At 69.0% G+C, this 225,761-nt stretch carries 225 protein-coding genes (2 of these 225 only partly in view); 115 read left to right on the top strand and 110 right to left on the bottom strand.

Annotated elements, in window-relative coordinates; all coding sequences use genetic code 11:
* The 4 genes in view from DMH01_RS26755 to tsaE are tightly spaced (at most 28 nt apart) and all read left to right on the top strand, a layout consistent with a single transcriptional unit that may run on beyond the window.
* On the top strand, positions 1–838 hold the 3' portion of the coding sequence (locus DMH01_RS26755) for an ABC transporter ATP-binding protein (protein WP_034304347.1). Its footprint begins 254 nt before the window's first position; 838 of the gene's 1,092 nt are visible here — the last part of the coding sequence; its start codon lies off the left edge, out of view; the stop codon is at positions 836–838.
* 28 nt (positions 839–866) lie between these two features.
* Positions 867–2,006: an alanine racemase gene (gene alr, locus DMH01_RS26760; protein ID WP_125679988.1), complete on the top strand. Its 1,140-nt coding sequence runs from the start codon at positions 867–869 to the stop codon at positions 2,004–2,006.
* On the top strand, positions 2,003–3,100 hold the full coding sequence (locus tag DMH01_RS26765) for an alpha/beta fold hydrolase (protein WP_199745637.1): 1,098 nt from the start codon (positions 2,003–2,005) through the stop codon (positions 3,098–3,100). The genes alr and DMH01_RS26765 overlap by 4 nt, the downstream gene beginning before the upstream one ends.
* Positions 3,100–3,564, top strand: a complete 465-nt coding sequence (gene tsaE, locus DMH01_RS26770) for a tRNA (adenosine(37)-N6)-threonylcarbamoyltransferase complex ATPase subunit type 1 TsaE (RefSeq protein ID WP_199745638.1) — start codon at positions 3,100–3,102, stop codon at positions 3,562–3,564. Before DMH01_RS26765 ends, tsaE begins: the two co-directional genes overlap by 1 nt.
* A gap of 132 nt (positions 3,565–3,696) precedes the next feature.
* On the opposite strand, the gene DMH01_RS26775 is transcribed toward tsaE, so the two are convergent.
* From DMH01_RS26775 to DMH01_RS26785, 3 genes are all read right to left on the bottom strand, one after another.
* Complete coding sequence (locus DMH01_RS26775) at positions 3,697–4,107, bottom strand: hypothetical protein (protein WP_158633259.1); 411 nt, start codon at positions 4,105–4,107, stop codon at positions 3,697–3,699.
* Positions 4,108–4,726: 619 nt separating this feature from the next.
* The gene (locus tag DMH01_RS26780; RefSeq protein WP_125679991.1) at positions 4,727–6,067 is read right to left on the bottom strand and encodes a carboxyl transferase domain-containing protein; all 1,341 of its coding nucleotides are present in this window, start codon (positions 6,065–6,067) and stop codon (positions 4,727–4,729) included.
* Positions 6,064–7,485: an acyl-CoA synthetase gene (locus tag DMH01_RS26785; RefSeq protein WP_125679992.1), complete on the bottom strand. Its 1,422-nt coding sequence runs from the start codon at positions 7,483–7,485 to the stop codon at positions 6,064–6,066. Before DMH01_RS26785 ends, DMH01_RS26780 begins: the two co-directional genes overlap by 4 nt.
* A gap of 331 nt (positions 7,486–7,816) precedes the next feature.
* On the opposite strand from DMH01_RS26785, the gene tsaB reads away from it, so the two are divergent.
* The 3 genes from tsaB to tsaD are packed head-to-tail and all read left to right on the top strand — an operon-like array spanning position 7,817 to position 9,998.
* Positions 7,817–8,476, top strand: coding sequence for a tRNA (adenosine(37)-N6)-threonylcarbamoyltransferase complex dimerization subunit type 1 TsaB (tsaB, locus tag DMH01_RS26790; protein WP_125679993.1), 660 nt, complete (start codon positions 7,817–7,819; stop codon positions 8,474–8,476).
* Complete coding sequence (gene rimI / locus DMH01_RS26795; RefSeq protein WP_125679994.1) at positions 8,473–8,952, top strand: ribosomal protein S18-alanine N-acetyltransferase; 480 nt, start codon at positions 8,473–8,475, stop codon at positions 8,950–8,952. The genes tsaB and rimI overlap by 4 nt, the downstream gene beginning before the upstream one ends.
* Entirely contained in the window at positions 8,952–9,998 is a 1,047-nt protein-coding gene (gene tsaD / locus DMH01_RS26800) for a tRNA (adenosine(37)-N6)-threonylcarbamoyltransferase complex transferase subunit TsaD (protein ID WP_125679995.1), read from the top strand. Before rimI ends, tsaD begins: the two co-directional genes overlap by 1 nt.
* Here the strand turns inward: tsaD and wecB are convergent.
* From wecB to DMH01_RS26815, 3 genes are all read right to left on the bottom strand, one after another.
* Complete coding sequence (gene wecB, locus DMH01_RS26805; protein ID WP_125680395.1) at positions 9,995–11,146, bottom strand: non-hydrolyzing UDP-N-acetylglucosamine 2-epimerase; 1,152 nt, start codon at positions 11,144–11,146, stop codon at positions 9,995–9,997. The genes tsaD and wecB overlap by 4 nt on opposite strands.
* A gap of 104 nt (positions 11,147–11,250) precedes the next feature.
* Positions 11,251–11,430, bottom strand: coding sequence for an LPXTG cell wall anchor domain-containing protein (locus tag DMH01_RS26810; protein ID WP_125679996.1), 180 nt, complete (start codon positions 11,428–11,430; stop codon positions 11,251–11,253).
* Positions 11,431–11,451: 21 nt separating this feature from the next.
* Positions 11,452–12,228: a choice-of-anchor P family protein gene (locus tag DMH01_RS26815; protein ID WP_125679997.1), complete on the bottom strand. Its 777-nt coding sequence runs from the start codon at positions 12,226–12,228 to the stop codon at positions 11,452–11,454.
* Between the two features lie 430 nt (positions 12,229–12,658).
* Between DMH01_RS26815 and xrtP the strand changes: the two genes are divergently transcribed.
* Together xrtP and DMH01_RS26825 are read left to right on the top strand one after the other, a co-directional pair.
* Entirely contained in the window at positions 12,659–13,162 is a 504-nt protein-coding gene (xrtP, locus tag DMH01_RS26820; RefSeq protein WP_199745673.1) for an exosortase P, read from the top strand.
* Positions 13,162–14,550 (top strand): glycosyltransferase, encoded by a 1,389-nt coding sequence (locus tag DMH01_RS26825; protein WP_125679999.1) that lies wholly within the window; start codon positions 13,162–13,164, stop codon positions 14,548–14,550. The genes xrtP and DMH01_RS26825 overlap by 1 nt, the downstream gene beginning before the upstream one ends.
* Before the next feature lie 14 nt (positions 14,551–14,564).
* On the opposite strand, the gene DMH01_RS26830 is transcribed toward DMH01_RS26825, so the two are convergent.
* Positions 14,565–16,460, bottom strand: coding sequence for an N-acetylmuramoyl-L-alanine amidase (locus tag DMH01_RS26830; RefSeq protein WP_125680000.1), 1,896 nt, complete (start codon positions 16,458–16,460; stop codon positions 14,565–14,567).
* A 142-nt stretch (positions 16,461–16,602) separates the two neighbouring features.
* On the opposite strand from DMH01_RS26830, the gene DMH01_RS26835 reads away from it, so the two are divergent.
* The 3 genes from DMH01_RS26835 to groL all read left to right on the top strand — a co-directional run bounded on the left by DMH01_RS26835 (position 16,603) and on the right by groL (position 19,455).
* Complete coding sequence (locus DMH01_RS26835; protein WP_125680001.1) at positions 16,603–17,241, top strand: HAD family hydrolase; 639 nt, start codon at positions 16,603–16,605, stop codon at positions 17,239–17,241.
* Between the two features lie 206 nt (positions 17,242–17,447).
* Complete coding sequence (gene groES / locus DMH01_RS26840) at positions 17,448–17,741, top strand: co-chaperone GroES (RefSeq protein WP_007031106.1); 294 nt, start codon at positions 17,448–17,450, stop codon at positions 17,739–17,741.
* Positions 17,742–17,841: 100 nt separating this feature from the next.
* Positions 17,842–19,455 (top strand): chaperonin GroEL, encoded by a 1,614-nt coding sequence (gene groL, locus DMH01_RS26845; RefSeq protein WP_125680002.1) that lies wholly within the window; start codon positions 17,842–17,844, stop codon positions 19,453–19,455.
* Positions 19,456–19,777: 322 nt separating this feature from the next.
* Here groL and DMH01_RS26850 read toward each other — a convergent pair whose 3' ends face one another.
* Positions 19,778–20,098 carry a WhiB family transcriptional regulator gene (locus tag DMH01_RS26850; protein ID WP_007031108.1) on the bottom strand — a complete coding sequence of 107 codons (321 nt, stop codon included), beginning with the start codon at positions 20,096–20,098 and terminating at the stop codon, positions 19,778–19,780.
* A gap of 230 nt (positions 20,099–20,328) precedes the next feature.
* Between DMH01_RS26850 and DMH01_RS26855 the strand changes: the two genes are divergently transcribed.
* The 5 genes from DMH01_RS26855 to DMH01_RS26875 all read left to right on the top strand — a co-directional run bounded on the left by DMH01_RS26855 (position 20,329) and on the right by DMH01_RS26875 (position 24,729).
* Positions 20,329–21,243, top strand: a complete 915-nt coding sequence (locus tag DMH01_RS26855; protein ID WP_370323560.1) for a MerR family transcriptional regulator — start codon at positions 20,329–20,331, stop codon at positions 21,241–21,243.
* Positions 21,244–21,252: 9 nt separating this feature from the next.
* Entirely contained in the window at positions 21,253–22,092 is an 840-nt protein-coding gene (locus DMH01_RS26860; protein ID WP_125680004.1) for a hypothetical protein, read from the top strand.
* A 140-nt stretch (positions 22,093–22,232) separates the two neighbouring features.
* A complete protein-coding gene (locus tag DMH01_RS26865) occupies positions 22,233–22,829 on the top strand; it encodes a response regulator transcription factor (protein ID WP_003073605.1) in 597 nt (198 codons plus the stop codon).
* Between the two features lie 382 nt (positions 22,830–23,211).
* A complete protein-coding gene (locus tag DMH01_RS26870; RefSeq protein WP_026467317.1) occupies positions 23,212–23,784 on the top strand; it encodes a sigma-70 family RNA polymerase sigma factor in 573 nt (190 codons plus the stop codon).
* Positions 23,785–24,729: an anti-sigma-D factor RsdA gene (locus DMH01_RS26875; protein ID WP_199745639.1), complete on the top strand. Its 945-nt coding sequence runs from the start codon at positions 23,785–23,787 to the stop codon at positions 24,727–24,729.
* Positions 24,730–24,802: 73 nt separating this feature from the next.
* On the opposite strand, the gene DMH01_RS26880 is transcribed toward DMH01_RS26875, so the two are convergent.
* Positions 24,803–25,189 carry a DUF5319 domain-containing protein gene (locus tag DMH01_RS26880; RefSeq protein ID WP_005166667.1) on the bottom strand — a complete coding sequence of 129 codons (387 nt, stop codon included), beginning with the start codon at positions 25,187–25,189 and terminating at the stop codon, positions 24,803–24,805.
* A 135-nt stretch (positions 25,190–25,324) separates the two neighbouring features.
* Here DMH01_RS26880 and guaB point away from each other — a divergent pair, with 135 nt between their 5' ends.
* The 3 genes from guaB to DMH01_RS26895 all read left to right on the top strand — a co-directional run bounded on the left by guaB (position 25,325) and on the right by DMH01_RS26895 (position 28,682).
* Complete coding sequence (gene guaB, locus DMH01_RS26885; protein ID WP_125680005.1) at positions 25,325–26,836, top strand: IMP dehydrogenase; 1,512 nt, start codon at positions 25,325–25,327, stop codon at positions 26,834–26,836.
* Between the two features lie 80 nt (positions 26,837–26,916).
* Positions 26,917–27,387, top strand: a complete 471-nt coding sequence (locus tag DMH01_RS26890; RefSeq protein WP_125680006.1) for a DUF3574 domain-containing protein — start codon at positions 26,917–26,919, stop codon at positions 27,385–27,387.
* A gap of 161 nt (positions 27,388–27,548) precedes the next feature.
* On the top strand, positions 27,549–28,682 hold the full coding sequence (locus tag DMH01_RS26895; RefSeq protein ID WP_037314848.1) for a GuaB3 family IMP dehydrogenase-related protein: 1,134 nt from the start codon (positions 27,549–27,551) through the stop codon (positions 28,680–28,682).
* Positions 28,683–28,715: 33 nt separating this feature from the next.
* On the opposite strand, the gene DMH01_RS26900 is transcribed toward DMH01_RS26895, so the two are convergent.
* Positions 28,716–29,111 carry a hypothetical protein gene (locus DMH01_RS26900; RefSeq protein WP_233621677.1) on the bottom strand — a complete coding sequence of 132 codons (396 nt, stop codon included), beginning with the start codon at positions 29,109–29,111 and terminating at the stop codon, positions 28,716–28,718.
* A gap of 102 nt (positions 29,112–29,213) precedes the next feature.
* On the opposite strand from DMH01_RS26900, the gene DMH01_RS26905 reads away from it, so the two are divergent.
* Positions 29,214–30,920, top strand: coding sequence for a GMC oxidoreductase (locus DMH01_RS26905; protein WP_125680007.1), 1,707 nt, complete (start codon positions 29,214–29,216; stop codon positions 30,918–30,920).
* Between the two features lie 9 nt (positions 30,921–30,929).
* A complete protein-coding gene (locus DMH01_RS26910) occupies positions 30,930–31,652 on the top strand; it encodes a maleylpyruvate isomerase N-terminal domain-containing protein (RefSeq protein ID WP_125680008.1) in 723 nt (240 codons plus the stop codon).
* A gap of 24 nt (positions 31,653–31,676) precedes the next feature.
* On the opposite strand, the gene DMH01_RS26915 is transcribed toward DMH01_RS26910, so the two are convergent.
* Complete coding sequence (locus tag DMH01_RS26915; protein ID WP_199745640.1) at positions 31,677–32,660, bottom strand: ABC transporter substrate-binding protein; 984 nt, start codon at positions 32,658–32,660, stop codon at positions 31,677–31,679.
* 119 nt (positions 32,661–32,779) lie between these two features.
* Here DMH01_RS26915 and DMH01_RS26920 point away from each other — a divergent pair, with 119 nt between their 5' ends.
* Genes DMH01_RS26920 through DMH01_RS26935 form a run of 4 tightly spaced genes read left to right on the top strand, consistent with a single transcriptional unit; the run spans position 32,780 to position 37,044 of the window.
* Positions 32,780–33,721 (top strand): FecCD family ABC transporter permease, encoded by a 942-nt coding sequence (locus tag DMH01_RS26920; protein WP_370323555.1) that lies wholly within the window; start codon positions 32,780–32,782, stop codon positions 33,719–33,721.
* On the top strand, positions 33,718–34,776 hold the full coding sequence (locus tag DMH01_RS26925; RefSeq protein WP_125680010.1) for an iron chelate uptake ABC transporter family permease subunit: 1,059 nt from the start codon (positions 33,718–33,720) through the stop codon (positions 34,774–34,776). Before DMH01_RS26920 ends, DMH01_RS26925 begins: the two co-directional genes overlap by 4 nt.
* Entirely contained in the window at positions 34,773–35,567 is a 795-nt protein-coding gene (locus DMH01_RS26930) for an ABC transporter ATP-binding protein (protein WP_125680011.1), read from the top strand. The genes DMH01_RS26925 and DMH01_RS26930 overlap by 4 nt, the downstream gene beginning before the upstream one ends.
* 37 nt (positions 35,568–35,604) lie before the next feature.
* The gene (locus DMH01_RS26935) at positions 35,605–37,044 is read left to right on the top strand and encodes an FAD-binding oxidoreductase (RefSeq protein ID WP_233621678.1); all 1,440 of its coding nucleotides are present in this window, start codon (positions 35,605–35,607) and stop codon (positions 37,042–37,044) included.
* Here DMH01_RS26935 and DMH01_RS26940 read toward each other — a convergent pair.
* The 3 genes from DMH01_RS26940 to DMH01_RS26950 form a co-directional block, all read right to left on the bottom strand.
* A complete protein-coding gene (locus DMH01_RS26940; protein WP_125680012.1) occupies positions 37,041–38,486 on the bottom strand; it encodes an aldehyde dehydrogenase family protein in 1,446 nt (481 codons plus the stop codon). The two genes, DMH01_RS26935 and DMH01_RS26940, sit on opposite strands and share 4 nt — an antisense overlap.
* A gap of 18 nt (positions 38,487–38,504) precedes the next feature.
* Positions 38,505–39,539 (bottom strand): zinc-dependent alcohol dehydrogenase family protein, encoded by a 1,035-nt coding sequence (locus DMH01_RS26945; protein WP_125680013.1) that lies wholly within the window; start codon positions 39,537–39,539, stop codon positions 38,505–38,507.
* 91 nt (positions 39,540–39,630) lie between these two features.
* A complete protein-coding gene (locus DMH01_RS26950) occupies positions 39,631–40,161 on the bottom strand; it encodes a DinB family protein (RefSeq protein ID WP_125680014.1) in 531 nt (176 codons plus the stop codon).
* A 126-nt stretch (positions 40,162–40,287) separates the two neighbouring features.
* On the opposite strand from DMH01_RS26950, the gene guaA reads away from it, so the two are divergent.
* On the top strand, positions 40,288–41,844 hold the full coding sequence (gene guaA, locus DMH01_RS26955; RefSeq protein ID WP_016331177.1) for a glutamine-hydrolyzing GMP synthase: 1,557 nt from the start codon (positions 40,288–40,290) through the stop codon (positions 41,842–41,844).
* Positions 41,845–42,125: 281 nt separating this feature from the next.
* On the opposite strand, the gene DMH01_RS26960 is transcribed toward guaA, so the two are convergent.
* The gene (locus DMH01_RS26960; RefSeq protein ID WP_125680015.1) at positions 42,126–42,368 is read right to left on the bottom strand and encodes a hypothetical protein; all 243 of its coding nucleotides are present in this window, start codon (positions 42,366–42,368) and stop codon (positions 42,126–42,128) included.
* Entirely contained in the window at positions 42,361–43,626 is a 1,266-nt protein-coding gene (locus tag DMH01_RS26965; RefSeq protein WP_125680016.1) for a PspC domain-containing protein, read from the bottom strand. Before DMH01_RS26965 ends, DMH01_RS26960 begins: the two co-directional genes overlap by 8 nt.
* Before the next feature lie 111 nt (positions 43,627–43,737).
* Here DMH01_RS26965 and DMH01_RS26970 point away from each other — a divergent pair, with 111 nt between their 5' ends.
* The 3 genes from DMH01_RS26970 to DMH01_RS26980 are packed head-to-tail and all read left to right on the top strand — an operon-like array spanning position 43,738 to position 46,177.
* Entirely contained in the window at positions 43,738–45,093 is a 1,356-nt protein-coding gene (locus DMH01_RS26970; protein ID WP_125680017.1) for an ATP-binding protein, read from the top strand.
* A gap of 7 nt (positions 45,094–45,100) precedes the next feature.
* A complete protein-coding gene (locus DMH01_RS26975; protein ID WP_125680018.1) occupies positions 45,101–45,808 on the top strand; it encodes a response regulator transcription factor in 708 nt (235 codons plus the stop codon).
* Positions 45,809–46,177, top strand: a complete 369-nt coding sequence (locus DMH01_RS26980; protein WP_125680019.1) for a DUF4345 domain-containing protein — start codon at positions 45,809–45,811, stop codon at positions 46,175–46,177.
* Positions 46,178–46,254: 77 nt separating this feature from the next.
* Here the strand turns inward: DMH01_RS26980 and DMH01_RS26985 are convergent, their stop codons facing one another.
* Positions 46,255–47,199, bottom strand: a complete 945-nt coding sequence (locus DMH01_RS26985) for a DMT family transporter (RefSeq protein ID WP_125680020.1) — start codon at positions 47,197–47,199, stop codon at positions 46,255–46,257.
* Between the two features lie 102 nt (positions 47,200–47,301).
* Here DMH01_RS26985 and DMH01_RS26990 point away from each other — a divergent pair, with 102 nt between their 5' ends.
* Positions 47,302–48,234 (top strand): LysR family transcriptional regulator, encoded by a 933-nt coding sequence (locus DMH01_RS26990; protein ID WP_125680021.1) that lies wholly within the window; start codon positions 47,302–47,304, stop codon positions 48,232–48,234.
* A gap of 63 nt (positions 48,235–48,297) precedes the next feature.
* On the top strand, positions 48,298–48,966 hold the full coding sequence (locus DMH01_RS26995; protein WP_125680022.1) for an alpha/beta fold hydrolase: 669 nt from the start codon (positions 48,298–48,300) through the stop codon (positions 48,964–48,966).
* Here the strand turns inward: DMH01_RS26995 and DMH01_RS27000 are convergent.
* The 7 genes from DMH01_RS27000 to DMH01_RS27030 form a co-directional block, all read right to left on the bottom strand.
* A complete protein-coding gene (locus DMH01_RS27000; protein ID WP_125680023.1) occupies positions 48,963–50,009 on the bottom strand; it encodes a serine/threonine-protein kinase in 1,047 nt (348 codons plus the stop codon). The genes DMH01_RS26995 and DMH01_RS27000 overlap by 4 nt on opposite strands.
* A 12-nt stretch (positions 50,010–50,021) precedes the next feature.
* Entirely contained in the window at positions 50,022–51,638 is a 1,617-nt protein-coding gene (locus DMH01_RS27005; RefSeq protein WP_125680024.1) for a serine/threonine-protein kinase, read from the bottom strand.
* Between the two features lie 219 nt (positions 51,639–51,857).
* The gene (locus tag DMH01_RS27010) at positions 51,858–52,703 is read right to left on the bottom strand and encodes a hypothetical protein (protein ID WP_125680025.1); all 846 of its coding nucleotides are present in this window, start codon (positions 52,701–52,703) and stop codon (positions 51,858–51,860) included.
* Positions 52,704–52,958: 255 nt separating this feature from the next.
* A complete protein-coding gene (locus DMH01_RS27015; protein WP_233621679.1) occupies positions 52,959–54,194 on the bottom strand; it encodes a hypothetical protein in 1,236 nt (411 codons plus the stop codon).
* A gap of 338 nt (positions 54,195–54,532) precedes the next feature.
* The gene (locus DMH01_RS27020; protein WP_125680026.1) at positions 54,533–54,838 is read right to left on the bottom strand and encodes a hypothetical protein; all 306 of its coding nucleotides are present in this window, start codon (positions 54,836–54,838) and stop codon (positions 54,533–54,535) included.
* An 87-nt stretch (positions 54,839–54,925) separates the two neighbouring features.
* On the bottom strand, positions 54,926–55,213 hold the full coding sequence (locus DMH01_RS27025; protein ID WP_034304455.1) for a chorismate mutase: 288 nt from the start codon (positions 55,211–55,213) through the stop codon (positions 54,926–54,928).
* Between the two features lie 168 nt (positions 55,214–55,381).
* Positions 55,382–55,801 (bottom strand): DUF1707 domain-containing protein, encoded by a 420-nt coding sequence (locus DMH01_RS27030; RefSeq protein ID WP_125680027.1) that lies wholly within the window; start codon positions 55,799–55,801, stop codon positions 55,382–55,384.
* Between the two features lie 90 nt (positions 55,802–55,891).
* Here DMH01_RS27030 and pcrA point away from each other — a divergent pair, with 90 nt between their 5' ends.
* On the top strand, positions 55,892–58,306 hold the full coding sequence (gene pcrA, locus DMH01_RS27035; protein WP_125680028.1) for a DNA helicase PcrA: 2,415 nt from the start codon (positions 55,892–55,894) through the stop codon (positions 58,304–58,306).
* 693 nt (positions 58,307–58,999) lie between these two features.
* On the opposite strand, the gene DMH01_RS27040 is transcribed toward pcrA, so the two are convergent.
* Positions 59,000–59,686, bottom strand: coding sequence for a M23 family metallopeptidase (locus DMH01_RS27040; RefSeq protein ID WP_125680029.1), 687 nt, complete (start codon positions 59,684–59,686; stop codon positions 59,000–59,002).
* A gap of 597 nt (positions 59,687–60,283) precedes the next feature.
* On the opposite strand from DMH01_RS27040, the gene DMH01_RS27045 reads away from it, so the two are divergent.
* The 10 genes from DMH01_RS27045 (at position 60,284) to DMH01_RS27090 (ending at position 71,305) form a co-directional block, all read left to right on the top strand.
* Entirely contained in the window at positions 60,284–62,125 is a 1,842-nt protein-coding gene (locus DMH01_RS27045) for a hypothetical protein (protein WP_125680030.1), read from the top strand.
* Positions 62,122–62,481 carry a hypothetical protein gene (locus DMH01_RS27050; protein ID WP_125680031.1) on the top strand — a complete coding sequence of 120 codons (360 nt, stop codon included), beginning with the start codon at positions 62,122–62,124 and terminating at the stop codon, positions 62,479–62,481. The genes DMH01_RS27045 and DMH01_RS27050 overlap by 4 nt, the downstream gene beginning before the upstream one ends.
* A gap of 117 nt (positions 62,482–62,598) precedes the next feature.
* Positions 62,599–63,768, top strand: coding sequence for an ADP-forming succinate--CoA ligase subunit beta (sucC, locus tag DMH01_RS27055; protein WP_125680032.1), 1,170 nt, complete (start codon positions 62,599–62,601; stop codon positions 63,766–63,768).
* A gap of 1 nt (position 63,769) precedes the next feature.
* On the top strand, positions 63,770–64,657 hold the full coding sequence (gene sucD / locus DMH01_RS27060) for a succinate--CoA ligase subunit alpha (RefSeq protein WP_005165134.1): 888 nt from the start codon (positions 63,770–63,772) through the stop codon (positions 64,655–64,657).
* A 343-nt stretch (positions 64,658–65,000) separates the two neighbouring features.
* Positions 65,001–65,810 (top strand): DUF5336 domain-containing protein, encoded by an 810-nt coding sequence (locus DMH01_RS27065; RefSeq protein WP_125680033.1) that lies wholly within the window; start codon positions 65,001–65,003, stop codon positions 65,808–65,810.
* A 144-nt stretch (positions 65,811–65,954) separates the two neighbouring features.
* Positions 65,955–67,379, top strand: a complete 1,425-nt coding sequence (locus DMH01_RS27070; protein WP_199745641.1) for a DUF6350 family protein — start codon at positions 65,955–65,957, stop codon at positions 67,377–67,379.
* 76 nt (positions 67,380–67,455) lie between these two features.
* The gene (gene purN / locus DMH01_RS27075) at positions 67,456–68,073 is read left to right on the top strand and encodes a phosphoribosylglycinamide formyltransferase (protein ID WP_125680035.1); all 618 of its coding nucleotides are present in this window, start codon (positions 67,456–67,458) and stop codon (positions 68,071–68,073) included.
* Positions 68,070–69,632 carry a bifunctional phosphoribosylaminoimidazolecarboxamide formyltransferase/IMP cyclohydrolase gene (purH, locus tag DMH01_RS27080; RefSeq protein ID WP_125680036.1) on the top strand — a complete coding sequence of 521 codons (1,563 nt, stop codon included), beginning with the start codon at positions 68,070–68,072 and terminating at the stop codon, positions 69,630–69,632. The genes purN and purH overlap by 4 nt, the downstream gene beginning before the upstream one ends.
* Positions 69,633–69,719: 87 nt before the next feature.
* On the top strand, positions 69,720–70,400 hold the full coding sequence (locus DMH01_RS27085; RefSeq protein ID WP_125680037.1) for a hypothetical protein: 681 nt from the start codon (positions 69,720–69,722) through the stop codon (positions 70,398–70,400).
* A gap of 140 nt (positions 70,401–70,540) precedes the next feature.
* Positions 70,541–71,305: a hypothetical protein gene (locus DMH01_RS27090; RefSeq protein ID WP_125680038.1), complete on the top strand. Its 765-nt coding sequence runs from the start codon at positions 70,541–70,543 to the stop codon at positions 71,303–71,305.
* On the opposite strand, the gene DMH01_RS27095 is transcribed toward DMH01_RS27090, so the two are convergent.
* Positions 71,302–72,006, bottom strand: coding sequence for an SRPBCC domain-containing protein (locus DMH01_RS27095; protein ID WP_125680039.1), 705 nt, complete (start codon positions 72,004–72,006; stop codon positions 71,302–71,304). The genes DMH01_RS27090 and DMH01_RS27095 overlap by 4 nt on opposite strands.
* A gap of 178 nt (positions 72,007–72,184) precedes the next feature.
* On the opposite strand from DMH01_RS27095, the gene DMH01_RS27100 reads away from it, so the two are divergent.
* From DMH01_RS27100 to DMH01_RS27110, 3 genes are read left to right on the top strand one after another with little or no spacing between them, the layout of a single operon-like run.
* Positions 72,185–72,670 (top strand): pyridoxamine 5'-phosphate oxidase family protein, encoded by a 486-nt coding sequence (locus tag DMH01_RS27100; RefSeq protein WP_125680040.1) that lies wholly within the window; start codon positions 72,185–72,187, stop codon positions 72,668–72,670.
* A gap of 2 nt (positions 72,671–72,672) precedes the next feature.
* A complete protein-coding gene (locus DMH01_RS27105; RefSeq protein WP_125680041.1) occupies positions 72,673–73,122 on the top strand; it encodes a VOC family protein in 450 nt (149 codons plus the stop codon).
* A 58-nt stretch (positions 73,123–73,180) separates the two neighbouring features.
* Positions 73,181–74,542, top strand: a complete 1,362-nt coding sequence (locus tag DMH01_RS27110; RefSeq protein ID WP_125680042.1) for a hypothetical protein — start codon at positions 73,181–73,183, stop codon at positions 74,540–74,542.
* Here the strand turns inward: DMH01_RS27110 and DMH01_RS27115 are convergent.
* Complete coding sequence (locus DMH01_RS27115) at positions 74,527–75,351, bottom strand: hypothetical protein (RefSeq protein WP_125680043.1); 825 nt, start codon at positions 75,349–75,351, stop codon at positions 74,527–74,529. The two genes, DMH01_RS27110 and DMH01_RS27115, sit on opposite strands and share 16 nt — an antisense overlap.
* Positions 75,352–75,550: 199 nt before the next feature.
* Here DMH01_RS27115 and DMH01_RS27120 point away from each other — a divergent pair, with 199 nt between their 5' ends.
* From DMH01_RS27120 to DMH01_RS27150, 8 genes are all read left to right on the top strand, one after another.
* On the top strand, positions 75,551–76,255 hold the full coding sequence (locus DMH01_RS27120; protein WP_199745642.1) for a hypothetical protein: 705 nt from the start codon (positions 75,551–75,553) through the stop codon (positions 76,253–76,255).
* A gap of 14 nt (positions 76,256–76,269) precedes the next feature.
* Complete coding sequence (locus DMH01_RS27125; protein ID WP_125680401.1) at positions 76,270–77,862, top strand: DNA polymerase Y family protein; 1,593 nt, start codon at positions 76,270–76,272, stop codon at positions 77,860–77,862.
* Between the two features lie 2 nt (positions 77,863–77,864).
* Entirely contained in the window at positions 77,865–78,017 is a 153-nt protein-coding gene (locus tag DMH01_RS43090; RefSeq protein ID WP_167373507.1) for a hypothetical protein, read from the top strand.
* 3 nt (positions 78,018–78,020) lie between these two features.
* Complete coding sequence (locus tag DMH01_RS27130) at positions 78,021–81,377, top strand: error-prone DNA polymerase (protein WP_125680044.1); 3,357 nt, start codon at positions 78,021–78,023, stop codon at positions 81,375–81,377.
* A gap of 106 nt (positions 81,378–81,483) precedes the next feature.
* On the top strand, positions 81,484–81,993 hold the full coding sequence (locus DMH01_RS27135) for a hemerythrin domain-containing protein (protein ID WP_125680045.1): 510 nt from the start codon (positions 81,484–81,486) through the stop codon (positions 81,991–81,993).
* A gap of 67 nt (positions 81,994–82,060) precedes the next feature.
* A complete protein-coding gene (locus DMH01_RS27140) occupies positions 82,061–82,543 on the top strand; it encodes a VOC family protein (RefSeq protein ID WP_125680046.1) in 483 nt (160 codons plus the stop codon).
* Positions 82,544–82,682: 139 nt separating this feature from the next.
* Positions 82,683–83,750 carry a reverse transcriptase family protein gene (locus tag DMH01_RS27145; protein ID WP_233621681.1) on the top strand — a complete coding sequence of 356 codons (1,068 nt, stop codon included), beginning with the start codon at positions 82,683–82,685 and terminating at the stop codon, positions 83,748–83,750.
* Positions 83,751–83,772: 22 nt separating this feature from the next.
* A complete protein-coding gene (locus DMH01_RS27150; RefSeq protein WP_125680047.1) occupies positions 83,773–84,360 on the top strand; it encodes a pentapeptide repeat-containing protein in 588 nt (195 codons plus the stop codon).
* Between the two features lie 69 nt (positions 84,361–84,429).
* Here DMH01_RS27150 and DMH01_RS27155 read toward each other — a convergent pair whose 3' ends face one another.
* Positions 84,430–87,108 carry a glycohydrolase toxin TNT-related protein gene (locus DMH01_RS27155; protein ID WP_370323556.1) on the bottom strand — a complete coding sequence of 893 codons (2,679 nt, stop codon included), beginning with the start codon at positions 87,106–87,108 and terminating at the stop codon, positions 84,430–84,432.
* Between the two features lie 117 nt (positions 87,109–87,225).
* Here DMH01_RS27155 and DMH01_RS27160 point away from each other — a divergent pair, with 117 nt between their 5' ends.
* Positions 87,226–87,525, top strand: coding sequence for a DUF3017 domain-containing protein (locus tag DMH01_RS27160; RefSeq protein ID WP_034304513.1), 300 nt, complete (start codon positions 87,226–87,228; stop codon positions 87,523–87,525).
* A gap of 65 nt (positions 87,526–87,590) precedes the next feature.
* Here the strand turns inward: DMH01_RS27160 and DMH01_RS27165 are convergent, their stop codons facing one another.
* Together DMH01_RS27165 and DMH01_RS27170 are read right to left on the bottom strand one after the other, a co-directional pair.
* On the bottom strand, positions 87,591–88,763 hold the full coding sequence (locus DMH01_RS27165; RefSeq protein WP_125680048.1) for an MFS transporter: 1,173 nt from the start codon (positions 88,761–88,763) through the stop codon (positions 87,591–87,593).
* A gap of 185 nt (positions 88,764–88,948) precedes the next feature.
* Complete coding sequence (locus DMH01_RS27170; protein ID WP_125680049.1) at positions 88,949–89,263, bottom strand: helix-turn-helix transcriptional regulator; 315 nt, start codon at positions 89,261–89,263, stop codon at positions 88,949–88,951.
* A gap of 177 nt (positions 89,264–89,440) precedes the next feature.
* Here DMH01_RS27170 and DMH01_RS27175 point away from each other — a divergent pair, with 177 nt between their 5' ends.
* Positions 89,441–90,610: an MFS transporter gene (locus DMH01_RS27175; protein WP_125680050.1), complete on the top strand. Its 1,170-nt coding sequence runs from the start codon at positions 89,441–89,443 to the stop codon at positions 90,608–90,610.
* A gap of 3 nt (positions 90,611–90,613) precedes the next feature.
* Here DMH01_RS27175 and DMH01_RS27180 read toward each other — a convergent pair whose 3' ends face one another.
* The gene (locus tag DMH01_RS27180) at positions 90,614–90,802 is read right to left on the bottom strand and encodes a DUF1918 domain-containing protein (protein ID WP_125680051.1); all 189 of its coding nucleotides are present in this window, start codon (positions 90,800–90,802) and stop codon (positions 90,614–90,616) included.
* Positions 90,803–90,907: 105 nt separating this feature from the next.
* Here DMH01_RS27180 and DMH01_RS27185 point away from each other — a divergent pair, with 105 nt between their 5' ends.
* The 4 genes from DMH01_RS27185 to DMH01_RS27200 are packed head-to-tail and all read left to right on the top strand — an operon-like array spanning position 90,908 to position 93,230.
* On the top strand, positions 90,908–91,426 hold the full coding sequence (locus DMH01_RS27185) for a TrmH family RNA methyltransferase (RefSeq protein ID WP_233621682.1): 519 nt from the start codon (positions 90,908–90,910) through the stop codon (positions 91,424–91,426).
* Positions 91,427–91,448: 22 nt separating this feature from the next.
* On the top strand, positions 91,449–92,093 hold the full coding sequence (locus DMH01_RS27190) for a spermidine synthase (RefSeq protein WP_125680052.1): 645 nt from the start codon (positions 91,449–91,451) through the stop codon (positions 92,091–92,093).
* 8 nt (positions 92,094–92,101) lie between these two features.
* Positions 92,102–92,656 carry a hypothetical protein gene (locus tag DMH01_RS27195; protein ID WP_233621683.1) on the top strand — a complete coding sequence of 185 codons (555 nt, stop codon included), beginning with the start codon at positions 92,102–92,104 and terminating at the stop codon, positions 92,654–92,656.
* 7 nt (positions 92,657–92,663) lie between these two features.
* Positions 92,664–93,230: a GNAT family N-acetyltransferase gene (locus DMH01_RS27200; protein ID WP_125680054.1), complete on the top strand. Its 567-nt coding sequence runs from the start codon at positions 92,664–92,666 to the stop codon at positions 93,228–93,230.
* On the opposite strand, the gene DMH01_RS27205 is transcribed toward DMH01_RS27200, so the two are convergent.
* The 15 genes from DMH01_RS27205 to DMH01_RS27275 all read right to left on the bottom strand — a co-directional run bounded on the left by DMH01_RS27205 (position 93,231) and on the right by DMH01_RS27275 (position 106,328).
* Complete coding sequence (locus DMH01_RS27205) at positions 93,231–93,719, bottom strand: quercetin 2,3-dioxygenase (RefSeq protein ID WP_125680055.1); 489 nt, start codon at positions 93,717–93,719, stop codon at positions 93,231–93,233. It abuts the gene before it with no gap.
* Between the two features lie 9 nt (positions 93,720–93,728).
* The gene (locus DMH01_RS27210) at positions 93,729–94,277 is read right to left on the bottom strand and encodes a VOC family protein (RefSeq protein WP_125680056.1); all 549 of its coding nucleotides are present in this window, start codon (positions 94,275–94,277) and stop codon (positions 93,729–93,731) included.
* Positions 94,274–95,788, bottom strand: a complete 1,515-nt coding sequence (locus DMH01_RS27215; RefSeq protein ID WP_233621684.1) for an iron-containing alcohol dehydrogenase — start codon at positions 95,786–95,788, stop codon at positions 94,274–94,276. Before DMH01_RS27215 ends, DMH01_RS27210 begins: the two co-directional genes overlap by 4 nt.
* Positions 95,789–95,790: 2 nt before the next feature.
* Positions 95,791–97,026: a DegT/DnrJ/EryC1/StrS aminotransferase family protein gene (locus tag DMH01_RS27220; RefSeq protein WP_125680058.1), complete on the bottom strand. Its 1,236-nt coding sequence runs from the start codon at positions 97,024–97,026 to the stop codon at positions 95,791–95,793.
* Positions 96,995–98,572: a GMC oxidoreductase gene (locus DMH01_RS27225; RefSeq protein WP_125680059.1), complete on the bottom strand. Its 1,578-nt coding sequence runs from the start codon at positions 98,570–98,572 to the stop codon at positions 96,995–96,997. Before DMH01_RS27225 ends, DMH01_RS27220 begins: the two co-directional genes overlap by 32 nt.
* Before the next feature lie 19 nt (positions 98,573–98,591).
* On the bottom strand, positions 98,592–98,978 hold the full coding sequence (locus tag DMH01_RS27230; RefSeq protein WP_125680060.1) for a cupin domain-containing protein: 387 nt from the start codon (positions 98,976–98,978) through the stop codon (positions 98,592–98,594).
* Complete coding sequence (locus tag DMH01_RS27235; RefSeq protein ID WP_125680061.1) at positions 98,975–99,694, bottom strand: cupin domain-containing protein; 720 nt, start codon at positions 99,692–99,694, stop codon at positions 98,975–98,977. The genes DMH01_RS27230 and DMH01_RS27235 overlap by 4 nt, the downstream gene beginning before the upstream one ends.
* Complete coding sequence (locus tag DMH01_RS27240) at positions 99,687–100,088, bottom strand: cupin domain-containing protein (protein ID WP_125680062.1); 402 nt, start codon at positions 100,086–100,088, stop codon at positions 99,687–99,689. The genes DMH01_RS27235 and DMH01_RS27240 overlap by 8 nt, the downstream gene beginning before the upstream one ends.
* The gene (locus DMH01_RS27245) at positions 100,085–100,411 is read right to left on the bottom strand and encodes a hypothetical protein (protein ID WP_125680063.1); all 327 of its coding nucleotides are present in this window, start codon (positions 100,409–100,411) and stop codon (positions 100,085–100,087) included. Before DMH01_RS27245 ends, DMH01_RS27240 begins: the two co-directional genes overlap by 4 nt.
* Positions 100,411–100,824, bottom strand: coding sequence for a cupin domain-containing protein (locus DMH01_RS27250; protein WP_125680064.1), 414 nt, complete (start codon positions 100,822–100,824; stop codon positions 100,411–100,413). The genes DMH01_RS27245 and DMH01_RS27250 overlap by 1 nt, the downstream gene beginning before the upstream one ends.
* Positions 100,821–101,078, bottom strand: a complete 258-nt coding sequence (locus DMH01_RS27255) for a phosphopantetheine-binding protein (protein WP_125680065.1) — start codon at positions 101,076–101,078, stop codon at positions 100,821–100,823. The genes DMH01_RS27250 and DMH01_RS27255 overlap by 4 nt, the downstream gene beginning before the upstream one ends.
* Position 101,079: 1 nt before the next feature.
* Positions 101,080–102,708, bottom strand: a complete 1,629-nt coding sequence (locus tag DMH01_RS27260) for a (2,3-dihydroxybenzoyl)adenylate synthase (RefSeq protein WP_199745644.1) — start codon at positions 102,706–102,708, stop codon at positions 101,080–101,082.
* Between the two features lies 1 nt (position 102,709).
* Complete coding sequence (locus DMH01_RS27265) at positions 102,710–103,753, bottom strand: ketoacyl-ACP synthase III family protein (RefSeq protein WP_125680066.1); 1,044 nt, start codon at positions 103,751–103,753, stop codon at positions 102,710–102,712.
* Positions 103,750–105,096 carry a salicylate synthase gene (locus DMH01_RS27270; protein WP_125680067.1) on the bottom strand — a complete coding sequence of 449 codons (1,347 nt, stop codon included), beginning with the start codon at positions 105,094–105,096 and terminating at the stop codon, positions 103,750–103,752. Before DMH01_RS27270 ends, DMH01_RS27265 begins: the two co-directional genes overlap by 4 nt.
* 68 nt (positions 105,097–105,164) lie before the next feature.
* The gene (locus tag DMH01_RS27275; protein ID WP_370323557.1) at positions 105,165–106,328 is read right to left on the bottom strand and encodes a 3-deoxy-7-phosphoheptulonate synthase; all 1,164 of its coding nucleotides are present in this window, start codon (positions 106,326–106,328) and stop codon (positions 105,165–105,167) included.
* A 327-nt stretch (positions 106,329–106,655) separates the two neighbouring features.
* Here DMH01_RS27275 and DMH01_RS27280 point away from each other — a divergent pair, with 327 nt between their 5' ends.
* Positions 106,656–107,117, top strand: coding sequence for an Rrf2 family transcriptional regulator (locus DMH01_RS27280; RefSeq protein ID WP_233621686.1), 462 nt, complete (start codon positions 106,656–106,658; stop codon positions 107,115–107,117).
* A gap of 90 nt (positions 107,118–107,207) precedes the next feature.
* Positions 107,208–108,701, top strand: a complete 1,494-nt coding sequence (locus DMH01_RS27285) for a DHA2 family efflux MFS transporter permease subunit (RefSeq protein ID WP_125680068.1) — start codon at positions 107,208–107,210, stop codon at positions 108,699–108,701.
* A gap of 71 nt (positions 108,702–108,772) precedes the next feature.
* Here DMH01_RS27285 and DMH01_RS27290 read toward each other — a convergent pair whose 3' ends face one another.
* Entirely contained in the window at positions 108,773–109,549 is a 777-nt protein-coding gene (locus tag DMH01_RS27290; protein WP_233621687.1) for an SDR family NAD(P)-dependent oxidoreductase, read from the bottom strand.
* Between the two features lie 230 nt (positions 109,550–109,779).
* Positions 109,780–110,406: an LmbU family transcriptional regulator gene (locus DMH01_RS27295; RefSeq protein ID WP_233621688.1), complete on the bottom strand. Its 627-nt coding sequence runs from the start codon at positions 110,404–110,406 to the stop codon at positions 109,780–109,782.
* 468 nt (positions 110,407–110,874) lie between these two features.
* On the opposite strand from DMH01_RS27295, the gene DMH01_RS27300 reads away from it, so the two are divergent.
* Positions 110,875–112,563, top strand: coding sequence for an FAD-binding oxidoreductase (locus tag DMH01_RS27300; protein WP_233621689.1), 1,689 nt, complete (start codon positions 110,875–110,877; stop codon positions 112,561–112,563).
* A gap of 7 nt (positions 112,564–112,570) precedes the next feature.
* On the opposite strand, the gene DMH01_RS27305 is transcribed toward DMH01_RS27300, so the two are convergent.
* A complete protein-coding gene (locus tag DMH01_RS27305; protein WP_125680069.1) occupies positions 112,571–113,158 on the bottom strand; it encodes an HhH-GPD-type base excision DNA repair protein in 588 nt (195 codons plus the stop codon).
* Positions 113,159–113,253: 95 nt separating this feature from the next.
* Positions 113,254–114,132 carry a LysR family transcriptional regulator ArgP gene (locus DMH01_RS27310; protein ID WP_125680070.1) on the bottom strand — a complete coding sequence of 293 codons (879 nt, stop codon included), beginning with the start codon at positions 114,130–114,132 and terminating at the stop codon, positions 113,254–113,256.
* Between the two features lie 66 nt (positions 114,133–114,198).
* Between DMH01_RS27310 and DMH01_RS27315 the strand changes: the two genes are divergently transcribed.
* Positions 114,199–114,813 (top strand): LysE/ArgO family amino acid transporter, encoded by a 615-nt coding sequence (locus DMH01_RS27315; RefSeq protein ID WP_125680071.1) that lies wholly within the window; start codon positions 114,199–114,201, stop codon positions 114,811–114,813.
* Here DMH01_RS27315 and DMH01_RS27320 read toward each other — a convergent pair whose 3' ends face one another.
* Together DMH01_RS27320 and DMH01_RS27325 are read right to left on the bottom strand one after the other, a co-directional pair.
* On the bottom strand, positions 114,814–115,638 hold the full coding sequence (locus DMH01_RS27320) for an aldo/keto reductase (RefSeq protein WP_125680072.1): 825 nt from the start codon (positions 115,636–115,638) through the stop codon (positions 114,814–114,816). It abuts the gene before it with no gap.
* A gap of 5 nt (positions 115,639–115,643) precedes the next feature.
* Positions 115,644–116,483: an NAD-dependent epimerase/dehydratase family protein gene (locus tag DMH01_RS27325; RefSeq protein ID WP_125680073.1), complete on the bottom strand. Its 840-nt coding sequence runs from the start codon at positions 116,481–116,483 to the stop codon at positions 115,644–115,646.
* A 46-nt stretch (positions 116,484–116,529) separates the two neighbouring features.
* Here DMH01_RS27325 and DMH01_RS27330 point away from each other — a divergent pair, with 46 nt between their 5' ends.
* Positions 116,530–117,033 (top strand): Lrp/AsnC family transcriptional regulator, encoded by a 504-nt coding sequence (locus DMH01_RS27330; RefSeq protein ID WP_125680074.1) that lies wholly within the window; start codon positions 116,530–116,532, stop codon positions 117,031–117,033.
* Positions 117,034–117,140: 107 nt separating this feature from the next.
* Complete coding sequence (locus tag DMH01_RS27335; protein WP_125680075.1) at positions 117,141–117,998, top strand: alpha/beta fold hydrolase; 858 nt, start codon at positions 117,141–117,143, stop codon at positions 117,996–117,998.
* Between the two features lie 4 nt (positions 117,999–118,002).
* On the opposite strand, the gene DMH01_RS27340 is transcribed toward DMH01_RS27335, so the two are convergent.
* From DMH01_RS27340 to DMH01_RS27350, 3 genes are all read right to left on the bottom strand, one after another.
* Positions 118,003–118,998: a DUF2203 family protein gene (locus tag DMH01_RS27340; RefSeq protein WP_125680076.1), complete on the bottom strand. Its 996-nt coding sequence runs from the start codon at positions 118,996–118,998 to the stop codon at positions 118,003–118,005.
* A gap of 21 nt (positions 118,999–119,019) precedes the next feature.
* Positions 119,020–119,607, bottom strand: coding sequence for a hypothetical protein (locus tag DMH01_RS27345; protein ID WP_125680077.1), 588 nt, complete (start codon positions 119,605–119,607; stop codon positions 119,020–119,022).
* 83 nt (positions 119,608–119,690) lie between these two features.
* Positions 119,691–120,203, bottom strand: coding sequence for a hypothetical protein (locus DMH01_RS27350; protein WP_233621690.1), 513 nt, complete (start codon positions 120,201–120,203; stop codon positions 119,691–119,693).
* Between the two features lie 239 nt (positions 120,204–120,442).
* On the opposite strand from DMH01_RS27350, the gene DMH01_RS27355 reads away from it, so the two are divergent.
* Together DMH01_RS27355 and DMH01_RS27360 are read left to right on the top strand one after the other, a co-directional pair.
* A complete protein-coding gene (locus tag DMH01_RS27355) occupies positions 120,443–121,666 on the top strand; it encodes an NADP-dependent isocitrate dehydrogenase (protein ID WP_034304555.1) in 1,224 nt (407 codons plus the stop codon).
* A gap of 191 nt (positions 121,667–121,857) precedes the next feature.
* Complete coding sequence (locus tag DMH01_RS27360) at positions 121,858–122,163, top strand: SH3 domain-containing protein (RefSeq protein WP_125680078.1); 306 nt, start codon at positions 121,858–121,860, stop codon at positions 122,161–122,163.
* A gap of 106 nt (positions 122,164–122,269) precedes the next feature.
* Here DMH01_RS27360 and DMH01_RS27365 read toward each other — a convergent pair whose 3' ends face one another.
* Complete coding sequence (locus DMH01_RS27365; RefSeq protein ID WP_125680079.1) at positions 122,270–123,013, bottom strand: MBL fold metallo-hydrolase; 744 nt, start codon at positions 123,011–123,013, stop codon at positions 122,270–122,272.
* Positions 123,014–123,069: 56 nt separating this feature from the next.
* On the opposite strand from DMH01_RS27365, the gene DMH01_RS27370 reads away from it, so the two are divergent.
* Positions 123,070–123,876 (top strand): exodeoxyribonuclease III, encoded by an 807-nt coding sequence (locus DMH01_RS27370; RefSeq protein ID WP_034304559.1) that lies wholly within the window; start codon positions 123,070–123,072, stop codon positions 123,874–123,876.
* A 12-nt stretch (positions 123,877–123,888) separates the two neighbouring features.
* A complete protein-coding gene (locus tag DMH01_RS27375; RefSeq protein ID WP_125680080.1) occupies positions 123,889–124,749 on the top strand; it encodes a hypothetical protein in 861 nt (286 codons plus the stop codon).
* Here DMH01_RS27375 and DMH01_RS27380 read toward each other — a convergent pair.
* Positions 124,743–125,243: a cupin domain-containing protein gene (locus tag DMH01_RS27380; RefSeq protein WP_125680081.1), complete on the bottom strand. Its 501-nt coding sequence runs from the start codon at positions 125,241–125,243 to the stop codon at positions 124,743–124,745. The genes DMH01_RS27375 and DMH01_RS27380 overlap by 7 nt on opposite strands.
* A 65-nt stretch (positions 125,244–125,308) precedes the next feature.
* Between DMH01_RS27380 and DMH01_RS27385 the strand changes: the two genes are divergently transcribed.
* Complete coding sequence (locus tag DMH01_RS27385; RefSeq protein ID WP_125680082.1) at positions 125,309–125,809, top strand: MarR family winged helix-turn-helix transcriptional regulator; 501 nt, start codon at positions 125,309–125,311, stop codon at positions 125,807–125,809.
* Between the two features lie 56 nt (positions 125,810–125,865).
* On the opposite strand, the gene DMH01_RS27390 is transcribed toward DMH01_RS27385, so the two are convergent.
* Entirely contained in the window at positions 125,866–126,753 is an 888-nt protein-coding gene (locus tag DMH01_RS27390; protein ID WP_125680083.1) for a glycoside hydrolase family 19 protein, read from the bottom strand.
* Positions 126,754–127,152: 399 nt separating this feature from the next.
* Between DMH01_RS27390 and DMH01_RS27395 the strand changes: the two genes are divergently transcribed.
* Entirely contained in the window at positions 127,153–127,479 is a 327-nt protein-coding gene (locus tag DMH01_RS27395; RefSeq protein WP_125680413.1) for a hypothetical protein, read from the top strand.
* A 515-nt stretch (positions 127,480–127,994) separates the two neighbouring features.
* Here the strand turns inward: DMH01_RS27395 and DMH01_RS27405 are convergent.
* Positions 127,995–128,741, bottom strand: a complete 747-nt coding sequence (locus tag DMH01_RS27405; protein WP_125680084.1) for a trypsin-like serine protease — start codon at positions 128,739–128,741, stop codon at positions 127,995–127,997.
* A gap of 163 nt (positions 128,742–128,904) precedes the next feature.
* On the opposite strand from DMH01_RS27405, the gene trpS reads away from it, so the two are divergent.
* Positions 128,905–129,924 carry a tryptophan--tRNA ligase gene (trpS, locus tag DMH01_RS27410; protein ID WP_125680085.1) on the top strand — a complete coding sequence of 340 codons (1,020 nt, stop codon included), beginning with the start codon at positions 128,905–128,907 and terminating at the stop codon, positions 129,922–129,924.
* A gap of 35 nt (positions 129,925–129,959) precedes the next feature.
* Complete coding sequence (locus tag DMH01_RS27415; RefSeq protein ID WP_125680086.1) at positions 129,960–130,988, top strand: YhjD/YihY/BrkB family envelope integrity protein; 1,029 nt, start codon at positions 129,960–129,962, stop codon at positions 130,986–130,988.
* Positions 130,989–130,990: 2 nt separating this feature from the next.
* Here DMH01_RS27415 and DMH01_RS27420 read toward each other — a convergent pair whose 3' ends face one another.
* On the bottom strand, positions 130,991–132,229 hold the full coding sequence (locus DMH01_RS27420; RefSeq protein WP_125680087.1) for a D-alanyl-D-alanine carboxypeptidase family protein: 1,239 nt from the start codon (positions 132,227–132,229) through the stop codon (positions 130,991–130,993).
* Between the two features lie 43 nt (positions 132,230–132,272).
* Between DMH01_RS27420 and DMH01_RS27425 the strand changes: the two genes are divergently transcribed.
* From DMH01_RS27425 to DMH01_RS27435, 3 genes are all read left to right on the top strand, one after another.
* Positions 132,273–132,527 carry an SCO4848 family membrane protein gene (locus tag DMH01_RS27425; protein WP_125680088.1) on the top strand — a complete coding sequence of 85 codons (255 nt, stop codon included), beginning with the start codon at positions 132,273–132,275 and terminating at the stop codon, positions 132,525–132,527.
* A 79-nt stretch (positions 132,528–132,606) separates the two neighbouring features.
* A complete protein-coding gene (locus DMH01_RS27430) occupies positions 132,607–134,019 on the top strand; it encodes a S8 family serine peptidase (RefSeq protein WP_125680089.1) in 1,413 nt (470 codons plus the stop codon).
* A 118-nt stretch (positions 134,020–134,137) separates the two neighbouring features.
* A complete protein-coding gene (locus DMH01_RS27435) occupies positions 134,138–135,379 on the top strand; it encodes a M14 family zinc carboxypeptidase (RefSeq protein ID WP_233621691.1) in 1,242 nt (413 codons plus the stop codon).
* 71 nt (positions 135,380–135,450) lie between these two features.
* Here DMH01_RS27435 and DMH01_RS27440 read toward each other — a convergent pair whose 3' ends face one another.
* The 5 genes from DMH01_RS27440 to sdhC form a co-directional block, all read right to left on the bottom strand.
* The gene (locus DMH01_RS27440; RefSeq protein ID WP_370323558.1) at positions 135,451–136,503 is read right to left on the bottom strand and encodes a hypothetical protein; all 1,053 of its coding nucleotides are present in this window, start codon (positions 136,501–136,503) and stop codon (positions 135,451–135,453) included.
* A gap of 61 nt (positions 136,504–136,564) precedes the next feature.
* Positions 136,565–137,335: a succinate dehydrogenase iron-sulfur subunit gene (locus DMH01_RS27445; protein WP_125680091.1), complete on the bottom strand. Its 771-nt coding sequence runs from the start codon at positions 137,333–137,335 to the stop codon at positions 136,565–136,567.
* Positions 137,335–139,089 (bottom strand): succinate dehydrogenase flavoprotein subunit, encoded by a 1,755-nt coding sequence (gene sdhA / locus DMH01_RS27450; RefSeq protein WP_125680092.1) that lies wholly within the window; start codon positions 139,087–139,089, stop codon positions 137,335–137,337. Before sdhA ends, DMH01_RS27445 begins: the two co-directional genes overlap by 1 nt.
* Positions 139,090–139,120: 31 nt before the next feature.
* Entirely contained in the window at positions 139,121–139,540 is a 420-nt protein-coding gene (locus tag DMH01_RS27455; protein ID WP_034304594.1) for a succinate dehydrogenase hydrophobic membrane anchor subunit, read from the bottom strand.
* Positions 139,541–139,542: 2 nt separating this feature from the next.
* Positions 139,543–139,986: a succinate dehydrogenase, cytochrome b556 subunit gene (gene sdhC, locus DMH01_RS27460; RefSeq protein ID WP_091597900.1), complete on the bottom strand. Its 444-nt coding sequence runs from the start codon at positions 139,984–139,986 to the stop codon at positions 139,543–139,545.
* A 541-nt stretch (positions 139,987–140,527) separates the two neighbouring features.
* On the opposite strand from sdhC, the gene DMH01_RS27465 reads away from it, so the two are divergent.
* From DMH01_RS27465 to DMH01_RS27490, 6 genes are all read left to right on the top strand, one after another.
* A complete protein-coding gene (locus DMH01_RS27465) occupies positions 140,528–141,667 on the top strand; it encodes a BMP family protein (RefSeq protein WP_125680093.1) in 1,140 nt (379 codons plus the stop codon).
* A gap of 80 nt (positions 141,668–141,747) precedes the next feature.
* Positions 141,748–143,325 (top strand): ABC transporter ATP-binding protein, encoded by a 1,578-nt coding sequence (locus DMH01_RS27470; protein WP_125680094.1) that lies wholly within the window; start codon positions 141,748–141,750, stop codon positions 143,323–143,325.
* Positions 143,326–143,368: 43 nt separating this feature from the next.
* The gene (locus DMH01_RS27475) at positions 143,369–144,466 is read left to right on the top strand and encodes an ABC transporter permease (RefSeq protein WP_034304604.1); all 1,098 of its coding nucleotides are present in this window, start codon (positions 143,369–143,371) and stop codon (positions 144,464–144,466) included.
* The gene (locus DMH01_RS27480; RefSeq protein ID WP_034304608.1) at positions 144,463–145,737 is read left to right on the top strand and encodes an ABC transporter permease; all 1,275 of its coding nucleotides are present in this window, start codon (positions 144,463–144,465) and stop codon (positions 145,735–145,737) included. Before DMH01_RS27475 ends, DMH01_RS27480 begins: the two co-directional genes overlap by 4 nt.
* Before the next feature lies 1 nt (position 145,738).
* Entirely contained in the window at positions 145,739–146,128 is a 390-nt protein-coding gene (locus DMH01_RS27485; protein ID WP_125680095.1) for a cytidine deaminase, read from the top strand.
* Positions 146,125–147,405, top strand: coding sequence for a thymidine phosphorylase (locus DMH01_RS27490; RefSeq protein WP_125680096.1), 1,281 nt, complete (start codon positions 146,125–146,127; stop codon positions 147,403–147,405). Before DMH01_RS27485 ends, DMH01_RS27490 begins: the two co-directional genes overlap by 4 nt.
* Positions 147,406–147,867: 462 nt before the next feature.
* Here DMH01_RS27490 and DMH01_RS27495 read toward each other — a convergent pair whose 3' ends face one another.
* Positions 147,868–148,956 (bottom strand): PA containing protein, encoded by a 1,089-nt coding sequence (locus tag DMH01_RS27495; RefSeq protein WP_125680097.1) that lies wholly within the window; start codon positions 148,954–148,956, stop codon positions 147,868–147,870.
* A 210-nt stretch (positions 148,957–149,166) separates the two neighbouring features.
* Here DMH01_RS27495 and DMH01_RS27500 point away from each other — a divergent pair, with 210 nt between their 5' ends.
* Positions 149,167–150,276 carry an adenosine deaminase gene (locus DMH01_RS27500; RefSeq protein ID WP_125680098.1) on the top strand — a complete coding sequence of 370 codons (1,110 nt, stop codon included), beginning with the start codon at positions 149,167–149,169 and terminating at the stop codon, positions 150,274–150,276.
* A gap of 56 nt (positions 150,277–150,332) precedes the next feature.
* Positions 150,333–151,541, top strand: a complete 1,209-nt coding sequence (locus DMH01_RS27505) for an MFS transporter (protein ID WP_125680415.1) — start codon at positions 150,333–150,335, stop codon at positions 151,539–151,541.
* 172 nt (positions 151,542–151,713) lie between these two features.
* Here the strand turns inward: DMH01_RS27505 and DMH01_RS27510 are convergent, their stop codons facing one another.
* Positions 151,714–152,958, bottom strand: coding sequence for a primosomal protein (locus DMH01_RS27510; RefSeq protein WP_125680099.1), 1,245 nt, complete (start codon positions 152,956–152,958; stop codon positions 151,714–151,716).
* 152 nt (positions 152,959–153,110) lie between these two features.
* On the opposite strand from DMH01_RS27510, the gene DMH01_RS27515 reads away from it, so the two are divergent.
* A complete protein-coding gene (locus tag DMH01_RS27515) occupies positions 153,111–155,630 on the top strand; it encodes an RNA helicase (protein ID WP_125680100.1) in 2,520 nt (839 codons plus the stop codon).
* Here the strand turns inward: DMH01_RS27515 and DMH01_RS27520 are convergent.
* Together DMH01_RS27520 and DMH01_RS27525 are read right to left on the bottom strand one after the other, a co-directional pair.
* The gene (locus DMH01_RS27520; RefSeq protein WP_125680101.1) at positions 155,593–156,240 is read right to left on the bottom strand and encodes a hypothetical protein; all 648 of its coding nucleotides are present in this window, start codon (positions 156,238–156,240) and stop codon (positions 155,593–155,595) included. The genes DMH01_RS27515 and DMH01_RS27520 overlap by 38 nt on opposite strands.
* Before the next feature lie 54 nt (positions 156,241–156,294).
* Positions 156,295–156,885 (bottom strand): NADPH-dependent F420 reductase, encoded by a 591-nt coding sequence (locus DMH01_RS27525; RefSeq protein WP_125680102.1) that lies wholly within the window; start codon positions 156,883–156,885, stop codon positions 156,295–156,297.
* 75 nt (positions 156,886–156,960) lie between these two features.
* Here DMH01_RS27525 and DMH01_RS27530 point away from each other — a divergent pair, with 75 nt between their 5' ends.
* Positions 156,961–157,305 (top strand): helix-turn-helix domain-containing protein, encoded by a 345-nt coding sequence (locus DMH01_RS27530; RefSeq protein WP_125680103.1) that lies wholly within the window; start codon positions 156,961–156,963, stop codon positions 157,303–157,305.
* A 79-nt stretch (positions 157,306–157,384) separates the two neighbouring features.
* Here the strand turns inward: DMH01_RS27530 and DMH01_RS27535 are convergent, their stop codons facing one another.
* Complete coding sequence (locus DMH01_RS27535; RefSeq protein ID WP_125680104.1) at positions 157,385–158,365, bottom strand: sugar-binding transcriptional regulator; 981 nt, start codon at positions 158,363–158,365, stop codon at positions 157,385–157,387.
* 129 nt (positions 158,366–158,494) lie between these two features.
* On the opposite strand from DMH01_RS27535, the gene DMH01_RS27540 reads away from it, so the two are divergent.
* From DMH01_RS27540 to DMH01_RS27555, 4 genes are read left to right on the top strand one after another with little or no spacing between them, the layout of a single operon-like run.
* A complete protein-coding gene (locus tag DMH01_RS27540) occupies positions 158,495–159,499 on the top strand; it encodes a zinc-dependent alcohol dehydrogenase family protein (protein ID WP_125680105.1) in 1,005 nt (334 codons plus the stop codon).
* The gene (locus DMH01_RS27545; RefSeq protein ID WP_125680106.1) at positions 159,492–160,832 is read left to right on the top strand and encodes a sugar ABC transporter substrate-binding protein; all 1,341 of its coding nucleotides are present in this window, start codon (positions 159,492–159,494) and stop codon (positions 160,830–160,832) included. The genes DMH01_RS27540 and DMH01_RS27545 overlap by 8 nt, the downstream gene beginning before the upstream one ends.
* Complete coding sequence (locus DMH01_RS27550; RefSeq protein WP_037332403.1) at positions 160,832–161,767, top strand: carbohydrate ABC transporter permease; 936 nt, start codon at positions 160,832–160,834, stop codon at positions 161,765–161,767. Before DMH01_RS27545 ends, DMH01_RS27550 begins: the two co-directional genes overlap by 1 nt.
* Positions 161,764–162,579 carry a carbohydrate ABC transporter permease gene (locus DMH01_RS27555; RefSeq protein WP_125680107.1) on the top strand — a complete coding sequence of 272 codons (816 nt, stop codon included), beginning with the start codon at positions 161,764–161,766 and terminating at the stop codon, positions 162,577–162,579. The genes DMH01_RS27550 and DMH01_RS27555 overlap by 4 nt, the downstream gene beginning before the upstream one ends.
* 274 nt (positions 162,580–162,853) lie before the next feature.
* Here the strand turns inward: DMH01_RS27555 and DMH01_RS27560 are convergent, their stop codons facing one another.
* Together DMH01_RS27560 and DMH01_RS27565 are read right to left on the bottom strand one after the other, a co-directional pair.
* Positions 162,854–163,048 carry a ferredoxin gene (locus tag DMH01_RS27560; RefSeq protein WP_125680108.1) on the bottom strand — a complete coding sequence of 65 codons (195 nt, stop codon included), beginning with the start codon at positions 163,046–163,048 and terminating at the stop codon, positions 162,854–162,856.
* An 8-nt stretch (positions 163,049–163,056) separates the two neighbouring features.
* Positions 163,057–164,271: a cytochrome P450 gene (locus tag DMH01_RS27565; protein WP_125680109.1), complete on the bottom strand. Its 1,215-nt coding sequence runs from the start codon at positions 164,269–164,271 to the stop codon at positions 163,057–163,059.
* Between the two features lie 215 nt (positions 164,272–164,486).
* Here DMH01_RS27565 and DMH01_RS27570 point away from each other — a divergent pair, with 215 nt between their 5' ends.
* Positions 164,487–165,125, top strand: a complete 639-nt coding sequence (locus DMH01_RS27570; protein ID WP_125680110.1) for a TetR/AcrR family transcriptional regulator — start codon at positions 164,487–164,489, stop codon at positions 165,123–165,125.
* Between the two features lie 140 nt (positions 165,126–165,265).
* Here the strand turns inward: DMH01_RS27570 and DMH01_RS27575 are convergent, their stop codons facing one another.
* Genes DMH01_RS27575 through DMH01_RS27595 form a run of 5 tightly spaced genes read right to left on the bottom strand, consistent with a single transcriptional unit; the run spans position 165,266 to position 170,351 of the window.
* Positions 165,266–166,132 (bottom strand): aldehyde dehydrogenase family protein, encoded by an 867-nt coding sequence (locus DMH01_RS27575; protein ID WP_125680111.1) that lies wholly within the window; start codon positions 166,130–166,132, stop codon positions 165,266–165,268.
* Positions 166,125–167,558, bottom strand: coding sequence for an aldehyde dehydrogenase family protein (locus tag DMH01_RS27580; RefSeq protein ID WP_125680112.1), 1,434 nt, complete (start codon positions 167,556–167,558; stop codon positions 166,125–166,127). Before DMH01_RS27580 ends, DMH01_RS27575 begins: the two co-directional genes overlap by 8 nt.
* Before the next feature lie 3 nt (positions 167,559–167,561).
* Complete coding sequence (gene deoC, locus DMH01_RS27585; RefSeq protein WP_125680113.1) at positions 167,562–168,536, bottom strand: deoxyribose-phosphate aldolase; 975 nt, start codon at positions 168,534–168,536, stop codon at positions 167,562–167,564.
* Between the two features lie 19 nt (positions 168,537–168,555).
* Positions 168,556–169,719, bottom strand: a complete 1,164-nt coding sequence (locus DMH01_RS27590; RefSeq protein ID WP_125680114.1) for a serine hydrolase — start codon at positions 169,717–169,719, stop codon at positions 168,556–168,558.
* 23 nt (positions 169,720–169,742) lie between these two features.
* Complete coding sequence (locus DMH01_RS27595; protein WP_125680416.1) at positions 169,743–170,351, bottom strand: DUF1707 domain-containing protein; 609 nt, start codon at positions 170,349–170,351, stop codon at positions 169,743–169,745.
* A gap of 105 nt (positions 170,352–170,456) precedes the next feature.
* Here DMH01_RS27595 and DMH01_RS27600 point away from each other — a divergent pair, with 105 nt between their 5' ends.
* Genes DMH01_RS27600 through DMH01_RS27615 form a run of 4 tightly spaced genes read left to right on the top strand, consistent with a single transcriptional unit; the run spans position 170,457 to position 173,467 of the window.
* Positions 170,457–170,900, top strand: coding sequence for a protein-tyrosine phosphatase family protein (locus DMH01_RS27600; protein ID WP_125680115.1), 444 nt, complete (start codon positions 170,457–170,459; stop codon positions 170,898–170,900).
* Positions 170,901–170,918: 18 nt separating this feature from the next.
* Positions 170,919–171,542 carry a uracil phosphoribosyltransferase gene (gene upp / locus DMH01_RS27605; RefSeq protein ID WP_125680116.1) on the top strand — a complete coding sequence of 208 codons (624 nt, stop codon included), beginning with the start codon at positions 170,919–170,921 and terminating at the stop codon, positions 171,540–171,542.
* A 54-nt stretch (positions 171,543–171,596) separates the two neighbouring features.
* On the top strand, positions 171,597–172,190 hold the full coding sequence (locus tag DMH01_RS27610; protein WP_125680417.1) for an RNA polymerase sigma factor: 594 nt from the start codon (positions 171,597–171,599) through the stop codon (positions 172,188–172,190).
* Positions 172,187–173,467, top strand: coding sequence for a hypothetical protein (locus DMH01_RS27615; RefSeq protein ID WP_125680117.1), 1,281 nt, complete (start codon positions 172,187–172,189; stop codon positions 173,465–173,467). Before DMH01_RS27610 ends, DMH01_RS27615 begins: the two co-directional genes overlap by 4 nt.
* 362 nt (positions 173,468–173,829) lie before the next feature.
* On the opposite strand, the gene DMH01_RS27620 is transcribed toward DMH01_RS27615, so the two are convergent.
* Positions 173,830–174,423: a TetR/AcrR family transcriptional regulator gene (locus DMH01_RS27620; RefSeq protein WP_125680118.1), complete on the bottom strand. Its 594-nt coding sequence runs from the start codon at positions 174,421–174,423 to the stop codon at positions 173,830–173,832.
* Between the two features lie 84 nt (positions 174,424–174,507).
* On the opposite strand from DMH01_RS27620, the gene DMH01_RS27625 reads away from it, so the two are divergent.
* Genes DMH01_RS27625 through DMH01_RS27635 form a run of 3 tightly spaced genes read left to right on the top strand, consistent with a single transcriptional unit; the run spans position 174,508 to position 176,916 of the window.
* Positions 174,508–174,909, top strand: coding sequence for a MerR family transcriptional regulator (locus tag DMH01_RS27625; RefSeq protein ID WP_125680119.1), 402 nt, complete (start codon positions 174,508–174,510; stop codon positions 174,907–174,909).
* Positions 174,906–175,889 (top strand): aldo/keto reductase, encoded by a 984-nt coding sequence (locus DMH01_RS27630; RefSeq protein ID WP_199745645.1) that lies wholly within the window; start codon positions 174,906–174,908, stop codon positions 175,887–175,889. The genes DMH01_RS27625 and DMH01_RS27630 overlap by 4 nt, the downstream gene beginning before the upstream one ends.
* A 25-nt stretch (positions 175,890–175,914) precedes the next feature.
* A complete protein-coding gene (locus DMH01_RS27635) occupies positions 175,915–176,916 on the top strand; it encodes an aldo/keto reductase (RefSeq protein ID WP_125680120.1) in 1,002 nt (333 codons plus the stop codon).
* A gap of 50 nt (positions 176,917–176,966) precedes the next feature.
* Here DMH01_RS27635 and hisS read toward each other — a convergent pair whose 3' ends face one another.
* The 8 genes from hisS to DMH01_RS27675 form a co-directional block, all read right to left on the bottom strand.
* Positions 176,967–178,253 (bottom strand): histidine--tRNA ligase, encoded by a 1,287-nt coding sequence (gene hisS / locus DMH01_RS27640; RefSeq protein ID WP_125680121.1) that lies wholly within the window; start codon positions 178,251–178,253, stop codon positions 176,967–176,969.
* 10 nt (positions 178,254–178,263) lie between these two features.
* The gene (locus DMH01_RS27645; protein ID WP_125680122.1) at positions 178,264–178,656 is read right to left on the bottom strand and encodes a hypothetical protein; all 393 of its coding nucleotides are present in this window, start codon (positions 178,654–178,656) and stop codon (positions 178,264–178,266) included.
* Positions 178,657–178,952: 296 nt separating this feature from the next.
* Complete coding sequence (locus DMH01_RS27650; RefSeq protein ID WP_125680123.1) at positions 178,953–180,143, bottom strand: amidohydrolase family protein; 1,191 nt, start codon at positions 180,141–180,143, stop codon at positions 178,953–178,955.
* Positions 180,140–181,273 carry an MAB_1171c family putative transporter gene (locus DMH01_RS27655; RefSeq protein ID WP_125680419.1) on the bottom strand — a complete coding sequence of 378 codons (1,134 nt, stop codon included), beginning with the start codon at positions 181,271–181,273 and terminating at the stop codon, positions 180,140–180,142. The genes DMH01_RS27650 and DMH01_RS27655 overlap by 4 nt, the downstream gene beginning before the upstream one ends.
* Positions 181,270–181,791, bottom strand: coding sequence for a hypothetical protein (locus DMH01_RS27660; protein WP_125680124.1), 522 nt, complete (start codon positions 181,789–181,791; stop codon positions 181,270–181,272). The genes DMH01_RS27655 and DMH01_RS27660 overlap by 4 nt, the downstream gene beginning before the upstream one ends.
* Entirely contained in the window at positions 181,788–182,180 is a 393-nt protein-coding gene (locus DMH01_RS27665; protein ID WP_125680125.1) for a helix-turn-helix domain-containing protein, read from the bottom strand. Before DMH01_RS27665 ends, DMH01_RS27660 begins: the two co-directional genes overlap by 4 nt.
* 360 nt (positions 182,181–182,540) lie before the next feature.
* Positions 182,541–182,993, bottom strand: coding sequence for a flavodoxin family protein (locus DMH01_RS27670; RefSeq protein ID WP_125680126.1), 453 nt, complete (start codon positions 182,991–182,993; stop codon positions 182,541–182,543).
* A 1-nt stretch (position 182,994) separates the two neighbouring features.
* A complete protein-coding gene (locus DMH01_RS27675) occupies positions 182,995–184,632 on the bottom strand; it encodes a phospho-sugar mutase (protein WP_199745646.1) in 1,638 nt (545 codons plus the stop codon).
* Positions 184,633–184,661: 29 nt separating this feature from the next.
* Here DMH01_RS27675 and DMH01_RS27680 point away from each other — a divergent pair, with 29 nt between their 5' ends.
* Positions 184,662–185,819: a glycosyltransferase gene (locus tag DMH01_RS27680; RefSeq protein WP_125680127.1), complete on the top strand. Its 1,158-nt coding sequence runs from the start codon at positions 184,662–184,664 to the stop codon at positions 185,817–185,819.
* 72 nt (positions 185,820–185,891) lie between these two features.
* On the opposite strand, the gene DMH01_RS27685 is transcribed toward DMH01_RS27680, so the two are convergent.
* From DMH01_RS27685 to DMH01_RS27695, 3 genes are read right to left on the bottom strand one after another with little or no spacing between them, the layout of a single operon-like run.
* Positions 185,892–186,677, bottom strand: coding sequence for a purine-nucleoside phosphorylase (locus DMH01_RS27685; protein ID WP_034304710.1), 786 nt, complete (start codon positions 186,675–186,677; stop codon positions 185,892–185,894).
* Positions 186,670–187,101 carry an ABA4-like family protein gene (locus tag DMH01_RS27690; protein ID WP_125680128.1) on the bottom strand — a complete coding sequence of 144 codons (432 nt, stop codon included), beginning with the start codon at positions 187,099–187,101 and terminating at the stop codon, positions 186,670–186,672. Before DMH01_RS27690 ends, DMH01_RS27685 begins: the two co-directional genes overlap by 8 nt.
* Positions 187,098–188,072 (bottom strand): hypothetical protein, encoded by a 975-nt coding sequence (locus DMH01_RS27695; RefSeq protein WP_125680129.1) that lies wholly within the window; start codon positions 188,070–188,072, stop codon positions 187,098–187,100. The genes DMH01_RS27690 and DMH01_RS27695 overlap by 4 nt, the downstream gene beginning before the upstream one ends.
* A gap of 74 nt (positions 188,073–188,146) precedes the next feature.
* Between DMH01_RS27695 and DMH01_RS27700 the strand changes: the two genes are divergently transcribed.
* Entirely contained in the window at positions 188,147–188,821 is a 675-nt protein-coding gene (locus tag DMH01_RS27700) for a MerR family transcriptional regulator (protein ID WP_233621692.1), read from the top strand.
* Between the two features lie 69 nt (positions 188,822–188,890).
* On the opposite strand, the gene DMH01_RS27705 is transcribed toward DMH01_RS27700, so the two are convergent.
* Positions 188,891–190,657: a serine/threonine-protein kinase gene (locus tag DMH01_RS27705; protein WP_125680130.1), complete on the bottom strand. Its 1,767-nt coding sequence runs from the start codon at positions 190,655–190,657 to the stop codon at positions 188,891–188,893.
* A 128-nt stretch (positions 190,658–190,785) separates the two neighbouring features.
* Between DMH01_RS27705 and DMH01_RS27710 the strand changes: the two genes are divergently transcribed.
* The 6 genes from DMH01_RS27710 to DMH01_RS27735 all read left to right on the top strand — a co-directional run bounded on the left by DMH01_RS27710 (position 190,786) and on the right by DMH01_RS27735 (position 198,817).
* Positions 190,786–192,648, top strand: coding sequence for a methylmalonyl-CoA mutase family protein (locus tag DMH01_RS27710; RefSeq protein WP_125680131.1), 1,863 nt, complete (start codon positions 190,786–190,788; stop codon positions 192,646–192,648).
* On the top strand, positions 192,648–194,816 hold the full coding sequence (scpA, locus tag DMH01_RS27715) for a methylmalonyl-CoA mutase (protein ID WP_125680132.1): 2,169 nt from the start codon (positions 192,648–192,650) through the stop codon (positions 194,814–194,816). The genes DMH01_RS27710 and scpA overlap by 1 nt, the downstream gene beginning before the upstream one ends.
* A 3-nt stretch (positions 194,817–194,819) precedes the next feature.
* Positions 194,820–195,818, top strand: coding sequence for a methylmalonyl Co-A mutase-associated GTPase MeaB (gene meaB, locus DMH01_RS27720; RefSeq protein WP_125680133.1), 999 nt, complete (start codon positions 194,820–194,822; stop codon positions 195,816–195,818).
* A gap of 71 nt (positions 195,819–195,889) precedes the next feature.
* The gene (locus tag DMH01_RS27725) at positions 195,890–196,198 is read left to right on the top strand and encodes a hypothetical protein (RefSeq protein ID WP_125680134.1); all 309 of its coding nucleotides are present in this window, start codon (positions 195,890–195,892) and stop codon (positions 196,196–196,198) included.
* Between the two features lie 238 nt (positions 196,199–196,436).
* Entirely contained in the window at positions 196,437–197,735 is a 1,299-nt protein-coding gene (locus DMH01_RS27730; protein ID WP_125680135.1) for an amidohydrolase, read from the top strand.
* A 239-nt stretch (positions 197,736–197,974) separates the two neighbouring features.
* Positions 197,975–198,817 carry a DUF559 domain-containing protein gene (locus DMH01_RS27735; protein WP_125680422.1) on the top strand — a complete coding sequence of 281 codons (843 nt, stop codon included), beginning with the start codon at positions 197,975–197,977 and terminating at the stop codon, positions 198,815–198,817.
* Positions 198,818–198,880: 63 nt separating this feature from the next.
* Here DMH01_RS27735 and DMH01_RS27740 read toward each other — a convergent pair whose 3' ends face one another.
* Positions 198,881–199,333 (bottom strand): gamma-glutamylcyclotransferase, encoded by a 453-nt coding sequence (locus DMH01_RS27740; RefSeq protein ID WP_199745647.1) that lies wholly within the window; start codon positions 199,331–199,333, stop codon positions 198,881–198,883.
* 127 nt (positions 199,334–199,460) lie between these two features.
* On the opposite strand from DMH01_RS27740, the gene DMH01_RS27745 reads away from it, so the two are divergent.
* From DMH01_RS27745 to DMH01_RS27755, 3 genes are all read left to right on the top strand, one after another.
* Positions 199,461–200,864, top strand: a complete 1,404-nt coding sequence (locus DMH01_RS27745; protein ID WP_016331316.1) for an NAD(P)H-quinone dehydrogenase — start codon at positions 199,461–199,463, stop codon at positions 200,862–200,864.
* Positions 200,865–200,968: 104 nt separating this feature from the next.
* Complete coding sequence (locus tag DMH01_RS27750; RefSeq protein WP_125680423.1) at positions 200,969–201,409, top strand: hypothetical protein; 441 nt, start codon at positions 200,969–200,971, stop codon at positions 201,407–201,409.
* Between the two features lie 22 nt (positions 201,410–201,431).
* Positions 201,432–202,022 (top strand): class F sortase, encoded by a 591-nt coding sequence (locus DMH01_RS27755; protein WP_125680137.1) that lies wholly within the window; start codon positions 201,432–201,434, stop codon positions 202,020–202,022.
* A 53-nt stretch (positions 202,023–202,075) separates the two neighbouring features.
* Here DMH01_RS27755 and glpK read toward each other — a convergent pair whose 3' ends face one another.
* Positions 202,076–203,587 carry a glycerol kinase GlpK gene (glpK, locus tag DMH01_RS27760; RefSeq protein WP_125680138.1) on the bottom strand — a complete coding sequence of 504 codons (1,512 nt, stop codon included), beginning with the start codon at positions 203,585–203,587 and terminating at the stop codon, positions 202,076–202,078.
* Between the two features lie 13 nt (positions 203,588–203,600).
* Positions 203,601–204,356: an MIP/aquaporin family protein gene (locus DMH01_RS27765; RefSeq protein WP_199745648.1), complete on the bottom strand. Its 756-nt coding sequence runs from the start codon at positions 204,354–204,356 to the stop codon at positions 203,601–203,603.
* A 235-nt stretch (positions 204,357–204,591) separates the two neighbouring features.
* Here DMH01_RS27765 and DMH01_RS27770 point away from each other — a divergent pair, with 235 nt between their 5' ends.
* The gene (locus DMH01_RS27770) at positions 204,592–206,331 is read left to right on the top strand and encodes a glycerol-3-phosphate dehydrogenase/oxidase (protein ID WP_125680139.1); all 1,740 of its coding nucleotides are present in this window, start codon (positions 204,592–204,594) and stop codon (positions 206,329–206,331) included.
* Between the two features lie 98 nt (positions 206,332–206,429).
* Positions 206,430–207,893, top strand: coding sequence for an aldehyde dehydrogenase family protein (locus DMH01_RS27775; protein ID WP_125680140.1), 1,464 nt, complete (start codon positions 206,430–206,432; stop codon positions 207,891–207,893).
* A gap of 32 nt (positions 207,894–207,925) precedes the next feature.
* On the opposite strand, the gene DMH01_RS27780 is transcribed toward DMH01_RS27775, so the two are convergent.
* Genes DMH01_RS27780 through DMH01_RS27790 form a run of 3 tightly spaced genes read right to left on the bottom strand, consistent with a single transcriptional unit; the run spans position 207,926 to position 209,349 of the window.
* Entirely contained in the window at positions 207,926–208,456 is a 531-nt protein-coding gene (locus DMH01_RS27780; protein WP_125680141.1) for a GNAT family N-acetyltransferase, read from the bottom strand.
* Between the two features lie 21 nt (positions 208,457–208,477).
* Complete coding sequence (locus DMH01_RS27785) at positions 208,478–208,852, bottom strand: DUF1707 domain-containing protein (RefSeq protein ID WP_125680425.1); 375 nt, start codon at positions 208,850–208,852, stop codon at positions 208,478–208,480.
* A gap of 41 nt (positions 208,853–208,893) precedes the next feature.
* The gene (locus DMH01_RS27790) at positions 208,894–209,349 is read right to left on the bottom strand and encodes a DUF1707 domain-containing protein (protein ID WP_125680142.1); all 456 of its coding nucleotides are present in this window, start codon (positions 209,347–209,349) and stop codon (positions 208,894–208,896) included.
* 147 nt (positions 209,350–209,496) lie between these two features.
* On the opposite strand from DMH01_RS27790, the gene DMH01_RS27795 reads away from it, so the two are divergent.
* Complete coding sequence (locus tag DMH01_RS27795) at positions 209,497–209,919, top strand: hypothetical protein (protein WP_125680143.1); 423 nt, start codon at positions 209,497–209,499, stop codon at positions 209,917–209,919.
* 51 nt (positions 209,920–209,970) lie between these two features.
* Here DMH01_RS27795 and DMH01_RS27800 read toward each other — a convergent pair whose 3' ends face one another.
* Positions 209,971–211,761 carry an acetyl/propionyl/methylcrotonyl-CoA carboxylase subunit alpha gene (locus tag DMH01_RS27800; protein ID WP_125680144.1) on the bottom strand — a complete coding sequence of 597 codons (1,791 nt, stop codon included), beginning with the start codon at positions 211,759–211,761 and terminating at the stop codon, positions 209,971–209,973.
* A gap of 108 nt (positions 211,762–211,869) precedes the next feature.
* Positions 211,870–212,154 carry an SAV_915 family protein gene (locus tag DMH01_RS27805; RefSeq protein ID WP_125680145.1) on the bottom strand — a complete coding sequence of 95 codons (285 nt, stop codon included), beginning with the start codon at positions 212,152–212,154 and terminating at the stop codon, positions 211,870–211,872.
* 83 nt (positions 212,155–212,237) lie between these two features.
* On the opposite strand from DMH01_RS27805, the gene DMH01_RS27810 reads away from it, so the two are divergent.
* Complete coding sequence (locus DMH01_RS27810) at positions 212,238–212,924, top strand: hypothetical protein (protein WP_125680426.1); 687 nt, start codon at positions 212,238–212,240, stop codon at positions 212,922–212,924.
* Between the two features lie 338 nt (positions 212,925–213,262).
* Here DMH01_RS27810 and DMH01_RS27815 read toward each other — a convergent pair whose 3' ends face one another.
* On the bottom strand, positions 213,263–214,627 hold the full coding sequence (locus DMH01_RS27815; RefSeq protein ID WP_125680146.1) for a dicarboxylate/amino acid:cation symporter: 1,365 nt from the start codon (positions 214,625–214,627) through the stop codon (positions 213,263–213,265).
* A 100-nt stretch (positions 214,628–214,727) separates the two neighbouring features.
* A complete protein-coding gene (locus DMH01_RS27820; protein WP_125680147.1) occupies positions 214,728–215,354 on the bottom strand; it encodes a nucleoside triphosphate pyrophosphatase in 627 nt (208 codons plus the stop codon).
* Between the two features lie 167 nt (positions 215,355–215,521).
* Here DMH01_RS27820 and DMH01_RS27825 point away from each other — a divergent pair, with 167 nt between their 5' ends.
* Complete coding sequence (locus DMH01_RS27825; RefSeq protein ID WP_125680148.1) at positions 215,522–217,327, top strand: glycoside hydrolase family 3 protein; 1,806 nt, start codon at positions 215,522–215,524, stop codon at positions 217,325–217,327.
* 123 nt (positions 217,328–217,450) lie between these two features.
* Here the strand turns inward: DMH01_RS27825 and DMH01_RS27830 are convergent, their stop codons facing one another.
* From DMH01_RS27830 to DMH01_RS27875, 10 genes are all read right to left on the bottom strand, one after another.
* Entirely contained in the window at positions 217,451–219,061 is a 1,611-nt protein-coding gene (locus DMH01_RS27830; RefSeq protein WP_125680149.1) for a DHA2 family efflux MFS transporter permease subunit, read from the bottom strand.
* Positions 219,042–219,668, bottom strand: coding sequence for a PadR family transcriptional regulator (locus DMH01_RS27835; RefSeq protein WP_125680150.1), 627 nt, complete (start codon positions 219,666–219,668; stop codon positions 219,042–219,044). The genes DMH01_RS27830 and DMH01_RS27835 overlap by 20 nt, the downstream gene beginning before the upstream one ends.
* 109 nt (positions 219,669–219,777) lie before the next feature.
* Positions 219,778–220,098, bottom strand: a complete 321-nt coding sequence (locus DMH01_RS27840) for a hypothetical protein (protein WP_125680151.1) — start codon at positions 220,096–220,098, stop codon at positions 219,778–219,780.
* Positions 220,095–220,301: a DUF397 domain-containing protein gene (locus DMH01_RS27845; RefSeq protein ID WP_125680152.1), complete on the bottom strand. Its 207-nt coding sequence runs from the start codon at positions 220,299–220,301 to the stop codon at positions 220,095–220,097. Before DMH01_RS27845 ends, DMH01_RS27840 begins: the two co-directional genes overlap by 4 nt.
* Positions 220,302–220,498: 197 nt before the next feature.
* Entirely contained in the window at positions 220,499–221,332 is an 834-nt protein-coding gene (locus DMH01_RS27850) for a helix-turn-helix transcriptional regulator (RefSeq protein ID WP_125680153.1), read from the bottom strand.
* 60 nt (positions 221,333–221,392) lie between these two features.
* Complete coding sequence (locus tag DMH01_RS27855) at positions 221,393–221,611, bottom strand: acyl-CoA carboxylase subunit epsilon (RefSeq protein WP_125680154.1); 219 nt, start codon at positions 221,609–221,611, stop codon at positions 221,393–221,395.
* Positions 221,608–223,245 (bottom strand): acyl-CoA carboxylase subunit beta, encoded by a 1,638-nt coding sequence (locus DMH01_RS27860; protein WP_125680155.1) that lies wholly within the window; start codon positions 223,243–223,245, stop codon positions 221,608–221,610. Before DMH01_RS27860 ends, DMH01_RS27855 begins: the two co-directional genes overlap by 4 nt.
* A gap of 184 nt (positions 223,246–223,429) precedes the next feature.
* Positions 223,430–224,095 (bottom strand): response regulator transcription factor, encoded by a 666-nt coding sequence (locus DMH01_RS27865; protein WP_125680156.1) that lies wholly within the window; start codon positions 224,093–224,095, stop codon positions 223,430–223,432.
* The gene (locus DMH01_RS27870) at positions 224,092–225,243 is read right to left on the bottom strand and encodes a sensor histidine kinase (RefSeq protein WP_125680157.1); all 1,152 of its coding nucleotides are present in this window, start codon (positions 225,241–225,243) and stop codon (positions 224,092–224,094) included. The genes DMH01_RS27865 and DMH01_RS27870 overlap by 4 nt, the downstream gene beginning before the upstream one ends.
* 68 nt (positions 225,244–225,311) lie before the next feature.
* On the bottom strand, positions 225,312–225,761 hold the 3' portion of the coding sequence (locus DMH01_RS27875) for an SRPBCC family protein (protein ID WP_125680158.1). The gene runs 369 nt beyond the window's last position; only the last 450 of its 819 coding nucleotides appear in the window; its start codon lies off the right edge, out of view — the gene reads right to left on this strand; it ends in the stop codon at positions 225,312–225,314.

A 225,761-nucleotide genomic window follows, 5' to 3' on the forward strand; every position in this document is an offset into this window, starting at 1 on the left:
CTACGCGCTGTACCCGCACATGACCGTGGGCCAGAACATGGGCTTCGCGCTGAAGATCGCGGGCCGCCCGGCTTCGGAGATCAAGCAGAAGGTCCTCGACGCGGCCAAGCTGCTCGACATCGAGCAGTACCTCGACCGCAAGCCGAAGGCGCTCTCCGGCGGTCAGCGCCAGCGTGTCGCGATGGGCCGCGCCATCGTGCGTGAGCCGCAGGTCTTCCTGATGGACGAGCCGCTGTCGAACCTCGACGCGAAGCTGCGTGTGTCCACCCGTACGCAGATCGCCGCGCTGCAGCGCCGCCTCGGCGTCACCACCGTTTACGTCACGCACGACCAGGTCGAGGCCATGACGATGGGCGACCGGGTCGCGGTCCTCTCGGACGGTCTCCTGCAGCAGTGCGACACCCCGCGCGCCCTGTACGACCGGCCCGCAAACGCTTTCGTCGCCGGGTTCATCGGCTCGCCCGCGATGAACCTCGTCACCGCGAAGCTCACCGAAGACGGTGCCGAGCTGGGTGGCGCGCGCGTGCCGCTGACCCGCGAGATCCTCGCCAAGGCCGACGGCGACACGGTCACCCTCGGCTTCCGTCCGGAGTCGCTCGAGGTGACCACCAGCGAAGACGGCACCGTGCCGGTCAAGGTCGACCTCGTCGAGGAGCTCGGCTCGGACGCGTACGTGTACGGCAAGCTGGCCGAGACCGACGCCGAAGGCACGAAGTCGAACGTCGTCACCCGGGTCGACCCGCGCAAGCCGCCGGCCATGGGTGACACCCTGCACCTGCGGATCCGTCCCGACGAGCTGCACGTGTTCTCCGCCACCGACGGGGCGCGCCTGTCCTGAGCCGGTCCGTGGGAAACTGGTGGTCGTTATGACCGCCAGTTTCCCGCGTGCCGAGGTCGTCATCGACCTGTCCGCCATCCGGCACAACGTCGCCCTGCTCGCCTCCCGCGCTCCCTCGGCCCAGACCATGGCCGTGGTCAAGGCCGACGCCTACGGGCACGGAGCCCTCGAGGTCGCCCGTGCGGCCGTCGAAGGCGGCGCCACTTGGCTGGGCACCTGCTCCCTCGGCGAGGCGCTCGCGCTGCGCCGGGCCGGGATCGGGGTCCGTCTCTTCAGCTGGCTCGACACTCCCGAAGCCGACTTCGCGCCCGCGGTCGCCGAAGACATCGACGTCGCCGTCAGCTCCCTCGACGAGTTGGCCCGCGTGGCCGACGGCGCTCGCCGGGCACGCGACTTTAGCGGGCTAAACGCGATCTGCCGGGTGCACCTCAAGATCGACACCGGGCTGTCCCGAAATGGCTGCCCACCTGCGGAATGGCCGGCGTTGGTCAAGGCCGCGGCGGCCGCGAAGCCGCTCATCGAGGTCGTCGCCATCTGGTCGCACCTCGCCTGCGCCGACGAGCCCGGTCACCCCTCCATCGACGCGCAGGAGAAGCGGTTCGACGAGGCCTACGACATCGCCCGCGCCGCCGGCCTGGACCCGATGCGGCACATCGCGAACTCCGCCGCCGTGCTGACCAGGCCCGACCTGCACTTCGACCTCGTCCGCCCCGGGATCGCGATCTACGGACTGAACCCGGTGCCGACCGGCGACGATCTGCGCCCGGCGATGACCTTCAAATCGTCCGTCGTGCTCACGAAGCGCATCCCGGCCGGCGAATCGGTCTCGTACGGCCACAGCTGGACGGCCGAACGCGACACCACCCTCGCGCTGGTCCCCGTCGGATACGCCGACGGCGTGCCGCGGTCGCTGTCCGGGCGGATGGACGTCCTGCTCACCGGAAAGCGACGGCCGGTCGTCGGCCGTGTCTGCATGGACCAGCTCATCGTCGACTGCGGAGACGACGAACCGGCCATCGGCAGCGAAGTGATCCTCTTCGGCGCGGGCACTTCCGGCGAGCCGACGGCCCGCGAATGGGCCGACAAGCTGGGGACGATCGACTACGAGATCGTGACCTCGATGTACCGCCCGCGCATCCACCGGACGTATCTGGAGGCAGGCTCGTGACACCTTCACGAAGACTGCTGGCCATAGTCGGCGGAGTCGGGGCGGTGGCCACCGGCACCGCCGCGGCGATCGCCGTCGCCGCACAGCAGCGGCGGCAGAGTGAGGATCCGTTCGTGGACGAGCCGTTGGGGGATCTCGCACCGGACCGGACCTCGACAGTGGCGGCGGAGGACGGCACGCCGCTCGCGGTCGAGGAGATCGATCCGGCCGATGGAGGAGAACCGGAGCTGACCGTCGTCGGCGTGCACGGTTTCGCGTTGTCGAAGCGCTGCTGGCACTTCCAGCGGCGAGACCTCGCGTCGCTGAAGCTGCCGCGCGTGCGTCAGGTGTACTTCGACCATCGCGGGCACGGGCAATCCGGCGCCGCGACCGCCGAGACCAGCACCATCGAGCAGCTGGCGCGCGACCTCGACATGGTCCTGCGCTCGGTGGTGCCGGAGGGGCCCATCGTGCTCATGGGGCACTCGATGGGCGGCATGGTGATCATGGAGCTCGCCTCGGAGCACCCCGAGCTGTTCGACGACCGGGTCTGCGGCGTCGCGTTCATCGCGACCGCGGCGGGCGAAGTCGGCGCGCGGGGGCTGCCGAGATCACTGCTCTCGAAGTACAACCCGCTCACGCGCGGCGTCGGCGGGCTGGCCGGCTGGCAGCCGGGACTCGTGGAGTTCGTGCGTGCGGCCGGTGGGCAGCTGACGCGGCAGGCGGTGCGCAGGCTGGCTTTCGGCAGCCGCGACGTTTCGCCGCGACTTGTCGACTTCATGCTGGAAATGCTCGAAGTGACGCCGGTGCGCGGGCTCGTGAACTTCGTCGACACGCTCGGCAGCCACAACCGGTACGCCGCGCTCGCCGGGCTGAAGCACGCGCACGTGCTGGTCGTCGGCGGGGATTCCGACCGGTTCACGCCGATCGCGCATGCCGAGCGGATCGCGGCGGAGCTGCCGGACGCGGAGCTGGTGCGCGTGCGCGGCGCGGGACACATGGTGCAGCTGGAACAACCCGAACTGGTGAACAGCCACCTGATCGACTTGGTGCAACGGTGCACGGGCACCGATGGTGAGACTTCCGAACGGCGGACCTGGTGGTGGCAACGCTGATGAATTTCGCTTTCCCGACTCCCGAGTCGACGATGGAGTTCGGGCGTGAGCTCGGACGCTCGCTGCGCGCGGGCGATCTGGTGCTGCTCGCCGGGCCGCTCGGAGCGGGCAAGACGACGCTGACCCGCGGGATCGCGGACGGTCTCGGCGTCGGCGGTCGGGTCAGCTCGCCGACTTTCGTGCTCGCCAGGGTGCATCCGGCCGGGGCCTCTGGGGTCGCGCTGGTGCACGTCGACGCGTACCGGCTCGGTGGGGATCTCTCGCAGCTGGACGACCTGGACCTCGACACCGAACTGGAGCGGTCCGCCCTGGTCGTCGAGTGGGGCGAAGGGTCCGCCGAACGCCTGTCGGACGACTATCTCGTCGTGCGGCTTGAGCGCCGGGAGGACGATGTCCGCATGGTCACCCTGGAGCCGCACGGCACCTGGACGTCCCGGACGCCCGACCTGCGTTTAGCGGGCTAATCGCGATCTCACCCGGATGCCGCATCAGGGTCGGCCCGGCGGAGCGTCCCCTTCATGCCCCAAGCGGGGTTGAGGGTGCGCATGCCGCTGGGTCCTACAGCGGCATGCGCACCCTGTCCGGTCAGGCCGCGCTTAGACGGCCGGGGTTGGGCCGCTTCGGCTGCGCCGATGGTGAAGCCACCACAGCCCGCACAGGCCGACCACGCCGGTTTGCGCGGCCGGTGTCGCGACGATGGCCAGCGCGAGCAGTGCGGTGATCAGGGCGAACCAGTAGAGCAGAACGCGTCTGGTGTTTTCCCGGCTGCCGAAGAACGTGCTTCGCCAGAAATCGGGCCACTGGGTCGCTGGACGCAGATGAACGCGTCGGCAGGCGGGGTCGGTGACCATGCCTGCCGGTTCGCCCGCCAAATCGAGTAATTCGTCGAGAGTGACTTCTGCCGGGTGACACCCGCCGTGGTGATCCTGGTTCGTATCCGGGGTCATCGCCTGCGGCTGGGGTGGTTCCTCTGGCATACCGCCGGAACACGGCGCTACGCTGGGCATGTTTGACGCCTCCATAGAACTTTTCCGGGTTGATGGAGCTGTTGAACTTCAAGCGGCTCCCCGGGCATGGGGAGCCGCTTCCTTTTGTGCGGTGTTCGGTCGTTGCCGAGCCGCAACACAAGCCATTGTGGACGAACTTTCCGGACCTACGGGGCGGTAAGTGAAAGGTTGCTGAATCCTGCGGTGAGCGGTCGGCGTAATTCACCCCGGGTCATCGGATTGTGCTCCTATAACTCGAAAGTGTGATTGCCAGGGTGGAGTGCCATCTCATTGCGCAGATAGCGAGAGTGAAGTCCACTCAGGGTGGTTCGCCTTCACGCTAACGGGTGAGATGTCGTCCTTGGCGCGGAAAGAATTGTTCGGTAGCGGACATTCAGCCGGGACAATCGCGTATGCAGATGGCCGTGATCGGCGCATCGTGCCCGCTCAACGCCGATCTTCGACCGTTTGCCGCTTTCCATTCCGCAGCGAATGGTCATGGGTGCCGCCAACACGGAATGTATCGATGATTTTTCAATCACCTTCGCCCGCTCCGCCTGCGGCAACTCGACTTTAGCCCCCTAATCGCGACGCGTAGGCATGCTAAGCAACGGAACCGTCGTGGCGGCCCAGATCGCGATTAGGGGGCTAAACGCAGGTCGGCGGGGCCCACCACGGAGCGCGCGATTCCCAGGTCGACCAGGTCTTGGGGGCGTAGCCGCAGACGGTCCGCGAGGGCGGGGATTTCGTCGGCGGGCAGCTTGAGGATCGCCGCTGCCGCCTCCGGCGAGGTCACCGAGAAGTACGCCCCGGGTGTCACCCACGTCGACCCTGGCGCCGCGAACGCGAGCGCGCCCCCGGAGCCACCTTCCCCGATCACGAGCGTCGTGATCGGCACGGCCGCGCTCGCGACCGCCTCGAACAATTCCGCGATCGCCGCGCCTGCCCCCGCCCGCTCGGCCGCCTCGTCATTCGCCGCGCCCGGGGTGTCGACGAGGGTGAGGACCGGGATTCCGAGCCGCGACGCGAGCCTCACCAGACGCGCCGCCGTCCGGAAGCCGGCGGGCAGCGTCGGCGTTCCGCACTGCGCCGCGTATGCGATCGCTCGGCCGCTTCGCCAGCCGAAGCCGCACAAGACACCGGAGTCGACTCCGCCGCACCTGTCGCCCGAGACGTCCTCACGCCAGTCGAAGTACGCGTCGAGGTACTCCGCTGCCCTAGGCCGCTCGGCAGAGCGCGCGGCTTGGACCGCGTCCCATCCGCTGTCGGGCAAGTCCGTAGTTCCGAGCGCGCCGGGAGGCTCCGCGGCTTCCGACGTCGGTGAAGTCAGCAGGCGCAGCCACCGTTCCAGTGCCGCGGGAAGGTCGGAAGGAGCCACGATCTGGTCGACCTGGCCCCACGCGAGCTTCGCTTCGGCCGTGTACGCCTCCGCGGGCGCGCCGGCGGGCCGCACGCGGGACCCGGCGAAACCGACCTGTGCCTCGGGCAGCGCGAGAACGACGTCGGCGCTCGCGCCGAGCGTGGCCCAACCGCCGCCCGTGGTCGGATCACGCAGTACCGAGATCTGCGGCACCGATCGGGCGCCGGCCGCCGCCCGCGCGATGCGCTGCAACTGCGTGAGCGCGCGCATCCCGTGCTGCATGCGGCTGCCGCCGGTCGCGATCAGCGACACCACCGGTAGCCGGGATTCCACCGCCCGCGCGAACGCCGCTTCGACGCGATCACCGGTCCGTTGACCGATCGATCCGCCCAGGAAACCGAACTCGAAGGCGATCACGACCGCCTCGACGTCACCGACCCTGGCGGTCCCACAGAGCACGGACTCGTCTTCCCCGGTCCGCTCTTCGGCGGCCTCGCGTGCCGAGCGATAGCCCGGCCAGCCGATCGGCCCGTCGTCCGGCTCCTCGGAACGTGGAATGTCCAGGTCCTCGAAACCGGTCGCGATCTCCTTGATGACGGACCGCGCCGAGGGCCTGCTCATCCGAGCGCCCGCTTCATGACCTTGCCCATGTCGTTGCGCGGCAACGCTTCCAGGTAGCGGACCACCCGAGGTCGTTTGTGCGGCGACAACAGGCGCGAGACGTGGTCGGCGAGTTCCGACTCCGCCGGCCGTTCTCCTTCGGGCACCACCCAGGCCACGATGCGCTCGCCGAGGTCGTCGTCGGGCTCGCCGGTCACCGCCACCTCCGCGACGCCGGGATGTTCCATGAGCGCGTTCTCGATCTCACCCGCGCCGATCTTGTAGCCGCCGCTCTTGATCAGATCCGTCGCCTTCCGGCCGACGATCTTCACGTATCCGGCCGCGTCGCGGGTCGCCATGTCGCCGGTCCGGAACCAGCCGTCGTCGAAGGCTGCTTCGGTGGCGTCGGGGCGGTTGAGGTACTCGGTGAACAGGTTCGGCCCGCGAACCTGGATCTCGCCGACGGTCTCGATCTCCTCGACGGGCTCGCCCGCTTCGTCGACCAGCCGTAGATCGACGCCGCGCAGCGGGACACCGACCGTGCCGGGGACGTGCTCGCCGTCGGCGCGGATGCTGGTGTTCATGAGGGTCTCGGTCATTCCGTAGCGCTCGATCACGCGCCGGCCGGTCGCCGCGGTGATGCGCTGGTGGTCGTGGACGGGCAGTGCGGCCGATCCGGAAACGAGCAGCCGGGCGCTGCTGAGCGCCTCGGCGAGCGACGGGTCTTCGCCGACTTCGCCCGCGATGCGGTGGTACATGGTCGGGACGCCGAACATCGTCGTCGCTCCGGAGGCGAGTTCGCGTGCGACGCCTTCGGTGGAGAAGCGGCCGAGATGCCGGACCGAGCCGCCGCGCCGGAGCGGCCCGAGGATGCCGAGGATCAGGCCGTGCACGTGGAACAGCGGGAGACCGTGGACCAGGACGTCGTCGGCGGTCCATTCCCAGGCGTCTTCGAGCGCGTCGAGCGTGGTCGAGATGGCGCGCCGGGGGAGGACGACGCCCTTGGGCGGGCCCGTGGTGCCCGAGGTGTAGACGATCAGCGCCGGGGCCTCGGCGTCCGGTTCCGCGGGGAGATCGACAGGCGTGCCTTCGAGGAGGATGTCCCGGCGCGGCAGGCTTTCGAGGCCGGCGGGCAGGTCGACGCCCGGTTCGGCGAGTACGAGGACGGGGTCGCTGTCGGTGAGGATGTGCGCGAGTTCGCGCTCGCCGATCTTCGGGTTGAGCGGGATGGCGGGGACGCCTGCGAGCAGGGCGGCGACGACGGCGACGCTGGTGTGCACCGACGGCGTGGCCCAGACGGCGACGCGGCCGCTCGGCAGGTCGCGGGCGAGTGTGCCGGCGACGGCCGCGACGTCGGCGTAGGTGAGGGAGACGTCGCCGAAGCGGAGCGCCTCCTTGGCCGAGCCGCTCGCCAGCGTGGGGAACAACCGATCGGGCACCGTGTGACCTCCTGCTCGACTCCGCCGGCCGGGCACGTGGCCCTCGCAGGACCGTACCGCGCTGCCCACCCGCACCCCTGCGACCTGCTTCACACGGAGGGCCGACCTGCGTTTAGCCCCCTAATCGCGATCTGCGGGTGCGGAGAGCGGGAGCGACTTTAGCCCCCTAATCGCGATCCGGCGGCAGGGTCCCAGGACCGGAGCGCAGGCCCCGGCCGGATCGCGTTTAGCGGGCTAAACGCGATCCGGCGGCGGGGGAGCGGCCACGCCACCCGACCTGCGTTTAGCCCCCTAATCGCGATCCGGGGCGCTGGTCGTAGGCTGGGTAACCGTGCTGGTACTGGCCATCGACACCTCGACCCCGGCGGTCACCGCGGGCCTCGTCGCCCTGGACGGCGACGTCCTCGAGTCGCGCGGCGACCGCGTCACGGTCGACCCGCGCGCGCACGGCGAGCTGATTACGCCGCACGCCCTCGAAGCCGTCAAGGCCGCGGGCGTTACGCTTCGCGACCTCGACGCCATCGTCTGCGGCGTCGGCCCAGGTCCCTTCACCGGCCTTCGCGCCGGCATGGCCACCGCCGCTTCGCTCGCCCACGCCCTCGGCATCCCCGCGTACCCGGTGTGCAGCCTCGACGCGATCGCCGCCGACGTCGCCCCCGGCGAAGCGCCCTTCCTCGTCCTCACCGACGCGAGGCGCCGCGAGGTCTACTGGGCCGCATACGCCGCTGACGGCTCCCGCACCGACGGCCCCCACGTCGAGCGCCCTGCCGACCTCGAGACCACCATCAAGGTCGCGGCGGGCGACGGCGCCCTCCTGTACGCGGACGCCCTCGGTGTCCAGCCGCTCGAGCCGCGCTTTCCGTCACCCCTCGGACTGGTAAAGGCCGCCCGCAAAGACTTCACCCAAGAGCCCGCCCCGCTCACCCCGCTCTATCTCCGCCGCCCGGACGCCGTCGAGCCGGCCGCGCGCAAGAAGGTGACCACGCCGTGAGGCTGGAACCCTTACGCCGCAAGGATATTCCCCGCTGTGTCGAGATAGAGAAGATTCTCTTCCCCGGCGATTCGCCATGGAATGCCCACGCCTTCCACGCCGAACTCGACGGCGGCGGCCACTACCTCGTCGCCCGTCCGGATGAAAGTGACGAGGTCATCGGGTACGCCGGGCTCGCCGTCGTCGGCCGCCGCGGCGACTACGAGGCGAGCATCCACACGATCGGCGTCGACCCCGGCCACCAGCGCAAGGGCATCGGCACCACCTTGCTGAAGGCGCTCCTCGACCGCGCGGACGAACTCGCCGCACCGGTCTTCCTCGAAGTCCGCACCGACAACGAAGCGGCGATCACGCTCTACGAGCGGCACGGTTTCGAACGCATCGGCCTCCGGAAGCGTTACTACCAGCCCTCCGGCGCCGACGCCTACACGATGGCCCGCCCGCGGGCCCAGGTCCGAGACGAGGTGGCGGGCTGATGCCGCGCATCATCATGGGCATCGAGAGTTCGTGCGACGAGACCGGTGTCGGCCTCGTCCGCCTGCACGACGACAACACCGTCGAGCTCCTCGCCGACGAGGTCGCCTCCAGCGTCGACCAGCACGCCCGCTTCGGCGGCGTCGTGCCCGAGGTCGCCAGCCGCGCGCACCTGGAGGCGATGGTCCCGACGGTCGAGCGGGCTTTCGAGAAGGCCGGGCTCAAACTGTCCGATGTGGACGCGATCGCGGTCACCGCGGGACCCGGCCTCGCCGGCGCGCTCCTGGTCGGCGTCGCCGCGGCCAAGGCCTACGCCGCCGCGCTCGACATCCCGCTCTACGGCGTCAATCATCTGGCCGGGCACATCGCCGTCGACACGCTCCAGCACGGCCCGCTGCCTGATCGCTGTCTCGCCTTGCTCGTTTCCGGCGGGCACACGCAATTGCTGCTGGTGGACGACATCGCGTCCGAGATCACCGAACTCGGGTCCACTGTGGACGACGCGGCGGGCGAGGCCTACGACAAGGTCGCCCGTGTGCTCGGCCTGCCGTATCCCGGCGGCCCGCCGATCGACAAGGCCGCCAAGAACGGTGACGGAGCGGCCATCGCGTTCCCCCGGGGGATGACCGGGCCGCGCGACGCCAAGTTCGACTTCTCCTTCTCCGGCCTGAAAACCGCCGTCGCGCGCTGGGTCGAAGGTGCCGAACGCCGTGGAGAGGACATTCCCGTCGACGACGTCGCCGCGTCGTTCCAGGAGGCCGTCGCCGACGTGCTCACCAGGAAGGCGATCCGCGCCGCCAAGGAACACGGCGTGGACACGCTGGTCATTTCCGGCGGCGTGGCGGCGAATTCGCGGCTGTCCGAACTGGCCGCCGAGCGCTGCGCCGAAGCCGGGATCACCCTGCGGGTTCCGCGGCCGCGGCTGTGCACCGACAACGGCGCGATGATCGCCGCGCTCGGCGCGCACGTGGTCGCCGCCGGACGGCCGCAAGCCTCGCTCGATTTCTCCGCGAATCCGGCGCTGCCGGTGCAGATCGTCTCGATCTAGCGGGATTCGGCGGCGGTGCGCGGCGCCGGGGCGAGGTTGAGCAGTTCCTCCAGCGCGGCCACCGACAATGCGGCGGCATTGCCGTCACCGTAAGGGTTTCCGGCGTGCGTCGGATGGAGGTCGCCACGCAGGACCTTCGCCGCGGTGTCCGCGATGAGGCCGGTGTCCGTCCCGACCAGCCAGGCGCAGCCTGCCTCGATGGCTTCGCGCCGCTCGGTGACGTCGCGGAGCACGAGGACGGGCGTGCCGAAGGTCGGCGCTTCCTCTTGGATACCACCGGAATCGGTCAGGACGAGCTCGGCGAGCCGCAGCGCGCGTACGAGGTCGGGATATTCGAGCGGCTCGGTGATCGTCACCCGCGGGGTCCCGCCGAGCGCGGCCGTCACCTGATCCCGCACGGCCGGATTGGGATGCACCGGGAACAGCACTTGGACGTCGCTGTGCTCCGCGACGATCAGTTCGATGGCCGCGAGCGTGCGGCTCAGCGGCTCGCCCCAGGACTCGCGCCGATGCGACGTCACGAGGACGAGGCGTTCGCCTGCCTCGGCGATCTCCATCTCCAGCAAGGCGAGAGCGGTGTCCCTCGCCGGGAGATCCCGCCCGGCGATCGCGATCACGGCGTCGACGACGGTGTTGCCGGTGACCGCGATCCGTTGGCGCGGAACACCTTCCGTGCGCAGCGCGGCCGCGGCAGCCGGTGTCGGCGCGAGATGCAGGGCGGCGATACGCGAGATCATCTGCCGCGTCCCCTCCTCGGGGAACGGGGCGGCGAGGTCGTGCGTGCGCAGTCCCGCCTCCAGATGCACGACCGGGATGCCCAGCCAGAACGCGGCGAGCGCGCCCGCCAGTCCCGTCGTCGTGTCACCCTGGACGACGACCGCGGCCGGTGCGATCCGCCGCAGCAGTTCGTCGAGCGCGGGAAGCACCCCGGAAACGAGTTCCGCCTGGGTGCCGGTGGTCCTGGGCGGGATGTCGAGCCAGGCGTCGACCGGCAGCCCGAACGGGATCAGCGCCTGTTCGACCATGCCCTGATGCTGTCCGCTGTGGACGACGAAGGGCCGTAGGTGCGGGTGCTCCGCCAGCGCCAACGCCAGCGGCGCGAGTTTGACCGCCTCCGGCCGCGTTCCGGCCAGCAACATCACATCCACGCGTTCGCGCTCCTCATCCACGTTTCGAGTGTCCCGCAAAACGCGGGGGTTGGCCGCCGGCGTGCGAGGGGCCCACGCCGGCGGCCGTTTCGTCCGGGGGAGCGTCAGCTCCCCATCTCGCTGAGCCGTTTCGTGCGGCGATAGCCCGCGATGACCGCGATGGTTCCGAGAACCAGCAGGATCACCCCGACGGCCAGCCACCAGCCGACATCGGCCCCGGTGGCGGCGAGGGCACCCACCCCGCCACCGGCGACGCCGACTCCGGCGCCAGGCAATTTGTACATTTCGACCTCACTTCACCCTGGTCAGGCGGTGGTCGCCGGACGCCGGTTGCGGACGACGCGGATACCGACCGGGATGGCGACGGCACCGAGCAGGCCGAGACCGATCCACAGCCCCGCGCCCGAAGCGAGCGGCACGGGCAGGCCGGCCGGTCCGCAGGTGGCCGACGAGACGATCACGTCGCCGGAACCGAGCGGGGTGAGGGCCTCGCCGAGCAGCTTCACGTGGATGGCGTTGACCGTGAGGCTGCCGTCGCTGTTCTTGATCTGCTCGTTGAGGATGATCGTCGCGACGTTGACGGTGCCGAGGCCGACCTTGATCTGCGTGTTCGGCGCGGGCGTCGAGTCGACCGCCCCCACGCTGCCCAGGTTCGCGCCGACCAGGTTCGTCGCGCCCTGCACACCCTTCTGGGTCGCGGTGCAGGTGGCTTCGACGACCTTGACGCCGACGTTGCCCAGTGCGCTCTTCAGCAGCGGCAAGCCGACATCGGCGGTGCTGGCCTTGGCAGTCACGGCACCGGAGTTGTCGTCGCGCTTGGCTTCGGTGTTGATCGCGCCCGCGGTGAGCACACCGGTGAGGTCGACCTTCGCGAGGCTGTTGGCGGTCGGCCCGGAGGTCTTCGCCTCGGCGAGCGGCCCGGCTTTCACCGCGTCGAGGCCGAGGAGCTTCACATCGACCTTGACGCCGTACGCGGAGCCGTCACCGGGGGCCGCCGAGGCGGGCGCCGCGCCGGCGATGGCCACGCTCGCCACCACAGCGGCGAGCAGTCCACCTCGTCGCAAGAGGTGCGTGTTCTTCAACTGGTCCTCCGAATTGATTCGTGGGGAGTTTCTCTTGATCTGCGGTCGGCACGAAGGCACAACCGTCGCGGACGAATCCTCAGCTGGCCTGACTCGGCTCGCGGATCGTCTATCGCCGAGTGTTTCTCAAATTGAACGGAAAACTGCGAGGATCACCGGATCGGGTGGTCTTGCCAACATTTCCCCGCAGGTCGCCGATGATGTCACTCTTTCGGCCTAGTCAGTTTTTCCACGATCGTGCCGAAAGGGCCCATGATCACGTTGAAAAGGCGAACCCCGGTCGAAAGGGCCGGTTCTCGCTGACTTACTCTCGTCGGCGAGGTCCCCTGTCCGCTTCGACGTGTCCCGTCGTCTGCGCGTCTTTCCTGAGAGGGTCATCGTGGCAGTTGCGAGCGCTCCTTTGCCGAGTTTCAGCCGGTTTTCGCTGCGTATGGCGGTGCTGGCGGTGCTCGCCGTCGCGGTCGGCCTGGTGCTGACCGAACGCCTGTACCGGGTTTTCGAAGTCCAGCTCTCGGGCCTGATACTGAGGGTCATCACCACATCGGGTGTCTTCGTCGCCGGTGAACGCGAGACTGTCTACTTTGGGTTGTCGGGCGATACTCCACTCGGGTTAAGAATGACTCCGGAATGCTCGTCGGCATTCATGTTGCTGCCCTTGTTGCTGGTGACCGCCGTCATGTTGTATTTCCGTCCGAAAAATGCGAAGCGGCTCTTCACTTCGTTGGCTATTTCCGCAATCGTCGTCATTCTTGTCAATCAGATGAGGGTTTTGGCCATCGTCGGCCTCGTGAACGTGATGGGTATCGACGAAGGCTATTACTGGGGTCACACCCTGCTCGGTTCGATGGTCAGCGTCCTCGGCGGCGCGGTCGCCCTCGTGCTGTTCGTCTGGCTGAGCACCCGCAAGCCGCGTGCCGAACGCGGGGCCGCCTGATGGGCGGCGGCTCGGTCAAGATCCTTTTAGCGATCACGCAGGCGTTCGCGCTCACGATGAGCGTGGCGTTCATCGTGTACGTGGTCGTGATCGTCGTGCCGTACCTGCGGCGCAAACCCGCGCCCGTCGGTGACGCCGCCGACTTCACCTGGCATTTCTTCGTTCCGTGCCGGGACGAACAGACCGTCATCCGGGAAACCGTGCGATACCTGCGGTCGACGTTCCGGCACGCGCACGTCTGGGTCGTCGACGACGACTCCGAGGACCGCACGGCGCGGGTGGTGCGGTCGATCTGGCGCCGCAACGGCGGCTACGACCCTTACCTGCACCTCGTTCCCCGGCGCCGTCCGGAGGCGCGGACGGGCAAGGGGGACGCGCTCAACGCGGCCTATCAGGCGCTCAACGACTGGATGGGACCGGACGCGGGCCGCGACGACGTGGTCGTCGTGGTCGTCGACGCGGACGGGCGGCCGGCGGCGAACTGCCTCGAGGTGTGCGCCGCGGACCATCTCTTCGGCGACGAGACGATCGGCGCCGTCCAGCTCGACGTCTGGATGGGCAACGCCGACACCCGCCCGCCGGGGAAGAACTGGTTTTCGCGCGCTTTCGGGCTGAAGCTGGCCCAGATGCAGGATCTCGAGTTCCGCACGGCCATCGCGGCCATCCAGACCTCGCGCGGCTTCACCGGCACGATCTCCATGGGCGGCAACGGTCAGTTCACGCGACTGTCCGCATTGGACTCGATCGCCGGGCCGGACGAACAGCCGTGGCGCGGTTCGCTGCTGGAGGATTTCGAACTCGGCGTGCACCTGCTGACCGCGGGCTGGCGGACCGGCTACACCCCGGATTCCCATGTGAAGCAGGAAGGTCTGTACAGCCTGCGGCGGTTCCTGGTGCAGCGCACGCGCTGGGGCCAGGGCACGATGCAGTGTTCGCGGTATCTCCGGCGGATCTGGGATTCGCCGCACGTGAGCACGCTGGGCGCGGCGGAAATGATGTACTACCTCGCGCAACCGTGGATGCAGCTGCTCGGCTCGCTGCTGTACCCGATCCCGTTCATCCTGCTGCTCTTCAGCACCGCGGGCGATCCGGCGCAGGTGTGGACCTGGTTCGCCGACGACGGCGCGTGGATCCTGTTCGCCATCTACGGCTCGTTCGGGCTGCTGCCGTTCATCGTGTGGGGCCCGATCTACCAGTTCAAATGCCTGAAGAGCCGCAATGTCCTGCGTGGACTGGGAATGGGCTTCGCCTACGCGCTGTACATCTACACGTTCTACATCACGTCGTGGCGGGCGCTGTTCCGGCTGGTGCGCGGCCGCAACGGCTGGTCGAAGACGCGGCGGAACACCGAGCACGCCCCCGGGGTCAAGGTCGCGCTGGACTCCTGACCCCGGGGACGGTTTCAGAGCGCGGGCAGGATCCGGACGTCGTCCGCCTTCACGAAGGCGATGCGGTGTCCGAACTGGATCTGCACGTACTTCGTCTTGCCCTTGACGACCACGTGGTTCGCCGGGTCGAACGTCGTCGCCGAGTAGTACTCGGAGCCGAGCAGGTTGCCGACCGAGTACCGCTGTCCCGCCGAGAACGTGTACGGCAGCGGGATCACCTGCTGCACCGGCACGTTCGCCGGGTAGGCCTCGGCTTCGGGATACGCGCGCCCGAACACCGGCACGGTCGCCAGGCCGGGCTTCGGCGTGACGACCAGGCCGAACGCTGGGCTCGTCGTGCGCTGGTCGCGGAACCAGCCCTTCTGGCCGAGGTACCAGATCGCCGTCCAGCCGTCACGCCGCTCGGCGACCACGTACCGCTGGCCGGTCTCCGCCCGGCTGCCGATGTCGGAAACGGCCATCGTGCTCGCCGAACCGTCCGGGCGCAGGCCGATGTCCTTGAGCAGCGGCGCCGAGTCGTTCGGCTCGCTGCGCAGCACGACCGAACCGGAACCCCTTGCCGGGCAAGGCTTTCCGGCGGTCTCGCAGCCGGTGAACGCGGGCTGGTTCGTGGCGAAGTCCGGAGTGATGGTCACCAGCGGTGAGCCGGGACGGCCGAAACCGGAAAGCGGTGCGCCCATCAGCTCGAAGTAGTGCGCCCAGTCCCAATACGGGCCCGGATCCCAGTGCATGCCCCGGATGGTCGAGGGGATCGTGCCGGGGACGTTGTCGTGGCCGAGGATATGCGCGCGGTCGAGCGGGATGTCGTACTTCCGCGCGAGGTAGCCGACGAGCTTCGCGGATGTGCGGTACATCGCCTCCGTGTACCAAGTGCCCTTCGCGGCGAAGCCCTCGTGCTCGATGCCGACGGACTTCGCGTTGACGTACCAGTTGCCCGCGTGCCAGGCGACGTCCTTGGTCGGCACGTGCTGCGCGATCTGGCCGTCGGACGAGCGGATCGTGTAGTGCCAGCTCACGTACGTCGGGTCGGTGACAAGGTCCATCGCCGTGTCCCAGTAGCCCTCGGTGTCGTGGATGATGATGTATTCGACCTTCTGGCTCTTCGGCCGGTCCGCCTTGTCGTGGTTGCCGTAGTCGTTGCCCGGCAACTCCTGGTACGGCGCCGGCACCGAAAGGCACGAGACCTGCTTCGGGCACTCGGTCTTCGGGGCTTCGGCCTGGATGCGCGCCGGGCTCACCGGCGACGCGGCGAGGGTGACGTTCTGGCCGTCGTCGGTCCTGCGGCTGACGCCCTTGGAGATGGTGTCGAAGACTTCGTCGGCGAAGGACTGGGCCCCCTCCGCGTCCTTCGCGCCGCTGTAGCGCGCGACGGCGGCCCTCCAGTCGCCGGTCTCGCGTTGGTACTTCGCCAGCAGAGCGGCGCCACCACGGATGTTCTGAGTGGTGTTCGTGCGGAGTGTCGCGACGTCCTGGCCGATGAGCACGGCCGCCTCGTCGATGGTCTGGAGGCCGGGCGGGGGAGGCTGCGGCGCCGGAGTCGCCGGGAGTTTCGCCGGACGGGCGTCGTCGCCGCGCGGATCCTCCTCGCCTTCGTCGTGATGCGTGCCCGTGCCCGCCTCGCGCAGGTCGGTCAGGTGCATCGGGCCGTATCCGGCGGACGTGCTCGGGGTGCCGGCGTTGAAATCCCAGCGCGACTCCAGGAAGGAGACGCCGAGCAGGACGTTCTCCGGGACGCCGAACTCCCGCGCGGCGGCCGCGAAGTCCCGCTGACGCTGCTGGTCCGCAGGGGCGGCTTCGGCGGGGACCGCGGCGAGAAGGCCGGCTGCGAGGGCGAGGACCGCGAGCCCGGCGGTCCGTTTGGACCGGCGCCGGAGCGGCTCGAGGGTTACGGGACGGAAGGGACGCGGCATGGGCGTATACCCCCAGTGACTAGGTCTGCTGAACAGGACCGACCCCAATGGTCGGAACCTAACCAGAAACCGACTTCGTCCGTAAGGTCCCTCCAGATCGCGATTAGGGGGCTAAACGCAGGTCGGTGGCAAGGTGGGGGGCATGGAGCTTCTGCGGGAGAAGGACCACGTCTTCCTCGACTTCGACGGTCCGGTGTGCGACGTGTTCGCCAGGCTTCCGGCGAGCGAGGTCGCGGACAGGCTCAAACGGCTCATCGAGCCCGAGGTGATCGCCTCGGCCGATCCGTTCGACGTGCTCCGGTTCGCGGCCTCGTGCGGGCCGAACGCCGCGCATGTCGTCGAGCGGCAGCTCAACCGCTTCGAGGGGGAGGCCGTCGCCCAGATCTCGCCGTCGCCCGGTCTCGTGGAAGTGCTGCGCGACTGGCGTGCGCAGGGGTTCACGGTGACGATCGTCAGCAACAACTCCGTCGACGCGATCAGGTCCTTCCTGGGGTTGCACGAACTCGCCGAGCACATTCGCGGGATCAGCGCGCGGACGACGAGTGACCCCGCGCTGCTGAAGCCAGGGTCGGCGCTCCTCGACGCCGCGGTGAAGGCCCTCGGCACCTCGCCGGGGCAGTGCGTCATGGTCGGCGACTCGGCCGCGGACATCCTGGCCGCTCGCGCCGCTGGCGTCGCTTCGATCGCTTTGGCGAAGACGCCTGCGAAGCGCAGGGCCCTCGCTGCTCTCGACCCTGATGCCCTGGTGACCGACCTCGCGGACTTGCGTTTAGCCCCCTAATCGCGATCCGGCGGTACCGGGCGGAACAAAAGGGCCGGTCAGGGGCTCGCGGACAAGGTGAGCGGACCCTCCTTGCGAAGCTGGCACTCACATGGCTAGAGTGCTAATTGCACGGCCCGAACACGCCCCGGCACCCGCGACGGCGGGGGTGGTAGGAGCCGTAACTCATCCTGCCAACGCTTTCGACGACCGTGGAGGTCAACCCGGTGAGCGTGAACATCAAGCCGCTCGAGGACAAGATCGTTGTCCAGACGAGTGAGGCCGAGGAGACGACCGCTTCCGGCCTCGTCATCCCCGACACCGCCAAGGAGAAGCCCCAGGAGGGCAAGGTTCTGGCCGTGGGCCCGGGCCGCATCGACGACAAGGGCAACCGCGTCCCGCTCGACGTTTCCGTCGGCGACGTCGTCATCTACTCCAAGTACGGCGGCACCGAAGTGAAGTACAACGGTGAGGACTACTTGATCCTCTCCGCCCGCGACGTGCTGGCCGTCATCAACTGACGTCCGCTCTCAGCGCATGACGCCCCGGGCCCCGCATTGCCGGGGACCGGGGCGTTCGTGTTTTCCGAGCTTTAGAACTGGAAGGTAAGCGGAACACGCCATGCCCAAGCAGATCAGTTTCGACGAGGACGCTCGTCGCGCGCTCGAGCGCGGGGTGAACAAGCTCGCCGACGCGGTCAAGGTCACCCTCGGCCCGCGCGGGCGCCACGTCGTGCTCGACAAGAAGTTCGGCGGCCCGACCATCACCCTCGACGGTGTCACCGTCGCTCGTGAGATCGAGCTCGACGACCCGTTCGAGAACCTCGGCGCCCAGCTCGCCAAGAGCGTCGCCACCAAGACCAACGACGTCGCCGGTGACGGCACCACGACCGCGACCGTGCTCGCGCAGTCGCTGGTGAAGGTCGGCCTGCGCAACGTCGCCGCCGGCGCCAACCCGACCGCCGTCGGCCGTGGCATCGAGGCCGCCGCGGAGAAGGTCATCGCGGTCCTCAAGGAGAAGGCGACCCCGGTCAAGGGGCGCGACAACATCGCCCAGGTCGGCACCGTCACCTCGCGTGACGCGGCCATCGGCGCCCTGCTCGGCGAAGCCGTCGAGCGGGTCGGCGAAGACGGTGTCATCACGATCGAGGAGTCGTCCACGCTGGCGACCGAGCTCGTGATCACCGAGGGTGTGCAGTTCGACAAGGGCTTCCTGTCGGCGCACTTCGCGACCAACCCGGAGGAGCAGAAGGCGATCCTCGAGGACGCCTACATCCTGCTGGTCCGCGAGAAGATCTCGGCGCTGGCCGACCTGCTCCCGGTGCTGGAGAAGGTCGTCGAGGCCAAGAAGCCGCTGCTGATCATCGCCGAGGACGTCGACGGCGAAGCGCTGTCGACCCTCGTCGTGAACTCGCTGCGCAAGACGATCACCGCCGTCGCGGTCAAGGCGCCGTTCTTCGGCGACCGCCGCAAGGCGTTCCTGGACGACCTCGCGGTCGTCACCGGCGGCGAGGTCATCTCGGCCGAGATCGGGCACAAGCTGTCCGAGACCACGCTGGCCCAGCTGGGCAACGCCCGCCGGATCGTCGTCACCAAGGACGACACCACGCTCGTCGACGGCGCCGGCACCAAGGACGACATCGCTGCCCGCGTCGCGCAGATCCGCAAGGAGATCGACAACACCGACTCCGACTGGGACCGCGAGAAGCTGCAGGAGCGGCTGGCGAAGCTCGGCGGCGGTGTCGCGGTGATCAAGGTCGGCGCGGCCACCGAGACCGAGCTGAACGAGCGCAAGCACCGCATCGAGGACGCCGTGGCTTCGACCAAGGCGGCCGTCGAAGAGGGCATCCTGCCCGGCGGTGGCTCGGCCCTGGTGCACGCGGTCAAGGAGCTCGACGGCGGCCTCGGCCTCGAGGGCGACGAAGCGACCGGTGTCCGCATCGTCCGCGACGCGCTGTCCGCCCCGCTGTTCTGGATCGCGACCAACGCGGGCCACGAGGGCGCGGTCATCGTGAACAAGGTCCAGGAGCAGAGCTGGGGGCACGGCTTCAACGCCGCCACCGGTGAGCTCACCGACCTGCTGGCCGCCGGCATCGTCGACCCGGTCAAGGTGACCCGGTCCGCGGTGGCGAACGCCGCTTCCATCGCCCGGCTCGTGCTCACGACGGAGAGCTCCATCGTCGAGAAGCCGGTCGAGGAGGAGCCCGCCGCGGCCGGTCACGGCCACGCGCACTAGTTCCACCCCTGAAGCGGGGCGGTACTCCAGCCGGAGTGCCGCCCCGTTTTCGTGCCCGGCGCCGACCTGCGTTTAGCCCCCTAATCGCGATCCGGCGCGCTCTGCGGGGCCCCGTCGCGGACCTGCGTTTCGCGGGCTGATCGCGATGCGGCGGTCGGGGAGGGGCGTCCGGTGCCGACTTGCGTTTCGCGGGCTAATCGCGATCTGGTGCCCGGGGCCGCCGACCTGCGTTTAGCCCCCTAATCGCGATCCGCGTGACGGAGACGCGGAAGGGCGGCACCCCACCCGGATGCCGCCCTTCCGCGTCGCCGACTCGGCCGGATCAGCCGTTCGACATGCTCAATGTGCGCTTGTCCGCCTTGATGATGTGCTCGCGTTCCGATTCCGACAGTCCGCCCCAGATCCCGTACGGCTCGTGCACGGCGAGCGCGTGGTTCCGGCACATCGCCAGTACCGGACAGGCCAGGCACACGGCTTTGGCCCTCGCCTCGCGGCGGGCTCTGGCCGGCCCGCGCTCGCCGTCAGGGTGAAAGAAGGACGCGCTGTCCATGCCTCGGCACGACCCTTCGAGCTGCCAGTCCCATACATCCGCGTTGGGCCCCGGGAGCCTGCGTGTGTCCGCCATCCTGACCGCCTCCGTCATCCGGTCGAAGCGTTTACCTGCTCTGCTGCGCTGCGGATACTCCATTCGGTGCAACGGCGGTAACGTTAGAAGCGCGCCAATACTTGTTCAAGAGATTCAAGACGATTCAGCCGTTAGGCATCCCCCGGATGTGTGAGCGGTACTTTCCGTTCCGGTTGCCGCGGTCCCTGCCTGCCTGGATATTGGGTCGAGTGGGATCTCGGATCAGCAGTGAAGAACCCACCCTGCCGGTGGCCTCGGTCGCTCGTCGGCTCGGGGTCGCGCCGTCCACCCTGCGCACCTGGGACCGCAGATACGGCGTAGGACCGAGTCGCCACACCAACGGCCGTCACCGTCGCTACGGCAGCTCCGACATCGGCCGCCTCGAACTGATGCAGCGCGCGTTGCTTCGCGGCGCCTCGACGGCTGAAGCGGCGAAGTACGCGCTGGAACAGATGCCCCGGACGGCGACGGAGCCGCCGGAAGCCGTCGTGGTCCAAGTGGAGGAGCGGTCCGCCGCGCCGCCCGCCGACGATCACGACGTCCCGTCCCGCCTCGCCCGACGCTTGAGCACCGCCGCGCTCGCGATGGACTTCGGCGCGGTCCAGCGCATGCTCGCCGACACGATCCGCGAACTCGGCGTCCTGCCCGCCTGGAGCGGTGTCGTGTCGCCGGTCCTGACCGCGCTCGGCGCACGCTGGCGCGGTGTCAGCGCCGGCGCGGAGGTCGAGTACCTGCTCGCCGAATGCGTGTATGCCGCCCTCGTCCGCGCGACGCCGGTGCTGCGCGAACCGCGTAACCAGCGTCCGGTCCTGCTCACCTGCGTCCCGGACGAGCGAGACAACCTGCCCATGTACGCGCTCGCCGCGGCTCTGGCGGGACGCAGGATCGGCGCCCAGTTGTTCGGGGCATCCCTGCCTGCCGAAGTGCTCGCGGTGACCGTGCGCCGCAGCGTCCCGGCGGCGGTGGTGTTGTGGTCGGGACGGCGCGCCACCGCGGACCCGCGCCTGTTCGCCAGGATCTCCCGCGGCCGTCAGCGCAGCAGGCTGTTCGCGTGCGGCCCCGGCTGGGATCCCGCCACCCTCCCGGACAAGATCGAACTGCTCGGCGAACTGACGACCGCCGCCGACCGGATCGAGCACGTTCTTGTCGGTGCGAGGCGATAGAAAGGACGCATGGAATCGTCCTTGCGGTCCGCCGCGTTCGGCGACGGCGTGCCGCCGCCGAGCCCCTTCGCGGTGCCCGCGTCGCCTCGTGGCCGGTTGCTCGCCGCGATCGGGCTCGGCGCCCGCGGCCGGTACGCGGCGGCGGCCACGCTGCTGAACGGTTTGCGCACGGGCGAGGATCCGGTGGTCGCGTCGCTGGCCGCGAGCACGCTGGCTTCGCATCGGCGGCAGCTGGGCGGGCACGCGGCGGCTCTCGTCCTCGACGGTGAGGCGCTCACGCGGGTGATCACCGAGCCGCGAGGTGAACCCGACCCCGACGGTCTGGACGCCGAGGGGGCGCGGGCGGACGCCCTCCTCGGCCTCGCGGCGGACAACCTCGGGCGCGGCAGGCTGCCCGCCGCCCGGAGGTTGCTCGCCCGTGCGGACGTGCACACCGGCAACTGGCGGACCCGGACCAGGGCCGGTTGGGTGGGCGCGGAAATCGAACTGGCGAGTAACATTTCCGCCGCGGGGATCGCACCTGCGGAAATGGCGTTGGAAACGGCGCGGGGGCGGGGCGCCGCCCGGCACGTCGTCAAATCACAGCTTGTACTCGGCGTGACGATCGTGAATGCCGGTTCCGCTGAGCGGGACCGGGCGAAAGCGCTGGTGGAGAGCGCGCGGGAAACCGCCCAGAAATACGAATTCAATTCACTTCTGTGGGTGGCGTGCCTGGTCGAGGCCGACTTCGGGGCAGGACACGCCGATGAGTATCGATTCAGAGGCGCCGAAGTGTTGCACGCAGTGTTACGGCATGCGGATCCTTGCGGGAGGCGGCTCGCACGGGAATCTCCGTGGGTCCCCCGCTGAGGGCGTCTAGCCTGTTGGAGGGCCCATTCCGGCAACCGGGCTAAGAACTTTCAAAAAAAGCCACCGGATCGTGTCAAGGTTCGGGCTAAAGCGTCCGATAGGGGAAGTGGAATGTCACCCGGCTGCAGGAAGGAAACCCCGTGACGACGGTCTTGATCTGCGACGACCGACGCAGTGTCCGCGAAGGGCTCACTCGAGTGATGTCCGCGGTCCCAGGGGTCAGTCGCATCGACTGCGTAGCGCACGGTGACGAGCTGCTGGCCCGGTACTCCCGTCAGCCGGTCGACGTCGTGCTGGTCGGTACCCAGCGCGCCGTCCCGACCGGCGTCGAAGCCACCCGGCGGCTCGTCTCGGCGAACCCCCAAGCGAACGTGATCGTGTTCGGTGCTCCGGACGACGCCGGCAGCATCGCCGCCGCCATCGCCGGCGGCGCCCGCGGCTACCTGCGTTGGGACGCCTCGCGTCCCGAACTGGTCGCCGCACTGGCCCACACGCTCGCCAGCACCTCGGTGCCGGCGCCGCGTCAGCCGTCCGACCCCGGTGTCCAGCTCACCGAGCGAGAGCTTCAGGTGCTTCGCGGGATGAGCCAGGGCAAGAGCAACGGACAGATCGGCCGCGAGCTGTATCTGTCCGAAGACACTGTGAAGACCCACGCCCGCCGCTTGTTCCGCAAGCTCGGCGTGCGAGACCGCGCTCAGGCGGTCGCCCACGGTTTCCGCCGTGGACTTGTTTCCTGACAACGCTTTCTTGATTTCAACGGCGAGATCGCACAACGGGTGACGAACGGGCCGGGGGTCTACCCCTGGCCCGTACCTGTGTTCCCTGTCACGCTTCGCGCATTTATGTTCACCGCTCGGGCACCCTGGCCCGAGCGAGTCCGCCTCCGGGTGGACCGTCGTACCCCACTGTGTCCCGGCTCGTTGAAAGTTCGACCACGAGCGAAAGGGACCAGGAAGATCCGGGTTCAGCGTGCTCGCCGTCAGGGCGGCGCGCCGATGACGGCCGTCAACGAAGGCGGCGAGCCCGAGCGGTACGGTAGCTGTCACCGGGTAGTGGATTCCGAAGTCACACGCCGGACTCTTTGCACGCCTATACGTAACACTGGGACTGTTGTCTGCGATGGCCAATGTGGGGGACGGACTGGATGAGCCGGTCGCCGCTGCTGTTGAGGGTGATCCTCAAGCGGTCGAGCGGTTGCTGGCGGCCATCCGTCCTTTGGTAGTGCGGTACTGCCGCGCTCGGGTTGGCAGGCAGGAGCGTTCGTTCGCTTCCGCAGACGACGTTGCTCAGGAGGTGTGTCTCGCGGTGCTCACGGCATTGCCTTCGTACCGTGATCAGGGCCGCCCGTTCCTGGCCTTCGTCTACGGGATCGCCCAGCACAAGGTGGCCGACGCGCATCGCGCCGCGGCCCGCAACCGCGCCGAACCGGTCGCCGAAGTCCCCGACGAGGTCGAGGGCGGCGTCGGCCCCGAGCAGCGTGCCCTCCAGGGCGAGCTGAACGAGCGCATGTCGCAGTTGTTGCGCGTCCTTCCCGACAAACAGCGTGAGATCGTGGTCCTGCGAGTCGTCGTGGGATTGTCCGCCGAGGAGACCGCCGAGGCCGTGGGGTCCACGCCCGGCGCCGTCCGGGTGGCCCAGCATCGCGCCCTCGCGCGCCTACGTAAGGTTCTGGCCGCTGAGGAGGTGATCTGAGTGACCGATCGCGACCATCGGTTCTCCCCTGAGACCGATCGTGAACTGACGGCCTTCGAAAGAGGGCTGACGCCCTCGGAGGCCGAGTTCGCCGCGGATCTGTCGGCCGTCCAGGCCGACGACGCGCTGCTCGACGCCCTCGGCGGCTCGGACCCCAAGATGGCCGACGACCTCGGCGATCAGGAGCTCAACGCGCTGCTGCTGGCCTGGCGGCGTGACATCGACAGCGAACCGCTCGCGGAACTCGTCGACGTCGACACCGCCGTCGTCACCGTGAAGACCGCCGCGCTCGCCCGCAAACACGGGGGAAGACGCCGGCTGCTGGTCCCGGTGGCCGCCGCCGCGGCCGTCCTGGCCATCGCCTTCGCCGGTACCGGTCTCGCCGCGAAGGACGCGCAGCCTGGTGACACGCTCTGGGGCCTGACCAAGGTGCTTTACGCAGACCACGCCCGGTCGGTCGAGGCCGCCGCGGCGGCCAAAATCGATCTCGAGAAGGCGAACCTCGCGCTCGCCGGCGGGCGCCTCGACGATGCGCGCAAGGCGCTCGACGAGGCCCAGGCCGCGCTGAGCCAGGTGACCGATGAAGAGAACCGCGATCAACTGCTCGAACAGCACCGCCAGTTGAGTGCTCAGCTGCAGAATCCTGGCCAGCAGCCCTTGCCGCCGGATCAGCAGTCGTCGTCGCAGACTCCGGTCGCGACCACCCCTCCGCCCAGTCCGCAGCCGACCGCACCGCCGACGTCGCTGCCCGGAGGCGGCAACCCCGGCACGAGTCTGCCGGGCACCACGACTCCCTCGCCGACTCCGCCGACCACGACCAGCGAGCCGCCACCGCCCACGACGTCCACGACGCCACCGGCCTCGGGCAACGACCCCGGTGGCTCGCGGAACGAGCCGACGCCGGGTGCCGGAGCGCAGGCACCCGCCGCGGGCGAGACGACGTAGCACCCCGAAAACGCCGAAGGGCCTGGTGAGATCTCTCTCACCAGGCCCTTCGCCTTTAGCGGGCTAAACGCGATCAGTAGGCGCTTTCGTTGGCCGTGACACCGTCCGCGAACCCGCGGCAGTAGTCCCAGCTCACGTAGTCACCCGGGTTCGGGTCGAACGCGGGCTCGTGCGGCCGCATACGGCCGTCGGCGAGCAGCTGCTCGAGACTGGCGCGCAGCAGATGCCAGTCGTGGTAGTGGGGTTCGTCGCATTCACCGCAGTCGACCACGATCCCGCGCACTCCGCGCGGTTCGAGGAGCGCCTGGTAGACGGCGAGATCCGAGAGGTCGGCCAGCAGCTCGGTGCGTTCTTCGTCGCTGATCGGCTCGTCGAGCCGGTCGGCGTCGTCGATGAACGCGCGGGCCGGGTCGTCCGGGTCATCCGCGAACGGGTCTGGGGGCAACGCATCTTGCGGCACGCCTGCACGCTACCGGGCGCCCACCCGGGCCGGGCGGCCGCCCGGCCCGGATATCATGAGGGGCAGGCCCTCGCCGTGATGCCACCAGCCACGGCGGCCCCCATTAGTCACCGCTAGGAAGGCCGTTCGCCTGCTATGACCAGCGACAGCGTCACCGCCCCCGTCCCGAGCAAGTTCGCCATGCTCGGGCTGACCTTCGACGACGTGCTGCTGCTGCCGGCCGAGTCCGACGTGGTGCCCAGTGCGGTCAGCACCCGCACCCGGCTCTCCCGCAACGTCACCCTGAACATCCCGCTGGTCTCCGCCGCCATGGACACGGTCACCGAAGGCCGGATGGCGATCGCGATGGCGCGCCAGGGCGGAATGGGCGTGCTGCAGCGCAACCTGCCGATCGACGACCAGGCCGCCGCCGTCGAGGTCGTGAAGCGCTCCGAGGCGGGAATGGTGACCGACCCGGTCACGTGCTCGCCCGAGGACACCCTCGCCGAGGTCGACGCGCTGTGCGCGCGGTTCCGCATCTCCGGTGTGCCGGTGACCGACGCCGCCGGAAGCCTGGTGGGCATCATCACCAACCGCGACATGCGGTTCGAGGTCGACCACACCCGCCCTGTGCACGAGGTGATGACGAAGCCGCCGCTGGTCACCGCGCAGGTCGGGGTCACCGCGGAGGCCGCGCTCGGCCTGCTGCGCCGCCACAAGATCGAGAAGCTGCCGATCGTCGACGGCGCAGGCAAGCTGCGCGGGCTGATCACGGTCAAGGACTTCGTCAAGACCGAGCAGTACCCGAACGCCTCCAAGGACACCAACGGCCGCCTGATCGTCGGTGCCGCCGTCGGCGTCGGCCCGGACGGGCACAAGCGCGCGATGGCGCTGGCCGACGCCGGGGTCGACGTGCTGATGGTCGACACCGCGCACGGGCACTCCCGCGCCGTTGTCGAGACCGTCGCGCTGCTGAAGAAGGAACTGGGCGACACCGTCGACATCGTCGGCGGCAACGTCGCGACCAGGGCCGGCGCGCAGGCGCTGGTGGACGCGGGCGCGGACGGGATCAAGGTCGGTGTCGGCCCGGGCTCCATCTGCACCACCCGCATCGTCGCCGGGGTCGGCGTGCCGCAGATCTCCGCGATCTACGAGGCCGACCAGGCGGCGCGCCCGGCCGGGATCCCGGTGATCGGCGACGGCGGCATCCAGTACTCGGGCGACATCGCGAAGGCGATCGCGTCCGGCGCGTCCACGGTGATGCTCGGCAGCCTGCTGGCGGGCACCGCCGAATCGCCTGGCGACCTGATCCTGGTCAACGGCAAGCAGTTCAAGACCTACCGCGGGATGGGCTCGCTGGGCGCCATGCAGTCGCGCGGCCAGGCGAAGTCCTACTCGAAGGACCGCTACGCCCAGGACGACGTGCTGAGCGAGGACAAGCTGGTTCCCGAGGGCATCGAGGGGCGGATCCCGTTCCGCGGGCCGCTCGCGAACGTCGTCCACCAGCTGGTGGGCGGGCTGCGGTCGGGCATGGGCTACGCGGGCGCGTCGACGATCCCCGAGCTGCAGGAGGCGCAGCTGGTGCGAATCACCGCGGCCGGGCTCAAGGAGAGCCACCCGCACGACATCACGATGACCGTCGAGGCGCCGAACTACACCACCCGTTAGTCCGCCCCTTAGGACACTTACCCATCCGGTTCCGTTCCCGGGAGACTTGGCTCGCTGATCAAGTCTCCTGGGAGGAACCGATGTCTTTCACGTCGCGCCGGACCGCTCTGGCCGTCTTCGCCGCCGCGGCTCTCGGGCTCGGCGGCGGGGTGGCCGCTTCCGCGGTCCCCACCGCTTCCGCCGCACCGTCCACGCCCGAGGCCGCCGCTTTCCAGGCGTCGCCGGGTGAGGTGTGGAAGCGGACCGAGCTGTACTTCGGGACCACGAAGCCGGGTGGCGGGGAGCTGACCGACGCCGAGTTCGCCGCGTTCACCGACAAGGTCGTCACGCCGAGGTTCCCGGACGGGTTCACCGAGCTGACCGGACGCGGCCAGTGGCGCGGTTCGGACGGCGTGATCTCGCGGGAGAAGTCGAAGGTGATCGTCGTCGTTTATCCGTTCAGCGACCGCGACGCGAACCGCGAGATCGAAGAGATCCGGACCGACTACAAGAAGACCTTCGAGCAGGAATCCGTCCTCCGGACCGACTCCGTGGAGAAGGTCTCCTTCTGACCCCGCGACCGCCGGAGCGCCTTTAGCGGGCTAAACGCGAAACGGGTGGGGCGCACGGGGCTGGTGTGACTTCCGGCCCGGTTCGGGTGCCCCGTGCGCAGGTCACCCACGCGGCCTAGCGACAATGGGGTGTAACGGTCGTCGGTGAGAAGGGACTTGACGTGCGGGATCTGGTCGAGATCGGCATGGGCCGCACCGCGCGGCGGGCGTATGACCTCGATGACGTGGAGATCGTGCCGTCGCGGCGCACCCGGTCGTCTTCGGTCGTGTCCACCGCCTGGCAGATCGACGCGTACCGGTTCGAGCTGCCGCTGGTCACCCACCCCACCGACGCCATCGTGTCGCCGGGAACCGCGGTGGCCGTCGGCGAGCTCGGCGGGCTGGGCGTCCTCAACGCCGAAGGGCTGTGGGCGCGGCACCCGAACGTCGAGGACGCGATCTTCCGCCTCGTCCGGGCGGCCGAGGACACCGAGGACCCGACCGCGATCGTGCGTGAGCTGCAGGAACTGCACTCCGCCCCGATCCGGCTGGACCTGCTGACCGAGGCGATCAAGACCGTCCGCGAGTCCGGGGTCACCGTGGCCGCGCGGGTCAGCCCGCAGCACGCCGCCGAGCTGACGCCGGACCTGCTCGCGGCGGGCGTCGAGATCCTCGTCGTGCAGGGCACGATCATCTCCGCCGAGCACGTCCAGCGGGATGCCGAGCCGCTGGACCTGAAGGACTTCATCGGACGGCTCGACGTCCCGGTGATCGCGGGCGGCGTCAGCGACTACCGCACGGCGATGCACCTGATGCGCACCGGCGCGGCCGGCGTCATCGTCGGCCACGGGGCCAGCCGCGGCGTGACGAGCACCGACAGCGTGCTCGGGATCGGGACGCCGATGGCGACCGCGATCGTCGACGCCGCCGCCGCGCGGCGCGACTACCTCGACGAGACCGGCGGCCGGTACGTCCACGTGCTCGCCGACGGCGGGATGAGCGTGTCCGGTGACATCGCCAAGGCCATCGCGTGCGGTGCCGACGCGGTCATGCTGGGCGCGCCGCTGGCCGCCGCCTCCGAGGCGCCGGGGCAGGGGCTGTACTGGACGTCGGCGGCCGCGCACCCGTCGCTGCCGCGTTCGCGCGTGGCGCTGGGACCGGACTACGCCGTCGACCTGAAGACGCTACTCTTCGGGCCGTCCTCGGACGCCGAGGGCGTCGTGAACCTCTTCGGCGCGCTTCGCCGCGCGATGGCGAAGACGGGCTACTCGGACCTGAAGGAGTTCCAGCGGGTCGGCCTGACCGTCCGCCGCTGACGCTCGCTCCCGGCCCGGATCGCGTTTAGCCCGCTAAACGCGATCCGGCGGCCGGGGGCGGTAGCGGGCCGAGCCGAGGGCCCGGGCGATCTTTCGCTGAAGGTCCCGCAGGATCGGGAGGGTTTCGTCGTCCGCGAAGCCCGTGGTGATCGACCAGTCCATCCCGGAGCCGAAGACGTCGCTGGCGAACACGATCTCGGTGGCCACGAGGGTCCTGCGCCAGTCCGAGGCGCGTAGCGGCTCTTCGTCGGCCAGCGCCGCACGCAACCTTCGCGCTTGCTCGAAGAGGTCGGGCACGTCCCTGAAGCCCATCGCGACGGCGAGGGCGTCGGTGCACGCGGCCGGTCCACCCCATTCCGCCAGGCCACAGCGCAGAACCGTGCGCTCGTCACGCGTCAGGTCGATCGCCACCCGGGCATCCGTATCCACCGGTCGATGATGCCCCAGCCGCGTTCGTACATCCGGCTGGAAGGTAACCGGCGAGTAACTTACCTCTGGTCAGAAGGGGTGGCCGGGGTTACAGTCGAGGGTGTGACTGCGAGTAACACCACCACTGAAGACGACTTCGACTACGACGTGATCGTCGTCGGCTCCGGGTTCGGCGGCAGTGTCGCCGCCCTCCGCCTGACCGAGAAGGGCTACCGCGTCGCCGTCATCGAGGCGGGCCGCCGCTTCGCCGACGACGAGTTCGCGAAGACGTCCTGGGACCTTCGCCGCTACGTCTGGGCGCCTCAGGTCGGCTGCTTCGGCATCCAGCGCATCCACATGCTCAAGGACGTCATGGTGCTCGCCGGCGCGGGCGTCGGTGGCGGCTCGCTGGTCTACGCGAACACGCTGTACCGGCCGTTGAGGCCGTTCTACGTCGACCCGCAGTGGTCCCACATCACCGACTGGGAGTCCGAGCTCGGCCCGCACTACGACCAGGCCAGCCGCATGCTGGGTGTCGTCACCAACCCCAGCGTGACGCCGTCGGACGTGGTCATGAAGGGCGTCGCCGAGGACATGGGCGTCGCGGACTCGTATCACCCGACGCCCGTCGGCGTGTACTTCGGCAAGCCGGGGGAGCGCGCCGAGGATCCGTACTTCGGCGGCGCGGGCCCGGCGCGCACCGGCTGCACCGAATGCGGCTCCTGTATGACCGGCTGCCGCGTCGGCGCCAAGAACACGCTGGTCAAGAACTACCTGTACCTCGCGGAGAAGGACGGCGCGAAGGTCATCCCGCTCACCACCGTGAGCGCGATTAGCCCGCTAAACGCAGGTGGGTACGAGGTGAGCATCAAGAAGACCGGGACCACCTCGCGCAGGTTCCGGCATAAGCTCACGGCCGCGCAGGTGGTGCTCGCCGCCGGTACGTGGGGCACGCAGAACCTGCTCCACAGCATGCGCGACACGGCCAAGTTGCCGAAGCTCTCGCCGCGTCTCGGCGAACTGACCCGCACGAACTCCGAGGCCATCATCGGCGCCGCCCGGACCTCGGTCGACGAGGAGCGGAACTTCAGCCGCGGCGTCGCGATCACGTCGTCGATCCACCCCGACGAGAACACGCATATCGAGCCCGTCCGCTACGGCAAGGGCAGCAACGCGATGAGCCTGCTCCAGACCATCGCCACCGAAGGCGATTCGGCGGTCCCGCGCTGGCGCCAGGCCGTGAACTTCATGCTCAAGCACCCGGTCCAGACGGTGAAGCTGCTCAACGGCTACCGCTGGAGCGAGCGCACGGTGATCCTGCTGGTGATGCAGAGCCTCGACAACTCCATCACCACGTACACCAAACGCGGGCTCTTCGGCCGCCGCAAATACACGTCGAAGCAGGGCCACGGCGAGCCGAATCCGAGCTTCATCCCCGCCGGGCACGAGGCCAACCTCCGCACCGCCGAGCGTATCGGCGGTATGGCGGGCGGCACCTGGGGCGAGATCTTCGACATCCCGCTCACGGCGCATTTCATCGGCGGTGCCCCGATCGGCACGGCGCCCGACAACGGCGTGATCGACCCGTACCACCGGGTGTTCAACTATCCGGGATTGTCCATTGTGGATGGTTCGGCGATCACGGCCAACCTCGGCGTGAACCCCTCGCTGACCATCACCGCGCAGGCGGAGCGGGCCTTCTCGTTCTGGCCGAACAAGGGCGAACAGGACAGCAGGCCGTCACAGGACTCGCCGTACGCGCGGCTCGAACCGATCGCGCCGAAGAATCCGGCCGTTCCGGCGGACGCGCCCGCGGCGCTTCGGCGGTAACTTGGGGAGGTGACAGCCTCCGAACGCGCACACGCGCTGCTGAACCGCGTCCGCGACCTGCACGACGAGTGGGAGCGCGTCGTGCGCGGGCTCGACGAGGAGACCGTGCACGGCCCCAGCGCGCTGCCCGGCTGGACGCGAGCGCATCTGCTGTCCCACCTCGCGCGGAACGCCGACGGCCTGGTCAACCTGCTCACCTGGGCGAAATCGGGTGTCGAGACGCCGATGTACGCCGGCGAGACGGCCAGGGACCACGACATCGAGAAGGGCGCGTACCGGTCCGTCGAGGAGATCGCCGAGGACGTCATCGGCTCCGCCGCGCGCTTGGTCGAGGTCGCGGAGAGCCTGCCGGACGACGCGTGGTGGGTCCGGGTGCGAGCCAGGCACGGCCGTGACATCCCGGCGGAGTTCGTACTCTGGCTCCGGCTCTCCGAGACTTCGATCCATCTCGCCGATCTCGATCTCGGCTACGACTTCGCCCGCGTCGCCGATCTTCTCGGCGACGAGTTCCACACCGTCGTCGGCAACGCCATCGGGATGTACGGCGGCGCGCTGCCCGCTGTGCTCCTGGTCGCCGCCGAAGACAACGGGTACCGCCGCGAGTGGCGGCTGAGCGAAGGGTATCTGACGACGCTGACCGGGACTCGCGGTGAGGTCTTGGCCTGGGTCACCGGCCGCAGCGATGGATCCTCTTTGGACGGTGACGCGCCGACGCTGCCGCGCTGGCTGTGACGACACCGTCCAAAGAGGACATGATCAGCTCCGGAACGAGTCCACGCCGAACTGCTTGGCGAGGTCGTCGAGCATGGCGTGCGCACCCTGCAGGCTCACCGATGTGAACCACGTGGTGTCGTTGACGTCGATCTTCTTTCCCTTGAGAGTTCCCCAAAGCGGGTTCGACTGGAACTTCGTCATGGGATTTTCGGCCTGCTTGGTCTCATCGGTGTAGCTGGCGATGAAGATCGCCTCGGCGTCGAGCTTCCCGATCTCCTCCTGGCTCAGGTCGTTGGAGATCTTCGTCTTGTTGTCCGGCTGGCCCGCGGGACGCTGGAGCCCGGCGTCGGCCATCACGGTCCCGGGGAACGACGCGCTGCTGTAGAGCCGCACCGTCGGCTCGCCCTCGATGAAGCGGACCACGGAGACGGCCGCGGGCTTGCCGAGCTTCGCCTTGATCGCGTCGCCGACCTTGCGGGCCCGCTCCTCGTAGGACTTGATCTTCTGCTCTGCCAACGCTTCCTTGCCCAGTGCCTTGCCGAGCATCCGGATGTTGTCCTTCCAGGTGGCACCGGTGGTCTGGCTGAACACCGTGGGTGCGACCTTGCTGAACTCCGCGTAGAACTTCTCGTGGCGCACCTTCGCGGACACGATCAGATCCGGCTTGATGTCGTACAGCTGCTCGATGTCCGGGCTCTCGAGCGCGCCGATCTCCTTGGCGCCCTCGGCGTACTTGCGGTCGTCGCCCAGGTAGTCCGGCAGCTTGTCGTAGTTGCGATATTTGGTGTACGCCACCAGTTTCGTCTCGAGCGCCAGCGTGGCATCGACGTAGCTGGAGTCGAGCGCGGCGACGGTGGCGGGCTGCTTCTCGATCTGGGCGGACCCCATCACGTGTTCGACGGTGCGCGGGAATCCATTTTGGCCGGTGCCGGGGGAAGCGGATTCCTGTTCACCGCCACCGCATGCGGAGAGTGCCAGGCAGGCTGTCACGGCGAGGGCGAGGACTGCGCGCCGGGGTCGGGTCATGGGTCACTCTTTCTGTGCGGTTAGGCTTTCCTAACCGGAGCATAGGATGGCGGATGTCCACAGTGGAAGTTCGTGTTGGAAAGGCGACAGTAGGCGCTCTGCTCGTCACCCTTCTGGCTGTGATCTGCGTCGCGAGCATCGCCCTGGGTGCGCGTTCGATTCCTTTGGGTGTCGTGTGGGACGCGATCTTCCATCCCACGGGCGTGCCGGACCACCTGATCGTCCGTTCGTTGCGGGTGCCGCGCACGCTGCTCGGTGTCCTCGCGGGGCTCGCGCTCGGCGCGGCCGGGGCGCTCATGCAGGGCCACACCCGCAATCCGCTCGCGGATCCCGGCCTGCTCGGCGTCACGCAGGGCGCGGCGTTCGCGGTGGTGCTCGCCGTCGTCGTGCTCGGCATCGACGACCTGTACGCGTTCATCTGGTTCGGTTTCGCCGGTGCCCTCGTCGCGAGTGCGGTGGTGTTCCTGCTCGGCGCGGTCGGCGGCCGCGGCGCCACGCCGGTGACGCTCGCGCTGGCCGGAGCCGCGGTGAGCGCCCTGCTCAACGGCGTCATCTCCGCGATCGTGCTCGGCGACGACCGGGGGATGGAGACCTACCGGTTCTGGCACGTCGGTTCGATCGCGGGCCGGGATCCCGCGATGATCGGCCAGATCGCCCCGTTCGTGGCCGCCGGCCTGCTCCTCGCGGTCATCAACACCCCGGGGATGAACACGCTCGCGCTCGGTGACGATGTCGCCGTCGCGCTCGGACGGCGGGTGGGGCGCACGCGGCTGCTGGGGGTGGCCGCGATCACGCTGCTGACCGGCGCCGCCGTCGCCGCCTGCGGCCCGATCGCGTTCCTCGGTCTGCTGGTCCCGCATTTCGCGCGGGCGATCAGCGGCCCCGACTACCGGTGGCTGGTGCCGTTCTCGGCCGTGCTCGGCGCGATCCTGCTGCTGGCGGCGGACCTGCTCGGCCGCGTCCTCGCCTCGGACAACCTGGAGGTCGGCATCATGCTGGCGGTGCTCGGCGTGCCGGTGTTCGTCCACCTCGTCCGCAAGAAGGGCCTGGCACGGATATGACGGCTCCCAAGGTGATCTCGCTCGGCCCGGCGGCCTGGACCGTCCGGCCGAGGACGCTCGCCGTCGTACTCTTCGCGGCGATCGCGCTGGTGCTGGTCGCGGCGCTGAACATCGGAATCGGCACCTCCCACATCGGCCTCGGCGACGTCCTGAAGACCTTGTTCGGCGGCGGCACCGCGCGGGAACGCGGGATCATCTTCGACCTGCGGATGCCGCGTACCTTGACCGCGATCGGCGTCGGCGCGGCACTCGGGCTGTCCGGCGCGCTGTTTCAGACCATCGCCAGGAATCCGCTGGCCAGCCCGGACATCCTCGGCATCACCTGGGGCGCGGGCGTCGGCGCGGTCGGCGTGATCGTCGCGGGCGGCACCGGCGGCCAGGTCAGCGGCCTGGCGAGCACGCTGGGCGTCCCCCTCGCCGGACTGGCGGGCGGCGTGATCGCGGGAATCCTGCTGTACGCGCTTTCGTGGCGTCGCGGGATCGACGGCTACCGGCTCGTCCTGATCGGCATCGCGCTGTCGGCCGTCGGCTACAACCTCGTCTACTGGATGCTGACCATCGGAGACGTCGACAACGCCGCGCGGGCGACGACGTGGATCGTCGGCAGCCTCGCCGACGTCGGCTGGGAATCGGTCGCCCCGGTCCTGCTCGCGCTCGCCGTCCTCGCGCCGATCACGCTGATCGCCGGGCACACGATCGGCGGCCTGCAGTTCGGCGACGACACCGCGCGTGGCCTCGGTATCCGGGTCGACGCCGCCCGCGCGACCCTGCTGCTGCTCGGCGCGGCCTTGGCCGCCGTCGCCACCGCGGCCGCGGGCCCGATCACCTTCGTGGCGCTGGCCACCCCGCAGATCGCCTTGCGGCTGGTCCGCTCCGCGCAGCCGCCGCTGTTCGGCTCGATGCTCCTCGGCGCCCTGCTGACCGTCGGCGCGGATTTCGTGGTGCGGGTGACGCCGGGCCTGTCCGGGCTCCCGGTCGGCGTGCTGACGGCGATCCTCGGCGCGCCGTACCTGATCTTCCTGTTCATCCGCAGCCGTAAGGAGGAGCGCGCGTGAACGCCAGACTGCGTGCCCGGGAATTGGAACTCGGCTACGGCGAAAAGCCCGTCGTGACCGAGCTGGACCTCGACGTCCTCGACGGGACCGTCACCGCGATCATCGGCCCCAACGGCTGCGGCAAGTCGACCCTGCTGCGCGCGCTGGCGCGGCTGCTCAAGCCGCGCCAGGGCGCGGTGCTGCTCGACGGTGAGCGCATCGACAAGCTGCCGACCCGTGAGGTCGCCAAGATCATCGGCCTGCTGCCGCAGACCCCGTCCGCGCCCGAGGGGCTGACCGTCTCGGATCTGGTCCGCCGGGGGCGGCATCCGCATCAGAGCTGGTACCGGCAGTGGTCTTCCTCCGACGACGAGGCGATCGAGCGGGCGCTGCGGTTGACCGGGATGGAGGAGCACGCGGGCCGGGTCGTCGACCAGCTTTCCGGCGGGCAGCGGCAGCGGGCGTGGATCTCGATGACGCTCGCGCAGGAAACCGGTCTGCTCCTGCTCGACGAGCCGATCACGTATCTCGACCTGGCGCACCAGATCGACGTGCTGGACCTGGTGTACCGGCTGCACGACGAACGCGGGACCACCGTGGTGATGGTGCTGCACGACCTCAATCTCGCCGCGAGGTACGCGGACAAACTGGTCGCGATGCGCGACGGCCGGATCGTCGCGCAGGGCCCGCCCGCCGAGGTGCTCACCGAGCCGCTTCTCGAGGAGATCTTCGGCCTGACGGCGAAGGTCATGGCCGATCCGGTGTCCGGTACGCCGCTGGTCGTGCCGGTGAGCGCACACCTTCGGGGGTAGGGCCGCAACCTGCCCGCCCGCTGGGCGTCTAACGGGCATGGAGAGAAGGGCGTTCCTCAAGCTCGCCGGCGCGACCGTGGCCGGGGCGGCCGCGACGGCGTGTTCCGCCGCCCCTCCCGCGCAGGCGCCCAGCTCGGCTCCAGGCACGTCGTTGCCGCCGAGCACCAGCGTTGCGTCGCCGTCCAGACCACCGGATTGGGCCGCGTTGCGGAAGAAGGTGCCTTTGCTCCTGCCGGGGGATTCCGGTTACGACAACGCCAAACGCGTGTTCAATCCGGCCTTCGACGGCCTCAAACCCGCTGCCATAGCGAAATGCGCCAAGCCTGAAGACGTACAGGCGGCTGTTTCCGCTGCCGCGAGACGGGTTCCTATCGCCGCGCGCAGTGGCGGGCACAGTTACGCCGGTTACTCGGTTCCCGACGGTGGTTTGATGATCGACCTCGGTGGAATGTCCTCAGTGGACGTCCAAGGTGAACAGGTCGTGATCGGCGCGGGCGCTAAACTGAAGGACGTCTACGCGACGCTCGGTGCCGCCGGTCGATGCCTGCCCGCGGGTTCCTGTCCCAGTGTCGGGATCGCCGGGTTGACGCTCGGCGGCGGAATCGGCGTCCTGGCGCGAAAGTACGGTCTCACCTGTGACCATCTGGTGTCGGCGCAGGTCGTCACGGCGGACGGGAAACTTCGGACGGCGTCGGAGGATTCCGAACCCGAATTGTTCTGGGCGTTGCGCGGTGGGGGCGGCGGCAACTTCGGTGCCGTCACGTCGTTCACCTTCCGCACGGATCCGGCACCGTCGGCGGTTTCGGTGTTCTCCTTGCATTTCCCGGCAGGCAGCGCAAACGACGTCCTCGCCGAATGGCAGCGCTGGCTTCCCGAAGCGCCGCCGGAGTTGTGGGCGAACGTCGTGCTGTCCGGCGGGTCTCCGGTCGGCGCGCGGGTTTCCGGTTGCTACGTCGGCGATTCCGCTTCCTTGGGCAAGCTGCTGAACGGATTCCCCGGTGCGACGCGTTCCGTCAAGCAGCTTGACTATCTCGGTGCCATGAAGTACTTCTCCGGCAGTGAGAATCGTCAGTCCTTTGTGGCCTCATCGCGGATTCTGGGCGAACCGGCGGACCCCGCGAAACTGACGTCGATCCTCAAGGGCAGGCGCGGAATGGACCTGCTGGTCGACGGTCTCGGCGGAGCCGTCGCCGACATCGCCCCGGACGCCACGGCGTTCTGGTATCGGAAAGCGCTCGGCAGTGTGCAGATCTACAGTCAGGCCGACGCACGTAACCGTTCCGCGGCAACGGATTCCGTCGCGGAAGTGGTGACGGGGCTCGGGCTGGACGGGGGCTACGTCAACTACATCGACCCCGCCCTGCCCGACTGGATGACGGCCTACTACGGCGGCAACGCCACCCGCCTCAAGCAGGTGGCGAAGACCTACGACCCGGACAAGGTGTTCGGCTTCGCGCAGGCCGTCACCCCGGACTAGAGGTCGATGCCGGTGAAGACGGTGACCCGTTCCTCGGTCAGGTCGTGCATCGCGGGGAGGACGCCTTCCCTGCCGACACCCGATCCCTTGACTCCGCCGTACGGCATCTGGTCCGCGCGGTAGCTCGGGACGTCGCCGATGATCACGCCGCCGACTTCGAGCTCCGTCGACGCGTAGAAGGCGAGATGCACGTCGCGGGTGAACACTCCGGCCTGCAAGCCGTAGGCGGATTCGTTGACCGACGCGAAAGCCTCGTCGACACCATCCACAATAGACACAGCGAGTACCGGCCCGAAGATCTCCTCCGCCCAGGCCTTTGTGGACGGTGGAACGTCGGTGAGCACGGTCGGCTCCACCGTCGCGCCCTCTCGCTTGCCGCCGGTGAGGATCTTCGCGCCCGCGGCGACGGCCTCGTCGATCCAGGCGACGATCCGCTCCGCGGCGGCCTCGTCGACGACCGGGCCCACGTCGGTGTTCTTGTCGTACGGGTCACCGGTTCGCTGTGCCCGCACGGCTTCCACCAAGGCGGGCACGAATTCCTCGGCGACTTCGCGTTCGACGATCACGCGCTGCACGGCGATGCAGGACTGCCCGGCCTGGTAGTTGCCGAAGGTCGCGATGCGCTCCGCGGCACCTTCCGGATCCGGCCAGTCGCGGAGCACGACGGCGGCCGCGTTGCCGCCGAGTTCGAGCACGACGTGCTTACGCGGCGCGGCATCCGCGATCGACCAGCCGACCGGACCCGAACCGGTGAACGACACGACCGGCAGCCGAGGATCGGCGACCAGCGCCGACGTCTCCTCGTTGCCGAGCGGCAGCACCGAGAACGCGCCTTCCGGCAGATCCGTCTCGGCCAGGATCTCGCCGAGGATCAGCGCGGAGAGCGGCGTACGCGGCGCGGGTTTGACGATGATCGGCGCGCCGACCGCGAGCGACGGCGCGACCTTGTGCGCCACCAGGTTCAGCGGGAAGTTGAACGGCGCGATGCCCAGCACCGGGCCGCGCGGGATGCGGCGGGTGAGCGCCAGCCTGCCCTCACCCGCCGGGTCGGTGTCCAGGCGCTGCAGGTCGCCGCTGAACCGGCGGGCTTCTTCGGCCGCGATCCGGAACACCGACACCGCGCGCCGGACCTCGGCTTCGGCCCACTTGAGCGGCTTGCCGTTCTCGGCGGTGATGACCTCGGCGATCTCCTCGGTCCGCCCGGCGAGGACCCGCGAAACGTGGTCGAGCGCCGCGGCGCGGCTGTGCGCCGAGGAACGCCGGAACTCCTTCGCGACGCTCGCCGCCGCGCTCACCGCTCGTTCGACCTGCTCCGGTCCGGGCACCGCGACGGTGGCGACCTCGCTGCCGTCATAAGGGTGATGCACGGTGATCGTCGAAGCGCCCTGCTCGGGGCGTCCGGCGATCCAGGCGGGGCGCGGCTCCGGGGTGATCATGTCCATGGTGACAAGGTATTCCAGTCAGGGTTTGACGAGCACCTTGAGCGCTTCGCGGTCCGCCATCGCGCGGTAACCGTCGGGGACCTCTTCCAGCCCGATGGTCCGGTCGAAGACCTTGCCCGGCTGGTACTTGCCCTCGACGACGTCTTCGAGCAGTTCGGGGATGTAGTGGCGCGCGGGAGCGACGCCGCCGGTGACGGTGATGTTGCGGCGGAAGAGCGCGGGGCCGATCGGGCCCTCCGCGTACTGCGGCACGCCGACGCGGCTGACCGTGCCGCCGGCGCGGACCGCGCCGACGCCCATCTCGAAGGCGGGCTTCGTGCCGACGCATTCGAGGACGGTGTGCGTGCCTTCGCCGTTTGTCAGCTCTCGGACCTTCTCGATGCCTTCGTCGCCGCGCTCGGCTACGACGTCTGTCGCGCCGAACTCGCGGCCGAGGTCCGTGCGGGCCCGGTGGCGGCCCATCAGGATGATGCGCTCGGCTCCGAGGCGCTTCGCCGCGAGGACCGCGGAGAGGCCGACGGCACCGTCACCGATGACAGTGACGGTGGTGCGCTCGTTCACGCCCGCTTTGACCGCCGCGTGGTGACCGGTCGCGAACACGTCGGAGAGCGTGAGGAACGAGGCGAGCAGGTCGTCGTCCTCGGTGTGCGGCAGTTTCACCAGCGTGCCGTCGGCCTGGGGGACGCGGACGGCCTCGCCCTGGCCGGCGTCGACGCCCTTCGCGCCCCAGTTGCCGCCGTGGAGGCAGGAGGTGTGGAGGCCTTCGCGGCAGAACTGGCACGTGTTGTCGGAGTAGACGAAGGGCGCGACGGCCAGGTCTCCCGGCTTGAGCGTGGTGACGTCGGAGCCGACGGCCTCGACGACGCCGAGGAACTCGTGCCCGATCCGGACGCCGCGGTCGCGCGCGGGCATGCTGCCGTACGGCCAGAGGTCGCTGCCGCAGATGCAGGAGCGGACGACGCGGAGGAGGGCGTCGGTCGGTTCGCTCAGCTTCGGGTCCGGGACGGTCTCGACGCGCACGTCACCGGCGCCGTAGATGAGAGTCGCTCGCAAGACGGGTCCTTTCCTCGGCTGGCCCCCCAGTATGGGCGCGTCGCGTTTAGCCCGCTAAACGCGACGCGGGCCGGGGAGCGCGTTTAGCGGGCTAAACGCGACGCGCGTGGAGATCCCGCAGGAGGAGGACCTCGGCGCCGTGGTGGATGGCCTCGCGGTTGATGTGCAGGACGAGCGCCGCGAGCGGGTACTCCGCGTACGGGCCCTCGGCCTCGCCGCAGGGGCGTTCGAGGTCTTCGGCGGTGAGGCCGCGAACACCGTCACGCCAGCGCGCGTAGGCGTCGTCGAGCTGCTTCAGCGCTTCTTTGGCGGAGCCCGCGTAGGGGAAGGTCTGGTAGTCGACGGGCGGGCCGCCGAAATGCGACGCGTTCCGCATCGCGAAGACGCCGATGATGATGTGGGCGAGACGCCACGCGATCGTCGTCACCGGCGGCGGAGACGGCTCCGGATACGCCCAGTCGATCGTGAAAGCGCCGTTCTCTCCCGGCCGGATCGTCCAGCAGTCGTCGACGGGCTCCCAGAGGTATTCGTCGTCGGTGAGGGTGTCCAGCCGGGGCCGAAGATGCTGCGTCCAGTGCCAGTCGAGCTGTTCGGAGAGTTCCTTGCTCCAGTCGATGTCCATGTCCCGGACGTTAGGACGCCTCGCGGTCATCCGCTGTCCTGAATCGTGAGGGGGTTGGCGGCGAGGTGACCCGGCCCACCTGGGACGATGGTGGGGAAGCGTACTGCTCTGATCTGGAGGTTTCAGGTGCCCAGTCCCACCGGTCCGGTACTCGTCGTGGACTTCGGGGCGCAGTACGCGCAACTGATCGCGCGGCGCGTACGTGAGGCGCAGGTCTACTCCGAGGTCGTCCCGCACACCGCCACCGCCGAGGACATCCTCGCCAAGGACCCCGCCGCGATCATCCTTTCCGGTGGTCCTTCCAGCGTGTACGCGGAGAACGCCCCCGCGCTCGCCCCCGGGCTGGTCGACGCGGGCGTGCCGATCCTCGGCATCTGCTACGGCCACCAGGTGCTCGCACAGGCCCTCGGCGGGACGGTCGAGCCGACCGGGATCCGCGAGTTCGGTCGCACCGAGGTTCGCGTCGCCGGTGAAGGCGGCGTGCTGCACGCCGGCCTCCCGAGCAACCAGCCCGCCTGGATGAGCCACAACGACAGCGTCACCAAGGCTCCCGAGGGCGCCACCGTGACCGCTTCGAGTGACGGCGCCGCCGTGGCCGGGTTCGAAGACGTCGAGCGACGCTTCGCCGGCGTCCAGTACCACCCCGAGGTGCACCACTCGCCGCACGGCCAGGAGGTGCTCCGCCGCTTCCTGCACGACATCGCGGGCATCAAGCCGCAGTGGACGACGTCGTCCATCGTCGACGACCAGGTCAAGCGCATCGCCGAGCAGGTCGGCGACGGCCGGGCGATCTGCGGGCTCTCCGGCGGCGTCGACTCCGCCGTGGCCGCCGCGCTGGTCCAGCGGGCCATCGGTGACCGGCTGACCTGCGTGTTCGTCGACCACGGTCTGCTCCGCTCCGGCGAGCGTACCCAGGTCGAGCGCGATTTCGTCGCCGCGACCGGGGTGAACCTGGTGACCGTCGACGCGCGCGACCGGTTCCTCGACGCGCTGGCCGGGGTCACCGATCCCGAGGAGAAGCGCAAGATCATCGGGCGCGAATTCATCCGCGTGTTCGAGCAGGCCGAGCGCGACCTGAAGGCCGAGGGCGACTACAAGTTCCTGGTCCAGGGCACGCTGTACCCGGATGTCGTCGAATCCGGCGGCGGCGAGGGCGCGGCGAACATCAAGAGCCACCACAACGTCGGCGGGCTGCCCGACGACCTGCAGTTCGAGCTCGTCGAGCCGCTGCGCCTGCTGTTCAAGGACGAGGTGCGGCGCGTCGGGCTGGAACTCGGGCTGCCGGAGACGATCGTGCAGCGGCAGCCGTTCCCCGGCCCGGGGCTCGGCATCCGGATCATCGGCGCCGTCGACGCCGAGCGGCTCGAGACGCTGCGCGCGGCGGACGCCATCGCGCGCGAGGAACTCACCGCGGCCGGGCTGGACGGCGAGATCTGGCAGTGCCCGGTGGTGCTGCTGGCCGACGTCCGCAGCGTCGGCGTCCAGGGCGACGGGCGGACCTACGGGCACCCGATCGTGCTGCGGCCGGTGTCGTCCGAGGACGCGATGACCGCGGACTGGACGCGGCTGCCTTACGAGGTCCTGGAGCGGATCTCGACCCGCATCACCAACGAGGTCGCCGAGGTGAACCGAGTGGTCCTGGACGTCACGTCCAAGCCGCCGGGCACCATCGAGTGGGAGTGACCGCCCCGCCACCGACCTGCGTTTAGCCCCCTAATCGCGATCTGTCGCCTCTGGGCACCCGAGGCGACCGGATCGCGATTAGGGGGCTAAACGCGCTCTGGGGTCTCGGGGCACCTGCCGCGGCCCGGATCGCGATCAGCCCGCGAAACGCAGGTCGGCGGCCGTGGGCACCCGGCGCGGCCCGGATCGCGATTAGGGGGCTAAACGCAGGTCGGGAGCAAGGCGAAGGCCCCGGCGAGGGGCCGGGGCCTTCGGAGTGGAGTGGATCGTGGGCGCCGCCGCTAGCGGCGGCTCTTGCGCAGCGAAGCGGCGAGCAGCAGGACGCCGACGAAGATCGCCCCGCCCGCCATGACCCACCGGAAGTCGAACTGCGGGAGCCACGTGGAGCCGTCCGAGAGGACGTAGCCCGACACCAGCAGCGTCGCGATTCCGATGATCAGGGTGAAGACGTCCACCCCGCGCTTCGCGGGCTGCGACGACTGGGTCTGCGTGCTGTCGTAATTGTCGTAGTCGTACTCAGCCACGGCGCACCTCCACGTTCCCGACACCGTTCTCGACCTTCACAGTGATCTTCTGTCCATTGGTGCCCGGCGACGTGAAGTCGACGACCTCCTCACCGACCCCCGAGCGCGACTGGCCGAGGCAGTCGACCTCGCCCGCTCCTGTCTCGCAGGAGACCTTCACTTCGGCACCGGCCGGCACGAGCACCGTCGAGTTGCCCGCACCGTTGGAGACCTTCGTGGTCACCGACGCCCCCGCGGGCAGCTTGGTCAGATCGACGTCGATGTCGCCCGCCGAGTGGCGGTACTCCGGCAGCACCTCGGACACCTGGCTCGGCGTCGCCCTCAGGTCACCGACACCGCCCTTCACGGAGAAGTTCTCGAACGGAACCGTGGTCAGCGCCATCCCGACGATCGCCAGCGGCACCGCCAGCCCGATCAGCCCACGACCGCCGCGGACGAACGAACCGGCCACCAGCCCGATGCCCACCACACCCAGGGTGAGCCCGACGACGTGCTGCGGGGTGAACCACGCCTCGCCGTCCAGCCCAAGAACGGTGCCGACACCGGCCACGAGCACGGCGATCCCGAAGGTCATGGCGCCGATCTTCGACTTCCGGCCACGAGGCGCGGGCGGCGCGGGAGGCGGCGGAGGAGTCTGCGGCGGCAGCCCGCCAGAGGGCGAAGCGTTCGGCAGATCCCAAGCGGACGGGTCGGCCGCGAGCGGGTCCCAGCCGCCCTCGGTCGCCGTCGAGGTGGAGGCAGCCGACGCCATCGAGAAAGCGGCCGTCGGATAAGCCGGAGCGGGCATCGTCGGCCGGTTGTACTGACCGCGGTTGCGGTGCAGGAGATACAGCGCGACGGCCATCAGCGCGAAACCGATCAGGCCGGTTCCGTCGGTCATCCAGCCGCCGCTCAAGGTCCAGGTGAGACCGGGGAAGAGCAGGAGCAGCAGCATCACCGCGAACGCGGGCGAGCTCGACGCGCGCCCCCGGCCGATCAGGCTCTCGAACGCGGAAACGGGGTCGCCCTCCTGCGGCAGGAACAGCCAGCCCAGCAGATAGACGAAGACGCCGAAACCACCGAACACGGTCGCCGCGACCAGCGCGACGCGGACCACTGTCGGGTCGATGCCGTACCGGTAGCCGATGCCGGCGGCCACACCGGCGAACTTGCGGCCCGCCACCGGGCGGACCGGCCTGCTCCGCCAGAAATCCTTGACGGTCTCCTCGAAGCCGGCCGCGGGGCCGCGCTTCGGAACCTGTGTCTCACTCCCACTCATGCCACAAAGAATGCGCCCCGGCGGGCCCTCGCCACATCCGGGAACGTCCCTGAGGTTTCCCCCAGCGGGAAGAGTCAGGGGTTTCCCCGATGGATCGGTACCGCACTCCGTGTGACCATGGAGAACGTGCAGGAATCCGCCCCCAACGACCTCGCCGCACAGGTGAAGCCGACGATCATCGAGCGCCCTCCGGTGCCCGTCGTCGGCAGCCTGTCCCCGGCACCGTTCGAGCCGCCCAAGATGTACCGCCGCCGCTCCGGCCGCGCCATCGCGGGTGTCGCCGGCGGCCTCGCCGACCACCTCGGCGTCAAGGTGCTCTGGGTCCGGACCGCGTTCGCGTTGCTGGCCGCGCTGAACGGCGTCGGTCTGCTCGCGTACGGCCTGCTCTGGGTTTTCGTCCAGCAGCAATCCGGTGAGGTCGAGCCGGAGAAAGCCGCGCCGAAGGAGAAGCAGCAGGCTTTCGGCCTGATGGCGCTGGGTGTCGGCCTCGCCGTCGCCAGCGGCACGCTGACCGGCTTCATCAGCGGCTGGGTCGCCATTCCGCTGGCGCTGGCCATGATCGGCGCGGCGGTCGTCTGGCGTGAGGCCGACGAGTCGCAACGCCGCCGCTGGCGCCTCGGTGCCAAGGGCGGTGTCGCCACGGCGTTCCTCGGCGGCGGGGGCTGGTCGGCCGCGATCCGCGTGGTCGCCGGTGTCGCGCTGGTGATGACCGGTATCGGCGTCGTCGTGCTGGAGAGCGGCAGCATCGACCAGGTCAAGTTCGCGCTGGTCGCCGTCATCGCGACGCTGTTCGGGGTGGCCGTGCTGACCGTCCCGTTCTGGCTGCGCCTGGTCCGTGACCTGTCCGACGAGCGTATGGCCCGCATCCGCACCGACGAACGCGCCGAGATCGCCGCGCATCTGCACGACTCGGTCCTCCAGACCCTCGCGCTGATCCAGAAGCAGGCGGATTCGCCGCGCGAGGTCGCCCGGCTCGCGCGCGGTCAGGAACGTGAGCTGCGCGGCTGGCTGTACGGGCCTTCGGGGTACGGCAAGAACAAGAAGACCGAGGAAGAGGCCGTCAGCGGTCAGCTGTCCGAAGTGCTCGCTGCCGCGTGCGGCGAGGTCGAGGACGCGTTCGCGATCTCGGTGCAGCAGGTCGTCGTGGGGGAGGCCACGCTGAACGAGCCGCTGACCGCGCTGGTCCAGGCGGCGCGCGAAGCGATCGTCAACGCCGCCAAGCACGCGGGTGTCGACGAGGTCAGCGTGTACGCGGAGGTCGAGCCGACAGCGGTGACGGTCTTCGTGCGGGACAGGGGCAAGGGGTTCGACCCCGACGTCGTGCCGAGCGATCGGCACGGTCTCGCCGATTCCATCCGGGGGCGGATGGAACGGCACGGGGGCAAGTGCAAGCTGCGTACCGCACCGGGTGAAGGAACCGAGGTCCAGCTGGAGATGCCGGTCAAGGCGGGGAAGGGCGCGGCGTGAGGTCGCTATGCTCACGGGACAGGGCGAGCGAGGGAGCATCGTGACGGAGAACCAGCAGACGCGGGAGCCGGTCAAGGTCTTCCTCGTCGACGACCACGCGCTCTTCCGCGCGGGTGTGCGCACCGAACTGGACTCGATCACCGACGACGTCCGCGTGGTCGGTGAGGCGGGCTCGGTCGCGGAAGCGGTCGCGGGCATCGCCCGGACCAAACCGCAGGTCGTGCTGCTCGACGTGCACATGCCGGACGGCGGCGGCGCCGAGGTGCTGCGCCGGATCCGGCCGGAACTGCCGGACGTCGTGTTCCTCGCGTTGTCGGTCTCCGACGCCGCGGAGGACGTGATCGCCGTGATCCGCGCGGGGGCGCGGGGGTACGTCACGAAGACGATCTCGTCGAAGGAACTCGTGCGCGCCGTCGTTCGGGTCTCGGACGGTGACGCGGTGTTCTCGCCGCGGCTGGCCGGCTTCGTGCTCGACGCGTTCGCCGACCGCCCGGGTTCCGCGCCGATCAGCGACCCGGATCTCGACCTGTTGACCCCGCGTGAGCGTGACGTGCTGCGGCTGCTCGCGCGCGGGTACGCGTACAAGGAGATCGCGTCCGAGCTGTTCATCTCGGTGAAGACCGTCGAGACGCATGTGTCGAGCGTGCTGCGGAAGACGCAGCTTTCGAACCGGTACGAGCTTTCGCGCTGGGCTTCCGACCGGCGTCTCGTCTAGGTGGCGCCCGTTCTCCTCGGCCTGGTGGCCGTGTTCTTCCTGGGCATGGGGCTGCTCGGGCTCGTCGCGCCGAAACGGCTGATCCGGCCGTTCGGCATTTCTCTGGAGTCGGCGACGGCGCGGACCGAAGTGCGCGCGGTGTACGGCGGCTTCGGGGTGGCCGTCGCGGTGCTGCTCGGGTTCGCGGCTTTCGACGTCGGCGGGATCCAGCGGGGCGCCGCGATCGCGGTGGCGGTCGCGCTCGTCGGGATGGCCTTCGGGCGGCTGGTCGCTCGGTTCGCGGAGCGGCCGGAGCGGTTCTATCCGAGCTGGCTCTACTTCTGGGTCGAGATCGTTCTCGCCGCTCTGCTCATCGTCGCGACCCTCTGACCTGCGTTTAGCGGGCTAATCGCGATCCGGCGAGCCCCCAGGCCCCACCGCATCGCGTTTAGCCCGCTAAACGCGGGTCACGGCGCGGGCTCGCCGGCGGCGGCGAGAGGGCGCTCGACCTGCGGAGTGGTAGCAAAGGTCCCTTGCTCCTCCCTCGGGCGGAGCCGGGTCAGCGCGACCCCGCCCAGTACGACGACCATCCCGGCGATCACCCGCAGGTTCAGCGGCTCGGCCAGGAACACCGCCCCCAGCAGCACCGACACCACCGGCAGCAGGTAGCCGACGATCGACGCCGCGACGGCGCCCTCGCTCGCGAGGAGCTGGTAGTTCAGCGCGAACGCGATCCCGGTCGACCCGATCCCCAGGATCACGACCGCGACGATCGCGCCGGTGCTCAGGTTCACCGGTTCGAACCCGCCCATCGGCAGCGCGAGCAGCATGAACCCGGTCGCCAGCAGCATCTGCCCGCCGGCCAGCGCGAGCGGCGAGTCGCCGGTGCCGGTGAGGTACTTGCCCTCGTAGACGAACGCGAACCCGTAGCTCGCGGCCGCCGCGAGGCACGCCAGCGCACCCCAGCTGAGCAGGCCGGACGCCTCCCACGGCGCGAAGATCAGCAGGATCCCGGCGAGCCCGACGACGAGCCCGGCGATCCGCACCGCGGTCATCTTCGTCCGCGCGCCCATCATCGGCGCGGCCAGCAACACCCACAGCGGTGTCGTCGAGTTCAGCACCCCGGTGATCCCGGAGTCGACGGTCAGCTCACCCCACGCGAACAGCAGGAACGGCAGCGCGTTGTGGAAGAACGCCGCGACGGCCAGATGTCCCCAGATCCGCCGTCCCGACGGCAGCCGGTCCCGGCCGAGGTAGCAGAGCCCGATCAGCACCGCCGCGCCGAGCGCCACCCGCGCCAGCACCAGCTGCACCGGCGAGAACGCGCCGAGCCCCAGTTTGATCCAGAAGAAACTCGATCCCCACATGAGCGCCAGCGCGCCGATCCGCAGCAGGGTCTTCGTCTCGCCCACCCCAGTCCTCCTTAAGTGCCTGGCCCAGCTTCGCCGCGCCGACGCGTAAGGACAAGCGAAAATAACTGCAGGGAGCCTTAAGAAGAACTGTAAGATCGGGGCATGCTGGACGTCCGCCGCATGCAGGTACTCCGAGCCGTGATCAGCAGTGGGTCGATCACCGCCGCTGCCCGGAATCTCGGCTACACACCTTCCGCGATCAGCCAGCAATTGTCCACCCTGGAAAGGGAAGCGGGGGTCGAACTGCTCGAGCGCGTCGGCCGCGGCGTGCGGCCGACCCCCGCCGGTTCGCTGCTGTCCGAACACGCGGAAACGCTGAGCACCCAGCTCGCGAAGGCCGAGGCCGCGCTCACCGAACTCAAGGAAGGCCGCACGGGCAGGCTCGCGATCCGCTACTTCGCCACGGCGGGCGCCTCGCTGGTGCCCCTGGCCGTCGCCGCGCTGCGCCGGGAATTCCCGGGCGTCCGCCTCGACCTGAAACTGGTCGAGCCCGACGATTCGATGCCCGAGATCGAGTCGGGCAAGGCCGACGTCGCGATGATCGTGCTCCCCAGCAGCACTCCCCGGGTCAAAGGCGTCGAATACGTCCACCTGCTCGACGATCCGTACCGCGCGATCCTGCCGAAGAACCACCGGCTCGCCCGCAAACGCGTCCTCGATCTCGGCGAACTCGCCGAGGATCCGTGGGTCGGCGTCGACGGTCTCCCCGGCGCCTGCCGCGACATCCTGCTCGACGCCTGCGGCGCGGCCGGATTCGCCCCGAACCACGTCGTCGAATCCGAGGATTACCAGACGGCACAAGGGTTCGTGGCCGCCGGACTCGGTGTCGCGCTGATCCCGGAGCTCGGCCTCGGCGCCCCGCATCCCGGCGTCGCCATCCGGAAGGTCCGGCGGCCGGATCCGGTGCGGTCCATCCACGCCGCCGTGGCCGCGCACGCCAGGGAACACCCCGCGGTGCGACGGTTCCTCCTCGCCATCCGCGAAGGGGCCGGACAGGTAAGCGGGGCTGGCCGAGTGGGCACGAAAACCGGCTGAGCTTGATCAGCCGCACGGGCGGTCGACAACCTGGCAGGGAACCCCGCCAGCGAAAGGATCCCGGTGCGTCCCCTGATCGTCCTGCACGGCTCTTGGCACCAGCCCGCCCATTTCGACGACGTCGCCGGACGCCTGCGCCGGGAAGGCGCCGAGGTCACCGTTCCCGATCTCGGCGGGCGTCCGATCGCCGAAACCACCCGCACAGTCCAGGAACTCGTCGACAGGGCGGCCGAACCGCCGGTGGTGCTCGCGCACTCCTTCGGCGGCCTCACCGCCAGCGGGCTTCAGGGGACTTCGCACCTGATCTACCTGGCCGCGATCGTCAGCGAGCCAGGGGAAACCGCTCAGTACTGGGCCGAGCGGATCAAGGAGGAAACCGGCCGCGAACCCGATCAGGTGCCCTTGACCTTCGACGACGCGGGCCTGACCCATCTCGACCTCGCCGCCGTCCGCGAGGCCATGTACGCCGACTGCACGGACGCGGTCGCCGAGCGCGCCACGGCGTTGCTGCGCCCGGAACCGGTCACGATCTTCGACGAGTCGCCGGAAGGCTCGGCGTGGAAGGACACCCCGACCACGTACATCGCCTGCACCGAAGACCGGGCGCTCGCACCGGAACTGGTGGCCCACTGCGCCGCGCGCTGCGACACGACGGTGACCTGGCGGGCGAGTCACAGCCCGTACCTCAGCCGTCCGGTCGAACTGGCGACGCTGGTCCGCGAACGGCTCTAGATCAGGAACAGTTCCGCGAACAGCACACCGATGAGGATCGCCGCCACGACGGCACCCGCGACGATCAGCCATTTCCGGGTGTCCGGCGACGACTTCGCCGCCACCGGCGCGGCGGGAGCGTATTGCTGCGCCGGCGGGGAGTACTGCGGCTGCGGCGGCTGATACTGCTGCGGCTGGTGCTGGGGGAACTGCGGCGCCGGCTGCTGCGGCGCCTGCTGCATCGGCACCGGCATCGAAGCCGGAACCGTCGGCATGGCGGGCGCGGTCGGCGGGATGAACGCCGTCTGCCGTCCCTCGGTGATCGCGTTCAGGGAGCGCACCGTGTCGGCCATCGTCGGCCGGGCGTCCGGCTCCGCCCGCAGCATCTTGCGCAGCGCGCCGGCCAACGGCCCTGCCGTCTGCGGCGGCCGTTCCGAGGACTCGCCATCCTCACCGAACGGCGGCACCCCCTCGACGGCCGTGTACAGCGTCGCGCCCAGCGAAAACACGTCGGACGCCGAAGTCGCCGGTTCGCCGCGCGCCACCTCGGGCGCCCGGTACGCGGGGCTCGGGCCGCCACCGGTGATGCCGATGTCGGTGAGCTTCACGCCGCCGTCGTCGGCCAGCAGGACCGTGCCCGGCTCGACGGTCCGGTGCACCACCCCGGCCTCGTGCATCGCGGCCAGCGCGCGGCCGAGCACGATGCCCAGCCCGGCGGCCTGCTCCGCGGTCAGCCTGCCGTGCTCGGCGAGGAACGTCGCCATCCCGCGGGAGGGGATGTACTCCATCACCAGCCACACGTCCGGCCCGTCGGGCAGCACGTCGTACACCTTGATGGCGGTGGCGTGCTCGAACTTGGCCGCGTCCTTGCCTTCTTGGACGACGACGGCCTTGGCCTGCTCCGCCCGGTCCGGCGGCAGTCCGACGGGCAGGTACATGCGCTTCATCGCGACCGTGCGCAGCAGGCGTGTGTCGAACGCCAGCCACACGATGCCCGCCCGGCCGCGCCCGATGGGCTGGTCCAGGCGGTATCGGCCGCCGACGATGGAACCTTCAGAACTCAATTGCAGCCTCGGTCACGAGTTTTGCGGGGTCGATGTCGGTGTGTCCGTGTTCGACGGAGAGGTCGTTGTCGTCGGAGCAGACGACTTCGTCGGAGTCTTGGAGGGCGTCTTCGTCGGCGTCGGCGGATCCGGCTCCTGCGTCTGCGTCGCCTTGCTCGACGTCTTCTTCGACGAAGTCGGTGTTTCCTTCGGCGGCTCGGCGGACTCCGTCTCCGTCGGCGTTTCCGTCGTCTCCGGAGCCGATGACGTCGCCGAAGGACTCGGCTTCGTCGACGAGTTCCCCACCTGCGCGGGCGTCTCCGGATTGTTCGGGCTCAGCAGCCAGAACCCCAGCGCGGCCAGCGCCACCACCACGACACCGCCGATGATCGCGGGCTTCTTCCACGCGCCCGGCTTTTCGTCGTCGTCTTCGTCCACCGGGCTGGTCTGCGCACGGGTGGGCGGCGGCGGGGGCGGGTTGTCGTAATCGTCGTCGTAGGGGTCGTCGTCGTAGTCGCCCGCGGGGATCGGGACGGCGCGTGTGGGCGCGGGGCCGCCGCCGGGGTGGCCGCGTTCGGCCAGCAACGCCGTCTCGTCGTAGTTGTCGTACCCGTCGTAGTCGTCTTCCGGGTAGCCCGACGCGGGCGGCTGGTGGTAGTCGTCCTCGTCGTCGTAGTACGACCCGGCCGCGTCCTGATCGTCGAGGAGCGAGCCCGAGTGACCGGCGGCCTCGCTGTCGAGCGCCTGGGTCACGCCACCGCCGGCGAGCGCGCCCGCGATCGGGGCGGCGAGCACGGTGTCGTCCGTGGGGGCGCCCAGCGGCGTTTCACCCCGCGCGACGGCGGCGAGGAGCTCTTCGCACTCTTCGGCGGTGGGGCGGTGCCGTACCTCCGGGTGCAGCAGTACGGCCAGCACGCTGGCGAGCGGGCCGGACTGACGCGGCGGGATGATCTGCCCGGCCGCGACCGCGTGCAGGAGGCTCAGCGTGTTCTCGCTGAGGCCGAACGGCGGCTGGCCTTCGCAGGCCGCGTAGAGCGTCGAGCCGAGGGAGAAGACGTCGGACTCCGGGCCGGGGTCGCCGCCGATGGCCACCTCGGGCGCCAGGTAGGCGGGGGTCCCGGCGATCATCCCGGTCTTCGTGACCGTGACGTCGTCCTTGGCCCGCGAGATGCCGAAGTCGGTGATCTTCACGGTGCCGTTGGGCGCCAGCAGGATGTTGCCCGGCTTGATGTCCCGGTGCACGATGCCGACCGCGTGCGCCTCGGTCAGCGCCGCCGCGACCTGCGCGCCGATCCGCGCGACCTCCGTCGGCGGCAGCGTCCGCTGCTCCTGCAGCACCTGGGCGAGGCTGGTGGAGTTCAGGTACTCCATGATCAGGCACGGCTGGCCGTTGTCGTCGGTGACGACGTCGAACACCGAGATGGCGTTCGGGTGGTGCAGCCTGGCGGCGATACGCCCCTCGCGCATCGTGCGCTGACGGGCGTCTTCGGCGTCGTGAGCCTCAAGCCCCGGTTGCAGCAGCAACTGCTTGATCGCCACCGTGCGGCCGAGTACCTCGTCGTGCGCTTGCCACACGGCCCCCATCGCGCCCGTGCCGATCCGCCCGGCGATGCGATATCGACCGGCGACCAGGCGACCCTCGTCGCTCACGCGACCTCCCTTTGGGCTCCGTCTTCACGACGCGGAATGGTCCGCGTGCGCGGTGCGGCCTTCAGCACGCCACAGCGTTGGAGCGTATGCACATGTAGTGGTCTGTGTGCCGGCTTTTCCGAGACCGACTCGTGACAAGGCTAGGCGCTCACTCTGCGCACACACACGCGGCACACTCTGATCGCCCTGGGTGGAGGGCTGTTACACGCGCGGTGTCCGTCACATGTGCTGCGCGGACAGCAGCCGCGCGTCGGTGATCAGGCCGGAGGTCTCGTCGGCGAATTCCAGCACCTGCGTGACCCGCAGCAGGCCGCCGTCCGGGTTGCGCATGGTCACGACGGCGAGGATGGTGCCGTCGGCCTGTTCCCGGATGTCCTGGATCTGGATGGCGTCCATGGCGCTCCAGGCCTCGATCAGCTTGCCTGCTTCGGACTCGGCCAGCACCGGCGTGATCAGCGACATCGCGCCGTACGGATCGGCGTCGACGGTCTGGTAGAACTTCCGGACCGCGTCGATCTTGTCCTCGGCGGTGCTGACCGCGGCGGGTTTGGCGGCAGGCTGCGAGCTGGTGCTGCTGGACGACGAGCCCCGCGGCGGGAGCGAGCCCGATCCGGTGCCCGAAGACGGCTGAGGCGTCGTGCTGGTGCCCGACGGCGTCGGCGTCTCCTGCTTGCGCTGCGGCTCGGTGGAGTCCGGGACGGCGAGCCCGCCGAGCGCGGCGGCTCCGCTCATCACCTCGGGTGCGGCGGCCCCCGGCACGGTGCCTTGAGGCTGCGCGCCCGCGAGGACGCCCGCGGTGACGACGGCGCCCGCGACCAGGAGCCCGGCGGCGACCAGACCGGCCAGCTTGGCCCGGCGGGCGGCCCGGCTCTCCGGCTCGTCCACCTCGGGTTCGGGCCGCGGCGACCGCTCTTCGCGGGTGCGCGTGGGAACGAACTTCTGCGGCTCGCGGAAGACCTGCTCGAGGTACTCCCGGTCGACGCGGGTGTCGTTCAGGATCTCTTCCGGGATGACGTCCTCGACACGTACGGCGTCCTCACGCCGTATGCGCTGTCGATCAAGCACGAAATTCCTCGCTCTGGTCCGGGGCAGGCGCTGGGCCGTTCGGCCGACGCCTTTGGTCCGCGCGGCCGTCTTCTGAACGGTGCGGACCCTGCAGTCGTCAGGTAACCCTGTGCGGACGGTCCACGGCCAGGCTCCATCGCCGGAATGCCGTCGCGATACGACGAACGGCAGCTTAGGTCACCCACCCGGACCAGGGATGACCGCTCAGCGCACCGCACGTGCAGAGGAACAGGACACTTGCACGTGCGGGGTCGCCTACATGCCGTCGTCGACGATCTTGGCGTCGTCGCCGAAGGTGAACGTCCGCTGCTCCATGGTCTTGGTCCCGTCCTTGTGCGTGACCTCGACGGTGTTGACCGTGACGCCGCGGCGCTGGTCGATGCTGACCTTCTTCACCTCGAAGTAGGCGACGTCGGCGTAGCGCTCACGGAGGCCCTCCGCGCCTTCTTCGCGCAGGCCGCCGGAGGTCACCGAGGACGCTTCTTGGGGGTTCGTGGTGACCGAGTTGAGGAAGAGTTCGGTGTTGTCGCCCATCGCCTGCGCGTCCTGCTGCTCCGAGTACCAGGGGCTGGGCGTGGTGGTGCGGTTGGCCGGGACGACCGGCGGCTTCTGCGGCCGGTCGCTCGACGACGGCGCGGGCCGCCCGGACGTCGCGGGACCGCTCGAGCCGGGCCTCGACGAGCCGGTCCCGTCGCTTTCGCTGTCCGAGGGGGTGCCGGAGTTGGCGGAGCTGCGGTCGTCCCCGGTGGAGGACTCCGTCTCGGATTCGGACGGGTTGCCCGCCGCACCGCCCTGCGGCGGGGTGGCCGGATGGCCGGCGAGACCGTCCTGGGTCAGCGGGCTGCCACCGCGGTATCCGGGCCAGCCGCCCTGGCTCTGCTGCTCCGGGAGGGGTTTGCCGACCAGGTACGAACCGGCGAAGAGCAGGCCGACCACGACCAGCGCGGACGCCGCCGCCGCGAACCAGGCGGCCTTGCGCCAGGTCTTGGGCGGCGTCACCGAAGCGGGCACCGTACCGAGGTCGAAGGTGCTCAGACCGTCGACCGGCGGGGCGAGGTAGACGCGGACGTCGTCGGTGTCGTCGACCTCCACCGGCTCGGGACGGCGGGGAGCGGGGGCGGTCAGTGTCACCTTCGTGCGCTGAGCGGCCTTCGCGCGCCGTTCTTCGACGGGAGGCGGGACGGGTTCGCTGAACGAAACCTCGACGCGGGCTGGGTGCTCTACGGGGACCTCACGAGCGGGCTGGGGGAGCGGCAGACGGCCGCTCGATGGGGCGTAGCCGGGGCTCGGCGCCCTCCCGTCCCGCGGTGGCGGAAGGGGAAGGGAACCGGTGGAGGGCGGGGCGAACTCACGGTGCGCGTGATGCCCGTGCCCGGTGGGGCGCTGCCGCCGCGGCGGCACGGAAGGAGTCCAGCCTTCGGTACCGCCCGCCCGGTGGCGGCCCGCTTGCGTGGCGCCGTTCCGTCCCTGGTGTTCCGCCCAGCCGTTCATGTCCGAGCGACCCCCTCACAGGCCGGCCCTGACGGCGATGTGACACCGGTTAAGCCGAACGGAGCAGCGGGTTCACGGGATCCCTCGCTTGCAGACTCCCAAGCAACCTCGTGAGCAAATGCACGCGCATACGACTCGGGGCGCGCGGGGCCATCGCCCCCGCGCGCCATACGGGCATCGCCCGACCCAGACGCAAGGGTCCACACGAGGACCACACTAAAAGTTCGACACCCGCAAGTCTTCACCCACTCTGCAAGTTGCAGATGTTTCACTCGGTCGGGCGCGGCCGAACGGGCCTCGGTGACGTTACGGAGTGCGATCGGCGCTGGTGAGGCCGTTCAGTTGCCGCTGCGGTACTTCTGCTGGGTCGATTGCAAGGCTTTCGTGGCCGTGATCCCGCTACCCGCTGCAAGCAAAATGGCGATGACGTCGAGCGTCGTTCCCCCACTCGTGAGCAGCCAGGCGAAAAGGGACGCGGCCGTGGTACCCGCCGCGATCGGCCAGCGCGTCTTGACGTACTGGGCGATGGGGGTGCCGCCCGCGCGCTTACCCGCCGCGTTGTTCAGCATGGCGAGATAACCGAGATGGCCCAGTGCGGCGAGCACACCGGCGATCGCGATCACGACGGCGATGAGGTTAATCATGTGTCCAGTTTGCCCTGTCCCTGGCCGCCGTGGCTCGGGGAACACCCTGAGTTTCGCCTCACGGCACGCAATCGTGACGCCGGGCGGCTACCGACCCAGCCTGCCCCGCCCGAGGTTGAGCAGCGCCATCGCCAGCTGCCGTCCCTCCGGCCCGAGTTCGCGGTAGCGCGCCAGCACGTCCATCTCGCGGTTGTAGACGATCCGGGTGCCGCCCGCGGCCATCCTGGCCGCACCGATCGTCTTGGAGACCTCGACGCGGCGTTTGACCAGCCGCAGGATCTCGCCGTCGAGGAAGTCGATCTCCTTGCGGAGCTCACCGATCTCTTCGGCGGTGGCGGTGGGTTCTTCGGCGTCCGGCTTCTGTGTGGTGCTCATCGGGACCTCTCTTCGGTCCGGATTCCCTGCTGGCCCCCGGAACAGCGTAAAGCCCCGGGGTCCGTGGACTCCGGGGCTTCGGGTGATGGCATTGGCGGCACTATGCGATCACGGGAGCCGGAGTCCGGGTCCCGTAAAAAAATCGCGTCGCGTGCCGCATGCGGATCATTATGCCACAGCGAAACCCTCCTCCGGCTCGAAGCGGCGGCGCGTTCCACGGACGCGGGCGTGCACGAGGACGCTCATGGCCAGCCAGAACATCGGCATCGCGGGCCAGAAGAACGGCACCCCCGAAACCGTCCAGCGGACGATCAGCAGCACCGACAGCACGACGGCGACCGCGAGGTGGATCCGCACCGCCGGATGCCCGAAGACGACCAGGCGCCGCTTCGGCACGGGTTTCGGCAGATCGGCCGTGAGCGCGGCGAGTTCGTCCGTGTATTTGGTGGAATACACGGCGCCGAGCCGCTCTTCCACTTCTTCGAGGGTGAGACGGCCTTCGCCGCCGGCGGCCTGGATGAGCGAGACGACGCGCTCACGGTCGGTGTCGGCGGCCCTGAGCCGGGAGGGAATTCCGTTGGTGTCCATGGCATCCGATCCTCCGCCGCGAACACCGCTCGCGCGTCGGACGACAGGCGGCAACACCGCCTACGCCCGGCGCTGTAGCGTGGACCGGCGATGAACACCCTCTTCGATCTCCCAGCGGACGGTCCGGCCAAGCCTCGGCACTCGGACCTGCTCGACGACCTGAACCCGGCACAGCGCGAGGCCGTGACCCATGCGGGCTCGCCGCTGCTGGTCGTCGCGGGCGCGGGTTCCGGCAAGACCCGGGTGCTGACCCGGCGGATCGCGTACCTGCTGGCCGAACGGGACGTGCACCCCGGCCAGATCATGGCGATCACGTTCACCAACAAGGCGGCCGCGGAGATGCGGGAGCGGGTGAGCGACCTCGTCGGCCGCCGCGCGAACGCCATGTGGGTGTCGACGTTCCACTCCATGTGCGTGCGGATCCTGCGCCGTGAGGCCAAAACGCTGGAGATGTCGTCGAGTTTCTCGATCTACGACTCGGACGACACGAAGCGGCTCATCACCCTCGTCGCCCGGGATCTCGACATCGACCCGAAGAAGTACGCGGCGCGCACGCTGGCCGTGCACATCTCGAACCTCAAGAACGAACTGATCGATCCGGAGACGGCGGTCGCCGACGCGGGCAACGACCTCGAACGCCGTGTCGCCGAGGTCTACGTCGAATACCAGCGGCGGCTGAACCAGGCCAACGCGTTCGACTTCGACGACCTCATCATGCGGACGGTCGAACTCCTGCAGCGGTACCCGGACGTCGCCGAGTACTACCGGCGGCGGTTCCGGCACGTGCTGGTCGACGAGTACCAGGACACGAACCACGCGCAGTACACGCTGGTCCGCGAGCTGGTGGGCACCGAGGCGAACGAGGCAGGCATCGAGCCCGCCGAGCTGTGCGTCGTGGGTGACGCCGACCAGTCGATCTACGCCTTCCGCGGCGCGACGATCCGCAACATCGAGGAATTCGAACGCGACTTCCCCAACGCGCGGACCGTGCTGCTGGAGCAGAACTACCGCTCGACCCAGACGATCCTGAACGCGGCGAACGCGGTCATCGCGCGAAACCCGAACAGGCGCGCGAAGCGGCTGTGGACCGATTCCGGCGACGGCGAGAAGATCGTCGGCTACGTCGCGGACAACGAGCACGACGAAGCGGCGTTCGTCGCGGGCGAGATCGACGCGCTGGCGGACAAGGGCGAAGCGGACTACTCCGACGTCGCGGTCTTCTACCGCACCAACAACCAGTCCCGGGTCTTCGAAGAGATCTTCATCCGCCTCGGCCTGCCGTACAAGGTCGTCGGCGGGGTGCGGTTCTACGAACGGCGCGAGGTCCGGGACATGCTCGCGTACCTGAGGGTGCTGGCGAACCCGGAGGACACGGTCAGCCTGCGCCGCATCCTCAACGTCCCCAAACGAGGCATCGGCGACCGTGCCGAAGCGGTCATCGCGACGTACGCCGAGCGCGAGCGCATCTCGTTCGCGCAGGCGTTGCGCGGCGCGGTCAACGGCGAGGTGCCGTTGCTGAACCCGCGCTCCGCCAAGGCGATCACCGGTTTCGTCGAGTTGATGGACGAGCTCGGCGAGGTCGTCCAGAGCGGCGCGGAAGTCGCCGACATCCTCGAAGCGGTCCTGGAGCGCACGGGCTACCGCACGGAACTCGAAGAGTCCGAAGACCCGCAGGACGCGTCGCGGGTGGAGAACCTGACGGAACTCGTCACCGTCGCGCGGGAGTTCACCGAATTCACCGCCGAGGTCGCCGGTCCGGACGGCGAACTCCCCGAAATCGACACCGCGGACGCCGGTGTGCCGGAGCCGGGCTCGCTGCCGGCGTTCCTGGAGCGGGTCTCGCTGGTGGCGGACGCGGATTCGGTCCCGTCGCCCGACGGCGGCGACGACGGTGAGGGGCACGACTCGGGCGTGGTCACGCTGATGACCGTGCACACCGCGAAGGGCCTCGAATACCCGGTCGTCTTCGGAACGGGCTGGGAAGACGGGATCTTCCCGCATATGCGCGCGCTCGGTGACCCGACCGAACTCGCCGAGGAGCGCCGGCTCGCCTACGTCGCGATCACGCGGGCGAGGAAGAGGCTGTACGTCTCCCGATCGATGGTGCGCTCCGCCTGGGGGCAGCCGCAGATGAACCCGGCCTCGCGGTTCCTCGACGAGCTGCCCGCCGATCTGGTCGATTGGCGCAGGCTCGCGCCCTCCTCGTCCTCGGGCGGTTTCGGTTCGTCGGGTGGATCGCCGCGTGCCGCGACGACCTGGGGGAGCCGCGGTGGCGGCTCGTCGTCCTCGAGGTCGGCGAGCACGAGCCCGTTCGGCAAGGGCTGGAAGGACACCGTCGCGCTCAAACTGGACGTCGGCGACAGGGTCAGCCACGACAAGTACGGGCTCGGGACCGTCGTCGCCTGCGACGGCGCGGGCCCCCGTGCCACGGCGACGATCGACTTCGGCGCCGCCGGCAAGGTCCGGCTGATGCTCATCGGCAGCGTCCCGATGGTCAAACTCTAGCCCTGACCTGCGGTTTCTTCGCCGCTTGCGAAAACTGTCGGACCCCTCCCGTATACCTGTGCCATCGAACACGAGTTCGATGCGCTGGGGTAGGCTGGAAGAGCCGGTGTGCCCCGTTCAGGAGGAGGGGGCGCAGCGGTGTGGACGGGGTCTTGTTTGGGGTTCTCTCGAGTGGGGTACTCGAGTATCTGCGGGGTGTTGAAGAAGGGGCGGGGACGGATCGGGGTCCGGAACCGCCGGAAGTGCTCAGGCTGGTCGCGGCCTGGCGCGCGTTACTGCGGACGCACGAACCGGACGGGGCCGGACGGTGTGTCGTATGCGGGCACGCGCGGCGATGGCTGTTCGGGCCGCGGCCAGCCGGGTGCCGAACTCTTTCCCGGGGACTTTTCGCCGGATGGCGGCCGATCGAACGGCGCCCGGCGGGTCTCTGCACGGTCTGGCAGGTCGCCGTGGGGTACTTCGTCAGGAAGCAGTCCGGCGGCGTCGCGTGAGGGCTTTGAGCGCCCGGAAAACCACCTGTGCTCCGGGCCGGATGGCCTACGACGTTTCCCTGTGTCCTCGAAGCCGATGTGCTCGAAGGGGGAAGCGGAGGCCTTGAAGGCGCGCCAGAGCGTCGTCGCCCGGCGCGCCCTCATCGCGGGCGGAGTCACCGGAGTGGTGAAACGGTGTGGTGAAAGGAAAGCCGAGGCTCGATCAGCCGACGTTCACGCCGCGGGCGGCGAGCCACGGGCGCGGGTCGATCTTCTTCGAACCGTTCTGCCATACCTCGAAGTGCAGGTGCGGGCCGGTGCTCTGGCCACGGTTGCCGACCTCGGCGATCTCCTCGCCGCACTTGACCTTCTGGCCTTCGCGGACGGAGAACGAGTTCATGTGGCCGTAGACGTGGACGGTGCCGTCGGCGAGCTGGACCTTGACCCAGAGGCCGAAACCGCTGGCGGGGCCCGCTTCGATGACCGTGCCGTCGGAGGCCGCGACGATCGGCGTGCCGATCGGGGCCGCGAGGTCGATGCCGAGGTGGCTCGTGCCCCACCGGGCGCCGAAGCCCGAGGTGAAGGTGCCCTTGGTCGGCATGCAGGTCTTGGGCCGCTTGGCCTCTTCTTCGGCCTTGCGGGCCGCTTCGGCCTCACGCTTGACGCGGGCCTGGGTGATGCTGTTGTTCTCCGAAAGCTTCTGGGCTTCGGCGGAGGCGTTCGTCGACTGGCTCGTCGGCAGCAGCTCGGGGGCGCCACCACCGGCTCCACCGCCGAGGGCGAACGAGGCGCTCGCGTCCTGGGTGCTGGCCAGCGGGGTGACGGCGGCGTCGGAGGATTCCGAAACGGACTTCAGGGTCTGCCCGGCAGCGGCGGCCGCGAAGGCGCCGGCAGCGACGGCTGCGACCACGACACGACCACGAAGGGCCGAGGACGGGGGCGACAGGCGGTGCGAGCCCCGGACGCGGACGACCGCACCATCGAGTGCGTTCTCGAGCGCCGGGGAAGGAGCTTGGCCGCCGGGGGAGCGGTGTGAAGCCAAGACGGGGCCTTCCATGTTCGGGGAGTCGGATCAAGAGCCCGGGCGGGGGATCCCGGTGAACGACCTCGGGGGTGGTTCGTTCGGTGCTCTCATTCGTGATCTGACTGTAATGGGGACCCCGGGACAGTAACGAAGCGGCACCCCGATCAGCAAGATCTGGCGGCGCTCTCGGCCGATCGGGCGACGGCGATCTAGCCGTTGTCCAGTGAAAATTACCCAAAGTTAGAGGAGGTTTACTCACAACCGTGTGACTTGCGTTACAAGATCAGGGGGCCGTTCGGGGGTACCGGAGGGCCGAAAAGGAGGCAAACGAGGGAAATAAGCGGTTGCCCGACGGTGTTGCAGGAGGTTTACCCGGACTGGGCCTCTTCAGTGGCCATGCTGGGGCCCTGCCGAGCGCCGGTGAGACCTGCGGCGCCCCTGCTGCCGGGCCCCGCCGACCCCGGCTTGCTAGCGTCGCCGTCGATGACTTCGCGCTCACGGCACCCTGGCGACTCCGCCGGGCAAGCCGTCCCCGGTACCGCGTCCGCTGAACTTCTCCGGAGCGAACCGGGCTCCCGCCCGCGAGCGCTCCTGCTGGCGGCGGGGCTGGTGTCGGCCGGCGCGGTCGCGTTGGCCGCCGGCGCGCTGCTGCCCGTCATCCAGGGCGGTTCGCCTGGTTTCACCGCCGCTCCTCTGCTGGTCGTGCTGGCCTTGGCGCCCGCGGCGGCCGTGCTCTACGCACTGGCCACCGGCCGCTCCGGGCTCGCGGCGGGTCTGGTCCTCGGGCTCACCGCGCTCGCGCCCGGACGGCTGCTGCTGGACCTGCAGCTGCTCGCCGACGGCTCCCTCGCCGCGCGTCCGGAACTGTTCCTCGCCGACCGGCTGCTCGCGCTGCCTCCGGCGGGGCCGGGACTGTGGCCGCTGGTGGCGGGCCACCTGCTCACGCTCGCGGCCGGGGCGTTCGCCGCCGGAGCCGCCCGCGACGAGGCGGAACTGGCGGGTGAACTCGACGGACGGCGCCGCTGGCGGCTGCTCGGGCCCGTGCTCGGCGTGGCGGGCGGGGTCGGCCTGCTGCTCGCGCCGCTCGGTTCGGGCAACGCGTACCTCCTGGCCAAGAACGCCTTCGAGGGCCCGACCGTCGCGATGGCCGGGTACCTCATGCTCGCGGCCTTGCTCCCGCTGACCGCGCTCGTGGCGGTGAGTTCGCCCTCGGCCGGGGTCGGCAAGGGCGGATTCGCCGGGGCGGGGCTGGCCGCGCTCGCCGTCGGTGTCCCGCCCGTGATCGCGGGGCTGGTCGTGGACCGGCTTTCGGTCGCGCCGGGATCGGTGGTCGTGACCGTCGCCGGCCTGGCGCTCGTGGGGCTGGCCTTCACCCGGTTCGACGTCGCGGAAACGGGCGAGGCCGTCACCGGCGACCTGGCGGGTGAGGCCAGGCTGCCGGGGCTGTTCTGGTGGCGGCTGGCCACCGGCGGTCTGGCGCTGCTCGCTTCGGCCGCCGCGGTCGCGGGTGCCCTGGCCCCGGTGCTGAAGGCCAACGGTCCGACGCCGGTCCCCGAGACACCGGCGCGCTGGCTGCTGCTCGGCGCCGCCGTCGTGCTCGCCGTGCCCGCGCTGTTCGTCTTTGTGCCGCGGCTTTCGGCGTTCGCCCGGGGAGTCGTCGCGGCCACGTGGGCGGGTGTCGTCCTCGCGGGCGCGGCGGTGCTGAGCGCGGCCTTGTCCGTGACCGAGGACAAAGCGGTCGATCCGGCGCTGTTCGGGGTCGACCTGCCGGTGCCGTTGCCGGACAAGGTCGGCTACTCGGCGGGTCCCGGGGTCACGTGGACGTTCATCGCGCTCGTGCTGGCGGCCGTGGCCGCGCTCGCCGCGGTGATCACCGGAGTCGTGGAACGCGACGTCTCCGACGACGACGCGGAACTGGACACCGGCCTGGACGGAACGCGGGCGAGCGGGAACGTGCTCACCCCGCTCGTCGCGGCGGCGGTACTGGCGATCGCCGCCTTCGGCACGCCGGTGTTCACCGCGCCCGGCTACACCGCTCCAGGGCTGTGGTCGCACTTCGGCGCGGCGTCGTGGGGCCTGCTCGGCGCGCTCGCGGTCGTTCTCGGCCTGTACGCGCTCGTCCCGCGTTCACGGCCCGCCGCGGCGGCGTCCGCCCTGGCCGGGGCCGCGCTGGTGCTCGGCCTGCGCGCGGCGGAACTTCCGCTGGTCGGCTCGGAGTACGACGGTTCGTCGGCCGGGATCGGGTTCTGGCTCGCACTGGGCGGAGCCGTCGTCACCCTCGTCACGGCCGGGATGGCCGTCGCGGGCGCACGGCCGGCCGGATGACGCGCCGTCTTCTCCGCGTCGTGCTGGCCGAGTTCGACGTCGAGGAAGGTGCGGCGGTCGCTCTCGGACGGCTGCTGCGTGACGACGGCGTCGAGGTCGTCTACGTCGGGCGCCTCGACACGGTCGACCAAGCGACCAAGACGGTCGAACAGGAGGATCCGGACATCCTCGGCGTCCTGTGCGGCGCGAGCGGGCCGGAAGAACTCGCCGAAGCGGTCCCGGGCGTTCTCCTCTTCGCGGTCGGTAACGGGCCGAGTGGGTTCGAGAACTCCTTCGAAACCCTGGAAGACGCGGCGAACTGGGTCTCCGGTGTGCGGTCTCACACCGTGGAAACACCGTCTGACCGCGTACGGTGACCGACTTCACCAGGTGCGGAGTCCCCTGCTTCTGCGCAGGTCGCTAACCTCGACTGGTCCGACAGCGCGGTCCGGCAACGGACCACCACAGTGGCGTGTCGTCAGGAGACTGGAGTAGTGGACCTCTACGAATACCAGGCGAGGGATCTCTTCGCCGCCCACGGAGTACCGGTTCTGCCGGGTGCCGTGGCAAACACCCCCGAAGAAGCCAAGGCCACCGCCGAGAAGATCGGCAACCAGGTCGTCATCAAGGCTCAGGTCAAGACCGGCGGCCGCGGCAAGGCGGGCGGCGTCAAGCTGGCCCAGACGCCGGATGAGGCAGCCGAGAAGGCCGAGGCGATCCTCGGTCTCGACATCAAGGGCCACATCACGCGTCGCGTGCTGGTGGCCGAAGCCTCGGACATTTCCGAGGAGTACTACTTCTCCTTCCTGCTGGACCGTGCGAACCGCACCTTCCTCGCGATGGCTTCCGCCGAAGGCGGCGTGGAGATCGAGCAGCTGGCCGTCGAGCGTCCCGAAGCGCTCGCGAAGATCCCGGTCGACGCGATCATCGGTGTCGACAAGGCGAAGGCCGTCGAGATCCTGACCGCGGGCAAGTTCCCGGAGAAGATCGTCGACGAGGCCGCCGACGTCGTCGTGAAGCTCTGGGAGACCTTCGTCTCCGAGGACGCCACGCTGGTCGAGGTCAACCCGCTGGTCCGTGACCCGCAGGACAAGATCATCGCCCTCGACGGCAAGGTCACCCTCGACGAGAACGCCTCGTTCCGTCAGCCGGGCCACGAGGCCCTGGTCGACAAGGACGCGGAGAACCCGCTCGAGGCGAAGGCCAAGGCCAAGGACCTCAACTACGTCAAGCTCGACGGCGAGGTCGGCATCATCGGCAACGGCGCGGGCCTCGTGATGTCCACGCTGGACGTCGTGGCGTACGCGGGCGAGAAGCACGGCGGCGTCAAGCCCGCCAACTTCCTCGACATCGGCGGCGGCGCTTCGGCCGAGGTCATGGCGGCCGGTCTGGACGTCATCCTCAACGACACCGACGTGAAGAGCGTCTTCGTCAACGTCTTCGGCGGCATCACCGCTTGCGACGCGGTCGCGAACGGCATCGTCGAAGCGCTGAAGATCCTGGGCGACGAGGCCACCAAGCCGCTCGTCGTGCGGCTGGACGGCAACAACGTCGTCGAGGGACGTCAGATCCTTGCCGACGCGAACCACCCGCTCGTCACCGTGGTGGACACAATGGACAACGCGGCCGACAAGGCCGCCGAGCTCGCCGCGGCAGGTGCGTGAGATGTCGATCTTCATCAACGAGAACAGCAAGGTCATCGTCCAGGGGCTCACCGGCTCCGAGGGCATGAAGCACGCGACCAAGATGCTGAAGTCCGGCACGAACATCGTGGGTGGCGTCAACGCCCGCAAGGCCGGTCAGACCGTCTCCATCGAGGGCAAGGACCTCACCGTGTTCGGCACGGTCGAGGAGGCCATCAAGGAGACCGGCGCCGACGTTTCGGTCATCTTCGTGCCGCCGAAGTTCGCCAAGGACGCGGTCATCGAGGCGATCGACGCCGAGATCCCGCTCGCCGTGGTGATCACCGAGGGCATCCCGGTGCACGACTCGGCCTACTTCTGGGCGCACGCCGTCGCGACCGGCAACAAGACCCGGATCATCGGGCCGAACTGCCCCGGCGTGATCAGCCCCGGCAAGTCGAACGCGGGCATCATCCCGGCCGACATCACCGGTGCCGGCCCGATCGGTCTCGTGTCGAAGTCGGGCACGCTGACCTACCAGATGATGTACGAGCTGCGTGACATCGGTTTCTCGACCGGTGTCGGCATCGGCGGCGACCCGGTCATCGGCACGACGCACATCGACGCCCTCGAGGCGTTCGAGGCCGACCCCGAGACCAAGGTCATCGTGATGATCGGCGAGATCGGCGGCGACGCCGAAGAGCGCGCCGCGGCCTACATCAAGGACAACGTGACGAAGCCGGTCGTCGGCTACGTCGCGGGCTTCACCGCGCCCGAGGGCAAGACCATGGGCCACGCCGGCGCCATCGTCTCCGGTTCCTCCGGCACGGCCGCCGCCAAGAAGGAGGCCCTCGAGGCCGCCGGCGTCAAGGTCGGGAAGACCCCGAGCGAGACCGCCGTCCTGGCGCGCGAGCTGTACAACAGCCTCTGATCTTCGGAGACTGAGCTTTCCCCGGCGGGCCGGGCACCTTCACCGGTGCCCGGCCCGCCTCTTGCGTCCGGATCGCGTTTAGCCCGCTAAACGCGATCCGGGCGCGCGTCGCCTTTAGCGGGCTAAACGCGATCCGGCGGCGGACCTGCGTTTAGCCCCCTAATCGCGATCCGGTCGTCGCCGAGGGGTTCCGCGCGGAACCCGACCGGGTGTAGAGACGTCTCAGAGCCCGAGGCGTGGGGTGACCGCGTGTGCGCTAGCGTTCGAGCATCACAGCCGCCTCGTTTGTCCCGGGAGTCCCGCGCGCCCCGGGGTGCCGGTCGAACGACAGGAGAGCATTCGGATGTCCTATCCCAGCGGTGGGCCCGGCTACCCCCAGCAGGGTGGCGGCCAGCAACACCCCAACCCCGGCTCGGGAGCCTTTCCGCAGCAGCAGGCGCCGGCACCGGCGACTCCGCTGAACCTGGCGTTGCTGCTCGCGCTCGCCGTCACCGTCCTCGGCCTGGTGCAGTTCTTCATCGGTTTCTCCGACGAGGCCGACGCCGCCGGGCAGATCTCGGTCTTCCTCCTGGTCAGCGGTCTGCTCGCGGCCTTGCACGCGTTGCCGCGCGGTCCGAAGACGCTGCCGTTCGCCGCGTTGTTCAGCGTCATCGGCGCGTTCGGCGCGCTGGACCTGGTCATCGGCTACGGGAGCGGCCGTGAGGATGTCTCGGTCCCCGGCATCCTCACCGTGGTGCTGATCCTCGGCATCCTGCAGATGCTGGTCGCGGTCGCCGCGCTGCTGTTCGAGCACGACGTCATCAAGCTGCCCGCCGCGAAGCCGCAGCAGCAGGCGCCGCAGGCCCCGTACAGCCAGCAGTTCCCGCAGCAGGGCCCGCAGGGGCCGTTCGGCCAGCAGGGGCAGCAGGGCCCGGCCGCCACGCAGGTCCAGCCGTTCCCCGGTTCGGGTCAGCAGGGCCAGCAGCAGGGTGAGCAGTCCGGCCCGTTCTCTCAGCCGGGCGGGTTCCAGCCGCCGGTCACGCAGCCGCCGGGCCAGCAGGCCACGACGTACGCGCCGCAGCAGGGCCAGTTCTTCCAGCAGCCGCCGTCCTCCTCGTCGGAGTCGGGCCAGAACCCGGGCACACCGCCCGGTGGTTTCGGCCAGCAGAGCTGACCTCTCGCACGAAAAAAGCACCCGCTGTGACTCTCCGTGTCACAGCGGGTGCTTTTCTTTTCGGTGTTACCCGACCGGGTGGGTTGGGCCACGTGCGCCGACGGGCGGCGGCGTGCCTCACCCGGACGGCCCAGTCCGGATGTCATGGTGCGGTTCATGAAGCTGCTCACCCGCGACGAACGCCCGCCGGGCGAAGAGCCGGTGAGCGACCTCGTCCCCGAGCTGGAGGTCTCCAGGGCGAAGCGGGTTCGTGTGTTGCTCGCGGCGGCCTGCGCGCCCCTGTTGTTCTCCTTCACCGCCATCGCGGCCGTCCTCGCGATGGTTTCGTTCGCCGCCGACCGGTCCCGGTTCTCCGCCACCGGCGCACTGCTCGCCGCCGGCCCCGGCTGGCTCGCCTCGTGGCAGGTGGAACTCGACCTCGGCGGTCATCCCCTCGGTGTGCTGCCCCTGCTGCCCACCCTCGTCGTCGGCTGGCTCGTGGCGCGGGCGGCCGCGCGCGCCGCCCGTCGGGTCGGCGGCCGGACCCCGGCGGACGCCATCCCGGTGGTGACGGTGATCGCCGGCGCCCACGCCCTGTTCGGTGTGCTCGTCGCCTTGATGGCGGGTGGATCGCCGGTCGACGTGAATCCGCTGACCGCCTTCTGCGTACCGGGCCTCCTCGCCGGACTCGCCGCCATCGCGGGGGTCGCCAGGGTCTGCGGGCTTCCGGCCGCGGTGCGGGACCGGTTCGACCCGGTGGCCGTCCAAGGCCTGCGGGCGGGCGCGCTCGGGCTCGCCGCGTTGATCGCCTGCGGCGCCGTGGTGTTCACCGCGGCCACTGCGTTTTCCTGGTCCACTGTGGACAGTCTGTTCGAGCCGGGATTCGGCGCGAGCTTCGGCCTGTTCGTACTTTCCGTCGCCTACCTGCCGAACGCGGTCGTCGCGGCGCTGTCGTTCACCACCGGGCCGGGTTTCTCGGTCGGTTCGCTGACCGTCGGCATGTTCGGCTACCAGGAAGGCAAGCTGCCCGGGGTGCCGGTGCTGGCGGGCGTCCCGTCGCACCACGCGGTCTGGTGGCCCGCGTTGCTCCTCCTGCCCGCGCTGGTCGGCGCGCTGGTCGGCTGGCGGATCCGCGCGATCGACGAGGATCCGATGCTGCGGATGCGCGCGGTGGCCGTCGCGGGCGCGCTCGTCGCGTTCGGCTGCGTCATCCTCGGGACCCTTGCCGGTGGCAGGCTGGGAGACGGGCCGTTCGATCCGGTCAGCGTGCCGGTCGGGGTCGCGTCGGTGATCGCCTTCTGCTGGATCGTCGTCCCCGGCGGATTCGTCGCGTTCTTCGCCGGAGCGCACGACGCCCCCGAACCGCCGGGTGAACCCGAGGTCGAGGAAGACCTCGTCGAGCCCGAAGAGGACGAACCGGCGGAGGAGGAAACCGAGGCCGAGGCCGAAGAACCGGCGGAGGACGTCGACGAGACTCCGGCCGAAGACGAGCCGGAAGCAGAGCCGGAAACCGAGCCCGAGCAGGATGACGCTGTGACCGAATCCACCGACGGGTCCGGCGACGAAAGCGCCCCCGGCGACGACCGTTAGGGTTGTCGCGACCAGGTGAAGCGCCGTACGCCCGAGTGCGTACCGCCGTGGCAAGGAGCCCGTTCTGGCTAGTCGGTTGGACCTGCCCACTCCGGTGAAGCTCGTCGTCCTCGCGTCCGGTTCCGGCACGCTGCTGCAAGCCGTGCTCGACGCGGTCGAAAAGCCGAACTTCCCGGCGAAGGTGGTCGCCGTCGGAGCGGACCGCGCCGGGATCGAGGCGCTCACCCGGGCCGAACGCGCCGGCGTGCCGTCGTTCGCCGTGCGGATGGCCGATCACCCCGACCGCGCGGCGTGGGACAAGGCGATCACCGAAGCCGTCGCCGCCTACCAGCCCGACCTGGTCGTCTCCGCCGGGTTCATGAAGATCCTCGGCGCCGAATTCCTCGCGCGGTTCCCCGGCCGCGTGATCAACACCCATCCGGCGTTGCTGCCGTCGTTCCCCGGCGCGCACGCCGTGGCCGACGCGCTGGCGATGGCCGTCAAGGTCACCGGGTCGACGGTCCATTTCGTCGACGCCGGAGTCGACACCGGGCCGATCATCGCGCAGGAGCCGGTGATCGTGGAGCCCGACGACGACGAGCACGTCCTGCACGAGCGGATCAAGGCCGTGGAACGCAGGCTCCTGGTGGAAACGATCGAAAAGCTCGGCCGGAGCGGGTGCGCGGTCGAGGGACGAAAGGTGAGGTTTTCGTGAGTACCGCACAGGGACAGCGTCCCGTCCGGCGCGCGCTGATCGGCGTCTCCGACAAGGCCGGCCTGCTCGAACTCGCCACCGGGCTGCACGCGGCCGGTGTCGAGATCGTGTCGACCGGTGGCACGGCGAAGGTCATCGCGAACGCCGGGGTGCCGGTGACGCCGGTCGAAGAGGTCACCGGGTTCCCGGAGTCCCTCGACGGCCGGGTCAAGACGCTGCACCCGCGCGTGCACGCGGGCCTGCTCGCCGACCGCGAGCGCCCGGAGCACGTCGAGCAGCTCAAGCAGCTCGACATCGCGCCGTTCGACCTGCTCGTGGTCAACCTGTACCCGTTCACGCAGACCGTCGCCTCGGGCGCGAGCCCCGAGGACTGTGTCGAGAACATCGACATCGGCGGCCCGGCGATGGTGCGCGCCGCGGCGAAGAACCACAGCAGCGTCGCCGTCGTGGTCGACCCGTCCCGTTACGAGTGGGTGCTGGAGCGCGTCGCCGCCGGTGGTTTCGAGCTGGCCGACCGCAAGCGGCTCGCCGCGCAGGCCTACGCGCACACCGCGGCCTACGACACCGCTGTCGCCTCGTGGTTCGCGAACGTCTACGCGCCCGCGGACGACTCCGGTTTCCCGGACTTCACCGGTGCTTCGTGGGAGCGCGGCGACGTGCTGCGCTACGGCGAGAACCCGCACCAGAAGGCCGCGCTGTACAAGCACTGGCGGCCGGGCCTCGCGCACGCGGAACAGCTGCACGGCAAGGCCATGTCGTACAACAACTACGTCGACACCGACGCCGCGCGCCGCGCCGCCTACGATTTCGACGCCCCGGCTGTCGCGATCATCAAGCACGCCAACCCCTGCGGGATCGCCGTCGGCGAGGACATCGCCGAGGCGCACCGGAAGGCGCACGCGTGCGACCCGGTTTCGGCCTACGGCGGGGTGATCGCGACCAACCGGCCGGTGAGCCGCGAGGCCGCCGAGCAGATCTCCGAGGTGTTCACCGAGGTCGTCCTGGCGCCGGACTTCGACGCCGAGGCGCTGGAGATCCTTCAGCGCAAGAAGAACGTGCGGTTGCTGAAGCTGCCCGCGATCACGTCGCCCGATCCGATCGAGTTCCGGCCGATCTCCGGCGGCATGCTGGTGCAGACCGTCGACACGATCGCCGCCGAGGGCGACGACCCGGCGAACTGGACGCTGGCGACCGGCGCGCCCGCCGACGAGCGGACGCTGGCCGACCTCGAGTTCGCGTGGCGTTCGCTGCGCGCGGTGAAGTCGAACGCGATCCTGCTGGCGAACGACGGCGCGACCGTCGGCGTCGGCATGGGCCAGGTCAACCGGGTCGACTCCTCGCGGCTCGCGGTGTCGCGTGCGGGGGAGCGGGCGAAGGGCTCCGTCGCCGCTTCGGACGCCTTCTTCCCGTTCCCGGACGGGCTCGAGGTCCTGCTGGAGGCCGGCGTCCGCGCCGTCGTCCAGCCGGGTGGCTCGATCCGCGACGCCGAGGTCATCGCCGCCGCCGAGGCGGCCGGGGTCACCCTGTACCTGACCGGCACGCGCCACTTCGCCCACTGACGCCGACCTGCGTTTAGGGGGCTGATCGCGATCCGGGCACGGACCTGCGTTTAGCCCCCTAATCGCGATCCCGAGGGGGGAGCTCGGATGTATCAGCCTCAAGGGCAGGGCGGGCCGCCGCCGGGGTTCGCGCCGCCTCAGCCGCCATGGGTGCAGGCCAAGGCGAAGAAGAATCGCCGGATGATCGTGATCCTGGTGATCGTCGTGCTGATGGCGTTGCTCATCGGCGGGGGTGTCACCGGGGGCATCTTCGCGTCGAAGTACTACAAGTCGACGGGGGCGGCGCCGATGTCGAGTCCCGCTCCGCCGGAGTGCGAGGCCTTGCGGCCGACGATGGAGCGTCTCGGCGTCCCGAACCTCGCCGAAGTCAAGGTCAGCCCGCCGTCCGCGGCCGCCACGTCGTCGAAGCTCACCTCGTGCACCTGGCGGCCGACGCCTGCTGAGCACGTCCGCTACCGATCTCTTTACGTCTCGATCAACGCCTTCACCGGACCGGAGGCTGAGCAGCGGGCGAGCGACTACAACCCGCCGGCGACGGGTGAGGTCGTTCCGTTGCCGGAGATCTCGGACCGGGCTTGGTTCCGGATCGAGCGGTCCGGCAGTGCGCACAGCAGGGCGGAGCTGTGGGCGCAGCGAGGCAAGGTCCAGGTCTGGGTCATGTACTCCGCCAAGGACAAGGGCTTCTTCACGGATGAGCGCGTACCGGCCGACGTGCTCTCCAGCGAGGCCAAGTCCGCCACCATGGCCGCCTTCGATTCGGCGCCCTGACCACCGGGCACCCTGCGTCAGGGCCGTCGTGCCATGCTGGCCGCAGATCGCGTTTAGCCCGCGAAACGCAGGTCCGGGCGCGTGTCGCCTTTAGCGGGCTAAACGCGATGCGGACGTCCGCGAATCGAGGGGGAGGATCGGTGCACCAGCCGCCGCAGGGGTACGGCCAGGGGCCGGGTTACGGCCCGCCACCTGGGCAGGGAGGCTACGGACAGCAGCCGGGGTACGGCCCGCCTCAGCCCGGGTACGGGCCGCCGCCCGGGTACGGTCCGCCCGGCTACGGGCCGCCGCCCAAGAAGAAAAAGACCGGGCTGATCGTCGGCCTGATCGTGGGTGGCGTGGTCCTTCTCGGCCTGGGCATCCCCGGCGGCATCTTCGCGTCCGAGTACTACTCGTCGGTCGGCAAGGCGCCGGTCTCGCAGCAGCCCCCCGCCGGGTGCGCCCTCTCCCCGGAGATCCTGAACAAGACGTTCACCAGCAGCTTCCAGGGCGTCCGCGACAACGAGATCAAAGCGGGCGACATCGTCACCAAGCAGCAGGGCTGTTCCTGGCTCCCTCCGGAGAGCGACAACGTCCACGACCGCGCCCTCCAGGTCATGGTGTACCGCTACGAGGGGCCGGACGCAGAGAAACGCGCGTCGGAGTCGTCCCCCGGGTCGGCCGCGCCGTCCGAGCGTCAGCAGCAGGTGCAGGGCATCGGCGAGAAGGCGGTTCTCGTCTCCCTCGACACCGACAGCGCCTTCAGTGGCGCGGAGCTGCGGGTCACCCAGGGTGTGTACGTCGTCATCGTGACTTACAAGGGCTGGGACAAAGGGTTCTTCACGAACTCGCCGATCCCGCCCGCGGAGTCCGCCGAAGTGGCGAAGTCCGTGGGCGCCGAACTCGTGAAGAACCTGCCCCGCTAGGCGTACAGGCCATTCAGCCAGGCCGTCCACGCCTTCTCGGCTTCGACCGCGTCGGCGTCTTCGGCGAACAGGTGGTGCCCGATACCGACAGGCCAGCCCCAGACGTTCCGGCCGTAGAAGCGGTACAGCGCGTCTTCGGTCCGGACGCCGATGAAGGCCGGCGTCAGGTAGTCGACGACGCCCTCGACGCCGGGGACGTCGAGGTACACCCGGTCACCCACGGCCTTCGCGCCTAGCGCCACCCGCACGGCTTCGAACGCCTCCGGGGCCTTCGACGCGTCAGGCGCGTCGGTCTTGAAGTACTTCGCCTGACGCCGGTTGAAGTGCGTCAGGTACTCGCCCAGCGAGTGGTAGTAGAACGACGTGTGCTGGCGGCACGCGTCGTATTCGACGTCCCAGTCGTCGAGGACAGTGGTGTGCTCGTAGCGCAGGTACGTTCCCCCGTCCTTCGGTTCGAGGACGTATTCGAGCGTGTTGAACCAGCCGCTCTCGTCTTCCGCGTAGGTGACGAAGCGCTGTGACGGCTTCCAGACGGTGACCATGCCGCCGTCGGGGGTGAGGCCGGACTCGGCGCCGCCGTCGCGGGGTTCGTACTGGATCGGCCAGAGCCAGCCGCCGCTGCCCGTGGTGATCGCGGCCCAGGTGTCCGCGGGTGTGGTGGGGAGGAAGCCCTCGAAGCGGACCTCGGATTCCTTCGTCATTTCCGTCCCTCTCTCGCTGCCTTTACAAGAGCGACGCCTGGCCAGGGGCGCTTTCGACAACCGGATCGCGTTTAGCCCGCTAAAGGCGATGTGACGCGGGTCACGTTCTGGGGTGTCGAAGTGCGCCGTGCGGCGGCGTCCCCGGGGTGTCCGCGAAGACAGACCCGAGGAGAGCGACATGCAGCAGAACATGATCGACGAGATCCTGAACCGCCCGCTCGGCCAGGAGCTCCTGGCCCGTGACCTGGCCAGGCTGGCCTACACCGCGCTCGACGGCACGCCGCGGTCGATCCCGATCGGCATCCACTGGAACGGCAAGGAGATCGTCATGTGCACCTCGACGAACGCCCCGAAGCTGCCGTCTCTGCGCCGCAACCCCGCCGTCGCGCTGACGATCGACACCGAATCGCACCCGCCGAAGATCCTGCTCCTGCGTGGCACCGTCGAACTGGACTACGTCGACGGCATCCCCGACGAGTACCTGCAGTGGAACGGCACCTACGAGATGACGCCCGAGCAGCGGGTCGAGTGGGAGGAAGGCGTGCGGTCGCTCTACGACGGCATGGTCCGCATAGTGCTGACCCCGACCTGGGTCAAGCTCATCGACTTCGAGACCGCCCTGCCTTCCGCCGTCGAGGAGCTCATCCGCCGGAAGAGTGCCTGAACATGACACTCAAGAAGCTGGAACACGTCGGCGTCGTCGTCCACGACCTCGATGCGGCCAAGGCGTTCTTCACCGCGCTCGGTCTCGAACCGGAAGGCGAAGCGTCGCTCAAGGGCGACACGGTCGACCGGCTCACCGGACTGGAAGGGGTCCGGACGGATATCGCGATGCTGCGCCCGCCGGACGGCCACGGCGGCGTGGAGCTGATCAAGTACCACACGCCGGAGGGGCCGGAAGCCGATCCGCGCGCGCCGATGAACACGCCCGGCATCCGCCACTTCGTGTTCTCGGTCGAGGACATCGACGACGTCCTCGAGCGCTTGCGGCCGCACGGCGGCACACTCGTCGGCGAGCTGGTGCGCTACGAGGACAGTTACCGGCTCTGCTACGTCCGCGGTCCGGAGGGGATCGTCGTCGAGCTGGCGGAAGAGCTCGTACGCCGGGAGGCGTAGACCAGAAGCCGCGTCTCGACGGATTCCCGCGAAGCCTCGCGCTGACAGCATTTCCGCCATGACACTGACAGGAATCCTGGCCGCCGCGCTGATCGTCACCGGCGCGCCCGCCCTCGTGACGGACGACGTCCGCGTGCACACCGGAGCGATCGACGGTGCCCGGTACCGGGTCGAGGTGCCGTCGAACTGGAACGGCACATTGTTGCTGTACAACCACGGCATTTATCCGCCGGGCTACGTGCCCGAGGAGATCGAGCTGGCAGGCCGCGAGGAGGCGAAACCGGTTCTCCTCGGCGAGGGTTACGCGCTGGCCGCGTCGCTCTACAGCAAGCCGAACGGTTTCTCGGCCCGCGAAGCCGTGCACGACCAGACGGCGCTGCTGTCCTGGTTCGACCGCACCGTCGGCCGTCCGGAGCAGGTGCTCACCTGGGGAGCTTCCGGTGGCGGGCTCAACGCGGTCCTGCTGTCCGAGCGGCTTCCGCACCGGATCGACGGCGTGCTGGCGATGTGCGGTCCCGTCGCGGGCGGTTCCGCGTTGTTCGGTCAGGCGCTCGACCTGGGGTTCGCGGTCCGGACGCTGCTGGCGCCGGAACTGGAGGTCGCCCGCATCGCCGACCCGGCGGTGAATCTCGCGAAAGCCCGTCAGGTGGTCGCGAAGGCGCTGGAATCACCCGATGGACGGGCGCGGCTCGCCCTCGCCAACGCGTTCGCCGACGTCCCCGGCTGGTCGACGGCGCATCATCCCCGGTCCACCGATGTCGCGGCGCAGATCCGTCAGCAGACGGAGTTCGTCCTGGCCGTCTATGACCAGCTGTCCTGGGGCGCGCACCGTGCTGATCTGGAGGTGCAGGCGGGCGGGAACCCGGTGGGGAACACCGGAGTGGATTACCGCGACGTGCTCGCCCGATCCAGTGAACGCGACCTCGTGAACCAGGCCTACCGCGAGGCCGGCCTCGACCTCGGTGGCGACTTGGCCAAGCTCGCCGAAGCACCCCGGGTCAAGGCCGACAACGCCGCCGCCCGATGGCTCACCCGCGTCGGGACGCCGACAGGACGTGGACGGCTGCCCGTCGTCACACTGCACCCGATCGGCGACGGTGTCGCCCCGGAACACGAACGGACCTACGGCGATCGTGTCGATGCCGGCCGGATCCGGCAGCTGTTCGTGAACCGGGGCGGCCACTGTCAGCACACCGCCGCCGAGGAACTGACGGCGTTGCGTGTGCTGCGGGACCGCGTCGAGACCGGCCGCTGGCCGTCGACGTCACCGGAGCGGTTGAACGCCGAGGCGGACCGGTTCGGCCCGGAATTCCGCTTCCTCTACGACTGGCTGCACGGGGAAGGGGGCACCGCCGCATCCGCTTTCCGGCGGTATGACCCGGCGCCGCTTCCTCGCGAGGTTGCTTACTCCCCGTGGTAGTGCAGGCCGGTGCGCTTGAACACCACCCAGCGTTCGCCGGGCCGGTCCGCGACGACCGGATACCACCGTGGAGCGACCGCGGCGGTCAGTTCGGCGCCCCGGTCGATGAGGGAACCGACGGCGGGTTCCCCGACCACGATGAGCGCCGACCAGTCGACGTGGGCCAGCAGATTGTCCTCGGTGACCCCGAAACGGTCATCCAGAACGGTGACGAGGTCGTGCCCGGTGTCCGGTCCGGAGTGGACTTCGCTGACATCGGGCACCTCTTCGACGACGGAATCGGGTTCGTCGTAGTCCTCGAAGTCCTCGTCGTCCTCTTCCTCGTCTTCGCGTTCTTCGGACCACACGTGGTGGTCGAGCCTTGAGATGGCGTTGCTCAGGTCGAAGGCCTGCTCGTCGGTCATGACCAGCGTCACGGTGTGCCCGTCGGTCAACGTGAACGTCAATTCGGCCTCCGGGTGGCCGCTGGTGCCGGGCTCGGCCTCGACCATGCCCGCCACGGTCCCGGCCAGCGCCGTGGGCGCCGGGCTCGTGCCCCAGTCCAGCGACGGCAGGTTCGCGGCCATCTCCAGCACGCAGGTCGCGGCGGTCCAGAACGCGTCCTTGTCCCGGAAGTCCTTGCGGCTGCTGGTCAGGGTCCGTCCGCCGCCCAGCGGTTCGGTGTGGGCTTCGATCCGGCCCCGCCCGGTCCCGTTCTCCCAGGTCGCGGTGACCGTGACCCGGTTGGCCAGGCGTTTGCGGTAGTTCTCGATATGGCCTTCCCTGGCGAGTTCCCAGCCGTTCACCGTCTCGGGCCAAGTGTCGTGCACTGCGGATTTCCTTTCCTGACGGGAAGACCCCCGGCCTCGGACGTGACAGGTCCGGTGATCGTTCCCGGTTCGCTTGACAACCGCTGCGCCACCCGGTCTACTGGAGATATCGAACAAGCGTTCGAAGTGCCGCCTTCCCCGTGGCATGCCGGTTCCGTCCACAAAGGACGGTCTAGGTGTCGTGGGGAGGCGAGGTCCGGTGACAGCGGAGGTGGTCGAGGCGCGGGCCTTGCCGTTGGCGAGGCTGGCGGCCTTGCCAGGAGTGAGCACGGCCAGTGGCGTGGCTTCCGCGGCCGAACACGCGAGGACGACGGGAAGGGTGCTCCCGGTGTCCCCGGCGTTGTCCGGTCTGCTGCCCGCCGCGGGGCTCCGGCGCGGGAGCACCGTTTCGGTGCTGGGGTCCACGTCACTGATGCTCACCCTGCTGGCCGCCGCGACCGCCGGCGGTGCGTGGGCGGTCGCGGTCGGCCTGCCCGCGCTCGGGGTGGTCGCCGCCGCGGAACTCGGGGTCGAGGTGGGCAGGCTGGCGCTGGTCCCCCGTCCCGGTGCCGAGTTCCCGGCGGTGACCGCGGCCCTGCTCGACGGTTTCGACCTCGTGGTCGTCGGTCCGGGGCTCGCCCGGCCCGACGTGGCGAGAAGGCTGTCCGCCCGCGCGCGCAACCGGGGTTCGGTGCTGCTCTCACTGGGCTCCTGGCCCGGTGCGGAGGTCGAACTGAACTGTCGTCGCACGCGATGGACGGGTTTCACCGGCGGCGGCGCGGGCTATCTGCGCACCCGTGAGGTGGAGGTACGGGCGGGTGGCCGGGGTGCGGCCGCCCGGCCGATGTCGGCCTTGCTGCGGTTTCCCGGCGAGGGTGAGGTCGAGCGGGCGGACTTCCCCGCGACCAGGTGGGGGACGGCGTGAACCCGCCTGTACGCATGCTGGTGCTGTGGTGCCCGGACTGGCCGGCGGTCGCCGCCGCGGCCGTCGCGGGCGAACCCGTCGGCCGTCCCGCCGCGGTCTTCTCGGCGAACCGTGTGGTGGCGTGCACCGCGGTGGCCAGGGGATACGGCGTCCGCCGCGGGATGCGGCGGCGCGAGGCCCAGTCCTGCTGCCCGGATCTGGCGGTCTTCGGCGAGGACGACGGTCGTGACGCCCGGCTCTTCGAGTCCGTCGCACGGGCCGTGGAGGAGCTGGCCGTCGGTGTCGAGGTGGTCCGCCCGGGGATCGTCGCCGTCCCGGTCGACGGCGCGGCCGGTTACTTCGGCGGTGAGCACGGCCTTCTCGAAAGGCTCGTGGACGAGGTGTCCGTGGCGGCGGGAGTGGAAAGTCAGGTCGGCGTCGCCGACGGACTGTTCGCCGCGACGCTCGCCGCCCGCCGGTCGACGCTGGTCGAACCCGGTGGCACGGCGGAATTCCTGGCCCCCTTGCCCATCCGCGAGCTCGATCAGCCCGAGGCGGGCCGCGCCGAGCTGGTCACCTTGCTCAAACAGCTCGGCCTGCACACGTTGGGCGCCTTCGCGGCCCTCGACGAAAGTGACGTCTCCGGGCGTTTCGGGGCGGAGGGTGTGCTCGCGCACCGGCTGGCACGAGGGCGGTCCGAACGCCCGCCGTCGCGTCGGCGGCCGCCACCGGAACTCTCCCTGGCGAAGGCGTTCGACCCGCCGATCGACCGGGTGGACGCCGCCGCGTTCGTGGCGAAAGGGCTCGGCGAACGCTTCCACGCCGGGCTCGCCGCGCACGGGCTGGCCTGCACCCGGCTCGGCATCTACGCCACCACCGAGACCGGCGAGCAGCTCGGCCGGGTGTGGCGCTGTGCCGAACCGCTGACTCCGCTCGGTGTCGCGGACAGGGTGCGCTGGCAGTTCGAAGGCTGGCTGAAGGCCCGGGACCGCCCCAACTCCGGAGTCGTGCGGTTGCGGCTGGAGCCGGAGGAGACGGTCGAAGGGCGGTCGCTGCAGCTCGGGTTGTGGCAGGCGGGCGCGACGGGTGTGCTGCGTCCGTCCACAGAGGACGAAGGGCTGTCCGGTGAGCGGGCAGGCCGCGCCCTGGTACGGGTGCAGGGGTTGCTCGGTCCGGAGAGCGTCTTCACCGCGGTGCTCGACGGCGGTCGCGCTCCCGCCGAGCGGGTCCGGCTGGTGCCGTGGGGTGACAGGCGGGAGAAGTCGGCGCAGGCGGACGCGAACTGGGCGGGCCGGCTCCCGTCGCCCTCCCCGGCGACGGTGTTCGCCCGGCCGGTGCCCGCTCAGGTGCTGGACGAGAACGGGCGCGTCGTGGAGATCACCGCGCGGCGCCGGGTCACCGCCGCTCCGTTCCTCGTGAGTTTCGAGGGCGGTGAGCCGCGCGAGGTCATCGCCTGGGCCGGGCCGTGGTTCGTCGGTGTCCGGGCCGGGGCGGGGCATGCCCGGTCGGGGACCCGGATGCGGTTGCAGGTGTTGCTGGCCGACGGGCAGGACGCCGAAGAAGCGGTGCTGCTCCGCTTCGAACACCACAAGAATCCGATGTGGACACTGGAAGGGAAGTACGACTGACCATGGACGAGGAGTACACGCGGCTGGTCCGACGCTGGCTGGAGGAACCGGCCATCCCGGTACAGCGTGCCGAGTTGGACACCGCATGGGCGGCGTGCGTCCCGCGCGCGGAAGTGTTCGTCCCCGCGCCGAGAAGTTCGACCGAGAACCGGTGACCCATGGGCTGGAACAACCCTCCGCGGCCGTGGAAGGACCTCGCCCGCGAACTCGCGGGCGAGGTGCCGCCCGGCGACGGCGGTGACAGCCCCGCCTGGAGTGCCAAGCGGCAGGGCTATCAGCCGCCCGCGGATCTGACCGGGCTGATCGGTGAAGACGACGGCGCCACCGCGCACCGGGTGCCGTACGCCGAACTGCACTGCCATTCGAACTTCAGCTTCCTCGACGGGGCGAGCCATCCCGAGGAACTGGTGGAGGAGGCGGCGCGGCTGGGCCTGGACGCGATCGCGCTCACCGATCACGACGGCATGTACGGCGTGGTGCGCTTCGCCGAAGCGGCGAGGGAGCTGGGCGTGCACACCGTCTTCGGCACGGAGCTCAGTTTCGGTCTTTCCGGGCCGCAGAACGGCTTCGCTGATCCTGAGGGTGAGCATCTGCTCCTGCTGGCGAAGCAACAGGACGGATACCTGAGCCTGAACCGGGCGATCACCGCCGGGCAGCTGTACGGCTTCGACAGGCAGTCGTTGTCCCCCAAGGAAAGGGCGGAGAAGGGCAGGCCGGTCTACGACCTGCGCGCGGTCGCCGAAGAGGTGCGCGGGAAATGCGTCGTGCTCACCGGGTGCCGCAAGGGCGCGGTGCGCAAGGCGCTCGTCACCGAGGGCCCCGCGGCGGCCGTCGTGAGGTTGAAGGAACTCATCGACTGCTTCGGCCGGGAGAACGTGTACGTCGAGCTCATCGACCACAGCCTTCCCTTGGACAGCACGCACAACGACCTGCTGAGCGAGATGGCCGACGAGTTCGGGCTCCCGACGGTCGCGACCACGGCCGCGCACTACGCCCGGCCGGAGCGGGCCCCGCTCGCCGACGCGCTCAGCGCCATCCGCGCCCGGCGAGGCCTGGAGGACATGGAGGGCTGGCTGCCCGCCGCGGGGACGGCGTTCCTGCGGTCGGGGGAGGAGATGGCCGAAATCTTCGCGCGGTACCCGGGCGCGGTGCAGCGGGCGGCGCTGCTCGGCAGGGAGTGCGCGTTCGAACTCCATCACCTGAAGCCGGAACTGCCGCCGTTCGATGTGCCGAAGGAGCACGCCACCGAAGCGTCCTACTTGCGGTACCTCACCAAGAAAGGCGCGGAGGAGCACGAAAAGAACAAGGACGAGGAGTACCGCGAAAAAGCCCGCAAGCTGATCGACCACGAACTGGACATCATCGAGGAACTGGGCTTCCCCGGCTACTTCCTGATCGTCTGGGACATCGTGAACTTCTGCCGGGAGAACAAGATCCTCTGCCAGGGCCGGGGATCGGCGGCGAACTCGGCGGTCTGTTACGCGCTCGGCATCACCAAGGTCGACGCCGTGCGTTACGGCCTGCTCTTCGAACGGTTCCTGGCCCCGGATCGCGACGGCTACCCGGACATCGACCTCGACATCGAATCCGACCGCCGTGAAGAGGCGATCCAGTACGTCTACGAGAAATACGGGCGGCTGAACACCGCGCAGGTGGCGAACGTGATCACCTACCGGGCGCGATCCGCGGTCCGGGACGCGGCGCGGGCGCTGGGGTACACGCCCGGCCAGCAGGACGCGTGGAGCAAGCAGATCGACCGCTGGGGAGCGTTGCGTGCCACGGAGAAGGACCACGATCACGACATCCCGGAAGAGGTCGTGGAACTCGCCTGCGCGCTCGAAGACTTCCCGCGGCATCTGGGTATCCATTCCGGTGGGATGGTGATCTGCAAGCAGCCGGTGAGCGAGGTGGTGCCGATCGAATGGGCCCGCATGGAGAATCGCAGTGTCGTGCAGTGGGAGAAGGACGACTGCGCCGCCGCGGGACTGGTCAAATTCGATCTGCTCGGCCTCGGAATGTTGTCGGCCCTGCACTATATGATCGACCTTGTCCGTGACCACAAAGGGGAAGAGGTCGACATCTCCGAATTGGATCTCAAGGATCAGAACATCTACGAGATGCTCTGCCGTGCCGACGCGATCGGTGTCTTCCAGGTGGAGAGCCGTGCGCAGTTGGCCACACTACCTCGCTTGCGTCCCAAGACGTTCTACGATCTGGCGGTCGAGGTCGCGCTCATCCGCCCCGGCCCGATCCAGGGTGGTTCGGTGCATCCCTACATCCGGCGCAAGAACGGCCAGGAGAAATGGGATTTCGACCATCCGAAACTGGCCAACGCGCTGGGAAAGACCCTCGGTGTCCCGTTGTTCCAGGAACAGATGATGCAGATCGCCCTCGACATCGCGGATTTCACCCCGGCGGAGGCGGATCAGTTGCGTCACGCCATGGGGGCGAAACGTTCCGAGCAGAAAATGGAGCGGCTCAAGCGACGATTCCTCGAAGGCGCCGCGAAGAACGACATCGAGGATGAGCTCGCCGAGAGGATCTTCGGCAAGCTCAAGGCGTTCGCGAATTTCGGCTTCCCGGAGAGTCACGCGCTGAGTTTCGCGCTGCTGGTGTTCGCGAGCGCGTACTTCAAGTACTACCACCCGGACGCGTTCCTGGCGGGTCTGCTGCGCGCGCAGCCGATGGGGTTCTACTCGCCGCAGTCGCTGGTGGCCGACGCGCGGCGGCACGGGGTACGGGTGCTCGGCCCGGACATCAACGCGAGTCTTCCGCACGCGACGCTGGAACCCTTGCCGGAAGGGGGAGAACTGCTCGCCGTGCGGGGCGGGCTGTCCACCGTGCGGATGATCGGCGAGAACCTGGCGAAGAAGATCGTCGAGGAGCGGGAACGCGACGGCCCGTTCGCGGATCTGTCCGAGGTCGCCCGGCGGGTGCGGCTGACCAAACCGCAGGTCGAGGCGCTGGCCGCGGCCGGTGCCTTCGGTTGTTTCGGCGAGAGCAGGCGAAGCGCGCTCTGGGCGGCGGGCGCGGTCGCCGACGAAAGCCCGGAGAAACTGCCGGGACTCGTCACCGGGGCCAAGGCGCCGATGTTGCCGGGCATGGACGAAATCGACATCGCGGCCGCGGACGTCTGGGCCACCGGGGTGTCGCCGGACAGTTTCCCGACCCAGTTCGTCCGGGACCACCTCGACGAGCTCGGCGTCGTCACGGCGGCGGGCCTGCGCGAAATCCCGCACGGCGCGCAGGTGCTGACCGGCGGCGCGGTGACCCATCGCCAGCGGCCGGCGACCGCGGGCGGGGTCACCTTCATGAACCTCGAAGACGAGACGGGGATGATCAACATCATCTGCACGATGGGGGTGTGGCAGCGCTATCACCGGGTCGCCCGCGGCAGTCCCGCGCTGCTGGTCCGGGGTGTGGTCGAGCGCACCGGCGAGGTGGTGAACGTCCTCGCCGAACAGATCCGGCACCTGCCGCTGCGGATCACCGCCAAGTCCCGTGACTTCCGCTGAACCCTCTTGACGATCATCGGGAGGTCGTGCTGAAGTTGTTCCAGCGTCGCAGTGCGCCCGGCAAGGAGACCGTCGCGGGCATGGAGGCGCCGGACCATGGGAAATCATGGAAACCCCTTCTCGAACGGACGGCCGGTTGACGGCGTTCGGAAATCAACTCGTTCAGGTTCACAACTGGTTGCGTAAAGAGCTGGCCTTGCTGCACGACGACCTCGGGTCGGTCGCGGAGGGGCGTGCCGAGCGGCTGCGCGACCTCCGGGCGCATTGCCTCACCTTCTGCTCGGCGCTCACGAGGCATCACACCGGCGAGGACGGTGGTGCTTTCCTTGTGCTGGCGGACAAATTCCCCGAATTGCGGCCGTCACTCGAAGAGCTCGCGCACGACCACGGGGTGATGACCGGGATCATCGAACGGCTCGAAGAGCTGGTCGCCGGTGTCGGCCCAGGGTCGAGTCGGGACGACATCCTTGACGTCCAACGGGAACTGGATGGCCTCACCGCGATCATGGAGACGCACTTCCGCTACGAGGAGAAGCGGATCGTCGAGGTGCTCAACTCGCTGGACATGCCGGAGTGGCAGAAATCGAAGCCGTCTTTCCTGCTGAAATCCCATTAGGACACGATCTGTCCTATACGGGCTCTAGCGTTCTTCTCATCGCACACGACGACCGAGGAGAACTCCGATGAGCAACCCGATCCCCGACGGCTACCACACGGTCACCCCGTGGATCATCTCGCGCGACACCGCGGGCGTGATCGACTTCTTGAAGCGGGTCTTCGACGCGGAGCCGATCGGTGAACCGGTGTACGTCGAAGGCGGGAAGATCGGGCACGCCGAGGTCCGGATCGGCGACTCGGTCGTCATGCTGTTCGACTCGCGTGACGACTGGGTCGACACCCCGGCGTATCTGCGGCTCTACGTCGAGGACAGCGTGGAGACGCAGCGCCGGGCGATCGAGGCGGGCGCCGAAGAAGTGACGAGGCAGACCGAACTCTTCTTCGGCGACCGCGTCGGCCGGGTCCGCGACCCGTTCGGCAACCTGTGGTGGATCCAGACCCGGCTCGTCGACCTCGACCATCCGGAGATGGAGCGCCGGATGAACGACCCGAAGTTCATCGAGGCCATGCGCTACGTCTCCGGCACGGAGATCATTCCCAGTCGCTGAAGTCGGTAGGGTGGCGACAGCGACGCGGAGGTGAGCCGGTGGATCGCCACCCACTCCGGGGCAACCCCGGGGAGTACGAAGACAGCGAGACAAGGCGCCCCGCGCGAGGGCGGCATGCTTCGCGTGCGAGTCCGCGCGGATGACAGGAGAAAGAGTCACCTCCGCGTCGCTCCTCGAACCCCTGCCGGTCTGGCGATTCCAGGTGGCCCGTTGGGCGACCTTCGACGAGTGCGCCGCCGCCCTCGACTTGACGCCTGGCGAACTCTCGTGGTTCGCCGACGCGAGGGGCTGGAACAGGCGTGCGGCCGATCCGGTCCGGCACTACACCTACCGCTGGATCCCGACCGCTTCGGGCGGCGTGCGGCTCATCGAGCGGCCGAAGCCGCGGATCGCCGAACTGCAACGCCGGATCGCGCGGCACGTCGTCGAGGCGCTGCCGGTGCACGAGGCCGCGCACGGGTTCCGGCGCGGACGGTCGCCGATGTCGTGCGCGGCCCCGCACGCCGGCCGGGAAACCGTGGTCAGGATGGATCTCGAAGGGTTCTTCCCGGCGGTGTCCGCGCGCCGGATCTCGGCGCTGCTCGCGCTCGCGGGGTATCCGCCCGTCGTGGCGGAAGCGCTGGCGGGGGTGCTCACCACGGCCGTTCCGCCGGACGTCCTCGCCACCGTGCCCGGGGGACGGCGGGATCCGGCGCGCGTGCGGCTGCTGCACAATCTGGCGGCCACGCATCTTCCGCAGGGGGCGCCGTCCTCGCCCGCGGTCGCGAACGCGGTCACGCACCAGCTGGACCGCCGGCTCGACGGTCTCGCCCGCGCACTGGGCGCGGTCTACACACGGTACGCCGACGATCTGGCGTTCTCCGGGGATTCCCTGCCACTGCACCGGTTGCTGCCCGGCGTCCGGCGGATCGTGACCGACGAGGGCTTCCGGCTCCGGGACGACAAGACGTCGATCGCCGCCGCGCACCAGCGGCAACGGGTCGCGGGCCTGGTGGTCAACAGCGCGCCCGCCGCGACGCGTGCCGACTACGACGCCCTGCGGGCGCTGCTGCACAACTGCGTCCGCACCGGCCCGGAGGAGCAGAACCGGGCCGGTCATCCGGACTTCCGCGCTCATCTGCTCGGCCGGATCGGCTGGATCGCCGCGTCCTCGCGGGCACGGTCGGTGAAGCTGCGCTCGATGTTCGACAGGATCACCTGGACCTGAACGGGTATGCGATCCTGGACGGGTGATCGAGACCGCGGAGGACTACCGAGAAGCCGTTCTTTCCCAGCAATGGTGGGAAAAACGCAGTTTCGTCGGCTGTGATTTCACCGAAGCCGACCTGCGCGGGCTGCGTACCCAGGGCTGCACCTTCGACCAGTGCGACTTCACCAAGGTCGATTTCGAAGGATCGCGCCACGAGGCGTCCGCGTTCCGCTCGTGCACGTTCGACCGCAGTGTGCTGGCGAGCACGCGATGGAGCTCCTGCTCGATGCTCGGATCGTCCTTTGTGGACTGCCGGTTTCAGAAGGTCGCCTTCACCGAGTGCGATCTCTCGCTGGTCTCGCTCAGCAAGGCGCGATTGTCCAAAGTGGATCTCGGCGGCCTGCGGCTGCGTGAGGCGAACCTGCTCGAAGCGGACCTGACCGGCGCCGACCTGCGCGGTGCGGACCTCACCGGCGCCCGGCTGGCGGGCGCGAAGCTCGAAGGCGCGGACCTGCGCGGCGCGCGGCTCGACGCCAACGGCCTGGTTCAGGCGAACCTCTCCGGTGTCCACGTGGACACCGAGACCGCGATCGCCTACGCCGCCGCGCACGGCCTCGTCATCCACTGACCCCACATGCAATGAAGGGGCCTTTCATCGCAAAATTTGCGATGAAAGGCCCCTTCATTGCAGAACGGACTAGTCGATCGGCGGTTCGCCCGGGTCCAGTTCGATGAGGTCGCCCTCGGCGAGCAACTCCTCGATGGACGCCGGCAGCAGGTACGCGGACCCGCCGCCGGGCTGGTTGAACCACGGGATCGCGACACCGGCGAGGGCTTCGAGCGGACGCTGCACGCGGTACACGTGGTACGGCCGGTTCACCCACTCCGGCACGAGCGAGCGCTCCTCGAACGGCGTTCCGGCCGCGTAGGTCAAGTTGCCGTTCGGGCCGCCGAAGCGGTCCAGCTCACTGCCCGCGGGCAGCTCACGCAGCTCCTTGCCGCGGAACAGCGTCAGCGGCGGCTCGCCGTTGAGCGGCGAGATCGGCCAGTTCTGCTTGGCGTCGGGCGCCCCGGCCGCGCTCGCCGCGGCAGGCGGACGGGCCGGTTCCTCGCGCCGCATCGGCGGCGGCGGAGGAGGCGTCACCGGCGGCTCGCGCCGCGGCGGCGCGGGCGGCGGGCTCGCCAGCACCGGATTCGGCCGCGCCGGGGGCGCGGGCGGAACCGGCGCGGGGGCGGGCTCGTCGTCCAAATCGTCCCCGAGCAGCTCTTCGGCCGTCGTGAACGCGGTCTGCTCCTGTGCCGGGATCGACTCCCGCGGAGGCACCGGATGCGAACCGGTCGCGATCTCGGGGGACAGCGTCGCCAGCACGGGCGGCGCCGGAGCGGGCTCCTCGACAGGTTCCTCGGCGACGGCGGGCTGGTCCGAGGGAGGCGGAGCGCCGTTCGGGTTCAGCAGGACCTTGCCGAGCATGAACGCGGCCGCGTCCTCGGCGTCGCCGAACACCGCCGGATTGGTCAGCTTCCCGTCGTACCAGCCGACCCGCCAGCCGCCACCGTCGACCGGCTCGACGCTCCAGCCGTGCTCGGCGGGCGAGCCGATGCGGTAGACGTCGCCGGGCACGTCGAGTTCGTCGAACTTCGCCTGCAACTCGTTCAGCACCGGCTCGGGGTGCTCGGCGCGTCGCTGCGGCTTTTCTTCACGTCGGGGCGCGGGCTCCGGCTGGGGCACGGGGGCGGTAGCAAAGGTCCCCCGCTCCTGCGGCGGGGCGTCGACCTGCGTGACCTCGGTGTCCGACGGCGGGGGAGCCACGTTCGGCTCCTCGTCGTGCGTGAGAAGAGGCAGCTCGGGGCCGGCGTCGGCCTGCTCGACCGGCGTGTAGCCGGTGGTCGTCTCCTCTTCCGGGGGCGCGTACGGCTGGTCTTCTTCCTGCCGGGCGTACGCGTCCTGCTCTACCTCGACCGGCGGCTGCTCGTAGGCGTCGGCCTGCGGGACCCGCGCGTACGTGGTGGCCTCCGGGTCGGACCGAGGCGCCGGCTCGGGTTCGGTGCCTTGGCGCTCCTCGTCGGTGAAGACGTCCTGTTCGGACTCGTGGAACCGCGCCTCGTCGTGCGCGTACGGGTCTTCGTAACCGGCTTCGTACTGCTGCTCGGCGGCGGCTTCGTGGAAGTCCTGCGCCTGGTAGTCCTGGGTGTCGTAGTCGTCTTCGTACCGCTGGGCCTGCTCGGCCTGGTCCGGGACGCCCGGCTCGGCGGAGGGGACGGCCGCCGCCGCGGCGACCGGTGCGGCGGCCGCGGCCGCCATCGCGGCCTGGTCCGGACCCTGCTGGTGCGGCGGCTGGGCGGGAGCCTGGTTCGGGCCGGGGCCCGAGGGGCCACCGGGCCCGGCCTGCTGGGGCGGCATCGGGCTGTTCTGCGGCGGCCCCTGCGGAGGCGGGCCCGCGGGCGAGCCGTTGTTGGGCCCACCAGGCCCGCCGGGGCCACCCGGGCCGTTGGGACGCTGCTGCGGAGGCTGATTCCCCCGGGTGAGGTACCCCGCCGCGGCCTGCAGCGTCGGGCCGTCGACCTCGGGCAGCGTGAAGTCGTTCTGCCGGACGTGCTCGATCAGGTCGAGCTCCGGCGAGACGCCGTACTGGCGCAGGTAGAAGTTCACGGCGGCGGGCCAGATCCACTGCCCGTCACTGTGGAAGGCGACCGGGACGGTGGCCTCGGGGGTCTGCGCGAGCCGGTCGATGTCGTAGCCGCGTTCGGTGACCACCAGCGGCGCGTGGTCGAGGTATTCGAGCAGCCTGTCCTGCTCCTCGATCTCCAGGTCGGGCCGGTTGATCACCGGACGCCCGGCCGGGCCGATGGTGTCGAAGATGCGGGCGATGCGGAAATGCGGTCCCGGCTGCTCGGGGCCAAGGCCGGACATGCGCCGGATCAGCCATTCGGGGACGTTCTCCTCGGAGCGGGGGAACATGCGCAGTTCGTCGGAGAGCGCCTGCGGAGGCGGCGCGAGGCGCCACTGCGGCTCGTCGCGGTTGTATTCGAGGTTGTAGCTGGACGGGTGGTCGAGCTGGTAACGCGCGTTGAACCAGGTGCCGCGGCCGTCGCGATACATCCCGGCACGGAGCCTGCCGAACAGCGTCGCGATGTCGTGCGTCGCGACCCATTCGTGCGAGGTGCCGTCCTCGGTGATGATCTCGCCGGTCATCTCGTGGTACCTGCCGACGGCGCGGTACTCGGCGGTCACCTTCCGCCAATCACGCGGAGCGGCCCGCAGCAGGGCGAGGCCGATCTGTTTGACCAGGGTGTCCTGCTCGGTCGCGTTCAACTGAGTCGTCGGTTGTGCCACGGTCACATTTTGACCGTATCCGCGCTCGTGTGCACCCCGCATGTGGGTTTTGCCGCTATTGACTGTCCGGAAGACGCCCTGACCTGGTGCCGGGTCACTCACCCGGGATACTGACGGAGTGAACCGAATCGCCTGCGCGACCCTGAAGGACGAGGACTGATGGCGGTGGCCGGACAGCGGCGTGACCGTGGGGCACTGCTCCATCACCTGCCGTTCCTGCTGGTGATGCTGGTGGTGGCGGTCGCCGCCCTGCGGATCGGCCAGTACCACTGGCGGCAGGGGGCCGCGCTGATCGGCGGCGCGTTGCTGCTCGCCGGCCTGCTCCGGGCGGTACTGCCCGAGGCGAAGGCCGGGCTGCTGGCGATCCGGGGCAAACCGGTCGACGTCCTGACCTACGGCGCGCTTTCCGTCTTGATCCTGTTCATCGCCTTCACGATCACCGGCGGGCCCCTGTCCTGATGCGCGTGAAGGCCCCCTTCCCTCGACTGAGCCGAGGGAAGGGGGCCTTCACGCGCATTGAGAGCTCAGGAAGCCATGGCGGGGGCGAGCCGGGCTTCGCGGCGGTCCAGGCCGCCGGACACCACGGCCAGCGAGAGCCCCAGCACGGCCAGTGACGCGCCGACCCAGTTGGGCGCGACCAGGCCGAGCCCGCCGGCGATCACCAGGCCGCCCAGGTAGGCGCCGATGGAGTTCGCGATGTTGAACGCCGACTGCACGGCGGCGGACACCAGCGACGGCGTCCCGCCCGCCTTCTCCATGATCCTGGCCTGCATCATCGGGCCGATCATGAAGCCGGCGAGGCCGACGAAGAAGATCGTCACCGCCGCGCCGACCTTGCCGTTCGCGGTGAAGGTGAAGATCGCCAGCACCGAAGCGAGCCCGATCAGCGAGACGTAGAGGCTCGGCATCAGCGCCTTGTCGGCGAGCCTGCCGCCGAGGTAGTTGCCGATCGTCATGCCGACCCCGGCCAGGGAGAGCAGCAGCGTGACATGGGACGGCGAGTAGCCGGTGACGTCGGTCAGCATCGGCGCGATGTAGGACAGGCAGGCGAACACACCGCCGAGGCCGAAGGTGACGATGGCGAGCGCGAGCCACACCTGCGGGCGGCGGAAGGCGCCGAGCTCGCCGCGCAGCGACGGCTCGACCGGTTTGCCCTGGTGGGGGACCAGTTTCGCGATCGCGGCCATGGCGAGCAGGCCGATCACGGCGACGACGCCGAAGGTCGCGCGCCAGCCGACCTTCTGGCCGAGCAGCGTCCCGAGCGGCACGCCGACGACGTTGGCCAGGGTCAGGCCCATGAACATCATCGAGACGGCCTTCGCGCGTTCGCCCGGCTTGGCCAGGCTGGACGCGACGACGGCGCCGGCGCCGAAGAACGCGCCGTGTGGCAGGCCGGCGAGGAAGCGGAAGGCGACGCCGAACTCCTGGTTCGGCGAGAGCGCGAAGAGGGCGTTGCCGAGCGTGAACAGCCCCATCATCGCCAGCAGCATCGTCTTGCGCGGCAGGCGGACGGCGGCGGCGGTGAGCAGCGGGGCGCCGACCACGACGCCCAGGGCGTAGCCGGAGATGAGGTAACCGGCGGACGGGATCGACACGCCGAAGTCCGCGGCGGCTTCGGGCAGCACGCCCATCATGACGAATTCGGTGGTCCCGATGCCGAAGGCACCGATGGCGAGCGCGAGCAGCGCGACGGGCACGGCTCTCCTTCCGGGGGTCGTACGGGAAGTAAACGATTACTCGCCCAGCGTCGCGGATGGGGAGCTGAATCGATTTAGGTCTCGGATACAAAAGAAGACAGCGCGTGCGGCCCCGCTGTCCTGCGTCCAGTTCAACCGATCGAGGGGGCCTTTGTCATCCCGGTTTCAGGTGAGGCTGGCCACCCTCAGCGGCGGGCGGCGAGCACACCTTGGAGCAGGCCGGGGAAGAGTTCGTCGAGATCCTTGCGGCGCAACGAGTTGTAGCGGGCGGTGCCCTGCTGGCGGCCCATGATGACGCCCGCTTCGCGCAGCGTGCGCAGGTGATGGGTGAGTGTGGACTTGGTCACGGCGACGTCGAATCCGCTGCACGAGATCTCGGTTCCGGACTGGGCCAGCTGGCGGACCATGTCGAGCCGGACCGGGTCCGCGAGCGCGGCGAGGACCGCCTCGATCCGGATCTCGTCCTGATCGGGATAGACGTACTGCTGCGTCGCGGCCATCCGTCCATAGTACGACGCCCCTCGAACTTCCGGCCAAGTCGTAGTACGGTCTCCATCGAACTACGACAACCATCGAACAATGACCCCCATGTCGCCTTTAGCGGGCTAAACGCGATCCGGCGCCGACCTGCGTTTCGCGGGCTAATCGCGATCTGTGGGGTCTGGAGCTGGGGAGTCATGACTTTCGCACCACCCAGGACCGCGGTGCTGGCGCTCGGTACCTTCGCGGTCGGCACCAGCGGCTACGTCGTCGCCGGGCTGCTGCCCGCGCTGAGCGGCGAGCTCGCGATCTCCGAGACGGCCGCCGCCCAGCTGGTCACCGCCTTCGCCATCGCGTACGCGGTCGGCTCACCGCTGTTCGCCGCCGTCACCGGCCGCTGGGAGCGGCGCACGCTCCTGGTCGCCGCCCTCGTCGTCACCGCCATCGGCAACGCCCTCGCCGCCCTCGCGCCCGGCTACGTGACCCTGCTCCTCGCCCGGGTCGTCACCGCGATCGGCGCGGCGGTCTTCACCCCGGCCGCGAGCGCCGTCGCCGCCGAACTCACCTCGCCGGAACGCCGGGGCCGCGCGGTCGCGCTCGTCTTCGGCGGGCTGACCGTCGCGACGATCCTGGGCGTCCCGCTCGGCAGCGTCCTGTCGCAGAGCGTCGGCTACCAGGCTGTCTTCGCGCTCGTCGCGGCCTTCTCGCTCCTCGGCGCCTTCGCGGTCCGGCTGGTCCTGCCGGCCGTCCCGGCGCCGCCCCCGGTCCGGCTGGCCGAACGGTTCACCGTCGCCAAGGATCCGCGCGTACTCGCCATGCTCGGCGCGACCGTGCTCGGCTGCCTCGCCGCGTTCTCCGTTTACACCTTCATCTCGCCGGTCCTGTCCGCCACCGCGGGCGTCCACGGCACGACGGTCAGCCTGCTGCTGTTCGTCTACGGCGCGGGCGGCGCACTCGGCAACGTCCTCGGCGGCCGCGCGACCGACCGCTGGGGCGCCAGGGGGCCGCTGCTGGTCGTGTTCGGCGGGATCACCGTGGTGCTGGCGCTGCTGCCGCTGGTGGCGACCACCGTCGCGGGCGCGGCCGTCGTCCTCTTCCTGTGGGGCCTGGCCACCTGGTCGGTCAACCCGCCGATCCAGCACCGGCTGATCGAGCTGTCCAAGCAGAACGCCGGGCTCGTCCTCTCGCTCAACGCGTCCGCGATCTACCTCGGCGTCGGCCTCTCCGGCCTGCTCGGGGGAGCGGTGCTGAGCGGCGGCGGGCCGCTCCTGCTGCCCGAGATCGCGGCGGTGCTGACCGCGCTCGGCGCGGCCGTGGTCGTGGCGGGCTGGCGGAACCGCGTGCCGCGGCCCGCGCTGGCCGAGTGACGTCTACTCGGCGCGAGTCTGGACTTCGCAGTCGGGGCCCGGGAACACCAGCCCTTCGTGTCCGTCCGCGAACCGGACGAGATACGGCGGGGCACCGTGTTCGCCGCGTACCTCGAGGATCTCACCGTGCTGTTCGGCCGACCCGACCGTGCGCCCGTGCACGTGGATCTCGTCTCCGACGGTCGCCTGCATGAGAAATCACCTCCGACGCCTTCAAGGTTAGGAGCGTCGGGGTGATTCTCGCTACAGTGTCCTCATGATCCTCGAAATCCTTGGAGGCGCGACGCCTCACGTCCGGTGAGCCCGTCGATCCGGGTCCGCACGCCTTCGGAGCTGCGTGCGGCCAGAAGAAGGAAAGCCCACTCCTGCTGGGGACATCTCGTCGCCGCGCCGCTGTGGCCACTGCACGGGGCGAATCTCGGCACCCTTCTGCGAACCTGTGACGCGGTGGGTGCCTGTCTCGCCGTGCCGCGGTTTCCGTGGGTGCCCGAGGCGCTGCGCCGGGGGAACACGTTGCGGCGTCCGGCTTGTGTGCACTGGGTGCACGACCCGCCGGGCTGGCTGAAGCGGGAAAAAGCGGCGGGGACGGCGATCGTCGGTGTCGAACTCGCCGACGAGGCCGTGCGTCTCGCCGACCTTCCCGCCGCGCGGGGGCGGACGATCGCCGTACTCGGCCATGAGCAGCAGGGCATTCCGCCGGAAGCGCTCGACCTTCTCGACACGGTCGTCGAAATCCCCATGGTGGGTACGGGCGCGAGTCTCAACGTCGCCGTCGCCGGCAGCCTCGTCCTGTACAAATTGGCGGGACTGCTGTGACCGTCGCCGATAAGCTGCCCCGATGACCGACGTACTCGACAAAGTCGCCGGGAAAAGCGGCGAACTGGTGCTCCGCCGGGCCGGGGCCGATTTCGAGGTCATCGCCAACGGCGTCTTCCTGATGGACACCCGGAACGGTGAATCCGAACGGTTGCTCGTGTCGGTGGCGGCGGACCTGGTGCCGGGCAAGGCCCGCATGCTGATCGGCGGCCTCGGCGTCGGCTATTCACTGCGCGCCGCGCTGGACCACCCCGGGGTCGGCGAGGTCGTGGTCGTCGAGCGTGAGCCCGCCGTGATCGGCTGGAACCGTGAGGGCCCGCTCAAGGACGTCCACGACGACGCCCTGTCCGACGAACGGGTCACCGTCGTCGAGGCCGATCTGGTGAAGTGGCTGCGCCGGACGGAAGAACGGTTCGACGCGCTGTGCCTCGACATCGACAACGGTCCTGAGTGGACGGTCACCGACGGGAACGCGAAGCTGTACCGGGACGAAGGCCTCGACATGCTCGCCGCGCGGCTGCGGCCCGGCGGAGTGCTCGGGGTGTGGAGCGCCGAGTCGGTGCCGTCGTTCGCGAAGCGGCTCCGGGCCCGTTTCGGTGAGGTGCGGGAGCTGAAGATCCCGGTGCCGCAGGGAGAACCGGACGTGCTGTGGTTCGCGCGGGTGTAGCGGACGCCGTGCGGGTCAACGCTCGCTGGTGCGACACGGTGTGCCGGACGGGCACGTTCACCGCCCGCGTCTGGAAGTCGGCGAGCCGGACACCACCGTTGTACCCCGACGCGATGACCCTGACGCCGGACGCGACGGCCGAAGAAGTCCTGGACGGGATCGACACCTCGCCGGGCTGTGCGGTCAAGGACAGCTTCGGCTGCCTGGACCTTTCCCGGGCGGGGTTCGAGGTGCTCTTCGAGGCCACCTGGATCACCCGTACGGTCCGGATGCCGCTCGAACCGGGCTGGGCCCGGGTCGACGACCGGTCCGGCGACCCTTCCGTCGCCCTGTGGTCGAACGGGGTCGCCGGAGTGACGGCCAACCGGGACGGCGGCTTCGCCGGACTGTCCAATTTGTACACTCAGGGTGACCTGGACGAGGCCTGGCGCGGCGCGACCTCGGCCGTCGCGGCGAGCTTTCCTGGCTTGCCGATCACCGGCTACGAGCACGGCGAGGATCTCGACGCCGCTCTTCGCAACGGCTACACGGCCCTGGGGCCGCTGCGGGTCTGGCTGAAATGATCGCCGCATGGAGATCACGACCTGGCACCTCGAGCAGACCTCACCGGACGACCTGAGCGCGGCGAAACCGCCGTCCGTCCCGGTGACGATCACCCGCGCCGAGCTGGTCAGTCCCGAACTGAACCGCTACCTCTACACCGCCGTCGGCGGCGACTGGTTCTGGATCGACCGGCTCGGCTGGACGTGGGCGCAGTGGGTCGAGTGGCTGGACAGGCCGGGCGTCGAGACCTGGGTGGCCTATACGCAGGGAACACCGTGCGGCTACTTCGAACTCGACGGCACTGCCGATGGTGAAGTCGAGCTCGCGTACTTCGGCCTGATGTCGTCCTTCGTCGGCAAGGGCGTCGGCGGGCACCTGCTGACCGTCGCGCTGCGAGAGGCGTGGACGCTCGCAGCGCGCTGGCCGGGCAAGACGACGACACGCCGCGTCACGGTCCACACCTGCACCACGGACGGCCCGGCCGCGCTCAAGAACTACCAGGCCCGCGGGTTCCGGCTGTTCCGCACCGAGGTCGAGCAGGCCGAACTGCCCGCCGAGACGCCGGGACCGTGGCCGGGAGCCGGGAAGAAGTAGCTACCGGCCGGCCTCCCGCTCGGTCTTCGGTCCCTCCCAGCCGTGGCGGACGGCGATCTCCGCCGCCCGTTCGTATTCCGCCGGCCCCCACTTCGGGACCGGCATACCCGGCACGGCCGGATCCCCCGCCTCCTGGAAGAACTTCTCGAACCCGGCGGGGGTGTAGACGAAGATCGTGTGCGCGACGTGGGCGCTGATGTTCTTGAAGCAGTGCGGGATGCCGCGGGGGACGAGCACGAAATCCCCCGCCTTGCCGAGGAACTCCTCGTCGCCGACGGTGAAACTCAGCTGGCCGGACAGGACGTAGAACGCCTCGTCCTCCTGCGTGTGGACGTGCAGCGGCGGACCGCTGCCCGGCAGGATCGAGGACTCCAGGACGGACATGGCGCCGTTGGTGCTCTCGGCGCTCGCCTTCACGGTGTAGACGTTGCCGTCGAACCAGGTCGTCGGCCCGTGGCCGGCGGGGACGAGCGCGGATGGTTCGGTCATGCTGCTCCCTTAGTGGTTGGCCCAGGGCCGGTCGGACTGGTACGGGCGCGCGGCGGTCTCCCGTTCGAACGGCGCGCCCGCGGGGATGTTGATCAGCTCCAGCTGCATCCCCCACGGCGACAGGAAGTACACCCATCGATCGCCCGCGATCGGCCCGTCGGTGATCGTCTCCGGGTCGCCGAGGACCCGGACACCCGGCTGGGCACGCAGATAGGCCGCGGCGGCGTCGACGTCCGTGACGTGGATCGCCAGATGGTGACCGCCCCAGTCGCTGTTGCGGGGAAGCTCGCGGCGCTGATCCGGCGCCGTGTATTCGAAGAGCTCCAGGTTGGTCACCGGCCCCAGCCGGAGCATGGCGACCCTGGCGACCGCCGCGGCGTCCACGGCGAGTTTGCGGGTCATCCAGTCGCCCTCCCGGTCCTGCACCGGGCCCTCGGTGTAGATCAGTTCCGCGCCGACGACCTCGACGAAGAACTCGATCGCCTGCTCCAGATCCGGGACGGTGTAGGCGACATGGTGCACCGCCCTGGCCCCGGGGATGCCCCGCTGCCGGGTCACGCCACGCCTCCGGGCACTTCGATCATCAGCCAGCTCAGGTGGTCCGTGCCCTGGTTCGCGAAACGGTGCACCGCGCCGGCCCGGGTGGCGATCAGGTCGCCGGGGCGCAAGTCGTGCGGCACCTCGTCGATCCGCAGTTCGCCTTCGCCCGCCAGCACGAAACAGAACTTGTCCGTCCCGGTCCGCGTGTCCTCCTCCCGGAGGGCGCCGGGTGGCAGCGAAGCCCAGTGGATGGCCCGCCAGGTGCTGCTCAGCCCGCCCCGGTCGATCAGCCGGTTCCCGCCGGCACCGGACCGGCCGCCGACGTCGGTGACGATCACCTCGTCCGCTTTCGTCTCCTGCAGCGTACGAAGGATCTCCGCCGCACGGGCGAGTTCTGCGGCGGTGAGGTCGTTGAGGAAGCAGGCCGCACCGATCCCGACCGGGATCGGCATGCGTTGCAGCCCGTCCCGGTGCCGGACCGTCTCCCGCAGCGCGTGTTCCAGCAGTTCGGCTTCCATCAACGGATGCCAGACGGGCAGGCGCAGCCGCCGCATGAGCCGGAAGATCCGCTCACGGTCCACTGTGGACACCAGGCCGCGGCCCTCGGCGAGCACCGTGGTCAGCGCCATGTCGATGGTCACGGCCTCGCCGTGGAGCAACGCGGGGAGCGCCCGCATCTCCAGCGTGGGACTGAACGAGTGACCGTAGTCGACCACCCGCTCCAGCTGCTTCTCCCACAGGTTCGGCTGCAACTCCTCCAGCATGCCGCCCACCGCCCGGCTGAACACCTCACTGGCGACGAGGTCGCCGGTCTGGGTCTGCCCGGTGAGCCGCTCGGCGAGGAGCAGCTCGGCGTGGTCCTCCAGCAGCTGGAACAGCCGCACGTCCTTGATCAGCGCGATCTTGAGGATCTCCGCGAGGCCGTTGCTGATGTGCCGACCGTCCACTGTGGCCAGGAAATCGCGGTCCAGCAACGCCACCGTCGGCGCGAAGTACGAGCCGAGCCGGTTCTTGTGGCTGCCGTGGTTCACCCCGGTCTTGATGCCGACTCCGGCGTCGACCAGCCCGATCAGCGAAGTGGGGACCCGGACGTACGGGGTCCCGCGCCGGTACAGGCTGCCGACCAAGCCGACGATGTCGAGCACGACGCCGCCGCCGATGGCGATGATCGGTTCGTTCCGGCGGGAGATCCCGAACGAGTCGAGCGCGTTCACCACGGTGAACACCGACTCCATCGTCTTGGTCTCCTCGGAGACGGGCAGGACGCAGAGGCTGTATTCGACGTTGTGGTGTTCCAGGTACTTGCGCACGTTGTCGCCGTAGATGGCGTAGACCTCGGCGTCGACCACGACGAACCGCCGGAGCCGTTCGGCGCGGACGAGGGTGCCCGCGTCCAGCAGCGCCGGGTTGGACGGGTCGAGTACGCCGGTGGTCAGCTGGACTTCGTAGTCGACGGGGAGCTGCGCTTCGACCCGCCAGTGGTGGGCGGGGAAACCCGTCTCCACCAGTTTCGATTCGACCGGTTGCATGTTCACGTCCTCGCGACCACTTCGTTGACGGCTGACTTCACTGCGGCGGCGACGGCCGCGATCTCGTCGGACGACGAGAGCGGGGTGATGCCGAATCCGGCGCCGAGATAGGCGTCGACCACGCCGACCGAAAGCGTGATCGACCGGCCGAGGATGTCGTCGGTACGGGGCAGCATGTGCGGCTCGTACCGCGCCTCGGTGGGATGGGCCGGGCACCCGAAGGGATGTTCCGACGCGGTGGGCATGCGGCGGCTGATCAGCTGCGGCATGTTCCCGTAGTAGTGACGGCCCGAGTCGATGAGCGTGGACGTGCCGAGCTTGGCCGCCACCGCCCGCGCCACCTCGACGGTCTCGAACCGCAGGACGAAGAAGGAGTGGCATTCGCCATCCGGATCGTTGAGCCGCCTGCGTTCGACGCCGGGCAGCTCACCGATCGCCTCGGACAGCGCGGTCTTCTGCTTGCGCAGCGTTTCCAGGATGAGGTCGATCTTGCGCAGCTGACCGAGCGCGACGGCGCCGCTCAGTTCGTGCATCCGCAGGTTCAGCCCGAACAGCGAGTCGGCGTCGGCGATGCCGTGGCGCATCGGTTTGAACCCGTGGTCGTGGAAGGCGAACGCGCGTTCGTAGACGGCGTCGTCCGCGACCGTGAGAAGCCCGCCGTCACCGCTGGTGATGATTTTGAACAGGTTGAGGGAGAAGGCGCCGGCGTCGCCGATGGTGCCGAGGGCACGGCCCCGGTACCGGCCGCCGGTGGCCTGTGCGGCGTCCTCGATCAGGAACAGGCCGTGGTCGTCCGCGATCCGCCGCAGTTCGTCCAGCGCGGCGGGCGCCCCCAGCATGTGCACCGCGAGGATGGCCTTGGTCGCGGGGGTGATCCGGCGCGCCACGTCCTCGGGGTCGAGGGTCAGCGACTCGTCGATCTCGGCGAGCACCGGGACCGCGCCGCGGTGGACGATGGCGGCGATGGACGCGATGAACGTGTAGCCGGGGACGATCACCTCGTCGCCAGGGCCGACGCCCAAGGCCGCGAGCGCGGTGAGCAGCGCGGAGGTGCAGCTGTTCACCGCCAGGCAGTGGGCGGCGCCGGTGCGCTGCTCGAATTCGCGTTCGAGCGTGAACACCATGGACGGCTCGGCGGTCTCGTCGAACCGGTACCTGTTCAGCTGCCAGGTGTCCAGCGCGCGTTCGACCAACGCCTTCTCTTCATCACCGAGGAACAAGTAGCCGGGGCCGCTCATCTGCGCGCCTTTCCGCCGAGAATGGATGTTCGGAGCCGAGAATTCCGCGCGCCGCCCGCAGGGCCATCGCGACGCTGGTCAGTGTCGGGTTGCTCGCGTTGGGGGTCGGGATGAGGCCGTTTCCGCCGAGATAGAGGTTGTCGACGCCCCAGACCTGCGAACCGGGGTCGACCACGCTGGTGTCCGCGTCGGTGCCCATCCGGGTGGTTCCCGCGATGTGCAACGGAAGGGTGGGAACGATGAAGCGTGGTTCCGACCCTGGCAGGTACGGCCCGAGCGCGGCCGCGGCCCGCCGCAGGTCCGCCATCATCCGATGCTGCCGTGCACGATCCCGGTCGCCGAGCGAGAAGTCGAAGCCCGGTCGTGGCAGGCCGAAGACGTCCTGTTCGGTGTCGGAGAACCGCACCCGGTTCTCCGGGCGCGGGTCGACGAGCCCGAACCAGCGCAGGTCGACCACCAGCCTGCCGTCGATTTCCCGGTTCGGCACCAGATCGGCGTAGGGCAGGTCGCGGTGGATCTGGCAGTGCCACGGGCGGTCCGGCGACACCGGGATCCAGACGTTCGGGTCGGCGTCGTCCACCGGGATGGGCAACGGGTCGGCGGGATGGCGCGCCCGGTGGGCGGCGACCCGCTCGGCGAAGCGCTCGTCGGCCGCCACACGAGCGACGAGGTCGTCGCGGAGCACGACCTGGCAGAAGGCGACCGGCTGTTCGGTGAGGTAGCGGCCGAGCGCCGGCGGACGGATTCCGGAGGCGTACAACAACTGCGGGGTGAGCACGGCGCCGCAGGCGAGGACGTACGTGTTCGCCGTGACCCGCAGCGTCCGCCAGTCGCGATGGTCCTCGATCTCGGCGTACTCGATCCGCCCGCCGTCCGCCGATGGCACGAGACGGCGGCACAGATGCTGTTCGCGCAGCACGAAATCGTCCCTGCCACCCTCCGCGAGCGGGCCGAGAACGGTGTCCGTTCCGGTCCACCGCACGAGCCGGGGGTTGTCGGCGCGCCGTCGCGCCGCCATCGGCAGATGCCGCACCCCGTAGCCGTCGGGCAGTTCCCGGTATTCCGCGGCGAGCGCGTCCAGGACGACCTGATGCGAGACCGCGTCCGCGGTCAGGTCGGTTCCGGTGCCGAGCAGTGCTTCGGCGTCGCCGTAGAGCCGGTCCCACTCGGCGGCGGTGAAGGCGTCGGACCGCTCGACGGAGGGATGGTGCCGGGGGGTCACGCCGGTCCAATGGGTGGCCATCCCGCCGACCGCGTAGGTGGCGACGCCCGCGTCCAGGCTGATCAACCGGTCCGGCTCGGCAGGTTCGGCGGCCGGAACCGACAGCGGGTGCAGATGCCCGCCGACCAAACCGCCGAAGCGTTCGTGACTGTGCTGGTAGGCGAAGTGGTTCTTCAGGTGCTCGCCCGGACGGCTGGAGAGCTGCGGTCCGGCGTCCACCATCAGGACACTGCGTCCGCCTTCGACGAGCGTCCGCGCGAAGGTCGCGCCCACCGGCCCGGAACCGACGACGAGAACGTCGACCTCGATTCGCTGGTGACTCATAGGACTCTCCTTTCCCAGGTCAGTCGGACGGTGTCCGGGTCGGCAACCGCAGGCTCACCGAAGCGGGCATCAACGCCAGGAACAGCATTTCCAGCGGGGAATCGCCGATGTTCCGCCACCGGCCGGCCGCCCCGTGCGCGCAGATGACCAGTTCGCCTTCGCGGGCGAGCAGCGGATCTCGGCCGTCTTCGACGAACTCGGCCTTGCCGCGAAGCACGAACCAGGCTTCCTCGATGTCGCCCCGGCCGCGTTCGTCGAGAACCGCCCCCGGCGCGAGCCGGACGAAATCGAAGGATTCGCATTCACTGAACAACATTCCGCGGCGCCCGAGGCATCGCCACAGCGCTTCCCCGGCGCTGCCGTCGACGGTCCGGGTGAGTCCGTCACCGGAATTCGAGACGATCATTCCGCACCTCCCGCGTTCGCCGGGACGACCAGGCTGACCACGAAGAACTCCAGCCCGTCCGGCCCGCCCTCGACCGTGACGGAACCGCGGAACGGCACGCCGACCGATACCCCGTAGCGCAACGGGACGGTGGTGGAGGCGGACGTCGCGGACCCGGTGCCGCCGAGCGTGAAAAGCACGTGCTCCTGCTCGTCGGCGACCAAGGTCTCGGACTGCCCGGGGCCGAGCTCGATCAGCCGTGCCCGCCGAAGCGGTCCGGACAGATAGTCCAGCGCGTCGACCTCGCGGACCTCGCGGAGCTTGATCACCTCGGCGCGGTCGCCACTGGTGTCCTGCGCGGGTACCTCCGGCACCATTCCCGGCCCGGAAACCTCGATGACCAGCCAGATCAGGTCTTCGTCACCGACATTGCGGATGCCGTGCCGGGTGCCGAGGCAGGTGGTGAGCAGATCGCCGGCGGTGACCGGATGGTCGACGCCGTCGATCGTCATCACGCCGCTGCCGGACACCACGTAGTCGAACTGCTCGGTCCGGCTGTGCAGGTGCACGCCGCTGGCCCCGCCCGCGGGCAGGAAGGAACACTCGACCGCTTCCCACGCCCCGAACAGATTGTTCCGCCTGGCAAGGCATTTCCACCGGGCGACCTTCTCGCCGCCGTGCATTTCGTAGACCTCGGACAGCTCGTCCAGGGTCGTGACGATCAGCCGGTCAGCCATGGTCGGCTCCGGTCAAGGGGGCGGGCGCCACCGGGATCCGGGCGGGAAGCCGGTCGGTCACCGCGGTGGGCAGCACCGCGAAGGACAGCAGTTCGAGATGTCCGCCGGACGGGTTGTGCAGCGACCCGCGCGTCCCCCCGGACCAGAAGACCAGGTCACCAGGGCGCAACGGGACGGAATCCTCGGCGCCGCCGCTGAATTCCCCTTCACCGCTCAGGACGAACCAGACCGCGTCGACACCTTCCCTGCCGCGCCCGTCCCGCGTACCGCCCGGCGGCAAGCGGAGATAGTCGAAGGCCTCGCATTCGCTGTGCAGCATGCCGCGCCGGGCCAGACAGCGCCAGGCGCCGCCGTCCTCGGTCCGGCTCAGTCCATCGGCGTTGGTGACGATCACCGCGCCGCTCCGGCGGTCTGCGGTGTGGCGAGGCTGGCGATGAACAGTTCCAAGCCCTCGTCGCCCGCTTCCACCGTGACCTTGCTGCCCAACGGCAGGGTCAGCGCGACGCCGGCGCGCAGCGGGACGGTCGTCGATCCGGTCACCGCGGTTCCGTTGCCGCGCACGATGAACAGGGTGTGCTCCTGGTCCTCGGCGACCAGCGTCTCCCGCTGTCCCGGCTCGAACTGCGGCAGCCGGATCCGGCCGAGCGGCCCGCTCAGAAAGACGCGCGCGTCGATTTCCCGCACCTCGCGAAGATTGATCACCACGGCGTTGCTCATCATCGTCCCCCTGTTTCGGTCGGTTTCTGGTGTTCGGAATAGACGGCGGCCATCCGTGGGCCGACCACTTCGATGACGAGCCAGGTCAGCCGGTCGTCCCCGGCGTTGATCAGGCCGTGCCGGGTGCCGATGCCGTTCAGGATCAGGTCACCGCCCCGCACCGGGTGCTCCTGACCGTCGAGGAGCATGGTCCCCGTGCCGGAGATGATGAAATACAGCTCTTCGGTCCGGGTGTGCACGTGTTCGCCGCTGATCCCGCCGGGCGGCAACGCGGCCCATTCGACCGCCTCCCAGTGCCCGAACAGGTCATGGCGGCGGGCGAACGCCTTCCATTCGGAGGCGCCGTCCGCGCCGTGCACACCGTGGACGACGGACGCCTGGTCGAGATCGGCGACCACCATGCCGCCGTTCATGTCCGCAGCCCGTCGAAATGGGCGAGCCAGCCGTTCAGCGTGGGGTCGGAGGCCAGCTCTTCGAAGACGACCGGCACCTTCGCCCGGCGCCAGCGGCCGACCAGCCGCATCATGTCGATCGAAGTCAGGCCCAGCAGGATCAGGTTGGCGTCGCCGGGAACATCTTCGGGCCGGGTGTCGAGCAACGGTGCCAGGAGTTCGCGCAGTTCCTGCTCGCCGGGTGGTTGCGTCTTCGACGCGGGATCGGTGTCCATGTCAGCCTTTCCGGTTCGTTACCGACAGACGGGCTCGCTCGGCGAGCCGGACCAGCGCGACCTTGTCGACCTTCCCCAAGGGGGTGACCGGGAGTTCGTCGACGAACTCGACCCGGTCGGGAAGCTTGTAGCCGGCCAGCCCGCAGTCGTGCAGTGCGCGTTTGAGGTCGGGCAGCGACGGGCGTTCACCGGTCACCACGAGGTAGGCGCAGGTCCGTTCCCCGAGGAAGTCGTCCGGCACGCCGACCACCGCCGCGCGGAGCACTCCCGGATACCCGAGCAGATGCCCCTCCACCTCCGCCGCGGAGATCTTGTCGCCGCCCCGGATGATCACGTCCTTGATCCGGCCCTCGATGACCAGATCGCCGTCGGCGGTCAGCCGGGCGAGGTCCCCGCTGCGGTAGAAGCCGTCCTCGGTGAACGCGATCGCGTTGTGCTCGGGCGCGCGGTAGTAGCCCCGCAAGGTGTAGGGGCCACGGGTGAGCAGTTCGCCGATCTCGCCGTCGGCGACCTCGCGATCGTCCGGGCCGACGATCCGGAGTTCGTCCTCTTCGGACAGTGGCCTGCCCTGGGTGCCCAGTGCCACCTCCGGTGCGTCGCCGAGCCTCGTGAGGGTGAGCAGTCCCTCGGCCATGCCGAAGACCTGCTGGAGCTCGCAGCCGAGGACCGGGGTGATCCGTTCGGCGACCGACCGCTGCAGTTTGGCGCCGCCGATCTGGACGACCCGCAGGCTCGACAGGTCCGCCTCGGACCACTCCGCCGCCTCCAGCCACAGCTGGGCGATACTCGGCACCACCGACGTCACGGTGACGCGCTCGCCGGCGATCAGGGCGAAACAGTCGTCGGCCGTCGGGTCGTCGGCGAGCACCACCGTGCCGCCGGAGACCAGCGTGCCGAGCACTCCGGGGCAGCCCCAGGTGAAGTTGAACTCCAACGGCAGAACCGCGAGGTAAACGTCCGAAGTGGACATTCCGAGCACCGCGGACGTGGCGCGGACCTGGTAGGCGTAGTCGTCGTGGGTGCGCGGGATGACCTTCGGCAGTGCCGTCGTCCCGCCGGAGAGCAGGAAGAACGCCGCGTCCGACGGGTCCTGTTCGGCGAGTTCGCCGGGTTCGGCGTCCACAGTGGACAGATCGATGACATCGCCGCCCTTGCCGCTGAGGCTGAACAACAGCCGGAGCGACGGCGCTCCCGAGCGGACCTCCTTCGCCAGCACCCGGTGGTCGAACCCGCGGTGCACGCCGGGCAGCACATACGCCACCGCGCCCGTGATCCGGCACAGATGCCCGATCTCCTGTGAACGGTGCGCGGTCAGCGCGAACACCGGTTTGGCGCCGAGCCGGAACAGGGCGAAACACACCGCGACGAACTCCGGCACGTTGGGCAGCTGAACCACGACCCGGTCACCGGGGGCGATGCCGTACCGGGCGAACCCGGCCGCCATCCGATCCGCCCAGCGGTCGAGTTCGGCGTAACCGATCCGGCGGTCGCCGTGTACCAGCGCGGTGGTCTCGCCGTACTCGGCGGCGGCCGTCCGCAGCAGGGTGCCGAGTGTTTCGCCCCGCCACAGTTGGGCTTCCCGGTAGCGCCGCGCCGGATCGGCGGGCCACGGGGTGCATCCTTCCAACACGTCAGTTCTCCGTCGCTGGCTGGTGGGCGGTGAGGATTTCGACGACGGCGGCGCCCATGGAGGCGCCCGCGCCCGAGGACACCAGGAGCACGCGGTCACCGGGACCGACCTGCCCGGAGGTCCACAGCTGCTCGAGCCCGAGGAACACCTCGGTCACCCCGGCGTGCCCGATTCGCCTGATGTAGTCCCAGATCCCGCGTTCGGAGTCGATCCCCAGCGGGTCGAGGAACATCGTTTCCAGCGATTCCCAGCCGAAACCGGGATGCGCGACCCTGGCGATCTCGTCGAAGGTGACGTCCGCTTCCTTGAGCACCGATTCGGTGACGGCGACGATCTTGTCGCCGAAGTAGCCGATGGGCGGGGTGACCCCCTGCGCCCACTGCTCGCGCATGTATTCCCGCCGCTTGGTGAAGTCCAGCGGCTCTCCGACGGTCACCCCCGGCGGGAACAGCGGGTCGCCGCCGCGGTCGAGTGCCTCCATCCGGGCGTCGGACACCGAACCGATCGCCAGCAGCCGGGCGAACCCGCCGCCGCGGGACAGGGCCACCGCCGCGGCGGAGTCGGCGAGCACGAACGCCGAGGAGGTGCGCCAGCGATCCACCAGCGGGATGGAGAAGTTGTCCGCGGCGGTCACGAGCGCGGCCGGGTGGCTGGGATTGGCCAGCAGCCGGGTCGCGGCGAGTTCGACCGCGGCCAGCCCGCCGAGGCAGCCCTGTTTGACCTCGATCGCCGGGATCGGCCGGTCCAGGGTGTTGTTCAGGATGTAGTGCGCCGGCGACCAGGCGTCCGGGCCCTGGTGGTGGGCGTGGCTGTGCAGGAGGACCCCGAAATCGTCCGCGGCCCGGCCGGACCGCCGGATCGCGAGGTTCGCGGCCTCGACCGCCATGTCCGGCGCGGGCCTCGGCCCGGCGACCGTGACCGACAGGATCCCCGACGCCTCACGGGCCGCCTCGTCGTACCAGCCCTGCGCCACCGCGTGTTCGGTGCTCACCCGGTCCGGCAGGACGCTGCCGATCCCGGCGAGATAGACGTCCTCCGTCCTCACGCGGGCACCTCCGCCTTGATCTCGGCGGCGACCAGGAAACGCGCGACGCTGTCGAGCTTCTCGCAGGTCTCCTCGAACTCCCGGTCCGGCTGCGACTGGCCGACGATGCCCGCGCCCGCCCTCAGCCAGGTCCGGCCGTCCTGGCGGTAGACGGTCCGCAGCACCAGCGCGGCGTCCATCGCTCCCGACTCGTCCACGGTCAGCACGGCGCCGCTGTACAGGCCGCGGCGCTCGGTCTCGTAGCGGCGAATGGCCTCGTACGCGGCCTCTTTCGACACCCCGGACGCGGTCACCGCGGGGAAGACGGCGGCGAAGGCGTCCCAAGCGTCGTGACCGGCGGAGAGCTTGCCGGTCACCCGGGAGGCGATGTGCTGGACACTGCCCCGTTCCTCCAGCGTCATCAGGTTGCGGACACCGACCGAGTCCGGTTCGCAGACGGTGAGCAGCTCGTCGTTGCCGACCTTCACCGAGATCGCGTGCTCGTAGATCTCCTTCTCGTCCGACAGCAGTTCCCCGCGCAGCCGGTCGTTGGTCGCGGCGTCCGCGGTGAGCGCCCTGGTGCCTGCCAAGGGCTGGCTGACGACCGTGCCGTCCTCGGTCACGCTGACCACGATCTCCGGGCTGAATCCGGCGGCCTCCAGGCCGCCGAGCCGGACCAGGAAGGACCGGGCCGGGGTGTTCCGGCGGCGACCGAGCACGTAGGTGCCGACCAGGTCGATGTCCTCGTCCACCCGCACGAGCCGGGACAGGATCACCTTCTGCAGCCGCGCGTCGGCGATGTCCTTCACCGCGCCCGCGACCGCGTCGCGGTACTCGTCGCGGCCGGTCTGCCTGACGTCGAGCGGAACCGCGTCGCTCTCCCGGCCTTCGACCGGGCGGGCGAGCAGGTCGACGAGGACGGCGAGGGTGTCCGGGTCAGTGGAGCGCACCCATGCCCGGCCGGAGCCGATGCGCACCTCGCTCTTCGGCACCACGAGATGCAGCAGGGGCTGGCCGTCCACATGCTCGCGATCACCGTCCTTGGCGTAGGACAGCTCGAACGTCGCGGCGCCGTACGCCCGCCAGCCCCGGATCGGCACCATGGCGAGCAGTTCCTTGACCTGACGCAACGGCCGCTCACTCCAGGGCAGTCGCGCGGTCCGCACGCCGCCGAGCCGGGCGCCGTCCCGGTCGAGGATCACCTCGGCGAGCACCCCGCCGGCATAGGACCAGTGCCCGTCCTTCTCGTAGATGACGAATTCGCCGTGCGGGCCCGCCTCGGCCAGCCTGGCCGACAGGTCGAGCGGATCGCCCGCCACCTCGATCGACGTCTCGACGTATTGCGCCCACTCTGTCCCGCCCATTACAAAGACCTCGATTCTGCTGACACGACGACAGGGAAAAGGAATACGGATCCGAATTCGCCCATGCGCTATCGGCGCCAGGCGGAAATCACTTCGATGGCCTGTTTCGGGTTGAGCCTCGGATCGCAGAAACTGGTGTATTTGTCGCCGACGTGGCCGATCATCGACTCGTCGGCGACACATTCGGTGACCTCGTCGGGTGTGGTCTCCAAATGCAGCCCGGCGGCCACTCCTCGCCCCGCGGCCACCGCGCGCCCGAATTCGGCGATCTCCCGTGCGACGGTTTCCACGAACCGGGTCTTCAGCCCGTCCGGGCCGCTCACGGTGTTGCCGTGCATGGGGTCGGTGAGCCAGCCGATCCGGTGGCCCGCCTCGCGGACCGCGGCGACCAGCGGCGGCAGCCGCTCGGCCACGTTCCCGACGCCCATCCTGGCGATGAGGGTGAGCCTGCCGGGGGTGCGGAAGGGGTCGAGCCGCTCGCAGAGCGCGACCAGCGCGTCCGGCGTCATGTCCGGCCCCACCTTGCAGGCGATCGGGTTGTCGATCGTGGCCAGCAGTGCGGCGTGGGCACCGTCCAGCTGGTTGGTGCGATTGCCGATCCACGGCCAGTGCGTCGAGGTGAGCAGCCACCGGCCGGCCTCGGTCCGGCGCAGCATCGGCAGCTCGTAGTCGAGCAGCAGTGCCTCGTGGCTGGTCCAGACCGACGCTTCGGGCCGTTCGCCGTTGCGCAGGCGCAGGTACTCCATCGCCGTGTTCGCCGCGTCGTAGCCGTCGAGCAGGCGATCCGGGTCCGGCCTGCGAAGCAACGGGTCCGGTTCCGGGCTGTTGACCAGGTGGCCGCGATAGACGGGCAGGTCGACACCGCCGACCCGCTCGGTCGGCCTGGACCGCGGTTTGGCGAACTGGCCCGCGATCCGCCCCACTCGCAGTACGGGCTTGCCCGTGGCCATCTTCAGCGCTCCGGCCAGCATGTCCAGGAGGGCGATCTTGCGGGCCACGTACCCCGGCGTGCATTCCGCCGGATCCTCGGCACAGTCACCCGTCTGCACGACCAGGAGTTCACCCGCCGCGACCATGGGCAAGTGGGAACCCAACGTCCGGACATCTTCCGCGGCCACCAAAGGCGGCCGATCGGCGAGTACTTCTCTCACCATTCGCACGTGCTGGTGATCGGGCCATTCCGGCTGTTGCAAAGCCGATTCGGCCGAAATCACCGGTAGCTCATTCCGCACCAGAGCCTCCCCCAATGAGCCAAGACCGCCGAAACTTGATTGCCTGACTGGCGACGTTCGACCATTACCTGCCGCTGGGTATGGGCGGCGAATTCGCTCGCCGAATACCGCTGGATTTCGCGGCGGATTCGATCACCGAATCTAGCAGAACAACGGGCACCTGAGTAGGTCTGCCGTTTCCCGGCCGTCTCGCCAGCGGGACAAATGCGCCTGCCCGCTATCGGCGGCGAATCCGCCGCTTCGCGCCCGATCGGGACGGCGCGCACCCCGTCGTTGACGCCTGTTCCAACTGAAACTATACTGGTTGCAGTTTGGGAGGGGGGACAGGTGGCTCTCAGCAGCAGGAGCGCGGCGGCCATTCACGCACTGACGATGCTGGCGCGCTGGGACGATTCGCTGACGTCCGCGGAGATCGCGGACAGCCTGGTGAGCAATCCGGTGCTGGTGCGCCGCATTCTCGGCAGCCTCCGCGACGCCGGGCTGGTGCGCTCCACGGAGGGGCGCGGCGGCGGTTGGACGTTGGCCCGCCCTCCTGGGGAGATCACGCTCTACGACGCGTACACCGCGGTCGAACAGGGACCGATCCTGACCCGCCATGCCCATCCGCCGAGCACCACGTGCGATGTCGGCCGCCATATGCGCGCGCTGCTCGACGCGGAGTTCCGGGAAGCCGAACAGGCCATGGAGGAACGGCTCGGCCGCACGACGATCGCCCATCTCGTCGAGCAGGTACTGGCCAAGGGGCGCGAACTCGCCCGCGAGGAAGCTCTTCGCGCCGGCCAGGCCTGACCTGGTGTGAAGGGGACTTTCCCCGCATGCGATGCGGCGAAAGTCCCCTTCACCCGGCCCGAAACGCGACCGACGACCAGAACGGAAGCCATGTCCTCGAAATCCAACCCGTGGCCCGCGCTCTACGCGGTCATCGTCGGTTTCTTCTTGCTGCTGCTGGACATGAGCATCGTCGCGGTGGCCAACCCGGCGATCATGGCGGACCTGCACGCCGACATCTCCCAGGCCATCTGGGCCACCAGCGCGTACCTGCTGGCCTACGCGGTGCCGCTGCTGATCACCGGGCGGCTCGGCGACCGCTTCGGCCCCAAGAACGTCTACCTGCTCGGCCTGGTGGTGTTCACCGGGGCCTCCCTCTGGTGCGGGGCGTCCACCAGTATCGACATGCTGATCGCGGCGCGCGTCGTGCAGGGACTGGGCGCGGCTCTGATGACGCCGCAGACCATGGCCGTCATCACCCGGACCTTCCCGCCGGACAAGCGTGGCGCGGCCATGGGCCTCTGGGGCGGCGCGGCCGGGCTGGCGGCGCTGGTCGGCCCGATCGTGGGCGGCGTGCTGGTGGACTGGCAGGGCTGGCAATGGATCTTCTACGTGAACGTGCCGATCGGCATCATCGCCTTCGTGCTGGCGGTCTGGCTGGTGCCCGCGCTGGAGACCCGGGAGCACAAGTTCGACATCACCGGTATGGCGTTGTCCGCGATCGGAATGTTCCTGCTGGTGTTCGGCATCCAGGAGGGCAACGCCCGGAACTGGGACTTCGTCATCTGGGCGCTGATCGTCGCGGGCGTCGCGGTGCTGATCCTGTTCGTCGTCAACCAGTCCCGCAACACGCGGGAACCGCTGGTGCCGCTGAGCCTGTTCAAGGACCGCAACTTCTCACTGTCCAATGTGGCCGTCACGTCGATGGCCGCGGCCGTCAACGGCCTGTTCGTGGTCGCCTACTTCTATCTGCAGCAGGTGCGGGACCTGTCACCGACGAAGTCGGCGATGGTCTTCGCGCCGATGGCGATCCTCACCGGCCTGCTCGCGCCCTTCGTCGGCAAGATCGCCGATCGGCTGCCGCCGCGGATGATCCCGACCATCGGGTTCACGTTGTTCGCCGGGACCTTGTTCGGCTACACGCAGATCATGACGCCGGACTCGTCACTGGCGCTGTTCGTCGTCCTCGGCGCCATCGCCGGTATCGCGAACGCCTTCGTCTGGGCGCCGCTGGCGGCCAACGCCATCCGGAACCTGTCGATGCACCAGGCGGGAGCCGGCTCCGGCGTGTTCCTGACCACCCGCCAGATGGGCTTCACGCTCGGCTCGGCCGCCATCAGTGCGCTGCTGTCGACGCGCATCGCGGCACAGGGACTTCCGGCCGGTCCGATCGGCGAAGTCGGTGACGGCACCAGTGTGCGCGACCTGCCACCCGAACTGCGCGAACCGGTGCTGGACAAGCTGAGTACCGCGCTCAGTGAGTCCATGTACCTGCCTGCACTGGTCCTGCTGGCCGGCTTGGTCGCGTCCGCGTTCTTCGTGGGACGGCCCCGCGCCGCCGAAGCCGCGACGGCGCAGGCGGCGAAATCCGCCGCGGGGCGCTGAATCCCGCCACACCACGGAACACCGAAAGGCCCCTTTCGCTTCGGCGAAAGGGGCCTTTTCGGTCAGCAGGCTCAGACGGTCTTCATCATCCCGCCGTCGATCACCAGATCCGCGCCGCTCATATTCGCCACCTTGCCGGAGGCGAGGAACACCACGAGCGCCGCGATCTCCTCCGGGTCGGCGAATTCGCCGGTCGAGGTGCCGACGGTGGCGGGCAGCTGATCCTTGAACGTGTCCAGCGTGGCACCCGCCCGCTTGGCGATCATTTCGCCGGGACCGCCGGGCGAAGTCCACAGGTCGGTCCACACCGGTCCGGGCGAAATGGTGTTCACCCGCAGCCCCTGCCCGCCGAATTCCTCGGCGAGCGCCTTGCCGAGATTCGACACCGCGGCCTTGACCGCGGATTGCGCGACCAGCCGCGGCTGGGGCAGTTTCGCGTTGACCGAACTGATGTTGATCACCGCGCCGCGGCGCTCCAGCAGGCTCGGCAGCGCGGCCCGCGTGGCGCGGACGTTCGACATGAACGTCACGTTGAAGGTGTGCAGGAATGCCTCGTCGTCGAGCTGAAGGAATCCGCCGGGCGGCGTCGACGTGCCCGCGACATTGTTGACCAGCAGGTCGATCCCGCCGTGCTGGTCGAGAGCGTGCCGCACGACGCGGGCGGGCTCGTCGGGATGGCCGAGATCGGCCTCGAGCGCGTCCGCCGTCGATTCCTTCAATCCGGCGGTCACGGTGCGGCTGCCCGCGACGACCGTGAATCCGTCTTCGACCAGCGCGCGAACGATCGCCAGGCCGATTCCCCTTCCGGCTCCGGTCACCACAGCGACACGCGTCGTCTTCGTCGTCATGAGAAGTGTCCTCCACCGCTTCAGCGGAAATAGTCGTGCTGGATCGTCATACCGTCGCCCGGTCTCAGGTGACCGAATCCCGCATTCGCCCGGACAGGCGACCGCCCCGGAAGTCCGTCCCGCCAGCGGGACGGACTTCCGGCCGTCGATCGGGCTCTGCCGAAACCGCGTTCACGTGTAATATCCCTATCGGAGAGCAGCTCGGCTCCGCCGACAGGCATTTACCGTCATCACGTCGATTTCGTACTCAATATATCCTCCGCCGCCCGGTCCAGTATCAGTACCATCCAGTTCTCCAGGTGATCGTCCGCCTGCTGTGCGGCGGCCCGCCAGCGCTCGACGCGTTCCTTGGCGACGGCCAATCTCGGTATCACCGAAGTCGATTCCGAGGCCGCCTTCTTGTTCGGTTTGGTCCCGCGCAGCCGTCGGCGTAGCTCGTTGCGCGACCATCTCTCTTTCTCGGCGCGGTCCAGCCAATGGTCCTGTTCCGCGGCGTCGAGTGCGGCGACCTCGGCGTGATGCTGGAAACTCAGCAGTTCCCGGCGTCTCTCCAGCCGGAATCGGCGCGTGACCCAGGCATAGTTGCGCAGGGTCTGATAGTCGAGCCCCGCGGCGTCGATGGCCCGGACATAACGATCCGCGTAGTTCTCCTGACCGCAGACCAGCCAGTCGCCGAGGCACCAGGCCGACGAATCGAAGATGCGGGAAAGCTGTAGTCCTGCTCGTTCCCAGTCGCCATAGGTGAGGCTGGGCGGAATACGCAGGCCAAGGCGAGAGATCAGCACCTGGTCGGCGCGGGCCTGCGTCTTCGGTGCTACTTGCGCCGACTCGAGAACATCTCGGTTGGTTGGTGGCACAGTTCCCCCCTGAAGGGTCGGACATTGTCGTTTGGTGTACTCGCGATGAATTCCAGACGGCGTGGATCGACGCGGCAGACAATGGGCGACCTGACGGAGCCGTCGGTGAAACGATAAGGGACGGGACCCGCGCGTCTCACTCCGTGAAATCGCTCCAGGCATACCGGCGCGACGCCGTGAACTCACCGCATAGACACCCCCCATAGGCCACCCCCGATAGTAGCCCAGTCGTTACTCATGTGCGTTGTCCGTGATTCCTGTTACGGGCTACTCCGAATGCGCCACCAATGGCCGCGGTGCTCTGGTAGGCTCGCGCTCACTTGGTGGCATGGGGGCCCGCCGAGGCTGGGGTGCTGTGGGGGCAGCGGCGCATATTCTCCGACGGCTCGTCGCGATGGCGACGGCCGTCATCTTGTTCTGCCCTGATCTCCGGCGCCGTATCAGACGAGACTTCAGTGGGGAAAAACAATGGACGAAAGAATCGGCGATGCCGCGCGCGGAAAGGGCAGGCGCGCATTTCTCAGTGCGACCGCGGGGCTGGCCGTCGGCGCCGCCTCGCTCCCGTTCCTCGGTGCGGGCACCGCGAACGCGACCGACCGTACGGCCGACGTGTTCGGCCCCTTCACCGTCAAGCCGGGCGATCCTCGCTACGGCGAATTGATCACCGGGAACAACCAGCGCTGGGTGGGCTCACCCGACTGTTTCCAGCTGGTCGGTTCGACCCAGCAGGTCGTCGACGCCGTACAGGCCGCGGTCACGTCGGGCAGGCGGATCGCCGTGCGCAGCGGCGGGCACTGCTACGAGGACTTCGTCAGCAACGCCGATGTGCGCACGGTGATCGACATGTCCGAAATGGACTCGGTCCACTACGACCCGGTCATGAAGGCCTTCGCCGTCGAACCCGGTGCGCGACTGCTGAATCTGTACGCCACCCTGTACAAGGGCTGGGGGGTGACCCTCCCCGGTGGACGGTGCTACTCGGTGGGCGCGGGCGGGCACATCTGCGGCGGCGGCGACGGCCCGTTGTCCCGGCGCCTCGGGCTCACCGTCGACCATCTGTACGCCGTCGAGGTCGTGGTGGTCGATCAAGCGGGCAAGGCGCGCAGTGTCGTGGCGACCCGCGAGCCCGCCGATCCCCACCGCGATCTGTGGTGGGCGCACACCGGAGGCGGCGGCGGGAACTTCGGCGTGATCACCCGCTACTGGCTCCGTTCGCCCGGCGTGAGCGGTGCGGACCCGGCCAGTGCTCTGCCCAAACCGCCGTCGACCGTGCTGGTCAACGCGATGTCGTTCTCGTGGGCGGACCTCACCGAGGCGAAATTCGCCAGGCTGGTGAAGAACTTCAGCGGATGGCACGAGCGCAACAGCGCACCGGATTCGCCGGGTACGGCCTTGTCGGCGTCGCTCGCCCTGAATCACAGGTCCAACGGCAATGTGGGCATGTTCGTCCAGGTCGACGGCGACGCTCCGAACGCCGAGCGGATACTGGAGGATTTCGTGACCGAAATCCGCGACGGCGTGTCGGCGACAATGCGTCCGCTGAACGGAACCGTGGGCGAATACAGCGCGATGCCGCAGCTGGTCAACGCCCAGCGGTTGCCGTGGTTCCAGTCGGTCCGGCTGCTCGCGACCAATTCGCCCATGCTGACGAATCCGACGCTACGGGCGGACCACAAGTCGGCCTACCACCGCAAGGCTTTCACCGACGCGGACGTGGCGGTCATCCACAAGCATCTCACGAGCACCACGATCGACAACCCGAACGCGATGCTGCTTTTGCTTCCGTACGGCGGGAAGGTGAACGCCGTGGACTCGGCCGCGACCGCCGCCCCGCACCGGAGCTCGGCCTTCCAGGCGCTCTGCCAGACCTTCTGGTCCGCCCCCGGCGACGACGCGAAGAACCTGGCCTGGACCCGTAAGTTCTACGCCGAGCTCTACGGCGCCACTGGGGGAGTCCCGGTGCCCAACGACCGCACCGACGGCTGCTACGTCAACTACCCCGACACCGACCTGTCCGACCCCGCGTACAACACGTCCAAGGTCCCCTGGCACGACCTGTACTACAAGGGCAATTACGCCCGCCTGCAACAGGTCAAGGCCAAGTGGGACCCGAAGGACGTCTTCCGGCACAAGCAGTCCGTCAAACGCCCCTCCTGATCCGTGCTTATCCGGCGCTCGCCCGGGACGCTTCTTTGGCCGCTTTCTTGAAGGCGCGGACCTGGGCGAGGGTTTCGGGGCTGGTGACGTCGGCGATGGAGCGGCGCGAGCCGCGGTCGCCGTACGCGCCGGCGAGGGCGCGCCAGCCTTTGGGCTGGACGCCCAGTTGTTTGCCGAGGAGAGCGAGGAGGATCTTGGCTTTTTGTTCTCCGTAGCCGGGGAGGGCTTTGAGGCGTTTGAGGACCTCTTCGCCGTTGGGTTTGGGGCGGCCCGCCGTCCAGATCGCGGTGGTGTCGCCGTCGTAGTGCTCGATGATGTGCCGGGCGAGGGTTTGGACGCGCCGGGCCATGGAGCCGCCATAGCGGTGGATGGCGGGCGGGGTGACGCAAAGCTCGACGAAGGTCTCGGTGTCGGCTTCGGCGATTTTGCGGATGTCGAAGCCGTCCATCCGGTCGGCGATCTTCTTCGGTCCCCGGAAGGCGTGTTCCATGGGGTACTGCTGATCAAGGAGGAGCCCGGTCACCAGGGCGAACGGATCGTCATTGAGCAGCTTGTCGGCGTCGGCGTCGCCGGTCAGTCGGAGCTCGTTCGGCATGGCATCATCTTCCCGGATCAGAGGTGGCGCGGCGGCTACCCGCCATGCGCGCGTCCTGCGCCCAGGATCTCACGACCCGGCCCATCCGCGCGTCTTCATCCTTGTGGGTCGACCAGCAGCTCCGCGGCCGCCGTGGTGATGGCGGCCGAAACCGCCGCCAGCGCTGGGGAGTCGAGTTTCCACTGCTGCCAGAACAGCGGTACGTCGATCGGGTGACCGGGGTCGAGACAGGCGAAAGTGCCGTCGCGCAGCCGGTCGCCCATCTGCGCGAGCGGCACCATGCCCCAGCCCATCCCCGCCGCGACGGCGTCGAAGAACCCCTCGGACGACGGGACGTAATGCCGCAGCCTGCTCGCGATCGTGCCGCGCTCGCGAGCGAAGCGGTCTTGGAGGTCGTCACGGCGGTCGAAGACGACGACGGGTGCTTCGGCGAGGTCGAGGTCCGTGCCGAGCGCCGGGCTCACGACGGCGAGGTAGCGCATGTGCCCGAGCCGGTGCACCGAACACCCCGCGACCGGATCGGGTGACGACGTGACGGCGGCCATCACCAGGCCCTCCCGCAGCAGGGTCGTGGTGTGGTCCTGGTCCTCACGATGCAGTTCGAAGCAGATCTTCTGCTCGGACGGCACCCTCGTGAGGGCGGGCAGGAACCAGGTCGCCAGCGAATCGGCGTTCACCGCGATCGGCAGGCGGACCGGCTCGTCGCCGGTGGTCAGGCCGAGTTCGGCCCGGGTGTCGGCCTCCAGCAGCGCCACCTGACGGCCGAACCGGACCACCGCCTGCCCGGATTCGGTCAGGCGTACCGGTTTCGTGCGGATCAGCAGGACACGGCCGGTGCGCTGTTCGAGCGCCTTGACGCGCTGGCTGATCGCCGACGGGGTCACGTGCAGCGCCGAGGCAGCGGCGTCGAAGGTGCCTTCGTCGGCGACCACCAGCAGCGTGCGGACCAGGTCGAGGGGCAGATCTGTCATCACGAACGCTAATCTTACGTAAGAATCTTTAGCTGTACTGTTGACGAACGGCTTCCTAGTGTTGTCCGCATGGGAGACGTTCTGTTCAGCGCGGTCGCCGGGTTCGGCGCCACCATGGCCCTCATCGTCGCGATCGGCGCGCAGAACGCCTTCGTGCTGCGCCAGGGCATCCGGCGCGAAGCCGTGCTCGTCGTGGTGCTGATCTGCATCTTCTCCGACGCCATCCTGGTCAGCCTCGGCGTCGGCGGGGTCGGCGCGCTGGTGGGGACGTCACCCGAAGCGCTGACCATCGTCGCGCTGGTCGGCGGTGCTTTCTTGCTCTGCTACGGCGCTCTCGCGGCCCGTCGCGCGTTCAAGCCGTCCACGCTGGAGACCGGCGGCCCGGAGACCGGCGGATCGTTGCGCCGCATCGTGCTGACCACGCTGGCGATCACCTGGCTGAATCCGCACGTCTACCTCGACACGCTCCTGCTGCTCGGCGCGATCGCGGCCGGGCACGGCAGCGACCGGTGGGCGTTCGGCGTGGGGGCGGTGTCGGCCAGCGTGATCTGGTTCCTCGCGCTCGGTTTCGGCGCGCGGCTGCTCAGCGGGTTCTTCCGCAAGCCGTCGTCGTGGCGGGTGCTCGACGGGCTGGTCGCCGCGACGATGATCGGCCTGGGCGTGGCGCTGGTGGCCGGAGCCTGATCACGGCAAGCGAGCCAGCATTTCGGTGGTGAGCACGAGATCGGCCGCGGCCGCCGAATCGCGGATGGTCGCGGGCCTCGTCGAACCGGGGATCGCGATCATCGACGGCGATTTCGCGAGCAGCCAGGCCAGGCACACCCGCTGCGGGCTGACGCCGAGATCTTCGGCCACGGAAAGGAATTCCCCGCCGATGCCGCGGAGCGGGCCCCACGGCAGGTAGGCGAGCCCGAGTTCGGCGCACAGGGCCAGTTCCGGTTCGTGCGACAGATTCGCGGGCGCGTGCTCGTTCTGTACCGAAACCAGTGTCTCGCCGAGGATGTCCCGCGCTTCGAGGATCTGCGCGCGGGAGACGTTGGAGATCCCGGCGAGCCGGATCTTGCCTTCGCCGGCCAGTTCCTTGATCGCACCGACGGACTCCGCCCACGGCACGTTCTCGTCGGGCTTGTGCAGCTGGTAGAGCCCGATGGTGTCGGCGCCGAGCCGTTTCAGTGAGCCCTCGCAGGCGTTCCTGAGGTGCGCGGGAGTCCCGGTGACGGTCCACGAGCCGTCACCGGGACGGCCACGGCCGCCCTTGGTCGCGACGAGCACCGCGTCCGAGTCGCCGCGGACGGCCAGCGCGTCGGCGATCAGCTCCTCGTTGTGGCCGACTTCGCCCGCGTGCCAGTGGTAGGAGTCGGCCGTGTCGATCAGCGTGACGCCGGCGTCGAGCGCGGCGTGGATCGTGGCGATCGCGCGGTCCCGATCCGGTCGCCCCTCGATCGACAGGGGCATCGCGCCCAGCCCGATCGCGCTCACTTCGAGGTCTCCGATGCTGCGGTAACGCATGGGGGTCAAGCCTTTCTGGCGTCTTCGACGGTTTCGCCGAGCCAATCGGTGGTGGAGGAGAAGGAGAAGCCGAGGCCGGTCGCGCGCGAGGTGTCCAGGACGGCGTACCGGTCGAAGGAGAACGGCGAGGCGTCCTGCTCGACGACTCGGAACCGGGGCTCGACCGAGATCGCGCGGGCGATGTCCAGGGCGGAAAGCGCGCCGTGCGAACCGGCGTTGACCGGACCCGTGAAGTCCGCGAGCGTGGCCCAGCTCAGGAAGTCCGCGATCTCACTCGCGTGGATGAACGTCGACGGCCGCGGTTCCGCGTGGACGTCCACGGCGTCCCCCGCGTCCAGCCGTTCGACGTAATGGCGCAGCCGCCCGGTGAAATCCTCGCCGCCGAGGACGTGCGCGACGCGTACCGAAGCGAACGGTGTGTCTCCCGCCGCGAAGACCGTCTCGGCCTGCCGCTTGCCTTCGCCGTAGTCGTACGAAGATGCCCCGAGGTCGATCGGCACGGGGGAGACCAGCGATTCGGTCATCGGCGTCTCCGTCCGCACCTGGTCGTAGACCTCGATCGTGGACGTCATGACGTAGCGGTCCGTGCGGAAGACACGGCGCGCGATCTCCGCCTGGACCGGCGTGTAGCAGACCTGGTCGAGCACGACGTCGAAGGAACGGGAACCCAGCGCGGCCTTCAGCCCGGCCTCGTCGTCGCGGTCGGCGATCAGGTGGGCGACGCCGGACGGGGCAGGTGCGGAGCCGCGGTTGAGGACGGTGACGTCCGAGCCGGCGTCGCGCAGCCGCTCGACCACCCCGCGGCCGAAGTACCGGCTTCCGCCGAGAACGAGCACTTTCTTCATGTCCACCAGTGTTACGGTGGCGATCCGGGCGTTTGAAGGGGAGAACATGGGTGAATCGGCGGAATCGCTGAAAGAATCTCGGCCTGATCGCGGTTTCACCGAAAGCTCACTGGACGTGATCGACCGGCGACTCCTCGAACTCCTCCAGGAGGAAGGCCGCATCACCCTGAGCGAGCTCGGGCGCCGCGTTTCGCTGAGCCCCGCCGCCGTCGGCGAGCGAGTCAAACGGCTCGAAGCCAGTGGCACGATCACCGGCTACGCGGCGCTCGTTTCGCCCGCCGGGATCGGCCTGGGGCTGCGGGCGTTCGTGCGGATGGCGCCGCACAGCGGGTTCACCGTCCGGCACCCGCGCACGCGGAAGATCATGGACCGGCCGGAGATCCTCGAATTGCACCATGTGGTGGGGGAGGACTGCTGGATCCTCAAGATCGCCGTGCGCGACACCACTCACCTGGAAGAGTTGCTGGAGGACCTCTCCGTGCTGGGTGCCACGACGACGTCGATCGTCATGTCCAGCCCGATCGAACGGCGAGTGCTGCTGCCCTTGTGATCCGTCACAAGAGCCGGCCGGCAAGTCTGGTCGTTCTCCTGGTTCCGGTCGTCGCTTTGTGACGCATGATGACTCGCATCACATACTGACGAGTAACCGGAGGCAGGATGCGAGCCGGCAGGATCCTCACCACGCTTGTCGCGGCCCTGACGTTCACCATCGCCGTCCCGGCGGCGGCGAGCGCGGCGCCGTCGAGCGGCTGGAACGACTGGTCGTGCGTGCCGAGCGCGAGCCACCCCGAGCCCGTGGTGCTGGTGCACGGACTCGGCGGCAACGCGACGACCAACTGGTTCCACCACGCGCCGAAGCTCAAGGACGCCGGTTACTGCGTCTATTCGCTGACCTACGGCGCCACCGTCCTGGGTGGACAGTTGTTCGGCGGGCTCGCCTCCATGCGGAAGAGCGCCGTCGAACTCGGCGCGTTCGTCGACCGTGTGCGAGCGAGCACCGGCGCGGACAAGGTCGACATCGTCGGGCATTCCGAGGGCACGACGATGCCCGCGTACTACCTCAAATTCGGGGGAGGCGCGGAGAAGGTGAAGCATTTCGTCGGGTTCGGCTCGAACTTCAAAGGCACTTCGCTCAACGGCCTCTCCGGCCTCGCCAAAGCCGTGCTGTCGGTGCCCGGCATCGATCTCCTCGCCGACGGCGTCTGCGGGGCCTGCCGCGAATACCTCGCGCCGTCGGAGTTCCTCGACGACCTCGCCCGTGACGGCGTGACCGTGCCGGGGCCGACCTACACGAGCATCGTGAGCCGCCACGATCGAGTGGTCACGCCGTACACCAGCGGCGTCCTGGACGAGCCGGGCGCGACCGACATCGTGCTGCAGGACTGGTGCGGTTCCGACGTGTCCGGGCATCTGAGCCAGGCGATCGATCCGAACGTGACGAGCCTGATCCTCAAGGCGCTCGACCCGGAGAACGCGCCCGCGCCGAAGTGCGTGCCGTTCTTCGCGCCGCTGTAGGGGCTCAGGGCCTGGTCGCGTGCACCACGAACACCGACCGGACCCGATCCTCGGTCTCGACGTCGAGGCGTTTCACGGTCACCTCGGTGAAGCCGGCTTCGGAGGCCAGTTCCGCCGCGTCGTCCTCGGTTTCCGGCAGCTTCAGGTCGGCGGGGACGATGGCGGCGAACGCCTCCGAAGGCCGGAACGCCGACGCGAGCGGCAGGCTGAAGCCCACCCTGCCGCCCGGGCGCAGCGCCCGCAGCCAGTCGCGGAGCGCGGCCGCGCCGAGGAAGTGCAGCGAAGACGCGCACAGCACGGCGTCCGCGCCCTCGTCCTCCACCGGCGACGGAACCGCGGACGCGACCTGCCAGGTGATGCGTTTCCCGGGATCGTGCGTCGCCGCCTTCGTCTCGGCCTGGGCGATCATGCCCGGCGAGATGTCGATCGCGAGCACTTCGCCCGGCTCCAGGCGCAGCGCGGCGAACGCGGCCACGCCGGTCCCCGTCGCGACGTCGAGAACGCGCTCGGGTGCCGTGCAGCCGAGGCCGTCGACGAGCGCGTCGGCGACCAAGCCGTGAAAGGTGTCTTCGTCGTAGCGCGCGGCGATGCCGTCGAACAGCCCGGCCGCGATCTCCTCGGTCACGACCGCGACCCTATCCGGGAGACGGCGGCGACCGGCGAAACCCAGGTCGCCGCGGTGATACCAGGACAGCTCCGCATCGCCTTCGAGCCAGCAGAGCAGGACGTCGGCGCCGTCGAGTTCGGCGGGGAAGTCGATCAGGAGCGGGGCGAATCCCTTCAGCTCTGCACCCGTCCGCTGGACGGTGGTCATCAGGTCGTCCAGCCGGGCCTGCGCGGCCTTCCATTCCGGCATCCCGCCGAGCGACGTCTCGCGGCCGCCGGGGCGCAGGGACGCGGCGAGCTCGGCAGCGTCGGCGCGGAGCCGGACCAGCTCGTCGAGCACGGGGCGTAGCCGGGCGAGCTCGGCGCGGGCTTCGGGGACGGTGAACAAACCCATGCGCCGATGGTCCCAGCCCGCTCAGCGGCGCCGCCGGGCGAGTCTCGACGCGAGGCCGGCGCCGATCAGGAGGAAGCCCGTCGCGAGCAGGCCGCCGATGAACAGCCAGCTCGTGACGCCGTAGGTGACGTCGTTCTGCGGCAGGTACTTCACCAGCCGGAAGCCCCATTCCGGGACCGCGATCGTGGCCACGCCGGGGGCGACACCCCAGACGAGGCCGCCGAGGATCGGGCCGGTCGCCGACAGCGCGCCGAGCAACCCGACCGACAGCAACAGGATCCCGCCTCCCACCAGGAGGCCGATGCTGAGGACGTCACGCTGGGTGCTGAGCGTCGCCTGGACGAGCATCTGCTGCCGCAGGCCGCCCCAGGCCAGCAGGCCGAGGGCGACCGGCGTCAGGATCAGGCCACCCGCGCCACTGAGGACGCGACGCACGCCTCGGCCCGCGCGCGGGTCTTCGGGCACCAGGTCGTCGTCGAAGGGCTCGTACGGTTCATACGACTCGACGTCCTCGTACGGCCTCCGAGGGTCCTTCGGTTCCTGCTCGTACTCGCCGTACTCCTGGTAGTCCTCGTCGTCGTACTCCGCGACGTACCGGTGCGATGACATGGGCGGGTCACCTCCCTGCACCGGACTACGGACGCCGGCCCCCTTCGGTTCACTTCGATCTCCGCCGGATCGCGTTTAGCCCGCTAAACGCGATTCGCGCGGCGCCGCGAGAGGGTGCCGACCAGGCCGGCCCCGACGAGCAGGAATCCGCTCGCGAACAGGGCGCCCATCACCAGCCAGGTCACCAAGCCCGTCCCGAGGCTCGCCCCGGTCACGTCGTAGGTGAGCCTCATGATGTCTTGCGGGCTCAGCAGGAACGTCAGTCCCGGCAGCACGCCCCACATCAGTCCACCCACCACGGGCCCGATCCCGGACAGCGCCCCGAGGAGCGCGACGCCGACCAGGAGCACGCCGCCGAGGACCAGCAAGAACAGGCTGAGCGGGTCTTCGCCGACGGACAGGTACTGCGCGAGGCTGCGCTGCAGTTGTGAGCCGCTGTAGATCACCAGGCCGAGAGCGACCGGCGTCAGCAGCACCCCACCGAGTGCGCTGAGCACGCGCGGCACGGCCCGGCTCGCTTGCCTAGGCTGGGCGCCGTAAGGCTCCGGGGCCTGAGCTTGCTCGTACGGGGGCACGGCGTAGGGGTTGTTCGTCATGGGACCGCCCTTTCCAGTGGGCCGGCGGAGGAGTGCTGTTCGATGATGTCGCGGCTCGCGTGGTTCCGTGACGGCCGGATGGCCGTCGTCCGACCGGGTGACGTCGGTCACAACGGCCTCGTGGAGACTTGATACCGACCACTACTGGAACCATCCAGGACCGTTAAGCAGTACGCTTGTACCGCTACCGGAGAGACTGAAGTAGAACGCGAAGATCCGCGGAAGGAGCACCGCTGCTCATGGCCAAGATCAAGGTCCAGGGCACCGTCGTCGAGCTCGACGGCGATGAGATGACCCGCATCATTTGGCAGTTCATCAAGGACAGGCTGATCCACCCGTACCTGGACGTGAACCTGGAGTACTACGACCTGGGTATCGAGGAGCGGGACCGCACCGACGACCAGGTCACCGTCGACTCGGCCAACGCGATCAAGAAGCACGGCGTCGGCGTCAAGTGCGCCACGATCACGCCGGACGAGGCGCGCGTCGAAGAGTTCGGCCTGAAGAAGATGTGGCTCTCGCCGAACGGCACGATCCGCAACATCCTCGGCGGTGTGATCTTCCGCGAGCCGATCGTCATCCAGAACATCCCGCGTCTGGTGCCCGGCTGGACCAAGCCGATCATCATCGGCCGTCACGCGCACGGTGACCAGTACAAGGCGACCAACTTCAAGGTCCCGGGTCCCGGCACGCTGACCATCAGCTACACCCCGGACGACGGCTCCGAGCCGATGGAGTTCGAGGTCGCGAAGTTCCCCGAGGGCGGCGGCGTCGCCATGGGGATGTACAACTACCGCAAGTCCATCGAGGACTTCGCGCGCGCCTCGCTGCAGTACGGCCTCGACCGTGAGTACCCGGTCTACATGTCGACCAAGAACACCATCCTCAAGGCCTACGACGGCATGTTCAAGGACGTGTTCGAGGAGATCTACCAGGCCGAATTCAAGGCCGACTTCGACGCCAAGGGCATCTCCTACGAGCACCGCCTGATCGACGACATGGTCGCCGCGGCGATGAAGTGGGAGGGCGGCTACGTCTGGGCCTGCAAGAACTACGACGGTGACGTCCAGTCCGACACGGTCGCGCAGGGCTTCGGCTCGCTGGGCCTGATGACGTCGGTGCTGCGCACCCCGGACGGCAAGACCGTCGAGGCCGAGGCCGCGCACGGCACCGTGACCCGGCACTACCGCCAGCACCAGCAGGGCAAGCCGACCTCGACCAACCCGATCGCGTCCATCTACGCGTGGACCCGGGGCCTCGAGCACCGCGGCAAGCTGGACTCGAACCCGGAGCTGATCGGGTTCGCGAACAAGCTGGAGCAGGTCGTCGTCGAGACCGTCGAGAGCGGCAAGATGACCAAGGACCTCGCGCTGCTGATCAGCAAGGACCAGGCCTTCCAGACCACCGAGGAGTTCCTCGCGACGCTGGACGCCAACCTGGCCAAGAAGATCGCCCAGGGCTGAGTCGCGTAAGCGCTTGAAGGCCCCCTTCCCTCGCGGAAGGGGGCCTTTTCGCGTTGTGACGGTGGGTAGCCCGTGACCGGCCGGGGTTGGCGCCTCCGGGTGGTTGGCAATCCTGGATCTGGGCGGCCGCCCCGGCTTCTGCCACTCTGTACCGGACAGAAAACGATTCCCTTGTTCGAGGAGTGACCACCATGGCCATCTCGAAACCGGTCTTGTTCGTCGGCGGCGGACTGGCGCTGATCGTCGTCGTCGCCATCTCGGGACAGGACAGGGAGTCGAGCGCGTCGAGCCCGACCGGTTGCCAGGTCGTGGTGACGGCCGACGTGCTCAACGCGCGCGACGCCCCCGGCGGGCAGAAGATCGTCGGCAAGTACGTCAAGGACGCGAAGATCGACGCGCAGCCGGTGGTCGAGAACGGCTTCCGCAAGATCGCCGAGGGCAAGTGGGTCTCCGCCGAGTTCGCGCGCCCGGTCGAAGGCGCGAAATGCGGCCCGTGACCTGCGGCTTCGCGTTTAGCCCGCGAAACGCAAGTGGGCTCTGACCTGGGGGATCGCGTTTAGCCCGCTAAACGCGCGTCGGGTGCGCTGACCTGCGGGATCGCGTTTAGCCCGCTAAACGCAGGTGGGCGCCTTCCTCGGCCGCCAGCACCTCGCCGCTGAACTCGCTCCGCGCTTCGGCCACCGAAACCGCGCGGTCGGAACCGGGCCAGAAGTGGGTCAGCAGCAGTCGCTGGGCACCGCCTCGCTCGGCCCAGTACCCGGCCTCGCCCGCCGTCGACACCAGACGCGGCGTCTCGTCGGGCGACGGTCCCTGAAGCGTGGCGTCGGCGATGAGGAGGTCCGCGTCACGCGCCAGCTCCGCGAGGATCGGGCTCGGCCCGCTGTCACCGGTGTAGGCGACGGTGAGCCCGGGCGCGGTCAGGCGGACTCCGTAGTTCGGCACATGGTGCGGAAGCAGGAACGTGGTCATCCGGAACGGCCCGACCTCGCGTGGCGGGCCGAGTTCGCGCACGTCGAAGATCGTCGTCGGATGCGGTCGCGGCTCCAGCGCTTCGAGCCGGCGTACCGTGCCCGGAGTGCAGTGCAACGGGATCCTCGGCTCGTCCGGCAGCCCGTAGGCACGCGCCCGGCCGAGCGCGCTCACGTCGGCGCAGTGATCGGGATGCTCGTGCGTCACCACCACCGCGTCGACCCGGCCGCCCGGGCAGTGCTCGAACAGCCGTGACGCGGCGCCGTAGCCGAGGTCGAGCACGACTTTGAAACCCTCGTGGACCAGGAGGAAACCGGCGCAGGCCCGGCCGGGTTCCGGCCAGGCGCCGCAGCTGCCCAGCACGGTCAGCTCGCTCATGCGCGCAGTCTCGCAGAGCGAACGCCCTGCCGGTTCTGTCGGACCCTCCGGGTAGCGTGCGACGGGTGCTGACCGTCTCCACTGTGAATGTCAACGGCCTTCGTGCCGCCGCGAAAAAGGGCTTCGTCGAGTGGCTGGGCTCGACGAAGGCCGATGTCGTCGCCTGCCAGGAGGTCCGGGCCGAGCTCAAGGAGCTCCCGGCCGGTGCCGCCGCGCCCGAAGGCTGGCACGTGGTGCACGCGCCGTCGGCGCAGAAGGGGCGAAACGGCGTCATGCTCTTCAGCCGGGCGGAGCCGGAAGAGGTCCGCATCGGTTTCGGCGAGCCCGAATTCGAGGACAGCGGACGCTACGCCGAGATCCACCTGCCGAATGTCGTGGTCGCGAGCCTGTACCTGCCCAGCGGCGACGTCGGAACCCCGCGTCAGGACGAAAAGGAGCGCTTCATGACGGCGTTCCTGCCGTACCTCGTCGACCTGCGCGCCAAGGCCGAGGCAGGCGGCCGTGAGGTCGTCGTCGTGGGCGACTGGAACATCGCCTACGACAAGATCGACCTGAAGAACTGGCGCGGGAACCAGAAGAGCTCGGGCTTCCTGCCGGAGGAGCGGGAATGGCTCGGCCGCGTGTTCAGCGAGGCCGGCTACGTCGACGTGCAGCGCAAGCTCGACCCGGAAGGCCCCGGCCCGTACACCTGGTGGTCGTACCGCGGGAAGGCGTTCGACAACGACACCGGCTGGCGCATCGACTGCCAGATCGCCACCCCCGGCCTGGCCGAGCGGTGCACCTCCGTCGTGGTCGAGCGCGCCGAGTCCTACGACCGGCGCTGGTCCGACCACGCGCCGGTGACGGCGACCTACTCCGGCTAGCCTGGTCCGGTCATGGAGACGAACGAAGCCAGACGCATCGAGGCGACGAACGCCGAGCGCTACGCGATGTCCGGCCAGTACGGGTGGGAGTTCAGCCCGGACGCGCCGAACATGCTGGAACGGTGGACGGTGCTGCCGTTCAACCAGCGCGGCGACAAGCGGATGGCGTTCGGCGCGCTGAACGGCATGTACCAAGGGCTGCGGTTCAGCGTCTTCGACTACCACCGCCGCCCGACGGTCACGAGCGTGCACACGCGGTGGACCAACAAGAAGGTCAACGAGCTCGACACGATCTCGATCGACACGGTCTGGGCCGTCACCCTGCCCGCGCCGATGCCGAACTTCCAGATCGTGTCGAGTATCGAGTCCGCCTGGGACGTCGAGCAGTATCCGGAGCCCGCCACCGCGGACCGGAAGTTCAACCGCTGGTACAAGCTGATCGACACCGACCCGAACGTCGCGGTCGCCGTGCTGACGCCCCAGGTCGCCGCCACGATGCGCTCCTTGAAGCTGCACACCTGGTCGCTGGTGGGCGCGGAACTGGTCTACGTCGAGAATCCGACGTTCGGCCGGACCAAGCCGGATGAGGTGCTTTCGACGCTGGGGCGTCTCGCGCAACTGGTGTCGTTGCTGCCGTTCCACCTCGGTGGCGGTCAGCCGGCCGCGCCGCCTCCGCCGCAACAGCCCCAGTACCCGCACCAGCCGTATCCACCGCGGAATCCCGGCTACCCGCAGCAGTATCCGCCTCCGCCGCAGTACGGACAGCAACCGTATCCGCCGCAGCATCAGGGTTATCCGCCACCGCACTATCCACCACCGCAGTACCCGCAGCCCGGATATCCGCCACCGGGGTACCCGCCGCGCGGTTACTGACGGGACTTCGCGCTCTCCGTCCACACTGGACTCTCGACGAAGTGGTTGTCGAACTTTTCCTGACTGTCCAAGAGATCCTGGACGGTCGCTTCGCCGTGTCCGACCTTCTCCAGCAGGCGGAAGTAGTCGAACCGTTCCACGCCGGGGATGAACACGATCAGGACGTCCGCCAGTGAGTCCACGGCCGCGCGGAAAGCGTGGGTGGTCAGTGGCGGGACGACCAGCATGTCGCCTTCGGAAACGGTGACGATCTCTTCTCCCACAAGGACTTCCAGCTTTCCGCCGAGCATGAAGAACATCTCGGCGGAACCGGTGTGATAGTGCGGCGCGGCTCCATCGGCGCCGACGCCCAACCGTGTTCGCACGCTGCTCAGAACTCCGCCTGTGGTCGAGACGTCGGCGAGCAGCGTGACGAGAGAGGGGGCCGCGCCGACGGTCTCGGCTTCGGCGGCGCGGACGAGGACGGGTTCACGGGTTTCGATGCGCTGAGTCATACCCAAGATGGTTCCATCGCTGATAGTTCGCTGTCAAACTATCTCCCGTCGAATAGACTGCGTCCGTGAGCGAAGAACGAAACACGGACGCGATCGACGCGGTCGTCGGCGCGTGGCGCCGTGAGCGGCCGGAGCTGGACTTGACGGCGATCGGGGTCGCGGGCCGCCTCGGCCGCGTGGCGATGCTGGCCACTCCCAAGGTGGAAGCCGTGTTCGCGAAGCACGGCTTGAAGCAGGGGGAGTTCGATGTGCTCGCGGCGCTCAGGCGATCCGGGGAGCCGTACACGCTGATCCCCTCCGAGCTTTCCGCGACGCTGATGATGTCCAGGGCCGGGATGACCAGCAGGATCGACCGGCTCGAGTCGGCGGGACTGGTGGAACGGGCGCTGGATCCGGAAGACCGGCGCAGCTTCCGGGTCACGCTGACCGCGCGCGGGTTCGAAGTCGTCGACGCCGCGATGACCGAGCACACGGAGAACGTCGCGAAGCTATTCTCGCCGCTCGGCGAGGATCTCGCAGTCCTGGACGCTTCGCTGCGACGGCTGCTGACATCCCTCGAACGCTGAAGGGGCCCTTCGCCGCGTCATATGTGGCGAAGGGCCCCTTCGGCACCCTGGATGGATCAGCAGTACAGGTTGCCGCCCGGGCTCACGCCGAGGATGCCGGTGAACTGCTGGTACTTGTTCACGCGGCTCTGCACCTGGGCGGGGTTGCCGCCGTTGCACTCGATGCTGCCGTTGATGCTGCGGATGGTCTCACCGAAGCCGCGGCTGTTGACCATCGCGTTGTGCGGGGTCATCGTGCCGGGGCCGTTCTGGGTCATCCAGTACCAGATGCCGGTCTTCCAGGCGACGGCCGCGTCGTTCTGCACCAGCCACGGGTTGGTCAGCAGCGGCAGGCCCAGCGCGTCGCCGGCGGCCTTGTAGTTGAAGTTCCAGCTCAGCTGGATCGGGCCGCGGCCGTAGTACGCGGCGTTGCCCGCCGGGCAGCCGTAGGACTGGCTCGTGTCGCAGTAGTGCGGGTAGTTGGCCTCGTTCTGTTCGACGATATGGACGAGGCCGCCGGTCTCATGGCTGACGTTCGCCAGGAAGGCCGCGGCTTCCTGCTTCTTCACGGTGTCGCTGCCCGTGCCCGCGAAGGCCGGGTACGCGCTCAGGGCGGTGACCAGGCCGTTGTAGGTGTAGAAGGGGTTCCGGCTCGGGAACATCTGGTTGAACTGGGCCTCGCTGACCACGAAGCCGGACGGGTTCGGCGGGTTGGTCGTGCCGCCGCCGCAGGTGCCCTGATCGGCCCAGACCTGCGCGCTACCTGGGGTTTCGTTCTGCGTCCACCACTTCGCGGACCAGTTGTGCCCGTTGTAGGAGGCGGTGTTGCCGCCCCAGTAGACCGAGCTCGCGTTCCACGGCGCCACGCAGTCCGCGGCGGAGGCGGACTGGGCCGGGACGACCACGGCGACCGTGGTGGCGGCGAAGGTGGCGGCGACCGCCGCGAGGATACGTCGAAGAGACATCGGTGGCTCCTTCGTACGAGGGGACCATGCAGGGAGATTGGTCTATACCTTTTAAGGGGTATGGCCAACAGGTATAGACCATTGCGCACAAGAAACCAACCGGCGAAAGCCGGATACTGCCTGTTCGGCCGCGCTTGACAGCCGAATGGCCCAAACCCTTGTCCGCTTTTGTCGGAAACCGCTTCGCGCGCGACAACTCTGAGAAGAGGGGTGCTCGAAACATCCCCCCTGTGAGGGGCTAGTCTCGTGCCCCGAGTTGATCAGAACCCACAGGTCTTGACACGCTCGGTAGTTTTTTGACCAGCAGCCTGGAAATGCTCACTCGTTCGGGTTAGCGTTCCGGTTCGGCAATGTCACGTCACGGGAGGCACTCCGGTGCGGAACGCAGTTCATCTCCTGATGCGATCGGCGCTGCCCGCGGCCAGGGCCGCGGCGGTCATCGCGATCCCGGTCGCGCTGCTCGTCGCGGGCGCGGTCCCGGCGTCGGCGGCGGACGCGACGTCGCGCTCGGAGATGGCGTTCGGTCTTCTGGGCCCGGTCGGCTTGATCGCCGTCGCGCTCGGTGTCGTCGGGATGGCCTTCGGCGTGTTCCGTCAGCGCCGGAAGGCCCGCGCGGCCGCCGTCGCCCCCGCTCCCGCCCCGGCGCAGCCCGCCACCCCGCACGTCGCGGCGATGGCCGAGGCCGTGCTCGCGGACGACGCCCTCACTCGCCAGCCGCGCCCCTGACCTGCGCCTCCCGGCCCCGGATCGCGATTAGGGGGCTAAACGCAGGTCGGTGCCTGGACCGGGCGGATCGCGTTTAGCCCGCTAAACGCAGGTCGGTGCCTGGACCGGGCGGATCGCGTTTAGCCCGCGAAACGCAGGTCGGCGGATTTCTTGGGTAGGTACACCTAGTCCCGCCCGGATTGTTTAGCCGCTCGCTGATCGCCACGCTCGGGTCCATGACGGTGACACGGCGTCGCAGCCGGCCCGGTGACCCCTTCCCCCGCGCCCTGGACCGGGCGATCACGGACAGCGGCCTCGGCCTCGACCGGATCCGGCACCGGCTCGCCCTGGAGGGCGTCCGGGTCAGCGTCGCGACCTTGAGCTACTGGCGGACCGGAAGAAGCCGCCCCGAGCGGTGCGACTCCCTGAAGGCGGTCGCGCTGCTGGAGCGGCTCTTCGAACTTCCGCACGGTTCCTTGCTGAACCGGCTGGGCCCGCGTCGCCCCCGGGGACGGTGGGGCGACGCGGGGCCCGGATCAGACGCCGGAGTTGGTGCGGATCCAGCTGCGGAAGTAGGGGACGTCCACGTAGATCGACGGCCCGGTCGCGCAGGTGCTGCTGTTGTTCCCGGCGCGGCTGGTCGCGCCGACCAGCTGCCAGACACCGCTGACCTGCTTGACCTGCGGGCCGCCCGAGTCGCCGTAGCAGGCACCCGAGTTGCCGTTGGGGTTGTTGGTGCAGATCTCGCTGGCGCCGCTGATACCGCTGCACCGGGTGTCGGCGACGATCGAGGTGTTCAGCTCCTGGAGGTTGATCGGGGCGCCACAACCACCGCGGACGGGGCAGGTCTGGCCCCAGCCGATGATCCGCGTCGCGGTGCCAACGGCCCCGGACGAAGCGGCGATCGTGACCGGCGCCTGCGACACCGCCGTCGAGAGACGCAGCAGCGCCAGGTCGGCGCTCGGGTGGGCGATGCGCTGGGCCACGCGGGCGACGGTGCCGCCGCTGGTGCGGTTCGTGGTGCCGACACGCACCTGGTACGGCGTGCCACAGTGCGCCGCGGTGACCACCCAGGTCGAGCTGATCAGTGAGCCACCACACTGGTGGCCGCCGGAGCTCGACTGCTGGGACACCATGAACGAGTAGACCTGGGTCGCGTTACCGCCGCCGACGATGTTCGGCTGGACGCCTCCGGTGGGCTCGGCCGCCGCCGCGACGCCGGAAAGCGAGAAGACGGCCGCGGCCGCCATGGCCAAGCCCATCAGTAGGGATCGTGCCTTCATCTGGGTTCTCCTTCGGTGTGGCCGGAAGATCCGGTGCCTTGAACGCTAGGAATCGGGCACCGCGCCCAGAACCGTCGGAAGTATGTGGCGTTTAACCGTTTAGACCGTTCGGCCGGGGCGAGGCCGGATGACCCGCCGCGGCGTGGCCTGAGAGAATCCGGGCGTGTCCGACGAACAGAAGCGCCCGCGCGTGCTCTCCGGGATCCAGCCGACCGCCGACTCGTTCCACCTCGGCAACTACCTGGGCGCGCTGCGGCAGTGGGTTCGGCTGCAGGACACCCACGACACCTTCTACATGGTCGTCGACCTGCACGCGATCACCGTCGAGCAGGATCCGAAGGTGCTGCGCGATCGCACGCGCCGCTCGGCCGCGCAGCTGCTCGCGCTCGGGGTCGACCCGGCCCGCAGCGCGCTGTTCGTCCAGAGCCACGTGCCCGAGCACGCCCAGCTGGGCTGGGTGCTGGAGTGCCAGACCGGCTTCGGCGAAGCGAGCCGGATGACGCAGTTCAAGGACAAGGCCGCGAAGCAGGGCACCGATCGCGCCAGTGTCGGCCTGTTCACGTACCCGGTCCTGCAGGCCGCCGACATCCTGCTGTACCAGGCGAACGAGGTCCCCGTCGGCGAGGACCAGCGGCAGCACCTGGAGCTGACGCGCAACCTCGCGCAGCGGTTCAACAACCGCTTCGGCAAGACGTTCACCGTGCCGGAGCCGCATATCGTCAAGGACACGGCGAAGATCTACGACCTGCAGGACCCGACCGCGAAGATGAGCAAGTCCTCGTCGACCGGCAACGGCCTCATCGAACTGCTCGAAGACCCGAAGAAGTCGGCGAAGAAGGTGCGCTCGGCGGTCACGGACACCGGCCGCGAGATCGTCTTCGACGCCGAGAACAAGCCGGGCGTTTCGAACCTGCTGACGATCCTCTCCGCGCTGACCGACCAGCCGGTCGCCGAACTGGAGAACTCGTACGAGGGCAAGGGTTACGGCGACCTGAAGAAGGGTGTCGCGGAGGCGTTCGTCGACTGGGTCACGCCGGTGCAGGAGCGCGTCCAGTCCTATCTGGACGACGTCGCCGAGCTCGACAAGGCGTTGGCGCTCGGTGCGCAACGGGCCAGGGAAGTCGCTTCGGTGACGTTGCGGAACGTCTACGAGAACATCGGGTTCCTTCCCCCGGCGGGCTGATTCGCGCTGCGATGTCGTCGCCGTGTGGTTAGCGTTTGACGGTGGCGAATGATGACGGCGCGAAGCCGGAACAGGACAAGCTGTTACCGCGCCTGAGGCGGAAGTACGGCTGGCTCGATCACCTCATCCGGGCGAACGACGCCTTCACCGAGCGCTACGGCAATCACTACGCCGCCGCCATCACCTACTTCAGCGTGCTGTCGGTGATCCCGATCTTGATGGTCGCCTTCGCGATCATCAAGATCGTGCTCGCCGGCGACCAGGTGGTGACGAACCAGCTCGTCGACGGCATCAAGAAGTCGGTCCCGGAAGGGCTGAGCGACCTCGTCGGCAGCATCATCAAGGCGGCGCTGGACTCCGGCGGCGGTATCGGGGTGTTCGGCCTCCTGCTCGCCCTGTACTCGGGCATCGGCTGGATGTCGAACCTGCGTGACGCGCTGACCGCCCAATGGGGTCAGGAAAAGCAGAAGCTCCCGCTGGTGTCGACCACCATCAAGGACCTGCTGTCCCTCGTCGGGCTCGGCGTCGCGCTGGTGATCTCGTTCGGCCTCACCGCCGCGGGCAGTGGCGTCGGGCGGTTCCTGCTCGAACTGGTCGGCCTCGAGAACCAGGGCTGGGCCGTGTTCCTGTTGAAGGTCGCGACGATCCTGCTCGGCCTGCTCGCGAACACCCTGGTCTTCCTGTGGGTCATCGCGAGGCTTCCTCGTGAGCACGTCGCGCTGCGCAGCGCGGTCAAGGGCGCGATCTTCGCCGCGGTCGGTTTCATCGTGCTCCAGCAGGCCGCGACCGTTTACCTCGGCAGTGTCACGAAATCTCCGGCGTTCACGTTGTTCGGCCCGGTGATCGGCCTGCTCGTGTTCGCGAACCTCGTCTCGCGGTTCCTGCTGTTCGTCACCGCGTGGACGGCGACGGCGAAGGAGAACCTGAAGACGGTCATCGAGCCGCCCGCCCCGGTGCTGATCCACCCGAGGGTGACCGTTCAGCAGGGGCCGGGGCTCGGCGCCGTCGGCGGGGCTTTCGCGACCGGCGCGCTGCTGGGCTGGTTCGGCCGTCGCAGGTCCTGACGTTATTCGCCGGCCATGGCCTTCTTGCGCTGGTGGCCGACGACGAACGACGCCACGATGATCAGGAAGACGACCAGCGTGATGATCCAGCCCGTCACGCCGAACGGGTCTTCGGCCGCGGCCGCGGCTCCGCTGTTCGACGCGCCGTCGGCGTCCGGCGCGGCGTTGGCCGGGTCCGCGTTCACCGCTTCCGGTGACCGGTATTCGATGCGCCCCACCGATTCGGCCTTGGACTCGCGCAGCGCGATGCCGTAATCGAGGAGCTTCGCGGCCTGTTCGGTGACCCGGGTCGGGCGCTGCTCGGCGCGCAGCATCACGACCCCGACGCGATGCCCGTTCTTGACCGCGCTGCCGGCGTAGGTGTGGCGCGCGTCGTCGGTGAAGCCGGTCTTCCCGCCGGTGAACCCGGGATAGCTGCCGAGGAGTTTGTTGTCGTTGTAGATCGTGACGACCGGTTTCCCCGCGGTGGCCGGGACTTCGAAGCTCTTGGTCTTGACCACCTTGGCGAATTCGGCGTTCTTCATCGCGTAGTGGAAGATCAGGCTCATGTCGTAGGCGGAGGTCGACATGCCGGGGCCGTCGAGCCCGGACGGTGTCGCGGCCCGGGTGTCCGTGGTGCCGATGCGGGTGGCCAGCGCGTTCATCTTCGCCAGCGTCGCGTCCAGGCCGCCGAGCACGGTGGAGAGCGCGTGCGCCGCGTCGTTGCCCGAGTGCATCAGCAGTCCGTGCAGCAGCTGGTCCACTGTGTACTGACCGCCCGCGCCGATGCCCATGCAGGTGCACTCCTGCTCGGCGTCCTCCTTGGTCGGCACGACGATCTTGGCCGGCGGGAGTTCGGTGACCACGACCAGCCCGAGCAGGACCTTGATCAGCGACGCCGGCCGCTGACGGGCGTGCGGATCCTTCGCCGCGATGACGTCACCGGTGTCGAGATCCTGCAGCACCCACGACGCGGAGGTGTTCCCCTCGGGCGGGTTCAGCGCACGCTTCGGGAGCACGAGCCCGCATTCGGCCATCCGGTCGCCGCCCACCGGAACCGGCGGCACGGGCAGCGGCGCCGGAGCGGCCTCGCCGGGGCGCGGTTTCTCGGAGGTGTCGACGGGCGGGGGAGGCGTCACCTTGTTCGCGCACGGCTGCGCCTGGGCTGGTGGCTTCGGGGCGGCTGTGGCCACCGGCGTCACCGCGAGGGCGAGCACACCGGAAACGAGGACCAGGAGCGACCGGGAGATAGCGCTGTGCACCCGAGCAATGTAGCGTCGCCGGGCCCGCTGCATACTCAGGGGCATGCGCATTTCGCGAGGTACTTCGATGTTCCTGCTGGGTTTCGGCGTGTGGTCGTGGATCATCTGGATCACCTTCGCCAAGAACCTCTGGGACAGTGACCGCGCCTGGACCGCGGACGGCACGCCGACGGCATACTTCATCGTGCACGCGGTGCTGACGGTCGTCTCGTTCGTGCTCGGCACCATCATCGGGCTCATCGGTCTGCGCACGCTTCGTGGCGCCAAGTCACGGGACGCGGAGAAGGCTGACGCCTGATCGGGTTTTGTCGTCCTTTTGACGGTGTTGGCCGGGGTCCGGCTCGCTTACGTTCACTCCACCGAATCATGGAGGTGGAATGTCCCGGATCAGACGCCTGCTCGTCCCCGCGCTCGTCGCGGCGGCGGCGGGAAGTGTGTTCGCGGCCCCGTCGGCGAGCGCCGCGCCCGCACCCCAGTGCGACACCGCTAGCGCGCCGTTCAACTACGTGGTGCTCTACGACCCGCGCACCCCGGAGCGCAAGGTCGACAACGAGCTGCGCGCCAAGTGCGGCGAGAAGGTCGCGTACTACCCGGAGATCGGGGTCGCGGTCGCGACCTCCCGCAACGCCGACTTCCAGGCGAAGATCGGTGTCTTCCGCGCCTACTCGGGCGGCCGTGACGTCGCGTTCCCGCCGGCGGCCTCCACCCGCTCGACCCGCTCCGCCGTGGTCGACACCAAGGAGAACGAAGAGACCACCAGCGTCGCCGTCGAGCAGGACCTGTCGGCCCAGCAGTGGGACATGCGGGCGATCCAGGCTCCCGAGGCGAACAAGATCTCCGGTGGCAGCCGCTCGGTGACGGTCGGCGTGCTGGACTCGGGCATCGAGCCCACCCACCCCGCGCTGAAGGCGGCCATCGACCCGAAGGTGTCGGCAGGCTGCAACAGCGGCGCGCCCGACACCACGCCCGCCGCCTGGGCACCCACGAACTCCGACCACGGCACGCACGTCGCCGGCACGATCGCGGGCAAGGACGCCGCACGCGGCTTCACCGGTGTCGCGCCCGGCGTCAAGCTGGCGTCGGTGAAGGTCGTGAACGACGACGGCCTGATCCTCCCCGAGGCCGCGGTGTGCGGGTTCATGTGGGCGGCGAAGCACCGCTTCCCGGTCACGAACAACAGCTACTACATCGACCCGGGCATGTTCTACTGCTCGAAGGAGCCGGGCGACGCGGCCGCGTACGAGGCCGTCCGCCGCGCGGTGACCTACTCGACCGGACGGGGCGTGCTGAACGTCGCCGCCGCCGGCAACAGCGGTTTCGACCCGGACAAGCAGACCACCGACCCGAACCGCCCGCACCCGATCGACGAGAGCTGCGGCATCCTGCCCAAGGCCATCGACGGCGTCGTCAACGTCTCGGCCATCGGCTACGCGGGCACGAAGTCGTCGTACAGCAACTACGGTGACGACGTTTCGGTCACCGCGCCCGGCGGCGACCGCGCCCAGCTGCCGCCTGAGGGCCAGGGTGTCGGCTGCCCGCTGTCGACCATCTTCAACGGCGGCTACGGCGCCAAGTGCGGCACCTCGATGGCGTCCCCGCACGTCGCCGGTGTCGCCGCGCTGCTGGCGTCCCGGTTCAAGCACGCTCCGCCCGCGGCGCTGAGGTGGCTGCTGGAGCACCAGGCGGACGCGGTTCCGTGCGGCACAGCGGCGCCGGTCTGTGAAGGCCCGGCGAAGGACAACTCGTACTACGGCCACGGCCGCGTCAACGCTCTGGACGCGGTGAAGTAGTTTCGCGCGATCGCCGGGGCCGGTCCACGTTCGTGGGTCGGCCCCGGTTTCGTTTTTCTGGCCCTTCCGACGGTGACCTCGCTACGTTGTGAGCACCTTCGACAGTGGGGAGTTCACGATGTCGTTGTCCGGTCGGTTGGTTCCTGTGGTGGTGGGGCTGGCGATGCTCCCGCTCGTCAGTACGCCCGCGGCTGCGGCTCCGGTGGCTGCTTCGGCGGCGCCCTGCAGCGAGGAGCCGCGGGAGCTGCCCATCAACGAGTTCACCGACTATCGCGAGATGGTGCGGGAACTCGGCAGGCTCGAGCGTGTGAGCAAGGGGCGAGTGGCGGTCAAGGAGGTCGGGCGGTCGAACCGAGGCCGGGTGATCCACCAGGCGACCGTCGGAACCGGGCCGGAGGTCTTCGTGGTCTCCAGCGAGATCCACGGGAACGAGAAGACGGGTACGGACGCGCTCCTGCGCATTCTCGACTACCTCGGCACGTCGGAGTCGCGGGACGCCGAACGGCTGCGGAAGACCATCACCTTCGTCGCGGTGCCGAAACTGAACCCGGACGGCGCCGAACTCGACCGGCGCGGCAACGACCTGTCGTGGGCCGAGGTGCAGCAGAAGTTCCCCCAGCTGAAGGACCGGCCGCCCGCCTGGAACTACCTCAGCGGCGTCCTCCAGGGCGACGACTACCGCAAGCGGCCGGGATTCGACGTCAACCGCGACTTCCACCCCGACCTGAACTACGTCCCGCGCGCGGAGGACTTCCCCGGTGCGTCGGAGCAGCCGGGCTGGTTCATCACGCCCGAAGCGCGGGCGCTGCGTTCGGTGTACGTCGAGCTGACCAAGCAGCGGGGGAAGGTGCCCGACGTCTACGTCGATCTGCACCATCAAGGTGCCTGTGTCCGGCAGGAAGGCAGCAACCGGCTGCTCGACGTCGGCATCGACTACCCGCCGTTGCCCGACAAGTTCTTCGAGTCCGGCCAGAAGTACGCGAAGTACCGCGATGTGTACACAAAGGACGAATCGCGGCAGCTGGCGATCAGCGCGTTCAACGGGATGACGTCGCGTGGCTTCGTGGGTGCGCGGTATCCGCATGCCCCGGACCGCGATCTGCCGGGCCAGGCGCGGTGCTCGTTCGCGCTGAACGGGACGGGGACGGTGCTGTTCGAGGTGCGCGGGCAGACGCAGACGCTCGGGCAGCAGCACCGGGAGCACTTCACGCGCGCGGTGATGGCGGGGCTGTACAACATGCTGCGGGACGTGAGCACCGGCGCTGTCGGGTACATCGACCCGGAGGCTTTCGACCGGCTGCCGGGCACCGCCGACTCTGGTGCCGACCATCACTCGCTGGACGCACGGATCCTTGAGTAGCGGCTGTCCGCAGAAGTACATGATGGTCCCCTTCCTTGCGCTAGGCGCGAGGAAGGGGACCATCATGTACTTCAGGCAGCTGTCGTGAGGTGGATGTCGGGTCGAGGCCTGGCCGCGGCTACGTCGTGCGCGGCAGTGAGATCGGCGAGGACGCCATCGGGGTCGTCTCGTAGTCGGGAGGGCAAGGTTTGCACGACGACCAGACCCGCCGCCGCATAACGTGTATTGCGTTCAACGGTTCGCGCGTAGTCCGACTTGCGGAAATGAAACTCGAAAGAGTCGATCTCCCAAACAAGACCGACGTCCTCCCACAACGCGTCGGGGCGTCCGATGTAGCGCCCTTGCCGGTCGTGGATCGCCGAGTTCCAGTGGGTCGGCGGTGTCGGCATGCGCTGGCTGAGGATCCTGGCGCGGGATTCCGCCATGGACCGGAGATCTACCCAGTTCGTCAGGAGGCGCCTCGGTACAGCGGTACCTCGAAGTGAGCCGTGATCGAGTTCGCGAAGCAGAGCCTTCGGATGGCATCCGCCCTTCTGGACCGCTTCGATCAAGATCGCCTCGACCTGTTCGGCGTCCCCGAGCCGTCGCGCCGTGTCCGTTGTGGCCCGGACCAGCGGCGCCAAGGGAACTTTGTTCCGGACGACCGGTGACGGCAAGTGGATCGTTCGTTCCATCGTCACGAAGCCGGTGCTGCGGATCTTCCGATCATGCGGGATCAGCAGATGCAGACCCGTGTCCGGTGGCATCGCGGATGTACGCAATCCGTGTCGCCGACAGGCTTCGATTCCGGTGAGGACCGCGTCCGCCCCGCCGTGCAGGAGCCCCGCGGTCACGAGCTGCTCGCTCGTGGGTTCGTTGTTGTGCAACAGGATGATGCCCGGGAGCAAACGTTGCCATGGACCACCGGGCAGACAGCGAGTGTAGATCGTCCGGCTGCTCATCTCGAGGCTTTCCAGCTCGGATGCCCGGATGACGCCGTTGCGACTCAGTTCGTGCAGCAGTTCGGGATGCTGAGCCCATCTCCCCCTCTTGGTCATGATGCTCAGCGTGGGCGCGGGGCCGCCTTCCCGCCAGAGTCGATTTGCCGACCTGTGGATAACTGCCCCGTTGTGGATAACTCCCATAGAAGTACATGAAGGCCCCCTTCCTTGCGCTAGGCGCAAGGAAGGGGGCCTTCATGTACTTCTAGACGCGCTTGAAGAGCAAAGCGCGCTTCACTTCCTGAATGGCCTTCGTGACCTGGATGCCGCGCGGGCAGGCATCGGTGCAGTTGAACGTCGTCCGGCAGCGCCAGACACCCTCGGAGTCGTTCAGGATGTCCAGACGCTCTTCGGCGCCTTCGTCACGCGAGTCGAAGATGAACCGGTGCGCGTTGACGATCGCGGCCGGGCCGAAGTACGAGCCGTCGTTCCAGTACACCGGGCACGAGGACGTGCAGCAGGCGCACAGGATGCACTTGGTCGTGTCGTCGAACCGGTCGCGGTCGGCCTGCGACTGGATCCGCTCGCGCGTGGGCTCGTTCCCGTAGGCGATGAGGTACGGCTTCACGGCCTTGTACGCCTCGAAGAACGGGTCCATGTCGACGTAAAGGTCCTTGAGCGTCGTCAGGCCCTTGATCGGCGCGATCGTGATGGTCGTCTTCTTGCCGTCCTGCGACAGCAGGTCCTTCATCAGGACCTTGCACGCCAGCCGGTTGATGCCGTTGATCTGCATCGCGTCGGAACCGCAGACGCCGTGCGCGCACGAGCGCCGGAACGAGAACGTCCCGTCGATGTAGTCCTTCACGTAGAAGAGCAGGTTCAGCAGCCGGTCGGTGCGCTGCGCCGGGACGTCGTAGGACTCCCAGTGCGGCTCGGTGTCGACTTCGGGGTTGAACCGGAGGATCTTCAGCGTGACGGTGATCGGCGTGTGGTCGGAGGACACGGCCTCCGACTTCTCGGGGGTGGCCGTGGTCATCAGTACTTCCGCTCCATCGGTTCGTAGCGGGTGAAGGTCACCGGCTTGTAGTCGAGCCGGACGTCCGCCGTCAGGCCGTCGCCCTGCTTGTAGGCCATGGTGTGCCGCATGAAGTTCGTGTCGTCGCGGTTGGGGTAGTCCTCGCGCGCGTGCCCGCCGCGGGATTCCTTGCGCGCCAGGGCGCCGACGACGAGGACTTCGGCCAGTTCGAGCAGGAAGCCCAGCTCGACGGCCTCGAGGACGTCGGTGTTGTACCGCTTCCCCTTGTCCGTCACGGTGATCCGGCTGTACCGCTCCTTCAGCGCCTGCACGTCGGTCAGCGCCTGCTTGAGCGTGTCCTCCGTGCGGTACACCGAAGCGTGCGAGTCCATCGTCCGCTGCAGCTCGGTGCGGATGTCGGCGACGCGCTCGTCACCGTGCTCCGAGAGCAGCAGCGCGAGCTGGTCCTCGACGAGCTTGGTCGGGTTCTCCGGCAGCTCGATGTGCTCGTGAGCCAGCGCGTACTCGGCGGCGGCGATGCCGGCGCGGCGGCCGAACACGTTGATGTCGAGCAGCGAGTTGGTGCCGAGCCGGTTCGAGCCGTGCACGGACACGCACGCCACCTCACCCGCGGCGTACAGGCCGGGGATGACGTTCTCGTTGTCCCGCAACGCCTCGCCGTGGATGTTGGTCGGGATTCCGCCCATCACGTAGTGGCAGGTCGGGAACACCGGCACCGGTTCGGTGACCGGGTCGACGCCGAGGTAGGTCCGCGAGAACTCCATGATGTCCGGCAGCTTCGCGTTCAGCGTCTCTTCCGGGATGTGCGTGACGTCGAGGACGACGTAGTCCTTGTTCGGTCCGCAACCGCGGCCCTGCAGCACTTCCTGCACCATCGACCGGGCGACGATGTCGCGCGGCGCGAGGTCCTTGATGGTGGGGGCGTAGCGCTCCATGAACCGCTCGCCGTCGGCGTTGCGGAGGATGCCGCCCTCACCGCGCACGGCCTCGGAGATCAGGATGCCGAGCCCGGCCAAGCCTGTCGGGTGGAACTGGAAGAACTCCATGTCCTCCAGCGGCAGGCCCTTGCGGAAGATGATGCCGAGGCCGTCACCGGTGAGGGTGTGCGCGTTCGACGTCGTCTTGAAGATCTTGCCCGCGCCGCCGGTGGCGAACACGATCGACTTCGCCTGGAAGACGTGCAGCTCACCGGTCGCCAGCTCGTAGGCGACGACGCCGGAAGCGGCCGGGTTGCCGTCCTCGTCCGGGGTCAGGACCAGGTCGAGCACGTAGAACTCGTTGAAGAACTCCGTACCGTGCTTGACGCAGTTTTGGTACAGCGTCTGCAGGATCATGTGCCCCGTGCGGTCCGCGGCGTAGCAGGCGCGGCGCACCGCGGCCTTGCCGTGGTCACGGGTGTGCCCGCCGAAACGGCGCTGGTCGATCTTGCCTTCGGGCGTCCGGTTGAACGGGAGGCCCATCTTCTCGAGGTCGAGGACCGCGTCGATGGCTTCCTTCGCCATGATCTCGGCGGCGTCCTGGTCGACCAGGTAGTCGCCGCCCTTGATCGTGTCGAAGGTGTGCCACTCCCAGTTGTCCTCTTCGACGTTCGCCAGCGCGGCGCACATGCCGCCCTGGGCGGCGCCGGTGTGCGAACGCGTCGGGTAGAGCTTGGTGAGGACCGCGGTGCGGGCACGCTGGCCGGATTCGATGGCCGCGCGCATGCCCGCGCCACCTGCTCCGACGATCACCACGTCGTACTTGTGGAACTGCATTGAGAACTCCGCTTACGTGTGTGGTGGGGCGTCAGTTGGCCGAGATGCCGGGATCGAAGGTGAAGATCACCATCGTGCCGACGGCGAGGATCAGCACCATCGAGACGTAGAGCACGATCTTCAGCCAGAACCGGGTGCTGTCCTTGCGGGCGTAGTCGTCGATGATCGTGCGCAGCCCGTTGCCGCCGTGGATCTCGGCGAGCCAGAGCATCGACAGGTCCCAGAACTGCCAGAACGGCGAGGCCCAGCGGCCGGCGACGAAGCCCCAGTTGATGCGGTGCACGCCGCCGTCGAGGATGTTCATGATGAACAGGTGGCCGAGCACCAGCACGATCAGGGCGAGGCCCGAGATGCGCATGAACAGCCAGCTGTAGAGCTCGAAGTTGCTGCGGCGGGCGGCCGGGCGCTTCGGCGAACGCGGCTTGTCGAGTGCGAGAACTTCGGTTGCCATGGTCAGTGCCCCCCGAACATAACTTCGACGGTGCGCTTCATCATGAAGTAGGCACCGGGAATCATCACCACGACCCAGATGGCCAGGATGGTCCAGAGCATCGGCTTCTGGAACTTCGGTCCCTTCTCCCAGAAGTCGACCAGCATGACCCGGATGCCGTTGAGCGCGTGGAACAGCACCGCGCCGACGAGGCCGACCTCGAGGAGGTTGACCAGCGGGGTCTTGTAGGTCTCGATGACCTCGTTGTACGTGTCGGGCGACACGCGCACGAGCGCGGTGTCGAGCACGTGCACGAAAAGGAAGAAGAATGTCAGCACGCCGGTGATGCGGTGCAGCACCCAGGACCACATACCGGGGTCGCCCCGGTAGAAGGTCCCTTGCCGGCGTGAGGCACCCGCCCGATCGCTCGCGGCCGCCTCGGTGGCGGTGCTAGCCGTGGTGGACATCGGTGAACGGCCTCCAACGTCATGGCTTGGGCCCGCTGACCGCTGGTTTCCGCGCCTGCCGCCGGGACGTCCACCTGGGACGGCTCCGGCGACGGTGCCGAGATCATGGTCATCGAGCGTGGATACCAGGGATGCTAGACCCGCACCTCACGGTGGGCTCACCTCCGGGTTCCTCTGTGTGATGGACCAGACATCGGGACCCTTGCCCGATCGGGTGACGCGGGCCGGTAACTCACCGGTTCGTCCACTGTGGACGCGAGAGTCCCGCCGGAGGCTCTGAACGGTGTGTGACGATCTTCGCCGCCTCGCGCGGCCAGTGGGCCGAGCGCTGCCTGCGATTACTCCGTTGCGATCACGGTGAGTACTCCATTCGTCGCGCGTACGACTCATGAGTAAACGTTTGTGTTACGTAGCGTGCCTTTCCTATGGCGGCAAAGCGGCCGTTAGGTACCGTCTCCCGGTCGAACCCGGCAGTGTCGCCGGGTCGCTTTCTTCGGACCATCCGCTGGATCAGCGGGGAGGGAGACACACGTTGCGTCGCATGCGTGGAACCGCGCTGGCCGCCGCCGCCATGGCCGGTGCTCTGGTACTGGCCGGATGCGCGAAGGATTCAGGTGCGGGGAACAACAACAACGCCGGCTCTGGGGACCAGTCCGCCAGCTGCGTGACGGCGCCGAAGCCGCCCGCCGCGCCTGCCGCGTCGAGCAGCACCGCGCAGTCGACCGAGAAGGTCGACGGCAGCAAGCTCAAGGTCGCGCTGGCCTTCGACGTCGGCGGCCGCGGCGACGCGTCGTTCAACGACTCCGCCGCCGCCGGCACCGACAAGGCGAAGGCCGAACTCGGCGTCACCACGGTCACCGAAAGCACCGCCGCCGCGACCGAGGACGAGGCCGCCAAGTCGCAGCGTCTCGACCAGCTCGCCACGCAGGGCTTCAGCCCGATCATCGCGGTCGGCTTCGCCTACGCCAAGGCCGTCGGCGCCATCGCGCCGAAGTACCCGAACACCCAGTTCGCGATCGTCGACGACGACTCCGTCAAGGCCCCGAACGTCACCTCGCTCGTCTTCGCCGAGGAGCAGGGCTCGTTCCTGGCCGGTGTCGCCGCCGCCTACAAGTCGAAGAAGTGCCACGTCGGCTTCGTCGGTGGGGTGAACACGCCGCTGATCCAGAAGTTCGAGGCCGGCTTCCTTCAGGGTGTGAAGGCCGCTTCGAGCAAGGCCAAGATCGAGGACGAGTACCTCACCCCGGCCGGTGACTTCTCCGGGTTCCAGGACCCGGCGAAGGGCAACGTGAAGGCCGCCGCGCAGATCGCCAAGGGCGCGGACGTGATCTACCACGCCGCCGGCGCCTCCGGTAAGGGCGTGTTCGAGGCCGCGAAGTCCAACAACGCCATGGCCATCGGCGTCGACTCCGACCAGTACAACCAGAAGACGGTCGAGGCTTCGAAGGACGTCATCATCACCTCGATGCTCAAGCGCGTCGACGTGGCGGTGTTCGACTACCTGCGCGCGCTGGCGAAGGGCGACCTGACGTCGCTGCCGAAGCGGTTCGACCTCAAGGTCGACGGCATCGGCTACGCCACCTCCGGCGGCAAGGTCGACGACATCAAGGACGTCCTCGACGGGTACAAGGCGCAGATCGTCTCCGGGGCGATCACCGTCTCGGACAAGCCGCAGAAGTAAGCTCGACCAGGCAGCGGGGCTCGGGAGGGTAACCCCTTCCGAGCCCCAACCTGTTTACCCCAGAACTGGATGGCTTTTCCATGAGCGCTCCCCAGGCCGAGGTCACCGACGCCCCCGACCGGGGTGAACCGGCCGTGCAGCTGACCGGGATCACGAAGCGGTTCCCCGGTGTCGTCGCCAACTCCGACGTCAACCTCACCGTCACCAAGGGCGAGGTGCACGCCGTCTGCGGCGAGAACGGCGCGGGCAAATCGACCCTGATGAAGATCCTCTACGGCATGCAGCAGCCGGACGAGGGCGGCATCGCGATCAACGGCGAACCGGTGAAACTGCGCAACCCGCAGGACGCCATCAAGGCCGGCATCGGGATGGTCCACCAGCACTTCATGCTGGCCGACAACCTGACCGTCGGGGAGAACGTCTTCCTCGGCGCGGAGAACCTGCACGGCATCGGCCGCGCGGCGAGGGCGAAGCTGGCCGAGCTGGCCGAACGCGTCGGCCTGCACGCCCGCCCGGACGCGCTGCTGGAAGAGCTCGGCGTCGCCGACCGCCAGCGCGTGGAGATCGTCAAGGTCCTCTACCGCGGCGCCCGGATCATCATCCTCGACGAGCCCACCGCGGTGCTCGTGCCGCAGGAGGTCGACGCGCTGTTCGAGACCGTGCGCGCCATGCAAAAGGACGGCTTCACCTTCATCTTCATCTCGCACAAGCTCGACGAGGTGCGCGCGATCGCCGACACGGTCACCGTGATCCGCCGCGGCACCACCGTCGGCACGGCCGACCCGAAGACGATCACCTCACGGCAGCTGGCCGAGATGATGGTCGGCTCGGAGCTCCCCAGCCCGGAGACCCGTGAGTCCACGGTGACCGATCGGCCCGTCCTCCGCCTGGACGACGTCTGCCTGAGCGTCGAGGGTTCCGAGCGCAACGTGCTCGACCACATCTCCTTCACCGTGCACGCGGGTGAAGTGCTCGGGATCGCCGGCGTCGAGGGCAACGGCCAGACCGAACTCGTCGAGACGATCATGGGCATGCGCAAGGGCGGCGGCCGGATCGAACTGACCGAGGTCGACGGCCGGGTCGTCGAACTGCACAAACTGGGGACGCTCGCCCGCCGCGAGGCCGGGATCGGCTACATCGCCGAAGACCGCACGCGGCACAGCCTCCTGCTCACGCAACCCTTGTGGGTCAACCGGATCCTCGGTTACCAGACCCGCGAGCCGGTCGCGAAAGGACAGTTGCTCGACATCGTCGGCGCGCGTGAGGACACCCGCCGCATCGTCGCGCAGTACGACGTCCGCACGCCGGGCATCGACGTCCCCGCAGCCGCGCTTTCCGGTGGTAACCAGCAGAAGCTGATCGTGGGGCGTGAGCTCTCCGGAGATCCGGTGCTGTTGATCGCTTCGCATCCGACGCGTGGCGTCGACGTCGGCGCGCAGGCGCTGATCTGGGAGCAGATCCGCCTGGCGCGCGCGGCCGGGCTGGCCGTGCTGCTGGTTTCGGCGGACCTCGACGAGCTGATCGGGCTTTCCGACACCATCCAGGTCATGCTGCGCGGACGACTGGTCGGCGAGGCCGACCCCGCGACCGTGACCCCGCAGGAACTGGGCTCCGCGATGACCGGAGCCTCCGAAGACACTGAGGATGGTGTGGCGTGAAAAGGTTCGCTATTTGCGGCACTCATGGCTTTGGAGGCACAGCGTGAGTAGCTGGCGTACGAGGCTGCTGCCGCCTCTGCTCGCGATCGTTTTCGCGGTCATCCTGACGGCCATCGCGCTGATCATCTCGGGTGCCGACCCGCTCCAGGCCTACGGCACGATGATCGGCCAGCTCTTCAAGGGCTCGACCGCCGTCGACACGGTGAACCTCGCGACGGTCTACTACCTGTCCGGGCTCGCGGTGGCCATCGGCTTCCAGATGAACCTCTTCAACATCGGTGTCGAGGGCCAGTACCGGTTCGCCGCCATCGTCACCGCCATCATCGGCGGGGCGCTGCAGCTGCCGCCGGTGATCCACGTGCTGGCGATCCTGGTCGTCGCGGTGCTCAGCGGCATGCTGTACGCGGCCATCCCGGCCGTGCTGAAGGTGACCCGGGGCGTTTCCGAGGTCATCTCGACGATCATGCTGAACGCGATCGTCGGCGGCATCGTGGCGTTCCTGGTCAACGCGGACCAGTTCGGCGTGCAGACCGGCAACAACATCGCCACCCGTGAGATCGCCGAGACGGGCCGGATCCCGGGGATCCCGATCCTTTCGGGTGAGCTGTTCGGCTTCGTGTTCATCGCGGCGCTGATCGGCGGGGCCTACTGGTTCATGCTCAACCGGACCCGGTTCGGGTTCGAGCTGAAGGCCTCCGGCGAATCGACCACGGCGGCCGCCGCCGGTGGTGTGAACGCCAAGAAGATGACGCTGATCGCGATGCTGCTTTCCGGCGGTGTCGCCGGTCTGGTCGCGATGCCGGAACTGCTCGGCCGCGACTTCAGCTACGGCATCACTTCGACCCAGATGTACGGCTTCACCGGTATCGCGGTCGCGCTGCTCGGGCGCAACCACCCGGCCGGGATCGCGCTGGGCGCCCTGCTTTGGGCGTTCCTCGACCGGTCCGCCGTTTCGCTGGAACAGATCAACGTGTCCAAAGAGATCGCCACGATCATGCAGGGCGTGATCGTGCTGTCGGTCGTCATCGCGTACGAGATCGTGCGCCGCGCGGACCTGGCCGCCGAACAGCGTCGCGTCGGTCGCGCGCTGGCAGGCAACGGCCGCAAGGGTTCCAGCGTGTCCGAGGGAGGTGCGGTGTGACCACCGCGGACGTTCTTTCACCCAACACGGGCGGGACCACCATGCCGGTGAAACCGCCGAAGCGCCGTATCCCCGGCTGGCTCAAGGGCGCCATCTGGGGACTGCTGGCGGTCGGCGTGCTCGCGATCGCGTCGTACGCCACCGGCGTCAACACGCTGACCTCGACCAACACCGCGCACACCGCGCTGCGGCTGGCGTTGCCGATCCTGCTCTGCGCGCTCGGCGGCCTCTGGGCCGAACGCGCGGGCGTGATCAACATCGGCCTCGAAGGCATGATGATCCTCGGCACCTGGGGTGCCGCCTGGGGCGCGTACCACGGCGGTGTCTGGGCCGGCCTGATCGCGGCGGTCGTGTTCGGCGCGCTCGGCGGTCTGCTGCACGCCGTCGCGACGGTGACTTTCAACGTCAACCACATCGTCTCGGGTGTGGCGATCAACCTGCTCGGTCTCGGGGTCGCGAAGTACCTGGCGAACCTCGTGTTCACCCCGCTTTCGGGGAACCCGCGCCAGTCTCCGCCGGTTCCGAAGTTCGACACCTATTCGGCGACGTTCCTCTCGGACTGGCTCTCGGATCTGGAGAAGATGCAGCGCGTCTTCATCTCCGACCTCGCCGGCATCCTCAACGGCCTGGTCACCGAGGTCGCGCCGCTGACGATGATCGCGATCGCGCTGGTCCCGATCAGCTACTTCGTGCTGTGGCGGACGCGGTTCGGCCTGCGGCTGCGGTCCTGCGGCGAGAACCCGGTCGCGGCCGAATCCCTCGGCGTGAAGGTCTACCTGCACAAGTACATCGCCATGATCATCTCCGGCGGGCTCGCCGGAATGGGTGGCGCGTCGCTCGTGCTGCTCGCCGGCGGTGCGGACTACCTGGAGAACCAGACCAACAACCGCGGGTACATCGGCCTCGCGGCGATGATCTTCGGCAACTGGCGGCCGGGCGGCCTGCTCGGTGGCGCGGCGCTGTTCGGTTACGCGGACGGCCTCCAGCTCGCCGGTGGCGGCACCGCGGTGCTCGCGCTGCTGTACGGCGCGGTGATCCTGCTGGCCGTGATCGTGGCGGTGCAGTTGTTCCGTCGTCAGTGGATCGCTTCCGCGCTCGGTGTCGTCGGCGCCGTCGCGCTGTACGCGATCTACTGGACCAACGACGACCTGCCCAGCGACCTCATCCCGTACACCGCGCACTTCGTGACGCTGATCGTGCTGGCGGTGGCTTCGCAGCGGCTGCGGCCGCCCAAGGCGATCGGCGCCACCTATCGGCGAGGTGAGGACTGACATGGTGGAGTACGACTGGGAAGCCTTGCGGGCCAAGGCCGTCGAGGCGGCGAAGTCGGCGTACGCGCCGTACTCGGGCCTGCACGTCGGCGTCGCGGGTGTGGTGGACGACGGCCGGATCGTCGTCGGCTGCAACGTCGAAAACGCTTCGTACGGGTTGGGAATGTGCGCGGAATGCACGATGGCGGGCCAGCTGCGGCTGACCGGCGGCGGCAAACTCGTCGCCGTCGCCTGCCGCAGCGGCGCCGGTGACCTGCTGATGCCGTGCGGGCGCTGCCGTCAGATCCTGTTCGAGCACGGCGGTTCCGACTGCCTGGTGGACACCCCGAGCGGCATCCTGCCGATGTCCGCGGTGCTGCCGGACGCGTTCGGGCCGGACGACCTGCCGTGAGCGCGTTCGCCGCCGTCGACGTCATCCGCGCGAAGCGGGACGGCGGACGGCTCACCGACGAGCAGATCGACTGGACGATCGACGCGTACACGCGCGGCGACATCGCCGAGGAACAGATGGCCGCGCTCGCGATGGCCATCTTCCTGCGGGGGATGGACTCCGGCGAGATCGCGCGCTGGACCGGCGCGATGATCTCGTCGGGGGAGCGGCTCGACCTGAAGGTCAGCCGTCCGACCATCGACAAGCATTCGACCGGCGGCGTCGGCGACAAGATCACGCTCCCGCTGGCGCCGCTCGTCGCGGCCTGCGGGGCGGCCGTGCCGCAGTTGTCCGGGCGCGGGCTTGGGCACACCGGCGGGACGCTCGACAAACTGGAGTCGATTCCGGGTTGGCGTGCCTCTTTGTCGACATCGGAGATCATCCGGCAGCTCGACGAGGTCGGCGCGGTGGTCTGCGCGGCGACGTCCGGGCTGGCTCCGGCGGACAAGAAGCTGTACGCGCTGCGGGACGTGACTTCGACGGTGGAGTCGATCCCGCTGATCGCGAGCTCGATCATGAGCAAGAAGATCGCCGAAGGTTCCGCCGGGCTCGTCCTCGACGTGAAGACCGGCTCGGGCGCGTTCATGAAGACGCTTCCGCAGGCCCGTGAACTCGCGCGGACGCTGGTGGAGATCGGGACCGCGCACGGCGTCGCGACCACGGCGCTGATCACGGACATGAACGTCCCGCTGGGGCATGCCGTCGGCAACGCGATCGAGGTCGCGGAGTCGGTCGAGGTGCTGCGCGGCGGCGGCCCGGCCGACGTCGTCGAGCTGACCGTGGCTTTGGCCAGGGAGATGCTGGCGCTGGCGGGATTGTCCGATGTGGACCCTTCCGCGGTACTCGCGTCGGGCCGGGCTTACGAGACGTGGTGCCGGATGATCGCCGCGCAGGGCGGGGATCCGGACGCTCCTTTGCCGCGACCCAAGCACGTCCACGTGGTTTCGGCGCCTTCGGACGGCGTCTTGTCGTCTCTGGACGCTTACTCGGTCGGGGTCGCCGCTTGGCGGCTCGGGGCGGGGCGGGCGCGCAAGGAGGACCCGGTGCAGGCCGCGGCCGGCGTGCTGTGCCTGGCGAAGCCGGGCGACGCGGTTTCGGCCGGGCAGCCGCTGCTGGAGCTGCACACCGATACGCCGGACGCTGTTCCTTCGGCTCTCGCTGCGCTCGAAGACGCCTACGCCGTCTCCTCGGAGGCCCCGGCCTCCGCTCCGCTCGTCCTGGAGACCGTGCGGCCCTGACCTGCGTTTAGCCCCCTAGTCGCGATCCGGCGGGGCCGAAGTACATGAAGGCCCCCTTCCTTGCGCCTAGCTACAGGAAGGGGGCCTTCATGTACTGCGGCTCGGCGCGGTGCGTCCCGACCTGCGTTTAGCGGGCTAATCGCGATCTGTGTGGCGGGGAGGGACGCCCGGGCGCCCGCACCCTGGCCCGGCGCGTTGCGAAAGCCACTTTCGCAACCTTCAACGTTGCGAAAGTGGCTTTCGCAACGTCAGGGCCCCTGCGGATCGCGATTAGGGGGCTAAACGCAGGTCGGCGGCGGATCGCGATAAGCCCGCTGAACGCAGGTCGGCGGTGCGGGGCGGGCGGATCGCGTTTAGCCCGCTAAACGCAGGTCGGTGCGGAGGCGCGAGCCGGAGAAGCGTGAAGGCCCCCGTCCCAGGCGAAGCCGTGGGAAGGGGGCCTTCACGCGCGAAGAGAGAGCGTCAGTCGGTGGTCTCGTCGGTGCCGTCGGCCTTCGCCTTGGCGTCGGCCGCCTTGGGCGCCCGGCCGTTGCGCGAGCTGCGGCGCGGCTGACGCGGGGCGGGCGGCGGCGGGGAGATCTGCTGCACGGCCGGGCCACCGCCGAGCATCAGCTCCGCGAAGGTCGCCATGGCCTCGTCCAGCTGGCCGCCGATACGGCGGACGGACTCGTCGTTGCTCTTGCGCACCAGCGAGTCGACCGAGTCGGTGTCCGGCTGCTTCTGCAGCGTGCTCTCGACCTTCGACAGGCCGGAGCGGATCGAGCCGTCGAGGTCGCCGAGGCGCCCGGTGAAGCCGTCCTCGACCTTGTCGAGCCGCTCGGCCAGGTCGTCCAGCCGCGAGGTGACCTTCTCGAGGCGGTCGCCGAGGCCGTCGAGGCGCTCCGAGGCGTCGATCATCTCGCCGGTCTCGGTCAGCGCCGTCTTCAGCGCCTCGGTGTTCGCGGTGAGGCTTTCCTTGGTGGCCTTGTCGAGGTTCTCGACGCGGGTGCGCAGTTCGCGGTCGACGGTGTCGACGCGGTCCCGCAGGGTGGACTCGGCCTGCTCGACGCGCTCGCGCACCGGGCCGATCACCGACTGCGGCAGCGCGTCGGTCTTCACGTCCTGCTTGTCGAGGTGCGCGCCGAGCTCGTCGAGACGACGGTGGATGTTCTGGAGCTTGTCCTCGAGCCCGTCCATCCGGCCCCCGACGCCTTCCAGGCGCGCGGCCATGCCGTCGAGGCGGCCGTCGAGCTGAGCGAACGGCTTGGCCAGCTTGTCGACGATGCTTTCGACGGCGCGGGTCAGCGCGGCGATCGCGGTGTCCTGCGCTTCGAGCCGCGACATGGTCTCGTCGAGACGTTCGGCGAGCACGCTGGTCTCGGTGCGGTCGGGCATCTCCGAGAGCCGCTTGCGCACCGCGCCGAGCGAGTCGACGGGGGCCAGACGTGCGTAGATGTCGTCGAGCGCGTCGAAGATCTGCTGCTGTTCGCTCTCACGCACTTCGGCCGCGCGCACCAGCATGTTGCGCATCCGGTCGAAGGACGGGGCTGCAATGTGGTTGTCAGTGGTCACTGCGGTGTCCTTCGTGGGCGGGGAAATGGGAGGGACGTGACGTGAAGCTTATCCATTGCGAAATTGCTCTGCGTATGGCCCCCGGGTATCGGACAATGCCGAGCTCTGCCCCTGATGGCCGATTCAGCCCGTGATCGACAAAGCCGAGGGTTAACCAGAGCGTACGAGTTACCACCATGTAGGGGAATGACAGGCTGGTTACCGTTACGTATGTCCTCTGAAAGCAGCAGACCCAGCATCCCGGAGGCGGTACTGGCCCGCGCTCCGAAGGTTCTCCTCCACGACCACCTGGACGGCGGATTGCGGCCCGCCACGGTCGCCGAACTCGCCGAACAGACCGGGTATCAGGCGTTGCCGACCAGCGATCCCGTCGAACTCGGCCGATGGTTCCGCGACGCGGCCGATTCCGGCTCCCTCGTCTCGTACCTTGAGACGTTCGCGCATACGTGCGGCGTCATGCAGACCGAGGAAGCGCTGGTCAGAGTGGCCGCCGAGGCGGTGGAAGACCTCGCGGCCGACGGCGTCGTCTACGCCGAGGTGCGTTATGCCCCCGAACTCTTCGTCGAACGCGGACTGTCACTCGATGCGGTGGTCGAGGCGATACAGGCCGGGTTCGCCGAAGGTGAACGGAGAGTGGCGGCCGACGGCGGCCGGATCCGCGTCGGGACGTTGCTCTGCGCGATGCGCCAGCACGCCAGGGCGCTCGAGATCGCCGGTCTCGCCGTCCGCTACCGCGACGCCGGTGTGGTCGGGTTCGACATCGCCGGGCCGGAAGACGGATTTCCGCCTACCAGAAATCTCGACGCATTCGAGTTCCTGCGGACGAATAATGCGCATTTCACCATTCATGCCGGTGAGGCGTTCGGGCTCGCGTCCATTTGGGAGGCGATTCAGCATTGTGGCGCCGAACGGCTCGGCCACGGCGTGCGCATCGTCGACGACATCAAGACCGACAGCGACGGCACGGTCCATTTGGGACGGTTGGCCGCCTACGTCCGCGACCGGCGCATCCCGCTCGAGATCTGTCCCACGTCCAATGTCCAGACGGGAGCGGCGCGCTCGATCGGCGAACATCCCTTCGGCCTGCTCGCCAGGCTGCGGTTCCGGGTCACCGTCAACACCGACAACCGGCTGATGAGCGGCTGCTCGATGACCAGCGAATTCGCGGCACTGAGCGACGCGTTCGGCTACGGGGTGGCCGATCTCGAGTGGTTCACGATCAATGCGATGAAATCCGCCTTCCTCGATTTCGACCAGCGGCTCGACATCATCAACACGGTCATCAAGCCAGGCTATGCGTCCTTGCGTTCGTTAGCATAGCCAACTATTGTTCACTATGTAGGAGTTAGTTCCCATATAGTGAAACGGTGGCGAAGATGGCGCAGGTCGTGGACGTGAGGATTGGCGGCAAACGACGCTGGCTCATCCTCGCGCTCGGCCTCGCCGCGCAGACCGCGAGCTGTTCGTTCCTTTACGGGATCCCGTTCCTGGTGCCGTCGATGCAGCGCGCGGAGGGGCTCTCGCTCGCCGAAGCGGGGACCGTGGTCGCGGCGCCGAGCCTTGGCCTGTTGTTCACCCTGATCCTGTGGGGTGCGGCCGCGGACCGTTACGGAGAGCGTTTGGTAATGGCCATCGGGCTCGGCGTCTCGGGGTTACTCCTCGTGTACGCGGCCGTCGGTGACCACTCGCTCGTGACCCTCTTTGGGGTGTTCCTGCTCGCCGGCGCGAGCACCGCGTCAGTGAACGCCGCGAGCGGCCGGGCCGTCCTCGGCTGGTTCGGCCCGGCCGAACGCGGCCTCGCGATGGGCATCCGCCAGATGGCCCAGCCGCTCGGGGTGGGCGTCGCGGCCTTCGGGCTCCCGCCGCTCGCGGACCGCTGGGGTTTCCAGGTCTCGCTCCTGCTGCCCGCGCTGACCGCGATCGGTGTCGCGCTCCTGGTCGCCTGGCTCCTGGTCGATCCGCCGCGCCCGGAGGTCGAAGCGGGCAAGACGGAGAAACCGCCGTCGCCGTACCGGAGGCCGGCGTTGTGGCGGGTCCACGGCGCGAGCGCGCTGCTCGTGGTCCCGCAGTTCGCGGTCTCCGCGTTCACCCCCGTGTACCTGGTGACCGTGCACGGCTGGACGGCGGCGTCCGCGGGCTGGTTCGTCGGCGCCGTCCAGATCCTCGGTGCGCTGGGCAGGATCGCGTCGGGGTACTGGTCCGACCGGGCCGGCAGCAGGCTGCGGCCGATGCGTCAGCTGGCGGTCGCGAGCGCCGCGGTGATGCTGCTGGTCGCGCTCGGGGACGCGACGTGGCCGTGGCTGGTGCTGCTCGCGCTCGTCCTGGCCGCGGTGATCACCGTGTCCGACAACGGGCTCGGGTTCACCGCGTCGGCGGAGATGGCCGGGCTCGCGTGGGCGGGGCGGGCGATGGGCACGCAGAACACCGGCCAGAACATCGCCGCGGCACTCACGCCGCCGCTGCTGGGTCTCGTGATCGGTGATTCGCGGTACGCCCTGGCGTTCTGCGTGGCCGCGGTCTTCCCGATGCTCGCCGTGGCAGTCGTGCCCGTCAAGCATGAAAAGGGCCCCTCAGAACGAACCTGAGGGGCCTTCAACGTGACCGGCAGACCGTCTCTCGGAAGCGCGCCAGCGCGACGAGAGACTTCACCTCGCGCGCCCTCTTTCGGGCCGAAGGCCCACGAAAACGCGATGAAGGGGCGCCTCTCCACTCAACTGAACGTTGAAGCGGAACGACGCCCCTTCGGCGCGCTTTTCGTCAGCGCGCGACAGCTAACCTGTTCTCGAAGGTCTCGACGAGCTTGCGCCACTCCGACTGCTCGGCGTCGAACGGAGCGCTCGGCTCGAGGCGCGAGGGGTCCGGCCGCAGCACGAACGACACCAGCCAGCCGAGGCTTTCGTTGGCGGCCAGCGCGGTTTCGACGCTGTCGTCGTCGGCCCACTCGGCGGCGTCGGTGATCAGCTCGACGGCCAGCTCCAGCTGGGTCGGGTCGATCGACTCCGGGCCTTCGGCGATGTCCTCGGCGATCCCGTTGAGCACGTAGGTGTTCTCGGTGTCGACCTCGATCTCGAGCTCGCCCGCGGTGGCCTTCGTGGTCACTTCGTCCCAAGTGGACACTTCGGCGAGGTCGTTGCCCGCCAGGTCCTTGCCGTCCGCGATCGCGCGGATGAGGGCCTTCTCGGAGGTGAAGACGTCGATCTCGCCTTCGCTGCCGAGGAAGATCGGCTTGTCGTCGAGGTAGCAGCGCAGCGTGTAGTACTCGGTGCCGGAGGTGATGATCTTGATCGGGTCGATGCCGACCTCGCCCCAGAAGCCGACGGGCTCGTCGTCGTCCTCGTCCTCGTCGTCGACGTCCACGAGGTCCTCGTCGACGGCGGCCGCTTCGGCTTCGGCGGACTCCGCGAGGAAGGTCGCGAGCTCCTCCGCGGTCTGCTCCAGGACCTTCTCGTCGACGTCGGGGACGGTCACCAGACCGTCGATCGCGTCGAGCACGGTGTCCCACTTCTCGGAGACCGCCTGCGACAGGTCCGCCCAGAGGCGCTCGCCGTCGCGACCGGAGAAGGGCAGCGTGCCCTGGTCCAGCAGCGAGAAGCTCTCGTGCGCGTCGAGGACTTCGTGGACCTCTTCGAGCTCGCACACGTCCGCGAGCGAACGCACGATGCCGATGATCTCGGCCAGCTCGCCCAGCGTCCACTGGTCCGGCTTCTCGGCGACCAGCTCGGGGACGCCCACCAGGTCGTAGGTGTGGTCGTCGTCCGGGATGAGCTCGGGCACGTTGAGCGCCGGGACGACCTCCCACGCGGGGTGGTCGAGCAGGTCGTGCTGCTCGGAGGTCCGTACGAAGGCGGCGAGATGCGCGGCGTCCGGGAAGGCGTACAGGTCTTCCTCGTCGCCGAGGAAGGCTTCCCACTCCTCGCCGTCTTCCCGCCAGCGCGGCGCCCAGAGGGTGACGACGTCACCCTGAGGCAGGCCGAGTTCGATCGGGATGATGTCCTGTGCCATTCCTAAGCCCTCTCGGATTACCGCCTGTGTGCGCGCGACCGGATGATGCTGCCCGATAGGTGCGCGGTACCGCGAAGCCTACGGGTTTCCGGCGAAGGGCGCGATCACCCCTGGGCAAGAAGCGACCAACGGATGGCACGATAGGTCCTCTGATGACACTTACAGACCTCCTGCCTGCGGATCCCGACCCCGACTCGCTGTTCGAAGCCTTCTCCACCTGGACGGCCGAGCGCGGGTTGGAGCTGTACCCCGCGCAGGAAGAGGCCATCATCGAGGTGGTCTCCGGAGCGAACCTGATCCTGTCGACGCCGACGGGGTCCGGGAAGAGCCTGGTCGCCGTCGGGGCGCACTTCACCGCGCTCGCGCACGGCCGCCGCAGCTACTACACGGCCCCGATCAAGGCGCTCGTCTCGGAGAAGTTCTTCCAGCTCATCGAGATCTTCGGCCCGGAGAACGTCGGGATGATGACCGGTGACTCGGCGGTGAACGCCGACGCGCCGATCATCTGCTGCACGGCGGAGATCCTGGCGAACATGGCGTTGCGGTTCGGTGCCGACGCGCCGGTCGGCCAGGTCGTCGCGGACGAGTTCCACTTCTACTCGGAGCCGGATCGCGGCTGGGCCTGGCAGGTGCCGCTGCTGGAGCTCCCGAACGCGCAGTTCGTGCTGATGTCGGCGACGCTGGGCGACGTCTCGTTCTTCGAAAAAGATCTCACCCGCCGGACCGGCCGTCCGACCGCGGTGGTCACCTCGGCGCAGCGGCCGGTGCCGCTCACCTTCCGCTACGCGCTGACGCCGTTGCACGAGACGATGTCCGAGCTGCTCCACGGCGGGCAGTCGCCGGTCTACGTCGTGCACTTCTCGCAGGCCGCGGCGATCGAGCGCGCGCAGACGCTGATGAGCATCAACGTCACCTCGAAGGCGGAGAAGGAGGCCATCGCCGAGATGCTCGGCGACTTCCGCTTCTCGGCCGGATTCGGGAAGACGCTGTCGAGGCTGGTCCGGCACGGGATCGGCGTGCACCACGCCGGCATGCTGCCGAAGTACCGGCGCCTGGTCGAGCAGCTCGCGCAGGCCGGGCTGCTGAAGGTGATCTGCGGGACCGACACGCTCGGCGTCGGCATCAACGTACCGATCCGCACAGTGGTCTTTTCCGCGCTGACGAAGTACGACGGTGTGCGGCAACGGCATCTGAAGGCGCGCGAGTTCCATCAGATCGCCGGCCGCGCGGGCCGTGCGGGCTACGACACCGACGGCTATGTCGTCGTGCAGGCGCCGGACCACGTCGTCGAAAACGCCAAGGCCTTGGAGAAGGCGGGCGACGATCCGAAGAAGAAAAAGAAGATCGTCCGCAAGAAGGCGCCCGAAGGGTTCGTCAACTGGACGGAGAGCACCTTCGACCGGCTGATCGCGGCCGAGCCGGAGCCGCTGACGTCGAGTTTCCAGGTCAGCCACTCGATGCTGCTGAACGTCGTCTCCCGGCCGGGCAACGCGTTCGACTCGATGCGGCATCTGCTGGAGGACAACCATTCCGACCGTCCCGCCCAGCGGAAACTGATCCTGCGCGCGATCGCGATCTATCGCGCGCTGCTCGCGGCGGGCGTCGTGGAACGGCTCGACGAGCCCGACGAGCAGGGCCGTATCGTGCGGCTCACCGTGGACCTGCAGTTCGACTTCGCGTTGAACCAGCCGCTTTCGCCGTTCGCGCTGGCGGCGATCGAGCTCCTCGACGTCGACTCGCCGTCCTATCCGCTCGACGTCGTGTCCATTGTGGAATCCACTGTGGACAATCCGCGTCCGGTGCTGTCACAGCAACAGTTCAAGGCGCGCGGCGAGGCCGTGCAGGCGATGAAGGCCGAGGGCATCGAGTACGACGAGCGGATGGAACTGCTCGAAAACGTCACGTACCCGAAGCCGCTGGAGGAACTGCTGGAGGCGGCGTATTCCCGCTACCGGCAAGGGCATCCGTGGGTCGAGGACTACGAGCTCAAGCCGAAATCCGTCGTGCGCGACATGTACGAGCGCGCGATGAACTTCGTGGAGTACATCGGTTTCTACCAGCTGGCCCGCTCGGAAGGGCTGGTGCTGCGGTACCTCACCGACACCTACGACTCACTGCGGCACACGGTTCCGGACGAGGCCAAGACCGAGGGGTTGCAGGACCTCATCGAATGGCTCGGCGAACTGGTGCGGCAGGTCGACTCCAGTCTCCTCGACGAGTGGGAAGCCTTGCGGCATCCCGAAGAGGAAGGCCCGGTTTCGACGCGGCCGCCGTCCGAGCCGCCCGCGGTCACGCGGAACGAGCGGGCGTTCCGCGTGCTCGTGCGCAACGAACTGTTCCGCCGGGTGGAGCTGGCGTCGCGGCGTGCCTACGGGACGCTCGGCGAACTGGACGCCGCTTCGGGCTGGGACGCGGACGCGTGGGAAGACGCCATCGAGGACTACTTCGACGAGCACGAAACGCTCGGCATCGGGCCGGACGCACGCGGGCCGAAGCTGCTGATCATCGAGCAGGAGAAGGAGATCTGGCGGGTGCGGCAGATCTTCGACGATCCGGCGGGCGACCACGACTGGGGCATCAGCGCGGAGGTCGACCTGGCGGCTTCGGACGAGGCGGGCTCGGCGGTCATCCGGATCACGGCGGTGGACCAGCTGGGACTTTCGGCCGGGTGACGAGCAGCAGCCGCCGGCGGCGGACCAGCTGAACGACCAGCACGATCAGCGACAACGCGGGCAGCGGATAGCCCAGCAGCAGGCCCACCGTGATGTCGGTGAGCGGCGCGAGGACCGCGGCGACGAACACCCACGTCGGCGCGGTCGGCAGTTTCGCGCCCGAGCGGACCTTGCCCCACGGCTTCGCCACCGAAAGCCACGCCTGGAACGCGAGCGCGCTCGCCATCAGGGCGGTCCCCGCGACCAGCGCCACCGGCGGCGGATCACTGCCCACGGAATCCCGCAAAGCACCGGACAGCAGGAAGATCCCGGCGTAGAGCTGGACGAGCGTGATCGCGAACTTCGCCAGCACCCACCAATGCCGGGCGAAGCCCCACGCCGTCGCGGCGGCGAGCATGAAACCGGTGAAGGCCGACGCGTTGGCCAGCGGCGCCAGCAGGAACGTGTCGATCTCGTGCGCCATCGATGTCGCGGCGACGCGGATCTCGCCGTCCTCGCTCGCGCGGCCGATCGCCAGGAGGGTGAACAGCGCCAGCGCCTGTCCCATCCAGCCCACCGAAGTGACGACGTGCAGCCACACGGTCAGCTGCCGCCAGGTCTTCGTCCCCATGCCGCACAGGCTCGCGTGACCGCCCGGTCCGGCACATCGGGGACGACCCTGAAATCACACCGGAAGGGGCGGGAAGCAGGCCTGGGCGTCGTGGCCGTCGAACCAGAGACCGACCATGAACGCCATCGTCGCCTCCATCAGCGCGGCCCGGTCGAGGCCGCCCGCGACCAGCGGAACGCACCCGATGTCGCGGACCAGTTCGCTCACTTCGCCGACCTTGTCGCCGCAGATCGGCACCGCCAGGGGACGGCCGCCGAACACCGGCGGCGTCATCCGCCAGACGTCCACGTGGCACAGGTTGAACGCCTTGACCACGTGCGCGTCCGATGCGGCGGCGGCGATCCGGGCCGCCTGGTCGGGAACCGTGAGCACGGCGCCGGGGCCGACCGCGTTGGTGCAGTCGATCAAGACCTTCCCGGCGAGATCCCCTGCGGCGGCAAGGACTTCCGTCACCGACGCGGCGGGGACGGCGAGCAGGATCACGTCACTGGCGCGGGCGGTCTCCTCCCAAGTCCCCACGCGCGGCGAGATCCTGGCGGCCTTGGCCCGGTCGCGGGCGGCGACCATCACCTCGTGCCCGGCCTCGGCCCACTGGCCGCCGAGCGCCTCCGCCATCCCGCCCGCGCCGAAGATTCCGATACGCATGTGCCGCTCCCTAAGATCGAGTTACCCCATGACCGTAGAAAGCCGTGCGGGTACCGATTGGTTACCGGAGGTCCGATGAACGACGTCTTCCTCGCCGATTGCCGTGCCCGGCTGGCCTTCGACCTGATGGCGAACACGTGGAACCCGGTCGTCCTGTGGGCTTTGCGCGAAGGGCCGCTGCGGCCGGCCGAACTGCGGCGACGGCTCGGCGGGATCAGCACGAAGGTGCTCACGGAGACGGTCCGGCGGCTGGAGTTCAACGGGCTGGTCAGCAGGCGCGACTGTGGCCGGACGGCGAAGGTCGAGTACTCGCTGACGGACCTCGGGACCACGTTGCTGGCGCCCATCGAAGCCTTCGGGGAGTGGGCGTTCAGGCACGGCGACGAGGTGATGGCAGCGCAGGACGAGGCGAGGAGCTGAAGGACGCTTTCACCGCATGCGATGAGACGAAAGCGCCCTTCACCGCACAAGACGCGGTGAAAGCGTCCTTCAGCAACAACTAGGGGAGCGGGCGGGCTTCGGCCAGCTTGAGCAGCGGGACGGCCGCGGCGGCGTCGGTGATCAGCGTCGAGACCATGCCGGAGCGCAAGACGGCGTCGATCGCTTCGGCCTTCGGTTCCGTGTAGCCCAGCGCGATCACTTCGGGAACGGCCAGCAGGTCCTCGGCGCTGATGGCCAGGACGTGGTGGGCCAGGCCGGTGGACATCGGGTTTCCGTCGGCGTCGAACAGGCGCGCGGAAACCTCGGCCTTGGCACCGCGTTTCGCTATGGCGCTCCGTTCGGCCTCGTCCAGGGCGTCGTAGACGGTCGACTCTTCGGGCTTCCACGCGCCGATGCTGACGACGGCCTTGGTCAGGTTCTTGAACTGCCCGAAGGTCTCCGCGATCCCGGGCTGCCTGCGCAGCGTTTCGGTGGTGCGGCGGTCGGGGAGGACGAGCGGGCCGAAGATCGGGTACGGCTCGCCGCCGGACACCGACGCGACGCGGCTGACCGTCTCCACCGACCGGTCCCGCATGTCCATCCCCGCCTGCACCCCGCACAGTTGCACGATCGGGCATTTCGGCAGCGACTCGATCGCGTCGGTCATCGCGTTCACCGAACGTGCCCACGACAGGCCGAGGACGTCGCCGGTAGTGACGATCTCGGTCAGGAGGCGGGCGGCGAGCGTGCCGATCTTGCGCCGCGCCACTTCGCGGGATTCCGGTTCCGGCGCTCGTTCGAGCACGAGGACCCGGTCGAGCCGGTACGCCGCGCGGATCTCCTCCGAGAGCACGAGGTCGACCGGCGCCGGCAGCCGGAACTCGACTCGGACGACGCCGCTTTCCCTGGCCGCGTCCAGCATCCGCGCGACCTTGAACCGGCTGATCCCGAACTCTTCGGCGATCTCGAGTTTCGAGGCGCCCTGTTCGTAGAACCGCCGGGCCACCGCGGCCAGGCGCAGCGACTCCACCAGGCCGAGACCCTGCTTCTTCGCGCTCATATGAGCACTATATCGCGAAATCAACCCGAAAGGTTGACGTAACACCAGGGAAAAGTTCACCATGCCTGGACATGCAGTCCGAAGCATAGGCCCGGCCCGCTCATTTGAGCGGAGAGAAGAGGAGCTGGCATGCGTGCCGCGATCGTGGACAAGCCCGGGGAGATCAGGGTCGGCGAGGTACCCGACCCGAAACCGGGGGATCGCCAGGTCGTCGTCAAGGTGGGTGCCTGCGGGATCTGCGGTACCGACCTCCACATCGCCGACGGGCACTTCCCGCCGACGCCCTATCCGATCGTCCCCGGCCACGAGTTCGCCGGCGAGATCGTCGAACTCGGCGCGGACGTGCCGGGCGGCTGGCAGGTCGGCGACCGGGTGGCCGTCGACCCGTCGCTGTTCTGCGGCTACTGCAAGCCTTGCCGGTCCGGCCGCGGCAACCTCTGCGAGAACTGGAACGCGACCGGCGACACCGTCGACGGCGCCTTCGCCGAGTACGTCGCCGTTCCCTCGGCGAACTGCTACCGCATGCCGGACACCATGACCTGGCAACAGGGCGCCCTCGTCGAGCCGGTCTCCTGCGCGGTCCACGGTGTGCGCCGGATCGGCGTCGAGGCGGGGGAGCGGTTCCTCGTCGTCGGCGCGGGCACGATGGGGCTGATCATGCAGCAGTTGCTGCAGCGCGCGGGCGCCCACGTCACGGTGGTCGACCGCAACACCTCACGGCTCGGCCGTGCCATGGACCTCGGCGCGGCCGCGGTCGCGGGTGACGTGAAAGACCTCGACGACGAGAAGTTCGACGCCGCTGCGGACTGCACCGGCGCCGCGCCCGCCATCGAAGCCGCTTTCGACTCGCTTCAGCGCGGAGGCCGCCTGCTGGTCTTCGGCGTCGCGCCCGCGGAAGCACGCGTCGCGCTTTCGCCCTTCCGGATCTACAACGACGAAATCACCGTCGTCGGCTCGATGGCCGTCATGAACAGCTTCGGCACCGCGCTCGACCTGGTCGCCGACGGCGCCGTCGACACCGCCGCGCTGCTCACCGACACCCTGCCGCTGGAGCAGTACCCCGACGCTCTCGCCCTCATGCGCAGCGGCGCCGGCCTGAAGGTGCAGGTCATACCGGGAGGCGAAGGTGCGTAAAGCAGCCGCTCTGCTCGGGGTTCTTCTGCTGACCCTCACCGGTTGCGCCGGAGCGGGCGCGCTCGGGACCGGTGACCGGACGCTCGTCGTCGCGATCGTCGCGAACCCGCAGATGAAGGACGCCATCGAGCTTTCCGGCGAGTTCGAGAAGGCGAATCCCGGCGTCAGCCTCAAATTCGTGTCCCTGCCCGAAAACCAGGCACGCGCGAAGATCACCGCGTCGACGGCCACCGAGGGCGGTGAGTTCGACGTCGTCATGATCAGCAACTACGAGGCGCCGCAGTGGGCCGCGAACGGCTGGCTCGAAGACCTCGGCCCGCATATCGCCGCGAACCCGTCCTACGACGCGGACGACTTCATCCCGAGTATCAAGGAGTCCTTGTCGCACAACGGATCGCTCTACGCGGTGCCGTTCTACGGCGAGTCGTCGTTCCTGGCCTACCGGAAGGATCTTTTCGAGCAGGCCGGGATCACCATGCCCGCCAAGCCGACCTGGACGCAGATCGCCGAGTACGCCGCGAAACTCGACGACAAGGCCAAGGGCATCGCCGGGATCTGCCTGCGCGGCAAGCCGGGCTGGGGCGAGAGCCTCGCGCCGTTCACCACGGTCGCCAACACCTTCGGCGCGCAGTGGTTCGACAAGGACTGGAACGCGAAGCTGACCAGCCCCGAGTTCAAGGCCGCCGCCGAGTTCTACGTGAACCTCGTGCGGAACCACGGCGAGGTCGGCGCGTCGAGCGCGGGCTTCTCCGAATGCGGCACGCGCTACACGCAGGGCCAGGCGGCGATGTGGTACGACGCGACGGTCATGGCGGGGACGAACGAGGACCCGTCGGCCAGCAAGGTCGTCGGGAAGTCCGGCTACGCCCCGGCGCCGGTGGAGAAGACGCAGTCGAGCGGGTGGCTCTACACGTGGGCGCTGGCGATCCCGAAGGTGGCGAAGGACAAAGAAGCGGCCTTCAAGTTCATGGCGTGGATGACCGACAAGGCGTACGTGCAGCGGGTCGCCCGGGAATTCGGCGACTGGAACCGTGTCCCGCCGGGCGTGCGGAAATCGACCTACGACATCCCGCAGTACCGTGAGGCCGCCAAGGCCTACGCGCAGCCGACGCTGGACGGGATCGCGGACGCCGACCAGCGCAAGGCGATGGCGAATCCGGTGCCCTACCCCGGGATCCAGTTCGTCGGCATCCCCGAGTTCCAGGATCTCGGCACCCGCGTGAGCCAGCAGCTTTCGGCGGCGATCGCCGGCCAGATCACCGTGGACGAAGCACTCCAACAGTCGCAGGAGTACGCGCAGACCGTCGGCAAGTCGTATCAGGAGGTGCAGTGATGGCCACGATCTCCGCTCCTGCCCGTCCGGAGCCGGCCCATGCGAAGAAGGCGGCTCCGAAGCGCGGCACCGATACGCCGTTCAAACGACGGCTGCCGCTGCTGCCCGCGCTGTTGTTCGTCGTCGCCGTGACGCAGTTGCCCTTCGTGCTGACGGTGTTCTACTCGTTCCAGTCGTGGAACCTGGTACGTCCCGGCTCGCGGCATTTCGTCGGGCTGCGGAACTACATCGACGTCTTCGCCGACTCGACGTTCCTTGGGGCGCTGCTGAACACCGTGGTGCTGACGGTCGTGTGCGTGTTCTTCTCGCTGTTGCTCGGCCTCGGGCTGGCGATCCTGCTGGACCGCAAGTTCCTCGGCCGCGGCGTGGTCCGCACCCTGCTGATCACGCCGTTCCTGATCCTGCCCGCGGCGGGCGCGCTGCTGTGGAAGACGACGATGTTCGATCCGACCTACGGGTTGCTGCACTTCGTGTTCGGCACCGACGTCGACTGGCTTTCGGAGTTCCCGCTGGCCGCCGTGATGGCCCAGGTCGTCTGGCAGTGGACGCCGTTCATGATGCTGCTGATCCTGGCCGGGCTCCAGAGCCAGCCGAAGGACGTGCTGGAAGCCGCGTCGGTCGACGGCGCCGGCCGCTGGCGGACGTTCACCGCGATCACGTTGCCGCATCTGAGCCGGTTCCTGCAGCTGGCGACGCTGCTGGGCGCGATCTACATCGTGAACAGCTTCGACGCGATCTTCCTGATGACGCAAGGAGGTCCGGGGACGGCCAGCACGAACCTGCCGTTCTACATCTACCAGCGGGCGTTCCAAGGTTTCGACATCGGGCAGTCGTCCGCGATGGGCGTGATCGTCGTGATCCTGACGATGATCGTCGCGACCTTCGCGCTGCGGCTGATGTTCCGCACGTTCTCGGTCCAGGGAGGCGCGAAATGAAAAGCCGCTTCGGCCCCGGCGCGCTGACGGTCGCGACCTGGGTGATCGCCATCCTGTTCGTGTTCCCGCTGCTGTGGATGATCCTCACGGCCTTCAAACAGGAGGCCGACGCCTACACCGATCCGCCGCGGCTGTTCTTCACCCCGACCCTCGACCAGTTCGCGGGCGTGCTCGAACGCGGCTTCCTGCCGTACCTGTCGAACTCGGCGTTCGTGACCGTCGTTTCGACGCTTTTCGTGCTGCTGCTGGGAATCCCGGCGGCGTACGCGCTTTCGCTGGCGCCGGTGAAGGGGACGAGCAACGCGCTCGGCTTCTTCCTGTCGACGAAGATGCTGCCGATCGTGGCGGCGATCATCCCGCTTTACGTGATCTCGCAGAACACCCAGCTGCTGGACAACGTGTGGGCGCTGATCATCCTGTACACCTCGATGAACCTGCCGCTGGCGATCTGGATGATGCGGTCGTTCTTCCTGGAGGTGCCGCACGAGATGATCGAAGCCGCCCGGATCGACGGCGCGACGCTGCCGGTGCTGCTCCGGAAGATCATCATGCCGGTGGTCGCGCCGGGGGTGGCCGCGACCGCGCTGATCTGCGTGATCTTCTCGTGGACCGAATTCTTCTACTCGGTCAACCTCACCGCCGCGCGGGCCGGAACGGTGCCGGTGTTCCTGGTCGGGTTCATCACCAGCGAGGGCTTGTACTGGGCGCAGCTGTCCGCCGCCGCGCTGCTCGCGTCGCTGCCGGTGATGATCGTCGGCTGGATCGCGCAGAACCACCTGGTGCGGGGGCTGTCGATGGGCGCGGTCAAGTAACAGCCTCGTGAGTGGTGAGGACGGTTAGAACCGTCCTCACCACTCACGACCACCCCGGCCCTCTCGGGTACCGGCACGCTGGTCGCTCGAAGTACATGAAGGCCCCCTTCCTTGCGCCTAGGTACAGGAAGGGGGCCATCATGTACTGAGGGGCCTTCACGCGCCCTCGTTGTGCCTGGTGGGGCTGCCGGTGAGTGTTCCGGTCCCGGCCCAGCCGTAGGTACCTGGAACACCCTTGGCCCTAGCCGTCCTCACCACTCACGAGCCCCACGTCTCACAGGACCGACAATGCCTGCCCAGGACAAATATGGACGGCGGTGCGGGCGTTCTCTTCCGCCTCTTCGCCTTCGGGCTCGGCGTTCAGGACGATGACCGTCCCGTCGTCCTCGCTCTGGTCGAACAGATCGGGATCGGTGAGTACGCACTGGCCCGCGCCCACACATTTCCCGGTGTCCGCGATGATCTTCATGGCTCCTCCTACCAGGTGACCGGAAGGGCGTGGAGGCCGTAGATCGTCGAATCGTGCTTGAACGGCAGTTCGTCGACCGGAACGGCGATCCGGAGGCCCGGCACTCGCCGGAACAACGTATCGAACACGATCTGGAGTTCCAACCTCGCCAAGTTCTGGCCGAGGCACTGGTGCACCCCGAACCCGAAGGCGACGTGATGCCGCGCGCCGCGTTCGATGTCGAAGGTGTCCGGGTTCTCGAAGCCGTCCGGGTCGTGGTTGCCCGCGTTGCTCAGGCCGACGACGCCTTCCCCCGCGCGGATGAGCGTTCCGCCGATCTCGACGTCCGCCGTGGCGAGGCGTGAGGTCGCCGTTTCCGCGATCGTGAAGACCCGCAGGAGTTCCTCGATGGCGGCGAGGGTCTTGCCGGGGTCCGCCTTGATCTTCGCCAGCTGGTCGGGATTCTCCAGCAGGGTCACCGTGCCGAGCGAGATCATGTTCGCTGTGGTCTCGTGTCCGGCGATGAGCAGCAGGAACGCCAGGCTGACGAGTTCGGCGTGGTCGGCCTCGCCCGTTTCCCGCTGCTTCAGGATCTGGCGGCCGAGGAGGTCGTCCTCGGTGGCGTCCGCTTCCTTTTTGGTGACGAGTTCGTCGAGATAGTTCCGGAGGCTCTCGAACGCCGTCTGCCGTTCTTCGGGGCTGACCTCCCGGCTGAGCATCTTGGAACTGCACGCCTGGAAGAAATCGTGGTCCGAATAGGGGACGCCGAGCAGTTCGCAGATCACCAGTGACGGAACCGGCAGGGAAAGCGCCTGGACGAGATCGGCGGGCCGGGGGCCCGCGAGCAGGGCGTCGATATGGTCGTCGACGATCTGCTGGATCCGCGGCTGCAACGCCTTCATGCGTTTGACCGTGAATTCCCCGACGACGTCACGCCGGGCCTGGCTGTGCTCCGGCGGGTCCATCCCGATGAGGGACGGCCGGAACGCATCGTCCTCCTGGCGGACCGGGCGCGCCACCAGCAGCGGGAACGCCGGATTCCGCCGGTCGGAACTGAAATGCGGGCTGCTCAGCATTTCGCGGATGTCTTCGAGCCGGGTGAGTGCCCAAGCCGTTTGCCCGGACGGGAGACCGACCCGGGAAACCGGACTTTTCTCGCGAAGCGTCTCGTATTCGGGCGGTGGCGAAAACGGGCATTTCCGGGCCAGCGGCAAAGTCGCGGTGGTTTCCTCGACGTCGGTCATCGGGTTGTCCTTCCCCAGATGTCGGGTGGGTTCGGCGATAGCGGACAGGGGACCCCAAAACGTATGCGGATGGTTTCATTCCGCTTATGCCACCAAGGTACTCAAGTGGAGACGGGTCGTCCACTCGCGAAGGGGTGGTTTCCCGGGAAGCGTGAAGGGCACGTCCTCACGTGCGAGAATCACGGCCCTGAAGGACCCTTCGAGAGGCGAGGATCATGACTGCCGACCCCGAGACCCGCTTGCGCGCCGACGCGCGCCGGAACCGGGATCAGATCCTGGCCGCCGCGAGAACCATCTTCGCCGCCCAAGGCGCCGAGGTCCCGATGGAGGAGATCGCGCGCGCGGCCGGCGTCGGCGTCGGCACCCTGTACCGGCGGTTCCCGGACCGCGACGCGCTGATCCGGGCGGTCGCCGTCGACAACTTCGACCGGGTCCTGAGGGACGCGAAGGCCGCGAGGGATCAGGAGGCCTCGGACTGGGAGGCGCTGATCCGGCTGCTGCACCAGTCGATGGAATTGCAGCTGAGCATCCAGCTCGCGATGGTGTCGCCCCGCGCGCTGGCGATCCTGAAGAGTGATCCCGCGATCAAGGCCCTGCGAGATGAGTTACTGCTGGTGATGGACGCTTTCGTCCGAGGCGCGCAGGCGGAGGGCAGGCTCCGGACGGACGTCGCCACCGGTGACGTCGCGATCCTGTTCGCGACGTTGCTGCGGCAGATGCCGGGCAAGGGCGAGGAGGTCGCGCGGATGGCGACGAGGCGGTGCATCGGGATCATGATCGACGGCCTGCGGGCCGTCGGCACGAACGAGCCGCTGCCGGGACGCGCGCTGACCGGGGCCGATCTGGATCCGTGAGGTCTGGGGGAGTGGCTGAAGGGGACTTTCCCCGCATGTCACGCGGGGAAAGCTCCCTTCGCTGCGTGAGACGCGGGGAAAGTCCCCTTCAGCCCTCGACCCGGGCGCGGTCAGGTGTCCAACTGCGCAATGGACAAGGGTCAGACACCCAGCGGATGCCAGACGGTCTTCGCCTCCAGGTACCGCCGCAGCCGCGAGATGTCGGCGTCCGCGGTCCAGTCCGGCTCGGTGTCCGGAACGGTCAGGACCCGCTTCACGGTCCCCGCGGCCTCCCGCGCCAGGTCCGCCCGCGCGGACGGCTCGGCGCCGGTCGGGTCGAGGGCGTTGACGTCTCCGTGCGACGCGAGCCACGAGCCCAGCTCAGACGCGCGGCCGGTCAGGATGTTCGCGACCCCGCCGGGCAGGTCGGACGTCGCCAGGACCTCCGACAGGGTGATCGCGGGCAGCGGCCGGTCCGCGCTGGAGACGACCACCGCGGTCGAGCCGGTCGCCAGCACCGGGGCCAGCACGCTCACCAGACCCAGCAACGACGACTGCTGCGGCGCCAGCACTCCGACGACACCGGTCGGTTCCGGCACGGTGAAGGAGAAGTACGGGCCCGCGACCGGATTGGCCGCGCCGAGCACTGTCGCGATCTTGTCCGTCCAGCCCGCGTACCAGACCCAGCGGTCGATCGAAGCGTCCACAAGGGACTGTGCCTTCTTCGCCGCGACGCCTTCGGACGCCGAAACCTCCGCGACGAACTGTTCGCGGCGGCCTTCCAGCATCTCCGCCACCCGGTACAGCACCTGGCCGCGGTTGTACGCGGTCGCCGCCGACCAACCGCCGAAAGCCTTGCGGGCGGCGGAAACCGCGTCGCGAACGTCCTTGCGGGACGCGTGCGAGGCGTTCGCCAGGAACTTGCCCTTGCTGTCGGTGACCGGGTACACGCGGCCGGATTCCGAGCGCGGGAACTTGCCGCCGATGTAGAGCTTGTAGGTCTTCGCCACCGAAATACGGTCAGACATCGAGGTAGGCCTCCAGTCCGGTGCGTCCGCCTTCGCGGCCGAAACCCGACTCCTGGTAGCCGCCGAACGGCGCGGCGGGATCGAAGCGGTTGAACGTGTTGGCCCAGACGACGCCGGCGCGGAGCTGGTTCGCCATCCAGAGAATGCGCGAACCCTTCTCGGTCCAGATCCCGGCGGAGAGTCCGTACGGCGTGTTGTTCGCCTTGGTGACGGCCTCGTCCGGCGTGCGGAAGGTCAGCACCGAAAGCACCGGCCCGAAGATCTCCTCGCGGGCGATGCGCATCGACTGCTGGACATCGGAGAACACGGTGGGGGCGAAGAAGAAACCGCGTTCCGGCACCGGGCACGGGCTGGTCCAGCGCTGCGCGCCCTCGGCGTCGCCGGATTCCACCAGGCCCTTGATCTTCGCGAGCTGCTCGGCGGAGTTGATCGCGCCGATGTCGGTGTTCTTGTCCAGCGGGTCGCCCAGCCGCAGCGTCGAGACGCGGTACCGCAGCTTCTCGAGCAGCTCTTCGGCGATGGACTCCTGCACCAGCAGGCGCGAGCCCGCGCAGCACACGTGGCCCTGGTTGAAGAAGATCCCGTTGACGATCCCCTCGACGGCCTGGTCCAGCGGAGCGTCGTCGAAGACGACGTTCGCCGCCTTGCCGCCCAGCTCCAGCGTCAGCTTCTTCGCGGTGCCCGCGATCTGACGCTGGATGGCCTTGCCGACCTCGGTCGATCCGGTGAAGGCGACCTTGTTCACGTCGCCGTGGCCCACGAGCGCGGCGCCGATGTCCCCGGCGCCGGGCAGGATGTTCACCACGCCGGGCGGGAGTTCGGCCTGCTGGCAGATCTCCGCGAACACGAGCGCGGTCAGCGGCGTGGTCTCCGCGGGCTTGAGCACCACGGTGTTGCCGGTGGCCAGCGCGGGCGCGATCTTCCACGCCAGCATCAGCAGCGGGAAGTTCCACGGGATGACCTGGCCCGCGACACCGAGCGGCTTCGGGTTCGGGCCGTAGCCCGCGTAGTCGAGCTTGTCGGCCCAGCCGGCGTGGTAGAAGAAATGCGCGGCGGCCGTCGGCACGTCGGAATCGCGTGATTCCTTGATCGGCTTGCCGTTGTCGAGGCTTTCCAGCACGGCCAGTTCCCGCGACCGCTCCTGGATCAGGCGCGCGATGCGGAACAGGTACTTGGCGCGTTCGGAGCCCGGCATCTTGGACCAGACAGTGTTGTACGCCTTGCGCGCGGCCTTCACCGCACTGTCCACATCGGACACTGACGCCGTGCCGACCTCGGCGAGCACCTCTTCGGTGGCGGGGTTGATCGTCTTGAGCGGCTCACCCGAGCCGTCGACGAATTCGCCGTTCACGAACGGCCGGTAATGCGGTTTGAGGTTCGCGAGGTCGCGCGATTCGGGCGCGGGCGCGTACTCGAAGATGCCCATGGATCAGTCCACCGTCACGTAGTCGGGACCGCTGTAGTGGCCGTCGGCCTGGGTGCGGCGCTGCAGCAGGAGGTCGTTGAGCAGGCTGGACGCCCCGAACCGGAACAGATCGGGGGTCAGCCACTGCTCGCCGGCGACCTCGTGCACCGCGACCAGGTACTTGATCGCGTCCTTGGTCGTCCGGATGCCCCCGGCCGGTTTGACGCCGCGCAGTTCACCGGTCTGGACGAACCAGTCGCGGACGGCCTGCAGCATCACGTGGGTGACCGGCAGCGTCGCGGCGGGCGAGACCTTGCCGGTGGAGGTCTTGATGAAGTCGCCGCCCGCCAGCAGCGCGAGCCAGGACGCGCGGCGGACGTTGTCGTAGGTGGCGAGCTCGCCGGTTTCGAGGATGACCTTGAGATGAGCGCTGCCGCAGGCGGCCTTGATGGCCTGGATCTCCTCGAAGACCTCCAGGTAACGGCCTTCCAGGAACGCGCCGCGGTCGATCACCATGTCGATCTCGGCGGCGCCCGCGTCGACGGCGATCTTGGTGTCGGCCAGCTTGATCTCGCGGCTCGTGCGGCCCGCCGGGAAGCCGGTGGCGACACTCGCGACGTGGATGCCGGTGCCGAGAAGCGCCTCGACAGCCGTCTCGACCATGTCCGGGTACACGCACACGGCCGCGACCCGCGGGGTGTCCGGGCGTTCCGGATCCGGCCGCATGGCCTTCGCGGCGAGCGCGCGGACCTTGCCCCGGGTGTCGGCGCCTTCGAGGGTCGTCAGGTCGACCATCGAAATGGCGGTGTCGATCGCCCAGAGCTTGGCGGCCTTCTTGATACTGCGCGTGCCGAGTCCCGCCGCCCGCTGCTCGACGCCGACCTGGTCGACACCAGGCAGCCCGTGCAGGAACCGGCGCAGGCTCGCCTCGTCGCGAGTCGCGTCCGCCAGCGGCGACGGGGTGGCCGTCTCCGCTGACGAGCTGGTCGTAGCTGTCATACGGGTGAGTGTAAGCGGCCTACAGGCTGGGCACCGGGGCCTGGGCGACCGCCCTGGTCGAAGGCACCACGGGGGCGCAGAACTCGGAGATCATCGGCAGCTGACGTTTGAGCGCGGCGTCCGGTGACGCGGTGAGGTCCACGGTGGCCAGCGTCGAGATGTCCTTGCCGGACTCGTCGTGGAAGCTGAGGGTGGCGAAGCCGGGCAGGTCGCCGCCGTGCCCCCAGATCGAGATGTCCTCGGCGCAGGCGCCCGCCGCCTTGAGGTTCAGCTTCATCAGGCCGAGGCCGTACTCCGTGCCGCCGCCCAACGGGACCGTGGTTTTCATCTGCTTCAGCAGGTCCGCGGGCAGCAGACGGCCGCCGAGCAGCGCCTCGAAGAAACGGTTGAGGTCCTTGCCCGAAGACACCATGCCGCCCGCGCCGAAGTAGCGCGAGTAGTTGTAGGTGGTGACGTCGGTGAGGCCGCGCGGCGCGTCGTACAGCTGCTCGTAGCCGCGGGCGGCCTGGCGGAGCAGGAACGGGAAGTCGCGGGGGAGCGAGGTGTCGCGCAGGTGCAGCGGCCCGGTGATCCGCTCGGCGAGCGCGCGTTCCAGCGGCTTGCGCGTGGTCTTCTCGACCAGCAGGCCGAGGACGTTGTAGCCGGTGTTCGAGTATGCCCAGCTCGTGCCGGGCTTGAACTGCAGCGGCTGCTTCGTGACGCTCAACCGGATCTGATCGTCGCTGTCGAAGTGCACGAAGCGTTCGGTGTCGACCTCCGGGCCGGATGCCCAGGTGTCCTCGGGGGCCAGGTCGCGCGGGAGGCCGCTGGTGTGCTGCAACAGCTGGCGGACGGTGATCGGCTCCGGATACGGCAGCAGCCCCGGAAGGTAACGCTGGACGGGCTCGTCCAGCCCGACGCGCTTTTCCGCCACCAGCTGCAGGACCAGCGTCGCGACGAACACCTTCGACACACTCGCGATCCGCCAGCGGCCCGACGCGTCGGGCTTGCCCGGCCGGTCGATGTTCGCGACGCCGCTCACACCGCGGAAATCGTCGGAAACGGCGACCATGCCGGGGATGCCCGCGGCGACCGCCACGTCCATCGCGGCCTGGCGCGGATCGGTCTTCTCGGCGGCCACAGCCGGGAAGGCGGTGACGGAAAGCAGTGCGGCACAAGCGATCGCGACGAAACTTCGGCGCATCTGAAAGTCCCCCCAGGTTATGGTCAGCCTTCGATTCCCGGCACGTCCTTCTTGCGTGGCTTCCGGATGACGGTGACTCCGCCCCAGAATGCCAGGCCGGTGATCTTCACCGTCGGCGCCGTCGGCGGTGCCGGGGGAGTCCCGGCGCGATCCTCCAGTTCGAAAGCGCCCATGAAGCCGATTCCGGTGACGTCCACGTTGATGTCGTCGGGTACGACGATGTCGATCCCGCCCATGATCGCGACCGCGGTGATCGTCGAGTGCTTCTCGGCGAACCGCGCGTGCCGCAGGTCGAGATCGGTGCCGCCCCAGAACGCGAAACTGTTGTGCTGCGGCGGGACCACCCAGCTGCCCTTGCGCGACGCACCCGACATGACGGCGATCGAGGCGCCGGAGCCCGGATGCCCGCCGATGCGGTCGTCGGGCAGGCCGAGCGCGCGCGAGGTCGCCGGCTGGATCGCCGTGCTCGACCGCGGCAGATCCGCGGTGACCGGTTTGAGGTCCCCGAAGGTCTTTGCCGCGTACACGATGGTGAGCCGCTCTTCCAGCTCGTTGATGGTGATGCGTCCTTCGGACATCGCCGCGTGCAGCACCTGCGCGACCTGCTCGCGGTCGGCGTCGGAGATGCGCATCTGTTCGGGGCCCGGCAGGGCCGGCTCTTCACTCACCCGGAGGAGCCTAGCGCCGAGGAGAGGGCCAAGCGTCCATCTTCCGGTCGACAGTGGCATCCTCCCGTGATGGGGAACTCACTACCCGGCGCCGTCGAGCTGCCGGACGGGGTCAAGGTGCGCGGACGGGGCCTGGGTCGTCCCTGGCCGGACGGGCCTTCGCCGGATTTCGGACTGTATCTGGGCGGCACGAAACTGCGCCGGAAGCACGATCACAAAATGGACTGGGAGCGGGCGTGGATCCGCTGGCCCGATTTCCTCCTGCCGACGGACTGGGCGGACGCGCGGCGCCGGATCGTCGACCTGCACACCCGGGCGGCGGCGGGCGAAGGCGTCGAGGTCGCCTGTTACGGCGGAGTGGGGCGGACCGGCACGGTGCTGTCCTGCCTCGCCACCCTTTCCGGGCTGAGCGCCGACGAGGCGGTGGCGTGGGCGCGGGCCAACCACGACAAGCGTTCCGTGGAGACACCCTGGCAGCGCCGCTGGGTCGGCTGGTTCGCGCGGCAGGCGTGACGGGCTAAATTGACCGGCATGGATGTGCACGTCGTTGATCACCCGCTGGCCAAGGCCAGGCTCTCCACCATGCGCGACGCGCGCACCGACAGCGCCGCCTTCCGCGCGGCGCTGCACGAACTGACCGTCATGCTGGTCTACGAAGCCACGCGCGACATGCCCGTGCGGATCGAGCGGATCCACACCCCGGTCGCGCGCACCGACGGCTACGCGCTGGCGAGCCCGCCGCTGCTCGTGCCGGTGCTGCGCGCGGGGCTCGGGATGGCGGACCAGGCGCACAAGCTGATCCCGGACGCCCAAATGGGTTTCGTCGGCCTCGCGCGCGACGAGGAGACGCTCAAGCCGACGCCGTATCTCGAGTCGCTGCCCGAATCGCTCGCCGACCGGCCGGTGATGGTGCTCGACCCGATGCTCGCGACCGGCGGGTCGATGGAGTACACGATCCGGTTGCTCACCGACCGCAGCGCCACCGACGTCACCGCGATCTGCGCGCTGGCGGCTCCCGAGGGCATCGAGCACCTGAAGAAGACCGGGCTGCCGCTGCGAGTGGTGACCGCGAGCATCGACGAGCGGCTGAACGACTCCGGGTTCATCGTGCCGGGTCTCGGGGACGCCGGAGACCGGCAGTACGGGGCCGTCTGATCCCTTTCGCAACATCTCCGCCGTTGCCGGTCACTGACAGATGTGACCAGAACAGTGACCGGAACGGTGGGGGTGCCGGTGGACTCGAGCGAACCTCCTCCCGACAGGAGCGACACGGAGCTTTGGCGGGCGGCCGCGGGCGGTGATCACGCGGCGTTCACCGAGCTGTTCGAGCGCCACGCGCAGCCGGTGTGGAACCACGCCTACCGGCTCACCGGGTCGTGGGCGTCGGCCGAAGACCTGACGTCGACGACGTTCCTCACCGCCTGGCGGCGCCGGGCGGACATCACGCTCATCCGCGACAGCGCGTTGCCGTGGCTGTACACCGTCGCGGGGAACCTCGCGCGCAGCGAACACCGCAGCACCGGGCGGCGGCTCCGGCTCGTCCGGCGGCTACCCGAGCCCCGGTCGGTGTCCGACCACGCCGACACCGTCGTCGACCAGCTCGACGGCGAAGACCGCCTTCGGCAGGTGCTCGCCTTGGTCGCGAAGCTGCCGAAATCACAACGGAAAGCCGTCGAACTCTGCCTGCTCGGCGATCTCTCCTCCGCCGACGCCGCCGAACTGCTCGGCGTCGCCGAGGTGACCGTTCGCGCCCACATCTCGCGGGCCCGTACGCAGCTGCGGGCCGCCCTGGAGGAGAAATGACCGACGAACTCGGCCTGCCCGGCAGGCGCGAACTCCCCCCGGAAGTGCTCGACAACCTGCGGATGTCCCTGCGGGAGGGCATGGGAAAACCCGAGCGGCGGCGCTGGCCGATCGTCGCCGCCGCGGCCGCCGTCGTCCTGGTCCTCGCGGGTGCCCTGATCACGACCGTGCTCATCCGGGAGCCGGACGGACAGGGGCCCGTCGTCGCGAACCCTGACTTCTCCCTCGACTGGCCGAGGGCGGAGGAGGCGATGAACCGGTGCTGGGCCGTCGTCCAGTCCGAAGGGAGGGCGGCGAGCTTCCCGGCGCGGAACGCATGGGTGCCGCGGTTCACCGTCATCTCGCCGCCGGTCACCGTCGTCGCGATGACGGCGGACGACAAACCCTTCTTCTGCGAGACCACGCTGATGACGGCGACCGTGTCCGACCCGAACGCCGTTCCCGCCTACACCGACGGCGCGCGGACAGCGGCCCTGCTGATGACCCGGGCCGGGACGGTCGCGGGCATCGCCGATCCGGACTGGCCGAAACTTGAGTTGACGGGCCAGAACGAGGCATCACAGTCCATGCGGGACATCCCGGTCTTCCGGCCGGGGAACCTGTTCGTGCACATCGCGCCGATGAAGCCGTCGCGGACCACCTACGCGGTCGGGCCTACTCCCGGGGAACAATCCCGGCCGCCCGGGTACCAGGCGCCGTATCCCCTTCGGCCCGCGCCGGAGCCGGCCGCGTCGAGGCTCGACAAACCGGTGCTCCCGGTTCCCGACCGTGCCATGCCCGCGGGTGAGTTCTTCAAGGTGTGCACGGAGGGAGCGTCCGACACGGTGGCCGACGAGGACGCCTACCGGGTCGGCGCGTTACTCGAAGGCCAGGACGTCGGAGTGGTCGTCGCTCGCCTGGGTGGCCAGGCCATCGTGTGCCAAGGCGGGCTCGGGTACGCAGACGGGAAGACCGCGTACTACCGGGTCTTTCCCGATCCGCCGCGGTCCGCGGGGCCTGTGCGCACGTTGCGGGCCGAGACGGTCGGCAGGGTGGACCGGAACGGGAACCGCGTCCCGGTCCGGAACACGTACCTGGGAGTCGTTCCCGAGGCCGCGGCGGTCGTGAAGCTCGACTTCGGGACCGGCACGACGATCGACGCGACGGTCGCGGACGGGACTTTCGCGGCCTGGATCCCGGACGGGGTCAGTGATGACTTGGAGCACGCGCGGGTGAGCGTCACCGTCCTGGACGCTGCAGGGGCGACTCTGTACCAGGGCGCCCTTCCGCTCTACTGACCTGCGTTTAGCGGGCTAAACGCGATCCGGCCCGCTTGGGGTGCGCGTGAAGGCCCCCTTCCCTCGGCTCAGCCGAGGGAAGGGGGCCTTCACGCGCTTTGGGGTCGGTACATGAAGGGGTCCTTCACGGAGCTGGGCGCAAGGATGGGGGCCTTCATGTACTTGCGCGCTCGGCGTGGCCCACGGATCGCGATTAGCCCGCTAAACGCAGGTCGTGCCCCCGGGGCCATCGCCGAAGTCCGTGAAGGCCTCCTTGGGAGACCCAGAGTCCCTCAAGGAGGCCTTCACGGACCTGCACGCCAGGGCCCCAGCGCAGGCCGGCGCGAAGCGGGACGGATCGCGATTAGCCCGCTAAACGCAGGTCACCGCCGCAGCCAGCCCGCGGCGTTCACCCGCAGCGCGGTCTCGTAAGCCGTGCTCACGGTGTACTGCTCCGGAAGGTTCCCGTTCAGCTCCAGCGACACGAGCCCGTGCACGAAACCCCAGCACGCGACCGTGACGACCTCGGGCGGCACGTCGAGGAAGACGCCGTCGGCGACGGCCTTGCGGATCGTCCCCTCCAGCGGCGCCATCGTGGCGCGAGCCTGCTCGGACGTCTCCTCCGCCGGTTCGAAACCCGGCACCGACTTCGTGAACATGATCGCGTAGAGATGCGGGTCGGCCAGCGCGCTTTCCCGGTACGCGACGCCGAGCCGCACCAGGTCCTCGACCGGGTCGCCGCTCAGCGTGACCTTGGACATCCGGCGCCCGAAGCGGCGGAACCCCTCGGTGAACAGGGCGCTGACGAGGTCCGTTTTCCCGCCGAAGAGTGAATAGACCGCGGTGGTGGACGTGCCGACGTCGGCGGCCAGTTTGCGGAGGCTCAGCGCCTTGGGGCCGTCGGCCGAGATGAGTTCACCGGCGCGGTCCAGCAGTTTCAGCCGGAGGTTCTCGTCGTGCGTCCTGGGGCGGGGCATGTACGGAGGGTAGCGCAACGCTGTTATCAATCGCTCGGATTCGGAGTTGACCTGGAGCGCACTCCAGGTCGTACTGTCGTTCGCATGAGCTACTCGATAGCGGAAGCCGCGCGACGTAGCGGACTGTCCATCGACACTCTCCGGTACTACGAGCGCATCAAACTCGTCGAGCCCCCGGCGCGGGACGCCGCCGGGCGCCGCGCCTACACCGACGACGACCTCGGGTGGCTGGGGTTCCTGACCAAGCTCCGCCTGACCGGCATGCCCATCAAGCGGATGCGCGAGTACGCCTCCCTGCGCCACCACGGCGCGGCGAGCGCGGGGCGGCGCAAGGCGATCCTGGTCGACCAGCGCCAATCGGTCGCCGACCGGATCGCCGAGTTGCAGAACTGCCTCGACATCCTCGACTACAAGATCGACCACTACGACCAGGTGGAACGCAAGGTGCTCGGCACCGGAGCCACCGTGGAGGGAATTTCAGCGTGATCAGCACCAGGAGGCTCGGCGGGCTGGAGGTCGGCGCGCAGGGGCTCGGCTGCATGGGGATGAGCCAGGCCTACGGCGTCCGCGACGACGACACGGAGTCGATCGCCACCGTCCACCGTGCCCTCGAGCTGGGCGTGACCCTGCTCGACACCGCGAACGTCTACGGCGCGGGAGCGAACGAGGAGCTGGTCGGCCGCGCGATCGCGGGCAAGCGGGACCAGGTCGTGCTGGCGACCAAGTTCGGCATCGTCTGGGACAAGGACGGCGGGATGTCCGCTCGCGGCGACGCGGCGTACGTCAAGCAGAGCTGCGAAGAGTCCCTTCGACGGCTGAACGTCGACCACATCGACCTCTACTACCAGCACCGCGTCGACCCGAACACGCCGGTCGAAGAGACCTGGGGTGCGCTCGCGGAGCTGGTCCAGGAGGGGAAGATCCGGTTCGCCGGAATCTCCGAGGCCGGTGCCGAGACTATCCGTCGCGCGCACGCCGTCCACCCGGTGACGGCGCTGCAGAGCGAGTGGTCCCTGTGGACCCGCGGCATCGAAGGCGAGATCCTCTCGACCGTTCGCGAGCTGGGCATCGGCGTCGTGCCGTTCTCGCCGCTCGGCCGCGGGTTCCTCACCGGCAGCGTGACGTCGGTGAAGGACCTGCCGGCGGACGACATGCGCCGCGGGCTTCCCCGGTTCGCCGAGGGGAACTTCGAGCGCAACATGGCCATCGTCGACGCTTTGCGCGCGCTGGCGGAGCAGAAGGGCGTCACCGCCGGCCAGCTCGCGCTGGCTTGGGTGCAGGCGCAGGGTGACGACGTCGTGCCGATCCCGGGCACCAAACGCCGCAAGTACCTCGAAGAGAACGCCGCCGCCGCGGACCTGAAACTGTCCGAAGTGGACATCGAGGCCATCGAAAAGGCCGCGCCCGCCGAGGCGATCGCCGGTGAGCGTTACCCGGAGCGGCTCGCCCGCGCCGCCGGTAAGTAAAACCCAGAGAATTGCGAGAGAGATCATGACGGGTTCCACCCTGCCCACCCGCAGGCTCGGCACGCTGGAAGTCGGCGCGCAGGGGCTCGGCTGCATGGGCATGAGCGAGTTCTACGGCCAAGGTGACGACACCGAATCGATCGCGACGATCCACCGCGCGATCGAACTGGGCGTCACTCTGATCGACACCGCCGACATGTACGGCTTCGGCCGCAACGAGGAACTGGTCGGCCGCGCGCTGGCAGGCAAACGGGACCAGGTGGTGCTGGCGACCAAGTTCGGCATCGTGCGCGACGAGGAGGATCCCTCGAAGCGCGGGATCCGGGGCGACGAATTCTATGTGCGCCAACAGGTCGAGGCTTCGCTTCGCCGGTTGAACGTCGACCACATCGACCTCTACTACCAGCACCGCGTCGACCCGGACGTGCCGATCGAGGAGACCGCGGGCGCGCTGTCCTCGCTGGTCGAGCAGGGGAAGATCCGGCACATCGGGCTGTCCGAGGCCGGTGCGGAGACGATCCGGCGGGCGCACACCGTGCATCCGGTGACGGCCGTGCAGACCGAGTGGTCGCTGTGGTCGCGCGACATCGAGAACGAGGTCGTCCCGGTCTGCCGTGAACTCGGCATCGGGCTGGTGCCGTATTCCCCGCTGGGCCGCGGTTTCCTCACCGGTCGCTTCAAGTCCAAAGAGGACTTCGCGGAGGGCGACTTCCGTCAGACGACCCAGCCGCGGTTCGCCGAGGGCAACCTGGAGCGGAACCTGGCGATGGTCGAGGCACTGCGCGCGTTGGCCGAGCAGAAGGGCGTCACCGCCGGCCAGCTCGCGCTGGCTTGGGTGCAGGCGCAGGGTGACGACGTCGTGCCGATCCCGGGTACCAAGCGCCGCAAGTACCTCGAAGAGAACGTCGCGTCCGTCGGTCTGAACCTGAGCGCCGAGGACGTCGCCGCGATCGAGGAGGCGGTGCCCGCAGACGCGGTCGCGGGGGAGCGCTACCCCGAAGCGGCCATGCGCATGCTGTCCCGCTGAACACGACAAAGCCGGCGCCCCGATCAAGGGGCGCCGGCTTTGTAGCGTTGTCAGAGCAGGGAGTTGACCGCGTCGACCACGCCGTCGACGGCCACGGTCTGTTGCTCGCGGGTCGCGAGACCGCGCACGGTCACGTTCCCGGCGTCCCAGTCCTCCTGGCCCACGATCACCACGGCCCGCGCCCCGGCCTTGTCCGCCCGGGTGAGTTCCTTGCCCAGCTTGCGAAGCTCGACGGGCGTGGACGTGCGCAGCCCGGCCTTCCGGAGCCGTCCCGCGACCTCGCGGGACGCGTCGGTGAGTTCTTCGATCACCGGGATCACCACGACGTCGACCTCGCTGCGCGGTTTCGGGGTGAGGCCGTGCGTGTCGAGGAAGTCGATCAGCGTGACGTCGCCCATGCCGAAGCCGATCCCGGGGATCTGCTGCGACGTGAACAACGACGCCAGGTCGCTGTACCGGCCGCCGCCGAAGAGGGCGCGACGGTTCTCCGGAGAGGTGTCGAAGACCTCGAACACGGTCGACGTGTAGTACGCGAGCCCGCGCACGATCATCGGATCGAAGGTGATCAGGTCCGCGGCGCCGCTGTTCAGCACCTTGACCAGGTTCGAGTTCTCCTTGACCTGGTCCGGCAGCTCGTCGAGCAAGGCCGCGCCGGAGGTCAGGATCTCGGTCAGCTTCTCGAACTGCTTGTCGGTCAGCCCGATCTCGGCCGCGGTGTCGCTCAGCTTCGTCCGGTCCGACTTCTCCCAGCGGTCCACCAGGGTGAACACCTGCGGCAGTTGCTCCGCGGTCACTCCGACGATGTCGGTGAGCGCCGACGAGAGCAGGTTCCGGTCGTTGGCCCGCACCTGGAACATGTCCGGGGTCGCGCCGAGCGCGCTCATCATGTCGTGGACGAGTTCGAAGATCTCGATCTCGCAGTTCGCGCTGTCCGAACCGAAGATGTCCGCGTTGATCTGCCAGTGCTCGCGGACCCGGCCACGCTGCGGCCGCTCGTAGCGGTGGCAGTTCGGGTGGCTGTACCAGCGCACCGGGAACTGCAGCGACTTGGCGTTGCCCGCGATCATCCTGGCGACCGACGGCGTCATCTCCGGGCGCAGCGCCAGCCGCTCGCCGCCCTTGGTGGTCAGCGTGTACAGCTGCTGGTCCGCGATCTCCTGCCCGGACTTCCGCTCGTAGATCTCGGCGGGTTCGAGGATGGGCCCGTCGTAGCGGAGGAATCCCCGCAGTTCGAGCACGTCGTAGAGATGGCCGAACACCTGCGTCCGGACGGACATCTCGGCGGGCAGGAAGTCGCGGGTCCCCTTGGCGGGGGCTGTCGGCAGGTATTCAGGCACGTCAACAAGCTTAACCAGCGAAGGCGACGCCGTACGCGGTGGTCAGGATCGCCGCTCCGAGCAGCACCGCCCCGGCGCTGGTGACCCGCCCGCCGAGCTTGCCCTTGCCCGGCGCCAGGTGCAGGAAGAAGCCGCCGGACTGGGCGAGCACGCCGAACAGCAGCAGGAAGCAGACGATCCACAGCGCGGCGGCCGGGAGCCCGGTCTGCCCGAGGATCTGCAGGACGACCAGCGCGAGAACCAGCAGGACACCGGCGTGCGCGTGGCCGGCGCGGAACATCCCGCGCTGGTGTTCGGTCAGCTTCTTGTCGCGCAGGACACCCATCAGCGCATAGCCGCCGTACATCACCGTCGGCAGGGAAATGAGCGCGATGACGGTGAACAGTTTGATCGGTTCTTCCATGAGACAACGATAACACTGTTTTAAAACACTGTCACCAAACCTGTCCGTTCGACGGCCGGGATGAGGCGAGTGGGTCGTGAGTGGTGATTCAGGTTCTCTTGGCTGTCAAGACGGTGCCGGGTGTCGTGAAGGGGACTTTCGCCGCATCGGATGCGGGGAAAGTCCCCTTCGCAACTGCCCTTGGCAGTGCCGCCCCCTGTGTCCCCTTACGGCCGCGGTGCTGGTGTCGCGAAAGTGGCTTTCGCGACACGTCTTGACCACGAGGCACCCGTCGGCGTCGAGTAGACCGGACTCGATCAAGCCGAGCCGCTCGCCACCATCCCGCGCGCAAGCACCAGGCGGACGTTCCGGAGCGCGGAAAGATCGGCGAGCGGATCGCCGTCGACCACCAGGACGTCGGCGCTCAGGCCGGGGGCGAGCCGCCCGGTGACGTCGCCGAGGCCGAGCCCGGCGGCGGAGTCCTCGGTCGCGATCTCGAGGATCCGGCGCCTGCCGAAACCGAGCCATTCGTAGAGTTCGAGGGCCCCGACGGGGTCGTCGAAGACCGAGCCGGGCAGCCCGGCGTCCGTCCCCGCCAGCAGTGGGACGCCCAGCTCCTCCAGCCAGGACAGCCGTCCGTACACGGTTTTCGCGAGTTCCTCGCCCATGCGCTCGGCCAGCATCCGCCAGTTGCGGCTGCTCGTCGAACACGCCGCGATGCCCTCGGCCGCCATGCGCTTGGCGACGCCTTCACGCCTGTCCTGCCGCTGGGGCCCGGTCATCCAGGTGCAGTGCTCGATCGTGCGGACCCCCGCCTCGACCGACGCTTCGATCGCGTCGGAGCCGTGGGCGTGCGCCGCGACCGGGAGCCCGTGGCGTGCAGCGTGCTCGACGATCAGGCGCAGCGCCCGGACGTCGAACTGCGACTCCCACATGTCCGCGCCGCCCTCGGTGATCTGGCCGCCGCTGGCCATCACCTTGATCACGTCCGCGCCGGCGGCCGCGTTGGCGTCGATCATGGCCCGGATCGCGGCGTCGTCCGCGACCTCGCCGCCGAAGAAGTGGCAGTGTCCTTTGAGGACGGTCAAGGGCGATCCCGCGGTCAGCAGACGCGGCGCGGCGGTGCCTTCGAGTTCCGCCCGGACCCGCGCGCCCAGCGCGTCGCGATCGCCGAGATCCCGCACCGTCGTGACGCCGCTGCGCAGCAACTGCCCCAACCGGTCCTTGGCGCCCGCGCGGAGAGCGTCGTCGCTGCTCGCCAGGAAGTTCGGCAGCATCTCGCGCGAGGCGTCGAAGGCCAGGTGCACGTGGGCGTTGAACAGGCCGGCCAGCAGCGTCGCTCCGGGGAAGTCGAGCCTTTCGGCCTCCGGCGACGCCTGGGCCACGACCTCGGCCCGAGGGCCCGCCGCGAGGATCCGGCCGCCCTCGACGAGAACGGCTCCGTCTTCGACCGGTGTGCTCGGCCGCGGCAGAACACGTTCCGCCGTCAGCAGAAGTTGTGCGGTCATGCCTCGCTCCTGGAGACGGCGGCGGACAGGGCGAGCAGCGGCCGCACATCGGATTCGATGTCGGTGGCGCCGCCGGGGAGCACGAGTTTCGCCCGCCCGTCGGTCTCCTCACCCGCGGTCTGCCTGGCGATCGCCGTCTTCAGCGCTTCCGCCGCCGCCCGCGGATCGTCGGCGGCGAGCGCGGTGAGATCGGTTTCCAGGTAGGGGCTCAGCTGCACGAGCCCGTCCCGGATCTCGATCACGCGGCGGTAGTAGCGGCGGTGGACCGTGCGCGGGCGCCACCGTTCCCACCTGCCCTGCGGCGTGGTCCGGAGCACGATGTTCGGGTAGATCCCGGCCAGCGCGGTCCACAGCGGGGTGAGCTCGTCGTGGTGGCGCCGGTGCTGGCGACGGCGGCGCAGCGCGGCGAACCGCGCACGGGCGCCGGGATAGGTGATCCCGGCGAGGAAGAGCACGATCCCGAGCAGTACCAACGGGACGGCGACGGTGAGCAGAAGCGGGACCGACGGCCCGAACGCCCACGCGATCACGATGTAGAGCGCGCGGAACACACTGCCGACGGACAGGCAGATCAGCCCGGCGGCGCTGAGTTTCAGCCCGGTCTTCAGATGGCGGTCCGCGGTGCGGATGTAGCGGAAGATCCACCAGGCGCACGCGGCGAGGCCGTAGATCAGGTAGATCCCGGCACCGAGGTAGAACAGCGCCACCCCGGGCACGTGCACGAGCTTCGGGCTCAGCGCGAGCCCGCGCACCTCCGGTGGGGTGAGGGCCATGGCGACCAGCATCAGCGCGATCGCGCCGGAGAGCGGGACGAGCTCGAACAGGACACGCCCCGGCCTGCGTGGGCCCAGCGCGGAGCCGAGGAACACGATCAACAGCGCGCACACCCCGATGGCGAGCATGATGTTGTTGACCAGGCGGCCCGTGCCCCGGCCCGTCAGCCCGTCGAGCCAGCCGGAGATGACCTTCTGCTGCGCGAGGAAGGACCCGGCGACGCAGACGATCGTGATCGTGATCGCCCAGTTCGGCAGCAGCCGGGGCGCCCGGTACGTCTGGTAGATCCGCCAGGCGAGCGCCGTCGCGAACAGCACCATCGCCACGACGTTGAGAGGGGAGAACAGCGAGTTCACAGCCACCCTTGATGGTCGCCCAGCGCGCCTTGGACGCGGCGGACGTCATCGTCGTCGGCGCGACGGGGAATCGTGTAGTTCAAGACCGACGCCCATTCGAGGATGATGGTCGCCACGGTCTCGGCTTCCCATTCGTGCGCCTCATCGTAGGAGGTGCGGCGTAAAGCGCGGTGTACCGCGTCCCCGTCGAGCCCCGGGGAGGGGCCGCGCAGGAAGTCGGCGGGTTCGGCGTCGCCACCGGGATGATGATCGGCGAGCATATGCCCGAGTTCGTGCAGGATGATGTGATCCTGGTGGGACTTCGTGGTCTCCTGCTGGAAGAAGATGTAATCCGCCGAACCGGTGGCGATCCAGCAGCCGAACGGGCCGGGGACCTCCAGCGGATACGGCATCAGCCGGATCGGCCTGCCCCGCTGTTCGCCGAGCCGCTCGCAGAGCACGCCGACGTCGAGCGGCGGCTCGATGTCGAGCTTGTTCAGCATCTTGCGGCAGCGTTTGCGGAGCTCCCGTTCCTTCATCGGCTTTCGTCCGGCTGGTCGCGCTCGGCCCGTTCGTAGCGCTCGACGAGCTCCAGCAGGTCCATGACCTGGCGACGGCCTTGCGGGGAAAGCTCCTGCGCGCGCATGGCCATGAGCTTCGCCTCTCCGACGGGCTGCGGTTCCTGGTCTTCGAAGAAGTAGGTGATCGGGACCCCGAACAGTTTCGCCAGCGCCTCGACGTAGTGGATCTTCGGGTTGACGCGTTTGCCCGTGGCGAGCTGCTGGAGGTACGCGGGCGACATGGTGGGCCCGCCGGCGCGATCGATCGCCGCGGACAGCTCGCGATAGCTGTGCGGGGCGCCTTCCTCCGCGCGCGCCGAATCGATCAGCGCGCTCAGTTTCTGCGCGAAGGTCTGATACGGAGACATGACCCCCCATCCGTTCCCTGGTCCCGTTCCGTAGTGGGAGTGTAACGCGATACAGCCTGTCCGCAGCTGTTGACAGCCTATGTATGCAGTGGTTTACAGTTGTCAAGCGGTTTCGTGCCGTGTCCGGTCTCTCACTCCGGAATCCGTGCCCTGGGGGTGTACGGACGCCGGAGTGAGAGCCGTTTTTCCCGGTGGGTGCACAAGATCGTGCCGGATGTAGTACGCTGAGGCAGCCAAGGTTGATCGCCGTCACGGCGAACCCTTGGTCTCGGCCTGTTGCCGGAGGTCGACCCCCAGGGCTTCCGGTGACAGGCCTCTTACTTTTTCCCCGCATTCAGTCCTACGAATTGCGCCAAGGGGTCAGGGCATCAGGGTGGCGGCCAGGGTGCCGCCCAGTTCGAAACAGGCTTCCAAATCCGCTTTGCCCGGTTCTCCGGTGACGAGTACCGGAGAGGCCGCGCTCTCCCAGCCGAGTCCCGTGGTGATGCTCTCGATCCCGCGCACGGTGCCGGCGGTGTCGTTGTTGCCGTGCACGAAGAATCCGAACGGCCGGCCCCGCGTGGCATCCAGGCACGGGTAGTAGACGGTGTCGAAGAAATGCTTCAGCGCGCCCGACATGTACCCCAGATTCGCCGGGGTGCCGAGCAGGTAGCCGTCGGCGTCCAGGACGTCGGGCACGGTCGCGCCCAGCGCCGCGCGGCGCACGACGTCGACGCCCTCGATGTCCGGATGGTTCGCGCCGGAAAGCACGGCCTCGAACATCGCCTGCGTCGACGGCGACGGCGTGTGGTGGACGATCAGCAGCTTCGGCATTTCACACCAGCCGGGACTCGATGTCGGTTCGCAGCGCGGACAGCCGGGCGCCGGCGGCGGCGCGTGCCTCGGCGAGGTCGCCGGTCACCGGCTCCTTGACCTGAAGGTACGCCTTCAGTTTCGGCTCGGTCCCGGACGGCCTGATGACGACGCGCAGGCCCTCGCCGGTCAGGCGGAGGACATCGGCGTCGGGCAGGAGATCCTCCATCGTGACGTCGGTGCCGCCCAGCGACGCCGGGGGCGTGGCGCGCAGGCCCGCCATCAGCCGCTCCCGCACCGACAGGTCGGTGACCCGCAACGAGACCTGATCCGTCACGTGCACCCCGTGCTTCACGGACAGCTCGTCGAGGACGTCCAACGGCCCGCGGCCCGCTGCCCGCAGGGAAGCGGTCAACGCCGCGGCGAGCACGCCGGCGGCGATGCCGTCCTTGTCGCGTACGAAACCGGGGTTCACGCAGAGGCCGAGGGCCTCTTCGTAGGCGAAGACGAGCCCTTCGCCCGCGCGGACCAGCCATTTGAAGCCGGTCAGTGTCTCCGCGTAACGCGCCCCGAATTCCTTCGCGATTTCGCCGAGCATCGACGACGAAACGATCGTCGTGGCCACGAGCGGATCAGCGGTGTCCACAGTGGACAGGACGTGCCAGCCGAGGAGTACGCCGGTTTCGTCGCCGCGCAGCATCCGCCACGAACCGTCCCGCTCGCGCACGCCCAGCGCGCAGCGGTCGGCGTCGGGATCGAGCGCGATGGCCAGATCCGCGTCCACTCCGGACGCCAGCGTCAGCAAAAGGTCCGTCGCGCCCGGTTCTTCCGGATTCGGGAAGGCGACCGTCGGGAAGTCGGGATCGGGCGTGGCCTGCTCGGCCACCAGGTGGAGATCGCCGAAACCGGCGCGCTCGAACGCGGCGCGCAGGGTGTCCGCGCCGACGCCGTGCAACGCCGTCGCGGCGACCTTGACCTCGCGCTCCGGGCCATGCGGCAGAAAGGCGACCTTCGCGAGGTACGCGTCCAGGAGTTCGCCGCCCAGCACCTCGGCGCCCGGCTCGCGCGGCACGCTGATCGCCGGGGGAGCGGCTTCGATGGCCCGTTCGATCTGACCGTCCGAAGGCGGGACGATCTGGCCGCCCGACGCGTCGTAAAGCTTGTAGCCGTTGTCGGCGGGGGGATTGTGCGACGCGGTGATCTGGATGCCCGCGACCGCGCCGAGTTTCAGCACCGCGAACGCGAGCACCGGGGTGGGCAGCGGGCCGGGCAGCGTCTTCACCGCGAACCCGGCGGCCGTCAGCACCTCCGCGGCGGCTTCGGCGAAGGCTTCCGAACCATGCCGCGCGTCGCGGCCGACCACCACGACGCCACCCGCATGTCCTTGCGCGGTCAGCCAGGCCGCGACCCCGGCCGTGGTCCGGGTCACGACCGCGACGTTCATCCCGTTGGGGCCCGCGCGCACCGGGCCGCGCAACCCGGCGGTGCCGAATTCGAGCGGGCCCGCCATCCGGTCCGCGAGTTCGTCCGCCGCGCCCGCTTCGCCGCCCATCGCGCGCGCGAGGATGTTCTGCAGCTCGACGCGGGAATCGTCGTCCGGGTCGTCGGCGATCCAGCGGAACGCCCGATCCCGCAGCTCCGAGGTCAAGGAAGTCGTCACCGAGTCAGCCTACGGGTACGTTGGGGAGGGTGCGATTGATCTTCACTTCTCTGGTGAGTCATGGTCATCTCTATCCCCTACTACCGCTCGCCGTCGCCGCTCGCGACGCCGGGCACGAAGTCCTGTTCGCCACGGGTGACGACATGCTCCCGGTGGTCGAAAAGGCCGGGCTGGCAACGGAAAGCGCCGGATTCGGCATGCGGGAGGCGTTCGAGTCGGTCGCCGGGCCCGACGCCCCCAAACCCAACGCCTCCGATGCTCCGCCCGAGTCGTTTCATCCCATTATCGGCGAAGTGTTCGGAAAGGTGATGCCTCGGCGGTTCGTCGCCGATCTCACGCCGTTGCTGGAACGGCACCGGCCGGATCTCGTGGTCTACGAAAGCGGCAACGCCGGGGGCGCCATCGCCGCCCACCTCGCGGGCATCCCCGCGATCGGGCACGGCTTCGGCCGGTTCTCGCCGGACGACGTCATGGACGTCATTTTCGGCCGCATCGCGGAATTCGCCGCGGAGGTCGGTCTCGACGGTGTGAACCTGCCTTCCTTCGGCGACCCGGTCGTCGACATCTGCCCGGAATCGGTGCAGGCGCCCGAGTTCCTGGCCGAAGCGAACAGGATCCCGTTGCGTCCCGTCGGGTGGGCCGAGCCGGGTGACCTCCCGGTGGGCGTGGTCGGCCGGGACAAGAGCCGTCCGCTGATCTACCTCACCCTCGGGACGGCTTTCGGCAACGAAAACGTGTTGAAGCGGGCCATCGGCGGTCTGGCGCGGCTCGACGCGGACGTCATCGTGGCGGCGGGCCCAACGGTGGAGCCGGCAGCGCTGGGCGACGTCCCCGGCAATGTCCGCGTCGAGGCCTGGGTGCCGCAGGTCGATCTCCTGCCGCACGTCGACCTCGTGGTCCACCACGGCGGCAGCGGGACGACGCTCGGGGCCTTCGGCGCCGGGCTGCCGCAACTGGTGCTGCCGCAGGGGGCGGATCAGTTCACCAACGCCGAAGCCGTGATCGCGGCTGGTGTCGGTATGCGGCTGATCGGCGCCGACGTCGTCGAGGACGCCATCTCCGAGCAGGCGCGAAAGCTGCTCACGGACGAAACGGTGCTCGGCGCGGCGCGGAAACTCGCCGACGAGGTCGCCGCGATGCCGTCGCCCGCGGAGGTCGCTCAGCGGCTTCCCGAGTTCGCCGGCTGAGAAGTGCCCCGGATGTCATGAAAGGGTCGTTCAGGACGAAAGATGTCCTGAACGACCCTTTCATGACACTTGTCAGGCGCGGGCGACGAGTTCCTTGAGCAGGGTGCCCATGCGGGTGGCGGACTGGCGGCCCGCCTCGAGGACCTCTTCGTGGTTCAGCGGTTCCCCGGTCATCCCGGCCGCCAGGTTGGTCACCAGCGAAAGCCCGAACACCTCGACCCCGGCGGCGCGGGCGGCGATGGCCTCCAGCACCGTCGACATGCCGACGAGGTCGGCGCCGAGCGTCCGCAGCATGTGGATCTCCGCCGGCGTCTCGAAATGCGGCCCGGTCAGTCCCGCGTAGACACCTTCTTCCAGCGAAGGGTCGATTTCGCGGGCGATGTCGCGCAGCCGCTTCGCGTACAGGTCCGTCAGGTCGACGAAGTTCGCGCCGACGATCGGCGAGCGCGCGGTCAGGTTCAGGTGGTCGGAGATCAGCACCGGCTGCCCGACGCGGAAGCCCTCGCGCAGGCCGCCCGCGGCGTTGGTCAGCAGCACCGTCCTGGCGCCCGCCGCCGCGGCGGTGCGCACGTTGTGGACGACCGGGTCGATTCCCTTGCCCTCGTAGAAATGCGTGCGGCCCAGCAGGATCAGCGCGCGCTTCTCGCCGACGCGGACCGACCGGACGGTTCCCCCGTGCCCGACCGCGCCCGGCGCGACGAATCCGGGCAGCTCGCCCAGCGGGATCTCCGCCTCGGGCTCCCCGATGACGTCCGCCGCCGGGCGCCAGCCCGAACCGAGCACGACGGCGATGTCGTGCTTCTCGACGCCGGTGCGTTCGGCGATGGCGGCGGCCGCCGCGACCTCGTTCTCACTCATGCGACGAGCGTATCCGGACGGTTCTCACGAGCAGGAACGCCACCAGCCCGAACGGGGACAGGAAGATCGTGAGCGCCAGGATCGGGCCGGTCACCAGCGGGTGGATCCGGTGCTCGCGGGATTCGAGGTACATCCAGCGGGCGATGAACAGGTCGAAGGCGATCAGATGGGCCCAGATCGTGGCCGCCCCGTACGGCGTGCCGGTGAACGCGGCGAGCACGTCGAGGTCCGGCCTGCTGACCGCCGTCCAGAGCTCGCCGAGATGCGCGATGGCGAGCACGAAGTACGGGATCAGCGGGAGCAGCGGCGTCCAGGGCGAGGACATGATCCGGCGGGTCCACGACCAGCCCGGCAGGAAGATCATCAGCAGCCAGAACGGCGTCGCCAGCGGGAAGGTCCAGGTGAACAGCGTCTCGACGCTCATCGGACGGAGCCCTCCAGCTCCCGGTCCCTCGACGGCCGCCCGATCGCGATTAGCCCGCTAAAGGCGACGCCCGCGATCAGGAGGGCGAAGGCGGTGAGGGTCTGGCCATCGGGCGCGACGATCGACTGGCCGCGCAGCGCCTGCCAGGTGAGCAAGGCGAGAAGGCCCGCGTAGCCGACGCCGGCGATCACCACGAGCCGCAGCCTGAGGACGTCGTCGCGAAGCCGCGGGTAGCGCGCCGCCAGGACGCCGAGGACGAGCGCGAGCAGCGGAAGCGCCTGGAGTCCGTGCAGCCCGAGGAAATGCGGGATCCGCAGGTCGCCGCCGACCGTGCTCCAGCCGAGGATCGGCAGGCCGGGGCCGCCGTCGGGGAGCCCGACGGTATGCGCGCCGAGCATCGCGGACTGGCCGGTCGCGTCGAGCGCGGCCTGCTGGTCCGGGGTCGGGGGGCCCATCAGTGTCGCCAGCGAGATCCCGATCATGCCGAGGAGCGCGCCGATCCGGGCCGCCCACGCGGTCGGGCGGTCGGGGAGCCGGGTGAACATCACGGCGATCGTCAGGACGAGGTTGACCGCCCAGAGCACGGCGATCATCCGGCCCATGATCTGGAAGATCGTGATGTCCAGCGGGGTCTCGTTGTTGAAGTGGCTCGCGCGGACGCGGGCGGCCTGGAAGATCATCAGCACGTACTCGGCCGTGAAGATCACGACGAGCGCGTTCACCAGCCAGTTCGCGGTCCGCCGGAACTTGGGCAGCAGCGAGACGAGCCAGCTCCAGGTGAAGAAGTACAGCACGGCGGAGACGGCGAACTTGAACGGTTTCGCCCAGATCGGCGCGCCGCTCAGCGTCCGCTGGTCGATCAGCAGCGCCAGCACGCACAGCACGGTGATGACGGCGAAGGCTTGGGCGAGCCGGTACGAACCCCGGTGCCAGGTGCGGGTTCTCTCGCGGAGATCGGTCAAGATGGTCATGAATCCTCCCAGAACGGATAGTGAAGCTCTCCGTTATGGGAAGTTAAACTATCCATCCTGAGAAGTCTTCAGGGATGCCCCTGGAACCGTCCCCGAGATCGGAGAACGCACGCGTGCGGATGGCCGAACTGAGCGAAAAAGCCGGGCTTCCGGTCGCCACGATCAAGTACTACCTGCGGGAGGGGCTGCTCCCGCCGGGTGAGCGGACCAGCCCCAACCAGGCGAGGTACGACGACGGGCACGTCCAGCGGATCAAGCTGATCAGGGCATTGATGGAGGTCGGCGGCCTTTCGCTCGGGACCGTCGGCGAGGTGCTCGCCGCGGTCGACGCCGGGGAAGCCAGCCCCCACCACGTCCTCGGCATCGCCCAGCAGGGCATCACCGCCTCCCGGCAGGTCGTCGACGACGAAGCCAGGGAATGGGCGCTCGCCACGGTCCGTGACCTCGCCGAACGCCGCGGCTGGCCCTGCAAATCCGACGACGACCTGGTCATCCAGGCCCTGGTCGGCGTCCTGTGCGCGATCCGCGAGGTCGGGCACGACTGGTATCTCGACAAACTCGACGCCTACGCCGAGATCGCCGACCGGATCGCCGATCTGGACCTCGAAGGGATCGCCGGGATCGAGTCGCTGGAGAAGATCATCGAGATCGCCGTCGTGGAAACGGTGCTCGGGGACAGGCTGCTCTCGGTGTTGCGGAGGTTGGCGCAGCAACGTGCCTCGAAGGCCTACTTCGCTCGGGAGGGCTGAAGGACGCTTTCCCCGCATCTCACGCGGTGAAGGGCGCTTTCCTCACATCGCATGCGAGGAAAGCGTCCTTCAGCCGTCGACGATGAGGGAAAGCGCCACGGGCTCGAAGATCGCGGTCTTCGCGGAGTTCTCCTGCTCGATCGGCGACGTCACCGAGAGGATCCAGAGGTCCGTGCCGCCGCTGAACAGGTCCATGTACGTCGTGCGGGTGATGCTCTCGTTCACGGCGTCCCGGCTGCCGGCGGCGCGCTCGGTCGTCCGGTAGGTGTACCGCTGGCTGTTGTCGCCCCGGCCGGGCACGGTGGTCGGCTCGCCGATGGGGGACATCTCCGGGTGCTGGCTCTTCAACCAGCTGAAGTAGGCGGGCGGCGGGCTGCTCGACAGGAAACCGCTCAGCCGCTCGATCCGGATGACCTGGCGGCCGTCGGGCGAGACGTACTGGACCACGGTGCTCGGCACGCCCTTGGTGACATGCGGCGCGACGAACTTCTGCCAGCCTTCCGGGACGCCGAGGCTGAACCGGCCGCCCTTGAGGCCGTTCACCGTGCTGGCGTCACCCTGCTGCGTGATCAGTTTCGGCGGCGGCTGGGTGATGACCGTGTCGCCCTGCTGCAGCTTCTCCGGTGGCCGCAGGTCCTGCCCGCCGACGGCCCTGGCCAGCACGAATCCGCCGCCCGCGGCCAGCAGGAAGAGGACGACCGACGCGAGCGCCAGCACCACCGTGCCCACCGTGGACCGGCCCGGTGCGCGGGGCGGCGGCGGGGTGACGGTCGGCATCGGCGGTGGTTCGGCGGGAGGCGCCGGCGCGGGCTGGTTCAGGAACGGCAGTGGTCCGGGGTCGGCGGCGAGTTCGGAACTCGTGCCCTCGCCCGGCTTTTCGGGCGCGACCGGCTTGAGCACCTGGGTGTCGGTCGCATCGAGATGCGCGGTGGTCTTCTTGCCGTCGGGCGTGTGGAACAGCTCGGCGGGGAAGAGGTCGATGAGTGTCTTGGCCTGCAACGGGTACAGCCGCCGCCGCACCTCGCGCAGGGTGATCCGCTTCGACGGCTCCTTCTTCATGAGCGCGCCGATCACGTCGGCCAGCGGACCGGGGCCGGGCTTCGGCACCTTCCCGTTGACGACCTTGCCGACCGTTTCGAGCGGGTCGCCGTCGGCGTCGTAGGGCGGCGAACCCTCGATGGCGGCGAACAGCGTCGCGCCGAGACCCCAGAGATCGGCGGCGGGGACGACGGCGCCGCCGGACGCGACCTCGGGCGCGATGTAGGCGGGCGAGCCCAGCATCATCCCGGTCCGGGTCATGGTGGCTTCGGAGACGTTGCGCGCGATGCCGAAGTCGGTGAGCTTGATGCGGCCGTCACCCGCGACGAGGACGTTGCCCGGTTTGACGTCACGGTGGGTGATGCCGGCGGCGTGCGCGGCTTCGAGCGCGGACGCCACCGCGATGCCGACCGCCGCCGCCTGCTCGACCGTCAGCGCCCCGTGGTCGCGCAGGATATGCGCGAGGCTGCGCGACGGCAGCAGCTCCATGACCACGAACGGCTCGTCGTTCTCGCGCGCGACGTCGTGCAGGATGATCACGTTCGGGTGACTCAGGACGGCGATCGCGCGGGCTTCGCGCAGGGTCCGCTCGCGCAGTTCGTCGGCCTGCGACGCCGGCACGCCGGGCGGGAGGCGGACCTCTTTGACCGCGACGGGACGGTGCAGGAACTCGTCGTAGGCCGACCAGACCGTGCCCATCGACCCTGATCCGATGACCGAGCGCAACCGATATCGCCCGGCGACCACACGCTTCTCGTCGCCGGGACTCTCGCTGGGCTCGGGGGTGTCGGACGGCACGGCCCAATTGTGGCGTATGCCCGTGTGAGGGACCCATGCGCCGTGCCCTGTCGGAGTGAACAGGCCACCCCTTCGGCGCGACTAGCGTCACAGGTAACGCCACTTGAGGGCCGTTAGCATCGATGGTTATGACGGAAGTGGCCGAGACGGAGTCAGTGCCGACCCCTGACTCGCCCGAGGAGCTGAAGCTCGCGGCGGAGTTCCCGGAAGCGAGCCGGGAGCAGTGGCGGGAGCTCGTGGCCGGCGTGCTGCGCAAGAGCGGCGCCCTCGACGAATCCTTCGACGGCCTGCCCGAAAGCAAGCTCGTCACCCGGACGTACGACGGCCTGGAGATCCAGCCGCTCTACACCGCCGAAGACGCCGTCGAGGGGACAGGTTTCCCCGGTCTTCCGCCGTTCGTGAGAAGCGCCCGGCCCGAGGGCGCGGTGACGACCGGCTGGGACGTCCGTGCCCGGTACGCGCGCCGTGACGCGAAGGCCACGAACGCCGCGATCCTCGCCGACCTCGAAGGCGGCGTCAGCTCCATCTGGCTGCGCGCCGGCGCGCACGGCGTCCCCGTCGCCGAGCTGGGCGACGCGCTGAACGAGGTCTACGTCGACCTCGCGCCCGTCACCCTCGACGCGGGCGACGAGTACGAGGCCGCCGCGAACGAGTTGTTCGCCCTTTTCGCCGAACGCGAGATCCCGGCGAGCGCGGTCACCGCGACCCTCGGCGCCGACCCGATCGGGTCGGCCGCGCGCACCGGTACGGCGCGGCCGCTCGCCCCCGCCGCGGACTTGGCGGCGCGGGTCGCCGTCAGTCACCCGAAGGTGCGGACGATCGTCGCCGACGGCCTGCCGTTCCACGAGGCGGGCGGCTCGGACGCGCAGGAACTCGGCGCGGCCATCGCCGCGGGTGTCGCCTACCTGCGGGCGCTCACCGAAGCGGGGCTGGACGTCGACACCGCGGCCGGGCAGCTCGAATTCCGGCTCGCCGCCACGGCCGACCAGTTCCTCACGATCGCCAAGTTCCGCGCCGCGCGGCGCTTGTGGGCCCGGGTCACCGAAGTGTCCGGCGGCAAGGCTTCCGGCATGCGGCAGCACGCGGTCACCTCGCCCGCGATGCTGACCCAGCGTGACCCGTGGGTGAACATGCTGCGGACCACGCTCGCCTGTTTCGGTGCCGGGGTCGGCGGCGCGGACGCGATCACCGTGCTCCCGTTCGACGCCGCGATCGGCCAGCCGGACGCGTTCTCCGCGCGGATCGCGCGCAACACGCACGCCGTGCTGCTGGAGGAGTCCAAACTGGCCGGTGTCATCGACCCGGCCGGCGGCTCCTGGTACGTCGAAAACCTCACCGAAGACCTGGCCAAGGCCGCGTGGCGCGAGTTCACCGCCATCGAAGCGGCGGGCGGGATCGAGGCCGAACTGGCTTCCGGTGCGCTCGCCGCGCGGCTCGCCGAAACGTGGGAAAAGCGGTCGAAGCGGCTCGCGACCCGGCGGGATCCGATCACCGGCGTCAGCGAATTCCCCAACCTGACCGAGAAAACCGTCGTCCGCGACGCCGTCGAAGACCTGCCGGGCGGCGGCCTGCCCCGGCACCGGTACGCCGAAGCGTTCGAGGCCCTGCGGGACCGGGCGGACGCGCATCCGAGCCGTCCCCGCGTCTTCCTCGCCACGATCGGCCCGGTCGCGGCGCACACCGCACGGGCGAGCTTCGCGGCGAACCTGTTCCAAGCGGGCGGGATCGAGGCCGTGAACCCCGGCGCGCCAGAGGACGTCATCGCGGAATTCCGGGCCAGCGGAACGAAGATCGCCTGCCTCTGCGGAAGCAACACTTCCTACGCGGAGGAAGCCGACAGCGTCGCGAAGGCACTGAAGGAAGCCGGTGCCACGTCGGTGCTGCTCGCCGGAAAACCCGGCGACCACCCGGACGTCACGGGCTACCTCTACACGGGCTGTGACGCCCTGGAAATCCTGACCGGCACGTTGAACGAGCTCGGAGTGCAGTGATGACCATCCCGAACTTCGCCGGAATCGAGCTCGGCAGCCCCGAGCCAGGCGACCGTCCTCAGTGGACCGACGCACTGCACGCCGCCACCGGCAAGGGGCCCGACGCGCTCGCCTGGGAGACGCCGGAAGGCATCGGCGTCAAGCCGGTCTACACCGCCGGCGATCTGTCCGGAGTGGACTTCCTCGGCACGTATCCGGGTATCGCGCCGTATCTGCGCGGCCCGTACCCGACGATGTACGTCAACCAGCCGTGGACCATCCGCCAGTACGCGGGTTTCTCCACCGCCGAGGAGTCGAACGCCTTCTACCGCCGCAACCTCGCCGCCGGGCAGAAGGGCCTTTCGGTCGCCTTCGACCTCGCGACGCACCGCGGTTACGACTCCGACCACCCGCGCGTCGCCGGTGACGTCGGCATGGCGGGCGTCGCGATCGACTCGATCTACGACATGCGCCAGCTCTTCGACGGCATCCCGCTCGACAAGATGAGCGTTTCGATGACCATGAACGGCGCCGTCCTGCCGGTGCTCGCGCTGTACGTCGTCGCGGCCGAGGAACAGGGGGTCACGCCGGACAAACTGGCCGGGACCATCCAGAACGACATCCTCAAGGAGTTCATGGTCCGCAACACCTACATCTACCCGCCGCAGCCGTCGATGCGGATCATCTCGGACATCTTCTCGTTCACCTCGCGGAACATGCCGAAGTACAACTCGATCTCCATCTCCGGCTACCACATGCAGGAAGCCGGGGCGACCGCCGACCTGGAGCTGGCGTACACGCTCGCGGACGGCGTCGAGTACATCCGCGCCGGGGTCGAAGCCGGGCTGGACGTCGACAAGTTCGCGCCGCGCCTGTCCTTCTTCTGGGCGATCGGGATGAACTTCTTCATGGAGGTCGCGAAGCTCCGCGCGGCGCGCCTCCTGTGGGCGAAGCTGGTGAAGGGCTTCGACCCCAAGAGTTCCAAGTCCTTGAGCCTGCGGACCCACTCGCAGACCTCCGGCTGGTCGCTGACCGCGCAGGACGTCTACAACAACGTCGTCCGCACCTGTGTCGAGGCGATGGCGGCGACCCAGGGGCACACGCAGTCCTTGCACACCAACGCCCTCGACGAGGCGCTGGCGCTGCCGACCGACTTCTCCGCGCGCATCGCGCGGAACACGCAGCTGCTGCTGCAACAGGAATCCGGCACCACGCGCGTCATCGACCCGTGGGGCGGCAGCGCGTTCGTCGAGAAGCTGACCTACGACCTCGCGCGCAAGGCGTGGGGCCACATCACCGAGGTCGAGCAGGCGGGCGGGATGGCGAAGGCGATCGACGCCGGGATCCCGAAGCTGCGCATCGAGGAGGCCGCGGCGCGGACGCAGGCGCGGATCGACTCCGGCCGCCAGCCCGTGATCGGCGTGAACAAGTACCAGGTCACCGACGACGAGCAGATCGACGTGCTCAAGGTCGACAACGCCGGTGTGCGCGCGCAGCAACTGGAGAAACTGCGTCGGCTGCGCGAAGAGCGGGACGAGGACGCCACGCAGGACGCGCTGCGGCGGCTGACCGCGGGCGCCCAGTCCGACGGCAACCTGCTCGCGCTGGCCATCGACGCCGCGCGGGCGAAGGCCACCGTCGGCGAGATCTCCGACTCGCTGGAGAAGATCTGGGGGCGCCACTCCGGCCAGATTCGTACCATCTCCGGTGTGTACCGCGAGGAGGTCGGCAAGGCCGAGAACGTCGAGCAGGCGCGCGAACTGGTCGAGAAGTTCGCCGAGGAGGAAGGCCGCCGTCCCCGGATCCTGGTCGCGAAGATGGGCCAGGACGGCCACGACCGCGGCCAGAAGGTGATCGCGACCGGCTTCGCCGACATCGGTTTCGACGTCGACGTCGGCCCGCTGTTCTCCACTCCCGGCGAGGTCGCGCGGCAGGCGATCGAGGCGGACGTGCACGTCATCGGCGTTTCGTCGCTGGCGGCCGGGCATCTTTCGCTGGTCCCCGCGCTGCGCGCCGAGCTCGCCGAACAGGGCCGTGAGGACATCATCGTCGTGGTCGGCGGCGTCATCCCGCCGCAGGACTACGAAGAGCTGCGCGCGGCGGGCGCGGCGGCGATCTTCGGCCCCGGCACGGTGATCGCCGAAGCGGCGATCGACCTCATCGGACAGCTGACCGCCCAGGAGTCCTGAACCTTGCCGCGCAAGATCGACGTCGGGGCGCTGGCCAAGGGTGTCCTCGCGGGTGACCGCGGCCTGCTGTCACGGGCGATCACGCTCGTCGAGTCCAACCGGGACGACCACCGGGCGCAGGCGCAGGAACTGCTGGTCGAGTTGCTTCCGCACGCGGGCGGTGCGCGGCGCGTCGGCATCACCGGCGTTCCCGGTGTCGGCAAGTCGACCTTCATCGACCAGCTCGGCACGGATCTCACCGAGGCGGGGCACAAGGTCGCCGTGCTGGCCGTCGACCCGTCGTCGACGCGGACCGGCGGCTCGATCCTGGGCGACAAGACCCGGATGGCCCGCCTCGCGGTGGACCCGAAGGCGTTCATCCGGCCTTCGCCGACTTCGGGCACGCTCGGCGGCGTCGCGCGGGCGACCCGCGAAACGATCGTGCTGATGGAAGCGGCCGGATACGACATCGTGCTGGTCGAGACCGTCGGTGTCGGGCAGTCCGAGGTGACCGTGGCGAACATGGTCGACCACTTCCTGTTCCTGACCCTGGCCCGCACCGGCGACCAGTTGCAGGGCATCAAGAAGGGCGTCCTCGAACTGGCGGACGTGATCGCGGTCAACAAGGCCGACGGCGACCACGAACGCGACGCCAAACGCGCGGCCCGCGAACTCGCCGGCGCGCTGCGGATGATCTACGGACGGGACGCCGAGTGGACGCCCCCGGTGCTGACCTGCAGCGCGCTCACCGACGTCGGACTCGACGACGTGTGGGCCGAAATCGGCCGTCACCGCGACGTTTTGACCGCTTCGGGTGAACTGGACGGGCGGCGACGACGGCAGCAGGTGGAGTGGACCTGGTCCATGGTCCGGGAACAGCTTCTCGGGCGGCTCGCCTCGCATCCGGACGTGCGAGCGGTCGTTCCGGACGTCGAACGGGCGGTCCGGGACGGTGAGCTGACCCCGACGCTGGCCGCGCAACGGATTCTGGAGGCGTTCTCCGGTCCTCCGCGTGGCGGCTGACGCGGGAACCCGGCAGAGTGCAGAATCGGAGGAGCACTCTGTCGATGACGGAGTGCCGTCGAAAGGGAGTCATGCCGAAAAGGTCTCGTCTCGGGCAGCTTGCCGGGCTCGTCGCCGCCGGGCTGGTCGTCTGCGCGCCGGTCGCGCAGGCTGCGCCGTTCTCGGGGATCCAGGCGCCCGCGCCGGTGATCGCGCAGGCAGCGGCGGTGCACGAGGTGCCGTCGCAGGCGCCCCCGGGGCCGGTGCTCGACCCCGCCGAGACCGACAAGGCCAACAGCCAGGAGACCAAGAGGAAGATCATCGCGGGCGTCGCCGCGGCCATCTTGCTCGGTCTGGTGGTCCTCGGCCGCCGCGCCCGCTCCAAGAAGAAGAAGTCCTGAACCGCTACCGGTAAGTAGAAGGACTCTCCGCTTAGCCCGGGCCGAACTCTCACAGCCGTTCATCGCAGATCCACTACCGGCCGTCTCCGCCTCGATCACTCGACGAGCGGCTTGTCATCTGCATGGTGCACGATCTATCGCAAATGCGTATCACAGATCGAACGGCACCCAGCGTGCCTTCAGCGACCACTCGTACGGTGGTAGACGAAGGTGACAGTGTCGCGGGAGGAGGTGCGGCGTGACGGTGCTCGATTCACGTCCGGACATTCCAGGCGACCCCGAGGGTCGCGTCGTTGCCCCTATAGAGGCGTCCACCGCGCTGATCTCCGAGGCCGGCGTCAGCATGGCACCTGTGCATGACCTCGGTGCCGGACGCGGCCCCTTCTGGCTCGACGACTGGCTCCGCGCGAACGCCACCGACGTCGTCGCGTGGCGTCGTCACATCCACGCGCACCCGGAGCTCTCCCGCCACGAGTTCGCCACGACCGAAATGGTCATGTCCCTGCTCCGCTCGGTCGGGCTCAAGCCATGGGTGCTCCCCACGGGCACCGGCGTGGTGTGCGACATCGGCAGCGGCGACCGCTGTGTCGCGCTGCGCGCCGACATGGACGCCCTGCCGCTGACCGAGGCCACCGGGCTCCCGTACGCCTCCAAGACCGACGGCGCCGCGCACATGTGCGGGCACGACGCGCACACCGCGATCCTGCTGGGCGCGGCGCGGGCACTGGCGGGCGCTCCGGAGCTGCCCGGCCGTGTGCGGCTGATCTTCCAACCGGCCGAGGAGGTCATGCCCGGCGGCGCGCTGGACATGATCGCCGCGGGCGCGATGGAAGGCGTCGAGCGGATCTACGGGCTGCACTGCGACCCGCGGCTCGAGGTCGGCAAGGTCGGCCTGCGCGAAGGCGCGCTGACGTCGGCCGCCGACCTCATCGAGCTGCGGCTCACCTCGCCGGGCGGGCACACCTCACGGCCGCACCTGACCGCGGACCTGGTGCACGCGCTGGGCACCGTGATCACGTCGCTGCCCGCGGTCCTTTCGCGGCGGGTCGACCCGCGCTCCGGGACCGTGCTGGTCTGGGGCGCGGTGCACGCCGGGCAGGCCGCCAACGCCGTCCCGCAGGACGGGGTGCTGCGCGGCACGCTCCGCACCGCGGACCACGAGGTCTGGACGATGCTGGAGCCGCTCGTCGCGGCTTCGGTGGAGTCGCTGCTCGCGCCGACCGGCGTCGGGTTCTCCCTCGACTACCGCCGCGGCGTGCCGCCGGTCGTCTCCGATCCGGAGTCGCACCTGCTGATGCGGGCCGGTGTCGAAGCCGCGTTGGGCGAGACCGCCGTGGCCGGGACCGAGCAGTCGTCCGGCGGCGAGGACTTCGGGTGGTACCTGGAACACGTCCAGGGCGCCTTCGCCCGCCTCGGCGTTTGGTCCGGTGAAGGCCCGATGGCCGACATCCACCGCCCGACCTTCACCCTCGACGAGCGCTCGCTCCTGTGCGGGGTCCGCACCCTGGTCCACACCGCACTGGCCACCCTGGCCTGAGTTACGCCTTCAATCACGCGAGTTACGCCTTCAATCACGCGAGTTACGCCTCTGTGCACGGGTGTTCGGCCTAATCGGGCCCGAACACCCGTGCACTGAGTTGTCCACAGCCTGGGCGAGTTGTCCACAGCCTGGAAAACGTGCCCTTCCCAAGACTGATCCGGTCGCCGATCCTCGAAGATGTGATCAACTGGGGAGGACTACAGGGGGCGGTCTTGCGTAGCGAGGCCGACAAGATCTTGGGGCGACGTGCCGTCATCGAAGGCCTGGCGTGTGGTGTGCTGGCTCAGCCGTGGCGAGGCGTGGTAGTCCACGCGGCGGATCTGCTCGAGTTGCCGTGCCTGGCACAGGCGGCACTGCTCGCGGTCGGACCACCGGCAGTGCTTTCCGGCGCTACTTCTCTTGCCCTGCATGGGATTTCGGCTGCCGACAGCACGGTCGTCCACCTGACCGTCCCCTACTCGAGACGAGTCCGATCGAGGTCCGGGCTGGTGGTGCACAGGGCGGAATTCCCTCCGGCCGATGTGCTCGAACTGGACGGGCTTCCGGTATTCCCGTTGGATCGCGCGCTGGCGGATCACCTCTGCGACGGCGACAAGCGAACAGCGTTCGCCTCGCTCGAAGAGGCACTGCACAACCTCGCGCCGGACCACCGGGGAGTCCTGCGTGCCAACGTCCGGGATCGCATTCTCGACCGCCGCGACCGGCGAGGTATCCACAGGGCACAGATGCTGCTCGCGCTCGCCACGGGCGAGGCCGAATCGCCGCCGGAGAGCATTCTTCGCTTGATCGTCGTGGAGGCCGGACTGCCGGTCCCGGTCGCCCAGTACGAGGTCACCACCATCGATGGGCGGAAGCTGTACGTGCTCGATCTGGCGTGGCCTGAGCTGCGTATCGCCCTGGAGTACGACGGCTATGCCGCACATGAGGGCAGACGGGAGTATGACGCGGAGCGGGACGCCCGGATGGCGGCGCGCGGGTGGATCACGATCCGCGCGACAGCGGCCGATCTGCGGGATCCACGACGGTTGCTGGCGGAGTTGCACGGCGCGTTCGAGCGTCGTACGGCGCGACTCGCGTGATCAGAGGCGCGACTCGCGTGATTGAAGGCGTAACTCGCGTGATTGGGGGCGTAACTCGCGGGGTCAGCCGCTGATGCCCTGGCAGGGGCGGGTGCGGAGGGCGTCGACGTAGTCGGCGGGGGCGCCGGCGGCCTCGGCCGCATCGGCCAGCACGCCGAGGTAGCGCGCGGACGGGAGGCCGCCCTCGTAGGCGTCCAGGACGTACAGCCACGCCAGGACGGACCCTTCCATGGTCTGCACGCGCAGCCGGATCTTGGAGTGAATGCCCAGCTCGCCGCCTTCCCAGCGGTCGAGGTTGGGTTCGTCCAGCGGGGTGACGTCGTACAGCACCACGAAGACCCGGGAGCCCGGGTCTTCGACGATGGTCGCCAGCGCGCCTTCCCAGCCGAGGTCTTCGCCCCCGAAGGTCAGCCTCCAGCCCTCCAGCCAGCCGGTGCCGGCCATGGGCGAGTGGGGAGCGCGCTCCAACATCTGGGAGGGCTCCATATTGGATCCATACGCGGCATACAACGGCACGGCCACAGCCTAGCGACCCACCGGTCACCCGGCTGGACGTACATGCCGTGTCCGGCCACTCAATCCGCCCAACGGTCGCCCGCGTACGGTAAACGCAGTCACAGACACCGCTGCGAGGAGGAGACCAGTGACCAAGATCGTGATCATGGGCGGAGGCCCCGCCGGTTACGAAGCGGCACTGGTCGCGGCCCAGCACGGAGCCGACGTCACCATCGTCGAGCGTGACGGCCTCGGCGGCGCGTGCGTGCTCTACGACTGTGTCCCGTCGAAGACGTTCATCGCTTCCTCCGGCGCGCTGGCGAACATGCACGACCTCCGTGAGCTGGGCATCAACACCGACATGGCCGACACCAGCGTCGACCTGCCGACCGTCCACGGCCGGGTCAAGGGCCTCGCGCTCGCGCAGTCCGCCGACATCCGCGCCCGCGTCCAGCGCGAGGGCGTCCGCGTCGTCATCGGCCAGGCCCGCTTCGACGACGAAGAGGCCGGGCTCGCCACGCACAAGGTCGCCGTCACCGCCCCCGACGGCTCGACCGAGGTGCTCGACGCCGACGTCGTCCTCATCTCCACCGGCGCCACCCCGCGCGTGCTGCCCGGCGCCGTGCCGGACGGCGAGCGCATCCTCGACTGGCGCCAGCTCTACGACCTGCGCGAGCTGCCCGAGCACCTGGCCGTCATCGGTTCGGGTGTCACCGGCGCCGAATTCGCCTCGGCCTACACCGAGATGGGGGTCAAGGTCACCGTCGTGTCCAGCCGCGACCGCGTGCTCCCGCACGAGGACGCCGACGCCGCCGCCGTGCTCGAAGAGGTCTTCTCGCAGCGCGGCACCACGGTCGTCAAGCAGGCCCGCGCCGACAAGGTCGAGCGCACCGAAAAGGGCGTCGAGATCCACCTCTCCGACGGCCGCGTGATCGAAGCCAGCCACGCGCTGATGACCGTCGGTTCGGTGCCCAACACCACCGACATCGGCCTGGAGAAGGTCGGCATCGAGCCCGGCCCCGGCGGCTTCATCGGCGTCGACCGCGTTTCCCGCACCAGCGCGCCCGGCATCTACGCCGCGGGCGACTGCACCGGGGTGCTCATGCTCGCTTCCGTGGCCAGCATGCAGGGCCGCATCGCGATGTGGCACGCGCTCGGCGAGGGTGTCGCGCCGATCAAGCTCAAAACCGTCGCCGCCAACGTGTTCACCCACCCCGAGATCGCGACCGTCGGCATCAGCCAGCAGGCGATCGACTCGGGTGAGGTGCCCGCCCGCACCATCATGCTCCCGCTCGCGACGAACGCCCGCGCGAAGATGGAAGGCCTGCGACGCGGTTTCGTGAAGCTGTTCTGCCGCCCCGCCACCGGCGTGGTCGTCGGTGGGGTGGTCGTGGCGCCGACGGCGAGCGAGCTCATCCTTCCCATCGCGCTCGCCGTCCAGAACCAGCTCACAGTGGAACATCTGGCACTGACATTTTCGGTGTACCCGTCGCTGTCGGGGTCGATCACCGAGGCGGGCCGCCAGTTGATGCGCCACGACGATTTGGACTGATCGTCTCCGGGAAAGCAACCCTCGCGGGGGCGACCGCGTCTAGCGCGTGTCGGTGTTTCGTTGACAGCTAGGGGTTTTCCGTGATCGGCAGGGTTCTCGCCGGAGTGGTGGCGATCGGTGCGGCGGTGCTGGCGGGGGCGTCGGCCGGTCTCGCTCAGCAACCCGAGCCGGATCCCGGTGTCACGGTGCAGCTCAACGACGACACCGCCTACGAACTCGGGCTCGTCAACAGGTACGTGCACGGCGACTCCAACGTGGCGCTGGCGCGGTGCCCCGGCGGCGACGGGCTGAAGGCGCCGGCGTCGACGACGTTCTCTTCGCCGGTGCTGAGCATCGGGAAGTACGACTACGGCCCGCTGATCGGGGTCCCGGCGAACGTCAGTGCCGAGGTCGAGCTCGACGACGGCACCGCGCCCGGCAGCTACCCGCTGACCGTCAACTGCAACGGAAAGTCTTATACGGCAACGTTCACCGTTCCTCCCCGGCAGGTGGACAAGGTGCCGTCCGGTGCCGCTCAAGCGGGCGACGGCAGCATGGCGTCCTGACCGCTTCCCGAAAGGGGTGAGCATGACGCGACGGGTATCGCTGGTGCTCGCGGTGGTTCTGGCGGCCGTCGTGGCGTTCGTCCTGTCCGGACAGGACGAGGTCGCTCCGCCGCGAGCCCCGGAGCGGGCCGCGGAGGCGGTCACCCGAGGGCTGCCGAAGGCCGATCCGGTGTCGATCGACGTGCCGAAGATCGAAGCGCGGTCCAGCCTGATCCCGCTGGGGCTCAACGCGGACGACACCATCGAGGTGCCGCCGGTCACCCGTCCGATGCAGGCGGGCTGGTACCTGCACGGGCCGACGCCGGGGGAGGTCGGGCCTTCGGTGATCCTCGGGCACGTGGACGGGAACAAGCAGAAGGGCATCTTCTTCCGGCTCAAGGAACTGGTGCCCGGCGACAAGGTCTCGATCACCCGCAAGGACGGCGTGACGGCCGAGTTCGCGGTCACGAAGGTCGAGCGGGTGGCGAAGGACGAGTTCCCCACCGACGCCGTCTACGGCGACACCGCCGAGCCGGAACTGCGGCTCATCACCTGCGGCGGGGTGTTCGACAAGGCGTCGCGCAACTATCTCGACAACGTCATCGTGTTCGCCCGGATGATCTCGTCCCCGTAGCGCGTGAAGGCCCCCAACCGAGGGAAGGGGGCCTTCACGCGCGATGCCGCGGGTCAGTCTTCGTCGACCCAGTCGAAGGTCTTCGTGACCGCCTTCTTCCAGTTCCGGTACTCGGATTCGCGGCGGGCCTCGTCCATCGACGGGTCCCACTGCTTGTCCTGCGCCCAGTTGTTGCGGATGTCGTCTTCGCTCTCCCAGAAGCCCACGGCGAGACCGGCCGCGTAGGCGGCGCCGAGCGCGGTGGTCTCGTTGACCACCGGCCGGATCACCGGCACGCCGAGGATGTCGGCCTGGAACTGCATGAGCAGCTCGTTGACGACCATCCCGCCGTCGACCTTCAGCGACTTCAGCGGGACGCCGGAGTCGGCGTTCATCGCGTCGATCACCTCGCGCGACTGGAAGGCCGTCGCCTCCAGGACCGCCCGCGAGATGTGCCCCTTGTTGACGAACCGGGTGAGGCCGACGATCGCGCCGCGGGCGTCGGAGCGCCAGTACGGCGCGAAGAGCCCCGAGAACGCCGGCACGAAGTACGCGCCACCGTTGTCCTCGACGGTGCGTGCGTGCTGCTCGACCTCGGCCGCCGAACCGATCAGGCCGAGGTTGTCCCGCAGCCACTGCACGAGCGAACCGGTGACCGCGATCGAGCCTTCGAGCGCGTACACCGTGTCGTTCGAGCCGATCTTGTAGCAGACCGTGGTGAGCAGCCCGTTGTCCGACATGACCTTCTCGGTGCCGGTGTTGAGCAGCATGAAGTTGCCGGTGCCGTAGGTGTTCTTGGCTTCACCCGGCGAAAGGCACGCCTGCCCGAAGGTCGCCGCCTGCTGGTCGCCGAGGATGCCCGAGATCGGGACTCCGGCCAGCGCGCCCTTCTCCCGGACCTTGCCGTAGGTCTCCGAGGACGACCGGATCTCCGGGAGCATCGACAGCGGGATCGTCATCTCCTTGGCGATCTCGGCGTCCCAGGCCAGCGTGTCGAGGTCCATCAGCATGGTCCGCGACGCGTTGGTCGGGTCGGTGACGTGCACGCCGCCGTCGACCCCGCCGGTCATGTTCCACAGCACCCAGGTGTCCATGTTGCCGAAGATCAGGTCACCGGCTTCGGCCTTCGCGCGGGCACCGTCGACGTTGTCGAGGATCCACTTGATCTTCGGGCCGGAGAAGTAGGTCGCCAGCGGCAGGCCCACCTTCGCGCGGTAGCGCTCCTGCCCGCCGCCGAGCGCGCCCAGGTCGGCGACGATCTTGTCGGTACGGGTGTCCTGCCAGACGATGGCGTTGTACACCGGCTTGCCGGTGGTGCGGTCCCAGACCAGCGTGGTCTCGCGCTGGTTGGTGATGCCGACCGCGACGATGTCGCTCGCGACCAGGTCGCCCTTGGCCAGCGCGCCCGCGGCGACGGCCCGCGTGTTCTCCCAGATCTCTTCGGCGTTGTGCTCGACCCAGCCCGCCTTCGGGAAGATCTGCTCGTGTTCCCGCTGGTCCACGGCGACGACCCGGCCGGAGTGGTCGAAGATCATGCAGCGGGTCGACGTGGTGCCCTGGTCGATCGCGGCTACGTACGAAGTCATCGAAGCTCCAGTCTCAGGTCAGGTTGTGGACGGCGAGGAACAGCAGGGCGGCCAGGGCACCGCCGACCAGCGGGCCGGCGACCGGGATCCAGGAGTAACCCCAGTTAGGGTTGGCCTTGTTCTTGATGGGCAGCAGGAACGCGTACGCGATGCGGGGGCCGAGGTCTCGGGCCGGGTTGATGGCGTAACCGGTCGGGCCACCGAGGGACTGGCCGATGACCAGCACGACGAACGCTACACCCGCGTAGCCGAGCGCGGAGTTGCCGAAGTTCGGCGTGCCGCCTTCGGAAGTCGCGTTGGCGTAGACCGGGCTGAGCAGGATCCACGCGACCAGCACGAAGGTGCCGATGATCTCGGTGACGAGGTTCCACGCCTTGTTCGGGATCTGCGGAGCGGTCGAGAAGATGCCGAGCGTCTCGTCGCGCTGCGGGTGGTCGTCGAACTGGAGTTTGTAGGCGGCCCAGCAGAGCACGGCGCCGAGGATCGCGCCGACCATCTGCCCGGCGAAGTAGAGCGGGACGTCCGCCCACTTCGTCTTGTCCGCGATGGCGAGGCCCAGCGTGACCGCGGGGTTCAGGTGCGCGCCGCTCGGCGCGGCGATGCTGGCACCGGCGAAGACCGCGAACGCCCACCCGAGGGTGATCATCACGACGCCGCCGTTGTGGCCGTTGTTCTTGCGCAACACGTGGTTGGCGACCACGCCGTTACCCAACAGGATCAGGACCGCCGTTCCCAGCAGTTCCCAGACGAATATGGCTCCTGCACTCACCGCTTGACCTCCACTTTGGACATTCCGCGCAGGGTCGAACACGGTGTGCTACGGCGCCCTTGCCGACCCACGTCCGTGGCACGTTACCGTCGCGTATTTGTTCCTTCCAGGCGTCTTGGGAACCAATCCTTCCAAGATCGACGAGGGTTACGCCACACGTGTCACCCGCATAACGGACCGGTCGCGGCCGATCGTGCGATGCTGGAGCCACAGCGGCACCAAGGAGGAATGTCACGTGGCAAGCTCTCAGCGCGAAGCCGAAAACAGCCCCGCCAGGCTGGGACCGCTCAAGCGGGAAGAGTCTTGGCAGCGGCTGGGTGAGGACAAGTTCGACCTCGTCGTCATCGGCGGCGGAGTGGTCGGGGCGGGCACGGCGCTCGACGCCGCGACACGCGGCCTGCGGGTCGCCCTCGTCGAAGCGCGCGACCTCGCCTCGGGCACGTCGAGCCGGTCCAGCAAGCTCTTCCACGGCGGGCTCCGTTACCTCGAACAGCTGGAATTCGGTCTGGTGCGGGAAGCTCTGCGGGAACGCGAGCTGATGCTGACGACGATCGCCCCGCATCTGGTGAAGCCGGTCAGCTTCCTGTACCCGCTGACCCACCGGGTCTGGGAGCGCCCGTACACCGCGGCCGGTCTGCTCATGTACGACACGATGGGCGGCGCGCGGTCGGTCCCCGGCCAGAAACACCTGAGCCGCGCGGGCGCGCTGCGGATGGTCCCGGCGCTGAAGCGGTCCGCGTTGATCGGCGGGATCCGTTACTACGACGCGCAAGCCGACGACGCGCGCCACACGATGACCGTCGCCCGCACCGCCGCGCACTACGGCGCCGTGGTGCGCACCTCCACCCAGGTAGTCGGTTTCCTGCGCGAGGCGGACCGTATTTCCGGGGTCCGCGTGCGCGACGTCGAGGACGGCCGCGAGACCGAGATCCACGCCTCCGCGGTGGTCAACTGCACCGGCGTCTGGACCGACGAACTGCAGCGCCTTTCCGGTGGCCGCGGCCGGTTCCGGGTGCGGGCGAGCAAGGGCGTGCACATCGTCGTCCCGCGTGACCGGATCGTCTCGGAATCGGGCATGATCCTGCGCACCGAGAAATCCGTGCTGTTCGTCATCCCGTGGCGCAACCACTGGATCGTCGGGACCACCGACACCGACTGGAACCTCGACCTCGCGCATCCCGCCGCGACGAAGCACGACATCGACTACCTCCTCGAACACGTCAACACCGTGCTCGCGACACCGCTGACGCACGACGACATCGAAGGCGTCTACGCGGGTCTCCGGCCTTTGCTCGCCGGGGAAAGCGAAGAGACGTCGAAGCTTTCACGTGAGCACGCGGTCGCGCGTGTCGCGCCGGGACTGGTCGCGATCGCGGGCGGCAAGTACACGACGTACCGGGTGATGGCGGCCGACGCCGTCGACGCCGCGGCCGTCGACCTTCCCGGCAGGCCGCAGTCGTCCATCACGGACAAGGTGCCGCTGCTGGGCGCCGACGGGTACCACGCGCTGGTGAACCAGGCCGACCACCTGGCCAGCGAGCACGGGCTGCACCCGTACCGAGTGCGTCATCTGCTCGACCGCTACGGCTCGATGGTGCACGAGGTCCTCGCGCTCGGCGAAGGACGGCCGGAACTGCTGAAGCCGCTGGAGCACGCTCCGGACTACCTCGGTGTCGAGGTCGTCTACGCGGCCAGCCACGAGGGCGCGCTTCACCTGGAAGACGTGCTCGCGCGCCGGACGCGGATCTCGATCGAGTACGCGCACCGAGGCGTCGACTGCGCCGCGCAGGTCGCCACGCTGGTGGGCGAGGTGCTCGGCTGGTCGAAGGACGAGGAGAAACGCGAAGTCGAGGTGTACAAGGCGCGGGTCGACGCGGAACGGGAGTCCCAGTCGCAGCCGAGCGACGAGGCCGCCGACGCGTTGCGCTCGGCCGCGCCGGAAGCGCGCTCGGGGATCATCGAACCGGTGAGTTGATCGTCCCTGCCGCGTGGTGTGCCACGCGCGCAGGGATCGTTGCCTGATCCGGTGAATCTGGCATAGCGTCGGCCGTCCCAGAGACGGAAGGCGGCCTTGTGGTGTTTCTCGACTCGTCGACGTGGACGGACCGGATCTTCGCCGGTGGTTCCTGGGTGCCAGGGTCCGGTGGCGTCCGTGACGTCATGGAGCCCGCGACCGGTGCGGTGCTGGGAAGCGTGGGGATCGCCTCGGCCGACGACGCCGCGAAAGCGGCGGAAACGGCGGCCGAGGCGCAGCGGGCCTGGGCGGCGACACCGCACGCCCAGCGGGCCGCCGTCCTGCGTAAAGCGGCGCGGCTGTGGTCCGAGCACGCCGACGAGATCCGCTGGTGGAACGTCCGCGAGGTCGGCGCCGTGCCGGGTGTCGCGGGCTTTTCGCTGCACGTCGCGGAGCAGGAGTGCTACGAAGCGGCGGCGCTGCCCGGCCGCCCGTACGGCGAACTCCTGCCGAGTGAAGAGCCTCGTCTTTCGATGGCTCGCCGCGTCCCGGCCGGTGTCGTCACGGTGATCTCGCCGTTCAACATGCCGATCATCCTCGGCATCCGGTCGGTCGCCCCGGCGCTCGCGCTGGGGAACGCGGTCATCCTGAAGCCGGATCCGCGCACCGCCGTCACCGGCGGCGTCGTCCTCGCACGGATCTTCGAGGAAGCGGGCCTGCCGCCGGGGGTGCTGCAGATGCTGCCGGGCGGCGCCGACGTCGGCGAGACGCTGGTGACGCATCCGGCGGTCCGGGTCATCTCGTTCACCGGGTCGACGGGCGCCGGGCGCAAGGTCGGCGAACTCGCGGGGAAGCACCTGAAGCGGGCACATCTGGAACTGGGCGGGAACTCCGCGCTCATCGTGCTCGACGACGCGGACGTCGACGAAGCCGCCGGTGTCGCCGCGTTCGGCTCCTTCTTCCACCAGGGCCAGATCTGCATGACCACCGGACGGCATCTGGTGCACGAGCGGCTCTACGACGATTTCGTCGAGCGGTTGGCGGCGAAGGCGGCCGCGTTGCGCGTGGGCGACCCGGCGCGGGACGAGGTCGCGCTCGGGCCGATCATCGACGCCGGGCAGCGGGACAAGATCCACGAGCTGGTCACGGCCAGCGTCGCGGCGGGGGCGCGGATCGCCGCCGGCGCCGAGTACGACCGGCTGTTCTACGCCGCGACGGTGCTCGCCGACGTGCCGTCGACGGCGCCCGCGGTCGCCCAGGAGATCTTCGGCCCGGTCGCGCCGGTCGTACGGTTCTCCGACGCGGAGGAGGCCGTGCGCCTCGCCACGGCGAGCGAGTACGGGCTGTCGCTGGGGATCGTCACCCGCGATGTCCTCAAAGGACTGGAGCTCGCCGACCGCGTCCCGACCGGGATCGTGCACATCAACGACCAGACGGTCAGCGACGAGGCGAACAGCCCCTTCGGCGGCGTCGCCGCTTCGGGCACCGGAAGCCGCTTCGGCGGCGCGGCGGCGAACATCGAGGCCTTCACCGAGACGCGGTGGGTCACCGTCCGGAACCCGCCGCCCACCTACCCCTTCTGACGGCAGATCGCGTTTAGCCCGCTAAACGCAGGTCAGGCGGTGCGGCGCCAGCGGATCAGGCGTTCCCCGGTCGGGGCCGGCTCGAGTTCGGGCCCGACCAGGGTGAAGCCGCATTTGCGGGCGACCGAAGCGGAAATCTCGTTGGTCTCTTCGTAGCGGTAGCTGACCTCGCGCAGGCCGAGCCCGCCGAAACCGAAGCGCAGGGCGGCGTTGAGCGCGGTGCTCGCGACCCCCTTGCCCCGCGACGCCGCGCGCACCCAGACCGACGCCTCCGCGTACCCGGCGTCGAGATCGAGGTCCCGCAGGCCGACCTCGCCCAGCAGATCCCCGGTCGTCGGCTCGGCCACCGCCCACGAACAGCGCTCGTCACCCGCCCACTGGGCGGCGCGCAGCGCGACGTACTCGGTCGCCTCGTCGAGGTCGCGCAAGCGATAGTTCAGGACGTACTTACGGTGCGTCGGGTCGGCGAAGGCCGCGACCAGTGCCGGACGGTCGTCGAGGGCCTTGTCCGCCCGCAGTTGCCGCAGGTAGTACTCGCCCGCGTTGATCTCCACCGGTTCCACTCTTCGAGGGTAACCGGCCCTTCAGCGGCGACGGCTCATGATCAGCGCGACCGCCAGCGGCAGCAGGAAGACGAGGAACGTCCCGCGGGTGAAGAAGAACAGCGCGATCGCGACCGCCGCAGCGATCGGCACCGCGCTGGCCGTCAGCCATTTGGACGGCTGGACGTCGTTCTTCGCCGACGCCTGCGCGACACCGGGCATCGGAGGCAGGGGGAGCAACGCGCTGGGGCGGGGCGAGGGCAGGTCCGTGAACAGCGGTTCGAGCTCGCTGGCCATCCTCGCCGCGCTGATCTTCGCCGACCGCGTCCCGAACTCGTCGAGGTCGAGTCTGCCGGTGCGGACATGCTCTTCCAGCGCTTCGAGCGCGTCTTGGCGTTCGGCGTCGCTCAGCCGCATGTCCGGTCTCTCGGCACTCACGTCCCGAGTCTACGGGCGGATCAGCCGTCCAGCTCCCGTCGGCGCTGCTTGCCGAGCTTCTTGTGGGAGTTCTCCCAGCCCTTGCCCCAGATGCCCTCGCCGACGGCGCTGATCCCGATCGGGACGAGGATGAACCACCAGGTGATACCGGTGGTGATGATGAGCGCGATGGTGGCGATGAACAGGATCGGCAGGAGCGCGCCCATGACGCGTTGCGCCGGGGAGATACCCGCCCACGGCGACGCCGGTTTCTCCGGTTCGGTCCCGGGTGTGTCGTAGCGCGGATGCGGTTCGGGCAGGTCGACGAAGACATCGGACAGTTCGCCGCGCGTCTTGGCGGCCGTGACCCGGGCGGACCGCTCGCCGAACTCGTCGATGTCGATCCTGCCGACGGTCATGTGCTCGCCGAGCGCGGTCAGCGCGGACTCGCGATCCTGATCACTGATCCGCAGCCGCGGAGACGGAACCTCGCTCACCCTTTCGAGGATAGGCCGGGCGAGGCCCCGTCAACCACGACATTCGTCAGTCTTTTCGTCAGGGCGCAAAGGTGTTGTAGTGGTCGCTCCGTGCCCTTCACCCTGGTCACGCGTCCGGGAATCGGGCGCGATCGAGAGGGGGATCTCATGCGGAAGTTCATCACCAAGGTCGCGCTGGCGGCCGGGATCGCGGTCGCCGCGCTGCCGCTCGGCGTGGCGTCGGCAAGCGCCACGACCTCGCCGGAGGGTGATGCCGAGGTGCGCCACGGCTGCTTGGGCAAGATCTGCGGCACAGTGCTCAACAAGTCCGGCCACGACATCTGGGCGATCCGCACGTTCGACTCGAACGGGCCGAAGCCCGGCACCGAGTGGCGGCGGCTCAAGCCCGGTCAGAAAACCCCGAAGAACCAGGACTGGGACGGGGTCTACGTCAAGTGCAAGGCCAAGGGCACGCTGTCCACCTGGACCTTCCCCGGATTCTGGTGGGACGAGGACTGGAAGGGCAAGGCGGGCTGGTGGTACAAGATCAGTACCGACCAGGACATCCACGTGGAGAAGCAGTACTGCTGATCCGCCGGTCCCGGTGAGTCCACAAGGGACTCACCGGGGCGTGCCGGTGGATCAGTCCTTCAGCTCGAACAGCTGGGTGCCCTGCGTCACCGCGGCGCCGACCTCGACCGAAAGGCCGGTGACCGTGCCCGCCTTGTGCGCGGTGACCGGGTTCTCCATCTTCATCGCTTCGAGCACGACGACCAGCTCGCCCGCCTCGACCTGCTGGCCCTCTTCGACGGCGACCTTGACGATGGTGCCCTGCATCGGCGCGGTGACCGCGTCGCCGCTCACCGCAGCCTTGGTGCCGCCCGCGCGCTTGCGCGGCTTGGCCTTCACAGCCGTCCCGCCGCCACCGGCGTCGAGCGAGAAACCGCCGGGGAGCGACACTTCGAGACGGCGACCGCCGACCTCGACGACGACGTTCTGACGCGGCGCCTCTTCCTCGGCCTCGGCGGCCTCCGGCGCCACGAACGGCTCGATGGTGTTCTCGAACTCGGTCTCGATCCAGCGGGTGTGCACGCTGAACCCGTTCTCGTCACCGACGAAGGCCGGGTCTTCCACGATCACGCGGTGGAACGGCAGGACCGTCGCCATCCCGTCGGCGACCATCTCGGCCAGGGCGCGGCGGCTGCGCTCGAGCGCGTTCTGCCGGTCCGATCCGGTGACGATCAGCTTCGCGAGCATCGAGTCGAACTGGCCGCCGATCACGCTGCCGGACTCGACACCCGAGTCGACGCGGACGCCGGGGCCGCTCGGTGCGACGAACTTCGTCACGGTGCCGGGCGCGGGCAGGAAGCCGCGGCCGGCGTCCTCACCGTTGATGCGGAACTCGATCGAGTGGCCGCGCGGTTCCGGGTCCTCGGTGATGCGCAGCTTCTCGCCGCGCGCGATGCGGAACATCTCGCGTACGAGGTCGAGGCCCGTGGTCTCCTCGGACACCGGGTGCTCGACCTGCAGACGCGTGTTGACCTCGAGGAACGAAATCGTGCCGTCGACGGCGACGAGGTACTCGACGGTCCCGGCGCCGTAGTAGCCGGCTTCCTTGCAGATCGCCTTCGCGGATTCGTGGATGCGCTTGCGCTGCTCGTCGGTCAGGTACGGCGCGGGCGCCTCCTCGACCAGCTTCTGATGGCGGCGCTGCAGCGAACAGTCGCGGGTGCCGACGACGATGGCGTTGCCGTGCTGGTCGGCGAGGACCTGCGCCTCGACGTGGCGCGGCTTGTCCAGGTAGCGCTCGACGAAGCATTCGCCGCGGCCGAAGGCGGAGATCGCCTCGCGCGTCGCGGATTCGAAGAGCTCCGGGATCTCCTCGCGGGTGCGGGCGACCTTCAGCCCGCGGCCGCCGCCGCCGAACGCCGCCTTGATCGCGACCGGCAGGCCGTGCTCGTCGGCGAAGGCGACGATCTCGTCGGCGTTCGCCACGGGGTCCTTCGTACCGGGCACGAGCGGAGCCCCGGCGCGCAGCGCGATGTGGCGCGCGGTGACCTTGTCGCCGAGGTCGCGGATGGACTGCGGGCTCGGCCCGATCCAGGTCAGCCCGGCGTCGATCACGGCTTGGGCGAAGTCCGCGTTCTCGGAGAGGAACCCGTAGCCGGGGTGGACCGAGTCCGCGCCCGACCGCTTGGCGGCGTCGAGCAGCTTGTCGAAGACGAGGTAGCTCTCGGCCGCGGTGGTGCCGCCGAGGGCGAAGGCCTCGTCCGCGAGACGGACATGCGGTGCGTCACGATCCGGGTCGGCGTAGACGGCCACGCTGGTCAGCCCGGCGTCCTTCGCCGCCCTGATCACCCGTACCGCGATCTCCCCGCGGTTCGCGATCAGGATCTTGGTCACCGGACCACCTGTGCCGGCCTGCTCGGTCACGCCGTACCTCCTGCGTTCGCACGTCGGGCCGCCCCGATGCGGCTCCGCAGCAGTTTACGGAAGTTCCCGCCCCGATTAGTGAGAGCAAGGCCACCCAGTGACCTTTGTTTATACCAGCGCCGAGCGGTGCCGCAGTTCTTCCGGAAGGTCGGAATCGAGCACGATCAGGTCGTACGGCTGGGCCTGGTGGACCCGGCCGAGGTGCTCGGATTTGACCAGCGCCCACGGCTGATGCGGACCGCAGCACTCGACCAGCCGCTGCACGGAACTGAAGGCGATCAGCGCCATCCGGCCGTCCTTGGTCGCACGGAGTTCGATCTCCGCGCTCGTGTAGTCCTTCGGCTTTTTCGCCGTCGGGAGGAACAGTGCGGTGGGCAGTCCGGGATTCGTCACAGGAACAACATAGACGTGCACTCTGCGCTAGATCACTTACGCTCTCGGATATGCGGACTCAGGAAGCGCGGGCGCCGCGATCCGTGCTGTTCACCGCGCTGCTGGCGGTGGTGGTGACGGCGGGCGTCATCGTGGCCGTGGTCCTGCTCCGCCCCGCCGCTCCGGCGCCCGCCGGAGACCCCGGCGTGCCTCCGGTGTCCGACGGTGCCCCGAACGCGCCCGGCGTCGACTGCGGCGGCTCCGCCTGCCGGGAGATCAGCGCGATGACCGTCGGCGGGCTGCCCGTCGTGCTGCTGGCCGACGACGCGGGGAAGCAGGGCGTGGTCCGGATCGGGGCGGACACCGTGTACCCGCTGATCGTCAACGACATGGGGGTCACCCTGAAGGGCGATTCTCTGCGCTGCGTCGACGGCGTGACGCCGGTGTGCCTGGTGCGCGGCGAAGTGGGCGGTGGCTCGGCGGGCGAGTTGTTCGTCGCGCGCGGCGGGATCTGGCGGGACACCGGGAAGCCGTATTTCTCCGACGCCGGGACGGTCGCCCTGAACGACGTGACCGCCGACGGGATCGCGGACGTCATCGTCGTGCGGCACGAATGCCCCGGCGCGCAGTCCGGCTCGGCGCGATGCCAGGCGGCGCCGGTGCTCGCGGAGGTCTACGACGTCGCCCGCGGTTCGGTGGGCTGCACGCGGCGGTACACCGCGCCCTCGGAACTCAGGGGGTGGCCGGACGTGCGGCTGACGAAGGCGGATCTGCGGGCCTGCCCCCAATGAGAGCAAGGGACCTTTGCTACCACTTCTCTCAACGTCGAGAGAAGTGGTAGCAAAGGTCCCTTGCTCACTTTTCGCAGGTGGGGGCTGGTGGCTCGCCTCACCGTGTGGATTTCGGGTCACCTAACGTCCCAAAATCCACACAGTCAGTGCGTGCGACTACGCGGAGTAAGAGGTGTGTGGATATAGGGACACTCAACGTCCCTATATCCACACACCCACCCAGCACGCTCACCTCAGGCACCCAACGCCCCCCCCCGTAAGCCACAGCGAAAGTCCGTGAAGGCCCCCTTCCCTCGGCTCAGCCGAGGGAAGGGGGCCTTCATGCGCTTCAAAGAACCTCAGGCACCCGCAGCAGCGGGCTCCTTCGCAGAGGTAGTAGCCGCTTCGCCGTCGGAGGTGGGCGAAGGGTCCGTCGGCGAGTTGAGCACGTCGTCGTCCAGAAGGCCTTCGCCGCGCGCGACGACCACCGGCACGACGATCTGGCCCGCGACGTTGGTCGCGGTCCGCATCATGTCCATGATCGGGTTCACCGAGTAGATCAGCGCGATCCCGAGCGCCACCTGCTGCGCGTCGAGCCCGATGAACGCGGTGGTCAGGGTCAGCGCGGTCAGCCAGCCGGTGGTGCCCGCGGTGGCCAGCGCGCCGAGCACGGCGACCACGACGATCCCGACGTACTGCCAGATGTTCAGCGAAACGCCGGACAGGTTCGCGATGAAGATGGCGCCGATCGCGGGGAACACCGCGGCGCAGCCGTCCATCTTGGTGGCGCTGCCCAGCGGAGTCGCGAAGGCGGCGTACGCGGGCTGGACGCCCAGGTTCACAGCGGACTGCCGGGTGAGGGGGAGCGTCGCGGCCGAAGACTGCGAAGCGAACGCGAACTGGATCGCCGTGCCGGCCTTCGAGAAGAACTTCAGCGGGCTGACCTTCGCCACGAACTGAAGCAGGATCGGGTAGACCACCAGCAGTACCAGCAAGCAGCCGACGTACACCGCGAGAGTGGTGGACAGCAGCGGCCGGAACAGGGCGTCACCGTAGTTCGAGACCGCGGCGCCGATCAGGCCGATGATGCCGATCGGGGCGAGCCGGACGATCCAGCCGAGGTAGCGCTGGATGATCTCGAAGACGCTGGTGGTGAAGTCGACGAACGGCTTGGCCTTGTCGCCGAGGCTGTAGGCGGCCGCGCCGATGATCACGGCGAGGAACAGCACCTGAAGTGTCGAGCCTTCGGTGAAGGCGGCGAAGAAGTTCTTCGGCAGGAAGCCTTCGATGAAGGCACTCCAGGAGCCCCAGTTGTCGACGCTCTTGGTGGCCTTGTCCGCGTTCTTCGCCGTCGCGGCGACGCCTTCGCCGAGACCGCCGCTGCCCGGGTTGAACAGTTTCGCGACGGCGATGCCGATCAGCGAAGCGATGAACGAGGTGATCGCGAACCACAGGACGGTCTTGCCACCCAGCCGCGCGGCCTTCTTGCCGCCGCCGAGATTGCGCAGGCTGTTGATGCCGACCACGATCGCCGTGAAGACCAGCGGGATCACCGCGATCTGCAGCAGCGTCGTGAAGATCGTGCCGATCTGGTCGAGCAGGTCGGTCAGCCAGCTCGCCTCGGTCGTCCTGGCGAGCACGCCGAGCAGGGCGCCCACGACGAGCGAGCCGAGGACCGCCGCCGCGAAGACCCTTGGCCTTGTGTAGGTCCGAATGAAAGACACGGGGCGACTCCGGTGCGTGAAGGTTTCCTGATTTCCCGAACGTGAAGAACGTTCGGCGAAGCAGGACTCTTCCGGATCACCCGATCGTGTGGGAGTCGTCTCAGGATGCGGGACGGGTCCACAGTTCGATGACGCTCACACCGACCTCGGCCAGCAAGCGCCGGGTCAGCGGCAGGCTGATCCCGATGACGCTCGAGAAATCGCCGTCGATTCCCTCGATGAACCAGCCGCCGAGCCCGTCCAAGGTGAATCCGCCTGCCACCTGAAGCGGCTCTCCGGAAGCGATGTACGCCTCGATCTCTTCTTGCGACGGCGTGCCGAAGCGAACAGTGGTGCCTTCGGTTCCCGACGCTTCTTTTGTCTTCACGCCATTCTCGACGCGGATGATCGCGTGGCCGGTCAGGAGTTCGCCGGTCTTGCCCGCCATCGACGCCCAGCGTTCGCGCGCGGCTTCGGGCGTGATCGGCTTCCCGACCATTTCGCCGTTGATCGACAGCATCGAATCGCAGCCGACGATGACCATGTCGCCGTGCCCGCCGAGCGTCTCGAAAACCGTTTCGGCCTTCGCGGCGGCGAGTGCGCGGACCAGCTCCTCGGGAGCCGGATCGGTCAGGGACGCGGCGACCGCGTCCTCGTCGACGCCGGACACGACGACGCTCGGGTCGAAGCCGGCGGAACGCAGGACGCCGAGGCGGGCGGGGGACTGGGAAGCGAGGACGAAACGCACTTGAAGGAAGGTACTCGACCGCCTGCTGTTGCCTAATTGTGACCTGGGACACCCGAACGTGGAGCTAGTTTGTTGTGGCGCGCAACATATGGATTGTTCGAGCTACGGAGGAACCAATGCCGTCCCGCCTCCGCGTCAGAAGATCGCTTCGCACGACGCAAACCACAGTGCTCGCAGGACTGCTCCTGGCCGGTTCGGCCCTGGCGCCGATGGCGTCCGCCGCCCCCGGGCCGGTCTACAAGAATCCCCACGCTTCGACCTCCGCGCGGGTGAACGACCTGCTCAAGCGGATGAGCCTCGACGACAAGATCGGCCAGATGACCCAGGCCGAACGCGGCGCGGTCACGCCCGAACAGGCCGCCGCGCTCAAACTGGGGTCCTTGCTCTCCGGCGGTGGCTCGGTGCCCGCCAGCAACACACCGAACGGGTGGGCCGACATGGTCGACTCGTACCAGAAGGCGGCGATTTCGACGCCGCTCGGCATTCCCACGCTCTACGGCGTCGACGCCGTGCACGGCCACAACAACGTCTACGGCGCGACGATCTTTCCGCACAACATCGGCCTCGGTGCGGCCAACAATCCGCGCCTGGTCGAGAAGATCGGCCGCGCGACGGCGCTGGAAGTCGCCGGAACCGGTCCGCAGTGGGACTTTTCGCCGTGCCTGTGCGTCGCCCGTGACGATCGCTGGGGCCGGACCTACGAATCCTTCGGCGAATCGCCGCGCGACGCCATCGCGAACGCGTCGGCCATCACCGGTCTCCAGGGGCGCAGGCTCGGCGAGAAACCGGGATCGGTGCTCGCGACGGCGAAGCACTACGTCGGCGACGGCGGCACGACGAACGGCGTCGACCAAGGCAATACCGAGATCAGCGAACGCGAACTGCGCCAGATCCACCTGCCGCCGTTCCGGGAGGCGATCGACCGCGGCGTCGGCTCGGTGATGATCTCGTTCTCCAGCTTCCAGGGTGTGCGCATGCACGCCGAGAAGTACCTCATCACCGACGTCCTCAAGCGGGAGCTGCGATTCTCCGGCCTGGTGATCTCGGACTACAACGCGATCAACCAGATCGACGGCAAGGAAGGCTTCACCCCCGAAGAGGTGCGGCTCTCGGTCAACGCGGGCATCGACATGTTCATGGTCCCGTGGGACGCGCCGCAGTTCATCTCCTATCTCAAGGCCGAAGTCGAAGCGGGCCGCGTTTCCCACGACCGGATCGACGACGCGAACCGCCGCATCCTGGCGCAGAAGTTCAAGCTCGGCCTGTTCGAGCGCCCGTACACCGACCGTTCGCTCCAGAAGACGTTCGGCAGCAAGGAACACCGTGAGCTGGCCCGGCAGGCCGTCCGTGAATCCCAGGTGCTGCTGAAGAACGACGGTGTGCTGCCGCTGGCGAAGAAGAACAACAAGATCTTCGTCGCGGGCAAGAACGCGAACGACATCGGCAACCAGGCGGGCGGCTGGACGCTCACCTGGCAAGGCCAGAGCGGCCCGGTGATCCCGGGCACGACCATCCTCGACGGGATCAAGTCGGGGGCGGGGAAGGGAACCACGGTGACCTATGACCGTGCGGGTGACGGAATCGACGGCAGCTACCAGGTCGCCGTCGCCGTGGTGGGTGAAACGCCGTACGCAGAAGGACAGGGAGATCGCCCGAACGGCTTCGGGCTCGACGCGGAAGACCTCGCCACGATCGCCAAATTGAAGGCTTCCGGGGTCCCGGTCGTCGCGGTGGCCGTGTCCGGACGCCCGCTCGACATCGCTCCGCAACTGGCGCAGTTCGACGGGCTTCTCGCCGCCTGGCTCCCGGGCAGCGAAGGCGCCGGTGTCGCCGATGTCCTGTACGGCGACTACAACCCGACCGGGAAGCTGACGTTCAGCTGGCCGACCAGCGCGGCGCAGGAACCGGTGAACGTCGGTGACGGCAAGAAGGCGCTGTACCCGTACGGCTACGGCCTGCGGTACCGCCGGTAGCTTCCGCCCTCCCGCGGATGCAATGAACGGTCCTTTCCTTGCGAAATTCGCGAGGAAAGGACCGTTCCTTGCACTGGCGGCGGGTCCACGAGCCGCATTCAGAGGACTGAATGCGGCAGGGGTTCAGGCGGCGCTGGCGGCGGGTTCGGGCACCGGCGCGTGCGGACGCGGAGCCGGACGGCGCATGGTGAGCGCGGCGAGCACGCCCAGCACCAGCACCGCGGCCGGGAGCAGCAGGGTCACCCGAGCCGCATCGGTGAGTCCATTGTGGACGGCGTCGAGGGCGAGGCGCTGGGCCTGCTCGGCGACGCCGGACGGCAAACCGGGGAACGCCGCCGTCCCGGACGAGCCGAACTCCCCGGTCGATTCCGCGGCCTTCGCGACACCTTCCGCGAACGGCGCCCGGTATTGCTCCGGCAACGCGCTCGCGGCCACCGCGGCCTCGTCGGCGATCGACGCGCTGATCCGTGCCTGCAGCAGCACGCCGACGGCGGCGCTGCCGAGCACGCCGCCGACCTGACGCGCGGTGTTGAAGATGCCCGAGGCGGTCCCGACGAGCCGCGGCTCGACCGAGCTCATCGTCAGGTTGCCCATCGGCGCGAAGATGAACCCGATCCCGAAGCCCGCCACCAGCAGTGCCGGGGTGAGCGCCCAGGCGTTCGCGCCCGCCCGTGCGGTCAGCGCCGCCAGTGCCAGCCCCGCGCCCAGCGCGGTCAAGCCGATGATCAGCAGGACCTTGCCGTTGACCTTGTCCGAAGCGCGGCCGACGAACGGGCCGATCAAGCCGCCCAGCAGCGACATCGGCGCGAACAGCAGGCCGGACATCGTCGGCGATTCGCCGAGCACGGCCTGGATGTAGATCACCAGCGGCAGGAACATGCCGGTCATCGCGAAGCCGACGGTAGCCGCAGTCAGCGCACCGGCGGAGAAGTTACGGTTCGCGAAAACGCTCAGCGGCAGCAGCGGTTCCTTGCGGTTGAACCGTTGCCACGCCACGAAAGCGACCAGCAGGGCGACACCGGCGCCGATGATCTCGAACACGGTGATCGGCCCGAACGCGCGGCCCCAGTCGTACTGCTGTCCATTTTGGACACCGTAGACGAGGCAGAACAGGCCGGCGCCCGACAACAGGATGCCGGGGACGTCGAAGGAACGCGAGTGCTTCGGCTGCCAGTCCGGCACCTTGAGCAGCGCGAGCGCGAGCGCGACCACGCCGACCGGCAGGTTGACGAAGAAGATCCATTCCCAGCCGAGATGGTCGACGAGCACACCGCCGAGCAGTGGCCCGATGATGGCCGCGATCCCGGCGACGCCGCTCCACAGTCCCATCGCGGGGCCGCGTTTCGACGGCGGGAACAGATGGCTGATGAACGCGAGGGTCTGCGGCGTCATCAAGGCGGCGCCGAGTCCCTGCACCGCGCGGGCCGCGATCAGCATTTCGACCGAACCGGACAGGCCGCACCAAAGCGAGGCCAGCGTGAACACCACGAGCCCGGCCAGGTAGACGCGTTTCGGGCCGAAACGGTCGCCGAGCCTGCTGGCGAACAGCATCGGCACCGCGTAGGCGAGCAGGTAGACGCTGATCACCCAGACGATCGCGTTCAGTCCCGCGTCGAGTTCGCGCAGCATCGCGGGAATCGCGGTCGAAACGATCGTGGTGTCCAGCAGGATCATGAAGAAACCCAGGCACAGCGCGGAAAGCGCCGCCCAGGGGTTAGCTTGTCGAGCGTTCATCGTTGTCGTCCTCGGTGACCAGGTTCAGGTGCGGCGTGCAGTGTCCCTGGAACCGGATGCGACCGGATTCCAGGTCTTCGACCAGTTTTTGGGTCCACTGAAGCTCGAAGGCACGCCGCGCGGTGGCGTAGGACCAGTCGAGCCAGTAGACCTCGGGGAGCTTGTGCTCGTTGGCCAGGTTTTCGAGCACGACCTGGTCGGAGGCGATGGCGGCCTGAAGCCGCAGCACGCGGTGCTTGAGGTGGGTGATCGACATCTCCGGGCCGAGCTCGTCGATGACGGCGAGCGCGCTGAGGTACTCGGGGTATTCCTCGGCGGGGTTGGCCAGCATGTCCTGCGCCCGGTCGACGAACTCGTCGCGACCGGCGTCCGTCATCGCGTACACGGTGCGCTCAGGTCGTTTCCCGTCGCGCTGTGTCTCGACGACCTCGACGAAACCGTTCTGCACCAGGCGATCCACCGTGTGGTAGAGCGAGCCCGCCTTCACCTTGACGCGCGTGTTGACGAAGCGTTCCCGCATCAGCTGCGCCATCTCGTACGGATGCATGGCCCGTTCGTGAAGGAGCTCCAGCACCGCCATGGCGAGTGGGGTGAGCTTCGAGGCCATGGATGATCCCCTCGGAAGATTCCATACTGATTATTCCGAGTGGACTATATGGCAGGGCCGGTTCGGGCTCAAGTGCGGGGTTCGCGTGCTTGGAGACGTGACTCGCGGGTCAGTTCAGGGGTCTCGGGCCGATTTCGCGTTCGAGGAAGCGGTGGTACTCGATGGCCGCGATCGAGTTCTCGAGCTGTTCGAAGGTCGGCGCGGGGAGCGCGCCGTTGAAGACGATGGTGAGGCTCTTGCGCGGGATGTTGATGACGTACGGATCGACGTCGAGTTTTTCGCAGTGGCTCCGCAGGACGGCCGTCCAGTGGTCGAGATCCTCGTCCTCGCCGAGGTGTTCCCATCGTGCGACGATCCAGTTGCCGTTGATCAGCTGGCCCGCCATCTCCCGCGGATCGTGGACCATGTACGGCTCGGCGACGTCGTTCATCGACCGAGGTGATCGAGGAGCGCGGCGAAGGACTCGGCCGGGAGCACCAGGATCGGCCGGGTCTCGTCCGGCATCGCCCACTGCTTGGTGTCCCGGATGCCGACGAAGCCGGGCGCGGAGCCGACCTCGACGCAGGCGTTCTCTTCCCAGTGCGTGTAGGTCGACTTGTGCCAGCCGGTCATGCTTTCGTGCCAGGTGGTCATCGGAGGCCCTTTCCCCAGTGACTGTTTCGGCAAGTAGACGGGTTGCGCGGCAGCAAGGTTGGCGAGATCGGGTGATCTGTGTCCGCTGGTCGGTGAACGGCTTCGGTGATCGCGTTCGGCGCACGAAAGTGGGCCTTCACCGACAGCTGCTTTACTCACGATGCACTCTCGGAGTGCATAGCGCAAAGGGTATTAGGTCACTGAAGTGGTTCGACCGCGAGCTGTCGGTAGTCGGCCGCGATCCGCGCCAGATGCGAGCAGGCGATGTCGCCGTAGGTGGCGTAGCGCTCGACTTCGGTGAAGTTCTTCTCGTAGTCGGCCACTTCGCGTTCGTCCGTGACGAGCGCGGTGGCCGTCTGGGTCCCGAGGAGCACCGCGCGCGAGTCGTAGATGTCGAAACCGTGGAGGACCGGGACCGAAACCGGTGCGGTCCACGGGATCACGCCCAACCGCACACGGCCGCGGCGGGACACCTCGATGAGGTGATCGAGCTGGGCCTGCATCGTCGCCGCGCCGCCCATGTTCCAGCGCAGAGCGCCTTCGGTGAGCACGAAGTGGAATTCGCGGTTCGAGTCGAGGATCCGCTGGCGTTCCAGCCTGGCGTCGACCGTCTGGTCGCGTTCGTCGGCGGGCAGCGAATCACCGAACAGGGCGGTGATGTAGTCGCGAATCTGGAGCAGGCCGAACACGATGGTCGGCTGGAAACTCCGGATGCGGGCGGACGCCGTCTCGATCTTGCCGATGCGCTGCTGCATCCGCCAGGCGCCGCGCTGGAGGACGACGCGGGCGGACGACGCTTCTTCACGGAGGTCCCGCGTGATCGCGACGAGCGCCCGCCGGACCTTCGCGGGCGCGCGATAAACGCCGCACAGCGCGACGACCTGGTCCTCGGTCGGCATGAACGCGCCGGTTTCGACCCGCGACACCTTCGACTGACTGAGGCCGGTGAGCCTGGCCGCTTCGGTACCGGACAACCCGGCGGCTTTGCGCAGACGGCGCAATTCGGTGGAGAGGTGGTCCTGGTTCGTCACGCACGGCTTTCTGGGCGATCGCGGTCGGCGGATCCGTCACGATAACCCCCGAAGCCGCTTTCAGCGAGGAAGCGCCGAAGCGCGCCAAGCCCCTTCGCCGGGCGCGAGCGGAGCCCGCACGAGTGAAGCCTTGTCAGCCCACCAAGAATCCCGTTTCGGCGCCGGTTCCGGCGCCCGCGCACTGGCCGCCGCCGCGACGACGGCGGTCAGCGCGGCGAGTTCGGCGTCGTCCGGATTGCCCCGGACGACGCGCAGCAGCGGCGTTTCGGGCGCGGTCACAGCGGGATGTTCCCGTGCTTCTTGGGCGGCAGCGTCTCCCGCTTGCCTTGGAGCAGCGAGAGCGCCTTCGCGATGTGGCCGCGGGTGTGCGCGGGCACGATCACCGAGTCGACGTAGCCGCGCTCGGCCGCCGCGTACGGGTTCAGGAGCGTGTCCTCGTACTCCTGGATCAGCTCTGCGCGCAGCGCGTCGACGTCCTTGCCGTCGGCGGCGGCCGCGGCGAGTGTCTTGCGGTGCACGATGTTCGCCGCGCCCTGCGCGCCCATGACCGCGACCTGCGCCGTCGGCCAGGCCAGGTTGATGTCCGCGCCGAGGTGCTTCGAACCCATGACGTCGTACGCGCCGCCGTACGCCTTGCGCGTGATGACGGTGACGAGCGGGACGGTCGCTTCGGCGTAGGCGTAGATCAGCTTCGCGCCGCGCCGGATGATGCCGTTCCACTCCTGGTCGGTGCCGGGCAGGAAGCCGGGGACGTCGACGAAGGTCAGCACCGGGATGTTGAACGCGTCGCAGGTGCGCACGAACCGCGCGGCCTTCTCGGACGCGTCGATGTCGAGGCAGCCGGCGAACTGGGTCGGCTGGTTCGCCACGATGCCGACGCTGCGCCCGTCCACCCGGCCGAACCCGACCAGGATGTTGGGCGCGAACAGCTCGTGGACCTCGAGGAAGTCGCCGTCGTCGACGATGCGGTTGATGACCTCGTGCATGTCGTACGGCTGGTTCGGCGAGTCCGGGATCAGCGTGTCGAGTTCACGGTCGGACTCGGTGACGTCGTCGAAGAACCCGGGCTTGGGCGTGTCCGTCTCGAACAGCGGAGCCTCGGACAGGTTGTTCGCCGGGAGGAACGAGAGCAGTTCCTTGACGTAGGCGATCGCGTCCTCGTCGTCGGAACCGAGGTAGTGCGCGTTGCCCGAACGGGTGTTGTGCGTGCGCCCGCCGCCGAGTTCCTCGAAGGAGACCTCTTCGCCGGTCACGGTCTTCACGACGTCGGGGCCGGTGATGAACATGTGCGAGGTCTTGTCGACCATCACCACGAAGTCGGTCAGCGCCGGCGAGTAGACGTGCCCGCCCGCGTTGGCGCCCATGATCAGCGAGATCTGCGGGATGACGCCGGACGCCTTGACGTTGCGGTTGAAGATCTCGCCGTACAGCCCGAGCGAGACGACGCCTTCCTGGATCCGCGCGCCGCCGCCCTCGTTGATGCCGATGATCGGACGGCCGGTCTTGATCGCCAGGTCCATCACCTTGACGATCTTCTCGCCGTACACCTCACCGAGTGAACCGCCGAAGACCGTGACGTCCTGGCTGAACACGCACACCGGACGTCCGTCGACGGTGCCGTAGCCGGTGACGACGCCGTCGCCGTAGGGCCGGTTCTTCTCCTGGCCGAAGTTGACCGAGCGGTGCTTCGCCAGCTCGTCGAGTTCGACGAACGAGCCCTCGTCCAGGAGCAGGTCGATCCGCTCGCGAGCGGTCTTCTTGCCCTTGGCGTGCTGTTTCTCCACCGCCCTCGCGGAACCCGCGTGGACCGCCTCGTCGTACCGGCGGTACAGGTCGGCCAGCTTGCCGGCCGTGGTGTGGATGTCCGGTTCGTCCTCGGGCGGCGTCCCGAGCGGCTCCGTCGCACTGCTCATGAAAACGCAGCCTAGCTACTCGACGGTCACTTCGCGTGTGGCGTAGGCAACGTCCGTCGCCGGGCGGCGCTTTCGGGTGTAGGGCCGGTGTGGCATGTCGCGAAAGCCACTTTCGCGACGTCTGATGTCCCGAAAGTGGCTTTCGCGACATGGTCGCCCGGGCACGGGACACCGGACCTCCTGGTCACTGGACGGAGGCGCGCACCAGACCGGACTCGTAGGCCGCGATCACCAGCTGCGCCCGGTCCCGCGCCGCGAGTTTGTGCAGGAGGTGGCCGATATGCGTCTTCACCGTCGCCAGCCCCAGATGCAGGGTCCCGGCGATCTCGTCGTTCGACAGTCCGCGCGCGATCAGGCTCAGGACCTCGCGTTCGCGGGTGGTGATGTTGTCCAGCGACGCCGCGACGCGCTGACCGGGTTCGGGCAGCCGCGCGAATTCGGCGATGAGCCTTCGCGTGATCGACGGGGCGAGCAGTCCTTCGCCCGCCGCGACGACCCGGATCGCGGTCAGCAGTTCGGCGGGCGGGGTGTCCTTCAGCAGGAATCCGCTCGCGCCCGCGCGCAGCGCCGAATAGACGTAGGCGTCGAGGTCGAAGGTCGTCAGCATCAGCACGTGGACGCCTTCGGTGGTGGCCGACGCGCAGATCCGCCGGGTCGCTTCGATGCCGTCCAGCTCGGGCATGCGGACGTCCATCAGCACGACGTCGGGGCGCTCCTTCTCGGCGAGTTCCGCGGCCTCCGCGCCGTCGCTCGCCTCCCCGACGACTTCGAGGTCCGGCGCGCTGTCGACGAGCACGCGGAAGCTGCCGCGCAGCAACGCCTGGTCGTCGGCGATCAGTACGCGGATCATCGTGTCCCCACTTCCTTGGCGGCGTACGGCAGCCGCGCGAACACCCGGAATCCCCCGGCGGGCAGCGGGCCCGCTTCGAAGTCACCACCGTAGACGGCGACGCGTTCGCGCATGCCGATCAAACCGTGCCCGCCGGACGTCGACGGCGAGCCTTCGCCGCGTCCGTCGTCGACGATTTCGACGCTGACCTCGCCGGGGCCTTCGGTGATCGTGACCCGGCAGGCCGACGGTCCCGCGTGTTTCACGACGTTGGTCACCGCCTCCTGGGTGATGCGGTAGACCGACAGCGCGACACCTTCGGGGAGGTCGTCCACCACTTCGCCGGTCAGCTCGACGCGCACCCCGGCCTGTCCGGCGCGTTCGGCCAGGGTCCGCAGGTCGGCGAGTTTCGGCGCGGGGCCGAGCGCGGCCTCGGGCGTGCCGTCACCGGAACGGAGGACGCCGAGCATCCGCCGGAGCTCGACGAGCGTTTCGCGGCTGGTGAGTTCGATGACCCGCAACGCTTCGCGTGCTTCTTCGGGCTGTTCTCGCGCGACGTGGTTGCCGACGGCAGCCTTGACCGCGATCAGGCTCATGCTGTGCGCGACGACGTCGTGCATCTCGCGGGCGATGCGCAGCCGTTCGTCGGAAACCGCCTGATCTGCTTGGGTTTCCGCGAGCTGCGCCAGGTTCGCGCGCCGTTGCCGCGTCATCCAGCCCAGCGCCCACGAACCCGCCACCCCGCCGCCCGCGAAGGCCGTCGAAGCGATCGTGTTCGGCCCGAGCCGCAGGAACTCGAAGATCATGACCACGACCAGGCCGAGGCCCATCGCGATCAGGGAGCGGGCGCGCGGGTGTTCCAGCGCCACGGTGTACAGGGCACACGCGGTGGCCAGGAGCGCCGCCGGGCCCAGTCCGTTGCCGGCGAGCAGGGCCGGGACCAGGCTGCCGAGGCCGAGGCCGTACGCGACCAGCGGCCGGTGGCGCCGCAGCGCGATCGCGATCCCGCTGGCGGCGACCGTCGCCCAGGCGAGCCACATCGGGATGGCGATGAGGAACGTCCAGGTCCTCGCGGCCAGGTTCCCGCCGACGGCCACGACGAGCACCAGCGCGAGGAGCGCGTCGATCGTGTACGCCACCCGCTGGGGGAGCGCCGACGGCTGTTTCATACGGCGAACTTAACCGGATGTGCGGTGCGTGCGCGTCCGTCCGGCGAAGGTCATCCCCAGGGTGGAGATCAGCTTCCCTGAGTCGCCGCGAAGAACTCTTTCAGCTTCTCGCGCCGGCTTCGGAGCGCCCCGGGCACGATGTCGTCCTGCCCGGCGGGGACGGTCTGAGTCACCTCGACCATGGTGCCGTCGAGCTCGGAATGGCTGAACTCCCAGCGGACGATCCCGCCCTGTGGCAGCGAAAACTCCAGCAGCCGCGGCGGTTCCTCGTGGATGACCGTGCCCTCGGCCGGTTCGGCGGTGAGACGGGCCCAGACCTCATCGAGCGGTTTCCAGACCAGGTCGCGGCGGAAGCGGATCACCTTGCCGTCGCCGGTTTCCAGAACTTCGCCCTCGGCGAGTCCGAACTCCTCGGTGTAGGCCTCGATCGGGCCGATCCAGTCGGCCGACGGCTCAGGGGCCACGCCGTCGAGCAGGGCGACGAGCGCCACGAGGCAGCTGTCCCAGCCGGCGGCCGT

It is taken from the genome of Amycolatopsis sp. WAC 04182 (assembly GCF_003947465.1).
Lineage (GTDB): Bacteria > Actinomycetota > Actinomycetes > Mycobacteriales > Pseudonocardiaceae > Amycolatopsis.

Coding starts and splice junctions, on each gene's coding strand:
- alr (WP_125679988.1), top strand. CDS start 867: ATGACCGCCAGTTTCCCGCGTGCCGAGGTCGTCATCGACCTGTCCGCC.
- tsaE (WP_199745638.1), top strand. CDS start 3,100: ATGAATTTCGCTTTCCCGACTCCCGAGTCGACGATGGAGTTCGGGCGT.
- DMH01_RS26775 (WP_158633259.1), bottom strand. CDS start 4,107: ATGCCCAGCGTAGCGCCGTGTTCCGGCGGTATGCCAGAGGAACCACCC.
- DMH01_RS26780 (WP_125679991.1), bottom strand. CDS start 6,067: ATGAGCAGGCCCTCGGCGCGGTCCGTCATCAAGGAGATCGCGACCGGT.
- tsaD (WP_125679995.1), top strand. CDS start 8,952: ATGCCGCGCATCATCATGGGCATCGAGAGTTCGTGCGACGAGACCGGT.
- DMH01_RS26810 (WP_125679996.1), bottom strand. CDS start 11,430: ATGTACAAATTGCCTGGCGCCGGAGTCGGCGTCGCCGGTGGCGGGGTG.
- xrtP (WP_199745673.1), top strand. CDS start 12,659: ATGGCGGTGCTGGCGGTGCTCGCCGTCGCGGTCGGCCTGGTGCTGACC.
- DMH01_RS26825 (WP_125679999.1), top strand. CDS start 13,162: ATGGGCGGCGGCTCGGTCAAGATCCTTTTAGCGATCACGCAGGCGTTC.
- DMH01_RS26830 (WP_125680000.1), bottom strand. CDS start 16,460: ATGCCGCGTCCCTTCCGTCCCGTAACCCTCGAGCCGCTCCGGCGCCGG.
- DMH01_RS26835 (WP_125680001.1), top strand. CDS start 16,603: ATGGAGCTTCTGCGGGAGAAGGACCACGTCTTCCTCGACTTCGACGGT.
- groL (WP_125680002.1), top strand. CDS start 17,842: ATGCCCAAGCAGATCAGTTTCGACGAGGACGCTCGTCGCGCGCTCGAG.
- DMH01_RS26850 (WP_007031108.1), bottom strand. CDS start 20,098: ATGACGGAGGCGGTCAGGATGGCGGACACACGCAGGCTCCCGGGGCCC.
- DMH01_RS26860 (WP_125680004.1), top strand. CDS start 21,253: ATGGAATCGTCCTTGCGGTCCGCCGCGTTCGGCGACGGCGTGCCGCCG.
- DMH01_RS26870 (WP_026467317.1), top strand. CDS start 23,212: ATGGCCAATGTGGGGGACGGACTGGATGAGCCGGTCGCCGCTGCTGTT.
- guaB (WP_125680005.1), top strand. CDS start 25,325: ATGACCAGCGACAGCGTCACCGCCCCCGTCCCGAGCAAGTTCGCCATG.
- DMH01_RS26890 (WP_125680006.1), top strand. CDS start 26,917: ATGTCTTTCACGTCGCGCCGGACCGCTCTGGCCGTCTTCGCCGCCGCG.
- DMH01_RS26915 (WP_199745640.1), bottom strand. CDS start 32,660: ATGACCCGACCCCGGCGCGCAGTCCTCGCCCTCGCCGTGACAGCCTGC.
- DMH01_RS26925 (WP_125680010.1), top strand. CDS start 33,718: ATGACGGCTCCCAAGGTGATCTCGCTCGGCCCGGCGGCCTGGACCGTC.
- DMH01_RS26935 (WP_233621678.1), top strand. CDS start 35,605: ATGGAGAGAAGGGCGTTCCTCAAGCTCGCCGGCGCGACCGTGGCCGGG.
- DMH01_RS26940 (WP_125680012.1), bottom strand. CDS start 38,486: ATGGACATGATCACCCCGGAGCCGCGCCCCGCCTGGATCGCCGGACGC.
- DMH01_RS26950 (WP_125680014.1), bottom strand. CDS start 40,161: ATGGACATCGACTGGAGCAAGGAACTCTCCGAACAGCTCGACTGGCAC.
- DMH01_RS26965 (WP_125680016.1), bottom strand. CDS start 43,626: ATGAGTGGGAGTGAGACACAGGTTCCGAAGCGCGGCCCCGCGGCCGGC.
- DMH01_RS26975 (WP_125680018.1), top strand. CDS start 45,101: ATGCTCACGGGACAGGGCGAGCGAGGGAGCATCGTGACGGAGAACCAG.
- DMH01_RS26990 (WP_125680021.1), top strand. CDS start 47,302: ATGCTGGACGTCCGCCGCATGCAGGTACTCCGAGCCGTGATCAGCAGT.
- DMH01_RS27015 (WP_233621679.1), bottom strand. CDS start 54,194: ATGAACGGCTGGGCGGAACACCAGGGACGGAACGGCGCCACGCAAGCG.
- DMH01_RS27020 (WP_125680026.1), bottom strand. CDS start 54,838: ATGATTAACCTCATCGCCGTCGTGATCGCGATCGCCGGTGTGCTCGCC.
- DMH01_RS27025 (WP_034304455.1), bottom strand. CDS start 55,213: ATGAGCACCACACAGAAGCCGGACGCCGAAGAACCCACCGCCACCGCC.
- DMH01_RS27030 (WP_125680027.1), bottom strand. CDS start 55,801: ATGGACACCAACGGAATTCCCTCCCGGCTCAGGGCCGCCGACACCGAC.
- pcrA (WP_125680028.1), top strand. CDS start 55,892: ATGAACACCCTCTTCGATCTCCCAGCGGACGGTCCGGCCAAGCCTCGG.
- DMH01_RS27045 (WP_125680030.1), top strand. CDS start 60,284: ATGACTTCGCGCTCACGGCACCCTGGCGACTCCGCCGGGCAAGCCGTC.
- DMH01_RS27050 (WP_125680031.1), top strand. CDS start 62,122: ATGACGCGCCGTCTTCTCCGCGTCGTGCTGGCCGAGTTCGACGTCGAG.
- sucD (WP_005165134.1), top strand. CDS start 63,770: ATGTCGATCTTCATCAACGAGAACAGCAAGGTCATCGTCCAGGGGCTC.
- DMH01_RS27065 (WP_125680033.1), top strand. CDS start 65,001: ATGTCCTATCCCAGCGGTGGGCCCGGCTACCCCCAGCAGGGTGGCGGC.
- DMH01_RS27070 (WP_199745641.1), top strand. CDS start 65,955: ATGGTGCGGTTCATGAAGCTGCTCACCCGCGACGAACGCCCGCCGGGC.
- DMH01_RS27085 (WP_125680037.1), top strand. CDS start 69,720: ATGTATCAGCCTCAAGGGCAGGGCGGGCCGCCGCCGGGGTTCGCGCCG.
- DMH01_RS27095 (WP_125680039.1), bottom strand. CDS start 72,006: ATGACGAAGGAATCCGAGGTCCGCTTCGAGGGCTTCCTCCCCACCACA.
- DMH01_RS27100 (WP_125680040.1), top strand. CDS start 72,185: ATGCAGCAGAACATGATCGACGAGATCCTGAACCGCCCGCTCGGCCAG.
- DMH01_RS27105 (WP_125680041.1), top strand. CDS start 72,673: ATGACACTCAAGAAGCTGGAACACGTCGGCGTCGTCGTCCACGACCTC.
- DMH01_RS27110 (WP_125680042.1), top strand. CDS start 73,181: ATGACACTGACAGGAATCCTGGCCGCCGCGCTGATCGTCACCGGCGCG.
- DMH01_RS27125 (WP_125680401.1), top strand. CDS start 76,270: ATGCTGGTGCTGTGGTGCCCGGACTGGCCGGCGGTCGCCGCCGCGGCC.
- DMH01_RS43090 (WP_167373507.1), top strand. CDS start 77,865: ATGGACGAGGAGTACACGCGGCTGGTCCGACGCTGGCTGGAGGAACCG.
- DMH01_RS27130 (WP_125680044.1), top strand. CDS start 78,021: ATGGGCTGGAACAACCCTCCGCGGCCGTGGAAGGACCTCGCCCGCGAA.
- DMH01_RS27135 (WP_125680045.1), top strand. CDS start 81,484: ATGGAAACCCCTTCTCGAACGGACGGCCGGTTGACGGCGTTCGGAAAT.
- DMH01_RS27140 (WP_125680046.1), top strand. CDS start 82,061: ATGAGCAACCCGATCCCCGACGGCTACCACACGGTCACCCCGTGGATC.
- DMH01_RS27145 (WP_233621681.1), top strand. CDS start 82,683: ATGACAGGAGAAAGAGTCACCTCCGCGTCGCTCCTCGAACCCCTGCCG.
- DMH01_RS27155 (WP_370323556.1), bottom strand. CDS start 87,108: ATGCGGGGTGCACACGAGCGCGGATACGGTCAAAATGTGACCGTGGCA.
- DMH01_RS27160 (WP_034304513.1), top strand. CDS start 87,226: ATGGCGGTGGCCGGACAGCGGCGTGACCGTGGGGCACTGCTCCATCAC.
- DMH01_RS27170 (WP_125680049.1), bottom strand. CDS start 89,263: ATGGCCGCGACGCAGCAGTACGTCTATCCCGATCAGGACGAGATCCGG.
- DMH01_RS27175 (WP_125680050.1), top strand. CDS start 89,441: ATGACTTTCGCACCACCCAGGACCGCGGTGCTGGCGCTCGGTACCTTC.
- DMH01_RS27180 (WP_125680051.1), bottom strand. CDS start 90,802: ATGCAGGCGACCGTCGGAGACGAGATCCACGTGCACGGGCGCACGGTC.
- DMH01_RS27190 (WP_125680052.1), top strand. CDS start 91,449: ATGACCGACGTACTCGACAAAGTCGCCGGGAAAAGCGGCGAACTGGTG.
- DMH01_RS27200 (WP_125680054.1), top strand. CDS start 92,664: ATGGAGATCACGACCTGGCACCTCGAGCAGACCTCACCGGACGACCTG.
- DMH01_RS27205 (WP_125680055.1), bottom strand. CDS start 93,719: ATGACCGAACCATCCGCGCTCGTCCCCGCCGGCCACGGGCCGACGACC.
- DMH01_RS27215 (WP_233621684.1), bottom strand. CDS start 95,788: ATGCAACCGGTCGAATCGAAACTGGTGGAGACGGGTTTCCCCGCCCAC.
- DMH01_RS27220 (WP_125680058.1), bottom strand. CDS start 97,026: ATGAGCGGCCCCGGCTACTTGTTCCTCGGTGATGAAGAGAAGGCGTTG.
- DMH01_RS27225 (WP_125680059.1), bottom strand. CDS start 98,572: ATGAGTCACCAGCGAATCGAGGTCGACGTTCTCGTCGTCGGTTCCGGG.
- DMH01_RS27230 (WP_125680060.1), bottom strand. CDS start 98,978: ATGATCGTCTCGAATTCCGGTGACGGACTCACCCGGACCGTCGACGGC.
- DMH01_RS27235 (WP_125680061.1), bottom strand. CDS start 99,694: ATGGCTGACCGGCTGATCGTCACGACCCTGGACGAGCTGTCCGAGGTC.
- DMH01_RS27245 (WP_125680063.1), bottom strand. CDS start 100,411: ATGAGCAACGCCGTGGTGATCAATCTTCGCGAGGTGCGGGAAATCGAC.
- DMH01_RS27250 (WP_125680064.1), bottom strand. CDS start 100,824: ATGAACGGCGGCATGGTGGTCGCCGATCTCGACCAGGCGTCCGTCGTC.
- DMH01_RS27255 (WP_125680065.1), bottom strand. CDS start 101,078: ATGGACACCGATCCCGCGTCGAAGACGCAACCACCCGGCGAGCAGGAA.
- DMH01_RS27270 (WP_125680067.1), bottom strand. CDS start 105,096: ATGGGCGGGACAGAGTGGGCGCAATACGTCGAGACGTCGATCGAGGTG.
- DMH01_RS27285 (WP_125680068.1), top strand. CDS start 107,208: ATGTCCTCGAAATCCAACCCGTGGCCCGCGCTCTACGCGGTCATCGTC.
- DMH01_RS27290 (WP_233621687.1), bottom strand. CDS start 109,549: ATGACGACGAAGACGACGCGTGTCGCTGTGGTGACCGGAGCCGGAAGG.
- DMH01_RS27300 (WP_233621689.1), top strand. CDS start 110,875: ATGGACGAAAGAATCGGCGATGCCGCGCGCGGAAAGGGCAGGCGCGCA.
- DMH01_RS27305 (WP_125680069.1), bottom strand. CDS start 113,158: ATGCCGAACGAGCTCCGACTGACCGGCGACGCCGACGCCGACAAGCTG.
- DMH01_RS27315 (WP_125680071.1), top strand. CDS start 114,199: ATGGGAGACGTTCTGTTCAGCGCGGTCGCCGGGTTCGGCGCCACCATG.
- DMH01_RS27320 (WP_125680072.1), bottom strand. CDS start 115,638: ATGCGTTACCGCAGCATCGGAGACCTCGAAGTGAGCGCGATCGGGCTG.
- DMH01_RS27325 (WP_125680073.1), bottom strand. CDS start 116,483: ATGAAGAAAGTGCTCGTTCTCGGCGGAAGCCGGTACTTCGGCCGCGGG.
- DMH01_RS27330 (WP_125680074.1), top strand. CDS start 116,530: ATGGGTGAATCGGCGGAATCGCTGAAAGAATCTCGGCCTGATCGCGGT.
- DMH01_RS27335 (WP_125680075.1), top strand. CDS start 117,141: ATGCGAGCCGGCAGGATCCTCACCACGCTTGTCGCGGCCCTGACGTTC.
- DMH01_RS27340 (WP_125680076.1), bottom strand. CDS start 118,998: ATGGGTTTGTTCACCGTCCCCGAAGCCCGCGCCGAGCTCGCCCGGCTA.
- DMH01_RS27345 (WP_125680077.1), bottom strand. CDS start 119,607: ATGTCATCGCACCGGTACGTCGCGGAGTACGACGACGAGGACTACCAG.
- DMH01_RS27350 (WP_233621690.1), bottom strand. CDS start 120,203: ATGACGAACAACCCCTACGCCGTGCCCCCGTACGAGCAAGCTCAGGCC.
- DMH01_RS27355 (WP_034304555.1), top strand. CDS start 120,443: ATGGCCAAGATCAAGGTCCAGGGCACCGTCGTCGAGCTCGACGGCGAT.
- DMH01_RS27360 (WP_125680078.1), top strand. CDS start 121,858: ATGGCCATCTCGAAACCGGTCTTGTTCGTCGGCGGCGGACTGGCGCTG.
- DMH01_RS27365 (WP_125680079.1), bottom strand. CDS start 123,013: ATGAGCGAGCTGACCGTGCTGGGCAGCTGCGGCGCCTGGCCGGAACCC.
- DMH01_RS27375 (WP_125680080.1), top strand. CDS start 123,889: ATGGAGACGAACGAAGCCAGACGCATCGAGGCGACGAACGCCGAGCGC.
- DMH01_RS27380 (WP_125680081.1), bottom strand. CDS start 125,243: ATGACTCAGCGCATCGAAACCCGTGAACCCGTCCTCGTCCGCGCCGCC.
- DMH01_RS27390 (WP_125680083.1), bottom strand. CDS start 126,753: ATGTCTCTTCGACGTATCCTCGCGGCGGTCGCCGCCACCTTCGCCGCC.
- DMH01_RS27395 (WP_125680413.1), top strand. CDS start 127,153: ATGCGATCGGCGCTGCCCGCGGCCAGGGCCGCGGCGGTCATCGCGATC.
- DMH01_RS27405 (WP_125680084.1), bottom strand. CDS start 128,741: ATGAAGGCACGATCCCTACTGATGGGCTTGGCCATGGCGGCCGCGGCC.
- DMH01_RS27425 (WP_125680088.1), top strand. CDS start 132,273: ATGCGCATTTCGCGAGGTACTTCGATGTTCCTGCTGGGTTTCGGCGTG.
- DMH01_RS27430 (WP_125680089.1), top strand. CDS start 132,607: ATGTCCCGGATCAGACGCCTGCTCGTCCCCGCGCTCGTCGCGGCGGCG.
- DMH01_RS27435 (WP_233621691.1), top strand. CDS start 134,138: ATGTCGTTGTCCGGTCGGTTGGTTCCTGTGGTGGTGGGGCTGGCGATG.
- DMH01_RS27440 (WP_370323558.1), bottom strand. CDS start 136,503: ATGGGAGTTATCCACAACGGGGCAGTTATCCACAGGTCGGCAAATCGA.
- DMH01_RS27445 (WP_125680091.1), bottom strand. CDS start 137,335: ATGACCACGGCCACCCCCGAGAAGTCGGAGGCCGTGTCCTCCGACCAC.
- sdhA (WP_125680092.1), bottom strand. CDS start 139,089: ATGCAGTTCCACAAGTACGACGTGGTGATCGTCGGAGCAGGTGGCGCG.
- DMH01_RS27455 (WP_034304594.1), bottom strand. CDS start 139,540: ATGGCAACCGAAGTTCTCGCACTCGACAAGCCGCGTTCGCCGAAGCGC.
- sdhC (WP_091597900.1), bottom strand. CDS start 139,986: ATGTCCACCACGGCTAGCACCGCCACCGAGGCGGCCGCGAGCGATCGG.
- DMH01_RS27465 (WP_125680093.1), top strand. CDS start 140,528: ATGCGTGGAACCGCGCTGGCCGCCGCCGCCATGGCCGGTGCTCTGGTA.
- DMH01_RS27470 (WP_125680094.1), top strand. CDS start 141,748: ATGAGCGCTCCCCAGGCCGAGGTCACCGACGCCCCCGACCGGGGTGAA.
- DMH01_RS27485 (WP_125680095.1), top strand. CDS start 145,739: ATGGTGGAGTACGACTGGGAAGCCTTGCGGGCCAAGGCCGTCGAGGCG.
- DMH01_RS27500 (WP_125680098.1), top strand. CDS start 149,167: ATGTCCTCTGAAAGCAGCAGACCCAGCATCCCGGAGGCGGTACTGGCC.
- DMH01_RS27505 (WP_125680415.1), top strand. CDS start 150,333: ATGGCGCAGGTCGTGGACGTGAGGATTGGCGGCAAACGACGCTGGCTC.
- DMH01_RS27510 (WP_125680099.1), bottom strand. CDS start 152,958: ATGGCACAGGACATCATCCCGATCGAACTCGGCCTGCCTCAGGGTGAC.
- DMH01_RS27515 (WP_125680100.1), top strand. CDS start 153,111: ATGACACTTACAGACCTCCTGCCTGCGGATCCCGACCCCGACTCGCTG.
- DMH01_RS27520 (WP_125680101.1), bottom strand. CDS start 156,240: ATGGGGACGAAGACCTGGCGGCAGCTGACCGTGTGGCTGCACGTCGTC.
- DMH01_RS27525 (WP_125680102.1), bottom strand. CDS start 156,885: ATGCGTATCGGAATCTTCGGCGCGGGCGGGATGGCGGAGGCGCTCGGC.
- DMH01_RS27530 (WP_125680103.1), top strand. CDS start 156,961: ATGAACGACGTCTTCCTCGCCGATTGCCGTGCCCGGCTGGCCTTCGAC.
- DMH01_RS27535 (WP_125680104.1), bottom strand. CDS start 158,365: ATGAGCGCGAAGAAGCAGGGTCTCGGCCTGGTGGAGTCGCTGCGCCTG.
- DMH01_RS27540 (WP_125680105.1), top strand. CDS start 158,495: ATGCGTGCCGCGATCGTGGACAAGCCCGGGGAGATCAGGGTCGGCGAG.
- DMH01_RS27550 (WP_037332403.1), top strand. CDS start 160,832: ATGGCCACGATCTCCGCTCCTGCCCGTCCGGAGCCGGCCCATGCGAAG.
- DMH01_RS27555 (WP_125680107.1), top strand. CDS start 161,764: ATGAAAAGCCGCTTCGGCCCCGGCGCGCTGACGGTCGCGACCTGGGTG.
- DMH01_RS27560 (WP_125680108.1), bottom strand. CDS start 163,048: ATGAAGATCATCGCGGACACCGGGAAATGTGTGGGCGCGGGCCAGTGC.
- DMH01_RS27565 (WP_125680109.1), bottom strand. CDS start 164,271: ATGACCGACGTCGAGGAAACCACCGCGACTTTGCCGCTGGCCCGGAAA.
- DMH01_RS27570 (WP_125680110.1), top strand. CDS start 164,487: ATGACTGCCGACCCCGAGACCCGCTTGCGCGCCGACGCGCGCCGGAAC.
- DMH01_RS27575 (WP_125680111.1), bottom strand. CDS start 166,132: ATGTCTGACCGTATTTCGGTGGCGAAGACCTACAAGCTCTACATCGGC.
- DMH01_RS27580 (WP_125680112.1), bottom strand. CDS start 167,558: ATGGGCATCTTCGAGTACGCGCCCGCGCCCGAATCGCGCGACCTCGCG.
- deoC (WP_125680113.1), bottom strand. CDS start 168,536: ATGACAGCTACGACCAGCTCGTCAGCGGAGACGGCCACCCCGTCGCCG.
- DMH01_RS27590 (WP_125680114.1), bottom strand. CDS start 169,719: ATGCGCCGAAGTTTCGTCGCGATCGCTTGTGCCGCACTGCTTTCCGTC.
- DMH01_RS27595 (WP_125680416.1), bottom strand. CDS start 170,351: ATGCGCATCTCCGACGCCGACCGCGAGCAGGTCGCGCAGGTGCTGCAC.
- DMH01_RS27600 (WP_125680115.1), top strand. CDS start 170,457: ATGGGGAACTCACTACCCGGCGCCGTCGAGCTGCCGGACGGGGTCAAG.
- upp (WP_125680116.1), top strand. CDS start 170,919: ATGGATGTGCACGTCGTTGATCACCCGCTGGCCAAGGCCAGGCTCTCC.
- DMH01_RS27615 (WP_125680117.1), top strand. CDS start 172,187: ATGACCGACGAACTCGGCCTGCCCGGCAGGCGCGAACTCCCCCCGGAA.
- DMH01_RS27620 (WP_125680118.1), bottom strand. CDS start 174,423: ATGCCCCGCCCCAGGACGCACGACGAGAACCTCCGGCTGAAACTGCTG.
- DMH01_RS27625 (WP_125680119.1), top strand. CDS start 174,508: ATGAGCTACTCGATAGCGGAAGCCGCGCGACGTAGCGGACTGTCCATC.
- DMH01_RS27635 (WP_125680120.1), top strand. CDS start 175,915: ATGACGGGTTCCACCCTGCCCACCCGCAGGCTCGGCACGCTGGAAGTC.
- DMH01_RS27645 (WP_125680122.1), bottom strand. CDS start 178,656: ATGGAAGAACCGATCAAACTGTTCACCGTCATCGCGCTCATTTCCCTG.
- DMH01_RS27650 (WP_125680123.1), bottom strand. CDS start 180,143: ATGACCGCACAACTTCTGCTGACGGCGGAACGTGTTCTGCCGCGGCCG.
- DMH01_RS27660 (WP_125680124.1), bottom strand. CDS start 181,791: ATGAAGGAACGGGAGCTCCGCAAACGCTGCCGCAAGATGCTGAACAAG.
- DMH01_RS27665 (WP_125680125.1), bottom strand. CDS start 182,180: ATGTCTCCGTATCAGACCTTCGCGCAGAAACTGAGCGCGCTGATCGAT.
- DMH01_RS27670 (WP_125680126.1), bottom strand. CDS start 182,993: ATGCCGAAGCTGCTGATCGTCCACCACACGCCGTCGCCGTCGACGCAG.
- DMH01_RS27685 (WP_034304710.1), bottom strand. CDS start 186,677: ATGAGTGAGAACGAGGTCGCGGCGGCCGCCGCCATCGCCGAACGCACC.
- DMH01_RS27690 (WP_125680128.1), bottom strand. CDS start 187,101: ATGAGCGTCGAGACGCTGTTCACCTGGACCTTCCCGCTGGCGACGCCG.
- DMH01_RS27695 (WP_125680129.1), bottom strand. CDS start 188,072: ATGACCATCTTGACCGATCTCCGCGAGAGAACCCGCACCTGGCACCGG.
- DMH01_RS27700 (WP_233621692.1), top strand. CDS start 188,147: ATGCCCCTGGAACCGTCCCCGAGATCGGAGAACGCACGCGTGCGGATG.
- DMH01_RS27710 (WP_125680131.1), top strand. CDS start 190,786: ATGACGGAAGTGGCCGAGACGGAGTCAGTGCCGACCCCTGACTCGCCC.
- scpA (WP_125680132.1), top strand. CDS start 192,648: ATGACCATCCCGAACTTCGCCGGAATCGAGCTCGGCAGCCCCGAGCCA.
- DMH01_RS27725 (WP_125680134.1), top strand. CDS start 195,890: ATGCCGAAAAGGTCTCGTCTCGGGCAGCTTGCCGGGCTCGTCGCCGCC.
- DMH01_RS27755 (WP_125680137.1), top strand. CDS start 201,432: ATGACGCGACGGGTATCGCTGGTGCTCGCGGTGGTTCTGGCGGCCGTC.
- glpK (WP_125680138.1), bottom strand. CDS start 203,587: ATGACTTCGTACGTAGCCGCGATCGACCAGGGCACCACGTCGACCCGC.
- DMH01_RS27785 (WP_125680425.1), bottom strand. CDS start 208,852: ATGCGGCTGAGCGACGCCGAACGCCAAGACGCGCTCGAAGCGCTGGAA.
- DMH01_RS27795 (WP_125680143.1), top strand. CDS start 209,497: ATGCGGAAGTTCATCACCAAGGTCGCGCTGGCGGCCGGGATCGCGGTC.
- DMH01_RS27830 (WP_125680149.1), bottom strand. CDS start 219,061: ATGAACGCTCGACAAGCTAACCCCTGGGCGGCGCTTTCCGCGCTGTGC.
- DMH01_RS27835 (WP_125680150.1), bottom strand. CDS start 219,668: ATGGCCTCGAAGCTCACCCCACTCGCCATGGCGGTGCTGGAGCTCCTT.
- DMH01_RS27840 (WP_125680151.1), bottom strand. CDS start 220,098: ATGAACGACGTCGCCGAGCCGTACATGGTCCACGATCCGCGGGAGATG.
- DMH01_RS27845 (WP_125680152.1), bottom strand. CDS start 220,301: ATGACCACCTGGCACGAAAGCATGACCGGCTGGCACAAGTCGACCTAC.
- DMH01_RS27860 (WP_125680155.1), bottom strand. CDS start 223,245: ATGAGCAGTGCGACGGAGCCGCTCGGGACGCCGCCCGAGGACGAACCG.
- DMH01_RS27865 (WP_125680156.1), bottom strand. CDS start 224,095: ATGATCCGCGTACTGATCGCCGACGACCAGGCGTTGCTGCGCGGCAGC.
- DMH01_RS27870 (WP_125680157.1), bottom strand. CDS start 225,243: ATGAAACAGCCGTCGGCGCTCCCCCAGCGGGTGGCGTACACGATCGAC.